This is a genomic window from Rathayibacter sp. VKM Ac-2762, assembly GCF_009866585.1.
Lineage (GTDB): Bacteria > Actinomycetota > Actinomycetes > Actinomycetales > Microbacteriaceae > Rathayibacter.
Genome location: NZ_CP047419.1, coordinates 1749466 through 1975202, shown reverse-complemented (window position 1 = coordinate 1975202; position 225737 = coordinate 1749466). Strand labels below are relative to the sequence as shown.

Genomic DNA, 225737 nt, shown 5'->3' with positions numbered 1-225737 from the left:
ACTGCGGAGTCATCCGCTCAGCCTGGCAGCGCCGGGGTCCTCCCCGCATCCCGCGGAGGATGAACGGTCAGTGGACGAGAGGGCTCTGCCCGACGACGCCGAAGCCCAGGAGCGTCGTCGCGAGCGTCCCGGCGGAGAGGTGGGCGATCCGGAGGACGGTGTCGGAGCGGCGCGGCGCGGCCGCCTCCGAGGTCGACGAGGTGTCGTGCTCGACGGGATCCCTCCGCGGGGCCTTCCGCGGGGCGCGATGACCGGGCGGCGGACCGGCCCGAGGCCGCCCTCACGGCGGGACGCGGGCCGGTGGTGCGGCCTAGGCTCGGCGCGTGACCGTCGATACCGCCGCCGCCGCCGACTCCTCCGCCCGCTCCGCCGTGCTCGACGCTCTCGCCACTCCGGCGCTGGTGCTCGACGAGGCGGTGCTCGACCGCGACATCGCCGCCGTCGCCGCGGCTTCCCGCGAGCGGGGCCTGGCGCTCCGCCCCCACGCGAAGACGCACAAGTCGCTCGAGATCGCCCGGCGCCAGCTCGCCGCGGGGGCCGTCGGCCTCACCGTCGCGACCGTCTCGGAGGCCGAGGTCTTCGCCGCGGGAGGGATCCGCGACCTCTTCATCGCCTACCCGCTCTGGGTCGACGCCGAGCGCGCCGGGCGGCTCCGCCACGTCCTCGCGAGCGCCCGTGTGCGGGTCGGCGTCGACTCGGCGGAGTCGGCCGAGCGCCTGGCCGCGGCCCTGCCCGAGCGCGAGGGGCTCGAGGTCGTCGTCGAGATCGACTCCGGCCACCACCGCAGCGGCGTGCTCCCCGCCGAAGCCGGCGCGATCGCCGCGGCCGCCGTCTCCGCCGGGCTCGACGTCGCCGGCGTCTTCACCTTCCCCGGCCACAGCTACGCGGCCGGCAACGGAGCGGCGGCCGCCCGCGACGAGGCGCGCGCGCTCGCCGAGTCGGTCGCGTCGCTCGCGGCGTCCGGAGTCGAGGCCCGCGTGGTCAGCGGAGGCTCGACCCCCTCGGCCGCGTTCGCCGACTCCTCGGTGCTCACGGAGCTGCGCCCCGGAGTCTCGGCCCTCGGCGACGCCCAGCAGTGGGAGATCGGCACGATGGCGCCCGAGGACATCGCCGTCACCGTCCTCGCCACGATCGTGTCCCGCCGCGGCGACCACCTGATCGCCGACGCGGGCAGCAAGGTGCTCTCCTCCGACCGCGGCGCGGCCTCGAGCGGCTTCGGCCGCCTCCCGGAGCACCCGGAGGCGCGCATCCCGGTGCTCTCGGAGCACCATGCGACGATCACCGGAGTCGACCTCCCGGTGGGGACACGGGTGCGGATCGCGCCGAACCACGTCTGCGTCGCGGTGAACCTGGCCGACGAGTACCGCGTCCTCCTCCGCGACGGCGGCGGTTCCGTCTGGCCCGTCGACGCCCGCGGGCGGAACAGCTAGGCGATCCGCGAGCGCGGGATCCGCAGGCCGAGCAGCGCGCTCGCCGCCAGCAGCACGAAGGCGGAGGCGAAGGCCGCGGTCGGCGATGCGGCGTCGGCGAGAGCGCCCGCGAGCAGCGGCCCGATCACGCCGCCCAGGTCGGACGCGGCCTGGAACACCGAGACCGGCTTGCCGCCGCGCTCGCCCGCCGCGTCGCCGACCAGCGCGCCCGGGGCCGTGCCCATGAAGGCGGCCGCCGCTCCGTAGACGCAGAGCAGCACGACGAGCAGCCACAGCTCCGAGACGAACGGCATCGCCAGCATCGCCACCGCCGCGACGGAGAACCCGCCGATGAGCGCCGGGCGCCGGCCGACCGTGTCGACGAAGCGGCCGGCGGGCGCGAGCGCGATCGTCTGCACCACCGCGGCGATCGCGAACGCGATGCCGGTCCAGGCGGGCTGCCCGCCGAGCCCCTCGACGACGAGCACGGGGACGAGCGTCGCGCGGACTCCCATCGCCGACCAGCCGAGGGCGAAGTTCGCCAGCACCGCGCTCTGGTACCGGCGGTCGCGGGCGACCTCGCGCAGGGGCTTCGTCCTCGCCGCGGCGGACGGTGCCGCGTCGCGCTCCGGCCGCTGCAGCAGGATCAGCCCGACGAGCCCCGCGATCGCGAGCGTGCCGGCGTAGAAGAAGAAGGGGGCGGTGAGCGAGATCGCCGTGAGCACGCCGCCCACCGCGGGGCCCGCCATGCCGCCGAGCAGGAAGCCGCCCTGGTAGAAGCCGATCGAGCGGCCGCGCCGCTCCGGGCTCGCGGTGCGCAGGAGGAGCGTCATCGCCGCGACGGAGAACATCGCGGAGCCGATGCCGCCGACTCCGCGCAGCAGGAGGAGGTGCGGGTAGTCGGAGGCGAAGCCGACCAGCGCCGAGGAGAGCGCGACGATGCCGATGCCGACGGCGAGCACGACCCGCTCGCCGAACCGGTCGACGAGCGGCCCCACGAACGGATTCGCGACCAGCCGCATCAGCGCGAACGCCGAGACGACCGCGCCGACCGCCGTGTAGTCGACGCCGAAGCTGCGCACGTAGGTCGGCAGCACCGGCACGACGACGCCGAACCCCAGCATCACGAAGAAGGCGACGACCCCCAGCACGAGCACGTCCCGCGGCAGTCGCTCGCTGTCTCGGGAACGCCACGGGAATCGCACCTGTCGACGCTACCCCTTCTCGAGGGCCCGGCCCGCGCCTCGATGTGTCGAGTTCGCGCCGACCGTCCGACACCCTCTCCGCGATGGATACGGTCCCAGGACCCGGCGGATCTGCCGGCGAATGAGGAGACGTCGTGAAGAGTTCTCTGTGATTCGGGTCCGGTCTCGCTGTCGTCGCGCTGGCGCTGACGCCGGTTCTCGGGGCGCAGGTGGCCTCGGCCGCTCCGATTCAGCCGAACAAGAACTGCGAGGACGAGTTTCAAGGGGGGTGCGTGAAGTGGTACACCGGCGTCTCGACCTGCGATCACATCTTCGAGACCAGTGCCCCGGAATATCGCAAGAAGGACTGCGCGGTCTGGGTCACGACGGGGACGATGCACATCGAGCGATGAACGATGGTGGGCCGCACGACCGCCTCATCGGCGGTACTCGTATCCGTGCTGCTCCTCGTGGGCTGCACCGAGCCGGGAGGCGATCAGGAGGCCGCTCCCTGTGTCCCGCTCGAGCGCACGTGGAACGACTACGCGCCGGAACTCGATCCCGTTCTGCGTCCACCGTTTCGCGAAGCCCTCGAGGGCTTCGACGAGAGCTCCTCGAACTCGATCGCGTCCGACGCTGCTCGTCTCGCCACGAGCAATCTGCTCTCCGCGATCTCCGGGGATCGACGAGCGAGCGAGTACTTCTGGAACGCCATGGACCTGATCGGCCGTGAGTGCGCCGAGGCGGGAGTCCCGCTGTCGTTCGACCACCACGGCGAGCAGCTGACGACGGGGAGCAGCGCCGACCACGGGCGCCCGCCCTGGGTCGTCGATCCGCCGCCTCAGTCGGAGAGCGGCACGATCGAGCCGACGATCCCGGAGTAGCTCACGTAGTAGAGGACGCCGTCGCGGTGGAGGACGCCGCGGCCGGGGTAGCTCTCGTCCGGTCCGTCGGGCCCGTCGAGGAAGCCCGGAGCCGCGGTGTCGTCGGCGGTGAACCCGTCCGCGAGGAGCGCGGCGCTCCGATCCGGCCACTCCGCGTCCGGGACCGCCAGCTGCCCGACCACGACCGACACGTCGCCCTGGCCGCTCCACCGGCAGAGCACCCCGTCCTCGGCGATCTCCTGCACGACGGGGTAGTCGACGTCGTAGACCGTCGCCTCGGGCGAGAGGGCGAGACCGTCCTCGGCGAGCGACGCCTCCTCCTCGGCCGTGAGCAGGTCCTCGCAGGGGAGCAGGGCGGTGGCCGGGGTCGCGGTGGGCAGCGGAGTCGCGCTGCCGGCGCTCGCGGTCGGCACGGCACTGCTCGTCGTCGGTGCGCTCGAGACCAGCGGTGGAGCGGTCGTCGGGGCGGTCCCCTCGTCGGCGCTTCCCGTGCAGCCGCTCAGCGCGAGCAGCCCCGCCGCGCAGGCGAGCAGCGCACCGGCGCCCCTCGCGGTCGTCGTCCGGATCATCGCGAGCCCCCTCGTCCGCGGCGGCCGCGTCGCCGCCCCCTCGATCCTCTCCTCCGCCCTTGTCGGCTGTCCACCGCCCCCAGCCGGCGCCGGGGGCGACTACCGCTTCGGCCCCGCGCCGATCGCCCAGACCCGCGGCGGCACGGTGCCGTTGACCGCGTGGTCGCCGACGATCCGCGCCTTGAACACCCACGGATTGTGGCTCGCGGCCGTGCGCGCATTGCGCCAGTGCCGGTCGAGGTTCTTGCGGGTGCTCACCCCGGAGGCGCCCAGCGCGTCGAAGAGGTCGGAGGTCGCCCGGGTGGCCAGTTGCGTCAGGACGATCTGGGCCTGCGCCGTCTCGAGCTCTGCGAGGTCGTTCTGCCGCTCGTCCTCGAGCGGGTCGCCGTCGAGGGCCGCGTCGTGCGCCCGCTGCAGCGCGACCGCCGCGCGCTCCACGATCGCCGCTCCCGCATAGGCGGCGGCCGAGACCTGTCCCACCACCTGCAGGATCTGCGGATCCGCCGCGAACGACTCGGCGTTCCCGTGCGAGAAGATCCGGGTCCGCGCCCGCACCTCGGCTGCGATCTCGCGCTCGGCCCCCGCGATCGAGCCCGCCAGCACGGCCAGCAGCACCGCCTGGTAGAACGCGGTCTGGTAGCGGAACCGGGTCTCGAAGTCGATCACGTCCTCGGCCGCGACCACCGCCTTCGTGAAGGTGCTCGTCCCCGAGCCTGTGGTGCGCTGGCCGAAGCCGTCCCAGTCGTCGGCGTGCTCGACGCCCGCCTGGCGAGCGTCGACGATCGCGATCACCTTCTGCCCGGTGTCGGTGCGCTGGGCGAAGGTGTCGATCCAGTCGGCGAAGACGCTGCCGGTGGAGTAGTACTTCGTGCCGGTCACCGTGAACCGCGTCGGGTCGCCCTCGACCGGAGCGACCTTCGTCTGCACGTCGCCGATCGCGACCGTGCCGACCTCGGTCCAGGCGTTGCCGCCGAGCTCGCCGTCGGCGAAGCGCCGGAGCCAGCGCTCGCGGGTCCCGTCGGTCGCGAGCAGCCGGTCCTCGACCAGGGCGAAGTGGCCGCGGAGCGCCTGCGGGAGGTTGGAATCGGCGGCGGCCAGCTCCGTCAGCAGGCGGAACAGCTGGGGGAGAGTCGCGCCGGCCCCGCCGGACTCCAGCGGCACGCGCACCGCGCCGAACCCGGCCTCCGCCAGCGCTCGGATCTGCGCGACCGGCAGTTCGCGTGCGCTCTCCCGCGCCGCCGCCCCCGCCGCGATCTCGGCGAACAGCGGCCGGAACCGCCCCGCCAGCTCCTCGTAGTCCACCTCGGGCACGGCCCGCAGATCGGTCGCGGTCATCTCGTCGGCTCCTGTTCCGCTGCGCCCACCCCGGGCGGCTCGTGCTCGACGGTAGGGGAGGAGCCCGGTCCGCGGTCCGCCCGTGACGCCCGGTGTCCCTCCGTGACCTCCGGTGTCCCTCCGTGACGCCCGGATCGGGGAATGCCTCGCCCCCGGGGCTGTTGGCCCAGGGGATGTCCTCCACCACTCCCGTCCCCCCGTCCGACCCCCGCAGCGCCCTCGTCGTCGGCGCGACCGGCATCGGCGGCTCCGCCCTCGTCGACCTGCTGGCCGAGCAGGGCTGGCCGGTGACCGCCCTCTCGCGCCGCCCGATCGACGCGCGCCCCGGCGTCACTCCGCTCGCCGCCGACCTGCGCTCCGCCGAGGACCTGGCCCGCGTGCTCGCCGACCAGCGCCCCACGCACGTCTTCTTCACCGCCTGGTCCCGCCAGGCGACGGAGGAGGAGAACATCGCGGTCAACGGCGGCATGGTCCGCGACCTCCTCGCCGCGCTCGCGCACGCTCCCGTCGAGCACGTCGCGCTGGTGACCGGCCTCAAGCACTACCTCGGTCCGTTCGAGGCGTACGGGCAGGGCACGATGCCCGACACCCCGTTCCACGAGGAGGAGGAGCGCCTCGATTCCCCGAACTTCTACTACGCGCAGGAGGACGAGCTCTTCGCCGCGGCCGGGCGCGCCGGGTTCACCTGGTCGGTGCACCGCTCGCACACGGTCATCGGGCACGCGGTCGGCAACGCGATGAACATGGGGCTGACCCTCGCGGTCGCGGCGTCGATCCACCGTGCCGAGGGCACCCCGTTCGTGTTCCCCGGCTCGCTGACGCAGTGGAACGGACTCACCGACATGACCGACGCGACGATCCTCGCCGAGCAGATGCTCTGGGCGTCGACGTCGGAGGCGGGCCGAGACCAGGCCTTCAACGTGGTCAACGGCGACGTCTTCCGCTGGCGCTGGATGTGGACCCGGATCGCGGAGCACTTCGGCGTCGAGCCGGTCGGCCCGGGGGAGGAGCCGCAGCCGCTCGAGCAGCAGATGGCCGGTGCCGAGCCCGTCTGGCGGCGCCTCGTCGACGAGCACGGGCTGATCGAGCCCGACCTCTCCCGCGTCGCCTCCTGGTGGCACACCGACGCCGACCTCGGCCGGAACCTCGAGGTCGTCACCGACATCGGCAAGTCCCGCCTCGCCGGCTTCACGGCGTTCCACCGGACGGTCGACTCGTTCACGGCGCTCTTCGACCGCTACCGCGCGGAGCGCCTGATCCCCTAGCGGTTCGCTGCGGCGCCCCTCGCGATGAGCACGTCCGGCGAGAGCTGGTGGCGCACGAAGCGGAGGGTGAAGCTGCGGCGGTCTCCTCCGGAGACCCGCTCGGCGAGGACGCGGATGCCGAGGACGGCGACGACGCGCCACTGCTCGGTCTCGTGGGCGACGACGGCGCAGAAGAGGTCGCCCGGGCGCACCTCGTCGACGGTGGTGGTGAGGCTGTTCGTTCCGTGGGTCATCTGGCCGCTCCTGGTTCCGGCGGACCTCGCGGACGGCGCTTCGGGTGCGCCGCGCAGCCGTCCGCCGGTCGCTCGAGAGGGGGGCCCGAGCGGCCGGCGGCCGGTCATGCGTGCGACAGCAGGGACGAGCCCGCCGGAACGACCCCGTGCCGCAGGAGCAGTGTAGGACTGCGACCCTGACCGTGGCGCGGAATGTCAACCACTTGCGAGCGCGCTCCCGGGGTTCTCACGCCCGGAGACGACAGAACCCGCCTCCCGGGCGGGAAGGCGGGTCGTGTCGGTGTGCGGCGGCGGAGCCTGATCGGGAGCGGCTCAGGCGCGGAGGGTCAGGCGGCGGGCTCGGCGCGGCGCAGCGGAACGGCGGCGTTGCTCGTCGGCTCGGGCACGATGCGGAGGCCGGCGCCGCTGTTGGCGCGCTCCATCAGGGCCTCGACCCACTCCGGGTTGATCGTGGGCTGGCGGCTGCCCTTGAACTCGAACTGGATCGGGATGGTCGGGTGCATCCACACGCCGCGGCGGCCGGTGCCGGCCTGGGGGCTCGCGTCGAGGGTGAGCAGGAAGCGCTCGTCGCGGCGGAACTTGTTGATGATGACGATCTGGAGGTGGGCGAGGGCGCGGTCCTCGACCTCGATGGCGGCGGGGGGAGTGCCGTACAGGATGTTGCCCATGGTGTGCTCCGATCTGACGTGCGAGTGGCTGACGTCCGTCACTCTATATCGCTAGAAAGACTTCCTACTAGTTGAGCTAGCTACTTACGTCGCGGACTGCGTTTTCTGTCCATCGCCGCCGGACGCCTCGATTCTCCGACGGATCCGGGGCGCGGCAGAAGACCCTCGGAGTGAACTCCCGGGGACGCGCGGCCACGGCCGCGGGGACGCCGGTCAGGCGCGGCGCTGCTCCAGCACGCCGTCGGCGTACTCGCCGATCGGCTCGCCCGCGAGCTCCTGGGCGGCGTCGACCGTCTCGGAGTCGGCCGGGCGCTCGACGATGTCGCGCATCGTCTGCAGGAAGCGGATGACGGTCCCGGCCTCGGAGGGGTTGAGCGTCTCGGCCGCCTCGAGCATGCGGCGGTGCATCTCGTCGAGCGTCTCGCGCACCTCGCGGTGGGAGGTGGGGGTGGCGACGATGCGGATGGCCCGGCGGTCGCTCGGGTGCGGCTCCCGGACCACGTGCCCGCTCTTGACCAGCCGGTCGATCAGCACGGTCGTGGAGGCGGAGGAGATGCCGAGGTAGGAGGCCAGGTCCTTCGGGCTGACGTGCACGCCCTTCTGCTGGCGGCGCATGAGGAACTGCACGGCCAGCAGGTCGTTCTCGCCCATGCCCATGGATCCGCGGGTCCGGCGGCGCATCGCGGCCTCTGCCGTGCGGAAGGCGCGCATCGCGGCGAGGACCTCCACCGCTCCGGGCTCGGTCGCCTCACCCGAGAACCAGAAGGCCCCGGGTCGCTTCAGCGTGACCTCATCCATGCCGAACAGTCTAGACAGTCTCGTAGCAAGAACATCTAGACAAGCCAACCTCCCCCGAGGTGCTTGCCCGAAAGGGCGGCGACCACTACGAAGGGACTACTAGTTAGACGAGCTAGTGACTCATTCGCGAAGGGAGCTGCCCGTGCTGGACGAACTCGACCGCCTGCAGCCGCTCCCCGCCGACGTCGTGGACCCGCTCGTCGGCTCCACCCTGGCCGGTCGCTACCTCGTGCTCGAGCGGGTGGGGGAGGGTGGCAGCGCCGTCGTCTACCGCGCCCGCGACCTCCGCCTCGCCCGCCAGGTCGCGGTCAAGGTCCACCGCGACGTCCCGGACACCCCCAACGAGCGGGCGCGTCGCGAGCGCGAGATCCGCTTCCTGATCGACTCGCGTCACGCCTCCGTGGTGGACGTCCTCGACCAGGGCGAGATCCCCGGCGAGGAGGGCGACCTCGCGTTCCTCGTCCTCGAGTACTTCGACCGCAGCGACCCGGCGGCCGACTGGTTCGGCTCCGGCGACCAGCGGCTCGTCGCGGAGGTCGGCGCCCAGGTGGCCGACGCTCTCGCGCACCTGCACGCGCAGGGCGTCCTCCACCGCGACGTGAAGCCCGAGAACGTCCTCGTCCGCTCGCGCGCCACCGCATCCGGCTTCTCCGCGCACGAGGCCAAGCTCAGCGACTTCGGGATCGCCCGCTCGGTCGACGACGCCCGGCTCACCCGCTCCGACGTGCTGGTGGGCACCGCCGCGTACCTCAGCCCCGAGAGCCTCGGCTCCGGCCCGGTCGGACCGGCGTCCGACGTCTACTCGCTCGGGCTGGTCCTCCTCGAGGCCGTCTCGGGCCGCAGGGCCTACACCGGCACGACGCTCGAGATCTCGATCCAGCGCCTCCACCACGCGCCTGTCGTCCCGGACACGGTCCCGGCGGAGTGGCGCGAGCTGCTGACCGCGATGACCGCTCTCGATCCGGCCGACCGCCCCTCCGCCGAGGAGGTGGCACGCCGGCTCTGGGCGCGCCTGGCCGGCGGCCCCGCCGCCGCCCCCTCCCGCAGCGGAGTCACGGGCACGGTCGCCCTCGTCGCCGCGGGCCTGGTCGGCGCGGTGACGGCCCTCTCGCTCACCGGCTGGCTAGGCTGAGCGCCCCGAGCGGTCCTCGTCCGCTCAGGTTCCTCGCGAGCGTGCTCCCGTAGGCTCCGGGCGACCCTCGACCGACCCCGAGCCGCGTCGCCGCGGACCGAACGGAGCCGATCCCATGAGCCCGCGCCGCCTCTTCCGCCTGCTGTCGATCGTCGAGGCGGTGACCTGGACTCTCCTGATCGTCGGGATGCTGCTGAAGTACGCGGCCGGAGCCGGCGACTGGCCGGTGAGCGTCGCCGGGCCGATCCACGGGTTCGCGTTCCTCGCCTACGGAGCCGCGGCCCTGGTGCTCGCGGTGAACCAGCGGTGGTCGGCGGGCGCGACGGCGCTCGCGGTCGTCAGCGCGGTCGTGCCCTACGCGACGGTGCCGCTGGAGCGCGGCTTCGAGCGCCGCGGCCTGCTGGAGGGCCCGTGGCGGACGCACGCCACGGACGACCCGCGCGACCGGCGCGTGACGAGCCGGCTCCTCCGCTGGGCGCTCGGGCGGCCCGTGCTCGCCGGGGCGCTGGTCCTGGCTCTGGTCGCGGTCGTCTTCGCGGCGCTGCTGGTGGTCGGCCCGCCCGGGGGCGGCGAGGCCTGATCCGCGCGCGGCGTACCTCAGACGGGGCGCGTCTCCGCGTCGATGAGGATCTCGGCGGCGCGACGCGCGTGCAGGGCGGCCTCCGGGGTTCCGGCGATGGCCGCGGTGGTCTGGGCGCCCTCGGCGAGGATCGCGAGCTGCGCGGCGAGCTCGGCGCCGCCTCCCGCCTCCTCAGCGAGGGTCGCGAGGAAGCGCTGGAACGTCTCCTTGTGGTCGCGCGCCATCTCGGCGACCATCGGGTTCGACGAGCCGAGCTCACCGAAGGCGTTGATGAAGCCGCAGCCGCGGAACGAGTCCTCGGAGAACCAGTCGAAGAGGAAGTCGTAGATCGCGAGCAGCTTGCCGCGAGGTCCGTCCGCCGCGGCGACCCGGGTGGTCACGCCGAGGGTCCACTGCTCGTGCCGGCCGTGCAGGACGGCGACCACCACCGACTCCTTGCTCGGGAACTCCGAGTAGAGGCGCTTCAGCGAGACGCCCGCGGCCGTGCGGAGCTCGTCCATCCCGACGGACTGGATGCCGCGCTCGTAGTAGAGGCGGTCGGCGGCCGCGAGGATCGCCTCGCGGGGAGGGCGCTCGTCGAGGATCGGGGACATCCCTCCATGGTAGGCGGTACCAGAACGGGCGTTCTCGGTCGGCTGCCGCGCTCGCCGCAGGGGGTCCGGGGGTCGGACGCTGCTGCTAGCGTCGCGCTCGGGTGCGCAGGCGCCCGGGGACGGGAGGCGGACGCATGGTCGTCGCGATGCAGGCCGAGGGATTCGACGGGCCGGAGGCGCTGCGCGCCGTCGAGGTCGATCCGGGGGAGCCGACGCCCGGCAGGGTGCGGATCGCGGTGCGCGCCGCGGGCGTGAACCCGGCCGATGCGAAGCTCCTGCGCGGGATGTTCGGGCGCGGTCGGGTGCCGGTCCGGCCGGGCAGCGAGGTCTCCGGAGTCGTGACCGCGGTCGGCGAGGGGGCCGAGGGGCCGCTCGGCCCGATCCGAGTGGGCGACGATGTCGTGGCGTTCCGGGTCTCCGGCGGCTACTCCGCCGAGCTGCTCGCGCCCGCGAGCGCGGTCCTGCCCAAGCCCGCCGGGCTCGGCTGGGCGGCGGCCGCGGGCCTGCTGCTGGCCGGGACGACCGCCGAGCACCTCGTCGAGGCCACCCGCGTCTCCTCCGGGGACACCGTCCTGGTGCACGGGGCGAGCGGGGCCGTCGGCTCGCTCGCGGTGCAGCTCGCGGTCGCCCGCGGAGCACGGGTGCTGGGCACCACGAGCGAGCGCGGCGAGGAGGTCGTCCGCCGCTTCGGCGCGGAGCCGGTCCGCTACGGCGCCGGGCTGGAGGAGCGCGTGCGCGCCCTGGCCCCCGGCGGCGTCGACGTCGCGCTGGACACGGCGGGCACCGACGAGGCGCTGGACGCCTCGGTGGCTCTCGTCGCCGACCGCTCGCGCATCGCCACTGTGGCCGGCTTCGAGCACGCCGCCCGCCTCGGCGGGATCCTGATGCTCGGCGGCGGACCGGGAGCCGATCCCGGCACCGCGCTCCGCGACGCCGCCCGGCCGGGCCTGCTCGACCGCGCCGGTCGCGGGGAGCTCGAGGTCGTGCTCGGGCCCTCCTTCCCGCTGACCGAGGCGGCCGCCGCGCTCGCCCTCGTCGAGTCGGGCCGCGCGCGCGGCAAGACGGTCCTGCTCCCCTGAACGAGACGTCCTCCCTCGACCTGCCGGCCCTCGGGCCCTTCGACTCCGCCGGCGCCGCGAGCCTCCTCCGCAACCACGCCCTCCCCGGAGTGGAGCGGGTCTCGGCCGACGGCCGGCGCCTGGAGCGCCTGCTCACCCTCGACGGGGCGCCGCGGCCGATCGTGCTCGAGGTGACGGAGACCGGGCTGCGGGTGGAGGCGGAGCCGGACGTGCTGACGCCGGCGGCCGCGGTCGTCCGTGCCTGGTTCGACCTCGACTCCGACGTCGTGGCGATCGGCGCCGAGCTCTCGCGGGACCCGCTGCTCGCCCGCTCCGTCGCGGCCCGACCGGGGCTGCGCGCGACGCAGTACCCGGAGGCGTTCGAGGCGGCGGTGATGGCGGTCCTCGGCCAGCAGGTGTCCGTCGCCGCGGCCCGGACCTTCGGCGGACGGACCGCCGCGGCCTTCGGCGCCCCGGGGGAGCGCGGTCTGCTGGCGTTCCCCGAACCCGCCGCCCTGCTCGCGCCGGAGTTCGAGGCGCTGCGCTCGGCGATCGGGATCACCAACGCCCGGGCGCGGACGGTCCGTGCCGTCGCCGAGGCCTTCGCCGCCGGACCCGTGCTCGACCGCGCGGGCGACCTGCCGGAGCAGCGGCGCGCGCTCCTCGCGATCCCGGGCATCGGGCCGTGGACGGCCGACTACCTCGCGCTCCGGTTCCTCGGCGATCCGGACGCCTTCCCCGCCGGCGACCTGGTGCTGCGGAAGGCGCTCGGCCGGGTGAGCACGGCGGAGGCGGAGGCGGCGTCGCAGGCGTGGCGGCCGCACCGGGCGCACGCGGCGTTCCACCTGTGGGCGAGCACCGGAGCGGTCTGAGCGGGCGGACGACCCGAGTCGAGAGGCCGCGCCCGGACCGGCGGCCGGGACCGGCCGCCGACGGATCAGGTCAGGTACTCGACGTCGTCGTACAGGATCGGCGCGTCCTCGGCGTCCGGATCCTCGACCGGGACGTCCTCGTGCTCGAGGATGACCGCGACGCCCGGGGAGACCAGCACGCAGACCTCGCGCTCGCCGGCGACCGTGAAGCTCACCATGTCGCCGCGGTTGCGCACGGCCTCGACCAGGCGCTTCTCGAGCTCCTCGGTGTCGAGGGAGACGGCGAGGAGGAAGCGGCGGCCGTCGATGCTGAGCGTGGTGCGCCGCATCGTCGCCTCGGGCTCGGGAGGCGTGCCCCGTCCGCCGCGGCCCGGCGTGACCGCCTTGACCCGCAGCGACGAGGCGTGCATCCGGATGACGGCGTTCACGAGCCCGCCTCCGGGCGCGACTCGTGGTGGCGGCGGCCGCCGGAGCGGCGGTCCTCCTTCATCTCGGACTCGAAGAGGTGGCGGCGTCCGCCGGCGAGCTCGTCGCGCGCGGCGCGCTCCTGCTCCCGGAACGCGGCGTAGTAGGTGTCGTCGTAGTCCTCGACGATCTGGAAGGTCCAGCGCCCCTCGATGACGTTGCGGCCGACGAGCTCGGCCTCGATCCGCTCGGCGGTCGCGGCGTGGCCGGCCTCGCGCAGCGCGTCGACGGCCTCGCCCAGAGCGAGGTCGGCTGCGCCGGTGAGCCGGTGGAAGCCGTAGAGCAGACCGCGGGCGTGCTCGACCGTCTCGAGCGCCTCCGAGAGCTTCCCGAGCGCCGCCACGGTGGCGTCGTCGAGACCCTCCGGGCGCAGGTGCGCGGAGTCGGGGTGGTCGTGTGAGCTGCTCATCCAGGTGAGCTTAGGCCGACCTAAATGCTCTGTGACCCCCTTGCGCCGCCGCCGGGAATGGTTCGTGCCCGGAGCGGCAGGGCGGTCAGGTGCACGTCGCGGAGCACTCCGTCGTCGGCGACGGCGGTCAGGAAGGTGCAGGCCGGCTGGCGCCTCCGATCCGTCGGGGAGCCCGGATTGAGCAGGCGGAGACCCGCCGGGGAGACGGTGTCCCAGGGGATGTGGCTGTGCCCGAAGACGAGCACGTCGGCACCCGGATGGGCGGCGTCGGCGCGGGTCTCGCGGCCGGTCGCCGCTCCGGTCTCGTGCACCACGCGGACGTCGAGGCCGGCGATGCGGGCGCGCGCGACCTCGGGCAGGCGGGCGCGCAGCGGCTCCGGATCGTTGTTGCCCCACACGGCCAGCAGGAGCGCCGCCCGCTCCTCCAGCGCGTCCAGCGTCGCCTCGTCGACCCAGTCGCCCGCGTGCACGACCAGGTCTGCCTCGTCGACCGCGCGCCACACCTCGTCCGGGAGGGCCTTCGCCCGCTTCGGGAGGTGCGTGTCGGCGAGCAGGAGGAGGCGGACCGGACCGTCGACCTCGGGTGGAGAGCCGTCGGGGCCGGGCTGGAGCAGGGGCATCAGCGGGCGGGGCCGGGCGTCGGCTCCACTCCGCCGTCGGCGCCGGGCTCGGTCGCGGTCCCGGAGCTGCGGAGGCGGGTGTCGAGCGCCTCGAGGTCGGCGGCGAACCAGAGGTGGTCGCCGCGGTTCGACTCGATGACGAAGGCCTGCAGCGCGCTCGACTCCGCAACCGGCCCGCTGACGTCGCCGAGGATCACCAGCCGCTTGCCGTACGAGACGAACTTCTGCACGAACTCGCCGGCGATGCCGGAGCGCAGGCGGAGGAACTCGGGGTCGAGCCGGCCGACGGGCACCACGATCGTCTCGACGTCGCCGCCGTAGGTCTCGCCGATCAGCGCGATCGCGTCGTCCGGGGTCGAGAGCGCGCCTCCGTCGTCGTCGACGAGCAGGAGGGGGACGCCCTGACGGGTCTCGGTTCTCATCGGGCCAGCCAATCACGTCGGCCGGGGAGAGGCGAGCAGTGCCGTCCGGGCCTCCGCTCGGATCGTCCATTCCTGGGCCGGCCGTGCTCGCGGGGACAGCCGATCGGGCGTCCGGACGGGCAGCCCGCACCGCCGCTACGAGCCCGGCAGCTCGACGCGGCGCTTGAAGCCCACGTGCGAGTCGACGAAGCCCAGGCGCAGGTAGAAGCGGTGGGCGTCGGTGCGGGCGGCGTCCGAGGTCAGCTGGACGAGCGGCGCGCGGAGCTGGATCGCAGCGACGTCCAGCACCCAGCGCATCAGGGCCGTGCCGATCCCGGCCGACCGCTCGGCGCTCGCCACCCGGACCGCTTCGACGAGCAGGCGGGAGCTGCCGCGGCGCGCCATCCCGGGGATCACGGTCAGCTGCAGCGTGCCGACCACGGCTCCGGCGCCGTCCACCGCGACCACGAGATCGTTGCCCGGGTCCTGCGCGATGCTCCGGAAGGCGGCCTCGTAGGCGGCCCCGTCCTCCTCGGCGGCGACGTCTCCGCGCCCGGCGCTGATCGGGTCGTCGGAGAGGAGCCGGACGAGCGCGGGGAGGTCGTCGAGCACCGCACGCCGGAGGAGGAGGCTCCTCTCCCCGGGGCCGGCGTCGCAGGGGAGGGTCAGGTCGGCGATCATGCCCTCATCCTCCCTCTGCTCCACGGCAGGAGCGGTCGTCGGAGGCGGGCAGGACGCGGCTGAGAGCGGCAGGGGGATCCTGGTGCCCGGTCCGCACGTCCACGCGCCGCGTGCCGCAGCCGGCGCAGCGGACGTACACGACGACGCCCTCGCTGGTCCGGTGGGCCGACTCGGTCGTCCAGCCGTGCTCGTGCGGATCGACGGCGGGGGCGAGCGGCTCGGAGGGGTGCGGGGAGGGTGTGGAGGTGCGCATGGGAGCCACTGTGCTGTCATGGTCTTATGCAGCTCAACCCTTACGGCGAGTACGCGGTCCTGCTCGCCGCCTCCCTCGCGAACGACTGGCCGTCCGACCGCGAGGGCATCGAGGCGCGCACGCGCGAGTTCGGCATGACGATGGCCTTCGAGTCCGGCCCGGACGACCACGCCAGGACACGCGACGTGATCGACGAGTGGCTCGAGGTGGTCGACGCGCCGACTCCGAGCGACCGGGCGACGTCGCTGAACCGCCAGATGGCCGCGATAGCCGCGTATCCGCGCCTGACCGACCACGACGACGAGGGCTGGCACCTGCACTACCGCGACCAGGACCAGTCCCTGGCGCACGTCCTCCACGCCGTCATCGCGGTGGGCACGGCGCTGCACCTGACGACCCGGGGGATGAGCCGCCTCCTGCGGTGCGAGGCCGGTCGGGCGTCGGGCGACCACTGCAGGAACGTCGTCGTCGACGTGACGCGGAACGGCCGGCAGCGGTACTGCTCCGTCCGCTGCGCGAACCGGGCCGCGGTCCGGCGGCACCGCCTGCGGCACGCGGAGTGAGTCCGCGCGGCCCCGTCACTCCGCCGCGTCGCCGCCCGGCTTCATCCAGAACGGGGAGTAGTGGTAGCCGTCGAGGTCGTCGAACTGGCGCTGGTACATGAAGGAGTAGTCGTCGGTGTCGCCGATCCGGCCTCCCGCGGCGGCGGCCCGCTCGACGAGCTCGTCGACGGCCTCGCGGCTGTCGAGGACGAACGAGACGGTCACCTTCGAGGGGGTGCCGGGGGCGCCGATCAGCTCCTCGGTGGCGCCGACGCTCTCGTACATCGCGCGGCTCGCGAGCATGACGGACGTGCCGGGACCGATCGCGAAGCAGGAGACGTCCTCGCGGGACATCTCGGCGTTCAGGGTCCAGCCCAGCGCGGTGTAGAAGGCGGTGGCGCGCTCGACGTCGTCGACCGGGCAGGTGATGAAGAGGCTCATGCGCTCACCCTCGCCACCTGCGGGCGGGCCGTCAAGAGCTCCGCGAGGGAACTCCGGACGGCCCGCCGGGACTCAGCGGAACGACCGCAGCCGCAGGCTGTTCAGCACGACGAAGACGCTCGAGAACGCCATCGCGGCGCCGGCCACGAGCGGCCCCAGGAGTCCGGCCATCGCGAGCGGGATCGCGGCCACGTTGTAGGCGAAGGCCCAGAAGAGGTTGCCCCGGATGACCGCGAGGGTGCGGCGCCCGAGGCGCAGGGCGTCGGGCACCCGGCCGAGGTCGTCGCCGACGAGGGTGATGTCGCTCGCCTCGATCGCCGCGTCCGATCCGGCGCCCATCGCGATCCCCACGTCCGCGGCGGCCAGCGCGGCGGCGTCGTTCACACCGTCGCCGACGAAGGCGACGTGGCGGCCCTCCGCACGGAGGCGCTCGATCACCGCGAGCTTCTCCTCCGGCAGCACCTCGGCGACGACCTCGTCGATGCCGACGGCCGAGGCGACGGCCTGCGCCGCCCGCGGGTTGTCGCCGGTCAGCACCATCACCCGCAGGCCCCGCTCGCGCAGGGCGCGGACGGTGCGGGACGCCTCCGGCCTCGGCTCGTCGCGGAGGACCGCGAAGCCGCGCAGCGCCCCCTCCCAGCCGACGCCGACGACGGTGCCGCCCTCGGCGGTCGCTCGCTCGGCGCGCTCGGCGAGACCGCCCGGCGCGAAGCCCCACTGCTCCTCCAGCCAGCGCAGCCGGCCGGCGACGACCAGGCGGCCCTCGACCCGGGCGCGCACGCCGAACCCGGTGCTGGAGCGGAATCCGGTCGCCTCGGGGACGTCGAGGTGCGCGGCCCCGGCCACGATCGCTGCGGCGAGCGGATGCTCCGACCCGCGCTCGACGGCGGCGAGCATCCGCAGGCTCTCGTCGTCGCTGGACTCGACGACCTGGAACGCGCCGGTGGTGAGCGTGCCGGTCTTGTCGAGCACGACCGTGTCGATCCGCCGCCCGGCCTCGAGCACCTCCGGCCCGCGGAGGAGGATCCCGAGCTGGGAGCCGCGGCCGGTGCCGACGAGGACGGCGGTCGGGGTGGCCAGGCCCAGCGCGCACGGGCAGGCGACGACGAGGACGGCGACGGCGGGAGAGACGGCGGCGGCGAGGTCGGCGCCGGCGATCAGCCAGCCGGCGAGGGTGGCCAGGGCGAGCACCACCACGACCGGCACGAAGACGGAGGAGACGCGGTCGGCGAGCCGCTGGACGCGCGCCTTGCCGGCCTGCGCGTCCGAGACGAGGCGGCCCATCCGCGCGAGCGTGGTCTCGGAGCCGACGCGGTCGACGCGGACGGTGAGCAGGCCGTGCGCGTTGAGCACTCCGCCGGTCACGGTCGAGCCCGGGCCGACCTCGATCGGCACGCTCTCGCCGGTGAGCATGCTCGCGTCGATCGCGCTCGAGCCCTCGAGCACGGTGCCGTCGGCGGCGACGGTCTCGCCGGGGCGCACGCGGAGGACGTCGCCGACGGCGAGCGAGGACGCGGGCACGCGCTCCTCCTGTCCGTCGGCGGCGACGCGCACGGCGTCCTTCGCGCCGAGGCGGAGGAGCGCCCGGAGCGCCGCACCGGCGTCGCGCTTCGACCGCGCCTCCAGGTAGCGGCCGGCCAGCACGAGGACGGGGACGGCGGCGGCGACCTCGAGGTAGATCTCATCGTGGCCGGAGCGGCTGCCCAGCAGCTCGAACGGCATGCTCATGCCGGGCCGCCCGGCATCGCCGAGGAACAGAGCCCAGACCGACCAGGCGAAGGATGCGCCGACCCCGAGGCTGATCAGGGTGTCCATGGTGGTGGAGCCGTGCCGCAGCGCCCGCCAGGCGTTGCGGTGGAAGGGGAGCGCGCCCCAGACCGCGACCGGTGAGGCGAGGGCGAGGCACAGCCACTGCCAGTTCGCGAACTGCAGCGGCGGGATCATCGAGAGCAGAACCACCGGCACGGCGAGCAGGGCGGAGACGCGGAGCCGGGTGCGCAGGGCGCGCCGCTCGCGGTCGTCGTCGCTCTGCTCCTCCTGCTCCTCCGCGGGAGCCGCCTCGCCGGTGGAGGGGACCGTCGCGCTGTAGCCCGCGGCCTCGACGGCGGCGATCGCGTCGGCCGGAGTCGTGCCGGGCGGGAGGGTCAGCGTTGCGCGCTCGAGGGCGAGGTTGACGGTCGCGTGGACTCCGGGGAGCGCGTCGAGGCGCTTCTCGACCCGCGCGACGCAGGAGGCGCAGGTCATCCCTCCGATGGCGAGCTCGAGCGGGGTGCCGGTGGTCTCGGCCACGTCAGCTCAGGGGAGCGAGGCGGTAGCCCGCGTCGGCGACGGCGGCGGCGATCTCCTCGCGGCCGAGCGGCCGGGAGGAGCCGACCGTGACGGTCGAGACCCCGTCGGGGGCGAGGGACACGTCGACCGCCGAGACCTCGGGGTAGGCGGCGAGCTCCTCGGTGACGCTGCGGACGCAGTGCTCGCAGGTCATGCCCGCGACGCCGAAGCTCTGCACGGACGCGGCCGACAGGGAGCCCTGCGCCGGGTGGCCGCCATCGGAGCGGCCAGAGCCGTGGCCGCCGCACGCGCAGGCGCCGCCTCCGCCGCAGCCGCAGCCTCCCGTCGATCCGCTCGCGGTCAGGCCGAGGTCGATCCTGGTGCTCATGGGTCCTCCTGTGTCGTGCGTCCGGTCCGATCCGGTCGATCGGCCCGGTGGGCGTCCGGGCGGCACGCCAGTCGCGGCATACCCCCGGGGGGTACTCCATGGTAAGCCCGCCGAGCCCTCTCGGCAAGGCGGGAGGGCGGAGGAGGGATGATCTCAGGGGCGGCTCGGAGCCGCGCGAGGAGGGAGGGGCGCATGGATCCCGCATCGACGCCGCACTGGGGCGAGCCCCCGCCGCGCAGGCCGCCGGCGGTCCCGCTGCCCCCGCGCACGCGGTTCGAGCCGACCGCGGTGCTCGCCGCGCCCCTGCCCGCCCCGGCCGCCGTCCGGGCCCGGGTCCGTCAGGCCGCCCGGAGCGGCAGCGCCGGCTGGCGGCGCTCGCCGCCGTCACCGAGGGGTTCGCCGTCCTGCGCACTCCCGAGCTCGCCCGGGCGCTGCGCCGGATCGCGGCACCCGCCTCCGCCTCTCCGGCCGCCGCCGCCGCGGTGCTGGCCGTCGGCCGCGACGGACTCGAGCTCGCCGCCGAGCGCGCGGACGCCCTGCGCATCGCCGAGTGGGATCGGATCGTGTCGGTGGGCGTCGGCACCTCGCCCTCGGGTGCCCACCGGGTCCGCGCGCTGGTCCTGGCGGTCCTCGCGCCGCCGCCCGCCTCCGCCGTCCTGCGTGCGGCGAGGCGGCGCCCGCGCACCGTCCTCGTGCCCCTGGTCGTCGCCGCCCCGGCCGCCCTCGGCTGGCGCGTGGCCGACGACCGCACGTTCCTCCTCGCCCTCGACCGCCTCCAGCGCGCCCTCGAGGAGCGTGCCCGGTGAAGGCGCGGTTCCGCTTCGCCCTCGCGGCCGTCGCCGTGCTCGGCCTGGGCCTGGCGCTGCGGTTCGTGCTCACGGGGCTGCTCGCCGACCTCGCCGGCGGAGTGGCCTACGTCGTCCTGGTGGCGCTGCTGATCGCGGTGCTCCTGCCGCGCATCCCGGGCGTGACGGCTGCCGGGATCGCGCTGGCCTGGTCGATCGCGATGGAGCAGCTGCAGGCGATCGGAGTCGCAGCGCGCCTGGTCGAGCTGTGGGCGCCGCTCCGCCTCGTCGTCGGCACCACCTTCTCCTGGCTCGACATCGCGGCCTACGTCCTCGGCGCGGTCGTCGCCGCGGCCGTGCACCTCGCCGTCGCTCCGCGCGAGCAGTCCGCCTGACGGGAGTCCGCGCCCCCGTCTTCTGTTCGCCCGTCGGCCGGGCTGCCGCGGGGCGTCCCGGCGTCCGCCGAGGCGCCGGCCTCGCCCACCGGACCGCCGAGGTGTTCGTGCGCTCCCCGAGGCGCCGCCGTCCCCGCGGTGCCTCGCCGGCGGACGCGGTGTCTCGCCGCAGGAGCGACGCCGACCGAGCAGCGACGCCGACCGCCGGAGCGGCGCGGTCCCTCCGCCCCCGCGCCCCTGATTAGGGTGAAGCCATGAGCGAGCCGGCACTCCCCGAGACGACGGCCCCGCGGGCCTCGGCCCCGCACGACCACCGCCGCGATCGGCGCATCCCCGAGCCCGTCGACCGGTTCGCCACCGGCGAGGAGTACCCCGAGTACCGCGTCGACCTGGAGCGGATCCGCTTCTCGCCCTACTTCGCCCGCCTCTCCGCGGTGACCCAGGTCATCTCGCCCTCGGGCGTCGGCCAGGTCGTGCACAACCGGCTCACGCACTCGATCAAGGTCACCGCGGTCGCCCGCGCGATCGCGATGCAGCTGACCACCACCGATCCCGCCCAGCGCGAGCTGGTCGAGCGGCTCGGCGGCTGCGACCCGGTGGTCGTGCAGGCCGCGGCCAGCGCGCACGACCTCGGCCACCCTCCGTTCGGCCACCTCGGCGAGCAGGCGCTCGACCGCCTCGCGCGCGAGCGGCTGGGGCTCGCGGAGGGCTTCGAGGGCAACGCGCAGTCGTTCCGGATCCTCTCCGAGCTCGACGTCTGCGAGACGGTGGAGGTGGGGCTGAACCTCACCGCCGCCTCCCGAGCCGCCGTGCTCAAGTACCCGTGGGGGCGGACGGTCCACCGCCCCGGCATCGACTCCGCCGACCCGACCGAGCTGCCCCGCGGCTCGACCGCCAGCCGGTGGGAGACCGCTCCGCCGAAGTTCTCGGCGTACACCCTCGACCTCGACGACCTGCTCGACGCCCGCTCCGGCTTCGCCGCGATCGCCCCCTGGCAGCAGACCCTCGAGTGCTCGGTCATGGACGTCGCCGACGACATCGCCTACTCGCTGCACGACCTCGACGACTTCTACCGCGCGGGAGTGCTGCAGCAGGCGGCCGTCGCCGTGGAGTTCCGCGCGTTCCTCCGCGAGCAGAACGCGCTCGCCGCCCTCGACGCCGAGGAGCTGTGGGCGCGCGCGCCCGGGCACTCGCTCGAGATGCTCCGCCGGAGGCTCGTGGCCCGCGACCCGTGGATCGCGAGCGACGAGCACTTCCGCGCCTCCGTGGAGAGAGTGTCGACCGAGCTGGTCGAGGGGCTCCTCGCGCTCCCCTTCGACGGATCGACGCGCACCGAGCGCGCGATCGAGGCCTTCGTCTCCTCCTGGATCGGCCGTCTGCAGCGCTCCGTGGTGGTGCTAGCCGAGCCGAACGTCCGCTCGGGCCACCTCTCCCTCCTCCCGGACGCCTGGCACGACGTGGCCGTGCTGAAGTTCGTGCACACCCGCTTCGTGATCGACCGGCCGGACTTCGCCACCTACCAGCGCGGCCAGTCGCAGGTGCTCGAGACGCTGGTGACCCACCTCGACGCCTGGCTCGAGGACCCGCGCGACGGCTCGCGGGCTCCGCAGAAGCTGCTCGACCTGATCGAGCTCGCGACCGACGGCTACTTCCGCCTGCGCGCCGACCACCCCGACTGGCTCCCGGCGGACGAGCGCGGCCGGCCGACCTCCGACCCGGCCGCGCTGCAGCGGCTCGGCCGGGGGCGCGGTGTGGTCGACTACGTCGCGACCCTGACCGATGAGCAGGCGATGGCGCTCGCCGCCCGCCTCCGCGGCGATCGCGAGCCGTGGGCGATGGGGACCTGACGCCCCGGCGGGTGGGTTGACACCGCGCGTCGCGTGTGGCATCGGCGGCTCCTCGCCCGTCGTTCCGGGGGAGGAGCCCCCGCCGGGCCGCCGAGGACGCGTTCCGTGACCGCCCAGCGGGCGTCCAGGAAGCGCAGCCTGAACGACAGCGTAAAATCACGGAGGCACATGCCAGGATCGACAACTCGACAGGGAGTTCCGTTGGACGGAAACGCAACGACCACGCACCGCAACGTCGCATTGCTGTCCGTCGCGACCACGCTGGCTCCGCGCGTGACCACCTCGGCCGAGATCGAGGCGCGGCTCGCTCCGGCGCTCAAGCGCCTGCGGCTCCCCACCGGGCTCCTCCAGCGTGTCGCCGGCGTGCAGGAGCGCCGCAACTGGGGCTCCGAGCAGGGCTTCGACGGAGCGGCGATCGACGCGGGCAAGCGCGCTCTCGCCGAGGCCGGCGTCCGCGCCGACCAGATCGGCCTGATCATCAACACGTCGGTGACCCGCAAGCACCTCGAGCCCTCGGTCGCCGTGCGCCTGCACCACGGGCTCGGCCTGCCCTCGTCGGCCATCAACTTCGACATCGCGAACGCGTGCCTCGGCTTCGTCAACGGCATGACCCTCGCCGCGCAGCTGATCGACTCCGGCCAGATCCGCTACGCGCTCATCATCGACGGCGAGGACGCCGACGAGATCCAGGTCAACACCATCGAGCGCCTGAGCCGCGAGGGCGTCAAGCGCAAGGACTTCATGAGCGAGTTCGCGAGCCTGACCCTCGGCTCCGGCGCCGCGGCGGCCGTCCTCGGCCCGGCCGACGAGCACCCCAAGGGCCACCGCATCCTCGGCGGCATCACCCGCGCGGCCACGCAGTTCAACGAGCTCTGCGTCGGCAGCGTCGACGGCATGTTCACGGACGCGAAGGCGCTGCTCAAGGGCGGCATGGAGCTCGTCCTCTCGGCGTGGAAGGAGGCCACCCGCGACTGGAACTGGAGCGGGATGGACCGCTACATCACGCACCAGGTGTCGGACGTGCACACCGACGCCCTGGTGAAGGCGGTCGGCATCGACCGCAGCCGCGTCCCCACGACCTACCCCACCCTCGGCAACGTCGGCCCGGCGTCGATCCCGATCACCCTGGCCCAGGAGGCCGAGACCCTGCAGCCGGGCAACCGGGTGCTGCTCATCGGAGTGGGCTCGGGCATCAACACCGCGATGCTCGAGATCGCCTGGTGAGCGCGCCCCACCCGGCCGAGCGGATCCGCGGAGCGCTCGGCTCCACGGCCGCGGCGCAGCTGCCCCCGGCCGGGCTCGACGGGCTCGATCCCGCGTGGTCGCGCCTCGTCGACGCTCCGGACGCCCAGGGCGTTCCGCGCCGCTGGCACCTGCTCGACACGGGTGGGGCCCTCGGCACGGAGCCCGTCGGCACCGTCCTCTGCGTGCACGGCAACCCCACCTGGTCCTACCTCTGGCGCCGCCTCGCGGCCGCCACGCTCGAGTCGGCCCGCAGCGGAGGCCCCGCCTGGCGGGTGGTCGCTGTCGACCAGCTCGAGATGGGCTTCTCCGAGCGGACCGGCGCCCTGCACACGCTCGCCGACCGCGTGCGCGAGCTCTCGAACCTCACCGACGTGCTCGGCCTCGACGACGTGGTCACCCTCGGCCACGACTGGGGCGGAGTCGTCTCGCTGGGCTGGGCGGTGGACCACCCGGAGCAGCTGCGCGCCACGATGCTCCTGAACACCGCGATCCACCAGAGCGCCGACGAGCCGATCCCGGCCCCGCTCCGGCTCGCGCTCGCCTCGGGCGTGCTCGGCGCCTCCACGGTCGGCACGCCGGCCTTCCTCGAGACGACCCTCGCGCTGGGGCACCCGGCGCTGCCCTCCGCGGTGAAGGAGGGGTACCGCGCGCCCTACCGGTCCGCGTCGCGCCGCGGCGGAGTGGGCGGCTTCGTCGCCGACATCCCGGTCGACTCCGCGCACCCGAGCGACCCGGAGCTGCAGCGCATCGCCGAGGGCGTCAGCGCCCTGACGACGCCGGCCGTGATGCTCTGGGGCCCGCTGGACCCGATCTTCTCCGACCGCTACCTTGACGACCTCGTCGACCGCCTCCCGCACGCGCAGGTCCACCGCTACGAGGGATCGGGCCACCTGGTGGCCGAGGACGTCGACTACGCGTCCGCCGTCCTCACCTGGCTGGGCGACCTCTCCGACGGCGAGGAGCCGTTCGGCGGCGACCCCGCCCCCGACGTCCGCCGCCCGACCGCGCCGGTCGAGCCGCTGTGGGCGCACCTCGACCGCAATGCGCAGGACGACTCGCTCGCCCTGGTCGAGATGGCGCCTCCCGGAGGCGGCGGGCCCCGCTCGGTCTCGTGGCGCCTGCTCTCGCAGCGGGTCCGCGAGCTCGCCGCCGGGCTCCGCGCCTCCGGCGTCTCCCCGGGCGACCGCGTCTCGCTCCTCGTGCCGCCCGGCGCCGACCTGACGGCGCTGCTCTACGCGTGCCTGCGCATCGGAGCCGTCGTGGTCGTGGCCGACGCGGGCCTGGGCCTGCGCGGTCTCACCCGCGCGGTCCGCGGCGCCTGGCCAGATCTGGTGGTCGGCGCCCTGCCCGGCCTCGCCGTCGCGCGGGCCCTCCGCTGGCCCGGCGGCCGGGTCTCGACGCAGACACTGCCCCGCGCCTCCGCCTCGGCTCTCGGGGTCGACACCTCGCTCGGGCAGCTGATCGAGCTCGGCCGCGCCGAGCTGGCCGCCGACCCGGAGGCGCTGGGCGAGGCGCCCGCCGCCGACGCCGTGGCCGCGATCCTGTTCACCTCCGGCTCGACCGGCCCGGCCAAGGGCGTCGTCTACACGCACCGCCAGCTCGCCGGCGTCCGCGACGCGCTCGCCCGCCAGTACGGGATCGGACCGGGCACCGGCCTCGTCGCGGGCTTCGCGCCGTTCGCCCTGCTCGGCCCCGCGCTGGGCACGCGCTCCGCGACTCCGGACATGGACGTCACCGCGCCCCGGACGCTCACCGCGGCCGCCGTCGCCGCGGCCGCCGCCCGGGTCGACGCGACCGTGCTGTTCCTCTCGCCGGCCGCACTGGCCAACGTCGTGGCCACCGCCGGCGCGCTCGACGCCGACGACCACCGGGCCCTCGCCGGCGTGCGTACCTTCCTCTCGGCCGGCGCCCCCGTCTCGGCGGGACTGCTCGGCGAGGCGCAGGCGCTCATGCCGAACGCCTCCGCCCGCACTCCCTACGGCATGACCGAGGGGCTGCTGCTCACCGACGCGTCGCTGGAGGGCATCCGCGAGGCCGCCTCCGACGACGATCCGCGCGGAGGCGTCTGCGTGGGCGTGCCCGCCGCGGGCGTCCGGCTGCGGATCGCCCCGCTCGACGCCGACGGCCGCGCCGCGGACGAGCCGGAGGAGATCGCCGGCACGACCGGCGAGATCGTCGTCTCGGCCGGTCATGTCGAGGATCACTACGAGCGCCTGTGGCTCACCGACCGTGCCGCCCGCGTCGGCGCCGTCCCGGGCGAGCGCTGGCACCGCACCGGGGACGTCGGACGGATCGACTCAGCCGGCCGCCTCTGGGTCGAGGGCAGGATGCCGCACGTCGTCGTCACGCCGGACGGCGTCGTCACGCCGGTCGGACCGGAGCAGCGGATCGAGGCGCGCGTCGCCTCGGTCGCCCGCGCCGCGATCGTCGGAGCCGGCCCGCGCGGAGTCGCGCAGCTGGTCGCCGTGGTCGAGCTGCGCTCGGGGGCGCGCCGCGTGGTGCTGGCCGAGGAGGCCCTCGCCGCCGAGGTGCGCGCGGCCGTCGACCGGCCCGTCGCCGCAGTGCTCGTCGTCCCGGCGCTGCCCACCGACATCCGCCACAACTCCAAGATCGACCGGGCTGCGCTCTCGCGCTGGGCCGAGGGCGTGCTCGCCGGCGGCCGGATGGTGGCGCCGTGAGGGTCCTGGTCACCGGCGCGAGCGGCCTGCTCGGCGGTGCGGTGGCCGCGGGCCTCGTCGCCCAGGGGCACGAGGTCCGCACCTTCCAGCGCCGGCCCTCCGGGGTCGCGGGCGTCGAGGAGGCGCGGGGCTCCCTGACCGATCCGCGCGCGGTCGAGGAGGCGGTCGACGCGGCCGAGGGCGTCGTGCACCTCGCCGCGAAGGTCTCGCTCGCCGGCGATCCTGGCGACTTCGACCGCGTGAACATCGACGGTACCCGGCGTCTGCTCGCCGCCGCCGCCCGCGCCGGCGTGAGCCGCTTCGTCCAGATCTCGTCGCCCTCCGTCGCCCACTCCGGCTCCTCGATCACCGGTGACGACGCCGAGCCCGCCGATCCGGACCGGGCCCGCGGCGACTATGCGCGCACCAAGGCCCGGGCCGAGCTGCTGGCCCTCGCGGCCGACGCCCCCGGCTTCGCGGTGGTCGCCGTGCGCCCGCACCTGGTCTGGGGTCCGGGCGACACCCAGCTCGTCGCCCGCATCGTCGAGCGGGCGCGCACCGGCCGACTGCCGCTCCTCGGGCACGGCCAGGCGCTGATCGACTCCACCTACATCGACAACGCCGCCTCGGCGATCGTCGCCGCTCTCGGGCGGGCGGAGGAGGTGCACGGCCGCTCCTACGTCGTCACCAACGGCGAGCCGCGCCCGGTCGCCGAGCTGCTCGCCGGGATCTGCCGCGCCTCGGGCGTCGAGCCGCCGCGCTGGTCCGTCCCCGCCTCCGTCGCCCGCGCTGCGGGCTCGCTCGTCGAGCGCGTGTGGGCCGTGCGGCCCGGCGCCGATGAGCCGCCGATGACCCGCTTCCTCGCCGAGCAGCTCTCGACCGCGCACTGGTTCGACCAGCGCCGCACGCGCGCCGATCTGCAGTGGAGCCCGTCGGTCACCCTCGACGAGGGCCTGGCGCGCCTGTCCGCCGCCCGCTGAGGCGCCGGGTCCGGAGACGACGGAACGGACGGGACCCTGTCGCCGAGGCGAGGGGTCCCGTCCGTCCGGGGGCTCCCGCGACGGATCGCGGGAGGGGAGCCGAGGTCAGTCGGCGAGGATGAGGTACAGCGCGCGACGGGTCTCGTCGAGCTTGGCGGAGGCGGCGGCGCGCTGCGCCTCGGTCGCTCCGCGGAACTGCTGCACGACGCCCATCAGCTTGCCGACGTTCTCCATGAAGGCGCGATCGGCGTCGCTCGCGCCGGGAGTGGCCTCCCAGGCCGCGTCGAGCTCGTCGGCGTGCTCGCGCACGTAGGTGCCGCCCGCGTCCGTGAGCTGGTACTCGGTGCCGCGGCCCTCGCCGACGGCCGTGATGAGGCCCTCGTCGACGAGCTGCTGGAGGGTGGGGTAGACGGAGCCGGGGCTGGGACGCCACGATCCGTTCGTCTTCTCGGCGATGGCCTTGATCAGGCCGTAGCCGTTCGAGGACTTCTCGGAGAGGAGGGAGATGAGGGCCGCGCGGACGTCACCGCGTCGGGCGCGTCCTCCGCCGCGGCCGAAGGGGCCGCCGAAGCCGGGGCCGAAGCCCGGGCCGAAGCCGAAGCCGGGCCCGAAGCCGCGGCCGTGACCGCCGGGTCCGCGGCGCTGTCCGCGGCCGGGGTGCTCGTGGCGGGAGGAGTGGTCGCCGGCGCAGGAGTCGCGGCGGTCGTCGGAGAAGAAGGTCCTGGAGTTCATGGGTGTGCTGCTCTCTGTCGTGAGGGGATCCCTTTCGATCGGATCCGGTCGCCCGTCGGGAGCGGCTGCTTCCGATCTGTCGGCGATGCAGTAACGATATATCGGTGATGGATCGGATGTCAACACCTGAATTGCCCGTAGCCTGGGAGCTCCCCGTCGATCGAGAGGTCCCGCATGCCGCGTCCCGACTCCGAGCTCGAGGCGTACCTCGACTCCTCCCTCCTCGCCGGGGACGTCCTCACCGGCCGCGCGAGCAACCTCGGCAACCTCCGCGGCCTCGCCGCCCGCGAGCCCGCGCACCTCTACGGGGTGGACGTGGCGGAGGACTGGACGCTCGAGAGACTGCTCGCGCTGATGGGGGAGCGCGTGGGGATCAGCACCGACCCCTCCGTCGAGAGCGGGCAGGACCGGATCGACGCCCGCCTGACGGTCGCGGGGCTCGCCCGCTACCGCGAGCGGTTCGCCGCCGCTGTCCGCGAGGGGGCGCTGCTCCTGTTCGCCACCGCGCACCCCGCGACCCTGATGGACGTCTACCGCCGCTTCGCTGCTGCCGCCACGGAGCGGGGCGCTCGCGTGATCGACGTGAACGCGCTCCCGTTCGCCGCCCCCGACGGCATCCGCGTGCCTCTCGCGGACGAGCACCAGGCCCTGTGGTGCACCGGCGGGGTCACCTGCGTCTACCGCGGGGGAGGGCTGCAGCACACGCACTCGCCGGAGCCGATGGACGCGCTGCTCGACCGCCTCGACGAGCTCGGCATCCGCCCCGACCTGGTCGTCGCCGACCACGGCTTCGCGGGCGCGGCCGGCCGGCGGGGGCTGCCGGTCATCGCGATCGCCGACTGCAACGACCCGGCGGTGTTCGTCGCCGAGGCGCAGGGCTCGATCGAGGTGGTCGTCCCGATCGACGACGGGCTGGCCGTCCACCTCTACGAGCCGGTGATCGACTTCGTCCTCCGCGCCCTCTCGGAGCCCGCGCGCACCTGACGGCTCGTAGAATTGCCTTCGGCTCGTCGCGATCCCGGATCCGACGGGCCGACCGTTTTCGCGAGTCCCCGCACTCGCCCACCACTGCAGACGGAGCATCCGTGACCCAGCCCCACGACGGCCTCCTCCCGCGCTTCGCCGTCGGCGTCGACATCGGGGGGACGTCGATCAAGGCGTCCCTCGTCGACGTCACCACCGGCGAGCGGGCGGCTCGGCGCTTCGCGGTCGCGAACCCGCTGGGCAAGGAGCCCGAGGACTTCGCCGAGGCGATCGCCGGAATCGTCCGGGACGTCTCGCCGATCGCGGGCACGCCCGTGGGCGTCGGCTTCCCCGGGATCGTCCGCGGCGGCGTCGTCCGCCAGACCACCCACGTCTCGCAGCGCTGGGTCGGGCTCGACGCGCAGGCCCTCCTCTCGGAGGCGACCGGGGTCGACGTCGTCGTCGTCAACGACGCGGACGCGGCAGGGGTCGCCGAGCGCGAGTTCGGCGCGATGCGCGGACGCGAGGGCCTCCTCCTGCTGACCACCCTCGGCACCGGCATCGGGACGGCGCTCGTCCACGAGGGCGTGGTGATCCCCAACTCCGAGCTCGGGCACCTGCACATCGACGGTCCCGACTTCGAGCCGCAGGTCGGCTTCTCGGCCGTCCGCCGCGAGGGCATCACCCTCGAGGAGTGGGCGGGTCGCCTCAGCGTCTACTACCGGCACCTCGAGATGCTGCTCTCGCCGCAGCTGTTCGTGATCGGCGGCGCGGCGGCGCACGTCTTCGACGAGTTCGCCCGCTTCCTCGACATCGGCACCGAGATCGTCCCCGCCCGCTTCGGCAACGACGCCGGATTCACGGGCGCCGCGATGGTCGCGGTCTCGCCCGACCGCCTCGCGCCCTGGTACCGCTCCACCCGCGGCGCCCGCCTCGACCCCGGGGCCCCCGCCATCGCCGACTGACCCCCTCCCTGCATCGAGGGAGCCCCGACCCGTCGAGGTGACCCGGCGGAGCGGGATCCCTCGACGGTCCGGGGTTCCCTCAGCGGGCCGACAGGCCGCGGTAGACGGCGTCCAGCCGGGCGGCGGCAGCCGGCCAGGAGTGGGCGGCCGCCCAGTCGACGCCGCCGCGGCCGAGTCGCGCCAGCTCGCCGGGCGAGCCCAGCAGGGTCAGGATCGCCTCGGCCCACGCCGCAGGGGAGTCGGAGTCGAGCAGCACGCCGCTCCCGCCGTCGCGCACCGCGTCCACCAGGCCGGTCGTCCTGCGCGCGAGTACCGGAGTGCCGCTGCCGGCCGCCTCGAGCGCGATGAGCCCGAAGGTCTCGGCCGCCGAGGGCACGAGCGCCAGCTGCGCGCTCCGGAGCCGCTCCGCCACCCGGTCGCGGTCGGCGGCCCCCTCGATCAGCACGCGGTCTCCCAGCGGAGCCGCCGCGGCGCGCACCGCGTCGAGGTACGACTCCCGGCCCGGTGCCGCCCCGCCCACCAGCCGCAGCACCGGCCGCTCCGCCGGCGCGATTCTCGCGAGCGCCTCGACCGCCAGCAGCTGGCCCTTGAGCGGCTGCACCCGGCCGACCAGGACGACTCCGGAGCGCTCGCCGCCGCCCGGGCGGAACCGCGCGTCGACTCCGGGCGGCACCACGACGACCCGGTCCGGATCCGCGCCGTACCCGCTGACGACGTCCTCCCGCTCCGAGGCGCCCGCCACCACGATCGCATCGGCGGAGGCGAGCACGGAGCGCTCCGCGTCGATCCGCTGCTGCGGCTCCGCGACGTCGCCCGGGGCGAGCCGGGCGTTCTTCGCGAGCGAGCCCGAGTGCATCGAGTGCACGTGCGGCCTGCCGGTGAGCGCCCCCGCGAGGCCCGACACCCAGTAGTGGGAGTGCACGACGTCGGCCCCCTCCGCGGCGCGCGCGAACTGCGGCGCCGCGGCCGCCAGCGCGTACTTGTCGCCCGCCGGCACCGGCACGCCGACCACCCGCACACCCGGCGCGAGCATCCGGACGCCCTCGCCGCGGGTCAGCACCTCGATCTCCCAGCCGAGCGCCGCCAGCTCCGGGAGCACCGCCGCGAGGTACACGTTCATCCCGCCCGCGTCGCCCGTCGACGGCTGCTCGAGCGGGGAGGTGTGCGCCGAGACGACGGCCAGACGGGGCATCCCTCCATCGTAGGGACGGCCGTGCGTCCTCCACGGATCCCGGCCCGCGGCTCGCAGCGCCTCCGGAATCGGGTTGAATAGACGGATGCGCTCGTTCGAGCGCGGAGAGCGTGAGGTCCATGGCCCGCCAGAGTCCCCCCGGTGAGGTGCTGCCGTCGGCCGCACCCGGGCCGGTGACCGCCGGCCACGAGCCCTTCTCCGAGCAGGACATCCGCGCCCTCGTCGGAACCGCCGCCGTCGAGAAGGGCACCGCGTACGCGGACGAGGGCCGCGTGCGCGAGCTGCAGTGGTTCGGCGGCCGCACCCGCCTCTTCGGCCAGGTCCGCGGATCCGGGCGCTCGCCGTACGCCGTGAGCGTGCAGCTCCGCGACGAGGGCGAGCACTGGACCCTCCTCGGCGGCGCCTGCAGCTGCCCGGTCAAGCACGAGTGCAAGCACGTCGCCGCCGTTCTCATCGAGGCCCTGCGCCGCGAGCGCGAGGGCGGAGTGGCCGGTCCCTTCCCGGGCGAGGCCGCTGTCGACGCCGTCCCGGAGTGGCGCAGCGCGCTCGCCCCGCTCCTCGCCGGCGCGGAGCGCTCGCACACCGGCATCCCGCTCGGCCTGCAGTTCGAGCTGCTGCCCGGCGAGCCCGTGCGTCGCCCGCCCGGCCGCTACAACTCCTACCGGCCGCCGCCCGAGCCGCGCCCGCGCCTGGGCGTGCGCCCGGTGCGGATGGGCGACCGCGATCGCTGGGTCCGCACCGGCACCAGCTGGCGCGACCTCGGCTACCTGCACTACAGCCACGACTACGACGAGCGCCAGATCGACGTGATCCGCGAGATGCAGGGCCTGCTCTCCGGGCACAGCGCCTCCAGCTACTACTCGCCCGACACCTGGCTCTACCTCGACCAGTGCCGGAGCGAGGCGATCTGGGCGGCACTGCACGGCGCCGTCCGCGCGGGCATCGGCCTGGTGATGGGCGACCGCGACCAGACGCCGCTGAAGATCCTCGACACGACGGCCACCGCCTCCATCGACGTCACGCGCACCGCCGCCGGCCTCGAGCTGCGCTCGCTCGTCGCCATCGGCGACCACCCGGCGCCCGAGGAGTTCGGCTTCATCGGCGACCCGGCCGTCGGCCTCTACACGTGGGAGGGCGGCGACGAGATGCGCGCCCGCCCGGTCACGCTCATCCCGTTCGCCGCGCCGCTGCTGTCCTCCGCGCGCACGTTCCTCTGGAGCCGCGAGGCCATCCGCATCCCGGTGGCCGAGGAGTCGGCGTTCCTCACCGAGCACTACCAGCGGCTGCACCGGCTGTTCGACATCGTCTCCCGCGACGGCTCCTTCGAGGCGCCGGCGGTGCCCGAGCCGCGCCTCGGCCTCACCCTCGAGCACACCGACGGCGCGGGCCTGCGCGGCTCGTGGTGGTGGCGCTACGGAGTGGAGGGAGCGCGCGGCGGCGTGGACGCCGAGCGGCTCCCGCTGCGGGTCGGCGAGGACGCGGGCTATCGCGACCCCGAGGCCGAGCAGCGGATCCTCGACTCCCTCGTCGGAGCGGGTCTCGACCCGGAGTCGACGCCGGCCCTGGTGTCCCCGTCGAGCAGGCGCCTGCGCCCCACCTTCGACCTGCGCGGCATGCAGACCGTCGGCTTCCTCACCGGCGAGGTCGAGCGGCTCCGCGAGCTCGGCACCGTCGAGATCGAGGAGATCGGCGAGCGCGTCGAGTACCGCGAGGCGCAGACCGCGCCCGTGGTCGCCGTGCAGACCGTCGCCCAGCCCGACAGCCGCGACTGGTTCAACCTCGAGATCTCCGTCACCGTCAACGACGAGGCGGTCCCGCTGGCCGAGATCTTCCTCGCGCTCGCCCGCGGCGACGAGTACATGGTGCTGCCGAGCGGCGTCTACTTCGCCCTCGACGACGAGCGGTTCGGCCGCCTCCGCGAGCTGATCGCCGAGGCCCGCGAGCTCTCGGACGACCCCGGCGAGACCCTGCGGATCAGCCGGTTCCAGTCCTCCCTCTGGGACGAGCTGGTCGAGCTGGGCGTCGTGGAGGCGCAGGCCGCCGCGTGGCGCCGCTCCGTGGAGGGGCTCTCCGGCTTCACCGCGACCGGTGCGCTGGAGTCGCGGGTCCTGCCCGAGGGCTTCGCCGTGGAGCTGCGGCCCTACCAGCAGCTCGGCTACGACTGGCTCTCGTTCCTCTACGACAACCAGCTCGGCGGCGTGCTCGCCGACGACATGGGCCTGGGCAAGACCGTGCAGTCCCTCGCCCTGGTCACCCGGGTGATGCAGGAGCAGCGCGCTGCGGCCGCGGAGGCGGGCACCTCGCCGCGCCCGTTCCTCGTCGTCGCGCCCACCAGCGTGGTGCCCAACTGGGTCGGCGAGGCCAAGCGCTTCGCCCCGGACCTCCGCGTCGTCGGGATCGACGAGACGTCGAAGAAGAAGCGGAAGGCGCTCTCGAGCGTCATCGGCGAGGCCGAGCTGGTCGTCACCTCCTACGCCCTGTTCCGGCTCGACTACGAGTCGTACTCGGGCATCCAGTGGTCGGGGCTCCTCCTCGACGAGGCGCAGTTCGTCAAGAACCGCCAGTCGGCGACGCACCAGCTCGCGCGCCGGCTCGACGTGCCCTTCAAGCTCGCCATCACGGGAACGCCGATGGAGAACAACGTGATGGAGCTGTGGTCGCTGCTGTCGATCGTCGCTCCGGGCCTGTTCCCCTCGCCCGCCGGGTTCGTCGAGTTCTACCAGAAGCCGATCGAGCGCGAGGCCGACAGCGAGAAGCTCTCGCAGCTGCGGCGGCGCATCCGCCCGCTGATGCTGCGGCGCACCAAGGAGCTCGTCGCCAAGGAGCTGCCGCCCAAGCAGGAGCAGACCCTCGAGGTCGAGCTCGGCCCGAAGCAGCGGAAGGTCTACGACACGTACCTGGCGCGGGAGCGGCAGCGCGTGCTGGGCCTGATCGGCGACTTCGAGAAGAACCGCTTCGCGATCTTCCGCGCGCTGACCGTGCTGCGCCAGGTCGCGCTCGACGCGGCACTGGTCGACGAGGCGCACGAGAGCGTGCCCTCGACCAAGCTCGACCTGCTCGACGAGCTGCTGGGCGACGCCCTCGGCGAGGGGCACCGCGTGCTGGTGTTCAGCCAGTTCACGCGGTTCCTCGGCCGGGTCCGCGGCCGGCTGGACGCGGCGGGCATCGAGTACGCCTACCTCGACGGAGCGACGAAGAAGCGCGACGAGGTCATCGAGCGGTTCCGCTCGGGCGCGGCGGGCGTGTTCCTGATCTCGCTCAAGGCCGGCGGCTTCGGGCTCAACCTCACCGAGGCCGACTACTGCATCCTGCTCGACCCGTGGTGGAACCCCGCCACCGAGTCGCAGGCGGTCGACCGCGCGCACCGCATCGGCCAGACCCGCTCGGTCATGGTCTACCGCCTGGTCGCGAAGGACACGATCGAGGAGAAGGTGATGGCCCTCAAGGAGGCGAAGGCCGCGCTCTTCGCCGCGGTCATGTCGGACGACGGCGCGGCGGCCACCGGCGGGATCACCGCCGAGGACGTGCGCGAGCTGCTGGGCTGAGCGCCGCCGCTACTCGCGCACCTGCTCCAGCAGGGTCGTGACGGCGGCGCGGGTGTCGGCGGCGAGCCGTCCGAGGCGGTGCGCGGCACGGATCGACACCGGCCGGTACGCCTGCACGAGCCGCCGGGCCGCCGTGCAGGGCAGCGCGAACGCCGCGACGACGCCCGCGTCGATCCCGTCGAGTCCGCCGTCGTCCCGGCCGAAGACGAGCTCCCGACCCTCGCGGGCGAGAGCCTCCGGCAGGTCGGCCTCGCCGATCGGGAGGCGCAGCACGGCGAGCAGGCCGGCCGCCTGCACCCGGCGCGGCAGCGGGCGTCCGAGGCGTCCCGCCGCGTGCACCGTGAAGAAGTCGGCCTGCCGCTCGAGGATGCCCGTGACCGTCTCGGCGAGGCGCTCCATCTCGGGGTGCAGCGAGAGCCGGGCGAGCCGGCGGTAGCCGTGCACCGCGACCCGGGCGTCCACCGCGAGGGCCAGCGCGACGGGGCCGGCGAGGGAGGCCGCGGCGCGGTCGAGGAGCGGGCGCGACCTCACCGTCGGCTCCGGCGGGCGGATGTCGATGCCGCGGATCTGCGGCGAGGCCGCGAGCACGTCGCCCAGGGCGTCGGCGATCCGGTGCCGCTCGGCGGCCCAGACGGACGCGAATGCGCGGACCTGCTCGTCGGGGTGGGCGCGCGCGAGGGGGAGCACCCGGGCCACGGTGGCGTGCTCGATCGCCCGCAGGTACGCGGTGGCGACGATGGCCTCGCGGTCCAGCGGCACCTCCTCGAACTCGCGCACCGAGAAGTGCTCGCGCAGGGCGCCGTGCGCGCTGCGGTGGTGGTCCTCGAGGTCGAACGGTTCCGCGATGCCCACGTCGTGCTCCTCCGCTAGTCCGGTCCCTCCATCCTGGGCCCCAGGTGCGAGAGGCGGAAGAGCACGCGCCCATCCCTGGGACACTGGGAGCCGGTCGTCAGGCGGCCGGGGGAGCGGGGCGGGATGAGCGGGGCCCGGACCTCGGCGATCGGCGCCGTCCTCCTCGCCGCCGTCTGCTTCGGCACGACGGGGACCGCCCAGGCCCTCGGAGCGGCGGGCGTGGATCCGCTCCTCCTCGGGGCGGCGCGCATCGTCCTCGGCGGCGCCCTGCTGGCCGCTCTCCTCGGCGTGGAGGCTCTGCGCCGGCGGAGCCGCTCCCGCCCGACCCGCGCCGTCGTGCTGCTCGTCGTGCTCGGAGCGGTCGGCGTCGCCGCGTACCAGCCCGCCTTCTTCACCGGCACCGCGCAGAACGGCGTCGCGGTCGGAACGATCGTCGCCCTCGGCTCCGCTCCCGCCTTCACCGGCCTGCTGGAGTGGCTCGTCCTGCGGACGACGCCGAGCCCGCGCTGGTTCGCCTCGACCGCGCTCGCCGCGGTCGGCGTGGTGCTCCTGAGCGGAGGCGGGTCCGGCGGCGTGGCACTCTCCGGCCTCGCCGCGTCGGCCGGTGCCGGCGCCTCCTACGCGCTCTACGCCGTCTGCGGCAAGCTGCTGCTCGAGCGCGGGCTCAGCCCCGTCGCCGCCATGGGAGCCCAGTTCGGAGCCGCGGCGCTGCTCGCGCTCCCGTTCCTGCTGCTGGGCGATCCGTCGCGGCTCTCCGGCTCGATCCCGGCCGCGCTCTGGCTCGGAGTGGTGACGGTAGCCGTGGCCTACACCTTCTTCGCGCGCGGCCTGCGAGTGCTTCCCGCGGCGACCGTCTCGACGCTCACCCTCCTCGAGCCGGCGACCGCGACTCTCCTCGGCGTGGCGGTGCTGGGCGAGCGGCTGACCACGGGAGCCGTCCTGGGCGTCGCGGTGCTGGTGGCGGCGGTGCTGCTGCTGGCGGTGCGGGGGCGCGGCCGTTCCGGTGCGCGGAGAGAGGCGCCGGCGCGCTCCGCGGAGTAGCGTCGAGTCCCACCGACCCGACGACGAGGCGGAGCGCATGACCAACCCGTGGCTGGCCCGCCCTGGCAGCGGTCGGCGGCGCGCGCTGGTCGAGGAGTCGTGGGAGCGCGCACGGCGGCGGCGCCTCGATCCGGACCGGCTGACGGCACCGCTCTCGTTCTCGGGAGACGACCTCCGCGAGTACCGCACCGGGCATCCGCTCGCCTCGGTCCTCCCGGTGATCCGCCGCCTGCTGGTGCGCGACGCCGACGAGGACAGCGGCGTGCTCGTCGCGGTGGGCGACGCGCTCGGGCGGCTGCTCTGGATCGACGGGGACCAGCACCTCAAGAGCCTCGCCGAGGGGATGTCGTTCGTCGAGGGTGCCGCGTGGGCCGAGCCCGACGTCGGGACGTCCGCGCCGGGGACGGCCCTCGTGCTCGACCACGGCGTGCAGATCCACGGCGCCGAGCACTTCGCCTCGCTCGTGCACCCGTGGAGCTGCACCGCCGTCCCCGTGCACGACCCCGAGACGCACGAGATCCTCGGAGTGATCGACATCACCGGCGGTGCCGACGTCGTCGCCCCGCAGACCCTCCCGCTGATGGAGGCGACCGCCGCCGCCGTCGAGAGCGAGCTGATGGTGCAGCGGCTCCTCCGCCCGCGGCGGCCCGCTGCACGGAGCACAGCGGCGGCCCGGGCGCCGAGCCTGCGGGTCCTCGGGCGCGAGACGGGCCTGGTGACGGCCGCCGGAGCGACGCTCGAGCTGAGCACCCGGCACGCCGAGATCCTGACCCTGCTCGCCTGGCACCGGGCCGGGCTCTCGGCCGAGCAGCTCGCCCTCCTGCTCCACGGCCGGGACGACGCGGTGGTCACCGTCCGCGCCGAGATGGTGCGGCTGCGCCGCGCGCTCGAGCCGACCCTCCCGCGCCTGGTGCCCCTCTCGCGCCCCTACCGCCTGGCGAGCCCGGTCGACCTCGACGCCCGCCAGGTGCTCGGCCTGCTCGACCGCGGCTCCCACCGCCTCGCCCTGGACGCCTACCGGGGCGCGCCGCTGCCCTCGTCCGAGGCGCCGGGGATCCGGGCGATCGCCGGCGAGCTGCGCCTGCGGGTGCGGGCGAGCGTCCTCGCCGATGCGGCGCCCGCGACCCTCCTCGCCTGGGCGGAGGGCCCCGACGGCCGCGACGACGCGGAGGTGTGGCGGGAGCTCCTGCGCGTCCTCCCGCCCCGCTCGCCGCGGCGTGCCGGTGTCGCCGCGCACCTCGAGACGATCGAGGCGGAGCAGCGCTGAGCCGTCCCGGTCGCTCCCGGGACTCCCGCCGGAGCGTCCAGCCGCGGAGCCGTCTCGCTAGCCTCGACGCATGAGCACCCTCGCACCACCTCCCCGGGCCCTCGCGAGCGGAGTCGCGGGGGGTCTGCTCCTGATGGCGGTCTTCACGATGTGGTGGGCGAGCGACACCACGGTCGGCTGGCCGGCACCGGCGGCGACGACCGCCGTGACCGTCTGCGCGCTCGCGGCCGTGGTCTTCGCCGTGCAGGCCGTCCGCCTCCTCGTCGCCCGGCGGAGGATGGCGGTGGAGCTCACCGACGCCGATCGCGCGGCGAAGCCGAACGGCGTGCTCTTCGGGGCGGTCTTCGCCGCGGAGGGCGTGCTGATCGGTGTCGCGGTGGGCGTCCTCACCGGCACCGGGCTCGACCGGTTCCTCGTGCCGGCCATCGCCGTGATCGTGGGCCTGCACTTCTACCCGATGGCGAGGATCTTCGGCCGGACCCTCGACCTCTGGCTCGCCACCTGGACGACGCTGGTCGGTGCGATCGGAGTCGTCGTGGTCCTCGTCGACGGCTCCGCCTGGCCGCAGGTGTGGTCCTGGGTCGGCGCGGGGGCCGCAGCGGCCACGGTGACCTACGGCGTCTACATGAGCCGGATCGCCCAGCGCCTGCTCGCGAGCGTCTGAGGTCCGGGGTCGCGGGGCCGTCCTCCTCGGGCGGCCGCGTCTCCGCCCGGCCGGTTCGGCCTCCGTCCTCGCCGCTCCCGCCGGTGCGTCGACCCGTGCAACGTCGTGCAACCCCCCGCGACGTAGCGTCAGGACCGGGCGCCCACCCCGCGCCCACGACAACGACGTCGATGGAGGTCCACATGACGCTGTACGCCGACCAGGTCGCCGAGCAGGCACCGCAGGAGCCGGGTTCCACGGTCTACGCGAATCCAGGCACGGAGGGATCCGTCGCCTCCTTCCGCTCGCGCTACGACCACTACATCGGAGGCGAGTACGTCGCCCCCGCGAGCGGCCAGTACTTCGAGAACATCACCCCGATCACCGGGAAGCCCTTCTGCGAGATCGCCCGCGGCACCGCCGCCGACGTCGACCGTGCCGTCGAGGCGGGCTGGAAGGCGTTCGCGAGCTGGGGGAAGACCAGCCCCGCCGAGCGCTCGAACATGCTCCTGAAGATCGCCGACCGCATGGAGGCGAACCTCGAGCTGCTCGCCGTCGCCGAGACGTGGGAGAACGGCAAGCCCGTGCGCGAGACCCTCGCCGCCGACATCCCCCTCGCGATCGACCACTTCCGCTACTTCGCCGGAGCGATCCGCGCGCAGGAGGGAGGCGTCTCCGAGATCGACCACGACACGATCGCGTACCACTTCCACGAGCCGCTGGGCGTGGTCGGGCAGATCATCCCCTGGAACTTCCCGATCCTGATGGCCGTGTGGAAGCTCGCGCCGGCGCTCGCCGCGGGCAACTGCGTGGTGCTGAAGCCGGCCGAGCAGACGCCGGCGTCCATCCACGTGCTGCTCGACCTGATCGGCGACCTCATCCCCGCCGGCGTGCTCAACGTCGTCAACGGATTCGGGTTCGAAGCGGGCGCACCGCTCGCCTCCCACCCGCGCATCCGCAAGATCGCCTTCACCGGCGAGACGACCACCGGCCGCCTGATCATGCAGTACGCCAGCGAGAACCTCATCCCGGTGACGCTGGAGCTGGGCGGCAAGAGCCCCAACGTGTTCTTCGCCGACGTCGCCGCGGAACGCGACTCCTTCTACGACAAGGCGCTCGAGGGCTTCTCGTTCTTCGCCCTCAACCAGGGCGAGGTCTGCACCTGTCCGTCGCGGGCGCTCGTGCAGCGCTCGATCTACGACGACTTCGTCGGTGACGGCCTCGAGCGGGTCAAGCGGATCAAACAGGGCAACCCGCTCGACACCGCCACGATGATCGGCGCCCAGGCCTCGAACGACCAGCTCGAGAAGATCCTCTCCTACATGGACATCGGCAAGCAGGAGGGGGCGAAGCTGCTCATCGGCGGCGACCGCGCCGACCTCGGCGGCGAGCTCAGCGGCGGCTACTACGTCAACCCGACCGTGTTCGAGGGCCGCAACTCGATGCGCATCTTCCAGGAGGAGATCTTCGGACCCGTCCTCGCCCTCACCTCCTTCGACGACTTCGACGACGCGATCGGCATCGCCAACGACACCCTCTACGGCCTCGGCGCCGGAGTGTGGAGCCGCAACGGCGCCCAGCTCTACCGCGCAGGCCGGGCCATCGAAGCAGGCCGCGTCTGGTCGAACACCTACCACCAGTACCCCGCGCACGCGGCGTTCGGCGGCTACAAGCAGTCGGGCATCGGACGCGAGAACCACAAGGTGATGCTCGACCACTACCAGCAGACGAAGAACCTCCTCGTCTCCTACGCGGAAGGACCGATGGGCTTCTTCTGAGTCGGTTCGCACGGGCTCCTCGTTCCTCGTCGCCCGTGCCGCGGTCGGCTCGCCGACGTGGCCGGGTGGGGAGGAGCGGGGAGCGTCCGCACCGAGACGGATCCGCTGGCACGCGGATCCGCCGTTCGGTGCTGGTTGGCACGGGCTCCTCGTTCATCGTCGCCCGTGCCGCGGTCGGCTTGCGGAGGTGGCCGGGTGGGGAGGAGCGGGGAGCGTTCGCACCGAGACGGATCCGCTGGCACGCGGATCCGCCGTTCGGTGCTCGGCCCTTCGGGCGAGGCACCTGGCGGCGCGCGGAAGAACGGTGCTCGGCCCTGCGGGCGAGGCACCTGGCGGCGCGCGGGAGAACGGTGCTCGGCCCTGCGGGCGAGGCACCTGGCGGCGCGCGGGAGAACGGTGCTCGGCTCTTCGGGCGAGGCATCGGACGAGGGGGCGCCCCCTCATGTTGATCGAGTAGTCCGCGCAGCGGCGTATCGAGATGCCGCCCGGAGGAGCGTCCGCCGTCAGCGGTCGGGCGCATATAGACATTCCGCACCACGAGCGAAGGAGCACAAACCATGACCTCCACGAGGGTCGACGTCACTGCGGAGGCGGCCGGCATGCTCCGCCGGATGACGGCGCTGCACGGGCCGCTCATGTTCCACCAGTCGGGCGGATGCTGCGACGGCAGCTCCCCGATGTGCTTCCCCGCCGGGATGTTCCGCACCGGCGCCTCGGACGTGCTCGTCGAATCGCTCCGGCTCGACGGCCTGGATCCGATCGACTTCTGGATGTCCCGCTCCCAGTTCGAGTACTGGAAGCACACCCACCTCACCGTCGACCTCGTCGACGGACGGGGCAGCGGTTTCAGCGTCGAAGCTCCCGAGGGCAAGCGCTTCATGATCCGCAGCCGACTGCTCACCGACGACGAGCTCGTCGAGTTCGGACTCCTCCCCGCCGGAGCCGTCGGGCCCTGGGCCGGCTTCCCTGACCCGTTCCCCCCTGACCCGTTCCCGTCGCAGATCCTCGCCGACGGGCGACGTCCCGGTCCAGCGGTGTCAGCCGCCCGGAGCGGGAGCGGGCGGCGCCTTCCCCGTGCTCAGCTGCACGCCCACCACCGAGCCCTTGTCCACGCGGGTGCCCGCGGCCGGACCGGTGCCGGCCACGATGTTCATCGGCTGCGTGGAGTCGACCTGCGACGTCGCTCCGGGTGTGAGCCCTGCGGCGGTCAGCGCCTGCGCGGCGGAGTCGCTGGTCCGGCCCGACAGGTCCGGCACGGTGACCTGCGGCGCCGCGATGAGCGACTGGTCGGCCTGCGGGAAGTCGGAGCCGCCGTAGCGGGAGTCGATCGCCGTCATCAACGGCTTCCAGATCCGGTGGCGTGCGGAGGGCGCCCAGCCGCTGTCGAAGTCGATCGAGTCGAGGTTCACCCTCGAGCCGTCCGCGCGTGCCGAGATGCTGCCGACCCAGACCGCGAGGGAGGTCTCGGTCGAGGCCCCGATGGCCCAGGTGTCGGCGGAGTTGTCGGTGGTGCCCGTCTTGGTGATGTGCTGGATGCCGTTCTTCGGATCGTCCTCGACGCCCGTGCCCTCGGCGGTCACCTTGAGCATCGTGTACTGCATCGCCGAGGCGACCCTCGACGACACCGCCCGGCTGCAGGTCGTCTCCACCGGCTCGATCTCGCGGCCGTCGGCTCCGACGATCGCCGTGATCGCGACGGGGGTGCAGGTCGTGCCGTTCTCGGCGATGCCGGAGTAGGCGGTCGCCATGGTGAGCGGTGCGATCTCGTTGGTGCCGAGGACCGCTCCCGGCGACTGCACGAGCGCGGTCCCGTCCGCGCGGTGCACTCCGAAGGCCTCGGCCTGCTTGCGGATCTCGCACTGGTCGAGCAGGTGCGACATCCCGGTGAAGCCCGTGTTCAGCGAGTAGATCGTCGAGTACAGCGCCGTCTGGGTGTCGGTGTAGCCGCCGTCGCCGGCGTTCTTGGGGTTGTAGGAGTCGTAGTCCCAGGTGCCCTCGCAGCTGTCGGCGAAGCCGGTCCAGTTCTTCTGCTTCGAGTCGAACTGCTCGAGCAGGGTGTGCCCGCGGTCGAGCCACTCGGCGAGCGTGAACACCTTGTAGGCGGAGCCGGTCTGGAAGCCGTTGCCGCCGCCCGCGGACGCGTCGACGTTGAGGTTGATCGCCGAGAACTCCGGCCCGCTCGCGATCACGTCCGGGTCCTGGCTGTAGCGCTTGTTCTGCACCATCGTGAGGATGCGCCCGGTGCCGTTCTGGACGGCGACCGCCGTCGCCCCGACGTCGAAGCGCGGATCGGAGGAGGGGACCTGCTCGTCCATCAGCTCCTGCGCGGTCCTCTGCAGGTCGAGATCGATCGTCGTGTAGACCTTGATGCCGCCCTGCTTGATCGCCGCGTAGCGCTCGTCGTCGGTCGCTCCGAGCGCCGGGTCGTCTCGGAGGACGTGGGTCACGTAGTCGCAGAAGTAGGCCGCGCTGCCGGCCGTCTGGCATCCGGTGGACGGCGGGGTGATGTCGGGGGTGATCGCCTCGGCGGCCGCGGCGTCGTGCGCCGCCTGGTCGATGCTCCCCGTCTCGAGCATCCGGTCGAGGATGTAGTCGCGCCGCTCCCGGGTCTGCGCGTAGCCGTTCGCCTCGCCGTTGGCCGTGTCGTCCGGTCGGTCGAAGCGGAACTTCTCGGGGTTGTTCACGATCGCCAGGAGCGAGGCGGACTGCGCGAGGGAGAGGTCGGCCGCCGGGATGCCGTAGTAGTACTCCGCCGCGGCCTCGATGCCGTAGACGGTGCCTCCGAACAGCGCGATGTTGAGGTAGCCGAGGAGGATGTCGTCCTTCGAGGACACCTTCTCGAGCCCGATCGCGAGCCGCATCTCCTTGAGCTTGCGCTCGGCCGTGGTCGCCGTCGCCTCCGCGTACGCGCGGTCGCGGTCCGCCTCGTCCGGGATCGATTCGGCCTTCTGCACCAGCACGTTCTTCACGTACTGCTGCGTGATCGACGAGCCGCCCTGGGTGTCGCCGTCGAGGAGGTAGGTGCTGGCGATGGCGCGGAGGGTGCCCTGCAGGTCGATCCCGCCGTGGTCGTAGAAGCGCGGGTCCTCGCTCGCGACGAGCGCGTCCTTCACGGAGTCGGCGATCCGGTCGGCCGGGACCTCGATCCGGTTCTGGTCGTAGAAGGAGGCCAGCAGCGTCGGATCGTCCGGGTCGCCCGCGTAGACGTCGCTCTTCTGCATCAGGCGCCCGACCTCGAGGTAGCTCGGGAGGGACTGGAACGCCGAGATGGTGCCGGAGGTCGCCGCGCCGGTGAGCGCGGCGGCGGGGGCGACCACGAGCGAGGCGAGCAGACCCGCCAGGACGCTGACGATCACGAATCCGAACAGCGCGCCGAGAGCCCCGTGGACGGTTCGACGGGGCTGGAAGACGGGGACGTTCGGTCGCTTCAGGATGGATCCTCTCGCTGCACCAGCACCCTAGGCGAGGCCTGCGACATCCCCGACGAGGCGCGCCACGGCCGCGCCGGACGCCCGTCCGCCCGGAGTCGGCGCGACGGCGCCCGCGCAGGCTCGGCGCCACGACAGCAGAGGGGGCCGGCCCCCGGAGGGATCGGCCCCTTCACGGGACGGGCGACGTCTCTACTCGATCAGGTCGCCGTTCAGGTCCGAGATGTCGTTCGGATTGGCCGGAGCCTTGCCCGTGCTCACCTGGAGGGGGATCACCCCGCCGGCGACCGCCGTCTCCTCCGCGCTCGGCGTCGTCGACACGACGGAGCCCTCAGGGATCGTCGCGGAGTCGACCGACTCGTGCATCCCGACGACGAAACCGGCGGCGGTGAGGATCGCCGTGGCGCTCTCGACCGTCTCGCCCGTGACGTCGGGGACCTCGGAGTTCGCGGCCGATCGCGGCGAGTACGCGAGCATCGAGGCCGGCGGTGCCGTGAAGTCGTCGCCGCCGTACTTCTCGTCGAGCGCCGTCATGATCGGCTTCCAGATGGCGTGCCGGGCGTTGGAGGCGCGGATGGTGCCCTTCTCGCCCGTCAGGCTGATGAAGCGCAGGTTCTGCTTGGTGTTGTCGGCGAAGCCGTTGATGCTGCCGACCCAGACCGCCAGGGAGGCGGCCTTGCTGGCGCCCGCCGTCCACACGTCGGCGGCCTCGTCGGTGGTGCCCGTCTTGCCGATGTGCTCGATCCCGTCGAAGGGGTTCGAGGCGTAGGCCGTTCCGGAGGTCATCACCCGCTGCATCGCGTACTGCATCCCTCGGGCGACCTCGGGCGACACGGAGGGCGTGCACGCCGATGCCGGGGCGGCGACGGCGTTGCCCTCGCTGTCGGTGATCCGATCGATGACGATCGCCGAGCAGGTCGTGCCGTCGTTCGCGATCCCCGCGTAGGCGTTGGCCACCGTCAGGGGCGCGATCTCGTTCGTCCCGAGGACCGAGGCCGGCCCGTTGGCGAGCTCGCGGCCGTCGGCGCGGTGCATCCCGAACGACTCGGCGGTGGTGCGGATGTCGCAGAGGTCGAGCTGCTGCGCCATTCCCATGAAGCCGGTGTTGATCGAGTTCGTGGTCGCGCCGAGCGCGCTCATCGAGCTCGCGTCCTCCGACGGGTCGTCGTTGCGAGGCGAGAACTTGCCGTAGTAGCCGCCGTCGCCCTCGACGTTGCACTTCTGGGGGTAGGAGCTGAAGCCGGAGGTGGGGGAGGCGAACGACTCGTTGACGGTGTGCCCCGCCTTCAGCCACTGCGCCAGCGTGAACACCTTGTAGGTCGATCCGGTCTGCACGCCGGAGCCGCCGCCCATGCTGAGGTCGACGTTGAGGTTGATCGCGCTGTAGCCGGGGTTCGCGGCGAGGAACTGCTCGTCCTGGCTGTACTGCGTGTTCTGCACCATGGAGAGCACGCGGCCCGTCTTCGCCTCGACGGAGGCGGCCGTCGCGCCGACCTGGAAGCGCGGGTCGACGGAGGGGATGTAGGCGTTGAGCGCCGCCTGCGAGACCTGCTGGATGTCGAGGTCGAGGGTCGTCACGACGTCGAAGCCGCCCTGGCGGATGCGCTGGTAGCGCTCGTCGTCGGTCGCCCCGAAGACGGAGTCGTTGCGGAGGACGTTCAGCACGTAGTCGCAGAAGTACGCGGCGTTGCCGGCGGTGGTGCAGCCGGTCGAGGGCTCCGTGATGTTCGGGGTGATCGGCTCGGCGACGGCGGCGTCGTGCGCGGCCTGGTCGATCCGGCCGTGCTTGAGCTCCTCCGAGAGGATGTAGTCGCGGCGCTCCTTGGTGGCGGCGTAGCCGTTGGCGGCGCCGTTCGCCTCGTCGCCCGGGTTGTCGAAGCGGAACTTCGCCGGGTTGTTCACGATCGCCAGCAGCGCGGCCGCCTGCGAGGTCGAGAGCTGGCTCGCGGGGATGCCGTAGTAGTAGTTCGCCGCGGCCTCGATGCCGTAGACGGTGCCCCCGAAGAGGGCGATGTTGAGGTAGCCGAGCAGGATGTCGTCCTTCGACGCCTCCTTCTCGAGGCCGATCGCGAGGCGCATCTCCTTGAGCTTGCGCTCGGGGGTCGGGTCCGTCGCCTCCTGGTAGGCCTTGTCGCGCGCGGCCTCGTCGGTGATCGACTCCGCCTTCTGCACCAGGACGTTCTTCACGTACTGCTGCGTGATCGACGACCCGCCCTGCAGGTCGTCGCCCGTGAGCGTGACGGCGATGGCCCGGAGCGTGCCCTGGAGGTCGATGCCGCCGTGCTCGTAGAAGCGCGGGTCCTCGCCGGCGACGGCCGCGTCCTTCGCGGACTGCGCGACGTCGTCCCAGCCGACCTCGACGCGGTTCTGGTCGTACACGGAGGCGAGGAGGGTCGTCCCGTCGCTCGCGTAGACGTTGGTGCGCTGCATCAGCTGGCCCACGTCGAGGTAGCCCGGCAGGTTCTGGAACATGCCGATCGTGTTGCTCGTCGCCAGGCCCGTCAGCGCGAGAGCCGGCGTGACGCCGACGGTGATCAGGACGCCCGCCACGGCGCTCATCCCGATGAACCCCATGACCGCCCGCAGCGACATCCCGAGCGGCCGGACGGAGCGGCGGGATGCAGTGGGAAGTGCCATGGAGCGGTCGTCCTTTCGACGCGGCGCCGGGCCGCGGAGATGTGAGGGAGGGTGGCGAGAAGCCTCGCGAGCAGTCGCGCGATCCCCCGGGTTCATGGTACGTGACGGGTGCGCCCGCGGGGCGTCCTCCTCCCGGTGGAGATCAGGAGCTGGCGGGTGATGCGCAGGAGCGGGCGCGTCCGGGGTGCTGACCTCGGGTCGATGCATCCGTATCGTGGGGGGAGCGCCGCTCCGAGGGGCGCTGCAGCACCCGTTCCACCCACCGCTCCGGGGCCCCGGGCGGCCGGCCCCGGCAGAAAGCGCACACCATGGCACGCATCCACGACGACGTGACCCAGCTCGTCGGCAGGACCCCTCTCGTCCGCATCAACCGGCTGGAGGGCGCCGACCAGGCGACGGTCCTCGCCAAGCTCGAGTTCTACAACCCCGCGAACAGCGTGAAGGACCGCATCGGCGTCGCCATCATCGACGCGGCCGAGGCCTCCGGCGAGCTGCACCCCGGCGGGACGATCGTCGAGGGCACGAGCGGCAACACCGGCATCGCGCTCGCGATGGTGGGTGCCGCCCGCGGCTACAAGGTCGTCCTCACGATGCCCGAGACGATGTCCGTCGAGCGCCGGGTCCTCCTCCGCGCCTACGGAGCCGAGATCGTGCTCACCCCCGGCAGCGAGGGCATGCGCGGAGCGGTCGAGCGCGCCCGCGCGATCGTCGACGAGACCCCCGGCGCGATCCTCGCCCGCCAGTTCGAGAACGCCGCCAACCCCGAGGTGCACCGCCGCACCACCGCGGAGGAGGTCTGGGAGGACACCGACGGCGAGGTCGACGTCTTCGTGGCCGGCATCGGCACCGGCGGCACCATCACCGGAGTCGGCCAGGTGCTCAAGGAGCGCAAGCCCGGTGTGCAGATCATCGGAGTGGAGCCGATCGACTCCCCGCTCCTCACCCAGGGCACCGCCGGTCCGCACAAGATCCAGGGCATCGGCGCCAACTTCGTCCCCGCGATCCTCGACCGCGAGGTCTACGACGAGATCATCGACGTGACGCTCGACGACTCCGTGCGGGTGGCCCGCGAGATGGCCGCGCAGGAGGGGATCCTCGGCGGCATCTCCTCCGGCTCGATCATGTGGGCCGCGCTCGAGGTCGCGAAGCGCCCCGAGAACGCGGGGAAGACCATCGTCGCCATCGTCTGCGACTTCGGCGAGCGGTACATCTCGACCGTCCTGTACGAGGACCTCCGCAGCTGAGCCCCTCGAGACGAGGCGGGACGCCCCGCTCCGGACGCGACGGTCGGCCGGAGCGCCGCGTCCCGTCCGGACCGGAGCGTCCCGGGCTCCTCGCCCTGCTCCGCGAGGACGTCCGCACCGCCCGGGAGCGCGACCCCGCCGCCCGGAGCGCGGTGGAGGTCGTCCTCTCCTACCCGGGAGTGCACGCGGTCTGGGTGCACCGCGTCGCGCACGCCTGGTGGCGGCGGGGCCTCCGCCTGCCCGCCCGGCTGCTCAGCCAGGCGGCGCGCGCGGCGACCGGAGTGGAGATCCACCCCGGTGCGACCATTGGCCGGCGTCTGTTCATCGACCACGGCATGGGCGTCGTCATCGGCGAGACCGCGCGGATCGGCGACGACTGCATGCTCTACCACTCCGTCACGCTGGGCGGGAGGTCGGCCCGGCGCGAGCGTCGGCACCCCACGCTCGGCGACCGGGTGGTCGTCGGCGCCGGCGCGGTCGTCCTGGGCCCGCTCGTGCTCGGATCCGACGTCAGCGTGGGCGCGAACGCCGTCGTGGTGAAGGACGCGCCCGACGGAGCGGTGCTCGTCGGCATCCCGGCCCGCGATCTGCGCGATCAGGGCGGGGAGGAGGACCCGCTCGCCGGGTCCGGCCGCTCCACCGGACCGGCGGGACGCGTCTAGCCGGCGACGCTCAGTCGTCGCCCCGCGGCGAGATGTCGCGCGGGGCGCTCTTGATCTGCGCGAAGGCGTCCAGCGCGTGCGCCCGCGTCTCCTTGAGGTCGACGAGGGGCGCCGGGTAGCCGTCCGCGCCTCCGGTCAGCGTGTCCCCGAGCGTCCACGGCTCGTGCACGGCGGCGCCCTCGACTCCGCCGAGCTCCGGCACGTTGTGGCGGATGTACTCTCCGGCCGGGTCGAACTTCCTCGACTGCGTGACCGGGTTGAAGACCCGGAAGAACGGCGACGCATCGGCTCCCGAGCCCGCGACCCATTGCCAGTTCGCGGCGTTGCTCGCCGGGTCCGCGTCGACCAGGGTGTCCCAGAACCACTCCTCGCCCACCCGCCAGTCGACCAGCAGGTTCTTGATCAGGAACGACGCGGCCACCATCCGGACCCGGTTGTGCATGTAGCCGGTGCTCCAGAGCTCGCGCATGCCGGCGTCCACCAGGGGGTAGCCGGTGCGCCCCTGGTGCCAGGCGTCGATCGCCTCCTGGCCGGGGCGTCCCCACGGGAAGGAGTCGAACCGGGTGTCGAAGTTCGCGGTCGCCAGATCCGGCCAGTGGAACAGAAGGTGGTAGCAGAACTCGCGCCAGAGCACCTCGGAGAGGAACCGGTCGCTGCCGTCGCCGCGGTGCAGGCCCTTCGCGTGCGCCTCCTCCAGGGCGTGCCACACCTGGAAGGGGCTGATCTCGCCCCACCTCAGGTGCGGGGAGAGGTTCGAGGTGGCGTCCTCCGCCGGCCGGTCGCGGCCGTCGGCGTAGTCGTCGAGCTGCTCCGCGAGGAACGCGCGCAGCCGGTCGGCCGCCGCCCTCTCGCCGGGGACCCAGCGCTCGCGCAGCCCTCCCGCCCAGTCGGGACGCGTGGGGAGCAGCTCCCAGTCGTCGAGGGAGTCGGAGGCGATGTCTCCCGTGACGCCGTCGAGCGAGCGGGGGCGGGGGAGCGGCGCGCGCGGCGTCGGCTTGGCGCGGCAGGCGCGGGCGAAGGGCGTGTAGACGGAGTAGGGGCCGCCGGCGCCGGTCTGCACGGTCCACGGCTCGAACATCAGCGAGCCCTGGTGGCTCTCGGCCTCGAGGCCGCCGTTGCGGAGCGATTCCTTCACCGCCGCGTCGACGGTGCGCTCGGCCCTCCCGTAGCGGCGGTTCCAGTGCACGGCTCCGGCGCCGATCTCCTCGGCGAGCTGGAGGACGACGGCCTCGGCCGGCCCGCGGCGCAGGATCAGCGGGGCGCCGTGCTCGCGCAGGTCGGCGGCGAGGGCGGCGAGGCTGCCGTGCAGCCACCAGCGGGAGGCGCCCCCGAGCGGACGGATGCCCGCCGACTCCTCGTCGAGCACGTAGCAGACCGCGACGGGGCCGCCACGGTCGATCGCGGCGCGCAGAGCGGGGTTGTCGGCCAGGCGCAGGTCGTCGCGGAGCCAGACGAGGGTGGGGGAGGTGTCACTCATGGTGACCCCCATGATCCGCGAGTCCCGCGCCGCGGCGAAGACCTGGCCGGTCGCTGCGGCCCGTGGTAGCGGGGACGGATCAGGAGGAGGCGATGCCGTCGCGGAGCTTGTCGCAGAGCGCGGTCAGCTGCTTCAGCTCGTCCTCGTCGAGGACGCCGCCGACCTGCTCCGAGATGGTCCTCATGTGGGTGAGCGCGACGCGGCGGAAGAGCGCGTAGCCCTCGTCGGTGATCGCGATGATCGTGCCGCGGGCGTCCGCCGGATCCTCGCTCTTCTCGACGCAGCCGCGGGCGGCGAGCCGGTCGATCAGCCTGCTGACGCTGGGCTGCGTCAGGAGGACGTGCCGGTTCAGGTCGCGCAGCCGTGCGCGCCGACCGGGCTGCCGGGTGAGGTTGAAGAGCACGTCGTACTCGTTCATCGAGATCTCCCGCGAGGGGAACTCGGTGCTCAGGGTGCGCATCACCTGGACCTGGGCGCGGAAGAGCGACTCCCAGGCGGCGACGGCCTCTCTCGACCCCACTGGTCCTCCTTCACGGCACTCAGGAAGCGGTTCCCTGACATCCAGACGCCGTACAGCCTACGCCGGGGTGCTGGGAGGAGGGGAGTCGGAGGAAGGGGGCCGGGGGAACGACAGAAGGCCGGCCGCTGAGGCGAGCGGCCGGCCTTCATTCCCTTGCACCAAGAGTGTCCTGCAATCACTTCTCGCGCTTCCCGCCACAGCAAACGGTCGACGCACTTGAACTATATAACGACCCGGTAACGACGCAACCCTCTCTTTCCTGAATCCTCCCTGAGCCGCCCCGCCCCGCCCGTCGCCGCGCCCGCCCGCGCTCCGCACGACTCTCTCCTGACCCAGGACGCCCCGTCTGCTGCCTCCGACGTCCGCACCGAACCGCAGCCCATCCCTGACCGTCGACGGACACGACGAGCACCCCCTGCCCTCGTCCCCCGCCGACGCGGCCCGGCCCCGTCGTCCTGCCCCGCGAGGCGCGACCCGCCCCGCCACGGCTTCGACCACGCAGCGGGCCGTCGAGCAGCCCTCCACGTGTGAGGAGCGGTCGCGCACATCCGTCGAGGTCGAGAGGACGTTCCGCCCTCGAGGCGAACGCGGGGAACGCGTGTCAGCGTTTCCCGCTAGCCGGTCGCGACCCGCTCTCCGAATCGCGACCCCTCGCGAAGCCGACCGCGGTGAGGAGAGCGCAAGCGCTCTCCTCACAGTTCAGAACAGATCCGGCGACGGCGTCGACGCGTAGCGGATGGCGACGTCGGCGTGGCGGTCGAAGCGGTAGCCGACTCCCCGGACGGTGCGCACGATCTCCTCGTAGCGGCCGAGCTTGGCGCGGAGGCGGCGGACGTGGACGTCGATGGTGCGCTCGTTCGGCGCGTCGTCGTCCGCGGCGCCCCAGAGCGAGGCGATGAGCTCGGCGCGCTCGATGGTGCGGCCCTCGCGGAGCACGAGGTACTGGAGGAGCTCGAACTCCTTGTAGGTGAGGGGGGTGGTCTCGTCGTCGAGGATGACGCGCTTGCGGGAGATGTCGATGACGACGCCGCCGGGTGCACGGTCGGGGTCGGGCTCGGCGTCGGAGCGGCGCTTGGCGACGGCGGCCGGGTCCTGCAGCGCGAGGCGGACCACGTCCACGTCGCGGCCGCCGGCGCCCTGCGGGGCCAGGGCGACGGAGGCGTACGTCTCGGCGTCGGGGGCGAGCTGCGCCGTGACGCGCTTGAGCTCCTCGACCAGGCGGCCGAGGTCGACTCCGGCGGCGCGGGCCTTGGCCTCGTCGATGCCGACGTAGAGGGCGAAGCCGCGGGCCTCGGTGCCCTGGGGGACGGCGCGGAGGCGGGGTGCTGCGGGCGCGGCGTCGGCGACCGGCTGGAGGCGGGGCGCCTCGGTGGAGGTGGCGGCGGGGACGGTGCGGGTGTGGAGGAGGGTCATGACGAGTCCTTGGCTGGTCGGATCCGGGACGAGTGTCCGAGGGAGCGGATCCGGGTGTGCGCGATCGAGCCGGCCCGCGGTGCGCGGTGGCGGCAGAGACGGATGCGGGGCATCCAGGGGATCGTCCGCGCCTCGGACGCCCAGCCGATCGTGACGATCAGCGGGCGGAGGCGGTGCGGGGATCCGGCGAGGTCAGTTCCTCATGCACACATTCGACAGCACATGACGGGGCCACCGGCCATCATCATGCCGGCATTCCCGATGGCCTCGAGGGAGGTCGGGGCGTGCAGGGTGTCAGTCATGTCCGTCAGTAAAGCGGAGGCCGGTGCACGGCGTCAACACTTCCGTGGGGATGGACGGCGCGTCGGGGGTGGTTCCGGTGCTCGGGAGGAGGCGCGCGCCGTGACGGGGGATCCAGCTGCGCCCGCTGCGCGGGCTGCTCGATCAGCAGGACGGGCTTTGCCGGACGGTCGCGGTGGGGTGTCGAGACCCTCGCTGCGCCCTCCGACCGGCACGGCTCAGCGGGGCTCCCTGTTCCGGGGCCCGACGCGGGGCCCGCTCGTCCGGGGGCCGGCGGGCTCAGCCCGCGAGGCCGTAGAGGCGGTCGCCCGCGTCGCCGAGGCCGGGGACGATGTAGCCGAGCTCGTTGAGCTTCTCGTCGAGGGAGCCGAGGACGATGGTCACGTCGCGGTCGCCGAAGGCCTTCTCGACGGCGGCCAGGCCCTCGGGGGCGGCGAGCAGGCAGACGGCGGTGACGTCGACCGCTCCCCGGTCGAAGAGGAACTGGATGGCCGCGACGAGTGAGCCGCCGGTCGCGAGCATCGGGTCGAGGACGAAGCACTGGCGGTTCGACAGGTCGTCGGGCAGGCGCTCCGCGTACGTGGTCGGCTCGAGCGTCTCCTCGTTGCGTGCCATGCCCAGGAAGCCGACCTCGGCGGTCGGGATGAGCTTGACCATGCCCTCGAGCATCCCGAGGCCGGCCCGGAGGATCGGGACGACCAGCGGCTGCGGGTCGCTGAGCGCGAGGCCGGTGGTCTGCGTCACGGGGGTCTCGATGGTGACGGTGCGGGTGCGGACGCCGCGGGTGGCCTCGTAGGCGAGGAGCGTCATCAGCTCCTCGGCGAGCTGCCGGAAGGTGGGGGAGGGGGTGCGCTTGTCACGCAGCACGGTGAGCTTGTGGGTGATCAGCGGGTGGTCGGCTACGTGGACGCGCATAAGCTCAATCTACTGGCCGGAGCGGCGCCCCACCGGCCGCAGCGGGCCGCCGCAGGAGGGGGAGCGATGCGCGACAGCGATCTCCGCGTCCCCCGCCGCTCCGAGGAGTGGATGGGCCTGGCGCTCGACGAGGCGCGGCGGGCCGCGGGCTGGGGCGACGTCCCCGTGGGCGCGGTGGTCCTCGACTCGGAGGGTGCGGTGCTCGGGCTCGGGCGCAACGAGCGCGAGCTGCGGCGGGATCCGACGGCGCACGCCGAGGTGGTCGCGATCCGCGCGGCGGCCGAGGCTCGCGGCGACTGGCATCTCGAGGGCTGCACGCTGGTGGTCACGCTCGAGCCGTGCGTGCTCTGCGCCGGAGCGATCCTGGCGGCGCGGATCGACCGCGTCGTCTTCGGCGCGTGGGACGAGAAGGCGGGCGCCTCCGGATCCGTGCACGACCTCCTCCGCGACCGCCGGCACAACCACGTGGTCGAGGTGTACCCCGGGGTCCGCGCCGCGGAGAGCTCGCGGCTCCTGCTCGACTTCTTCGCCGACCGGCGCTGACGCCGACCGCCGCTGACGCCGAGCGCCGCTGACGCCGAGCGCCGCTGACGCCGAGCGCCGCCGAACCCCTCAGCTCGGAGCGCCCAGCCACTCCGTCAGCGCGAGCCGCGTCGCCGCGTGCATCCGCTCGAAGCGCTCCGCCGCGACGTCGTCGGCGAGCACGGCGGCGTCGTAGCCCGCCGCTCCTGCCCACTCCCCGTCGCCCTCGAGCCACTGCGCGGCCATCGTGCCGGTCAGCTCGGGGTGGAACTGCACGCCGAGGAGCCAGTCCTCCACGGCGAACGCCTGCACCTCGCCGGTCGTCGACGACGCCAGCAGCGCCGCTCCGCTCGGCAGCGCGAAGGTGTCGCCGTGCCACTGCATCACGTCGACGCCGGAGAGGTGCCGGAGCGGTGAGCCGGCGCCCTCCTCCGTGAGCACGACCGGGCGGAAGCCGACCTCGCGGGCCGATCCGGGATGGACGGACTCGCCCAGGGCGGTCGCGATCAGCTGCGCTCCGAAGCAGACGCCGAGCGTGGGACGGCGGTGGTGCATCCGGTCCTGCAGGAGCGCGATCTCGGGGCTGATGAAGGGGTGCCGCGAGGTCTCGTAGACGCCGGCGCTGGAGCCGAGCGTGACGACGAGGTCGGGGGCGAGGATGTCGATCGCGTCGAGGTCCGTCCCTGCGACGGCGTCGACGGCGAACCCCCGCTCGGTCAGCATCGGCTCGAGCGCGCCGAGCCCGGCACCGCGCTCGTTGACGATCGCCAGGGCCCGGCGCATCTCAGGCGCTCCCGTGCGGCGCGGCCGGCGGGGAGGCGGCGGGCGGAGCTGCGGCAGCCGGAGCGACCGTCCCTTCCGCCTCCGTCACGGCCGGACGGGCCGCCACCGATCCCGCGCGTCCGCGGTCGACGTCGGGCTCGAGGTAGATCGTGGTGGCGGCCGGGACGGCCTCGCGGATCCGCTTCTCCGCGGCGTCGATCCCGGCGGCCACGTGCTCGAGGGTCTCGGCGGCCGGGAAGGCGAGCTTCGCGGCCACGAGGATCTCGTCCGGTCCGAGGTAGAGCGTGCGCATGTGGATGACGCGCTCGACGTCGCGCCCGGCCTCGAGCGCGGCGCGGATCGAGGCGGCGTCGGCGGGAGTCGCCCCCTCTCCGACCAGCAGGCTCTTCGTCTCGACGCCCAGCACGATCGCCACCACGATCAGCAGGGTGCCGATCATGATCGTTCCGATCGCGTCGTAGACCGAGTCGCCGGTGATCACGGTCAGCCCGACTCCGAGCAGCGCGAACGTCAGACCGGTGAGCGCGGCGACGTCCTCGAGGAGCACGACCGGCAGCTCCGGCGCCTTCGCCCGGCGGATGAACTGGAACCAGGACTGCGAGCCGCGGACGCGGTTCGACTCCTTCACTCCGGTGCGCAGCGAGTAGCCCTCGAGGCAGATCGAGATCACGAGGACCAGGATCGGCAGCCAGGCGTTCTCGAGCTCGTGCGGCTCGGCGATCTTCTCGATGCCCTCGTAGAGCGAGAAGACGCCGCCGACCGAGAACAGGATGATCGACACCACGAAGGCGTAGACGTAGCGCTCGCGCCCGTAGCCGAACGGGTGCTCCTCGTCGGCGGCCTTCCGCGACTTGCGGCCGCCGAGCAGCAGGAGCAGCTGATTGCCGGAGTCGGCGAGCGAGTGCACGCCCTCGGCGAGCATGGAGGCGGATCCGGAGAAGAACCAGGCGACGAACTTCGTCAGGGCGATGCCGAGGTTGGCCGCGAGCGCCGCGATGATCGCGGTGCCGCCTCCGGATGCGCTCACGTGGTCTCCTCGGGCTCGCCGCTGGATGGTCGGGCCATCCTACGAGGCGCCGGACCGCACCCGGACCCCCTTGCCGCGGGCTCTTCGTAGGATGAGCGGCGTGACCGACGCGCCCGTCCTGCTCCCGTCCATCGCCGTCCTCGGCCTCGGCTCGATGGGGGGTGCGATCCTCCAGGGCCTGCTGGCTCCCGGCGTCCGCGTCGAGGGGGGCGTGCGGGTGACCAACCGCGACTCCGCGAAGGCCGCCGCGTGGGACGGCCACCCGGTGGTCACCGCCTTCGCCACCGCGGACGACCCGGAGGCCAACCGGCGCGCGGTCGAGGGCGCGGCGATCGTGCTCGTTGCCGTCAAGCCGCACATGGTGCCGGACCTGCTCGACGAGATCGCCGACGCGCTCGCCCCGGGCGCGGTCGTCGTCTCCGTCGCCGCCGGCGTGACCGCGGCCACGTTCGAGCGGCACCTGCCCGCGTCCGTCGCCGTGCTCCGCTCGATGCCGAACACTCCCGCGGTCGTGGGCCGCGCCGTCACCGGCCTCAGCGCGGGCACGCGGTCCGGCGACGAGGACCTGGCGCTCGTGCGCCGCCTGTTCGAGACGGTCGGCGAGGTGGTCGAGGTGCCGGAGTCGCAGCTCGACGCGCTCTCGACGATCTCCGGCTCGGGTCCCGCCTACGTGTTCCTGCTGATCGAGGAGCTCGTCGCGGCCGCTGTCGCGAAGGGCTTCGCTCCGGAGCAGGCGTCGACGATGGTGGTCGGCACGTTCCGCGGCGCGGCCGAGCTGCTCGCAGACTCCGGCGAGGAGCCCGCGGAGCTGCGCCGACGGGTCACGAGCCCGAAGGGCACCACCGAGCGGGCCGTCGCGGTCCTGCAGGAGGCCGACCTCGCCGCCCTCTTCACGCGGGCGACCGACGCCGCGCTGGCCCGCGCCCGCGAGCTCGCCGCCTCCTGACTCCGCCCTCCTCTCCGCGAGACGCCGCTCGGGTACGCGACACGCCGGAGCGGGCGTACCGGAGCGGCATCCCGCAGAACAGGAGGAGGGAGGGGGCGCGGGTCAGGAGCCGAGGGCCGCGAAGCGCTCGATGTCGCTGGGGGTGCCGCTGACCACGATGAGGTCGTGGTTCGAGACGACGGTCTGCTCGGTCGCGTAGGTGAAGGGCTTGCCCGGGCTCTTGACGCCGACGACGGTCACGCGGTGCTTGCGGCGCACGCCCGACTCCGTGAGCGTCAGCCCCCGGATCGGCTTGGGCGGGTACATCTTCGCGAGCACGAAGTCGTCGTCGAACTCGATGAAGTCGAGCATGCGGCCCGAGACCAGGTGCGCGACGCGCTCGCCCGCCTCCGCCTCGGGGTAGATCACGTGGTTCGCGCCGATCCGCTCGAGGATCTTGCCGTGCGAGCGCGAGATCGCCTTCGCCCAGATCTGCGGGATCTTGAGGTCGACGAGGTTCGCGGTGATCAGCACGGACGCCTCGATGGAGGAGCCGACCGCGACGACGGCGACCTGGAAGTCCTGCGCGCCGATCTGCGCGAGGGCGTCGAGCGAGCGGGCGTCGGCCTGCACCGCGTGGGTGACCCGCTCCGACCACTTCTGCACGAGACCGGCGTCGGCGTCGATGGCGAGGACCTCGCGGTCGAGGCGGTCGAGCTGGCCGGCCGTGGCGGCTCCGAAGCGCCCGAGGCCGATCACCAGCACCGGGGCGTCGTACCTGATGCGGTCAACCAACGATGGGCCTCTCTTCCGGTCGTCTGAACAACTGCCTCCGCTGGCTCGCGGCGAGCGCGGCGGCGAGAGTCACGGTACCAACGCGGCCCATGAACATCGTCAGCGCCAGGATGTAGACCCCGGACGGCGGCAGCTCCGCGGTGAGCCCCGTCGAGAGCCCGGAGGTCGCGAAGGCCGAGATCACGTCGAAGAGCACGTGGTCGAGCGAGGCCTTGGTGATGTGCAGGATCAGGACGCTCGACACGGCGACCGTCGTCGCGCCCCACAGCACGACCGAGACGGCCAGGCGGAGGACGTCGTTCGGGATCCGGCGGCCGAACGCCTCCATGTCGTTGTTGCCTCGGGCCTCGGCGAACGCGGCCAGGAACAGGATCGCGAGGGTCGTGACCTTGATCCCGCCGGCCGTGGAGGCCGAACCTCCGCCGATGAACATCAGCATGTCCGTCACGAGCAGGCTCGAGCCGTTGAGGTCGGGGACCGAGATCGTCGAGAAGCCGCCCGACCGCGTCATCGTCGAGAGGAAGAAGGACTGGAAGACGGTGTCTCCCGCATCGAGGCTGCCGAAGGTCCTCGGATTGTCGAACTCGAGCACGATGTAGAGGACGGCCCCGGCGACGAGCAGGATCACGGAGGTGACCAGCGTCAGCTTCACGTGCACCGACCACTTGCGCGGGCGCCGCCAGCCGCGGGAGAAGGCGTAGATGACGGGGAAGCCGATCGAGCCGAGGAAGACGCCGAGCATCAGGATGCCGAGGAACCAGTAGTCGTCCTCGAAGGGGGTGAGTCCCGCGGCGTTCGGGGCGAAGCCGGTGTTCGTGAACGCCATCGCGGAGTAGTAGAAGGAGTGCCAGACGGCCTCGCCGATCGGGATCCCGTCGATCAGCATCCGCGGGAACAGCAGCAGCGCGACGATGATCTCGATCGCGGCGGCGCTGATCGCGACGGTGGCGAGCAGTCCGCCGATCTCACCCAGGCGCACGGCCTGGCCCTCGGCGACGGGGCCGGAGTGGATCCGCAGCGGGTTCGAGTCGCTGGCGACCATGAGCTTCGCCCGGAGCCCGAGGCGGCGCGAGATCGCCAGGCCCATGATCGAGGCGAGCGTCAGCACTCCCAGAGCGCCGATGTTCACGCCGACGAAGATGATCGAGTGGCCGAACGCCGACCAGTGCGTCGCCATGTCGACCGTCGCGAGGCCGGTCACGCAGATCACCGACATCGCGGTGAAGAAGGCGTCGTGCAGCGGAGTGACGGTGCCCGTGGTGCTCGACACCGGCAGCGAGAACAGCAGGGTGAAGACGAGCACGAGCGCCGAGAAGATGAGGATCGCGAAGCGGGACGGCGAGCGTCCGGCGAAGTCGTCGATGAGGTCGCGGGCCCGCTCGAACCCCGACCAGGGGGAGACGGGCGAGACGCCCACGGGGCTGCGGAACTGCTGCCGAACCACCACGGCGGATCCTCCACTCGATCGCGGCCATGCTACCCGCTCGGTGCCGGGCCCCCGGGGCGCTGACTAGCCTGGGCGCATGGCTGACATCTTCGGGGTGATCGCGGACGGGACCCGCCGGGACATCCTCGCCCTGCTGCTCGAGCAGCGGCGGGACGGCTCGGCCGAGGGCATGAGCGTGTCGCGGATCGTGGCGCGCCTCGAGCTGAGCCAGCCGACCGTCTCCAAGCACCTCAAGGTGCTGCGCGAGACCGGCCTCGTCACGGTGCGCGAGAGCGGACAGCACCGCTTCTACGCGCTCGAGTACGCGCCGCTGGCGGAGGTCGAGGACTGGCTGCTGCCCTTCCTCGCCGAGGACGAGGCGGCCGGCGCCCTGCTCGACGCTCCGACCGCGGCCCGGGCGGAGTCGCTGGGTCGGGCGCTCGCCGAGCGCACCCACCAGGTCAGCACCGTGGTGCAGGACATCCAGCGGGGCGTCAGCGAGGGAGCGACGAAGGTGGCGGAGGCGCTGCGCATCCGCAAGTGAGGGGCGCCGAGGAGCCGGAAACGGTGGAGCCCCGGGTCGTGTAAGCTCGCGGGAGCCAGTTTTTCGTAAGCGGCCGCCCGTCGGGCGGTCGACCCCCTGAACGTTGTGAGGTCTTCGTGGGTTCTGTCATCAAGAAGCGTCGCAAGCGTATGGCGAAGAAGAAGCACCGCAAGCTGCTTCGCAAGACTCGCCACCAGCGTCGCAACAAGAAGTAGGCTCGCGCCTCTTCCCACTCGAGCGTCCGCCCTTCCGGGGTCGGGCGCTCGTCTGCGTTCACGGATCATCCCGGCGGCGCTCGCCGTCTCGGCGCCCGTCGCCGGGGCCGCCGTACACTGACCGCATGGTGGACGTGGAGCTGACGCTCGTGGGCAAGCCGGGCTGTCATCTCTGCGACGACGCGCGGACCGTGGTGGAGCAGGTGGTCGCCGACCTGGGCGCCGAGGCGTCGGTCGCCGTCTCGGAGGTGTCGATCCTCGACGATCCCGAGCTGCACGAGCGCTTCGTCGAGGAGATCCCGGTGGTGCTGATCGACGGGCGCGTGCACACCTTCTGGCGGGTCGATCCCGTGCGGCTCCGGCGGGCCCTCCTCGATCGCAGGTGAGCTTCGACCGGGCCGTCCGGACGGAAGCACGACCGCGACGTCCCTCTGACGGGGGACGGGACGGCTCGCGATAGCTCGCCTCTCGCCCTTACCCTCGTGAGGGGGGAGTGCGCTCCTCCGTGCGCGGACGCAGATCGTCGCCCGTGGAGGAAGGAACCGCCATGCCGTCATCCCGCCGACTCGCCCTGCCCGCCGCCGCTCTCGCGGCGCTCGTGCTCGGCCTGGCCCTCCCCGGAGCGGCCGTCGCGGCACCCTCCGCCTCGACGGTCTCGACCACGGTCGAGCAGCCGGCCGCGACGACCATCCCCGGCGTGCCGGAGGATCCCGAGCAGCCGGGCGACGGCGGCTCCGACCCCGTTCCCGGCGTCCCCGAGGAGCCGTCCGTTCCCGGAGTGCCCGAGGAGCCGGCAGAACCCGAGCAGCCCGCTCCCGTCGACCCCGCGCCCGTGGACCCCGCGCCGGTCGATCCGGCACCGGTCGACCCCGCGCCCCAGCAGCCGAGCCAGCCCTCCACCGGCGGCGGATCCACTGGCGGCGGATCCACTGGCGGCGGCGGCCAGCAGGGCGGCTCCGGCGGCGGCCAGCCCTCCACCGGCGGCGGATCGTCCTCCGGCGGCTCCGGCTCCGGCGGCGGCACCACCGGCGGAGCGACGTCCGGCGGCACCTCCGGCGGCGGCACCACCTCCGGCACCACCACGTCCGGCACCGCCGGCTCCTCCGGTGCGGGCGCCGTCACTCCGGCGGCGTCGGCCCCCGGACGCACCGAGCTCGGCACCTCGACCGAGGGCGCGAAGCCGGCGGCCGGTGCCGCGACCGCGGACGTCTTCCTCACCCGCGAGCTCGCCGTGCAGCCGGAGGCGCTCACCGTCGAGCTCGCCCGCTTCTACGGCGTCGGCTTCTCGTACACCGGCTTCGCCAGCGGCGAGGCCGTCTCCGCGGTCCTCCGCGACCCGAACGGCACCAAGACCCCGCTGACCCTCGAGGCGGGGAGCGGCACCGCGACCGTGCCGACCGCGCTGATCACCAAGTCGGGCGCCTTCACGGTCGACCTCACGGGCGACCAGGGCTCCGCCGCCAAGGTCGTCTTCCGGCTCGCGCCCTCCACCGGCAACGGCCTCCTGCTCGAGCCGCGCGAGCTCGGCGACGGCAGCACCGAGGCGCCCCGCGGCGCCGTCTGGGGCTTCGACGCCGACGAGGAGGTCGCCGTGGGCGCCTTCGAGACCTCCGGGGCCCGCGCCGACCTGGCCGCCGGCGACGTCGCCGTGCAGTCCGACTCCATCGGCTGGGCCGAGCTGGCGCTGGGCGACGCGGTCGTCGCCGACCCCGACCCCTCCGTCTACTGCGTCGTCGCCTTCGGTCGCGAGTCGCACCGCACGGCAGCCGTGACCGTCTCCTACCGTGACAGCGACACCACGGCCGCACCGTGGGAGGCGCAGCAGGTCTGCGGCACCGCGATCAGCGCCGCGCGCACCGCCTTCCTCAGCACGGCCGCCTCGGCGGGACCGGCCGGCATCACGCCGACCACCGCGCTGATGATCGGCGGCGGTGCGGTCGCCGCGTCGCTCCTCGCCTGCGCGGCCGTCCTGGTCGTGATGCGCCGCCGGCGCATGAACACGGACCTCTTCATCGGCGGACCGCTGCCGCGCACGCAGAGCGACTGACGCGTCCCGAGGACGAGGGAAGGCCCGCGGGACGCGATCCCGCGGGCCTTCCCTCGTCCTCTCCCGGCGCTCAGCCGGCCGCGGTGAAGCGGAGGAGGATCGTCCGTGCCTCCGGCCGCAGCTGGAAGTCGGGCCACACGTCCGGACCACACGCACGGGAGCCCAGGCCGTGCTGGGCGGCGTCGATCACGAGGACCGCGCGCTCCGACGCCGGCAGCTCGTGCGGGTGCGCGGCGGCCGTGATCTCCTGCGGCGTGTGCCTCGCCAGGGTGAAGCCGGGGAGGCGCCCGTGCAGGTCGCGCCCGGCTTCGATGCGGAGCCGGGGCGAGCCCGCCTCCGTCAGCGTCAGCTCGCGCACGCTGCTGCGGTGACCGCTCTCCTGCGGGCGGGCGTACGGAGTCGTCAGCCGGTCCATCTCCGCCGTGAAGCGCCCCACCCGCGCGGCCCGGAGGCTGTCGGGGTAGGACTCGAGCGGGCCGGTGCCGAACCACTCCGCGCCGTCGATCGACGCGGGCATGTCGATCCGGATGCCCAGCCGCGGCCAGACGGAGTCCCAGCCCCGGGTCGGCACGAGGTCGACGCGGAGGACCGTGCTCTCCCCGTCGACGCTCCAGCGCTCCTCCATCAGGAGTCCCGCATCGAGGTCCGCGGCCGAGAAGCGGGTCACGCGGCGGAGCCCGGCGGAGGAGTCGACCTCCTGCACGCGGCCGACCAGGCGGTCGAGGCCGGCCTCGCGCCAGCGGGCGGCGGAGGACGGGGCAGGGGTCCCGCGGCCGTCGCCGTCGTACGGGTCGCCGGTGACGTAGCCGGGGAAGCCCGCGCCCTCGTCGTTGTCGGTCGGGGCGCGCCAGAGCTCGGCGCGCGGTCCGTCGACGGGCAGGCCGGCGAGGGAGGCGAGCCGGCCGTCGCGGAACCGCGCGACTCCGAGCGCGCCGCCCTCGAGGGGCGGAGCGGCGCGGACGGCGCGGGTCCACGCGGGCACCGCCGACGGGGCGGCGAGGAGGTGCTGACCGGTGGAGAGCACGTGGCCCTCCTCCGCCCACGCGGTCGGGGCGTCGAGGACCGCGTCGACGGTGAGCCAGGTCTCGCCGCCGGGGCGCACCTCGAGCGGGGGGAGCTCCACGTGCACGGCGTCGCCGGCCGCGATGACCGGGGCGTCGAGCACTCCCTCCGCGGTGACCCGCCCGTCCCGCTCGACCCGCCACGCGAAGCGCAGATCGGCGGTGGAGGCGTCGTGCCGGCGGTTCTCGATGACGACGCCGTCGCCGCGGACCGTGAGGCGCACCGGGGCGACGATCTGCTTCCACTCGAACAGGCCCGGGCTGGGCGTGCCGTCGGAGAGCACCATGCCGTCCATCACGAAGTTGCCGTCGTGCACCACCTCGCCGAAGTCGCCGCCGTACGCGTAGTACTCGACGCCCTCCGGCGTGCGCGCCCGCAGGCCGTGGTCGCGCCACTCCCAGACGAAGCCGCCGTGCAGCCGCGGGAAGCGGTCGACGAGGTCCTCGTACTGGTCGATCGCTCCCGGGCCGTTGCCCATCGCGTGCACGTACTCGCAGAGCAGGAAGGGCTTGGATCGCTGCCGAGCGGACTCGCCGGGGGAGCAGCCGAGCAGCGGAGTGAGTGAGCCGTCGGTGCCGATCCGCTCGGTCTCGGGGATCGAGGAGTACATCCGCGAGTACACGTCGGTGTACGCGCCGGTGTAGTCGCCCTCGTAGTGGACGGGGCGCTCGGGGTCGCGGCCGTGCACCCAGGCGGACATCGCGGCCAGGTTCGCGCCGGTGCCCGCCTCGTTGCCGAGGGACCAGAGCACGATGCTCGGGTGGTTCTTGTCGCGCTCGACGGTCCGCTCGATGCGGTCGAGGTAGGCCTCGCGCCAGGCGGGGTCGTCGCTGGGGTTGCCCGCCCAGCCGACCCGCTCGAAGCCGTGGGTCTCGAGATCGCACTCGAGGACCACCCAGAAGCCGAGCTCGTCGGCGAGATCGAGCAGACGGGGATGCGGCGGGTAGTGGCTGGTGCGGATGGCGTTCACGTTGAAGCGCTTCATCATCGCGAGGTCCTCGCGGGCGGAGTCCTCGTCGAACGCTCGACCGCGGTCGGGGTGCGTCTCGTGGCGGTTGACGCCGTGGAAGACGACGCGCTCGCCGTTGACCAGGAAGCGGTCGCCGCGGATCTCGACCGTGCGGAAGCCGAGCCGCAGCGAGACCGTCTCACCGGCGGAGGCGAGCGTCGCGTCGTAGAGGCGCGGAGCCTCCGCCGACCACGGCTCGACCTCGGGGACCTCGATCGCGGCGATCTCCTCCGCCGAGGCCCAGACCGTCTCGATCCCGAGCCCGGGCACGCGCAGCGTCAGCGGGAACGCGTCGGCCGCGGCGGTCACCTCCGCCTCGATCCGGCCCGCGCCGCCGGCGAAGGAGGAGCGCAGCCACACGTCCTCGATCCCGCCGACGGGGCGCGCGAGCAGGTGCACCGAGCGGAAGATCCCCGGCAGCCACCACTGGTCCTGGTCCTCCACGTAGCTCGAGGCCGACCACTGGTGCACGCGGACCACGACGAGGTTCTCGCCCGGGCGGACGACGCCGGTGACGTCGAACTCCTGCGCGAGCCGGCTGCCGGAGCCGATGCCGATCTCGACGCCGTTGACCCAGACGCGGTACCGCGACTCGACCCCGTCGAAGCGCAGGACGACCGCCTCGGCGGAGTCCCACTCCTCCGGGACCACGACGGTGCGGCGGTAGTCGCCCGTCGGGTTCGCGTCCGGAACGAACGGCGGCTCGGTCGGGAACGGGAACTGCACGTTCGTGTAGGCCGGCAATCCGTAGCGCCCGTCGCCCTGCAGCACCCAGTGCGAGGGCACCGGCATCAGGTCCCAGCCGGAGTCGTCGAACGACTCGTCCCCGACGGCGTCCACGCCCTCGCCCTCCGGCAGCACGCCGGCGCCGCCCGGGGTCCCCGGAGCGGCGGGGAGCAGGCGGAAGCGCCACTCCCCGTCCAGCGGGAGCGCCGGGGCGTCGGTGTGCAGCCACGAGCGGGGGGCCCGGCGGCGGCCGGAGCCCGGTCCGGTGTCCGTCAGGTAGTGGGAGGTCGTCGGGGGAGTCGTCACTTCACAGAGCCTTCCGTCAGGCCGCCGCGCCAGAAGCGCTGCAGCACGATCATGGCGATGGCGAGCGGGATGATCGACAGCAGGACGCCGCCGGTCGTCAGCTCGTAGAACTCGGGCAGGCGGTCGACCTGTCCGAGCCAGTTGTTCAGTCCCAGTGTGATCGGGAACAGGTTCGTGTCCGAGAGCATCACCAGGGGCAGGAAGTAGTTGTTCCAGATCCCGACCAGCTGGAAGAGGAACACGGTGACCAGCGCGGGAGTCAGGATGCGCAGCCCGAGCGTGTGGAAGATCCGCAGCTCCCCGGCGCCGTCGATGCGCGCCGCCTCGATGATCGCGGTGTCCACGGTCGCCTGAGCGTAGATCCGGCAGAGGAACAGCCCGAACGGCGAGACGAGCGAGGGGATCAGCACGCTCCAGTAGGTGTTCGCGATGCCCATCTGGCTGAAGAGCAGGAACAGCGGCAGAGCGGTCGCGGTGCCCGGCACCAGGACGCCCGCGAGGATCGTCCCGAACACGAGCCTGCTGCCGCGGAACTCGTACTTGGCCAGCGCGTAGCCGCCCGCCGCGGCGAGGTAGGTCGCGAGCAGGGCGCCCACTCCGGCGTAGAGGACGGAGTTGAGGAACCAGCGGACGAAGATGCCGTCGCCGTAGGTCAGCACCTGCGTCAGGTTGTCCCAGAGCGCGAACGTCGGGGCGAACCAGAAGCCGTAGGTGGCGAAGAGGTCCTCGGTGGTCTTGGTCGCCGCGACGACGACCCAGTAGACGGGAATGAGGAAGTAGACCGCCACGACGACGAGGATCGCGGTGACGATGATGGTCGAGGCGCGGTTGCGGCCGGCCGAACGGTCGGGCCCGCGTCCGGCCTTCACGGGGCGGTCGGCGGTGACGACTCCGGTGGTCGTGGTCGGCGGCGTCTCGGTGCGGCTCATGACGACCTCCTGTTCGAGATCGAGAGGAACGTGAAGGAGAGCAGGAACGCGACCAGCGCGATCAGGACGGCCTGGGCGGCGGCGACGTTGTAGTCGTTGTAGGCGAAGGCCGTGGTGTACGCGCTGAGGTTCGGCGTGTACTGGCTGTCGATCGCCGGAGCGACCGTCTTCAGCACCTGCGCCTCGGCGAACAGCTGGAGCGTGCCGATGATCGAGAAGATCGTCGTCAGCACCAGCGCGGGGCGGATGAGCGGCAGCTGGATGCTGCGGGCGACGCGCCAGGTGGAGGCGCCGTCGACCTTCGCCGCCTCGTAGAGCTCGACCGGGATCGCCTTGAGCTGGGCGACGATGATCAGCATGTTGTAGCCGGTGTAGCTCCAGAGCGAGATGTTCGCGATCGACCAGAGCACCGTGTCCGCACCGAGGAAGTCGGGCTGGAGCCCGACCATGTTCGCCGCGTCGATGAGCGGGCTGAGGCCGGGCACGTAGAGGAACGACCACAGGATCGTCGCGATGACTCCGGGCACTCCGTAAGGGAGGAAGTAGGCCGCCCGGAAGAAGCCGGGGAACTTCGCCGACGCCGACTCGAGCATCAGCGCGAGGACGGTGCAGAGGGCGATCATCACCGGCACCTGGACGATGCCGAAGAGGAACATCCGCCCGATGGAGGCGATGAAGTTGCCGTCGGCGAGGGCCTGCGCGTAGTTGTCGAAGCCCGCGAACCCGCTGGTGACCCCGGCCTCGCCGAAGAGGCCGGAGCGCGTCACCTTCGTGAAGCTGGAGCCGACGGCGACGACGATCGGGACGATGAACGTGAGGACGAACAGGGCCAGGAAGGGTCCGAGGAGGATCCACGGGGCGCGGGCGACCGCGCGGCTGCGCCGGGGCGCGCCCGGCGTCCGCGTGGTGGCCGCGACCGCGGCGGCGGGGGAGGTCGTGGTGGTCATGCGGAGGCCCTCCTGATGCTCAGGCCCTTGTTCTCGAAGACCGTGATGATCTTCTGCTCCGCCTCGGCGACCGCGTCCACGAGCGAGAGCCCGGACGCCTTCTTCCGGAAGCCGTCGCTGAGGATGTTGAAGGACTGCTGCGTGACGGGCCACCAGGACCAGTCCGGGTTCTGCTCCTTCGATGCGGGCACGAGGACGTCCTCGTTGTAGTTCTGCCCGCTGAAGAAGTCGCTCGGACCCTTGCGGGCCGTGCCGATCTCGCCGACCGCGGGAGACCAGCCGATGCCGCTGTTGGCGATCATCGCGTCGATGCCCTCCTGCGTGGTGGTCATCCAGACGGCGAACTCGATCGCCTCCTCCGGGTGCTTGCTGCTCGAGAACACCGCCGCGGTCGATCCGCCGAGGAAGCTCGAGCCGAAGCCGGTGTCGCCCCAGACGGGCATGGGAGCAGCGCGCCACTTGCCCGCGCCTCCGCTGACCCCCTCGATCAGGGCGTCGCCCCAGCTGCCGGTGGCGCAGGAGGCGATGCCGCCCTTCGCCGCGGCCGCGAACCACGCGGGGGAGTAGGCGCCGTAGCCGGTCTGCACCAGGTCCTGGTCGATGGCCGTGTCGAAGAAGGAGGCGACGCGCGTCGTGGCGTCGTCGGTCATGTCGATGACCCAGCCGTCCTCCTCCGGGCGCAGCCACTGCGCGCCGGCCTGCGTCGCGAACGCGGCGAAGACCGAGGCGTCGGCGAGGGGGAAGCAGTCGATGTAGGAGCCGGCTCCGCGCAGCTCCGTCGCCACCGCTGCCCAGTCGTCCCAGGTCGTCGGCGGCTCCGCACCCACCTTCCCGAACACCTCGGGCTGGTAGAAGAGCGCCATCGGGCCGCTGTCCTGCGGGATGCCGTAGACGCCGCCCGTGTAGCTGACCTGGCCCCAGAGCGTGGGGTCGTACAGGTCGCGGTACTGCTCGACGCCGTACCGGGTGAGGTCGACCAGGCCGTTGACGAGCATGAACTCGGGGACGGAGCGAATCTCGACCTGGCCGAGGTCCGGCCCGCCGCCCGCGGCGAGGGCCGAGTAGAGCTTCTGGTACCCGCCCGCGTTGCCGCCGGGGATCCAGACGGCCTCGACCTGGATCTCGGGGTGCGAGGCGTTCCAGACGTCGCAGACCTTCTGCAGGTCCTTCAGCCAGCCCCAGTACTGCAGGCGGACCGGGCTGGTGGCCGGGGCGATCGTCGGCGCCGTGTTGACCGAGACGGTGCCCGGTGTCGCGCAGGCCGTCAGGCTCCCGAGTGCCGCGGTGCCGAGACCGGCGGCGATGAGCTGTCTCCGGGTGAACGGATGCATCTTCCCTCACTTCGTCGTGGTGGAGAGCCGGGGAGTCTCACCCGGCGATGATCGGGACGCTACCACGAATTCGAGTAGGTACTCGAAATTGGCGGCACTGCTCCTCCGCCGCCGCTACGCTGGCCGTTCGAGGGGCACGGCGGGGCGCCTCCAGTGCGGAGGAGGGGTCGATGGCGGAGGCGACGAGGCGACGCGGCCCGTACGCGAAGTCGGCCGAGCGCCGCCGCGCCATCATCGAGGCCGCCCACCAGGTCTTCGCCGCGCGGGGCTACGCCCGCGGCTCCCTCCAGGAGGTCGCCGACCGCGTCGGGCTCAGCCAGACGAGCCTCCTGCACTACTTCCCGTCGAAGACCGACCTGCTCTTCGCGGTCCTCGAGCACCGCGACCTGATCACGGGCGACGGTTCCTCGCCGCCGGACCCGGAGGAGGGGCTGGTCGCCGGCATCCTGCGGCAGACCCGCTACAACGAGACGGCGCCCGGAGTGATCGAGCTGTACGCCGTGCTCTGCGGCGAGTCGACGACGCAGGAGCACCCGGGGCGCGACTTCTTCGCCGCGCGGTTCCGCCGGCTCCGCAGCGAGTACACGGCCGAGCTGCGCGAGCTCCAGGCCGCCGGGCGCCTCCGCGAGGGGTCCGATCCGGAGCGGGTGGCGGCGTCGATCATCGCGCTCTGGGACGGCGTGCAGCTGCAGTGGCTGCTCGAGCGCGACGCGGTGGACATGGTGGCGTGCCTGGCCGACTACCTCGACCTCGTGGTGCTGCCGGCTCCCTAGCCGCTGGCGCGAGGAAACCCCGGCCCGTCGAGGGGACCCGCCGTCCGCGGCGGTCTCGACGGCTCGGGGCTCCCTCGACCGTGGTGCGCGCCTAGGGCAGCAGGCGGGTCGGGCCGCGGAACAGGTAGGTGACCTCGCGGAGGTTCGCCTGGTTCAGCATCAGCATGATCACGCGCGAGAGGCCCATGCCGAAGCCGCCGTGCGGCGGGACGCCGTAGCGGAAGAAGTCGAGGTAGAACTCGAGCTCCTCCGGGTCGAGGCCCTTCTCGCGGGCCTGCTCGACGAGGACGTCGACGCGGTGCTCGCGCTGCGCTCCGGTCGAGATCTCGACGCCGTTGTAGATGAGGTCGTAGCTGTTGGTGATCGTCCCGTCGCCCTCGCGGCGCATGTGGTAGAACGGCCGGATGCTCGACGCGTAGTCGGTGAGGAACACGAAGTCGTGCCCGAACTCCTCCTGCACGTAGGCCGCGATGCGGCGCTCGCCCTCGGGGTCCATGTCGTCGTCGGCGCGGGGCACCTCGTAGCCGCGCTCGGCGACGATGCGCTTGGCCTCAGCGAGCGGGATGCGCGGGAACGGCGTGGTCGGGACGGTCAGGTCGATGTCGAAGAGCGCCTTGACCTCGGCGCCGTGCTTCTCGACGACGGCGGTGAGGCCGGCGACCATCAGCTGCTCGTGCAGCTCCATGACGTCCTCGTGCGAGTCGATCCAGGAGACCTCGGCGTCGACGCTCGTGAACTCGGTCGCGTGACGCGAGGTGAAGCTCGGGTCGGCGCGGAAGGCGGGGCCGACCTCGAAGACCTTGCCGAAGCCGGCGGGCTGCGCCATCTGCTTGAAGAACTGGGGGCTCTGCGCCAGATAGGCCTTCGTCTCGAAGTACTCGACCTCGAAGAGCTCGGCCCGCGACTCCGAGGCGCTCGCCATGAGCTTCGGGGTGTGGATCTCGATGAAGTCGTGCTCGATCCAGTACGTGCGCAGCGCGTGCTCGAACGTGGTCTGCACGCGGGCGATGAGGTTCTGCTCGGGACGGCGCAGGTCGAGGAAGCGCCAGTCCATGCGCTTGTCGATGCCGGAGTCGGGTGCGATCGGCGCCTCCGGGATCGACGCGGCGACGACCTCGAGCGTCTCGAGCTTGACCTCGATGCCGCCGAGCTTCACGCGCTCGTCGTGCTTGAGCGCGCCGGTGACGGTGATGAAGGAGCCCTGGGCGAGGCCGGAGATCTCCTCGGTGATCGCGAGGCGCGCAGCCGACGCGTCGTCGCCCTCGACGGCTTCGCGCACGGCCGGGTTCACCAGCTGCACGGCACCGGACTCGTCGCGCAGGACGACGAACTGCACCTTCTTCTGGTCGCGCACGGTCTCGACCCAGCCGGACACGCGGACGGGTCCGTCCTCGAGCGCGGCGAGCTTCTTGACAGTGGTTCGGGGGAGGCGGGTCTCGTCGGTCACGGTAGGGGAGTCTACTCGGGGGCCGCCGGGCGGCGACGGGTAGCGTCGGAGCATGAGCACCGCACTGATCACCGGCGCGTCCTCCGGCATCGGCCTCGCCTTCGCCCGGGCGTTCGCGCGCCGCGGCTGGAGCCTCGTCCTCGTCGCCCGCAGCGAGCAGCGCCTCCAGGAGGCGGCGGCCGGACTGCGCGGCCTCGGCGCCGCGGCGGTCGAGGTCCTGCCCGCGGACCTCGGCGACCGCGAGCAGGTCGAGCGCGTGCGCGCGCGGCTCGTCGATCCGGCCCGTCCGGTCCGCGTCCTCGTCAACAACGCCGGCTTCGGGATCGACGGGACCTTCGCCGAGCCGGACGTCGCCGCCCAGGACCACGCCTTCGAGGTGATGGTGCGCTCGGTCGCCGTGCTCTCGGGTGCGGCGGCGGAGGCGATGACCGCCCGCGGCCGCGGCGCGATCCTCACGGTGTCGAGCGTCGCGGGCTTCGTGCACCTCGGCCCCTACTCCGCGGTGAAGGCGTGGGCGACCGCCTTCGCGCAGTCGCTGGCCGTCGAGCTGCGCGGCACCGGCGTCCGCTCGGCCGCGCTCTGCCCGGGCTGGGTGCGCACCGAGTTCCACGAGCGGGCGGCGATGGACACCTCCTCCATCCCCTCCTTCCTCTGGCTCGATGCGGACGCGGTGGTGGAGGAGTTCCTCCGGGACGTCGCGCGCGGCTCCGTCGTCTCGGTGCCGTCGGTGCGCTTCGGAGTCCCGATGGCCGTGGTGCGGCACCTGCCCGGACCGCTCGTGCGGCGGCTGTCGGCGGCGGTCTCGGCGCGGCGCTGAGGCTCCGCTCAGGTCCGGCTCAGGCGACCCTTTTCCCGGCGTTCCCCCACGCCGCGTTCCGTACACTTGACGCTCGTGGTTGCCGATCAGATCCATCTCGTGCGGCACGGCGAGGTGTTCAACCCCGACCGGGTCCTCTACGGACGACTCCCGAACTTCCGGCTCTCGGATCTGGGCCACCGCATGGCCCGCTCCGCCGCCGACGACCTGCTCGAGCGCCGGCGCCACGTCACGGCGCTGATCGCGTCGCCGCTCCAGCGCACGCAGGAGTCCGCGCAGCCCATCTCGCAGGCGTTCGAGCTCGAGATCCGCACCGATGAGCGGGTGATCGAGCCGAGCAACCGCTTCGAGGGGAAGTCCCTCGCCGCGCGCAGCTCCGCCCTGCGGAACCCCAAGCACTGGCCCTGGCTCCGCAACCCCTTCGAGCCCAGCTGGGGCGAGCCGTACCTCTCCATCTCGGCGCGGATGTACGCGGCGATCGAGTCGGCGTGGGAGAGCACGGAGGAGGGCGACGCCGCGATCGTCAGCCACCAGCTCCCCATCTGGACGGTCCACCGCGCCCTCGCCGGTGAGCGCCTCTTCCACGATCCGCGCAAGCGCCGCTGCGCGCTCTCGAGCATCACGACCCTCGAGCGCCGCGGCGACGGCTTCGTCGAGGTCGGCTACTCCGACCCGGCCGCCGGCCTGCAGGGCCTGGCCACCGACGTGGGAGCGGTCTGATGCGCCGGACGGGGCGGCTCCGCGCCGCGGGCGTCCTCGCGCTGGCCGCCGCGCTCGCGCTGACGGGCTGCTCCGAGGATCCGCTCGCCGACCAGTACCGCAACGGCAGCAACAAGGGCTACATCTCGGGGGACGGCACCGTCACCGAGATCGCCGCCGCCGACCGGGACGACCCCATCGTCTTCTCCGGCACCGACGAGACCGGCGCCACCATCGACTCCGCCGACCTCGCCGGGCAGGTCGTCGTCGTCAACTTCTGGTACGCCAGCTGCGCCCCGTGCCGCGCCGAGGCCGCTGACCTCGAGACGGTGAACACGGAGTTCGCCGACAAGGGCGTGTCGTTCGTCGGCGTCAACGTGCGCGATCAGGCCCCCACCGCGGCCGCCTTCGCCGAGACCTTCGGGCTCGGCTACCCCTCCATCGTCGACACCGACTCTTCGGTGCAGCTCGCCTTCACCGGCACCGTCCCGCCGAACGCCGTGCCCACGACGCTCGTCCTCGACAGGGAGGGGCGCGTCGCGTCGCGCATCCTCGGCCAGCTCCAGGAGGCGTCGATCCTCTCGACCCTCGTGGGCGACACGCTCGCCGAGGGGGAGTAGCGGCGTGGGCGACATCGTCGTCAGCGGTCAGCTCCTGCTGGCCGTGCCGATCGCGCTCCTGGCCGGGCTCGTGTCCTTCGCGTCGCCCTGCGTGCTCCCGCTGGTGCCCGGCTACCTCGCCTACGTCGGCGGATTCACCGACGCCGACGAGCGTGCGGCCCGCGGACGCCGCCGGGTCGTGCTGGGCGTCCTCCTCTTCGTGCTCGGATTCTCGCTGGTGTTCGTCCTCTACGGTGCGGCGGCGGGCACGGTCGGCTTCTGGCTGCGCCAGTACACCGACCTGATCACCCGCGTCCTCGGGCTCGTCGTGATCGCGATGGGGCTCGTCTTCATCGGCCAGTTCTCGTTCCTCCAGCGCACGCTCAGGCCCGGGATCCGTCCCGCCACCGGGCTGATCGGAGCGCCGCTGCTCGGCATCGTCTTCGGCGTCGGCTGGACGCCCTGCCTCGGCCCGACGCTGAGCTCGATCCTCGCCCTCAGCTACGGCGTGGGCTCGCCCTGGCGCGGCGCCCTCCTCGCCCTGGTCTACTGCCTCGGCCTCGGCATCCCCTTCCTCCTCGTCGCCTTCGGCTTCAGCTGGGTGACCAGCACGCTCGCCTTCGTGAAGCGCCACATCCGCGTGGTCAACATCCTCGGCGGCGCCGCCCTCGTCCTGATCGGAGTCCTGATGGTCACGGGCATCTGGAACACCCTCGTCTACGGATCCCTCTCGGCGGTGATCGATGGCTTCCAGCCGGCGATCTGAGCCCGAGGAGAGCACGCGCCGCCCCGACGAGGCCGCGCAGCGGAGGACGGACGCCTCCTTCCGCCCCGCCGACCACTACGACTCCGACGGCACCGTCACGCAGCCGGCGCTCGGGTTCACCGGCTGGCTCCGCTGGATGTGGCGGCAGCTCACCAGCATGCGCACGGCACTGTTCCTGCTGCTGCTGCTGGCGATCGCGGCGGTCCCCGGATCGCTCGTACCGCAGCGCTCCTCCGACCCCAACGGCGTGACCCAGTACTTCGTCGACAACCCCGACCTCGCGCCCCTGCTCGACAGGGTGCAGGCGTTCGACACCTACACCTCCGCCTGGTTCTCGAGCATCTACCTGCTGCTGTTCATCTCCCTGATCGGCTGCATCGTCCCGCGCACGCGCCACCACTTCCAGGCGATGCGGTCGCGGCCGCCGCGCACGCCCGCGCGCCTGCAGCGCCTCGCCGGCTACACCGTCCGCGAGGTCGAGGGCGCGACGGAGGAGGAGGCCGTCGCCTCCGCCCACTCCGTCCTGCGCCGGGCGGGCTACCGCGTCGAGCGCTACGACGACCCGCGCGGCCGCTGGTCGAGCGTCTCGGCCGAGCGCGGCTACCTCCGCGAGACCGGCAACCTGGTCTTCCACTCCGCCCTGGTCGGCATCCTCGTCGCCGTCGGAGTGGGCGGCGGGTTCGGCTACAGCGGGCAGCGCGTGCTGGTCGAGGGCTCCCAGGGGTTCGCGAACAACCTCGCGGCCTACGACTCCTTCAACCCCGGCCGCTTCTTCGACAGCAGCCAGCTCGACCCGTACCAGCTGACCCTCGACAGCCTCGACGTGAAGTACGAGGAGCAGAACCAGTCGGCGCTCGGCCAGCCCGTCGACTTCACCGCGAACGTCACGACCTCCGAGCGCGGCGGGGGCACCGAGGACCGCACGATCAAGGTCAACGACCCGCTGGCGATCGGCGGCACGAACGTCTACCTCCTCGGCAACGGCTACGCCCCGACGATCACGGTCCGGGACCCCTCGGGCCAGGCGATCTTCACCGACTCGGTGCCGTTCCTCCCGCAGGACGCGAACCTGACCTCCGTCGGCGTCGTGAAGGTGCCGGACGGGCTCTCGGAGCAGCTGGGCCTCACCGGCTTCTTCTACCCGACGCAGGACACGCTGGCCTCCGGGGCGTCGACCTCGATCTTCCCCGACCTGCAGTACCCCGTGCTCTCGCTGAACGTCTTCGCGGGCGACCTCGGCCTCGACGGGGGAGTGCCCACATCCGTCTACGTGCTCAACACCGACTCGCTGACCCGGCTCACCGGCGGCACCACCGGCGTCGCGCCGATCACCCTCAAGCCCGGCGACACGGCCGAGCTCCCGAACGGGCTCGGCAGCGTGACCTTCGACAACACGGGCGCCGACCCGACGCGGATCGGCACCGACAGCGTCAAGCGCTTCGCCTCGTTCGACATCCACCACGACGCGACCCAGGGCTGGGTGCTGCTCTTCGCGATCCTCGTGCTCGCCGGACTCCTCACCTCGCTGTTCGTCCCGCGGCGCCGCGTGTGGGTGAAGGCGACCGCCCAGGACGACGGCGGCCTCCTCCTCGAGTACGCGGGACTCGCCCGCGGCGAGGACCCCCAGCTGGTGCGCGCCGTGCGGACGATCGCCGACCGGCACGCCCCGCTCGACTGACCCGCCTCCCGGACGCCCCGGAGGCCCCTCCACAGGCGCCGCCCGGCTGGGCAGGGGCCGAGTCTGTGCAAGCGCGAAGGGGCGGGCGGGGCGGCGAGCGATTACCCTGAGGAGGTGATCGCGACCCTCTCGCAGTACTCGGTGCTGTGCCTCTCCTCCGCCATGGGCATCTACGCCATGGCGTTCGTCTTCTTCGCGATCGACCTCGCCCGCCGCGCCTCTTTGGCCGACGGCGAGTCGATCGAGGTCGTGCAGGAGGCGGAGCGCGTCGCCTCCGCGGCCGCCGCCGACCGCGCGGCCAGCGGCAAGGCCACCGTCGCCGCCGCAGGCTCCGGACGCACCGCGACGCTCTCCCGCATCGGCAGCCGCGTCGAGGACGAGGTCTACCGCGCCCCCGCCCGCTCGAAGACCATGCGCATCGGGTTCTCGCTCACGCTCCTCGGCTTCGTGCTCCACCTCGCCGCGACCGTCCTCCGCGGCGTCGCCGCCGGCCGCGTCCCCTGGGCGAACATGTACGAGTTCTCGATGACCGGGACGCTCATCATCATCGGCGTCTTCCTCGCCGTCCAGCTGCGCTGGGACCTCCGCTTCCTCGGAGCGTTCATCACCGGCCTCGTCCTGGTGCTCCTCGGCATCGCGACCGTCAACTACTACGTCGCCGTCGTCCCGCTCCCGCCGGCACTCCAGTCCTACTGGCTGGTCATCCACGTGCTCGTCGCGATCCTCGGCACCGCGTTCTTCGCCCTCGGCTTCGCGCTCTCGGTCACCCAGCTCCTCCAGGCCCGCCGCGAATCCTCCGGCGACAGCCCCCGCTCGGTCCTCCGCTTCCTGCGCACCCTGCCCAGCTCCCTCACCCTCGAGAACCTCGCCTACCGCGTCACGATCCTCGGCTTCATCCTCTGGACCTTCACGCTCATCGCCGGCGCCGTCTGGGCCGAGAAGGCCTGGGGCCGCTACTGGGGCTGGGACACCAAGGAGGTCTGGACCTTCATCATCTGGACCATCTACGCCGGCTACATCCACGCCCGCGCCACCCGCGGCTGGCGCGGCACCCCCTCCGCCTGGCTCGCCATCGTCGGCTTCGCCGCCGTCATGTTCAACTTCGGCGTCGTCAACGTGTTCTTCAAGGGACTCCACGCCTACTCCGGCCTCGACACCGGCATGTGATCGGCGGGGCCTGGCGGGGCCGCTCGCGGCGTTGTCGGCGACGAACGTAGCTCCGCTACGCCCGACCCCTCCGCCTTGCGATCGGGTCGGCGGGGCCTGGTGGGGCCCCTCGCGGCGTTGTCGGCGACGAACGTAGCTCCCGCTACGCCCGACGCCTCCGCCTTGCGATCGACCCCACCAGGCCCCGCCGACCGCCCACCAGGACACGCTTTGAGGACGGCTCCGCTTCGCGGTCGCCGCAGGGGGCCTCCGCTTCGCGGTCGGGTAGGGGTGGGCTCCGCTTCGCGGTCGCCGCGGGGGTCTCCGCTTCGCGGTCGGGTCCGGGTGGGCTCCGCTACGCGGTCGGGTTCTGATGAGCTGCGCTTCGCGGCAGGGCCGGGGGACGGCGGTCGACGGGACATGCTGATCGAGTAGCGAGCAGCGCGCGTTTCGAGATCCTGTGGCGCGAACGCGCGGAGCGAGTCGGTCGAGTTCCCGCAGATGGACGCGCAGGGGGCGATGCCTGCTGATCGGGTAGCGCGCGGAGCGGGCTTGTCGGGAACAGAGGCACGGACGGGCTGCGGGCGGATCCGCGCCTGTCGGGTGGCGGTGGTGGACGCCGGGGGCGACGGCGGACGGGTCAGACGGCGGTGACGACGTCGATGAGGTGGGGGGCGAAAGGGGCGTCGAGGGCGAGGACGACGCGGGTGCGGGCGTCGGAGGGATGGACGCCGCGGTAGATGCCGCGGAGGTCGGCGACGGTCTGGCCGCGGCCGGGGCCGTGGGTGGCGTCGACAGTGACGTGGACGCGCGGGGCGGAGGTGAGGGCGACGGCGTCGACGGCGATCGCGGCGGCCATCGGGTCGTGCATGGCAGCGGTGCGCTCGCCGAAGTGGCCGACATAGAAGTCGAAGTAGAAGTCGAGCGCCTGCCCGATGGCCTGCGCGAGGGGATCGGGCGACGCGAGCAGGACGGCGCGGTCCTCCTCCGCCAGCAGGTGCCGCATGGTCACGTCCAGGGGCACGAGCGTCAGATCCCAGTCGGCCGCGACGACCTCGGCGGCGGCCGCAGGGTCGTGCCAGATGTTGGCCTCCGCCACGGCGGTCACGTTGCCGGGGACCAGCGCGGCTCCGCCCATCACGGTCACCGAGTGGACGAGGGACGCGATCTCCGGGTGCGCACGGAGGGCGAGCGCGAGATTCGTCAGCGGGCCGATCGCGACCAGCCGCAGCTCGCCCTCGTGCTCGCGGGCGAGACGGAGGAGGAGGTCGGCCGGATCCTCGTCGACCGGCTCGCCGCCCTCGGGCAGCGCGACCCCGCCGATGCCGTCGTCGCCGTGCACGTGCGGAGATCCGCCGGCGTAGTCCTCCTCGAGGAAGTGGTGCGCCCCCACGGCGACCGGCACGTCGCCGCGGCCGGCCAGCGCGAGCAGGCCGAGGCTGTTGACGGCGGCCCGGCGGGCGTCGGTGTTGCCGCTGACCGTGCTGATCCCGACGAGGCGGGCCCGGGGCGAGCGGAGGAGGTACGCCAGGGCGAGCGAGTCGTCGATGCCGGTGTCGCAGTCGAGGAAGACGGGGACGGTCGATGCGCTCACGGTGCTCCGATGCTCGAGGGTGGGGGACGCGTCGGGCACCGGCGGCCGACGCTCCCATTCTGCCGCTCCTCCGACGCGGCGCCCGCCGCCGACGATCAGAGCAGCGCGTAGGAGTCGCGGAGCCGCGCCCGCCACCAGGCGAGCCGCTCCGGTGACACGGCGTGACGGGAGAGGAGCTCCTCCGAGACCTCCACGCGGCCGACGGGGATCCCGCCGTCCACCGGCCGCAGCGGCCGCTCCGTGACGTCCGCGGCGAGGAGGGACGCGGTGCCGAGTCCGCAGTCGAAGGGCAGCTCGGGGAGCGCCGCGGCCAGGGCGGCGCCCATGGCGAGTCCGACCGAGCTGTCGATCGCGCTCGAGACCACCGCCGGCAGCCCCGCCTCGGCGACGAGGGCCAGCGCCCGGCGCGTCCCCCCGAGCGGCTGGGCCTTCACGACCAGCAGGTCAGCGGCTCCGGCCCGGGCGACGGCGAGTGGATCGGCGGCCTTGCGGACGCTCTCGTCGGCGGCGATCGGGATGCCCATGTACTTCACCCGGTAGCGCAGCTCCGCCAGCTCGTCGACGCTCGCGCACGGCTGCTCGACGTACTCGAGGTCGGACTCCGCGAGGGCGTGGACGGCGTGCTCGGCCTCGTCGAGGTTCCAGCCGCCGTTCGCGTCCACGCGGATCCGGCCCTCCGGACCGAGCAGGCGGCGGACCTCGACGACCCGGGCCACGTCGTCGGCCAGCGTCTGGCCGCGCTCGGCGACCTTCACCTTCGCCGTGCGGCAGCCGTGGTAGCTCGCGAGCACGGCGGCGACCTCGTGCGGTGCGACGGCCGGGATGGTCGCGTTCACCGGGATGCGGTCGCGCAGCGGTGCCGGCTGCTCGCTCCAGCCGTAGTCGATCGCCGCCCGGAGCCACGCCGCCGACTCCTCTGCGCCGTACTCGAGGAAGGGCGAGAACTCGGTCCAGCCCTCGGGGCCGCGCACGAGCGCGATCTCGCGGTGGTCCACACCGCGGAAGCGGGTGCGCAGCGGCAGAGCGACGACGCGGAGTCCCGCGTCGATCTCGCCGAGGGAGGGGAGCGGGGAGGCGGGCACGACGTCGTCCATCCGGCCATTGTCCACCGGCCGGGGCGACGCGGCGGCCACCCGGGCGCAGGAGGTCGGCGACGCGCGCGCAAGCCCCCGGGGTCCCTCCTCCGAGCGCCCGCCGAGGTGCCAGACTGACGAGGCTGCCGTTGGAGTCCGGAGGAGTGCGATGAGCCAGATGCCGATGAGCCCACCGCCCGCGCCCGCCCCGGGCCCGACGCAGGGCTCCGTCCCCTCCCACCGCCCGCTCGGCAGGGGCGCCTGGATCGCGCTGGGCACGAGCCTCCTCGTGGGCGTCGTCTACACCGGCGTGCTCGGCACGCTCGTCGCCGTCGGAGTGGGCGGCGCGCTCGACTCCGCCGCCGGCAGCGCGTCGACGAGCGCTCCGTCCGAGCCGTTCGGCGACCCGACGGACGACCCGTTCGGCAGCGGGGACCCGTCCGATCCGCTCTACGACTACCCCGGCTACCAGGACGGCGACGCCGCGACGATCCTCGGCCAGCCGTCCGCGGAGGACGTGCGCGCGAGTGCCGAGAAGGCCGTCGCGGCCGTCGAGGGCGCCGTCCCCGAGGAGTGGACCTCGGCCGACGACGAGTACTACGAGCAGTCGCAGAACGCCTACGGCGGGCCCTCCCTCCTCTACGACTACATCTCGGCGACCGAGTACGCCGCCGCCGACGTCTCGACCGACGCCGACAGGCAGGCGGCGGTCGACCGCTTCACCGCAGCGCTCTCGCCCCTCGGCTTCGACGACGTCGAGGTGGCCGACACCCCCGAGGAGTGGTCGGAGGCGGGCTACGAGCTCGACGGCGACCTCTCGGACGAGGAGGCCTCGGCCGCGCTCTGGATCGTCACCGCGCGCTCCTCCGCCGACCTCGTGCCCGCTATCGAGCTGGGCCTCGTCGACCTCGACGCCGATCCGACCGGCCTGGTCGCCGACATGCTCGACGGAGTCGGCCTCTCGCCGGACCCGCAGGGCGCGTTCCTGGCGGGGTACGCGAACGGGGTCCTCCAGGACGAGGACCGCGGCGAGTTCACCGACCGCCTCGAGGAGTACGGCGGAGTCGCCACGACCTGACCGGGCGCTACAAGCAAGCCCGTCCGCCCGCAAGCCCGAATCGGTGCACCGCCCGCGCCCTACGGTGAGGGGATGGCTGCATCCCGCTCGACCAGGCCCCTGCGCGACTACGCCGCGATCGGAGACGGTCGCACGGTCGCCCTGATCGCGAAGGACGGCAGCGTCGACTGGATGCCCGTCCCGGACCTCGGCTCCACCCCCGCCTTCGCCGCCCTGATCGACGCCGAGTCCGGCGGCTGCGTCGAGCTCGCCCCCGAGGAGCCCGCCGAGGTCTCGCGCGCCTACATCCGCGACACGAACGTCCTCGAGACCACCTTCACCACCGAGTCGGGCACCGTCCGTGTGACGGACGCGCTCGTCACCGGGATCGCGGGCCGCCTCCCGTGGGCCGAGCTCGCGCGCCGCGTGGACGGTGTCGACGGCGAGGTGCGGATGCGGTGGGCCGTGCGTCCCGGAACGGGACTCGGCCGGTTCTCCCCGTGGATCCAGAACGCCGACGGCCGCTCGCTCATCCGCGCCGGAGACATCACCATCGGCGTCACCGGGCAGGAGCACGGGCCCGACGGCGACGACGCGCCCTCCGGCGCCGGCGACGAGCTGACGGGCTCCTTCGTCGTGACCGCGGGGAAGGACGCCGTGCGGCACGTCCTGGTCGTGTCGGCCACGCACGACGAGCCGCTGCACTTCCCGGTCGCGAAGAACGTCGACCGCGGCATCGACCGCACCATCCGCAGCTGGCAGGACTGGTCGGAGGAGTTCTCCTACGACGGCCCGTGGTCCGAGGCCGTCCAGCGCAGCGCCCTCGCGCTCAAGCTGCTGATCTACTCGCCCACGGGAGCCATCGCCGCGGCCGCGACCACGTCGCTCCCGGAGTCGCCCAACGGCGGCAAGAACTGGGACTACCGCTTCGCCTGGGTGCGCGACGCCGCGTACACGATGCACGCGCTGGTGCGATTCGGCCTGCGCGAGGAGACGCACGCCGCGCTGTCCTGGCTCCTCCGCACGATCAAGGAGCACGGGCCGGACCTGCACATCTTCTACGGACTCGACGGCTCCATGCCGACCGTCCTGGAGGAGTTCGACGTCCCGGGCTACGCCGGCATCGGCCCGGTCGTCGCCGGCAACGCAGCGCAGAGCCAGCTGCAGCTGGGCGTCTTCGGCGACCTCTTCGACATCTGCCGCATCTACGTCGACGAGGGCAACGTCCTCGACATCCAGACCGGTCGGCTCCTCGCCCGCGTCGCCGACACCACCTGCGACCTGTGGCGGAACCGCGATGCGGGCATGTGGGAGCTGGAGGAGGAGCAGCACTACACCTCCTCGAAGATGGGCTGCTGGCAGGCGCTCGACGCGGCCGTGCACCTGGCGGAGCTCGGCCAGGTCGCGGGCAGCCCCGACCGATGGCGCTTCGAGCGCGACCGCATCCGGGAGTGGATCGAGGAGCACTGCTGGTCCGAGGAGCTCGGCTCCTACGTGATGTACCCGGGCAGCGAGGAGCTGGACGCCTCGGTGCTCCTGCACGCGCCCAGCGGCTACGAGCGCGGCGAGCGGATGATCTCCACCATCGACGCCCTGGTGAAGGAGCTCGGCCGCGGTGCGCTGCTGTTCCGCTACTCCGGCATGGAGGGCGAGGAGCACCCGTTCGTGGCCTGCTCGTTCTGGCTCGCGTCCGCCCTGGCCTGCGTCGGTCGGCACGACGAGTCGGTCGCCCTGATGGACGAGCTCGTCGCCACGGTCCCGAACGACGTCGGGATCATGTCCGAGATGATCGCGGTCGACGACCTGGCCTTCTGGGGCAACCTGCCGCAGGGGCTCAGCCACCTCGCGCTGATCAACGCGGCCATCACCATCGAGGAGCTGGCGCCGGAGAAGGTCGGCCGCGCGTAACCCCGCCGACGGCGTCCGCGCAACCCGTTGAGGGCCGGCTCCGAGGGGCGTAGACCGGTACCACCCCCTCGCACCGCACCCACAAGGAGCACCTCAGCATGGATCTCGGGATCACCGGCCGCACCGCCCTCGTCACCGGAGGCGACTCCGGCATCGGCCTGGCCACGGCGCAGCTCCTCCTCGCCGAGGGCGCGACCGTCGTGATCACCGACAAGGACCAGGCGGAGCTGGACCGGGCCGCGGCCGGGCTCGACGCTCCGGAGGGCCGCCTGCACGCCTTCGCCGCCGACGTCACCAGCACGGAGCAGCTCGCCGAGCTGCACCGCCGCGTGGCCGGAGCGGTCGGCGCGATCGACATCCTCGTGCAGTGCGCCGGAGTCACGGGGGCGCAGGGCCTGTTCCACGAGATCGACGACGAGGGCTGGACCAGCACGCTCGAGGTCGACCTGCTCGGGCCTGTGCGGCTCGTGCGCGAGTTTCTCCCCGACCTCCGCACCGGAGGCTGGGGCCGGCTCGTGCTCACCGCCTCCGAGGACGCCGTGCAGCCCTACGACGACGAACTGCCCTACTGCGCCGCGAAGGCGGGCGTCCTCGCCTTCGCCAAGGGCCTCTCGCGCTCCTACGCGCAGGAGGGCCTGCTCGTGAACACGGTCTCGCCCGCGTTCATCCGCACTCCGATGACCGACGCGATGATGTCCAAGCGCGCCGAGCAGAGGGGCACCTCGGTCGACGAGGCGATCTCGTCCTTCCTCGACGAGGAGCGCCCGTACATGGAGCTGAAGCGCCGGGGCGAGGCCGAGGAGGTCGCCGCCGTGATCGCCTTCCTCTGCTCCGACCGCGCCTCGTTCGTCAACGGCTCGAACTACCGCGTCGACTCCGGATCCGTCGCCACGATCTGATCCCCGCAACCACGGGCCCCGCCCAGCGCGCGCACCCCGCGCGTGCGGGCGCCGTCCAGCCGAAGAAGCCAGACTCGGGGCGGGACACCGCACCCGGCACTGCAAGAGAAAGGAACGGTCCATGACCACCACCCTCGAACGCCACGTCGAAGCCCCCGCGGGCTCCGGTGCCAAGACCAGCCGCCGCCAGAACGCCGAGAAGGGCTTCAAGGCCTCCAAGGAGCTGCTCGACAGCCTCCAGATCGTCCTCGTCGACCTGATCGAGCTCCACGTCCAGGGCAAGCAGGCCCACTGGAACGTCGTCGGCAAGAACTTCCGGGACCTCCACCTGCAGCTCGACGAGATCATCGAGGCCGCGCGCGAGTTCAGCGACGACATCGCCGAGCGCATGCGCGCCCTCCACGGGATCCCGGACGGCCGCAGCGACACCGTCGCCGCGACCACCACCCTCCCCGAGTACCCGCACGGCGAGATCGACACGGCCGAGACCGTCGACCTGGTCACGATCCGCCTCGAGAACACCGCCGCCACCATGCGCGAGGTCCACGACCAGGTGGACGAGGAGGACCCGACCAGCGCGGACCTCCTCCACGCGATCATCCAGAGCCTCGAGCAGTACGCCTGGATGGTGTCGGCCGAGAACCGCACCACCTCCGCCGCCAAGTAGGGGCGAGCACCGGCAAGGGGACTCCGCGTCAGCGGGGTCCCCTTCCGTCTGCCCGAGCGGTGTCGAGTCGCCGTGCAGTCCGGATCAGTAGGGTCGTGACATGAGCACGCAGGTCTCCGAACTGTTCGACGCGCACCGCTGGGCGGCCGTCGACGGCTTCGACGCACTCGAGGACATCACCTACCACCACGACCGCTCCGGCCGCATCGCGCGGGTCGCGTTCGACCGGCCCGAGGTCCGCAACGCGTTCCGGCCGCGCACGGTCGACGAGCTGTTCCGCGCCCTCGAGGACGCCCGGACGAACCCGCGCATCGGCGTCGTCATCCTCACCGGCAACGGCCCGAGCCCGCGCGACGGAGGCTGGGCGTTCTGCTCGGGGGGAGACCAGCGGATCCGCGGCCGCGACGGCTACCGGTACTCCGACGGCGAGACCGCCGAGGGCATCGACTCCGCGCGGAACGGCCGCCTGCACATCCTCGAGGTGCAGCGCCTCATCCGCTTCATGCCGAAGGTCGTCATCGCGGCCGTCCCCGGCTGGGCCGCGGGAGGCGGGCACTCGCTGCACGTGGTCTGCGACCTCACCCTCGCCTCCGCCGAGCACGGGCGCTTCAAGCAGACGGACGCCGACGTCGGCTCCTTCGACGCGGGCTACGGCTCGGCGTACTTCGCCCGCCAGATCGGGCAGAAGGCCGCGCGCGAGGTGTTCTTCCTCGCGCGGGAGTACTCCGCGCAGCGCGCCTACGAGATGGGTGCCGTGAACGCGGTCGTCCCGCACGCCGAGCTCGAGACGACCGCGGTGGAGTGGGCCGAGACGATCCTCACCAAGTCGCCCACGGCCATCCGGATGCTGAAGTACGCGTTCAACGCCGTGGACGACGGCCTCGTGGGCCAGCAGCTCTTCGCGGGCGAGACCACGCGCCTCGCCTACGGCACCGACGAGGCCGTCGAGGGACGAGACTCCTTCCTCGAGAAGCGCGAGCCCGACTGGTCGCCGTTCCCGTGGCAGTTCTGAGCCGGAGGGCACGCAGGTGACCCGCCCGCTCGCCGGTGTCGACGCGACGGTCGAGGCCGTCCTCCTCGCTCTTCGCGCGGCCCTGGACGGCAGCGGCCCGGCGATCCGCGTCTCCGCCCCCGGCGCTGCGACCGCCTCCGAGGACGCCGTCGTGCCGCAGCGCGTCGCCGTCGTCGTCGAGACCTCGGGCTCGTCGGGGCCGCCCAAGCGGGTCGCGCTCTCGACAGCGGCCCTGCTCACCAGCGCCTCCGCGACCCTCGCCGAGCTGGGCGGGCCGGGACGCTGGCTGCTCTGCCTGCCGACCCACTACGTCGCGGGACTGCAGGTGCTCGTCCGCTCGCTGACCGCGGAGGCCGACCCGGTCGTCCTCCCGGCCGGCGGCTTCGACGCGGCGGCCTTCCTCGCTCTCGCTCGGACGATGCCGGCGGGGGAGCGGCGGTACTCCTCGCTGGTCCCCGTGCAGCTCGCGCGGCTGCTGGACCTCGCCGAGCGCGATCCGGCCGCGGCCGAGGCGCTCCGCTCGTTCGACGCGCTCCTGATCGGCGGCCAGGCGACACCGCAGCCGCTGCGGGACCGCGCCGCCGCCCTCGGCGTGCGCATCCGCCTGACCTACGGATCGAGCGAGACGTCCGGCGGCTGCGTCTACGACGGCGTCCCGCTCCACGACGTGCGGATGCGCGTCGAGAACGGGCAGGTGCTGCTCGGCGGCCCGACCCTCGCGGAGGGCTACCTCGACGCCGACGGCGCGATCGACCACGAGCGCAGCGCCGTCGCCTTCCTCGAGATCGACGGGGAGCGCTGGTACCGCACGGGCGACGCGGGCTCGATCGTCGACGGGCGCCTCCGGGTGACCGGTCGGCTCGACCGCGTGATCGTGTCGGGCGGGGAGAAGGTCTCGCTCGACGCCGTCGAGGCCGTGCTCCGCGAGGGGCCCGTCCCCGACGCGGTCGTCGTGCGGCGGGCGGACGAGCAGTGGGGCGAGGTCCCGGTCGTCGTCACGGCGGAGGAGGCTCCCGCGCTCACCGACCTGCGCACCCTGATCGCCGACCGCCTCGGGCGCGCCGCCGCTCCTGCGGTCGTGCTGCCCGTCGGCCGCATCCCCCTCCTCGCCTCCGGGAAGCCCGACCGCCGCGCCCTCGAGGTGCTCGCCGAGCAGGGCTGAGCGGCTCCGAGCGTCGACGGGCCGGTGGGTAGGATTCCCTCCGTGTCGAGTACGAGTCGCAAGAAGAAGTCCTCCAGCGGCCGCCCCGGGGGCAGCCCGCGAACGGTCGTCGTGAAGCCCGCCGGTCCCCGCGAGTGGATCGCCGGCGCCCGCCTCCGCACCCTCCCGCTGGCCGTCGCCCCCGTGCTCATCGGCACCGGAGCGACCCAGGTCGTCGACGAGGGCTGGCACTGGGTGCGCGCCCTGCTCTGCCTGGCCGTCTCGCTCGCCCTGCAGATCGCCGTCAACTACGCCAACGACTACTCCGACGGCGTGCGCGGCACCGACGCCAACCGCGTCGGACCCTCGCGGCTGACCGGCTCCGGAGCGGCGAAGCCCCGCCAGGTGCTCACCGTCGCCCTGGTCTTCTTCGGGATCGCGGCCGTCGCCGGCCTCGTGCTCACCGCCCTCTCGGGGCAGTGGTGGTTCCTGATCGTCGGCGCGGCGGCGATCGCGGCCGGCTGGTTCTACACCGGCGGACGCCGCCCCTACGGCTACCTCGGGCTCGGCGAGCTCTTCGTCTTCGTGTTCTTCGGCCTGGTCGCCACCGTCGGCACCACGTTCGTGCAGATCGGCCGCACCAACCAGGAGTCGTGGCTCGGCGCCGTGGCGGCGGGCCTGTTCGCCTGCGCCGTGCTCATGGTCAACAACATCCGCGACATCCCGACCGACCGCCTCTCGGGCAAGCGGACCCTCGCGGTGCTCGCAGGACCGGCCGTGTCCCGAGCGATCTACACGGGTTTCGTGCTGATCCCGTTCGGCATCGCGGTGATCCTCGCGCTGTTCTACCCGCTGGCATGGCTGACGCTCTTCGTGCTGCTGATGATCCTGCCGGCCATCCTGATCACCCTGACGGCGAAGACGGCGAAGGAGCTCATCCTGGCGCTGCAGCTGACCAGCCTGGGCGGGCTCGCCTACGCGGTCATCCTCGGGGCGGCGCTGGCGTTCTAGAGCGGTGGCTCGCACGAGTCGGGCGCGGGTGGGCCGGGTTCGGAGGAGACCGGCTGATGCGCGCCGGGCCTGGTGCGAGCGGGCGCGCGTCCGAGGGGAGCCCTCGCCGGCGGGAGCGCCCGGCTCAGCGGTCGTCGCGGGTCGCGTCGACCGCGGCGTCCTCGACGTCGTCGTCGGTCGGGGCGCGCGGGACGTCCTTGCGGCGCTCGTAGATCGCCTCCGCGATGCGCTCGCGGGGCTTCCTCAGCAGGATGTAGGAGAGGGACAGGCTCGCGATCGCGGCGACGAAGCCCGCGGTGACCGCGGCCGTCAGCTCCGAGTCGACGAAGGTGCGCGCCGGCAGGTACACCAGCACGAAGACGCCGGCGAACATCGCCAGGCGCAGGAGCGAGTAGACGACGACCGCGCGGCTCAGTTTCACCGGGACAGTGTACGTCGGCCCCTGCACGCGCTTCCGTGAGCACCGTGGGAGCCTCCTGTCCAGCGTCCGTGCGGACCCTCCCCGACGGGGGTGCCGGACGTAGACTCGTGTCCATGATCCGCCTCGTCATCGGCCTGCTCGTGGCCCTCGCCGTCTTCACGGTCTACACCGTGATCGACGTCGCGATGAGCAACCGTCACGCCGTGCGGGCGATCCCGAAGTGGTCCTGGCTCCTGGTGGTGCTGATCCTCCCGGTCATCGGTGCGGGACTGTGGTTCTGGATCGGCCGCCCCCGCAAGCAGCGCGCCGCCGGCCGCCGCTACACCGCTCCGGACGACGACCCCGACTTCCTCGGCACCCTCCGCACCGAGCGCGACCCCGAGGAGGAGCGCCTGCAGGCCGAGCGCATCGCCCAGCTCGAGCGTGACCTCGCCGACATGGACGAGCAGGGCGAGGCCGACGGCCCCGGCCGCCGGGATGCCTGAGCACCGGCCGGTCGCCCCCTCCACCCGATTCGCGGTCGACCTCCTCACCCGCTTCGTCGCGCTCGGCGTCCGCGACGTCGTCGTCGCTCCGGGCTCCCGCTCGCAGGCGCTCGCCCTGGTGGCGGCCGAGCTCGAGACCCGCGGCGACATCCGGCTGCACGTGCGGATCGACGAGCGCTCCGCGGGGTTCCTGGCGCTGGGCCTCGCCCTCGAATCCCGGATGCCGGCGCTCGTGATCACGACCTCCGGCACGGCGACCGCGAACCTGCACCCGGCAGTGCTCGAGGCGGACGCCTCGGACGTGCCGATGATCGTCCTGACCGCCGACCGGCCCGACGAGCTGCGCGGCATCCGCTCGAACCAGACGGCCGAGCAGCGCGAGCTGTACGGGCGAGCCGTGCGGCTGTTCGAGGACGTCGCTGCTCCTGACGACGCCTCCCTGCCCGAGGACGCGAGGGCGCTCGCCGATCGTGCCGTCACCGCGGCGCGCCGCGGGCCGGTCCACCTGAACCTCTCCTTCCGCGATCCGCTCTCCTCCGCTCTGCCGGACATCGAGCGGATCGAACCGGTCTCGTCGCCCGCCGTCGGATCCGGAATCCCGCGTGCCGTCGTGACCGCCGGCCCTGGTGAGCCGCTCACGGTCGTCATCGCCGGGGACAAGGCGGGCGCCGCGGCCGAGGAGATCGCTCGCGCCGGCGACTGGCCGCTGCTCGCCGAGGTCTCCTCCGGCGCCCGCTTCGGACCGCAGCTCGTCGTCGCCTGGCGGGGCCTGCTCGGCGAGCCCGACTTCGGCGGACGCATCCGCCGGGCGATCGTGCTCGGACACCCGACGCTCTCCCGCGAGGTCCCCGAGCTGCTGCGCCGCGAGGACGTCGAGGTGATCGTCGTGGACGCCGTGCGCGAGCAGTTCTACAACCCCGGCCGGCGCGCCCGCCGCGTCGGAGGCGTCGACGTGGTCCGCCCCGAGGGGGCGCCGCGTCCCGAGCGCGGCGAGCGCGCCTGGGCCGGATCCTGGGTGTCCGCGAGCCGCGCCCTGACGGTCGACCCCGACGAGCTGGACGAGGTCCCCGACGCCGGGTCGATGTCGGTCGAGGACCGCCGCGGCTACGCGCGCAACGCCCTCGCCGCGATCAGGGCACCGCTCACCCGCGACTTCGTCGTCGCCGCGGTCTGGAAGGTCACCTGGCCGCACGACCGGCTGCTGTTCGGAGCGTCGCGGCTGATCCGCGTCGCCGACGGGACCCTGCCGGGCAAGCGGATATCCGTCCTGGCGAACCGCGGCCTCGCCGGCATCGACGGCACGATCTCGACGGCTCTCGGGATCGCGGTGGCGTCGCAGGCGACCGAGCAGGGAGCAGGCGGAGTCACCCGCGCGGTCCTCGGCGATCTCACTCTGCTCCACGAGGCCGGCGGCCTCCTCCTCCCGCCGGGAGAACGGCGCCCGCGCGTGCAGCTCGTCGTCGTGAACGACGGGGGCGGCACGATCTTCGACGGACTCGAGGTCGCGTCGAGCTCGCATCCCGATGCGTTCGACCGCGTGCAGTTCACCCCGCAGAACGCCGATCTGGAGGCTCTCGCGCGCGCCTACGGGTGGGGCCACCGTCGTGCGGCGACGCGCGGCGAGCTGGAGCAGGCGCTGACCTCGCCGGGCGACGGGCCGGGCATCGTGGAGATCCGGCTCGAGCGCTGAGTCCGCGCGGTCCGGTCGGACGGTCCTCCACAGGTCGTCGTCGGACGCTGTTCTCCCGGGGACGCCTCGTTCGAGCTCCGCAGCTCGTCTGCTGCTGCTTCGCTGGAGGCATGGCTGATGCGGAGACCGTGCGAGGAGAGGTCCTCGCCCTCGGCGACCGGGCGGCGGCGCTCGCGAGGAGCGCCTCCCCGGTGCTCCTGTCCGCGGCGGAGGCGCTGCACGCGGGACACTGCGCGGCGCTGACCTGTCCCGACGCGTTCGCCCGAGGCTCCTCGGCGGACAGCAAGGATGCGACGGACCTCGTCGAACGGTCGATCCGAGCGGAGTTCGCCGTCGCCCTCGGGGTCTCCGAGCGCACCGCCGCCAGGGAGCTGCTGCACGCCTCGCTCCTGATGGAGGAGCTGCCGCGGACCCGCTCCGCGCTCGCCGACGCCAGGATGCGCTGGGAGGCCGGCCAGCTCATCTGCTCCGTCGCGGCGACCCTCCCGGCAGCGGCGCGCGCGGCCTACGACGACCGGGCCGTCGACCTCGCGGAGACGCTGACCCCGGGGCAGCTGCGCCACGCCCTCGCGCGGGTGCGGGAGGAGCTGCACGACGAGCCCCTCGCCGAGCGGCACGCTCGCGCCCGCGAGGACCGCCGGGTGTGGATGACAGCCGGGATCGACGGCATGGCGACGGTCTGCGCGCACGTCCCCGCGCCCGAGGCCGTCGGAGCGCTCGCCCGGCTCGACCGCATCGCGAGGGATCTGCGGGACGGCGCCGAAGGGGACCGCGATCTGCGGACGCTGGCGCAGCTCCGCGCCGATGCGTGGGCCGACCTGCTCAGCCACGGGGACGTGGCGGGGACCACTCCGGAGGGAGCCGCGGCGCCCTCGACCGGGCTGCGGGCCGAGGTGAGAGTCACCGTGGCGGCGAGCACCGCCGCGGGTGACGACGAGGCGGCCGCCGAGCTCGACGGCTACGGGCCGATCCCTGCCGAGACGGTGCGAGCGCTCATCGACGACGACGCCGCCTTCACTCCCGTGCTGACCGACGAGGAGACCGGCGCGGTCGTCTCCGTCGGGCGCCGCCACCGGCTCCCACCGCCGAGGATGAGGCTGCTGGTCCGCCTCCGCGACCAGACCTGCCGCTTCCCGGGCTGCACCCGGCCGGCGTCCTCGACGGAGACCGACCACAGCGTCGAATGGCGGAACGGGGGAGAGACGACTCCCGACAACCTCGCCTCCCTGTGCGTCGCCCACCACCACGTGCGCCACGGCGACCGCTGGACGTATCTGCTCCATCCGGACGGCACAGCGGACTGGACCACACCGACCGGCCGTCGCGTGACGACCCGGCCGCCGGCACTGCCCGGGCGTCCGCCGGTGGGTTCAGGACGACGGCCGGGTGCTCCCCGGCTCGAGAGCGACCCGGCGGGGTAGCCGACGGCTTCAGCGACTCCCGACGCGCGTCATGCCAGCGCGTCGGTGATCGGGCGGAACTTCATGCGGGTCTCGGCGAGCTCGGACTCCGGAACGCTGTCGGCCACGATGCCGGCGCCCGCCCAGGCCGTGACCGCGCCCTCGGCCGTGACCTCGGCGCTGCGGAGTCCGACAGCCCACTCGCCGTCGCCGTTGCCGTCGATCCAGCCGACGGGTCCTGCGTACCGACCGCGGTCGAAGGGCTCCAGGTGCTCGATGAGCGCAAGGGCATCGGCGGTCGGAGTGCCGGCCACTGCGGCGGTCGGGTGAAGAGCATCGACGAGATCGAGCGCGCTGGAGGAGTCGTCCAGAATTCCTCGGACGTCCGTCGCGAGGTGCCAGAGGTTCGGCAGGCGGAGCGTGAACGGGGCGGCGCCGGCCGTCAGCTCCCGCGTGTGGGGCTCGAGCTCCCGGACCAGGCTGGCGAGAGCGAAAGCGTGCTCCGAGCGGTCCTTCGGACTCTCGAGCAGAGCGGCCTCCACGTCCGCGTCGGCGAGGGGATCCTCGCCTCGTGCAGCCGTGCCGGCCAACACCCTCGCCGAGATCTCGCCCCGATCGACCGCGACCAGCGTCTCCGGACTGGCGCCGAGGAATCCGTCCACGGCGAAGCCCCAGCAGTCCGGGTAACGCTCGGTGAGCGCACCCAGCATCCGACGCAGGTCCGCCCCCGGCGGGAGCCGCCCCTGCAGATCGCGCGCGATCACGACCTTGGACAGCTCGCCCGCCCGGATCGTCTCCACCGCGGCAGCTACCGCTGCGCGGTACCCGTCCGGCGACAGCGCACCCGGCGAGAGCGGCACGTGGTACTCCGCCCCCAGCGGCTCCTCGCCCGGCGTACCCGGTCCCTCCGCCTCGCCGATCGTGATCCGCGTCAGCCATGACCGGCCGTCGCGCGTCCCGATCACGGTGCGCGGCACGATCAGCACGCTCGTCGCCTCGGATCGGCTCGAGAAAGCGAAGGTCCCGAACGCGACCAGCCCCGTCCCGGGCAGTCCGACCCGGTCCTCCACCGTCGCCGCGTCGCAGAGCCGACGCCAGGTTGCCGCCGCCTCCCGCAGCCGTTCCGGGCCCGAGAACTCGAGGCGCAGGGCCTCGCCGCGTCCGCTGAGCCCGGCGCCGTCGCGCTGCCAGAGGAGGGGCCGCCTCGGGTCGGAGTGGGAGAGGAGCGACTGCGGAGAGTCCAGTGGAGTCGTCTCCGCACGCAGCAGGGGGGTTCCAGCGCCGATGAGCGTCACCTCAGCAGGGTACGCCCGCGCCAGAAGGTGGGACGTCCCATGCCGCGGGGCTCGGGGCGCAGGGCTCCGTTGCTACCGTGATCCGGTCCGGGGCCGCCGCGCGAGGCGGAGCGGGGCGGTCCCGGCGCTTCCCCGTGGGGGAGCGCGCCGACCGGGCGCGGGACGGCGGATGCACAGCCGCCGTCCCGCGTCTCGCCGTAGACTTGCGGATCGTGACGAAGGCAGACCTCACCAAACGGCCCGACGAGGTCGCCTCGATGTTCGACACCGTGGCTCCCGCCTACGACCTGGTGAACGGACTCCTCTCGGTGGGGAACGACCGGCTCTGGCGGATCGCGACGACTCGCGCCATCAACCCTGCTCCCGGTGAGCGCATCCTCGACATCGCGGCCGGCACCGGAACGTCGAGCGCGTCGCTGGCGCGGTCGGGCGCCCAGGTCGTCGCAGCCGACTTCTCCCCGGGGATGATCGCCGTCGGCCGTCGCCGTCAGGCGGGCAACGACCGGATCGAGTTCGTCCAGGCCGACGCGATGGACCTCCCGTTCGAGGACGAGTCGTTCGACGCCGTGACCATCTCGTTCGGTCTGCGCAACGTGGCCGAGCCGAGGACGGCGCTCGCCGAGTTCCTGCGTGTGCTGAAGCCCGGCGGCCGGGTCGTGATCTGCGAGTTCTCGACTCCGCCGATCGCTCCGCTGGCCGCCGCGTACGACTTCTACCTGTCGACGGTCATGCCCGCCGTCGTGCGCCTCGCGTCGTCGAACAATCCTGCGTACGACTATCTCGGCGATTCCATCCGGGCCTGGCCGGAGCAGAGCGTCGTCGCCGCCTGGCTCCGCGCGGCGGGCTTCGAGCGCGTGGCCTACCGCGATCTGACCGCGGGCATCGTGGCGCTGCACCGCGGCGTCAAGCCGATCGCGGCGACCCGATGACGACCGGGGTCCGCACAGGCCGAGACGTTAGGGTTTCCCTGTGAACGCCACTGCGCCCGTCGCCCGTCGCAGCCCGTCTCTGACGGCGCAGCTCGGCCTCTCCGAGCGCATCTTCTCCTCCTCGTCGGACCGGGCTCTCGCCCGCACGATCGACGCGGGTCTGGAGCAGGTCGAGGAGGGTCTCGTCCGGCAGCTGTCCTTCGCGGACGCCGTGGCCGACGTCTCCACCCGGTACCTCCTCGAGGCGGGCGGCAAGCGCGTGCGCCCGATGCTCACCCTCCTGGCCGCGTCGCTGGGCCGCGGCAACACGCCGCAGGTCCTGCTCGGTGCGCAGGCGATCGAGATCACGCATCTCGCATCGCTCTACCACGACGACGTCATGGACGAGGCGGAGAAGCGCCGCGGCGTCCCGTCGGCGCAGACCGTGTGGGGCAACAACGTGGCCATTCTGACGGGCGATCTGCTCTTCGCCCGCGCGAACCAGCTGATGGTCGAGCTCGGCGACAAGGCGATCCGGCTCCAGGCCGACACGTTCGAGCGGCTCGTCCTCGGGCAGCTGCACGAGACGGTCGGCCCGACCGACGGCGAGGACCCGGTCGAGCACTACCTGTCCGTCCTGGCCGACAAGACCGGGTCTCTGATCGCCGCGGCGGGCCGCACGGGAGTCGCGTTCTCGGAGGCTCCGGAGGAGTACGAGGAGGCCATGCGCGTCTTCGGCGAGAAGATCGGCGTCGCCTTCCAGATCGTCGACGACGTCATCGACCTCTCTCCCCAGCCGGAGGAGACCGGCAAGAACCCCGGCACGGACATCCGCGCCGGCGTGTCGACGCTGCCGATCCTGCGCCTGCGCGAGCGCGCCTCCTCGGACAGGGACGCCGCGGCTCTCCTCGCCCGCATCGAGAGCTATGTGAGCCGCTCGAACGACGCCATCGCGCACACGGAGGAGCAGAGCGCCGACATCTCGGACGCCATCGCTCAGCTGCGCGATCACGACGTCACCGCGCAGACCCTCGCCGAGGCCCACCGGTGGGCCGACGAGGCCGTCGCCGCCCTCGCTCCGCTGCCCGACGGCTCCGTCCGCAAGGCGCTGACGCGCTTCGCCGACACCGTCGTCGAGCGCAACGGCTGACCCCGATCGTCGCGGCGCGCCCTGCGCCGCAGGAATGAGACCGGTTGTGCGCTGCGGCGCCCCGGCAGGAGGAACGCAATGACCAAGCTCAGGCTGGCCATCGTCGGCGCGGGTCCCGCGGGCATCTACGCCGCCGACCTCATGATCAAGGCCGAGAAGAAGTACGACGTCTCGATCGATCTGTTCGAGCACCTGCCCGCGCCCTACGGCCTGGTCCGCTACGGCGTGGCGCCCGATCACCCGCGCATCAAGGGGATCATCACCGCGCTGCGGGAGGTGCTCGACCGGGGCGACATCCGCATCTTCGGCAACGTGCACTTCGGGACCGACATCACGCTCGAGGATCTCAAGCGGCACTACCACGCCGTGATCTTCGCGACCGGCGCCGTCCGGGACGCTCCGCTCGACGTCCCGGGTGTCGAGCTCGAGGGCTCCTACGGTGCGGCCGACTTCGTCAGCTGGTTCGACGGCCACCCCGACGTGTCGCGCACCTGGCCGCTGGAGGCGTCCTCCGTCGCCGTCATCGGCAACGGCAACGTGGCGCTCGACGTCTCGCGGATGCTGGCGAAGCACGCCGAGGACCTCCTGCCCACCGAGGTCCCGCCGAACGTCTACGAGGGGCTGAAGGCTTCTCCCGTCACCGACGTGCACGTCTTCGGGCGCCGCGGTCCCGCTCAGGTGAAGTTCACGCCGCTGGAGCTGCGCGAGCTGGGCGAGCTGCGCGACGTCGACATGATCGTCGCCGACGAGGACTTCGATCTCGATCCCGCTTCGGAGGCCGCCATCGCGACCAACAAGCAGGTCATGGTCATCAACCGGGTGCTCAACCAGTGGCGCACCCGCGAGGTCGGGAGCGCCTCGCGTCGTCTCCACCTGCACTTCTGGGCGAAGCCGCTCGAGTTCGTGGACGACGGATCGGGTCGGGTCGGCGCGATCCGGTACGAGCGCACCGAGCCGGACGGCGAGGGCGGAGTGCGCGGCACGGGTGAGATCCGCGAGGTCCCCGTGCAGGCCGTGTACCGCGCGGTCGGCTACTTCGGCTCGCCGCTCGACGGCCTCCCGTTCGACGAGATGCGCGGCGTGATCCCGAACCGCGAGGGCCAGGTCCTGGACGACGAGGACCAGCAGGTCCACGGCGTCTACGCGACCGGCTGGATCAAGCGCGGACCGGTGGGCCTCATCGGGCACACCAAGTCCGACGCCATGGAGACCGTCGCGCACGTGCTCAACGACCAGGCGTCCTGGTGGACGCCCGAGCACCCCGAGGAGGCGGCCGTGGTCGCCCTGCTCGAGGAGCGGGAGATCGCCTACACGGATCTCGACGGCTGGCACCGGCTGGACGAGCACGAGATGGCGCTCGGCGAGCCCGAGGGCCGTGCGCGCGTGAAGGTCGTTCCTCGCGAGGACATGATCGCGATCTCGCGGGCGGAGCCGGTCGCGCTCTGACGCGTGCTCTCCGAACGGCCCTCCGGTGCACTCCGGGGGGCCGTTCGTCGTTCCGGCGCGGACACCGCGCACCTCCTCTAGGATTCGGGCACCGCTCTGGACGGAGACAGCATGACCACGGCCTCGCCCCACGACGTCATCCGGGTGCGCGGTGCGCGCCAGAACAACCTCCGGGGGATCGACGTCGACATCCCGAAGCGGAGGATCACCGTGTTCACCGGGGTCTCGGGCTCCGGCAAGTCGTCGCTCGTCTTCGGCACCATCGCGGCCGAGTCCCAGCGCCTCATCAACGAGACCTACTCCGCCTTCGTGCAGCAGTTCATGGGGTCGCCGGCCCGCCCGGACGTGGAGTCGCTCGACGGACTGTCGGCCACGATCGTCGTCGACCAGGAGCGGATGGGGTCGAACGGCCGGTCCACGGTCGGCACGGCGACCGACGCGTACACGATGCTGCGGATCCTCTTCAGCCGGATCGGCGATCCGCACGCGGGCACGAGCGGTGCGTTCTCCTTCAACCTGCCGGAGGGGATGTGCCCGCGGTGCGAGGGGACGGGCCGGGTGTCGAGCATCGACCTCGACGCGCTGATCGACCGCTCGAAGTCGCTCGAGGGCGGCGCTCTCGACGCGATCCCCAACTTCGTCGTCGGCGGCTGGTACTGGAAGGGCCTCGCCGAGTCGGGCCTCTATCCGGCCGATGTGCCGATCGCCGACTTCACGCCCGAGCAGATGGACGCGTTCCTCCACCGTCCGGCCACGAAGATGGCCATCGCCGGGATGACGATGACCTACGAGGGCCTCCTGGTGAAGGTCACCCGCCTCTACCTGGCCAAGGAGGCGGCGCAGCCGCACATCCGCGCTTTCGCCGAGCGGGTGGCCACCTTCGCCGCCTGTCCCGAGTGCGGAGGCGGCCGGCTCACCCGGGCGGCGCTGGAGTCGCGCATCGGGGGCCGGAACATCGCCGAGTGCGCCGCGCTGCAGGCGACCGACCTCGCCGCGTGGCTCCGCGGACTGCAGGCGCCGTCCGTCGCTCCGATCGTCGAGACCCTCCTCGGGACGCTCGACGCCCTCGTCCAGGTCGGCCTCGGCTACCTGTCGCTCGATCGGGAGTCGGGCACCCTCTCGGGCGGTGAGGCGCAGCGGGTCAAGATGGTGCGGCATCTGGGGTCGAGCCTCACGGACGTCACCTACGTCTTCGACGAGCCGACGGCGGGTCTGCATCCGCACGACGTCTCGCGGATGATCGAGCTGCTGCGCCGCCTGCGGGACAAGGGCAACACCGTCCTGGTGGTCGAGCACAAGCCGGAGATCATCGAGATCGCCGATCACGTGGTCGACCTCGGTCCGAGGGCCGGCGCGCACGGCGGCGAGCTGCGGTTCGAGGGGACGGTGGCGCAGCTGCGCACGTCGGACACCCTGACGGGCCGTCATCTCGGTCACCGCGTCCCGCTGAAGGAGGCCGTGCGCCGTCCGACCGGGGCGGTGGAGATCCGCGGGGCCTCCACGCACAACCTCCGCGGCGTCGACGTGGACGTCCCACTGGGCGTGCTGACCGTCGTCACCGGAGTCGCCGGGTCGGGGAAGTCTTCGCTCCTGCACGGCTCGCTCGCGGGTCGGCCCGGCGTGGTGGTGGCCGACCAGTCGCCGATCCGCGGGTCGCGGCGCAGCAATCCGGCGACCTACACCGGGGTCCTCGACGCGATCCGGGCGGCCTTCGCGAAGGCGAACGGTGTGCGACCGGCGCTCTTCAGCGCGAACTCGGCAGGCGCCTGCCCCGTCTGCAAGGGGGCCGGGATGATCTTCACCGAGCTGGGCCCCGCCGCGACGGTCTCGTCGGTCTGCGAGGAGTGCGACGGCAAGCGGTTCACCGCTGAGGTGCTCGAGTACCGCCTCCGCGGGAGGAACATCCACGAGGTGCTCTCGATGCCGATCGTCGACGCCGCGGAGTTCTTCGCGACCGGACCGGCGCACACGGTGCTCGCTCGTCTCGTCGACGTCGGTCTCGGCTACCTCACGCTCGGACAGCCGTTGAACACGCTGTCCGGGGGCGAGCGCCAGCGCCTCAAGCTCGCGATCAACATGGCCTCGACCGGATCCGTCTACCTGCTCGACGAGCCGACCACGGGCCTGCACCTCGCGGACGTCGACACGCTGCTCGGACTGCTCGACCGGCTGGTCGACTCCGGGAACTCGGTCGTGGTGATCGAGCACCACCGCGCCCTGATGGCGCACGCGGACTGGATCATCGACGTGGGGCCCGGAGCCGGGCACGACGGAGGGACGATCGTCTTCGAGGGGACTCCGGTCGGGCTCGCGGCGGCGGACACGCTGACCGGACGCGCCCTCGCCGAGTACGCGCGCTGAGGCGCACGGAGCCGCGACGTCCGCGGGTCAGCGCGAGAACGGGCCGGACAGGGCCGCCCACTGCAGGAGCATGATCGTCTTCGCGTCGACGATCTGCACGCCGATCTGGGTCAGCGCCTCGTCGAACGAGAGCTCGAGGACCTCGATGTCCTCGCCCTCGTCGGCGAGTCCCGCGAACGCTCCGCTGCGGGTCCCCGCGCGGTAGCGCCCGGCGTAGAAGTGCAGCTTCTCGGTGACCGAGCCGGGGCTCATGAACGCGTCGAACACGTGCTCGAGCCGGCCGACCTCGAGTCCGGTCTCCTCGGACGCCTCGCGGCGGGCGCCCTCCTCGGGCCCGTCCTCGTCCAGGAGACCGGCGGGCACTTCGAGGAGCATCCCGTCGAGGTCGCCGTTCACGTACGCGGGGTAGCGGAACTGCCGGATCAGGACGACGGTGCGCGCGTCGGCGTCGTAGAGCAGGACCGCGGCGCCGTTCCCCCGGTCGTACGTCTCGCGCTGCTCACTGGTCCAGCTGCCGTCGCGGTGCCGGTAGTCGAAGCGGGTGGTGCGGAGGACGTACCAGTCGCTCGAGAGGAGGGTGACCTCCTTCACGACCACGTCGGGGTTCCCGACGAGGTCGAGGCCCTCCCGGTCGAGTCCGGTGCGGCCCCGCCGGTCGGGCTCGTCGATGCCGGCGGTCACGCGCGTGCTCCCGTGTGCGTCATTCCTCAGCGGAAGTTGACGAACTGGAGGTCGAGCTCGAGGTCGGCCCCGCGCAGGAGCGCCATGGTCGCCTGGAGGTCGTCGCGGCTCTTCGAGGAGACGCGGAGCTCGTCGCCCTGGATCTGCGACTTGACCGACTTCGGCGCCTCGTCGCGGATGAGCTTGTTGATCTTCTTCGCGTGCTCCTGGTCGATGCCCTCCTTGAGGGTGGCCTCGATCCGGTACTCCTTGCCGGACGCGAAGGGCTCGCCCGCGTCGAGGCTCTTGAGGCTGATGCCGCGCTTGATCAGCTTCGACTGGAAGACGTCGAGGATGGCGTTCGCCCGCTCCTCGGTGTTGGCCTTGATCAGGATCTTCTCGCCGCTCCAGGCGATCGAGGCGCCGACGTTCTTGAAGTCGTAGCGCTGCTCGACCTCCTTGTGGGCCTGGTTCAGGGCGTTGTCCGCCTCCATCTTGTCGATCTTGCTGACGACGTCGAACGTTGAATCTGCCATGGCTCCGAGTTTAGCTTTCAGGCGTGGCGGAGCCCGGCCCCAGGCGCGGCTGGTACCTCTGAGGGGTGCGCCGCCTCCCCGTTCTCGTCCTCGTCCCGCTCGCCGGCCTCCTCCTGGCCGGCTGCGGCCAGCGGCCGCCCGCGCTGACGGTCGAGGAGGGCCTGTCCACCGTGCCTCCCGCGGCGACCGCTCCCGTCGCGGCCGACCCCGTCGTGCTGGAGGATCCCGAGCAGGCCGCGGCGACGCCGGTGCGACTGCTCGCCGACGAGGCGTGGCTGGGCACGGCGTCCGAGGGGAGCGGCATCCCGCTGCGTGCGCTCACCGCCTACGCGGGCGCCGCCCTCCTCACGGCGTCGGTCGACCCCGACTGCCGGTTGGACTGGGCGACACTGGCCGGCATCGGCTACGTCGAGAGCAGGCACGGCACGATCGACGGCGGCGAGCTGGGCGAGGACGGGCGGCCGACGGATCCGATCTACGGTCCGCGCCTGGACGGAACGCGCTTCGACCGGGTCCCCGACAACGACGGCGGGGCTCTGGACGGCGACGCCGAGGTCGACCGGGCGATGGGTCCGCTGCAGATCATCCCGGCGACGTGGATGGCGTGGGCGTCGAGCGGATGGGATCCGCAGAACGTGGACCAGCAGGCGGTGACCGCCGCCCGGTACCTCTGCGACGCCGGCGGCGACCTCTCGACGGAGTCGGGATGGCGGGCGGCGATCGCGGCCTACAACCCGGCCGGGAGCTACGCGGGGAAGGTCGCGGAGGCGGCGTCCCGTTACGCGGCGGAGGCGGACTGAGGCCTCGCGGCACCGATTTCCGATCCGCCGGTCGCGTGGGTATCCTTGCTGAGCGCCTCCGGTTGTGAACACGCGGTCGGGTGCGCCACGGCGAGTTACCCTAGCGGCCAAAGGGATCTGACTGTAAATCAGACGGCGTAGCCTTCGGGGGTTCGAATCCCTCACTCGCCACCGAGCAGGAACACCCAGCAGACGCCCCGGCATCACGAGATGCGCGGGGCGTTCCGCATGTCGGGGGATCGCCCTTCCGGCGGAGCGCCTTTCCGGGGGAGTGCCTTTCCGGGGGAGCACCGGTCCGGCGGATCGCCGGACCCGGCGTCTTCGTCCCGTCGCACCCCGCGCGCCGTCGGCCCGGCCCGCGCCGTCTCCTCAGCCCCGCGCCTCCTGCTCCAGGAACCCCGCGAGGGAGAGCGGCGGCCGTCCGGTGAGCCGCTCGACGTCGGACGAGACGTGCTCCAGCTGTCCGGCGGCGATCGCGGAGTAGGTGCTGACCCAGGCGTCCAGCTGCCAGTCCGGTGCGTTCCAGCGGCGGCGTGACGCGTACGCCTCCTCGAGGGTCTCGTCGACGTAGACGGCGGGGCGGCCCGCCGCCGTCAGTGTCGCGGCGACCTCGTCGAGGGTGAGGGCCTCGGGCCCGGTCAGCTCGTAGGCGGCTCCGCGGTGCTCGGAGGGGGAGCGGAGGACAGCCGCGGCCGAGCGGGCCACGTCCTCGCGCGCGACGACGGCGGCTCGGCCCGATCCCGCGGGTCCGCGGATCGCGCCGTCCTCGCCGAGCATCGCGGGCAGGAAGTCGAGGTAGAGGTTGTCGCGGAGGAACGTCCAGCCCATGCCGGAGCGGCGGATCGCGTCCTCGGTGGCCGCGTGGTCTCGGGCGAGGGTGAAGACCGCGTCGGGTGCGGCTCCGGCGAAGGAGGTGTAGACGACGTGCTCGACACCCGCGGCGGCGGCTGCGTCGACGAATGCGAGGTGCTCGGCGCGGCGCTCCTCGTTCTCGGAGGCGGAGACCATCAGGAGGAGGCGCACGCCCTCGAGCGAGTCGCCCGCGTCGGCGAAGGAGGAGCGCACCACCTCGGCCCCGGGGAGCTCGGGCGCGCGGGACGGGTCGCGGACCAGCAGGCGGAGGGCGTGACCGGCGTCGGCGAGCTCGCGCGCGACGCGGCCGCCGACGCCTCCGGTGGCTCCGGTGAGGGCGATAGGGGTGCTCATCCCCCCATGATGGGCCCGATCCCTAGGCTGGGGCCATGAGCGACAACGCCCCCCTCCTCGCCATCGCCCGCTCGATCGCCGTCGAGGCGGCGCACCTCGCCCGCCAGCGGCGGCAGGACGGTGTCGAGATCGCCGCGTCGAAGTCGTCCCCGGAGGACGTGGTGACGGCCGCGGACCGGGAGGTCGAGGAGCTGATCCGCCGGCGCCTGGCCGAGGCGCGTCCGGACGACGGCTTCCTCGGCGAGGAGTCGGGGTCGGGGGGCGGCACGAGCGGGCTGACCTGGGTCGTCGATCCGATCGACGGGACCGTCAACTACCTCTACGGCATCCCCTCCTACGCGGTCAGCATCGCTGTGGTGGAGGGGGAGCCGGATCCCGCGACCTGGACCGCGCTCGCCGGCGCGGTCGTGAACGGAGCGACGGGCGAGGTGACCACGGCCAGCCGAGGCGGGGGAGCCGAGCGGGACGGAGTCGTGCTGCAGGTCTCGGCTCCCTCCTCCCTCTCGCTCGCGCTGGTGGGCACCGGCTTCGGCTACGACGCGGGCCGCCGGATGCGTCAGGGCGCCGTGGTGCAGGAGCTCCTGGGCTCGGTCCGCGACATCCGCCGCATCGGCTCGGCGGCGCTCGACCTGTGCTCGGTGGCCACCGGCCAGCTGAACGCGTACTACGAGCGGGGCCTGAACCCGTGGGACCTCGCTGCGGGCGCCCTCATCGCCGAGGAGGCGGGCGCGCGGGTCGCGGGACTCGACGGCGCGCCCTTCGGCTCCGGCCTGCTCATCGCGGCACCGGATCCTCTCTTCGCCGAGCTGGAGGATCTGCTGCGCCGCCTGCGTGCGGACGAGGTGTAACCGCTCTCCCGGGCCGAGCCGACGCGGATTCCGTGCGCCGTGAGGCGGATCGGCGCAGGATCCCGCCGAGGCTCGCCGCGCGTCGTGCCCCGATCGCGCCTGTGCGCGGCGGCCTCTGGCCGGATCCCGCCGGCCGTGGTTATCCTTTATGAATTCGTGATGTTCGCACAGGCTGCGCTCACGGAGCCGAGCGGTGCCTCTCCCTGGAGGCCCGCTCGTCCCCTGCCCCCGACGGAAGACATCGATTTCGTGAGCCCCGATTCGCCCGCCCCCGCTGCCCCTGCATCGACCCCCGGCGAATCGACTCCACCCCTCTCCCGTCGCGAGCTCCGCGAGCGCGAGCGCGCTCTGGCCCTCGCCTCCGACGTCTCGCTCGCGAGCGGCTCCGACGACCTCCTCGCGGCACCCACGGCGGAGCAGCTGCGCGAGGCGGAGCGCCGCGTCGCCTCGGTCCGCAGCGCCCCGGCGCCCGTCCCCGCTCCGCGCGCGACGCCGCTCCGGCCCGTGCGCCGGGCCCGGGTCGGCGGACTCGTCGCCCTCTCCTTCGTCGCGGCCATCGTGGCGGCGACCTCTCTGCCGGCCACATCGCTCCTGACCGCGGAGGACGTGCAGGCGCAGAGCCTCTCGACCCCCTTCGGCGCCGACGCCCGCCGCGGCGCGCAGTCGTTCGTCGCCGGCGAGGTCAGCGCCGAGACGGTCGCCCGCGACGGGTTCGGCGTCCAGGAGCGCAAGACGCAGACCAACGTCGCCGACATCGTCCGCACCTCCGACACCGGCTTCACCAACGACCCGAACGCGTCCATCCAGTGGCCCTTCGCCGTCGGCGTGCCGGTGGGCGACCGCTTCGGCTACCGCAACTGCGCGGGCTGCTCGGTGAACCACGGCGGCACCGACTTCAACCCGGGTGACGGCTCGCCCATCCAGGCGATCGCCGATGGCGTCGTGCGCACGGTCATCGACGGCGAGGGCTCGCTCGGCGTGCACGTGATCGTCGACCACGAGATCGACGGGCAGCTCGTCTCGAGCGTGTACGCGCACATGCAGCACGGCTCGGCGGCCGTGTCCGAGGGCGACCCGGTGAAGGTCGGTCAGCTCCTCGGCCTGGTGGGCACGACCGGCATGTCGACCGGCCCGCACCTGCACTTCGAGATCCGCCTCGACGGCGTGACGAAGGTCGACTCCTACCTCTGGCTCAAGGCCAACGCCGGGCGCTGATCCGGCGGCGGGACGCGGGAGCCGCCGGGCGGACCCCGCGGCCCGCTACTCCGCGCGCAGCCAGACCGTGGTGTCGGCGGGCAGCGCCGGCTCGTGCAGCTCCTCCGAGGACAGCACCACGGAGCCGACGGGCAGCTCGACCGGAGCCTCGCCGAGGTTCGCGATCACCGCGACGGCTCCGTTGCGGAACGCCACGACGTCCTCCGGGTAGCCCTCGAGCCATTCGACGGCACCGGAGCCCAGGTCCTCGGCGCGGCGCACCGCGAGCAGGGACCGGTACAGCTCGAGCGTCGAGCCCGCGACACCGCGCTGGCGGTCGCGCGCGAGCGGCGCCCAGTCGCCGGGCTGCGGCAGCCAGGAGTCGCCGGAGCCGCTGAAGCCGTACGCGGGCGCGTCCGCCTCCCACGGGATCGGCACCCGGCAGCCGTCACGGCCGTAGCGCTCACCGCCGGTGCGGAACCAGGTCGGGTCCTGACGCGCCGAGTCCGGCAGGTCGATCGCCTCGGGGAGCCCGAGCTCCTCGCCCTGGTAGACGTAGGCGGAGCCGGGGAGCGCGAGCATGAGGGCGGTCGCGGCACGAGCGCGGCGCAGCCCCAGGACGGGGTCGGGGAGTCCGGGCGTGCGCGGGCCGATGCCGTAGCCCTGCGGGTTGTCGGACGTCAGTGCGAGGCGGCTCGCGTGGCGCACGACGTCGTGGTTCGACAGCACCCAGGTCGACGGGGCGCCGACGGCGGCGAAGGCCTCGACGGACGAGTCGATGATGTCGCGGAGGGCGGGTGCGCTCCACGGGGTCTCGAGGTAGGCGAAGTTGAAGGCCTGGTGCATCTCGTCGGGGCGGACCCAGCGGGCGAGCTTGGAGAGCGGCTGCACCCACGCCTCGGCGCAGAGCACGCGGTCGTCCGGGTACTCGGCGAGCAGGGAGTGCCAGTCGCGGTAGATCTCGTGGACGCCGTCCTGCGCCCAGTAGGGGGCGGTGGCGGGCTCCTCGCCGTCGGCGGGAGCGACTCCGCCCATCGACCCGCTGTCGGCGGGCGGCGTGTAGTCGGGCAGCCCCTCGGCCTTGATCATCCCGTGCGCGACGTCGACGCGGAAGCCGTCGACGCCGCGGTCGAGCCAGAAGCGGAGGACCTCCCGGAAGCGCTCGCGCACCCACTCGTTCGTCCAGTCGAAGTCGGGCTGCGAGGTGTCGAAGAGGTGCAGGTACCACTGGCCGGCCGAGCCGTCGGGCTCCATGACGCGTGTCCACGCGGGGCCGCCGAAGACAGACTCCCAGTTGTTCGGGGGCAGCTCGCCCGACTCGCCCCGGCCGTCGCGGAACAGGTAGCGCGCCCGCTCGGCGCTGCCCGCGGGAGCGGCGAGCGCCTCCTGGAACCAGCGGTGGGCGCTGGAGGAGTGGTTGGGGACGAGGTCGACGATGATCCGGATGCCCAGGGCGTGAGCGCGGGCGAGCATCGCGTCGAAGTCGGCGAGGGTGCCGAAGAGCGGATCGACGTCGCAGTAGTCGGCGACGTCGTAGCCCGCGTCCTTCTGCGGCGAGGTCATGAAGGGCGAGAGCCAGATCGCGTCGACGCCGAGCTCGGCGAGGCTCTCGAGGCGCGAGGCGATGCCGGGCAGGTCGCCGATGCCGTCGCCGTCCGCGTCCGCGAAGGAGCGCGGGTAGATCTGGTAGATGACGGCGGTGCGCCACCACTCGGCTGCCCGGCGGTGCTCGGCCTCGGAGTCGGGGCCGGGGGAGTTCTCGGGCGCGCCGGAGAGAGCGGAGTCCAGGGTCATGGGGTCGAGTTTATCGGGCGGCTCAGGGGCGCCGGGGGCGCGCCCTCCGCCGTCCCGTACAGTCGACGGGTGATCGATGAGACGCCGGACGAGGCCCGAGCCCGACGCCGACGGGCGCTGCTGTGGGTGGTGCCGCTGCTGGTGCTGCTGGTCGGCGGCCTGGTCGCCGTCACCCTCGCGATCGGAGGATTCGCGCTGCGCAGCATGACCGGCGCCTCCGCCGTGCAGCTCGTCCTCGTCGCCTAGGCGGTCGCGGCCGGGCCGTCCTCGTCCTCGGGCGGGGGCGCGGAGGAGGTGCGCGCCCGCTCCTCGGACGCGTGCGCGGTCTCGGGCCCGGTCGCGCGGGCCTGCTCGTCGGCGCGGGTGACCGCCTCCGCGAGCTCGTCGGCGACGAGGTACCCGGGAGAGACGGCCTCGGCCCGGTAGGCCGCCCGGCCGACCATGTGCGCCGAGACGGGCACGGTCAGCAGCTGGAAGCCGATCACCAGCACGATGGTCCCCGCGGCGGCGAAGCCGGGGTTCCGGATGGCGACCGCGAGCATCACGCAGATCAGTCCGAGCACCTGCGGCTTCGTGCCCGCGTGCATCCGGGAGAGCAGGTCGTCGAACCGCATCAGGCCGATCGCGGCCAGCAGCGAGAGCAGGGCGCCGACCAGCAGCAGCACAGCGGTGAGCACGTCGAAGAACAGGTCCATGTCAGTCCTCCTCGCGGTTGGCCATGAACTTGGCGACGCTGATCGATCCGAAGACGGCGAACAGCGCGAGCCCGAGCGCGACGGGCAGGGTCCGCGCGTGGTGGTTGACCGCCATCTCGGCGCCGATCCCGCAGATGATCGTCGCGACGAGCACGTCGGCCGCGACGACCCGGTCGAGCACGGACGGACCGCGGAGGATCCGCACGAGCGCGAGCAGGCAGGCGGCGCCGAAGACCGGCACCAGGATCCAGATCAGCCAGTCGATCACCGGACCACCCCCGATCCGGCCTCGATCGGCCGGTTCACCCGCTGCACGTCCTCGCGGGAGCCGATGGCCCGGACGATGCGCGCTTCCGTCCGGAGGACCGTCCGGCGCACCTCGTCGATCCGCTCGCCCTCGTCGTGGGTCACGCCGAGCACGTGCAGGTAGAGGACGTTCAGCTGCGGGTCCACGTCGATCACCAGGGAGCCGGGGACGAGCGAGACGGCCTCCGTCGTCCAGACGAGCATCCCCTCGGAGCGGCTGCGCAGGTGCACGGCGACGATGGCGTTGTGCACCGGAACCGGCAGGGTCAGGATCTGCCAGGACACCCGCACCGAGGCCACCGCGATGTCGGCCAGCAGGCGCAGGAGGAAGAGGAGCACGAACCACGGGTTGATGCGGTTCGAGAACTCGACCGGCGGCAGGTAGAACACCCGGGTGATCAGCAGGGCGACCAGGAAGCCGGTGACGATCGACAGCACCGAGACGTCGTCCCAGAGCAGCACCCAGATGCCGACGAGGGTCACGAACATCGCGACGCGGTTCCAGATGTCGACGCGGCGGCGGGGGCTCATCGCGGCCCCTCCTCTCCGAAGGACGAGTCGCGGTAGACGGTCGCGATGTAGGTCGCGGGGTCGGCGACCGCGCTCGCCGCTCGCTCGCTCGCGTCGTAGAGGGGACCGGCGCCGACGGTCAGCACGACGCCGACCACGACCATCCCCGCGGTGGCGAGCACCATCATCGGCGGCGAGTGGCGGGTGCGGATGCTGCCCGTGTCGTGGGGGTCCTCCTGCAGCTGGTCGATCAGGGGCGACTCGTAGCCGGGCACCTCCTCCTGGCGGCGCCAGAAGACCATGTTCCAGACGCGCGCGACGGCGTAGAGGGTCAGGAGCGAGGTCACGGCCCCGGCGGCGATGACGGCCCAGATCAGCCACGACGGCTGGTCGACGGCCGACTCCGTGCCGGCGACGAAGAGCCCCACCTTGCCGAGGAAGCCGGTGAACGGCGGGATCCCGCCGAGGTTCATCGCGGGGATGAAGTAGAGCAGCGCCAGCAGCGGCGAGGCTTTGAGCAGCCCGCCGAGGCGCAGGATCGAGGTGGTGCCGCCGACGCGCTCGATCAGGCCGGTCGCGAGGAAGAGCGTCGTCTGCACGGTGATGTGGTGGATGACGTAGAAGATCGTCGCCGCGTAGCCGGCCGGGGTGCCCACGGCGATCCCGAAGACCATGTAGCCGATGTGCGAGACCAGCGTGAAGGACAGCATCCGCTTGATGTCGGCCTGCGCGACGGCGCCGAGGATGCCGACGATCAGCGTCAGCAGCGCCACCACCAGCAGCACCTCGCTCAGCCTCCCGCCGGGGAAGAGCAGGGTCTCGGTGCGGATCAGCGCGTACACGCCGACCTTGGTGAGGAGTCCGGCGAAGACGGCGGTGACCGGCGCCGGAGCCGTGGGGTACGAGTCCGGGAGCCAGAACGACAGGGGGAAGACGGCCGCCTTGATCCCGAAGCCGAGCAGCAGCACCACGTGGAGCACCAGCTGCACGTCGGCGGGGAGCTCGGCGATGCGGATCGAGAGCTGCGCCATGTTGACCGTGCCGGTGGCGCCATAGAGCAGGCCGATGGCCGAGAGGAAGAACACGCTCGAGACCAGGCTGACGACCACGTAGGTCGTGCCGGCGCGGATCCGCGGCGCGGTGCCGCCCAGGGTGATCAGCACGTAGCTCGCGGCCAGCAGGATCTCGAAGCCGACGTAGAGGTTGAAGAGGTCGCCCGCGACGAAGGCGTTGAGGATGCCCGCCGAGAGGATCAGGTAGGTCGGGTGGAAGATCGTGACCGGCGTCTCGCGGTTGCCGTCGACGAGGCCCTGGCCGACCGAGAACAGCAGGACGCCCAGCAGGGTGATCGAGGTGATCACGAGCATCAGCGCGGCGAGCGGATCGACGACCAGCACGATGCCCCACGGCGGCTCCCAGCCGCCCACGTAGACGGCGCTGCCGCCTCCGTCGCCGGTGAGGACCAGCACGAGCATCACCGAGGAGATCACCAGAACGCTCGAGAGCGTCACGATGTTCACGGTGATCTGCGCGCGCCGGTGGCGTCCGAGGATCAGCGCGACGGCCGCTCCCAGGAGGGGGAGGGTGACGACGAGCGGGATCAGGGCGTTCATCGGTCCTCCTTCCTGTCGTCGGTCATGGCGCTCTCCCCGTGCTTGGCGGCGGTGCCCTCGTCGCTGGACTCGAGCAGGACGTCGAGCGCCCGGTCGTCGGCGGTGGTCTGGGCCGAGATGCCCGCCGCGTCCTCGCGGACGGAGGCGTCGGTCTCGTCGTCCTCCACCTGGTCGGCGTTGGCGAGGCGCCAGCGCCGGTAGATCATCGCGAGGAGGAAGGCGGACACCCCGAAGGTGATCACGATCGCGGTGAGGATCAGCGCCTGCGGCAGCGGGTCGGCCATCTCGGCGGCGATCTGCTCGTAGGAGCGCCCGTCGTCGGTGACGAACGGCGCGATGCCCGAGCGGCCGGCCATCAGCAGGATGAGGATGTTGGTCGCGTTCCCGACGAGCAGGAACCCGATCAGGATGCGGGTGAGGCTGCGCTCGAGCATCTGGTAGACGCCCGCCGCGTACATCACCGCCATCACGACGACGAGGACGAGGGTGATGCTCATGCGCCGTCCCCCCTGCCCGGTCCGCCGACGACCGTGGAGCCGGTGGGGAGCGAGGTCTCGAGCCCGTCGACCGTGCCCTGGCCGGGGCCGGGGGTGCTGTCCGTCGAGTGCGTGACGCCGTCGCCCGAGGGGGAGCCCTGCTCGGCCTCCTCGCCGTGGCGGTCGACCTCGCCGCCGAGGCTGCGGAGGATGTCGAGGGCGAGGCCGATCACGATCAGGTAAACCCCGATGTCGAAGAGGGTGGACGTGCCCAGGTGGAGCTCGCCCAGCACCGGCACCTCGAGGTCGAGCCAGCTCGACTCGAGGACCTCGAGGCCGAAGGCGAGGGAGGAGACGGCGGTGCCGACGGCGAAGAAGAGGCCGAGTCCGAGGACCTTGCCCGCGTCGATCGGCGCGGCCTCGCCGAGCTCGAAGCGGCCGCCGGCGAGGTAGCGCGCGACGAGGGCGAGACCGGCGAGCAGGCCGCCCGCGAAGCCTCCGCCCGGGGTGTTGTGACCGGTGAAGAGCAGGTAGACCGACACGATCATCGCGGGGTGGAAGAGCAGGCGCACCAGCACCTCGAGCACGATCGAGCGGTTCTCCGGCCGGAGCGTGCGCCCGGCGACGAGCCAGGAGCCGCGGTCGCCGTCGCGCTCGGCGTCGGCGGAGGAGGCGGTCAGGTCCATCGCGCGCTCGCGGCGGTCGTCGGCGCTCTGCGACTCGAGGCGGGGAGCGCCTCCGGCCCGGCTGGAGAGGAAGATCAGGCTCGCGACGCCGGTGGCGACCACGACGAGGACCGAGATCTCGCCCATCGTGTCCCAGGCGCGGATGTCGACGAGCAGGACGTTGACGATGTTGCGGCCCTTGCCCTCCTCGTAGGCGAGGCGGGGCAGCTCGGCCGAGATCGGCGTCGCGGTCCGGGCGCCGAGGGCGATGGTGGCGGCGAGGGCCATGACCGCTCCGACCGCGATGCCGATGACGGCGCGCAGGCGCTTGCGCATCGGCTGGTGCTTCGCGGCGATGCGGGTCGGGAGGCGGCGCAGCACCAGGACGAAGACCACGAGGGTCACCGTCTCGATCAGCGCCTGGGTGAGGGCGAGGTCCGGTGCACCCTGCAGGGCGAAGAGGGCCACCATCCCGTAGCCGGTGGCGCCGGCCAGCAGCACGGCGGCGACGCGGTTGCGGGCGATCGCGCACAGCACCGCCGCGAGGATCATCACGGCCGCGACCGCGAGCTGGCCCGGGCTGTCCCAGAAGACGAGATCGCCCGGCCAGGTGCGGTTGAGGGCGGCCGCACCGCCGACGCCGAGGACGAAGACCGCGAAGATCACCGTCAGGTAGCGGGGGAGCGAGCCGCGCTGGACGGACTCGGTGACCGTGCTGGCGACACGGTCGAGCCAGCGGACGGTGGCCCAGTAGCCCTCGGCGGAGTCGATCCGGTTGGGCAGCATCGACTGGGCGCGCGCGACGGCGACGCGCTTGGCGAAGAGGAGGAGTCCGACGGCGATCACGAGGGCGCTGAGTGCCAGCGCGGGCTCGAAGCCGTGCCAGAGCGCGAGGTGGTAGCCGCCGTGGTCGGAGGCCTCCGCGGCGGCGGCGAGCTCCGGGTCGGCGTCCGGAGCGGCGTAGGGGAGGGTGTCCGCGTAGACGGCGACGAGCGGGTCGAGCACGGAGGCGGCGATCCCGCCGATCACGCTGGCGGCGGCCAGCAGCACCGGGGCGGCGGTGAAGGTCCACGGCTCGGCGTGCAGGTGCGTGTCCTCGAGCCCCTTCTTGCGGGCGAAGGCGCCCCAGAAGAAGCGCGCGGAGTAGGCCACGGTGAGGATCGAGCCGAGGACGAGGCCGACCAGCGCGACCCAGGCCCAGAACGAGTCCTGCTCGATCGCCGAGATCAGGCTCGTGAACACGGCCTCCTTGGCGACGAAGCCCAGCAGCGGCGGGATGCCCGCCATCGACAGCACGCCGACGAGGGCGGCGCCCGCGAGCACCGGCGCCTGCCGTCCCAGGCCGCTGAGCTTGCGGAGGTCGCGCGTGCCGGCGCGGTGGTCGACGATGCCGACGGTGAGGAAGAGCAGCGCCTTGAAGAGGGCGTGGGCGACGAGCAGGGTCAGTCCGGCCAGCGCGGCGTCGCGCGAGCCGAAGCCGACGGCGACGGTCAGGAAGCCGAGCTGGCTGACGGTGCCGTAGGCCAGCACGAGCTTGAGGTCGTACTGCCGGAGCGAGCGCCAGCCGCCGACGAGCATGGTCCAGACTCCGACGCTCACCACCACGGGCAGCCAGACGGAGTCGTCGGCGAAGCCCGGCGCGAGGCGCGCGACGAGGTAGATGCCCGCCTTCACCATCGCAGCGGCGTGCAGGTAGGCGCTGACCGGCGTGGGAGCGGCCATCGCGGCCGGCAGCCAGAAGTGGAACGGCACCAGAGCGGACTTCGAGAACGCGCCGAGCAGCACCAGCACCAGCGCCGTCGACACGATCGGGCCGGAGGGGGCGGCGGCGACGATCCCGGAGAGGCTCGTGGTGCCGGCCTGCACGATCAGGACGATGATCCCGACCAGCATCGCCAGCCCGCCGAGAGTCGTGACCAGGAGCGCCTGGAGACCGGCACCCCGGCTCTCCTTGCGCCCGCTGTAGTGGCCGATGAGGAGGTAGGAGAGGACGCTCGTCGCCTCCCAGAAGACGAAGAGGATGATCACGTCGTCGGCCGTGACCAGCCCGTACATCACTCCGGCGAACGCGGACAGGAGCGCTGCGAACCGGCCCAGCGAGGGCTCGTCGCGGCTGAAGTACGTCGCGCAGTAGGCGAGGACCAGGGCGCCGACTCCGCTGACCACGAGGGCGAGGACGATCGAGAGCGCGTCCAGGCGGAAGGAGAGGGCGATGTCGAGCGCGGGGATCCACGGCACGGACTCGCGGATCTCGCCGCCGTCGAGGATCGTCGGCAGGGCGGCCGCGGTGGCGACGAAGCTCGCGGCCGGGATCAGCGCCAGCGCGTAGAACGTCTTCGGCCCGAACCGGTCCACCAGCCAAGGGGTCACCACGGCGATCGCGAACGAGATCACGAGGATGAGGAGCATCACATGTTCCTCCCAAGGTGTACCCAGCGCATACGTCGGTCAAGAATATCGGAGCGCCCTCCCGCGGAACCTGAGTGCGCGGAGGCTTGACGGCCCCGTCGTGATCCGCCAGGGCCCTACCGTGGGGAGCATGGCCCGCTCGCTCCTCCCCGACCAGCTCTGCCGACTCCGCGTCCACGACCTCGCGTCGGGGGAGTCGACGACCGTCTTCGAGTCCGACTCCGTCCTCGTGGAGGCGCCGAACTGGACTCCGGACGGCTCCGCCCTGATCGTGAACGGCGACGGCGGCCTCTTCCGGCTGCCGCTCGAGGGGGCGCCCGTGCTCGAGCCGATCCCGCTCGACGGAGTGCCGGCCGAGCTCAACAACGACCACGTGCTCGCCCCGTCCGGCGGGCTCGCCTACGTCTCGGCGCGCGACGGGCACCTGTACGCGGTCGAGCTCGACGGCTCCGCCCCCGCCCGCCGCCTGACCGCCGAGCGCGAGGGCGCGCGCTTCAAGCACTACCTGCACGGCGTCTCGCCCGACGGCGCGACCCTCGCGCTGATCGGCGGCGGCGACGCCTCCGGGCGGTGGCGGACCGACGTCTACACGATGCCGGCCGGGGGAGGCGCGCTCACCGCCCTGACCGACGACGAGCCGGCGGACGACGGCGTCGACGTCTCGGCCGACGGCCGCACCCTCGTCTTCAACTCCGAGCGGGCCGGGGGCGGGGCGCAGCTGTTCCGCATCGGCCTCGACGGCTCCGCGCTCTCCCGCCTGGTCGAGTCGGGCACGGTCGACTGGTTCCCGCACGAGTCGCCCGACGGCGCGCACCTGCTCTACCTCGCCTATCCGGAGGGGACGGCCGGGCACCCCGAGAACGTCGACGTCGAGCTGCGGCTGCTCGACCTCCCCGGGCGCTCGACGCTCGAGCCCGGCCGCGTGCTGGAGCGCCTCCACGGCGGGCAGGGGACGATCAACGTCTCCGGCTGGGCGCCGGACTCGACGCGCTTCGCCTACGCCGACTACCCGCGGCGCTGAGAGCCTGAGTCCTTGCCGCGCATGCGCGGGAGGGGGATCGATCACGGCGGGGAGCGGGTCTTGAATCGGGGGATGAGCATCGACAGCGCAGCATCCTCCTCCGTCACCCGCTCGCCGCTCGGCGACTCCGGCATCGACGTCTTCCCGCTCTCGCTCGGCGGCAACGTCTTCGGCTGGACCGCGGGCCGGCAGACCTCCTTCGACGTCCTCGACGGCTACACGGCCGCGGGCGGCGACTTCATCGACACCGCCGACGCCTACTCCGCCTGGGTCCCGGGCAACACGGGCGGCGAGTCCGAGACGATCATCGGCGAGTGGCTCGCGCAGCGCTCGGGGGACCGGGACGACGTGGTGATCGCGACGAAGGCGGGCCGCCACCCGCAGTTCACCGGCCTCGCGCCCGACACCGTGCGTGCGGCCGCCCGCGCCTCCCTCGAGCGCCTCGCGACCGACCGGATCGACCTCTACTACGCCCACTTCGACGACGAGGCCGTGCCGATGGCCGACATCGCCGCCGTGTTCTCCGAGCTCGTGGACCAGGGCCTCGTCCGCGCGATCGGAGTGTCGAACTTCAGCGCCGAGCGCGTCGCGGAGTGGCTGCGCATCGCGGGCGAGGAGGGCCTGCACGCGCCCGTCGCGCTGCAGCCGCACTACAACCTCGTGGAGCGCGGGATCGAGGCCGACCTGCTGCCCCTCGCCCGCGAGGCGGGGCTGGCCGTCGTCCCCTACTCCGCCCTGGCGTCAGGATTCCTGACCGGCAAGTACCGCGACGGATCGACGCCCGAGGGTCCGCGCGCCGACGGCGCCTCCCGCTACCTCGACGGCCGCGGCCGCCGGGTGCTGGCGGCGCTCGATGCGGCGGCGGAGGCGCACGGCGCCGAGGTGGCGACGGTGGCGCTCGCGTGGCTCCGCTCGCAGCCCGGAGTGGGCGCGCCGATCGCCAGCGCCCGCGTGATGGAGCAGCTGCCGGCGCTGATCGCCTCGGCCTCCCTCGAGCTGAGCGCCGAGGAGCTCGCCGCGCTCGACGAGGCGAGCCGGGCGTAGCCGCAGACGGGCGGCCGCGGGGGCGCGTCCCCCGCGGTCATCGACGCTCCGCGGAGGTGCTATCGTCTAACGGTGCCAAATCGCGGGCACGCCCCGAGAGGGGCTGTCAGACCCGCAGGTGCGCCCCCTTAGCTCATTGGTAGAGCACTTCCTTGGTAAGGAAGAGGTAGTGGGTCCGATTCCCACAGGGGGCTCCGTTCCCCGCAGGCCAGACCTGCGAAGAACGCGCGGCGGGGTAGCTCAGGTGGTTAGAGCACACGGCTCATAATCGTGGTGTCGCGGGTTCAAGTCCCGCTCCCGCTACAGCGAGAAGGCCCCGGTTCGCGCGTCGAACCGGGGCCTTCGGCGTTCCCGGGCGAGGTCCTGCCCGCGGGAGAGGTCTCAGACCGCGCAGCCCGCGAAGAGCACGTCGTCCGAGGAGACCAGGTCCTCCAGGGTCAGCAGGCGGTCGAGGTCGTGGCCGGCGGCCAGGGCGTTGGCGCGCTCCGGTGCGGTCTGGGGGGCGAGGCGCCCCTCCATGACCCCGCCGAGGGCGCGGACGGCGCACGCGGCGACCACTCCCTCCGGGGTGCCGCCGATGCCGAGGACGAGGTCGACGCGGCCCGCGGGATCGGCCGCCTCGATCGCGACCGACACGTCGCCCTCGCCGCGCAGCTCGAGCGCGACCCCGACCGCGCGCAGGGCCGCGATCAGCCCGGAGTGACGCGGCTTGTCGAGCACGACGACGACCAGCTCCGCGACGGGCTTCCCGAGCGCCGCCGCCAGCCGTGCGGCGTTCTCGGCGGGAGGGAGGTCGAGCGAGACGGCGCCCCGGCCCGCTGCAGAGCAGACCAGCTTGTCCATGTAGAACACGTCGCGCGGGTCGAACAGCGTGCCGCGCGGGGCGAGCGCGATCACGCTCACCGAGCCGGGGAGCCCCTCCGCCGTGAGCCGGGTGCCGTCGAGCGGATCGACCGCCACGTCGCAGGAGGGAGCGGAGGCGCGGCCGAGGCGCTCGCCGTTCGCGAGCATCGGGGCCTCGTCCTTCTCGCCCTCGCCGATCACGACGACGCCGTCGAACGGAGCGTCGGCCAGCACGGCGCGCATCGCCGCGACCGACGCCTCGTCAGCCGCGACCTTGTCGCCGCGCCCGTACCAGCCGCGCGCCGCCTCGGCCGCCGCGCGCACGGCGGCGGCCACCGCCTCCTGCAGCTCGGCCGGGTAGGCGGGCGACGCGATCAGCCGCAGGCCGCTCATGCGCGCGCGGGCTGGGCGGTCGCGGTGCGGACCAGCCGCTCCAGGGTGCGCAGGCCGTCGGAGGAGAGCACCGACTCCAGGTGCCCCTGCACCGACGCGACGTGCTCGCCGCGCAGGGCGTTGACCACTCCCGTCTCCGGGTCGACCGAGACCTCGAGCCCCAGCCGGGGCGTGCGCGCGACGCCGGGGGCGACCGAGGAGAAGGTGTTGTAGAAGCCGATCGCGGCGTCCTCGCCGAACACGTCCACCGCCAGGCGCACGCCCTGGCGGGGCGCGGGCAGCGGCTCGACCGGGAGGCCCGCCAGCAGCGACAGCATCTGGTGGCTGAGGCAGACGGCGAGCATCGGCCGCTCCGCCTCGAGGCGCGTGGTCATCAGCGAGCGCAGGTGCGCGATCCGCGGGTCGGAGTCGTCGCGGGGGTCGCCCGGGCCGGGGCCGAAGACGACGAGGTCGTCGCTCAGCACGTCGGCGACCTCCGACCAGCGCTCGACCCGGGCGTCCATCCCGAGGTGGCGCAGCTGGTGGGCGAGCATCGTCGTGAACTGGTCCTCGTTGTCGACGATCAGCGCGGTGTGCCCGGCGAGGCCGGCGATGTGCTCGGGCGCCTGGGGCCGGAGCCAGAACGAGGCGAGCCGCTCGTTGCGCGCCTCGAGCGCCTCCTGCACGCCCGGCTGCGCGTTCAGGTCGATGGCCGGCGGCACCTCGCGGTGCGGCAGCAGGCCCAGGGCGGAGAGGACGCCCGACGCCTTCGCCCGCGTCTCGGCGACCTCGCCCTCGGGGGTGGAGTGGCGCACGAGCGTCGCGCCGGCCGGCACGGTGAGGCGGCCGTCCGCGCGGAGGTAGGCGGTGCGGATGAGGATGGGGGCGTCGACCGTGTAGCCGTGCTCCTCCGGCTCGAAGAGGGCGAGCACGCCGGAGTAGTAGCCGCGGGGCTCCTTCTCGTACTCGGCGATCACGGCGCACGCGTTCTCCATCGGCGAGCCGGTGACGGTGGGCGCGAACATCGTCAGCCGCAGGACCTCGCGCACGTCGAGTCCGGTGCGGCCCTCGAGCAGGTACTCGGTGTGGCTGAGCCGCGACATCTGCTTGAGGAACGGCCCGAGGATGCGGCCGCCGTCCGGGCAGACCGCGCTCATCATCTTCATCTCCTCGTCCACGACCATGAAGAGCTCCTCGCTCTCCTTGACGTCGGCGAGGAACGCGAGCACCTCCTCCCCGGTGGGTCCGGCCGCGGGGTGGCGGAAGGTGCCGCTGATCGGGTTCATCATGGCGACGCCGTCGCGCACCGAGACGTGGCGCTCGGGGGTCGCGCCGACGGCGGTGACCGTCTGCGCGCCGTCGACGCCGGGGGTGTGGATCGCGAAGGTCCAGTACGCGCCGGACTCGTCGGTGAGCAGGCGGCGGAACCAGGCCAGGACCGCCTCGACGGGCGGCGCGTCGGTCTGCGCGACGAAGGCGCGGTTGATGACGAAGTTGGCGCCCTCGCCGCGGCCGATCTCGTCCTCGATCACCCGGCGGACGATGTCGGCGTACTCGTCGTCCGGCACGTCGAAGCCGCGCTCCTCGACCGGGATCTCCCGCTCGGGCAGGAGCCGCAGCACCTCCGCCAGGGGGACGCTCTCGCGCTCGCGCACCACGAGGTTGCGCAGAGGGGCTCCGTCGTCCTTCGCCGCGAAGCCGCGCTCGCGCACCTGCCGGTAGGGCACGAGGGTCAGCACGTCGTCGCCGTCGAGCGGGATGTCGGCCAGGCCCTCGACGTCGAGCACGTCGCCCGTGAACACGTCGACGGCGTCGCGGCCCTGGCGGAGGACCACCGCGAACGGCAGCGTCCCGTCGGAGGCGAGGATGCGGGAGAGGAGCGAGGTCATCGTGGTCCTTGTATCGGGTCGTGCCCCACCCGGGCCCTGACATGCAGAACGACCGCCCGGAGGAGGCGGTCGCGTGCGAGGGGTCTGCGCGTCGGTCCGCCTAGGAGGCGGGCCACCAGGGGCTTCGGATCGACGTGCGCACGCCGCGAGTCTAGGGGAGAGCCGGGCAGCGGCCAAGCGGTGTCAGGCGGCCGGCCGCTCGGTCGGCTCGCCCCGCAGGGTCCGGAGCAGGAGGGTCGCGCCGGCCGTCGCGGCGGGGGTGGCGACGACCGCGCCCCCGGGGACGAGGAACGCCAGGTAGACGGCGATGCCGAAGCCGAGCGAGACCGCGCGGTGCTCGCCGAGGAGGCGGCGGCGGTCGCGGAGGGAGAGCCCCCGGGCGTCGCCCGCGAACCCGGTCAGCTCGAGCGCGAGGGCCCTCCCGCCGACCAGGGCGCCCGCGCCGAGGCCGACGATCGAGCCGACCACCGGCACCAGGCCCAGCAGCACCAGGACCACGCCGATCCCGAGGGAGGTGGCGACCAGCACGGCGGAGTCGCGGAGGCCGCGGCCGACCCCCTGCCAGAAGGTGCTCTCGCGCTCGTCGGGCACGCCGCCGAGGTCGTCCTCGACCCGCCGCCAGATCCGCTCGTAGAAGGGGTCGCCGACCAGCAGGGTCACCGTGGCGAAGAGGACCACGCCGAGGGCGAGCACGGCGCCGACCACCGCGATCGAGAGCACCAGGCGGACGGTGGCGGCCGTGCCCTCGTCCCAGCCGCCGGCGAACGGGGTGAGCGCGGTCACCGCGTCCTGCACCCGCGTGAGCACCAGGACCAGTACGCCGACGAAGACCAGGCCGACGATCAGGGGCGGGATCGCGCCGAGGAGCATCGCCCGCGGCGAGCGGACCCAGGTGCGGAAGCCGCTGAGGAAGAGCCGGGCACCGAGGCCGAGATCGCGGAGGACGCTCATCCCCCGATCCTCGCAGGTGGGTCCGGGTCGGGGGTCCGGCAGAACGCCCGACCGCACGGGGCGCGGAGCCTCAGACCCGCTCGAACGGAGCGAGCAGCCCCGCCATCGCCTTCGTCCGCGGCGCGGCGTACTCGTCGCGCCGCGAGGTGCTGACGCCCATCGCGACGAGCCCCTCCACCAGGCGCACCGCCGAGGCGACGCCGTCGATCACGGGCACGCCCAGTTCCCGTGAGAGGTCGCGGCACAGGTCGGCCATCCCGGCGCAGCCCAGCACGATCGAGTCGGACCCGTCGACGGCCAGCGCTTCGGCGCACTCCGCCAGGATCGCGCGGCGGGCGTCGGAGCGGGGGTCGTCGAGTTCGAGCACCGGGATGTCGCAGGCGCGCACCTGGCGGCAGGCGTCGCCGAACCCGGCGCGGCGGGCGATGTCCCAGGCGCGGCCGCTCGTGCGCGAGAGCGTGGTGACCACGCTGAAGCCCCGGCCGACGAGCGCGGCCATGTGCATGGCGGCCTCGGCGATCCCCACGACCGGGCCGCTCGCGATCTCGCGCGCGGCATCGACACCCGGGTCGCCGAAGCACGCGACGACCGCGCCGTCGCTGCCGGCCGCCTCCGCCCGGGCGATCTCGTGCAGGACGCCGGGCACGGCGAGCGCCTCGTCGTAGTGGCTCTCGATCGATGCCGGACCCATCGGCGGGGTGACGGCCGTGATCTCGGTGCCGAGCGAGGCGACGGAGCGGGCGGCCCGGCCGATCGCCGCGGTCATCGCAGTGCTGGTGTTCGGGTTGACGACGGTGATGCGCATGGTGGTTCCTCGCTTCGGGTGCCGGGAGGGGGAGGGGCCCGCCCGGCCGCCGGTCCGCGGGATGCGGAGCGGCCGGAGCGGATCCCTCCTCCGTGCCGGCCGGATCAGACGGTCGAGCCGTCGCTGACGTTCTCGAGGTCCTCGTCGAGGCGCCCGATCCGCGGCGCGCGCCGCTCGAGCACGGCCATCGCGACGAACCCGAGCCCGCAGCCGAGGAACCAGCTGTAGTCGCCGAGCCAGGTGAACTCCGCGCCTCCCGCCTCCGCGATCCAGCGCGGCACGAGCACCGAGGCGACGGAGGGGACTCCGCCGATCACGGTCGCCCAGACGGCGTTGGGGTTGAAGCCGCGCGAGAACCAGTAGCGGCCCTTCTCGCTCATCGTGTAGAGGTCGTCCACCCAGACGCGCTGGCGGCTGATCAGGTAGTAGCCCGCGATGAGGACGCCGAACAGCGGTCCGATCAGCGCGCCGAGGATGCCGAGCGTGTAGTGGATGGCGGTGTCGTTCGAGTACCAGTTCCACGGGGTGAGCAGCACCGAGCCGACGGCGGCGATCATGCCGCCCATCCGCCAGCTGATCTTCTTCGGGTTGACGTTGGAGAAGTCGAACGCGGGGGAGATGAAGTTGGCGACGATGTTGATGCCGATCGTCGCGATGACGAAGGTGAGCCCGCCGAGGAGCACGGCGAACCAGGTGTCGATCCGCTCGACGGTCTCGATCGGGTCGGTGATCAGCTCGCCGAAGACCGGCACGGTCGCCGAGGCGGTGATCACGGTGAGGAGGGAGAAGAAGAGGAAGTTGATCGGGAGGCCGAGCAGGTTGCCGCGCTTCACGGCGCCGTAGCTGCGGGCGTACCGGGAGAAGTCGCCGAAGTTGAGCATCGGGCCCGAGAAGTAGGAGACGACCAGGGCGACGGCCGAGATCATCACCGGCACCGCGGCGGCGAGGTCGAGCGGCTCGCCGGAGCCGAGGGTGAGCGAGATGTTCTCCCAGCCCGCCTGCGACACCAGGTAGACGGCCAGCACGAGCATCACCACGTAGACCGCCGGTCCCGCCCAGTCGATGAAGCGGCGGATCGACTCCATGCCCCGCCAGAACAGCGCGGCCTGCGCGACCCAGAGGATCGCGTAGGAGAGGTAGCCCAGAGCCGAGAGGCCGAGGAACGACGCCTCGGGCGTGTTCAGGGCGGCCATGCCCGGGAAGAACTTGAGGAAGACGATGTTCAGCGACTGCGCCGCCAGGTAGGTCTGCACGCCGTACCAGGCGATCGCGATCAGTCCGCGGATGATCGCCGGGATGTTCGCGCCGCGGATGCCGAAGATCGCCCGGTTGATGACGGGGTAGGGCACGCCGGTGACCTGGCTGGGCTTGGCGACGAGGTTGCAGAAGACCTGCACGATCACGATGCCCACCACCAGGGCGACGAGCACCTGCCAGCCGGCCAGGCCCAGCGCGAAGAGCGAGCCCGCGGTCACGTACCCGCCGACGCTGTGCACGTCCGACATCCAGAACGCGAAGATGTTGTAGCTCGACCAGCGCTGCTTCCGGAGCGGGGCGAGGTCCTCGTTGGAGAGGCGGTCGTCGTAGCCGGCGCTCGCCGCGGCGGCGGGATCCGGATCGACGGGGGGAGCGGTGACTCGGGGTGCGGTGACGCGGTCGGACATGGGTGGATCCACCTCTCGGGCGGTCGTGCGCAGAGCGGCACGGAGCGGATGTGTCAGGGTGGTCGGGACGTCCGGCCGAGGAGGCGGGGCGTCGCGGAGAGCGTTCCGAGTGAAGTGATCACTTCACGCGGGCCACGCTACGAGTCGGGAGGCCGCCGCTCGTTTCGGCTCCGTTACGGCTGTGTGACGATCCGCGAGAGGGGACGGGCCATGCCCTCCGACGACACCGCGCCCGACGAGGCAGCCGCCCGGGCGATCGCGGACGGGGCCGGACTCGGCGCCCGGCTGCGGGAGCTGCGGCTCTCGGCGGGCCTGTCGCTGAAGGCACTCGCCGGGCGACTCGGCATCTCCGTGAGCGCCGTCTCGCAGATCGAGCGCGGAGCGATGCAGCCCTCGGTCGGCCGGCTGATCGCCCTCGTGGACGCGCTGGGGGTCCCGCTGTCCGCCGTGTTCGACCAGGGCGCGTCGGCGCCGGTCGAGACCGCGGTCGTCCGGGCGCGCGAGTCGGCGCCCGTGGCACTCGAGGGCGGAGTGCTGTTCCGCCGTCTGGCGCCGCGTCCGCTGGACGCCGTCGACTTCTTCGAGTCGACCTACCCGCCGGGCTCGACCTCGACGGCGCACCGGCAGCTGCTCCGCCACGACGGGTTCGAGATGGGGACGGTGACGCTCGGAGAGCTGACGGTCGAGTTCGAGGACGAGTCGGTCGTCCTCGGGCCGGGCGACGCCATCACGTTCCCGTGCGAGCGGCCGCACCGCATGGTCAACACGGGCTCGACCACGGCGATCGCGACCTGGCTGATCGTCCACCGCTGACACCGCGCCGGTGCTTCGTGCCGGACCCCTGGCGGCACCATCTGCGTATGGGACCCTGGTCCTCGCTCCTCCACAACGGGCGGACGACCGTCTCCTGTCCACACCCCGGTCGGGATCGGGGCGCGGCGGGCCCTCGGTGTCGGTACCGCCTGGTGGGCTGGTCTCCTCGACCGAGGGGTGCGGAACGTGGAGGAGCGGATGGACGGCAGGAACGACGAGGGGTGCCCGCGCTGGTGCGCGGGCGAGCACGACGAGCTGGTCGCAGCGGCGGAGCGGCTGCACCGCTCCGCGGCGAGCTCGCTCCCGGTGGTGCTCTGGGCGCGTGGAGACGGGGCCGCGGGCGCGACGGTGCACGTCTCCCTGTGCCGCCCGGGGGAGTCGGGGGAGGACAGGCTCCGCCTGGAGGCCGACGGGCTCGGCGAGGTCGACCTCGATCTCAGCTCGGGGTCGCGGCTGGCCGGCGCGGTGCTCCGGCTACTCGGCGCCTCGTGAGGTGCGCGGCGGGTCGGGCGGCAGGAGGTCCGTCAGCTCGATCTCGAGCGCCTCGCAGAGCGCGAGGAGGGTGTGCAGTGTGGGGTTGGCCGGCGAGCCGGGCTTCGACTCGCCCTTCTCGAACTTCTGATAGGTGTAGCCCGCGAGCCCGGCCGCGTGGGCGATCCGCTCCTGGCTGGCGCCCTTGGCGATGCGGGCCCGGTGCATGTTGGTGCCGAGCTCGCGGGCGTAGGTCGCCCAGTCGCGCTCGGGAGTGGGTGTCGACATGCCCGCCAGCTTCGGAGAAGTTCGGCCGCGGGTCAGCCATACACGGATGGGAAATTCCCGGTGGTCATACCCGGGTGACCACAGGCGGCGCCTCCGGAGCCCCGAGGGCCCCGCGACGGCAGCGCCTAGTATGGCCGGGTGCCAGTGAACCCCGAACTCGTCGGGCGCGTCTTCGCGCCCACGGAGCCCTATCAGGTGGGGCGCGAGAAGGTGCGCGAGTTCGCCCGCGCCGTCTCCGCGACCTCCCCCCTGCACCACGACGTCGAAGCCGCCCGCGCCGCCGGGCACCCCGACCTCGTCGCTCCGCCCACCTTCGCCGTCGTCGTGCAGGAGTTCACGCTCCAGCAGCTGCTCGCCGAGCCCGACGGCGGGATCGACTTCAGCCGCGTCGTGCACGGAGACCAGCGCTTCGTGCTGTCCCGTCCGGTCGTGGCCGGCGACGAGCTGACCGCGACCCTCTCGGTCGCCGCCATCAAGAAGCTCGGCGCCCACTCGATGGTCACCACCGAGTCCCGCATGGTCGACGCGAGCGGCGAGCACGTCGTCACCGCGATCTCGACCCTCGTGGTCAGGGGAGACGAATGAGCACCGCACTGCCCGCTCTCGCCGAGCTGAGCGTCGGCCAGGTCGTCGCCGAGAGCCGCTTCCCGATCGACCGCGGCACCCTGGTGCGCTACGCGGGCGCCTCGGGCGACTTCAACCCCATCCACTACCGCGACGACGTCGCCGCCGAGGTCGGCCTGCCCGGCGTGCTCGCGCACGGCATGCTCACGATGGGCACCGCGGTGCAGGTCGTCGTCGACTGGGTCGGCGACCCCGGACGCGTGGTCGACTACCAGGTGCGCTTCACCCGCCCCGTCGTGGTGGACCCGCGCGACGGCGCCGCGATCGACGTGGTCGCCAGGATCGGCGCTGTGAACGCCGAGGAGGGCTGGGTCCGCGTCGACCTCGCCGTCTCGGTCGAGGGCCAGTCCGTCCTCGGCAAGGCCCAGGCACGGGTCCGACTCGCGTGACCTCCGCGCCGCTGCTCTCCGCCCTGACCACCCTCCGCGTCGGCGGACCCGCCGAGCGCCTCGTCGAGCCCGCCACCGAGGCGGAGCTGGTCGAGACGCTCGTCGGCCTGTGGTCGGACGACGAGCCGTGGCTGCTGCTCGGCGGGGGCTCCAACCTCCTCGTGGGGGACGACGGGGTCGAGGGCACGGTCGTGCGCGTGTGCACCACCGGCGTCGAGCGGCTCCCCTCCGACGAGCCGGGGCGCGTGCTCCTCCGGGTGCAGGCGGGCGAGTCGTGGGACGGCCTCGTCGCGACGACGGTGGAGCGCGGCTGGGCGGGCCTCGAGGCCCTCAGCGGCATCCCCGGCACGGTCGGTGCGTCGCCCGTGCAGAACATCGGCGCCTACGGCCAGGAGCTCTCGGACACGCTGGTCGCGGTCGACTTCCTCGACGAGGGCGCCCGCGAGCCCGTCCGGCTGACGGCGGAGGAGCTGCAGTTCGCCTACCGCACCTCCGTGATCAAGCAGGGCCGCCGGGGCGCGGTGCTGGCCGTCGAGTTCGCGCTCGAGGAGGTCGGCGCCGAGGGCGACGGCACTCCCGTCGCCTACGGTCAGCTGGCGTCGGCGCTCGGAGTCGCGCTCGGCGACCGCGTGCCGCTCGCGCGGGTGCGCGAGACCGTGCTGGCGCTGCGTGCGGGCAAGGGCATGGTCCTCGATCCGGAGGACCCGGACACCGCGAGTGCCGGCTCCTTCTTCACCAATCCCCTCGTCACGAGTGCGTTCGCCGACTCCCTGCCGCCCGAGGCGCCGCGCTGGCCGGTCGAGCCGACGGCGGAGGCGCCCGTCATCACTCCGCTCGCCGCGGTCGAGGCCGGAGCGCCCGTCGGGCTGCCCGTGCCTCCCCGCGCCGACGGCCTGGTGAAGCTCAGCGCCGCGTGGCTGATCGAGCACGCCGGCGTCTCGCGCGGTTTCGCCCTGCCCGGCTCGCGGGCCGCCGTGTCGAGCAAGCACACCCTCGCCCTGACCAACCGCGGAGGAGCGACGGCCGAGCAGGTCGCCGAGCTCGCCCGGTACGTCCAGGGCCGCGTCCTGGCGGAGTTCGGCGTGCTGCTGCACCCCGAGCCCGTCGTGGTCGGCACCGCGGTCTGAGTCCGCGCGGTCTGCGCGCGCAGGCCCCGCGCTCCCGGGGACGCGCGCCCTCCGGCCGCGGCCTCCTCCGGCTCAGCTGTCGCGGCGGATCCAGCGGAAGCCGAATCGGCAGGCGACGAGCCCCACGACGAGCCAGATCCCGAGCACCAGCGCGACGCCGCCGAGGTCCCAGGACCCGTTCACCTCCGCCTCCTCGAATCCGCTCGGCAGGAACACGGCGCGCATGCCCTGCGCGATCCACTTGAGCGGGAAGACGCTCGCCGTGTTCTGCAGCCAGTCCGGCAGCGTCGTGAACGACAGGTACGACCCCGAGATGAACTGCAGCACGAGCAGCGGCGGCACGATCACGGCGGTCGCGCTCTTGCCCGAGCGGGGCAGCGCGGAGACGGCGATGCCGAGGATGGCCGACGTCGCGACTCCTGCCAGGTAGACCCAGGCGAAGGTCGCCCAGCGCCCGCTGTCGGTGGGCAGCTCGACCGAGAACACCGTCGCCGCGACGAGGAGCAGCAGGGCCGTCTGCGCGAGGCTCGTCACGAGCACCTGGCCGAACTTGCCGATGAAGTAGCTGAAGACCGGCAGCGGTGCTCCCGCGAGGCGCTTGAGCGTGCCGTCGCCGCGCTCGACCGCGATGTCGACGCCCAGGTTCTGGACGCCCGAGAGCAGGATCCCGGCCGCGGCCAGGCCCGGCACGTAGTACTCCGCCATCGGGATGCCCGCGTCCTGCGGGTTCGCCTGCATCACCGCGGTGTCGCCGAACGCGACCGAGAAGATCGTCAGGAGCAGCACCGGGAAGAGGAAGGTGAAGAACACCTGGTCCGGAGCGCGGAAGTACGAGCGGATCTCGTAGCGGGCCCGGGCGAGTCCGAGGCGGACGGTGCGTCCCGGGCCGGTGGAGAGGGTGCGGGGGCGGGTGGCGACGGCGGTCACGCGGGCTCTCCGATCAGGTCGACCGCGTCGCGGTCCTCGCGGATGAGGTCGAGGTAGATGTCCTCGAGGCTGGGGCGGACGACCTCGAGGGCCGTCGGCTCCCCGATCCGGGAGTGCAGCTCGGCGACGGTCCGGGCGGGCTCGGTGGTGCGCAGCCGGTGCAGCACGCCGTCCTCGCGCCACTGCACGATCGGGACGCGCGCCTCGTCCCCTCCGATCGCGCTCATCGGGCCGATGGCCAGGAGCCGCCCGCCGGAGATCACGGCGGCGCGGTCGCCGAGGCGGGCGGCCTCGTCGAGGTAGTGGGTGGTGAGCAGGATGGTCGTGCCCTCGCTCTTGAGCAGGGCGATCAGGTCCCAGAAGGAGTGGCGGGCCTCGGGGTCGAAGCCCGTGGTGGGCTCGTCGAGGAACACCAGCTCGGGGCGGCCGATGATGCCGAGGGCGACGTCGACGCGGCGGCGCTGGCCGCCCGAGAGGCGTCCGATGCGCGAGCGGGCCTTAAACGTCAGCCCGACGGCCTCGATGGTCTCGTCGACGTCGCGCGGTCGCGGATAGAGGCTGGCGAAGTGCGCGATCTGCTCGCGCACCGTCGCGTTGCCGGACTCGCCGCTGGACTGCAGGACGATCCCCAGACGCGCCTTCCACGCCAGGTCGCCGTGGCGCGGGTCGACCCCGAGCACCGACACCTCGCCGCCGGAGCGGTCGCGGTAGCCCTCGAGGATCTCGATGGTCGTCGACTTCCCGGCGCCGTTCGGGCCGAGGAGCGCGAAGGTCTCGCCCCGGTGGATGTCGAAGGAGACTCCCGCGACCGCCGGAGCGCCCCCGTAGTCCTTCCGCAGGTCGCGGACTCGGACGGCGTGGTCTTCGCTCATCGTCACAGCGTGCCCTGTCGCACCCCTCCGGCGACAGTGATCCCCGATTTCCGCCTCCCTCTTGCCCTCCCCGCCCCGAGATGCCACGCACCCCTCATGTGTCGGACAGGCCCGTCGCAGTACCCGCCGTCACCGTGCGGCACGGTCGAGCGGCGACCGGCGTGTCAGCGGATCGTCCGCGGGACGCGTCCCGCTCTCTGCGACGCACCCCCGTCGTCGAGCCGCCGCTGCCGATCGACGGCGCAGGCGGAGGAGGGCTAAACGGTGCCGAAGAGCTGCTGCAAGCGGCGCACGCCCTCGAGGAGCGCGTCGTCGCCGAGGGCGTAGGACAGGCGGAGGTAGCCGCTCGGTCCGAAGGCCTCGCCGGGGACGGTGGCGACCTCGGCCTGCTCGAGGATGAGGTCGGCGAGCTCGAGGGAGGTCGTCGGGGTGGTGCCGTTCCACTCGCGGTTCAGGAGCCCGTTCACGTCGGGGTAGACGTAGAACGCGCCGCCGGGGGTGGGGCACTCGATCCCGTCGATCGCGTTCAGCTCGGCGACGATGGTGCGGCGGCGGCGGTCGAAGGCCAGGCGCATCTCCTCGGCCGGCTCCTGCGGGCCAATGAGAGCGGCGATCGCGGCGCGCTGCGAGATGTTCGAGACGTTGCTCGAGAGGTGCGACTGCAGGTTCGAGGCGCCCTTGATCGCGTCGGCCGGGCCGACCATCCATCCGACGCGCCAGCCGGTCATCGCGTAGGTCTTCGCGACGCCGTTGACGAGGATCGTCCGGTCGCGCAGGGCCGGCACCGCCTCGACGATCGAGGTCGCGTGCTCGAGCGGGCTCGCGTCGTCCTGGTCGCCGGTGGAGTAGACGAGGTTCTGGTAGATCTCGTCGGCGATGATCCAGAGGCCGTGCTCCTCGGCCCACTCGCCGATCTCGCGGGTCTGCTCGGCCGAGTAGACGGCGCCGGTGGGGTTGGAGGGGGAGACGAACAGGAGCACCTTGGTGCGCTCGGTGCGCGCGGCCTCCAGCTGCTCGACCGTGACCAGGTAGCCCTGGTCGGCGCCCGCGAACACGTCCACCTGCACGCCGCCGGCGAGCTTGATCGCCTCGGGGTAGGTGGTCCAGTACGGGGTCGGCACCAGCACCTCGTCGCCGTCGTCGAGGAGGGTCTGGAAGGCCTGGTAGACGGCCTGCTTGCCGCCGTTGGTGACCACGACCTGCGAGGGGTCGACGGCCCATCCGGAGTCGCGCGCCGTCTTCTCCGCGATGGCCGCGCGGAGGTCGGGGAGGCCCGCCGCGGGGGTGTAGCGGTAGTTCCTCGGGTCGAGCACGGCGGCCGAGGCGGCCTCGACGATGTGCTCGGGAGTGAGGAAGTCGGGCTCGCCTGCGGCGTAGGACACGACCGGGCGGCCCTGGGCCTGGAGGGCCTTCGCCTTGGCGTCGACCTTCAGAGTGGCGGACTCGGCGATGGCGGCGATGCGGGCGGAGATGCGCGTGGTGGAGGACACGACGGCCAGCGTATCCTGCGCGCGCATGGGGCTCCGAGGCCCCCCGCCGCTCGGCTGGACACGCCCTGCGGGTCCACGTACACTCGTCCGAGGTAGTCGATCTCTGCCCTCATCCACAGCGCCCGCGAGGGTCGCGGCGGTGGGGCGGCGGGTCGGTCTCCTCCTCGGATGCTCGCAACGGCATCCATAGGGCGGTGGCTCAATTGGTAGAGCAGCGGTCTCCAAAACCGCAGGTTGCAGGTTCGAGCCCTGTCCGCCCTGCACATCGATGCCCGTCGCACGCGGTCCCCGCGACGCTGCGGTCATCGGTCCAGGGCCGCCCATGACGGGCGGTCGGCCACACCGGAGGTTCCGGTGCGGGAAAGGTGCGTGCAGGTGGCCGGGAAAGCAGTCGACGAGCCGAGCGAGGACGTCGTCGCGATCGCCAATCAGCAGCGAGCCGCGCGGCGCAACCCGTTCGCGCGCATCGCCCTCTTCATCCGGCAGGTCATCGCCGAGCTGAAGAAGGTCGTGACGCCCACCCGCAAGGAGCTGGGCAACTACGTCGTGGTCGTGCTGATCTTCGTCGTCATCATGATGGCGCTGGTGTCCTTCCTCGACTGGGTCTTCGCCCTGGCCGTGACGTACGTGTTCGGCACACCCGCCGCCTGACCCGAGAGCATCCGGGCCGCGCGAGCGGAGGGTGCCGGCGACAGCGGGACGCGCCCCGAGGGGCGCGACCGATCGATCGAGAGAGAGTTGTGACGAGTGTCTGACAGAAACCGCGACGACGTCGACTGGGCGACGGCTGCCGAGCAGTCGTCGGAGGTCGAGGAGGAGCAGGAGGGCGACGTCCAGTCGCAGGCTGAGGACGCCGTCGAGCCCGCCGAGCAGGGTGCGCTGAGCATCATCGACGAGAACGAGTCCGAGGACGACCTCGCCTCCGACCTCGAGGCAGCGCTGGACGCCATCGGCTCCGTCGACGACCCCGAGGCCGACTCCGCGGTCGACGAGGCCGCGCACATCGACACCGTCGAGGAGGCCGAAGCGGCCCTCGAGGCCGTCGAGGACGAGGCCGAGGTCGCCGCCGAGGACGCCGAGGCCGCCGGTGAGGACCTCGCCGACATCGACCCGTACGAGGCCTTCCGCACCGAGCTGCGCGGCAAGCCGGGCAAGTGGTACGTCATCCACTCCTACGCCGGCTTCGAGAAGCGCGTGAAGTCCAACATCGAGAACCGCAAGGTCTCGCTCGAGGCCGAGGACTACATCTTCGAGGTCCAGGTCCCGATGGAGGACGTGGTCGAGATCAAGAACGGCCAGCGCAAGATGGTCACCCGGGTGCGCATCCCCGGCTACGTGCTGGTGCGCATGGACCTCAACGAGGACTCGTGGTCGGTCGTCCGCCACACCCCGGGCGTCACCGGCTTCGTGGGCAACGCCCACAACCCGACCCCGCTGCGCTTCGAGGAGGCCTTCACGATGCTGAAGAGCCTCGTCGAGATCAAGGACGTCGCCCCCTCGAAGACTTCCGGCGCCAAGGGCCAGAAGCAGGCCCAGCGCGTGCTGCCCGCCGAGGTCGACTTCGAGATCGGCGAGACGATCACCATCAAGGAGGGCTCGTTCGCGGGTCTTCCCGGCTCGATCAGCGAGATCAAGCCCGAAAGCGGCAAGCTCACCGTGCTCGTCTCGCTCTTCGAGCGCGAGACCCCGGTCGAGCTGTCGTTCGACCAGGTCACCAAGCTCTGACGCGTCGCCTCCGCGCCGCGTGAACGCCCCCTCCGCACGTCGGAGGGGGCGTTCGCCGTTCCGGGCGGCGCCCCCTCCAACGCCGCCCCAAGCGCACCCGGGCGTCGGCCCCTCCTCCGCCCTGTCGGGGGTGGCCCCGCTCGTGTAAGCTCGTACGGGTTTTCGTGTCGGCGCCCGCCTCTGTGCGCGTCGGACGACCCTCCTCCACCGCGATCCGGCACCGTCGGATGCGCGGGAGAGCGGCCGGGAGCCCCCGACCGCTCGAACCCTGAGAAAAGGAATCAGAATGGCCCCCAAGAAGAAGGTCACCGGCCTGATCAAGCTCCAGATCAAGGCCGGCGCGGCCAACCCCGCGCCCCCGATCGGTCCGGCGCTCGGTCAGCACGGCGTCAACATCATGGAGTTCTGCAAGGCGTACAACGCGCAGACCGAGTCGCAGCGCGGCAACGTCATCCCCGTCGAGATCACCGTCTACGAGGACCGCTCGTTCACCTTCGTACTGAAGACCCCGCCCGCGGCGGAGCTCATCAAGAAGGCCGCCGGCGTCGCCAAGGGCTCCTCGACCCCGCACACCGTGAAGGTCGCGAAGCTCACCCAGGCGCAGGTCCGCGAGATCGCCGAGGCGAAGCAGGTCGACCTGAACGCCAACGACATCGACGCCGCCGCGAAGATCATCGCCGGCACCGCCCGCTCGATGGGCATCACGGTCGAGTAGCGCGACGCGCTGCTCGACGGCGGGAGCGACGCGCCCACCGGCGCGGACCCACCGCGGAAGCCTCGAGAACCCGACGGCGGCCCCTCAGCGGGGTCGCGCGCCCGGGCCGGAAGCGCCTCCGCAGGACCTCTCCGCCTCCCGCGAGCAGCAGTCACGGCCGCGATCGCGGCACCACCAGAACTCCATCACCCCCGTGGGAGAGCCCGCCAGGCTCTAGAACCACATTCTCGTTTCAAGGAGAAACAACATGGCACAGAAGTCGAAGGCCTACCGGGCCGCCGCGGCCAAGCTCGAAGAGGGCAAGTTCTACACGGCCGACGAGGCCGTCGCGCTCGCCCGCGAGACCGGTTCCGCCAAGTTCAACAGCACCGTCGAGGTCGCCCTCAAGCTCGGTGTCGACCCCCGCAAGGCCGACCAGATGGTCCGCGGCACGGTCATCCTGCCCCACGGCACGGGCAAGACCGCCCGCGTCATCGTGTTCGCGACCGGTCCGGCCGCCGAGGCCGCGCTGGCCGCCGGTGCCGACGAGGTCGGCGGCGCCGAGCTCATCGAGAAGGTCGCGGGCGGGTACACCTCGTTCGACTCCGCCGTCTCGACCCCGGAGCTCATGGGCCAGGTCGGCCGTCTCGGAAAGGTGCTCGGCCCCCGCGGCCTCATGCCCAACCCGAAGACCGGCACCGTGACCCCGGACGTGGCGAAGGCCGTGACCGAGATCAAGGGCGGAAAGATCGAGTTCCGCGTCGACAAGCACGCCAACGTGCACCTCGTCGTGGGCAAGGCCGCGTTCACCGAGGAGCAGCTCCAGGAGAACTTCAAGACCGCGCTCGACGAGATCCTCCGCCTCAAGCCGTCCTCCTCGAAGGGCCGCTACATCCAGAAGGCCGCCGTCTCGACGACCTTCGGCCCCGGCATCCCGCTGGACGTCAACGTCCTGGCCTGAGCCGAGCACGCACTGACGTGAGGAGGGGGTCCGCTTCGGCGGGCCCCCTCCTTCGTCGTCCCGGCATACTGGACCGGTGATCCGCCGCTCCGCTCCGCCGCGCCTCCCGTGACCGTCCGCCGCGCGTCGGCCGCCGACGCCGAGGCCCTGGCCGAGCTGGCCGCCGCGACCTTCCCGCTGGCCTGCCCGCCGCACACCACCGCGGAGGCGAAGGCCGAGTTCGTGCGCACCGTGCTCTCGGTCGAGCGCTTCCGCGACCACCTCGCCGATCCGCTCCGCTCGCTCCTGGTCGACGACGACTCCGGCGCGCTGACCGGCTACGCGATGCTCGTGCGCGGGGAGCCCGCCGACGCCGACGTCGTCGCGGCGATCCGGCTGCGTCCGACCGTCGAGCTCAGCAAGTTCTACCTCCTGCCCGGCCGGCACGGCTCCGGAGCGGCGGCCGCGCTGATGGCCGCGACCCTCGAGGAGGCGCGGGCTCACGGTGCCGCGGGCGTCTGGCTCGGCGTCAACGAGGAGAACGCGCGTGCTCAGCGCTTCTACTCCAAGCACGGCTTCGCGGTCGTCGGCCGCAAGCGCTTCCTCGTCGGCGACCGCTGGGAGGACGACTTCGTCCTCGAGCGCTCTCTCGCCTGACCCTCCCCGCGAGACGCCACCCGGGCACGCGACGCGCTCCGCGTCGCGTACCGGAGCGGCCTCTCGCGGAGATCAGCCCTCGGAGACGGTGAGGACGATCTTGCCGCGGGTGTGGCCCGTCTCGAGCTGCTCGTGCGCCTCGCAGGCGCGGGCGAGAGGGAAGATGCCGTCGATGAAGACGCGGACGTCGCCCGACTCGAGCAGGCGCGAGACCACGCCGAGGGTCGCCCCGTCGGGAGCGACGCGGTAGGTGGAGGCGCGCACGCCCGCAGCGGCCGCCTCCTCGAAGAACCCGGGCCAGCTCCCGGTGGGCGCGTTCACGATCAGGCCCCCGGGGCGGAGGACCCTCAGCGAGCGCGAGCCCGTGTCGTCGTGGACGTTGCCGACCAGATCGATGACCACGTCGACGCCGGACAGCAGCTCGTCGAAGCGCTCGGCCGTGTGGTCGATCACCTGCGCGGCGCCGAGCTCGTGCAGCCACTGCAGGTTGCGGGTCGAGCCGGTCGCGATCACCGAGGCGCCGAAGTAGGCGGCGAACTGCACCGCGAAGTGGCCGACTCCGCCCGACCCGGCGTGGATGAGGATCCGCTGGCCCTCGTGCGCCTTGGCGAGCTCGACGACCATGCCCCAGGCGGTGAGCGCCGCGAGCGGGACGCCGGCCGCCTCCACGTGCGAGAGCGTCGACGGCTTCCGCGCGATGGAGACGCTCGGCACGCTGACGTACTCCGCGTAGGAGCCCGAGTAGCGCGGCACCATGACGAAGCCGTAGACCTCGTCGCCCGGCCGCAGCGGATGCGCCGGGTAGGGGCTCGAGACGACGACGCCCGAGAAGTCGTGGCCGAGGACCGCCGGGTAGGAGGCGATCTGCGAGGCGACCCCCTGTCCCGCGCGCGTCTTCGCGTCGAGCGGGTTCACGCCGGCCGCGACCACCTTCACGGTGAACTCGGCGTTGATGGCGGAGGGGGTCGGCACGGTCGCCAGGTGCAGGGCGGAGGCGTCGCCCGGCGCGTCGATCACCGCCGCCGTCATCGTGTCGGGGAGGACGACCTCCTCCGGAATCTCGCCGATCGCGAGGCCGTGCCCGAGCGCGCTGGTGTGCATCGTCGCCTTTCCTGTCGCTGAGGCGTGCGGGTGGAGCGTGCCGAGGACGTCGCCCCCGATCCCCGCATCCGACGCCGCGACCAGTCAATCGAGGCAATGAGTCGGCGCTGTTACGGGGGTGTCACCCTCGGGAGAAGATTGGCGCGCGGAGCCGCGGGCGCCCGGTCTGGCACGATGAGGGGATGCGACGCCGACGTACCCTGCTGGTCGGCGGTGCCCTCCTTGTCCTGGCCGGGCTCGTGGTCCTCCTGGCCGCCCGGATCAGCATCGGCACCAGCCGCTGGGTCTACGTCAGCGAGATGGGCGCGCCGGACCTGCCGACGGCGGGCGCCTTCGAGGCCGCTCTTCTGCTCGTGGCGGCCGGCGGCGCGCTGATCGCCGCGGGCGCCTGGCCGGTGCGCGCCCGCCTGCTCCCCGCCCTCCGCCCGGCGGGCGCGATCCTCCTGGCGGCCGCCTGCTTCGCGCTCGCCTCGCAGGTGACCTGCACGGCGGGCTGCCCGCTGCCGGTCGGGCCGGCCTTCCGCTGGCAGGACCTCATCCACACCTCGGCCGCCGTGCTCGGCTTCGGGGCCGCCTGCGCCGCGATGCTCCAGCTGGCGACCGTGCGGGGGCGCCCTGCGGTCGCGCGGCTCTCGCTCGCCGCCGGGATCTCGGTGGCGGTCGTCGCCGGGACGGGCGGGATCCTGTCGCTCCTGCGCGTGTGGCTGCGGCTCGGCGGGACGCTCGAGTTCGTGGCGACGGCGATCGCAGTGCTCTGGCTCGCGTTCGTCGGCCTGGTGCTCGCGCTCGAGGACCTCAGCGCTGAGCGAGCCAGCCGCGGACGTGCCCGCGGATCCGGTCCTGCTGAGCGGCGAAGCCCTCGTCCCGCGACGGCACCCGCTCGCAGTCCGCATCCGGAAGAGCCCTAGCCCACGCCTCCGCGACCTCGACCGGGTGCACGGGGTCGCGCTCGGCCGCGATCACCAGGGTGCGCGCGATGACCTCGCCCAGCTCTCCGGAGTCTCGGTAGGCGGCGTTCCGCGGGATCTGGGCGAGCCGGACGGCGCGCTCGGCCGCCCGCGGGGAGCGGAACTGCAGCGTCAGCGCCTCCGCCGACGCGGGGGACACCTCGGCGGCGCGCGCGAACAGGCCCGAGGCGCGGAACATCCGCTCGCCGCGCTTCGCTCCGTGGTCGTGCAGCAGCTGCGCGATGACGGGGAACACGGTGAGGTTCTCGGGCAGCGGCTCGGCGGTGAAGGCGGGGCGCACGAAGACGGCGCGGTCGATCGGCAGCACGCGTCGGACCGCGAGGCGCAGGGCGATCGCCGCGCCCATCGAGATGCCGAGCACCGTGAGCGGCTTGTGCGCGGCTCCGGCCCGCACGACCTCCTCCGTCACCTCGTCGGCCAGCGCCTCGAGGGCGAAGTCGCCGGGCGCGCCGAGCAGCTCGGAGGCGCCGTGGGCGCGGACGTCCGGAGCGATGACCTCGCTGCCGGCGGGGAGGGCGGAGCGCAGCAGCCCCAGCGGCTGGGAGCGGTCGCCGCCCAGGCCGTGCAGGAGGAGGACCGTCACCGGGCGCGCGTCCGCTCGTGCAGCTCGGCCATCAGCATCCCCGCCAGGCGGACGAGGATGTGGATCTCGTCCTCGTCGCGGTCGACCCAGCGGGAGTTCGGCTCGCCCTCGATCGGCACGAAGTCGCGGTGCTGCTCCCAGACGACGAGCGTGCGCTCGGCGCCGAGGACGTACTGCTGCCAGAAGACCTGCCGCAGGTAGTGGCGCGGGATGCTCCGCCACGGCTTCGTCGTGGTCTTGATCTCGCAGAGCTCGAGCCGGCCGTCCTCGCGGAGGCCGATGCCGTCGGGCGTGGCGAGGTGGCGCCGCTCCTGGCTTGCGTGGAAGAGGGTGCTGCTGGGCTCGATCGCGTGCTCGCTCCGCACCCAGGCGGCGATCTCGGGCTCGCGGGCGCGGCCGTGATCGGTGAAGGCGTTGCCGCCGAAGCCGGTGCCGTAGAGCTTGTCGAGCGCGGCCCTGCCGATCGCGGCGGGGGAGGAGAGGCGGGCGACGTCGGTCGCCGTGATGCCGCGCGAGCGGGCGCGGAGCCAGGCGACGCGGTCCGAGGAGTCGGCGACGACCCTCCGGAGGTGCGGGGGCTCGGCGTCCGTGAAGACGGGCTGCGTCTCCCAGGGGAAGGAGAGCTGCAGGTCGGGCACCGATTCATTCTCTGCCCCCTGCGGCGCCCGGTCGAATCGGCACGCCGACCCGCGGCGTCTCACCGGGGCGGGACGGCTCGCGCCGGCGGCTCAGGCGTCGAGGAAGGCGTCGACGTGCGCGGGGGAGAGGAGGTGGCGCCGGACCATCAGGGCGGCACCGCGGACGCCTCCGCCCTGGGCCGCGGCCTGCACGATGTCGAGCGCGCGGGTCGCCAGGGGGAGGGAGCGGCGGTAGACGACCTCGCGGACCCCGGCGAGGACCTCGTGGCTGGCCTGGGCGATGCTGCCACCGACGACGATGACGGACGGATTCAGGAGGTTCACGCAGGTGGCGAGCACCTCGCCGATGTCGCGGCCGGCGGCGCGCGTGAGCTCGACGGTGGTGGGGTCCCCGCCGGTCAGCAGGGTGACGACGTCGGAGGTGCTGGCGGCGTCGATCCCGGACTCGGTCAGCCGGCGGGCGATCGCCGAGCCGCTCGCGATCGCCTCGAGGTCGGCCTCGCCGCGGTCGCCGGGGACCTGCACGTGGCCCAGGTCGCCCGCGGCTCCGAGGGCTCCGCGCTGCAGGGCCCCGCCGCTGACGATCCCGGCTCCGATGCCGGTGGAGACCTTCACGTAGAGGAGGTCGTCGACGTCGGCGTAGTGGTCGGCGTGCTCGCCGAGCGCCAGCAGGTTCACGTCGTTGTCGACGAGGACGGGCACGGGGAGGCGGCGGCCGACGAACTCCGGGATGTCGAAGCGGTCCCAGCCGGGCATGATCGGCGGCTTAACCGGGCGGCCCGTCGCGTGCTCGACGGGTCCGGGGACGCCGACGCCGACTCCCGCGAGCGGGCCGGCCGCCGGAGTCCGGCCGAGCAGGGCCGCGGCGACGTCGAGGGCGTGGCCGAGGACGGCGAGGGGGCCGTCGGCGATGGCGATGCTCTCGCGGCGGCGGGCGAGGACCGTGCCGTCGAGGTCGGTCAGGGCGACGACGGCGTGCGCGGCGCCCAGGTCGACGGCGAGGAGGCTGCGCGCCCGGGGGTCGAAGGCCACGCGGGCGGCGGGGCGGCCTCCGGAGGAGGGGGCGTCGTCCTGCCGGGCGACCAGGCCGGAGGCGGTGAGGACGTCGAGCTGAGCGGAGACGGCCGCGCGCGGCAGGCCCGTCTCGGCGACCACGTCGGCCCGCGTCCGGGGCGCCCCGTCGGCCAGCAGGAGCAGCAGCTCGCCGACCGCGCTGACGGTGATGCGGCGGCGCGGGGACATGGCCAGAGTCAACCACAGCGCCCGTGCTTCTGTGCGGCGGGTGCCCGACTTGGCGGGCGCGCAGGGCTAGTTTTGCTTGTCCGTGAGCAAAAGTCCGCGTAGGGTTCGAGGCACACCTTCCGATGCGATCAGGAGCCCCACCGGTGGCCACACCCCCAGACCTCTCTGTCCAGCTGTACTCGGTGCGCGAGCCGCTCGCGGCCGATCTGCCCGCCACCCTCGACCGCCTCGCGGCGATCGGCTTCACCACGGTCGAGCTCTTCGGGTTCGTCGACCTGGCCGACGCCTACCGCGCGGCGCTCCCGGCCAGCGGACTGCGCGCTCCCAGCGCCCACGCGCGCCTCCTCGGCCCGCAGGGCGACGCCACCGTCGACGAGATCCTCGACACGGCCGCCTCGCTCGGCGTCGAGACCGTGATCGACCCCTTCGTCGACCCGACCCGCTGGACCACCGCGGACGACGTCGCCCGCATCGCCGACGAGCTGAACGCGCTGGTCGACTCCGCCGCCGCCCGCGGCCTGGTGCTCGGCTACCACAACCACGCCTTCGAGTTCGAGAACCGCGTCGACGGCCGCAGCGCCTTCGAGCACCTTGCGAGCCTGCTCGACCCGCGCATGGTCCTCGAGCTCGACACCTACTGGGCGGCCGTCGGCGGCGACGACCCGGTCGAGGTGCTCGGACGCCTCGGCGACCAGGTGCGCTTCCTGCACGTGAAGGACGGCCCGATCTCGGCCGACACCCAGGAGCAGCTGCCCGCGGGCGAGGGCGCGATGGACGTCCCGGCGATCCTCGCCGCCGCTCCGCAGGCCCTGCCCGTGCTGGAGTTCGACGCCTACGCCGGCGACATCTTCGAGGGCCTGGAGTCGGCCCACCGCTACGTCTCGGGGCTCGGCGCATGAGCGGCACCGGCCGCGTGGGCGTCGGCGTCATCGGCGCCGGCAACATCAGCACCCAGTACCTGACCAACCTCACCGTCTTCCCCGACCTCGAGGTGCTCTTCGTCGCCGACATCGACCTCGAGCGGGCGAGGACCCAGGCCGAGGCCTTCGGCGTCCCCGCCTCCGGCACCGTCGAGGAGCTCCTCGCGCACGAGGGCATCGAGATCGTCGTGAACCTCACGATCCCGGCCGCGCACGTCGAGGTCGCGCGCCGCGCGGTCGAGGCGGGCAAGCACGTGTGGACCGAGAAGCCCTTCTCGCTCGACCGCGACAGCGGGATCGAGCTGCTCGCGCTGGCGAAGGAGAAGGGGCTGCGCGTCGCGACCGCTCCCGACACCTTCCTGGGCGCGGGCCTCCAGACGGCGCAGCGCGTGATCGAGAGCGGAGCCATCGGCACGCCGCTCTCGGCCCTCACCCTCTTCCAGGGCCCCGGCCCCGAGTCGTGGCACCCGAACCCGGAGTTCTTCTTCGCCGAGGGCGGCGGACCGCTGCTGGACATGGGCCCGTACTACATCACCACGCTCGTGCAGAACCTCGGCCCCGTCGAGAGCGTCACCGCCGTCTCATCCCAGGCCCGCGCCACCCGCGTGGTGGGCTCCGGCCCGAAGGAGGGCACCGAGTTCCCGGTGACCATCCCGACGCACATCGGCGGGCTGCTCCGCTTCGAGTCCGGGGCCTCGGCCCAGGGCGTGTGGAGCTTCGAGTCGAGCCTGCCGCGCACCGGCTTCGTCGAGATCAACGGCTCCGAGGGCACCCTCGTCCTCCCCGACCCGAACCAGCACGACGGAGAGATCACCCTGCACCGCCGCGGGTCCGCCGAGCCGGAGGTCATCGCGGCGACCGGCTCGACCGCCTCCCGCGGCACCGGCGTGCTCGAGCTCGCCCGCGCGATCCGAGCCGACCGCCCCGAGGCCGCCTCCGGAGACCTCGCGTACCACGTCACCGACGTGATGCTCTCGCTGCTCGAGGCCGCCGAGACCGGCGAGAAGGTCCTCGTCACGAGCTCCGTGACGCCCCGCCCCGCACTGCCCGAGAGCTGGGACCCGACCGAAGCGACCCTCTCCTGATGCCCGCGCCCCTGCGCGTCGGCGTGCTCGGCGGCGGCTTCATGGCGGCCGTGCACAGCCGCGCGGCCCGCAGCGCCGGAGCGGTGCTCGCCGGAGTCGCCTCCTCCACCCCGGAGAAGGGCGAGCGGGCGGCGGCCGAGCTCGGCGTCGAGCGCGCCTACCCGGACGCCCGGGCCCTGATCGAGGACGAGAGCATCGACCTCGTGCACGTCTGCACCCCGAACGCCACGCACGCCGCACTCGCGCTCGCGGCGATCGAGGCGGGCAAGCACGTGGTCTGCGAGAAGCCGCTCGCCGCGACGCTGCGGGAGGCGGAGTCGCTCGCTGCGGCCGCGTCCTCCGCCGGCGTGGTGGCGACCGTCCCGTTCGCCTACCGCTTCCACCCGATGGTGCGCGAGGCCCGTGCCCGCGTCGCCTCCGGCGAGACCGGCCGCCTGGTCACCGTCCGCGGGAGCTACCTCCAGGACTGGCTGCTGGGCGCCTCCGACGACAACTGGCGCGTCGACCCGGCCGCCGGCGGCCGCTCGCGCGCCTTCGGCGACATCGGCTCGCACCTGGTCGATCTGCTGGAGTTCGTCACCGGCGACCGGATCGACTCGCTCGCCGCGATCACGAGCACCGTCCACGCCGAGCGCGGCGGCCGCCCGGTGACCACCGAGGACGTGGCCGGCCTGATCGTCCGGCTCGAGGGCGGCGCCGTCGGCACGCTCCTCGTCTCGCAGGTCACCGCGGGCCACCGCAACGAGCTGGTGCTCGAGGTGTCCGGGCTGGAGGAGTCGCTGCGCTTCGAGCAGGAGCTCCCCGAGACGCTGTGGGTCGGCCGGCGCGACAGCGCCCTGCTGGTGCCGCGCGACGCCTCGATCCTCGCGCCCGATGCGGCCCGGCTCTCGATCGTGCCGAGCGGTCATCCGATGGGCTACCAGGACGCCTTCACGGCGTTCGCCCGCGACACCTACGCCGCCGTGGCGGGCGCCGACGTGGAGGGTCTGCCGACCTTCGCCGACGGCCTCCGCGCGGCGCGCATCACCGAGGCCGTGCTCGACGCGGCCGAGACAGGCGCCTGGGTGACCGTGCCCGCCGCCGACGACCGGACGGAGATCGCCGCATGAGCGACGAGAAGACCTACCCCGCCACCCACCCCGTGACGCTGTTCACCGGGCAGTGGGCCGATCTGCCCTTCGAGGAGGTCGCCCGACTCGCCGCCGAGTGGGGCTACGACGGACTCGAGATCGCGGCCTCGGGCGACCACCTCGACCTCAAGCGCGCGGACGAGGACGACGCCTACGCCGCCTCGCGCCTGGAGATCCTCGACCGCTACGGCCTCGAGGTCTTCGCCATCTCGAACCACCTCACCGGCCAGGCCGTCTGCGACGACCCGATCGACTTCCGCCACAAGGCACTCGTGCGCGACTACACCTGGGGCGACGGCGACGCGGAGGGGGTGCGGCAGCGCGCCGCCGAGGACATGAAGCGCTCGGCGCGGGTCGCCCGCAAGCTCGGCGTGGACGTGGTCGTCGGCTTCACCGGCTCGAAGATCTGGCCCTACGTGGCGCAGTTCCCGCCGGTCCCGGCCTCCGTCATCGACGAGGGGTACGAGGACTTCGCGACCCGCTGGAACCCGATCCTCGACGAGTTCGACGCGAACGGCGTGGTCTACGCGCACGAGGTGCACCCGTCCGAGATCGCCTACGACTACTGGTCGAGCGTGCGCACCCTCGAGGCGATCGGGCACCGCCCGGCCTTCGGCTTCAACTGGGACCCGTCGCACATGATGTGGCAGGACATCGACCCGGTCGGCTTCATCGTCGACTTCAAGGACCGGATCTACCACGTCGACTGCAAGGACACCCGCCTGCGCCCGAAGAACGGCCGCGCCGGCGTGCTCGGCTCGCACCTGCCCTGGGGCGACCCGCGCCGCGGCTGGGACTTCGTCTCGACGGGGCACGGCGACGTCCCGTGGGAGGACGCGTTCCGGGCGCTGGAGTCGATCGGCTACTCCGGCCCGATCTCCATCGAGTGGGAGGACGCCGGGATGGACCGCCTCCACGGCGCGAAGGAGGCCGTCGGCTTCATCCGCTCGCTGCTCTGGAGGACCCCGACCGCGTCGTTCGACGCCGCGTTCTCGAACCAGTAGCCGCGCGGCTCCCCTCGGCGGGATCCCGCTCCGGCCCGCAGGCCACGTCGCCCGCGCCGGATCGGGGTCCTGCAGGCGGGGGTGGGGTCAGTCGGCGGCCTTGGCGGCGCGCTCGGACTTGATGCGGGCCTGCTCGCGGCGGACCTCCGCGTAGCGGTTCTGCTCGACGCGCAGCCACTCGGGGACCTCGTCGAGCAGGGCCTGGATCTCGGGAGTGGTCAGCGCCTCGGTGACGCCGCCGCGGGCGAGCCCCGAGATGGAGACGTTCAGCCGGGAGGCGATGACGGAGCGGGGGTGCGGCCCCTCCTCGCGCAGCTGCACGAGCCAGGCGGGCGGGTTCGCGGCGAGCTCGTCGTACTGCTCGCGCGTGATCGCCGACTCCTGGAACTCCTCCGGGGTCGCGGGCAGGTAGACCTGCAGCTTCTTCGCCGCGGTCGCAGCCTTCATCGTCTGTGTCGCCTTGGCCATGCGGCAACCCTACCGGCGCGGCGCGGACCACCTACCCTGAGGGGATGAGCGAGCAGCCCGAGACCGTCGACCCGCAGGCCGCTCCCGAGGCGGAGGGGCGTCCGGAGGGCGAGGCGGACGCGGCGGCGGTCGACGCGTCGGCCGGATCGGGCGCGGTCGGCGCCGGAGCCGGAACCGAGTCGGACGACACCGACGGCGCCTCCGAGGACGGCGACTCCGACGACCTCGACTCCGAGGACAGCGACGCCGGGGACAGCGATGTCGACGACTCCGACGACGCCGACTCCGACGCCGCCGACTCCGACGCCGAGGACGCCGTCCCCGCCGGCCCCGTGCTCGCCGTCGCCCTCGTGCCCGGCGTCACCCCCACCAAGTGGACCCGCGTCTGGGGCCAGCGCCGCTCCGATCTCCCGTTGCGCATCACCGTCGTCGCCGAGCGCGATCAGGAGCAGGCGCTGCTCGACGGCCGCGCGCAGCTGTCGTTCGTCCGCGGCGACGTCTCCTCCTCCGCCCTCAGCTCCATCCACCTCTACGACGAGCAGCCCGTCGCCGTCGTCGGCCGCGAGCACGTCCTGGCCGCCGCGGAGGAGCTCGACGTCGCCGAGCTGGCCGGCGAGCACCTCCTGCAGGATCCGGAGGACGTGCCGGAGTGGGCCGCGGTCGCCGAGGAGCTCGCGGACGGCTCGCGGCGCCCGCTGCCGCGCATGGCCGGCCTCGACGACGCGGTCGAGCAGGTCGCGGCCGGCGTGGGCGTGCTGATCGTGCCGCAGTCGGTGGCGCGCGTGCACAGCCGCAAGGACGTGACCGCTGTGCCGGTGACCGGCGTCGCTCCCTCCTCCGTCCGCCTCGCCTGGGTGACGGACGACAAGGGCGACGACGTCGAGGACTTCATCGGAGTCGTCCGCGGCCGCAGCGCGAACACCACGCGCGGCACCGCCGCGACGCCGAAGGTCGAGTCGCGGGCGAAGGCCGCCAAGGCGAAGGCGCGGGAGGCGCGCGAGAAGGCGGAGAGGGCCGGCGGCGGCAAGAAGAAGCCGGCCCGCGCCAAGGCGTCCGCGCCGGCGGTGCGGCGCACCCGCAAGCCCCGCGGCCGCTGACCGTGGCCGACGACGCCGGCTGGTCGCTCCGCCCCGCGACCTCGGAGGACGCCGCGGCGATCGCCGAGCTGCGCGCGGTCGTCATGCGCCCGTCGCTCGAGACGCTCGACCGCTACGACGAGCACCGCGTGCGGCACCGCTTCCTCGACGGCTACCGGCCCGAGCTCACCCGGGTGATCGAGCTCGACGGCGCCTTCGCCGGGAGCATCGCCGCGCGGGTCGAGCCGGACGCGGTCTGGATCGAGCACTTCTACCTGGCGCCGCACGCACAGGGACGCGGAGTCGGCGGCGCCGTCCTGCGCCGGGTGATGGCGGAGGAGGCGCGGCCGGGTCTGCCCTTCCGGCTCGACGTGCTGAAGCGCAGCGACGCCCGCCGCCTCTACGAGCGGCACGGCTTCCGGTTCGAGCGCGCTCTGGAGTGGGACGACATCCTCGTCGCGCCGCCTGTCTCCTGACCCCTGATCGGGGAGGACGACGGGGCGCGGGCCGCCGCTAGCATGAGCGCGATCCCCTCCGCCGGGTCGGCCGCAGGGCGACCTCCTCCTGGAAGCAGGCACTCCGCCGTGTCCCCGCTCGTTCTGAGGTCCGCCTCCTCCGCGGTCCTCGTCGCCGCCCTGGCGATCACCTCCAGCCCGCTCGCCTCCGCCGCATCGGCGGCCGCGCCGTCGGCCGCCCCCGTCGCCGCATTCGGCGCCGCCTCCGACGCGCCTCGCTCGATCGTGCTCCCCGAGGGGCAGCCGCTCTGGCAGCCCAGCGCCGAGTCCCCCCTGCCCGCCGTGCCGGACGAGGCGCCGAGCGCCGCCCGTGCGAGCGCTGCGGCGTCGATCAGCGGCCGTGTCGTGGTCGAGGAGGCCGACGGCTCGATCGCGACCACCACTCCCCGCGGCGCCCTCCTGAACGTCGAGGTCTGGTCGAGCGAGGCGGGGCTCCTCGGGAACCACTCCGTCGCCGGCGACCTCACCTTCAGCATCGACGGGCTCACCGCCGGGCAGACCTACTACCTGCTGATCAAGGACAACGCCGACCTGTACGCCGACCTCTGGTCCGGCGGCAGCGCCGTCGCCCGCAGCGCCGAGCCGCTCCAGGCCCCTGCGGCCGGCGTGCAGCTGCGCACCGCACGGCTGGGGTCGCTCGAGGGACGCCTGAGCGGCGTCGCGGGCGACCAGCGCGTCGACATCTGGTACCGCGACCCGGGAACCGACGGCTACTTCCGCACCGGCGAGCTCGACCTGATCACGGGCGGCGACAACCCGTACTCGTTCCAGCAGGTCGTCCCCGGCGACTACCTCGTCCGGGCGTCGAGCCGCGACGGCGTGATCGACGACAGCTACTGGGACCACGTCCTCCGCTCGGGCGACGCGGGCGACGTGCGCGTCCCGGTGGGCGGATCGGCCGCCGGGATCGACCTCTCGCTGAGCAGCGACTACCAGCAGTACACCGGCCGCCTCGCCGGATCGGACCGCTACGCGACCTCGGTGGAGGCGACGGGCTACTTCTCCCCGGGCATCCCGGTGCTCTACGTGGCGAGCGGGGCGAACTGGCCGGACGCGCTGAGCGCGGGCCCGGCCGCCGCCGCACTCGGAGGCGCGCTCCTGCTCACCGATCCCGACCGCCTGCCGCGGGTCGTCTCCGACGAGATCCGCCGCCTCCGCCCGGAGCGGGTCGTGGTCGTCGGCAGCGAGCTGAGCGTGAGCCCCGGGGTCCTGTCCGCGATCCGCTCGATCGTCGGCGGCACCGAGCGCATCGGCGGGACGGACCGCTACGACACCTCCCGCCGGATCGTCGCGGACGCCTTCGGCACCGGCCCCTACTCGAACATGTTCGTCGCGACCGGCACGAACTTCCCTGACGCCCTGTCGGCCGCGCCGATCGCCGGCTGGCGTGCGCAGCCCGTGCTGCTGGTCGACGGTGCGACCTCGGGCGCCGACTCCGCGACCGCGACCGCGGTGCGCGCCCTGGCGCCGGAGCACGTGGAGTTCCTCGGCGGCGACCCCTCGATCCGGGACGCGTACGTGGCGGACTTCGCGCGTCGCGGCCTCGCCCCCTCGGTCTCGAGGATCGCCGGCCGCGACCGCTACGAGACCAGCGTCGAGCTGAACAGCGCCTACCCCCAGTCGCTGCTGCAGGACAGCGTCTTCCTCGCCGCGGGGTCCTCCTTCGCCGACGCCCTCTCGGGAGCGACGACGGCGGCGGCCCTGGGCTCGTCCGTGCTGCTGACCGAGCGCGACTGCGTGCACGACTCGACGCTGCGCTTCCTGGCCTCCAACTCGAAGAACTACGCGTTCCTGCTCGGCGGGGAGCCGACGCTCACCGAGGACGTGGCGAACCTCCGCAACTGCGAGTACGACTTCTGACGACGCGTGCTCCCGGGGTCCGGGGCTAGGGTGCGAGCATGCCCACGAGCGATGAGACCTGGACCCTGGCCGAGCACGACGTACCGGTGTACCGCAGCGGTGAGGGCGGCCGCGCGCTGATCCTGATCCACGAGGTCTGGGGGGTCGACGGGCACATCCGCTCGGTCGCCGACCGATACGCGGCCGAGGGCTACAGCGTCGTCGCCCCCGAGCTCCTGGCCGACAGCGGCCTGCTCGAGCAGCTCGACGAGGAGCAGCGCGCCGACTACGACCACCCGGTGCGGCGCCTGCCGCGCCAGGTCGAGCTGCGCACCTTCTTCGCCCCCGTCTTCACTCCGGAGCACGCGACGCGCACCGTCGCGATCCTCCGCGCCCTCGTCGAGCGGCTCCTGCGCCAGGAGGGCGCGACCAGCGTCTCCGTCACCGGGTTCTGCTACGGCGGCACCTTCTCGTGGGCGCTCGCGCTGGCCGAGCCGCGGCTGGCGGCGGCCGTGCCGTTCTACGGGCACGTCACCGCGTCCGCGGAGGAGCTCGGCGCGCTGCAGGTGCCGGTGCTGGCGTTCCTGGGCGATCAGGACGCTCCTCTCGTCGAGCAGGTGCCGCGCCTCCGCGAGGCGACCGAGGGCAAGGACGTCGAGGTCGTCGTCTACCCGGGAGCGGGCCACGCCTTCTTCAACGACGCGAACGAGCAGACCTACCAGGCCGAGGCGGCGACAGACGCCTGGCCGCGGGCGCTCGCGTTCCTCGGAGCGCACGCGGGCTGAGCGGGCCCTCGACGGACGGCGCCCGGCTCCGCGGCGCTGAGCGCGCCGACGGCCGGAGTCAGCGCGGTCGGACCGGCAGCCAGCCCCGCCGGGCCGCGAGCACGCCCGCCTGGAAGCGGCTCTCGGCGCCGAGCAGATCGAAGAGACCGGCGATGTGCCGACGGCAGGTGCGCACGCTGAGGTCCAGCCGTGCCGCGAGCGCCTCGTCGGTGAGCCCGGCGGCGAGGCCCTGCAGGATCGACCGCTGCACCGCGGAGAGGGAGGGCTCCTCCTCGGCACCTGCCGCCTGCAGGGGCGCTGCGAACTCCCACGCCGCGTCGAACACGCGCGCCAGGGTCGCCGCGAGCTCGGGGGAGCGGACGACCAGGGCGGCGCGGTCGTCCTCGTCGCGGGAGCGGGCGACGATCGCGAGGGAGCGGTCGAAGACCACCAGCCGGAAGGGCAGCGTCGGGAGGGTCCGGAACCGCGCGCCCAGCGGCTCGAGCTCCGCGACCGAGCGCCGGAGAGCCGCGTTGTCGCGGCGGCGGTCGTGGTACAGCGTCCGCCTCGCGATGCCGCGCCCGAGCAGCTCGCGGTCGACGGCGTCGCTCGCCTCGTGCCGCTCCACGCTGCTGGTGCCGGGAGCGGCGATCAGCACCTCCTCCGAGGCTCCGCGCTGCAGGTCGAGGAGCAGCCGGAGGACGGTCGCCGGGTCCTCGATCACCTCCACCTGCTCCGCGGCGGCGAGGGCGCTGCGGGCGCTCCGGTAGGCGGGGACGAGGGCCATCAGCTCGCTGCGGCGGCGGGTGATCCCGGTCTGCAGCTCGAGGAGGCGCCGCTCGTCCTCGGCGATCAGCTCGGCGAGGGCGATGTCCGGTGCGGCCGTGGCGAGCGATTCCGCCCCCGCGTGCAGCGGAGCGAGCAGCCGGAGCCCGATCAGCTCGTCACGCGCCTCGCGGAGGCCGTCGACGGTGACGCCGAGCTCGTCCGACGCGCTCTCGAGAGACCAGTCTCCGCGCACGGACGCGTGCAGGTACAGCGCGATCGCGTTCTCGCTCAGCACCGGCGGCCCCCCGTTCTCCCGACCCTCCCGAGTGTAGGAGGCGCGCACTCAGCGCCGCCGCGCGAGAACCGCGACGACGGCGAGCTCACCGGCGAGGACCAGCGCCGCCGCTCCGAACACGGCCGGGCCGACCAGCGCGGCGAGCGGAGTGAGACCGGCGTTCGCGAGGAGGGGGGCGAGGAGACCGATCACGACTCCGGTACGGCGGGCGGGGGGCTGCCGGCGGGCGACGGCGACGACGCTCAGCGAGGTCGCGGCGGCGGCGGCGAGCACGAGCAGGAGGACCGCCGCGGGGTGCGGCTCCCCGAGCAGGAGCAGCGCGGCCAGCGCGGCCCAGGCGAGGGCGCCTCCGGCGGCGACGGGGCCGAGGTGCGGGGTGGCGGCGGGTGCAGTGGCGGTCATGGTGCGTCCTCTCGTCGTGGTCCTCCGAGCCTCGCGGAGGCCCGTCGGCGGCACCAGATCAGCATCCGGGCACGGCAGCATCCGGACATGCGGCGGACCCCCGGCTCCGCGCGGGGCGGAGGGTCGGGGGCCCACGGGACGTCCGGGCAGGCTCCGGCCGTGGCAGCATCCGGTCAGCCGGCCTCGCGCAGCCTCCCGCCGGCGGGGTGGAGGCTGCGCTGCGCACGGCGCGACGGCGGAGTCGTGGGTGTCGTCGACTCCTGCTCCCCGGGCGCCCGCTCTTCCCGGGGCGGTGCCCGCGGTCGTAGGCTCGCGCTCATCCGCAACGGGAGGGGCCGACGATGACCGCCACGAGAGAGACGTCCGCCCCGCCCGAGCTCAAGCGGGTGCTCGGCCCCAAGCTGCTGCTGCTGTTCGTGGTCGGCGACATCCTCGGGACCGGGATCTACGCCCTCACCGGGCAGGTCGCGGCCGAGGTGGGCGGGGCCGCGTGGCTCCCCTTCGTGATCGCGTTCGTCGTCGCCACGCTCACCGCCTGCTCCTACCTGGAGCTGGTGACGAAGTACCCGCAGGCGGCGGGCGCCGCGCTCTACGCGCACAAGGCGTTCGGGATCCACTTCGTCACGTTCCTCGTCTGCTTCACCGTGATGGCGAGCGGGATCACCTCGGCCTCCGCCGCCTCGGGCGCCTTCGCGAGCAACTTCGCGATCGGCTTCGGGCTCGGGGACGGCGCGGGGACGCGGCTGAGCATCGCGCTGGTGTTCATGGTCTGCATCGCCCTGGTGAACCTGCGCGGTGTCGCCGAGAGCGTCGGGCTGAACGTGGTGCTCACCCTGATCGAGCTCTCGGGCCTGCTGCTGGTGATCTTCGTGTGCTTCTTCGCGGTGTTCGGCGGGCAGGCCGACTTCTCGCGGGTGGTCGCGTTCGAGGCGCCGGAGGACAAGTCGCTGCTGCTCGCGGTGAGCACCGCGACCTCCTTGGCGTTCTTCGCGATGGTCGGCTTCGAGGACTCGGTGAACATGGCGGAGGAGACGAAGGAGCCCAGCCGCATCTTCCCGCGCGTGATGCTCACGGGTCTCGGCATCACTGCCGTGGTCTACGTGCTCGTGTCCACGCTCGCCGTCGCGATCGTCCCCGTGGGGGAGCTGGCCGGCAACGACACTCCGCTCGTCACGGTCGTCGAGGCCGCGGCGCCCGACTTCCCGATCTCGACGCTCCTGCCCTTCATCTCGCTCTTCGCCGTGGCCAACAGCGCGCTGATCAACATGATGATGGCCAGCCGCCTGCTCTACGGGATGAGCCGACAGGGCGTGCTGCCGCCGTTCCTGCAGAACGTGCTGCGCGGACGGCGCACGCCGTGGGCCGCGATCCTCTTCACGACGGTGATCGCCCTGCTCCTCACCGCCTACGTGTCGCGCGACCCCTCCGACCCCATCGCGGTGCTGCTGGGCGGGACCACGTCGCTCCTCCTGCTGGCGGTCTTCGCCGTCGTCAACGTCTCCGTGCTGGTGCTGCGGCGGCAGCCGGTCGAGCACCGTCACTTCCGGACCCCCACCGTGCTGCCGGTGCTGGGCGCGATCGCCTGCGTCTACCTGGTGCTGCCGATCACCTCGGGACGCGACACGGCCCAGTACGGGATCGCGGGGGTGCTGCTCGTGATCGGCGTCCTGCTCTGGGCGGCGACCTTCATCGACCGGCGGGTCCGCGGCTACGCGCGCACCGCGGCGATCGCTCCGGAGGAGCTCGACGCCGATCCCGCGGAGGACGCATCGGCAGCGCACAGCGACGGCATCGGCCGGTCATAGCCGATCCATAGGGAACTCCCGATACTGGAGTCATGAGCACCCCGGCCCCCTCGAAGCACCTCGCCCCCGCGCAGCGCACCCGCCTGAAGCGGGCCGACGGGACGCCGATCCGCGTCCTCGTCGTCGACGACGAGAGCACCCTCACCGACCTGCTCCAGATGGCTCTGCGCTACGAGGGCTGGGAGGTGCGCACCGCGGCCGAGGGCCGCGCCGCGATCACGATCACCCGCGAGTTCCGGCCCGACGTGATCGTGCTCGACGTGATGCTCCCCGACATCGACGGCCTCCAGGTCCTGCAGCGGGTCCGCGCGGACGGCAGCGAGACCCCGGTCCTCTTCCTCACCGCGAAGGACGCGCTCGACGACCGGATCGCCGGGCTCACCGCCGGCGGCGACGACTACGTCACCAAGCCCTTCTCCCTCGAGGAGCTGGTCGCCCGGATGCGCGGCCTCATCCGCCGCAGCACCCTGCTCGCCAACGACGCGGACGACCCCGAGGTCGTCGTGGGTGACCTGGTGCTGAACGAGGACAGCCACGAGGTCCGCCGGGGCGGCGACGAGATCGAGCTGACCGCCACCGAGTTCGAGCTGCTGCGCTTCCTGATGCGCAATCCGCGCCGCGTGCTCAGCAAGGCCCAGATCCTCGACCGGGTCTGGTCGTACGACTTCGGCGGCAAGTCGAGCGTGGTCGAGATCTACATCTCGTACCTGCGCAAGAAGATCGACGCCGGCCGCTCGCCGATGATCCACACCGTGCGCGGCGCCGGCTACCTCCTGAAGCCCGCCGACCAGTGAGCCGCACCGGCCGCCCGTCGCTCGGCGACTTCGCGACCCGCTCCGCCCTCCGCAGCTCCCGCCGCGGCCGGCGCGCGCCGTGGACTCTGCGGCGGCGGATGGTCGTCGCCGTGGTCGCGCTCGTCGCGGTGACGGCGGGCGTCGTGGGAGCGGTCAGCGTGCTCTCCGCCCGCTCGATCCTCTACGGCAGCACGGACGCGTCGCTCAGCCAGTCGGTCACGCGCCTCCAGGACTTCGACGGGCCGAGCCGCTTCGGCGGGTCGAGCGCGATCGAGCAGGCCACGACCTGCCCGAGCGGATCCTTCGGCGGCGGCCCGAGCCAGAACCTCAGCACCATCACCGCCGTCCAGGGCTCGGACGGCTCCTTCATCGGCGCCTACGTCGACGCCGACGGGGTCTGCCGGCAGTTCTCGGACCCGGCCGACTCGGTGCTCGCGGCGGCCGTCGCCGCGGGGGGCGAGGAGGCGACCATCGAGCTGCCCGGGAGCCTCGGGACCTACCGCGTGCGCGCGGCGGCGGTCGAGGGCTCCGTCGTCGTCGTCGGCGTCCCCCTGGGCGAGGTCGCCGAGACGCTCGCATCCCTCACCTGGGTGGTCGTCGTGGTGGTGCTGCTGGCGATGCTGCTGGTCGCCCTCGTCGCCACCGCGATCATCCGCGTGGCACTGCGGCCCCTGGAGCGGGTGGAGGCGACGGCGACCCGCGTGGCCGAGCTGCCGCTGGACCGCGGCGCCGTCGAGCTGGTCGAGCGGGTCCCGGAGGAGGACGCCGACACCCGCACAGAGGTCGGCCGCGTCGGCGCCGCCTTCAACCGCATGCTCGACCACGTCACCGGTGCTCTGGAGTCGCGGCAGGCGAGCGAGGACAGGGTGCGGCAGTTCGTCGCCGACGCCTCGCACGAGCTGCGGACCCCCCTCGCGGCGATCCGCGGCTACGCGGAGCTGCCCCGGCGCGGCGGGACCGAGCTGCCGGAGTCGGCCGCCTACTCCCTCGATCGGATCGAGTCCGCCGCCACCCGGATGACCTCGCTGGTCGAGGACCTCCTCCTGCTCGCCCGCCTCGACGAGGGCCGCGACCTCGAGAAGGAGCCCGTCGACCTGACGCTGCTCGTGATCGAGGCGCTGTCGGACGCGCACGCCGCGGGCCCCGACCACGAGTGGGACCTCGAGCTCCCCGAGGAGCCGATCGAGATCCGCGGCGACGGCTTCCGGCTGCACCAGGTGGTCGCCAATCTGCTGCGGAACGCGACCGTGCACACGCCCCCCGGCACCCGGGTCGTGGCGGCGCTCGCCGAGGAGGTGTCGGAGGGGCGGCCGATCGCAGTCGTGACGGTCACCGATTCCGGCCCGGGCATCGCGCCGGAGCTGGTGCCGGTGCTGTTCGAGCGCTTCGCCCGCGGCGACTCCTCCCGAGCGCGCACGACCGGATCGACGGGGCTGGGCCTGGCGATCGTGGCGGCGGTCGTCGACGCCCACGGCGGGCGCGTCCTCGTCGCGTCCGAGCCGGGGCGCACGAGCTTCCGCGTCGAGCTGCCGGCGGGCTGAGGGCCGGGACGGCGGTCTCCCGCCGCCCGCCCTACACCGAGACGCCCAGCCGGCGGCGCGCGTCGTCGAGGGTCCGCACCACGGCGACCACCTCGTCGAGCGGGTGCAGCGGCGACTCGGTGCGCCCCTCCGTCACGTACTGCGCGACGTGCAGCGCCTCCCAGGCGAGGCCCTCGCCGCCCTGGAGCGGCGTCTCGTCGATCCACGACCCGCTCTCGGAGCCGCGGGTGAGCGTCACGCCGCCCGGCGTCCAGAACGACGGGTGCACGTCGATCCGCCCCGCCCGCCCCGCGACGCTCGCCGCGTGGCGGGTGTCGGCCAGCACGGTCGAGGTGGCCACCGACTGCACCCCGTGCGCGTGGCTGCCGACGATCGTCGCGGTCGCGTCGACGCCGGTCGAGGTCATGCTGCCGGCGACGACGGTGCTCTGCGGGGTGCCCGCCACCATCGAGACGAAGGAGGAGGCGTAGACGCCGACGTCCAGCAGGCCGCCGCCCGCGAGCGCCGGGTCGAAGATGCGGCTGGAGGGGTCGAAGTCGAAGGCGGCGCCGAAGTCGGCCGAGACGACGGCGGGCGCGCCGACCGCCCCGTCGGCGAGCAGCTGCCGCACGACGTCCATGTGCGGCAGGTAGCGCATCCACATCGCCTCCATCGCGAACACTCCGGCGTCGCGCGCGGCGTGCACGATCATCTCGGCCTCGCCCGGGGTCGGCGCGAACGGCTTCTCGACCAGGATGTGCTTGCCCGCGGCGATGGCGAGCAGCGCCTGGCGGGCGTGCTCCGAGTGCGGCGACGCGATGTAGACCACGTCGACCTCCGGATCCTCGACCACGGCCTCGTAGCCGGCCGAGGCCCGCTCGATCCCGAACCGGCTCGCGAACCGCTCCGCGCGCTCCAGCGAGCGGGAGCCCACCGAGACCACGCGCTGCCGGGCGTGCTTCTGCAGCGCCTCGACGAACGAGCCGGCGATCGAGCCGGGCGCGATCACCCCCCAGCGCAGGACGGGGGAGTCGAGGAGGGAGGGGAGTCGGGGCTCGGGGAGCGTCAGTGCCATGCGTCCACGCTAGGGCCCCGTGCCCGGCGGGAGCGAGGGGGTGCGCGGCGGTCCCCTAGGGTGTGACGGCACGCGCAGTCGCGGGCGGAGGAGGACGTCATGCCCGAGTGGTACACCCTGGGCGTCGTCGCCCTCGTGATCGTCGTGGTGGTCGTCGCGATCGTGCGCTTCCGGTTCAACCCGGTGCTGGCGCTGGCCGTGGGAGCCGCCGCGATCGGCCTGCTCACCGGGCTCGGCCCCGTCGACACCGTCTCCACGATGACCACCGGCTTCGGCGAGGTGATGATGGAGGCTGGCCTCCTGATCGGCTGGGGCGTGCTCATCGGCGCGATGCTCAACGAGATGGGCGCCGTCGTCCGGCTCGTCGAGGGCCTGCTGCGCGTCTTCGGCCGCCGCGGGATCCCCTACGCGCTGGGCCTCTCCTTCGCCACCTACCTGCAGACGATCTTCGTCGACGCGCTGATCGTGATCGCGGCCCCGCTCGCCCGCCGGATCGCGCCGCGGCTGGGGCGCGCGGGCACCGGCATCGTCGCCGTGACCTTCGCCGTCGGGCTCGAGACGGGCATCGTGATGATGGTGCCCGGCTTCGCCGCGGTCGCGCTCGCGGGGCTGCTCGGAGTGCCGCTGGGCGTGATGATGCTCGGCGGATTCGCGGTGGTGGCGCCGACGGTCGTGGTCACGATCCTGCTGATGTCGCTCGCGTTCCGCCTCGGCTTCTGGGACCCGGCGCGCGACGAGCAGCTGGTCGTGCGCGACGACACGACCGGGCTCGCGACGGTGGGGGCGTCGCCCGCCGCGGACGGCGGACGGCTGCCGTCGTTCGGAGCGCGGGGGAGCGGCGGGGCGTCCTCGAGCGGAGTCGGAGCGGCATCGGGCGGCTCGTCCGGCTCGTCCGTCGAGGACGCGGCGGGTCCCGCCGGAGCGCAGGACGCCCACGCCGCCCGCGAGCGCCCGCTCCTGCTCCTCTTCGCGCCCATGCTCCTCGCCCTCCTGCTCATCGCCGCGCAGGCGGTGCTCACCGTCTCCGGGGTCGAGCTGCCGGTGCTGCAGTTCCTCGGGAACCCCGTCATCGCGCTCCTCCTCGCCGTGATCGGCACCGGAGTGGTCGGCCGGTCCACCGTGGGAACCGCGCGGATGGAGAAAGCGGTCGCCAAGGGCTTCCAGGATGGTGGGCAGATCTTCCTGCTCACCGGCGTCGGCGGGGCGCTCGCCGCGGTGATCGCCCAGGGCGACCTCGGCGAGATCCTGAAGGGCTATTTCTCGACCTCGGCGACCGCGCCGCTGCTGCTCGTCTGGGTGATGGCGGCCGTGCTGCACATCGCGGTCGGCTCGGTCACCCTCTCGGCGATCACGGCGGCCGGAGTCGTCGCGCCGGTCGCCGCGACACTCGGCCTCGACCCGCTGCTGATCGCACTCGCCGCGGGCTCCGGCGCGCTGTTCTGCATCCACGTCACCTCGAACACCTTCTGGCTGCTGCAGAGCTTCCTCGGCCAGTCGGTCCGCGGCGCCCTCAAGTCCGTGACCGTCGGCGTCTCCCTCGCCTCCGTCCTCGCGCTCGGCGCCACGCTCGTCCTCTCCCTCTTCCTCTGACCGGGCCCTCCTTCCTCTTCTCGCCGGATGCCACTCGGGCACTCGAGTCGCCGGGCGAGGCGTACCGAAGAGGCATCTCGCGGAGGTGACCCGGCCGACACGTGACGGAAACATGGAGCCTCTATCTTCCTGAGAGGGTTCACATCCGATTCGGAGATCCAGACGCCGACGGGGGCCCGATCCGTTCCGTCACGCCTCGACAAGGGAAGAACTCCGCTTGAGATCTCGAACCGCCCTCGCCTCCGGATGCGCCGCGCTCGCGCTCGCCGCCGGCGGTCTCCTGGTCGCCCCGCCGGCGACCGCCACGACCGCAGCACCCGCCGACTACACCCGCGTGGACATCGTGCGTCCGCCGTCCGCTCCGATCGCGGTGCCGACCAGCTACCCGCAGCAGACCCCGCTGACCGAGGTGCCCGTCGACCCGACCGACGCCTCGCTCCTGCGCGGAGTCACCCCCTACGACGCCATCGCGCCGCAGCTGAACGCGCTCGCCGCCCGCTCCGACCGGGTCTCGACCCAGGTGGTCGGGAAGTCCGGCCTCGGCCGCGACATCTACCTGGTCACCGTCACCGCCCCCGAGACCGAGGCCGAGACGGCGCAGCAGGCCGAGTGGCGCGACCGGCTAAAGTACGAGCCCGCCGCCGCGGCCGCGGACGCCGAGCTGATGGACGGCTACAAGGTGCCGGTCTGGTTCAACGGCAACATCCACGGCAACGAGTGGGAGGGCAGCGACGCGATCCTCGAGTACATCGAGGGCGTCGCCACCGCCGAGGACGCGGAGACCGAGGCGCTGCTCGAGGGCAACCGCCTCTACTTCACCGTCACCAACAACCCCGACGGCCGCGCCCTCGGCCAGCGCGCCGTCGCCGCGGGCTACGACCCGAACCGCGACATGATCACCGGAGCCACCAGCGAGGCGGCCGTGATCCGCGACCTCTCGAGCGTCCTCCAGCCCACGTACTTCATCGACATCCACGGCTACACCGGGATCCTCCAGGTCGAGCCCTGCGGCCCGCCGCACGGCGAGAACTACGAGTACGACCTCTTCCTCCCGCACGCGTACGCGACCGCGCTGGAGATCGAGCGCCGCGTCGTCGAGGCCGACGTGCCCGGCAACACCTACCTCGCCGAGGACGGCAGCGCCACGACGGACAACACCGGGAAGATCCTCATCCCCTACCGCGACATCCGCGCGGGCTGGGACGACTGGCCCCCCATCTTCGCCCCGCAGTACGTCGCCTTCCAGGGCGCGATCACCAACACGGTGGAGCTTCCGCTCGGCCGCACGGCCAACAGCACTCCGGAGGAGATCGCCCAGGGCCAGGCCAACGCGGACATCGACGTCGAGGTCGCCGGGATCGTCATGGACGCCTCCGTCGACTACATCGAGGCCAACCGCGACGCGCTCCTGAGCAACCAGGTCGCCATCTTCGAGCGCGGCGTCACCGGCGCCCCCGCCGTCGAGATCCCCGCCGACGTCTCCGCGGCCGACCTGCCCGCGGGCGTGCCGACCGAGTGGACCGAGATCTGGGACGAGACCGACGTCTACACGACCGAGTACCCGCGCGCCTACGTCATCCCCGTCGACGGCACGCAGCGCTCCGTCTCGGACGCCGAGACCCTCGTCGCGCAGCTGCTCGCCCACGGAGTCGAGGTGTCGCGGACCACGGCCGCCACGAGCGTCGGAGGAGTCTCCTACCCCGCGGGCACCTACCTGGTCGACATGCACCAGTCGGTCCGCGGCCTCGCCAACGTCCTCCTCGCCGACGGCAGCGACATCTCGAGCCGCGTGCCCGAGATGTACGACGTCTCGGCCTGGAGCCTCTCGCTCCTCTGGGGCGCCGACGTGCAGGCGATCGGCTCCACCACCGACGCCCTCCCGGCCGTCGGCCTGGAGCCGGTGACCGCCGTCGCTCCGGTCGGCTCCGTCCCGGCAGGCGCCGACTACCTCGCCTTCGAGCCGCGCGGCGTCCTGGAGTACCAGGCCGTCAACGCGCTGCTGGCCGACGGCGTCGCCCTCGAGCAGTTCGAGGACGGCACGATCGCCCTCCGCGCCGACGCCGCCGGGCTCGCGGCCGCCGAAGGAGCCGCCGCCGTCTTCGGCGTCGACTTCACGGCGACCACCGCCGACCGCGTGCGCGCCGAGGACGGGAAGGCGCTCGACGCCCTCCGCGTCGCCTACTCCGGCACGAACGAGGACCGCGACGCGCTGGCCAAGCTCGGCTTCGCCGATGCGGTCGCCGTCGACGCGGCCGCGCTCACCGCGGGCACCGCGACCCTCGAGGGTGCCGACGTGCTCTACGTGGGACGCGCCCTCTCCTTCACCCCGGAGCAGGCCGCGGGCCGCACCGTGGTCGAGGAGTTCCTCGCGGCGGGCGGCGACGTCGTCGGCCGCGGTGGCGCTGGAGCGGCCTTCGTGTCCGACTTCGGCCTGGCCGAGCTGACCGCGCAGACCGGCACCAGCGGCTCCAACGGCATCGTCTCGGTCGAGACGCCCGCCGGCGGAGTCCTGGGCGACTACCCGCAGGACACCGCGTTCGTCTCGCCGGCACTGTGGTTCGCCGGTTTCGACGAGTCGGTCGCTGTCGAGCAGAGCTACTCGGAGGACGGCACGTTCGTCGCCGGGCACTGGGTCGACTCCGAGGGTCAGTCCCGGAGCGACGCGGCCGGGCAGGCCTCGGCCGTCTCGTTCTCGACGGAGTCGGGCACCGAGGGCTTCCTCTTCGGCACCTCGCCGGTGTTCCGCAACCACCCGGTCGGAGCGTTCAGCGACGTCGCCCGGGCGCTGCTCGCCGTGGCGCCGGAGGGCGCCGCCGTCGAGCTGCCGGGGACCCCGGAGCCCACGCCGACGCCGGAGCCGACCGGCTCGCCGGAGCCGACCGCGACTCCCGAGCCCACGGCGACTCCTGAGCCGACCGGCTCACCGGAGCCGACCGCGACCCCCGAGCCGACGGCGACTCCTGTGCCGACCGTGACGCCCGAGCCGACCGCGAGCCCCGAGCCCACGTCGACCCCGGAGCCCACCGTCGTGCCGACGGCCGGACCGACCGCCACGGCCGCGCCGATCACCGCACCGACCGGCCCCGGCGGCCTCCCCTCCACCGGAGTGGAGACCGGCTCCTGGCTGCTGCTCTCGGGAGGTGCTGTCGCCCTCGGCCTCGGCTCGCTCCTGATCGCCCGCAGCCGTCGCCGCGAGGACCAGGAGGCCTAGCCTCCGCCTTCGGGGAGGGATCGGGCGCCCGCCGCCCGGTCCCTCCCCGTTCCCGTTCCCCGTCCCCCTCGTCGCGCCCGCTCCCTCCCGCCCGTCGGTCGCGTCTGTCCGGCCCCGCGCCCCCTGCCCCACCCCGTCTCTTCCGCCCGTTCCGTTCCGTCCCGTCCCGTCCCAGGAGGACCGATGCCGTCCCGCTCCGCCCGCACCACCGGGATCGTCCTCGCCGCCCTCGGACTCGTCGCCGTCGTCCTCGCGATCGTGCTGCTCGTCCGGCCCGCCGGCGGGGGAGCGCCCGGCGCAGCCACGGCGTCCGCGGGCCCGTCCTCGGCGTCGTCCGGGACTGCTCCGGCGACGTCCGCCGCTCCCGGCTCCGCGGAGGCGGCCGACGGCGCCGCCGCACCCGCACCGACGGCCTCCGCCGCTCCGTCCGACACCGAGCCGGGCACCGGATCCGACGCTCCTCCCGCCATCGTCTCCTTCGCCTCCACCCCCGCCTCCGTCGACTGCGAGGGCGACCGCACCGCCTCCGTCCCGCTCGCCCTGTCGTGGGAGACGAGCGGAGGCGCCACCGCCCGCTTGGCCGTCGGCACCACCGATGCGAGCGCGGGCGAGCCCGTCGACCTCGCGGCGTCCGGCTACGCCGCCGTCACCGCCGACTGCCGCGACTCCGAGACTCTGATCACCCTCGCCGTCCTCGCTCCCGACGGCACCACCGCCCAGCGCACCCTCGTCGTCCCCGCCTCCTGAGCCGCTCCGCCCGCGCGGAGGCGGTCACGAAGGCATCGAGCGGCCCCGGCACGGCAGAATGGGACACGATGACCTCCACACCCCCTCCGCTCGGCCTGCTCCTCGACGTCGACGGGCCCATCGCGAGCCCCGTCACGCGCACGATCTCGATCCCCGAGATCGCCGACGACCTCGTGACCCTGGCCAACGCCGGCATCCCGATCGTGTTCAACACGGGCCGCTCCGACGCGTTCCTGCGCGAGCGGGTCCTGCCCGCGCTCCTCGAGCGCGGCGTCTCGGCCGAGGCGCGCATCGTGTGCGTCTGCGAGAAGGGCGCCGTCTGGTTCACCGTCGACTACCGCGGCACCTCGGAGCCGATCGTCGACGAGTCGCTCGCGATCCCCGAGCCGGTGGCCCGCGACCTCGAGCGGATGATCCGCTCCGACTACGACGACCTGGTCTTCTTCGACGAGACCAAGCGCGCCATGGTCTCGGCCGAGCAGCTGGTCGACCTGCCGAGCGAGGACTACCTCGAGCGCCAGCTCGTCTTCGACGCCGACGCGCTGCAGATCATGACCGCCGCGGGCCTCGGAGTCGAGCGCCGCGGCATCCGATACCCGAACGAGGAGGGGACGGTCGACTTCCGCATCGACCCGACCGTCATCTCGACCGACATCGAGTCGAACCGGCTCGGCAAGGACCTCGGCGCCCAGCGCGCCGTGGAGCTGCTCGGAGCGACCGGCGCGATCCCGCAGCGCTGGCGCACGGTCGGCGACTCCCGGAGCGACTACGCGATGGCCGACTGGCTGTTCGAGCACGCCTACGACGTCGCCCACGTCGACGTGCGGCCCGCGGAGGGCGTGCCCGAGAAGCCCTACCCGGTCCTCGTCGTCGACGGAGCCGTGAACGATGCGGCCGGCGCCGCCGTGCTCCGCCGCTGGACCGAGCTCGTCGCCGACGAGACGACGCCCGAGGTCGGCGGCGCGATCTCGCTCCACTCGCGGAGCTGATCCGCAACCCTCGTCCCTCGTCGCTCGGGCCCGTTAGCGTTCGAGCATGAGAATCGCAGTCACCGGTGGATCCGGCAAGCTCGGCCGCCATGTCGTCACCCGCCTCCGCGCCTCCGGGCACGAGGTCTTCAACCTGGACCGCGCGGGGGACCGCGGCGCGGGCTTCGTCCGCATCGACATCGCCGACTACGGCCAGGTCGTGGACGCGCTGCAGTCGGTGAACGACCAGTACGAGGGCATCGACGCGCTCGTGCACCTCGCCGCGATCCCCGCGCCGGGCCTCGTGCCCGACGTCGCCACGTTCCACAACAACATGATCGCGACGTTCAACGCGTTCCACGGAGCGATCCGTGCCGGCATCCGCAACGTCGTCTATGCCTCCAGCGAGACCGTGCTGGGCCTGCCCTTCGACGTCCCGCCGCCCTACATCCCGGTCGACGAGCAGTACCCCGCGCGCCCGGAGTCGGTCTACTCGCTCACCAAGCACCTCGAGGAGCAGATGGCGATCGAGCTGTGCCGCTGGCACCCGGACCTGAAGATCACGGGCCTGCGCTTCTCGAACGTCATGGACGAGGCCGACTACGCCGAGTTCCCGTCGTTCGAGTCCGACGCGCTGCTGCGCAAGTGGAACCTCTGGGGCTACATCGACGGACGCGACGGAGCGCAGGCGGTCGAGAAGGCGCTGCTCGCCGAGACGACCGGGTTCGACCGCTTCATCATCGCGGCGGCCGACACCGTGATGACGCGCCCCAACGCCGAGCTGGTGGCCGAGGTGTTCCCCGGCGTCGAGCTGCGCGGCGACCTCGGGACAACCGGCACCCTGCTCTCGATCGACCACGCCCGCGAGGTCCTCGGCTACGCCCCCGAGCACTCCTGGCGCGACTCCCAGCAGGGCTGACCCGCGGGCCCGGCCATCGGGGATCCGCGCTGTTCGTCGGTGGTGGACCTCGATGCCCGGGCTGCGCCCGCTCATCGAGCAGCAGGGGTACGGTCGGCCCGTGACCGTGCCCGTCGAGGAGCCGCAGAGCGTCGTATCGAGACCCGCCCCGTTCGTGCGCGGCTCGGCCCAGCGCCCCACGCACGAGCGCGCCCGGACCGCAGGACGACTGCAGGCCGGGCGCGCTCCGTGGAGCCGAGGATCAGCTCGGGATGTAGTTGAAGGTGTCGGGGTCGGGGCCGGTGCGGTGGCCGCGGTCCAGCGCCGTGATGTCGGTCATCGCCTCGTCGTCGAGCTCGAAGTCGAAGAGGGCGAAGTTCTCCTCCACGCGCTTGCGGGTGACCGACTTCGGGAAGACGATGTCGCCGCGCTGGATGTGCCAGCGGAGCACGACCTGCGCCGGGCTGCGGTCGACGTTGCGCGCGATGCGGGTGATGGTGTCGTCGTCGAGGACGAGGCCCTGCGCGATCGGCGACCAGGCCTCGGTCGCGATGCCGTGCTCGGTGCCGTAGGCGCGGAGCTCCTGCTGCACGAGGTAGGGGTGCACCTCGATCTGGTTCACGGCCGGGACGATGGTCGCCTCGGCGCGGAGCCGGTTGAGGTGGTTGGTCTGGAAGTTGGAGACGCCGATGGCCTTCGCCTTGCCGCTGCGGTAGATCTCCTCCATCGCCTTCCAGGTCTCCAGGTAGTCGCCCACGTTCGGGAGCGGCCAGTGGATGAGGAACAGATCGACGTAGTCGAACTGCAGCTCGCCGAGGGTGACGTCGATCGCGGCGAGAGCGTCCTCGCGGGCGTGGAAGCCGTTGTTGAGCTTGCTGGTCACGAAGACCTCGGACCGGTCGAGGCCGGAGGCGCGGACGGCCTCGCCGACGCCCGCCTCGTTGCCGTACATCTCGGCGGTGTCGATGTGGCGGTAGCCGACCTCGAGGGCCGCCAGGGTCGCGTCCTTGGTCTCGGCCGGGTCGATCTGGAACACGCCGAAGCCCAGCTGCGGGATCTCCACGCCGTTGTTCAGGGTGATCGTGGGGACCGTTGCGGTGTCGTCGCTCATGAGCGAGTACGTCCTTTCGTCGGGGCGAGGGCGCAGTGGAGCCGCGCCGTCGTGCCTCCAGTCCATCGCCTGCGGCTCCCAGCATCAACCCCTTGCGCGCTCGGCGGACATCCAGCTTCCCTGCGGAGGAGGAGTCGGATCCCCCGAGCAGAGGTGCGCCCGCCCGGGAACGCCGAAGGCCCCCGGCACGGATGCCGGGGGCCTTCGGGGAGCGCGACTTACGCGCGGGACTTGCGGCCGACGATCGCGCCGTAGATGAGGAGGACGACGATCGCGCCGACGACGGAGACGATGATGCTCACGATGTTGATGCCGTTGACGGCGTCCTGGATGCCGAACAGCGTGCTGAGGAAGCCGCCGAGCAGCGCGCCCACGATGCCGAGGACGATCGTGATGATCCATCCGCCGCCCTGCTTGCCCGGGAGGATGAGCTTGGCGAGCGCCCCGGCGATGAGGCCGAGGATGATCCAGCTGATGATGCCCATGATGTTTCTCCTTCAGTTCGTGCTCGATCGGCCGTTCCGATGCGAGCGGAGACACCGGCGGGCCGGTGTCCTGTGAGTCGTGGAAGCGGGGGTCAGCGGAGGCGGCGCTGCACCTTGTCGCGGGCCTTGCTCGCGATGGCGGTGAGCTGCTTGGCCTCGCGCTTGGAGGTCTTCTTGAGCTTCTTGCGGGTCTTCTTCGTGGCCGGGTCGTTCCACACGCCGAGTGCGAGGTGGCGTAGCTCTTCGTAGCGGCCACGGCCGGCGCGGGAGCCGAACACGTAGGCGGTGAAGGCGACCAGTGCCAGCAGGACGAGGCGGGGATTCATGCAGTGACCCTTCCATCGGAGAGCACCGGGTCGTGCTCGACACCCATTTGACTCTCCTGCGCAATCCGTGACAAACCACGGCCCGACCATTGACAGGGACCCCTCGCATCGTGTTCCGCGTGCGCGGGTACCCGATTCAGCCGCAGGCCGGAGACGTCTCGGCCGGGAAGCGGGCGTGGAGGTAGCGGCCGTAGCCGCCCTCGACCCGGTTGTCGCGGCGGCCGGAGGTGACCACCTCGCCGCGGTCCGTCGCTCCGACCCGGGCGCCGCTCGCGCGCAGCCGCTCGACGAGCAGGACGTCCTCGTGCAGCGGCTCCCGCCCGAATCCGCCCGCGGCGAGGTACGCGCTCGCGCGGACGCCGAGATTCGCGCCGTGGATGCTGCCGATCGACTCCTCGCGCGCGCGGACGTCTCGCCAGCGCGAGTAGGCGCCGGGGGAGAGGTCGGCCGGGTCGGGCCGGACCGTGCCGAGCAGCGCGTCGTGCCGTCGGGCGTGCTCGACGTGGGCGGCCAGCCAGTCGCGGGGGACCACGGTGTCGGCGTCGGTGTTGGCGATCCACACCTGCTCGAGCGGAGCGGTGACGGAGGAGAGGGCGTGCGCGATCCCGGCGGAGCGGGCGGCGCCGACTCCGCAGCGGGCGAGCTCCAGCACCTCGGCGCCGGCGGCACGGGCCCGCTCGACGGTCGCGTCGGAGCAGCCGTCCGCGGCGACCACGAGGCGCATCCCAATGCCGGGCGCCCGGTGGGCGAGGTGGGTCGCACTGGCCTGGACGGAGGCGATCAGGCCGCCGATCCGCTCCTCCTCGTCGCGCGCGGGCACGACGACCAGCACCTGCGCGAGCCGGCTCACACCAGCCCCGTCCGGCGGGCGACCGAGCGGGAGTCGCGGGCGTGGACCTCGAGCAGGACGTCCTCCTCCTCGTGGCGGGCGAGGCGGTGCAGGCCCAGCTCGGCCACGGCGGACTGCACGGCGTCGCCGTCCAGAGCGAGCCCCTCGATCGGATGCCGCCAGTGCACGGTGACGAGCTCCCCCGCGGGGGCGAGGGCGTCGCGGATGGTGCGCAGCACGCCGGGGAGGGCGTCGCCGAGGTAGTAGCCGACCTCCGAGAGCACGACCAGGTCGAACGGACCCTCCGGCACGCCGCGGGTGATGTCGTGGTGCTCGACCCGCACGTGCTCGAGCGGAGCGAGGCGGCGGGCGGCGCGCTCGACGGCGGCGCTCGACACGTCGATCGCCAGCAGGCGGTCGGCCCGGTCGGCCAGCGCCTCGGCCAGCACGCCGATCGAGGCGCCGATCTCCAGCACCGAGCCGTAGCGCTGCTCCGGCAGGCTCGCGAGGGTCAGGGCGCGCTTGCGCTGCTCGTACCAGCGGCTCGTGTACCCCCACGGGTCCTCGTGGCGGGCGTACAGCTCGTCGAAGTAGCTCATGCGATCCTCACCAGCCGGTCGTCCCCGGTGAAGGTGCGCAGGAAGAGCGGATGGAGCACCGCACCGGTCCCGTCGGGCCCGGGGCGGGTCTGGCTGGGATAGCGGGAGCGGGCACGGCGGGTGCGCTCGAGCAGCTCGTCGTCGAGCGGCAGGCGCACGAGATCGCCCCACGGCACCTCGGGGTCCTCCGGGTCCGCCCAGTGCCACAGCCAGATCGGCGCGGCGAGGAGCGGCTGCCCGAGCTCGCGAGCGACCTCCGCGCAGACCTCGCCGACCACGCGGTGGTCCCGGTGCCCGTCCCCGGTCCAGGTGGAGAGGAGCAGGACGGTCCCGGGGGCGCCGGCCGCCCGCTCGCGCACCTCGCGTGCGATGCGCTCGTGGTGCTCCGGGGTCGCCGAGTCCGGCACGTCGAGGAAGGCGAGCCCGATGCCGGGGCCGAGCTCCGCCAGTGCGTCCGAGGCCTCCCGCCGGCGCTCGGCAGCGAGGTCCGCGTCCCGCTCCCCGTGGGCCGCGGCTCCGTCGGTCACGACGACGACGTCGACCGCGATCCCGCGCCGACGCGCGAGCGCGATGGTGCCGCCGCAGCCGAGGGTCTCGTCGTCGGCGTGCGCCACGACCACCAGGACGCGCCGGATCCCGTCGGGCAGGGTCAGCTCCGGGAGGCGGTCGCGGCGGCCGTCCGCGGTCCAGCGCTCGAGAGGAGTGCCTTCGAGGCGCCCGTCGAAGGGCCGGCTCACCAGGAGGCCGCCTCGCCCGAGGCGAGCACGGCGCGGCCGAGAGCGGCGTCGTCGCGCTCGGCGTGGTGCTGGCGGACGTAGAGCGCGAGGTCGGCGACGCGCTTGGCGTGCTCGGCGTCGAGGGCGAGCGGAGCCGGGCCGAGCGCGCGGCCGGCGCGGAGCAGGATCTCCTCGACCGCTCCGGCGACGCTCGCCCGCACGCGCTTGGCGAGCAGTGAGCCGCGGGGGCCGTCGGCCTCGCCCGCGTCGACCGCCGCGGCGGCCTCGTCCAACGCCCGGCGCGACGCGGAGAGCGCCGTGTCGATCGCTCCGAGGTGGGCCAGGAGGTGCGGGTCCTCGCGTCGGGCTGCCGCTGCCGCGACGGCAGCCGCGACTCCGAGGGCTCCGCCGTGCCAGCAGGCGGCGACGCCGATGCCGCCCCAGGCGAAGCCGGGCCGCGAGAGGTACCAGCCGACGTCGCCTACGGGGACGGCGCGGGTGCCGGAGAAGCGGACCGGTCCGCTGGGCACCTCCGTCAGGCCCCGCGCGTGCCAGGCGTCCTGCTCCGGCGTCGCCGTCCCGTCCCGCAGCGCCACGGCGAAGAGGCGGCGCTCGCCGGAGGCGTCCCCGACGTGCGCGGTGACGAGGGCGGCGTCGAGGCGGTCGGCCAGCGAGCACCAGGGCTTCACGCCGTCGAGCAGCCAGTCGCCGTCGCTCTCGCGGGCGACCAGAGGATCCCCGCCGCCCTCGGCCGCGAAGACCCCCCAGGCGGCGTCGGCGGCGACTCCGAGTCCGGACGGGTCGAGCTCCGCCTCGCCGAGGATCGCAAGAGCGTCGAGGTGCGGCTCCACCGCGCGCGCGACGCCGAGGTCGTGCCGAGCCAGGCGCTCGAGGAGACCGTGCAGCTCGGCGGTGCGACCGGTGCCGGGCCGGGGCGCGTCGGTGCTCAGACCGCGCGCGAAGCCGAGTGCGCCGTCCACGTCGTGGGGGAGGAGAGAGGAGGAGTGCTGGTCCATCGCCTCCGAAACTACGCAGTCGAGCGGGCGGCGTCCGGCGATTGTCCCCGGACGGACGGGGTGCTAGGCGTCAGATGTCGAGGTCGTTGATCCTGTGCAGGAGAGAGGCGAAGAGCTCGACGTCGGCGAGCGCCCAGCTGCGCAGCTCCTCGTGCATCAGCGCCTGGTTCGAGCTGCGGATCTCGCGCAGCCGCGCGGCGGTCGCCGGAGTCACCGAGAGGATCGTGGCGCGGCCGTCCTGCGGGTCGGGGGTGCGCTCGAGGAAGCCGAGGCGGTCGAGCGCCGTGATCTGGCGGCTGAGCGCCGACTTGTCCATCTCGAGGAGCTCGGCCAGCACGCCCGAGTGCACGGGTCCGCGGCGCTCGAGCGCCGAGATCGTCTTGTAGCCCAGCGGCGTCAGCTCCGGGTGGAGACGCTCGGCGTAGGAGCGCATCGCCGCCCGCACGCGGTTGAAGAGGGTGCTGAGCTCGCCCTCCACCGAGGCGATCGCGGAGTCGACGTCGCGGGCGGAGTCGGGGGTCGGGCCGGTCATGCCTCCAGCATCCCGCGAGCGGGCCCTCCTCCTCGACTTGCGCCCGCGCGCCGCGATGACGTACGCTTCCCGAAGCCAAAGACCGCCGGTTTCCGGTGTGCGCACGAGCAGGGCCCCGGCCCCGCGGATCGCCACCGGACGAAGGATTCGCGAAGCGAATTGCCCGCGCAGGTGCACGAGTTCAGTTCCGCCTCACCGCGATCCCGAAGCTCCGCGCCCCTGTGCCGGAGCTTTTTTCTTTGCCTGCCTTCGGGCTACCGGCACGAGAATTCACAGGAGTAGCCATGGCGAACAAGGAAGCCTCGGTTGCCGAACTCACGGAGAAGTTCCAGAGCTCGACGGCCGTTCTGCTGACCGAGTACCGCGGTCTCACTGTTGCTCAGCTCAAGACGCTGCGCAAGGACATCAGTGAGCACGCAACCTACGCCGTGGTGAAGAACACGCTGACCAAGATCGCGGCGAACAACGCCGGTATCTCGTCCTTCGACGACGAGCTCGCTGGCCCCTCGGCCATCGCGTTCGTGCACGGCGACCCTGTCGCCGTCGCGAAGTCGCTGCGTGCCTTCGCCAAGGCAAACCCTCTCCTCGTGGTCAAGGGCGGTTACTTCGACGGTAACCCGCTGACCGCAGAAGAGGTGGGCAAGCTCGCCGACCTCGAGTCCCGCGAAGTTCTGCTCGGCAAGCTCGCCGGCGCCTTCAAGGCCTCGCTGTTCGGCGCCGCATATCTGTTCAACGCTCCGCTCTCGAAGGCCGTTCGCACGGTCGAGGCGCTGCGCGAGAAGCAGGAGTCCGCGAGCTGACGTCTTCCCCTTCCGGGAAGCAGTGCGCGCGCGGTTCGTAGACAAAGAAAAACAAGGAGAAAAATCATGGCAAAGCTCACGCAGGACGAGCTCATCGAGGCCTTCAAGGAGCTCACGCTCATCGAGCTCTCGGAGTTCGTCAAGAAGTTCGAAGAGGTCTTCGAGGTCACCGCTGCGGCGCCCGTCGCCGCCGCCGGTGTGGCCGGCCCGGCCGCCCCCGCCGAAGAGGTCGAGGAGCAGACCGAGTTCGACGTCGTGCTCGAGGCCGCCGGCGAGAAGAAGATCCAGGTCATCAAGGAGGTGCGCGCCCTCACCAGCCTCGGCCTCGGTGAGGCGAAGGCGCTCGTCGACGGTGCCCCCAAGGCGGTCCTCGAGGCCGTCAACAAGGAGACCGCCGAGAAGGCCAAGGCTCAGCTCGAGGGCGCCGGCGCGACCGTCACCGTCAAGTAATCCCCTTCACCCGTCGCGGGTGCCGGCTCCGGCCGGTCGCTCGTCGGGGTGACGCAGGCACGCCTGCAGACGCAGGGCGTCGTCTCCTCGGAGGCGGCGCCCTTCGTCGTTCCCGCCCGACGGAGGCCCGCGCCCCTAGGATCGGAGCGTGACTGCTCACGATCTGCTCGCCGGGCTCCCCGCCCGCGACGTCCCGCCCAGCGAGGTCTCGCTCAGCGAGCTCCTGAGCGACTTCGTCTCGGTGACGCACCGGATCACCCGCCTCGCCGCCCAGGCGACCGGCAACCAGGAGTCGCAGGCCGTCTGGCGCACGCTCTCGGTGCTCCTCTCGATGGGCCCGATGCGCCTGGGGGAGCTCGCCTCCCAGAGCCGCGTCTCGCAGCCCACGATGACCAAGATCGTGAAGAACCTCGTCGAGACCGGCTGGCTGGACCGCATCGCCGATCCCCTCGACGCGCGCGCCTGGCAGATCCGCCTGGCTCCCGCCGGCGCGGACGCGCTGAACGCCTGGCGGACCGACCTCGGCGACGCGCTGACGCCGATCTTCGCCGATCTCACCCCGGAGGACCGCCGCGTCCTCGAGCGCGCCGTCGAGATCATGCACGAGCGCCTCGTCGTCGGCCCGCGCGACTGACCCCTCCCGCGCGGTTCCGCCGCGCGGCACACTGGTCGCGTGCAGATGCGACTCGAGCTCGTCCCCCTCCCCGTCGGCGACGTCGACCGCGCGGTCGCCTTCTACACGGAGGTGATGGGCTTCCACCTCGACCACGACGTGCGGCCCTCCGCCGCGATACGCGTGGTCCAGCTCACCCCGCCCGGCTCGGCCTGCTCGATCGTGGTCGGCAGCGGGATGGGCCCCGGTCCGGAGGAGGGCGTCGTCCGCTCCCTCCACCTCGTCGTCGACGACATCGCCGCCGCTCGCGCGGAGCTCGTCGGCCGCTCGCTCGAGATCAGCGACGTCCAGGACCTGGGCGGCGTGCAGTACGCGTACTTCGCCGATCCGGACGGCAACACCTGGGCGCTCCAGGAGATCGGGAGCAGGACGCCCCCGGAGTGAGTCAGTCCTCGGGCCAGCGGACCCGGGCGTCGACGTCGGGGTGCTTGCGCAGCCAGGCCGCGACGAAGGGGCAGCGCGGGACGACCGTGCCGCCCGCCTCCGTGATCGCGGTGACCGCGGCCCGCGCGAGGATGCTCCCGAGGCCGTGGCCCTCCCACGCGTCGTCGACGACGGTGTGGGTGAGCGTCACCTCGTCGCCCTGGCGGGTGTACGCGGCGAAGCCGGCCGGGGTGCCGCCGACCTCGATCACGAAGCGGGACCGCTCGGGGACGTCGCGGACGGCGGGGGTGTCGGAGTCGCTCATGCTCCGATTCTCGCTCCCCGCGGCGCCGAGGTGCTGGTGCGGATCACCAGCGAGGCGGGGATCAGCGTGTGGCGGGCCGGGGGAGGGGGCTCGCCGCGACCGAGGGCGGCCAGCGCGTCCAGCACCAGCGCGACCGCGAGCTCGCCCTGCTGGCGCGGGTCCTGGCGGATCGAGCTGAGACCGAAGAGCTCGGCGAGGGGGTGGTCGTCGATCCCGATGACGGAGACGTCCTCGGGCACCGAGAGCCCGAGCTCGCGCGCCGCGAGGATGATCCCGATCGCGATCTCGTCGGAGGCGGCGAAGATCGCCGTCGGCCGGGTCCGCGGGTCGCCGAGGACCTGCCGTCCGGCGCTGTGCCCGCCGGGGATGTCGAAGGTGGTGGGCACGATGTCCTGCGCGCCCGGCTCGAGACCGGCGGCCGCGAGCGCCTGGCGGAAGCCGTCGCGGCGCTGCGTATGGACGTGGAAGTCCATCTCCTCCTCCGCGAGCCCGCCGATGTGGACGACCCGCTCATGGCCGAGGGAGAGCAGGTGCTCCGTGGCGAGGCGGGAGGCGGCGACGTCGTCGATGCTGAAGGTGGGGATGCCGGGGAGCTCGCCGCCGATGCCGACGATGGGCTTGCCCAGGGCGAGGAGCGCCTCCGTCTCGTGCGGCGAGATCTCGAGCGTGACGGCGACGATCGCGTCGACGCGCTTGCGGACGAGGTAGTACTCGAACACGCTCCGGCGGGCGTCGAGGTGCTTGTCGATGTTGTAGAGGAGCAGGTCGTAGCCGGCGGCGAGCAGGGCGCGCTCGATGCCCTCGATGATCCCGGCGAAGAACCACTGGTTGATGATCGGGATGATCACGGCGATGTTGTTGCTGCGGCCGGTGACGAGGCTGGAGGCGTTGGCGGAGACGACGTAGCCCAGGCTCGTCGCGGCGCGCTCGACGCGCTGCTTCGTCCCCGCGGAGACGTAGCCCCGGCCGCTGAGCGCGCGCGAGACCGTCGCCTTCGACACTCCTGCGAGCTCGGCCACCTCTTCGATGCCTGGCACGACGTTCCTCCCGACCGTCCGGCCTCGATGCTGGAAACGGTTCCAGGAAGTTATACCCCGCCCGGCGGCCGGGCGTCGCGCCGAGATCGATCTCCGCCCGTCCCCGCCGCCGCGATCGCTGTTCTGACGCCGAATCGTTATCTCAGAGAGCGCTCTATCACGGGCGTTGTGCTTTCATCGTTCTTGTGGAAAGGTTTCCCTCCGTGGGAGCCCACCCACACGAATCCGGTGATCCGCTTGGAGTTCCTCCTGGCATCGCCATCACCAGCATCCGAGTCGTCGCGGCACACGCTTCGAGCCGCCACAGCCTCCCGATCCCGATCGGCGAGGAGCGGCCTGCTCGGCTGGTTCCACCACTCAATGAGGAGGAAGAATGCGGTCATCCCTGCACCGCCGTATCACCGTCCCGGTCGCCGTTCTGGCAGCGGCCGGCATCGCACTCGCGGGCTGCTCCAGCAGCAGTGACCCCAACGACCCGAACGCCGGCGGCGGCAGCTCGGCCGGCACGGTCGGCACCGCCGACGGCGTCGTCAACGTCTACGGCACCATCAACGGCGACGAGGCCACCCTTCTCGAGCAGTCCTGGGCGGACTGGGAGAAGGAGAACAACATCGAGATCAAGTACACGGGCGACAAGGAGTTCGAGAAGCAGATCGGCATCAAGGTCCAGGGTGGCGACACCCCCGACCTCGCGATCTTCCCGCAGCCGGGTCTGCTCGCCGACACCGTCGCCTCCGGCAAGGTGCAGGAGCTCCCCGAGGGCGCCCTCGCCAACGTCAAGCAGAACTGGTCCGAGGACTGGCAGAAGTACGGCCAGGTCGACGGCACCCAGTACGGCGCGCCGCTGATGGCGTCCGTCAAGGGCTACATCTGGTACTCGCCGGCCAAGTTCAAGGAGTGGGGCGTCTCCGTTCCCACGACGTGGGACGAGATGGAGGCGCTCGGCAAGACGATCGCCGAGAAGACCGGCGGACCGTCCTGGTGCGCGGGCTTCAACTCCGGTGAGGCTTCCGGCTGGCCCGGAACCGACTGGATCGAGGACGCCGTCCTCCGCGAGGCCGGCCCCGACGTCTACGACTCCTGGGTCGCGGGCGACACCCCCTTCACCGACCCGGCCATCAAGTCCGCGTTCGAGTCCGTCGGATCGATCCTCCTCGACCCGACCCTCGTCAACGCCGGCTACGGCGACGTGAAGTCGATCAACTCCACCGCCTTCGGCGACGTCGCCCAGAACATGGCGAACGGCACCTGCGCGCTGACCCACCAGGCCTCGTTCTTCGAGGGCTTCCTGACCTCGGCCGGCGCCAACGTGGCCGAGGACGGCGACGTGTGGGCCTTCCTCACCCCGCCGGTCAAGGCCGACGACGCCCAGGCCGTCACCGGTGGTGGCGAGATGGTCGCCGCGTTCTCGAACGACGAGGACACCGCGAAGGTCCAGGAGTACCTGGCCAGCGCCGACTGGGCCAACAGCCGCGTCTCCCTCGGCGGCGTCATCTCCGCGAACACCGGTCTCGACCCGGCCAACGCGGGCAGCGACGTCCTGAAGGACTCCATCGCGATCCTCCAGAACCCGGACACCACGTTCCGCTTCGACGCGTCCGACCTCATGCCGAAGGCAGTGGGCTCGGACAGCTTCTTCAAGGGCATGGTCGACTGGATCGACGGCACGAGCACCGACCAGGCGCTCGAGGAGATCCAGGCCGGCTACACCTCCTAGCAGCGGAGCAGAGCCGCCGCTCCCGAGTGGCGGCTCAGCTGTGACGGCCCGGCCCCCGGATCCACGGATCCCGGGGCCGGGCCCCTCCTGAGTCCAGAGTCGCACTCGAAAGGGCGTCCATGTCCCCCATCACCATCTCGGGGTTCTTCCAATGGCTGGCGGGAATCCCGCCGCTCGCGCAGATCCCGCTCATCCTCCTGGCCTTCGCGGCCGTGGTGGCGCTCATCCTCTTCTTCGTCGAGATCGCGCCCCGCCGCGGCACCGGCTACACGGTCCTCCGGCTCGCGGTCACGGTCGTCCTGCCGGTCGTCCTCCTGCTGGTCTTCGGCCTCTACAACTCCGTCCTCTGGGTCGCGGTGGTGGCCGCCGTCATCGGCGGCGCGCTGTTCCTGCTCGACTTCCGGTCCCGCAAAGGCGCGGGCTACGGACTCCAGCTCATCGCGTTCATGGCACCGGCCGCCTTCTTCATCCTCATCGGCCTGATCTACCCGACGATCACGACGGCCATCAACGCGTTCATGAAGAACGACGGCTCCGGTTTCGCCGGCATCGACAACTTCGTCTGGGTCTTCACCAGCCCCGACGGCATCACCGCCTTCCTGAACACGGTGGTCTGGGTGCTCCTGGCCCCCATCACGGCGACCGCGATCGGTCTCGCCTACGCGGTCTTCATCGACAAGAGCCGCGGCGAGAAGTTCTTCAAGCTGCTGGTCTTCATGCCGATGGCGATCTCGTTCGTCGGCGCGTCGATCATCTTCAAGTTCTTCTACGACGTGCGCCAGGGCGAGCAGATCGGCCTCCTCAACGGCATCCTCACCGCCTTCGGCGCCCCGCCGGTCGACTGGCTGGGACTCGAGCCGTGGAACACGCTGTTCCTCGTCGTCGTCCTCATCTGGACCCAGGCCGGATTCGCCATGACGGTGCTCTCCGCCGCCATCAAGGGCGTCCCCTCCGAGCAGCTCGAAGCGGCCTCGCTCGACGGCACCAGCGCGTGGCAGTCCTTCTGGAACGTCACCGTCCCCGGCATCCGCTCCTCGATCGTGGTCGTCCTCACGACGATCTCGATCGCGTCGCTGAAGGTCTTCGACATCGTCTCGGCGATGACCGGCGGCCGCTCCGACACCACGGTCCTCGCGTTCGAGATGGTCCGCCAGTTCCAGCTCGGCGCCCGCAGCGGCTACAGCGCGGCCCTCGCGGTCATCCTGTTCCTGCTCGTGCTCCCGATCGTCGTCTACAACGCCCGCCAGCTCGCCAAGCAGAGGGAGATCCGATGAGCGTCACGCCCACCCCGATCCAGGTTCCGGTCGACCGCAGCACCGAGCGCGCGCTCGCCCGCGGCGAGTCCAGGATCGAGGCGGCCAGCGGCAAGGTCAAGAAGGCGACGACGTCGCGCGGCGCCACCCTCGCCGCGCTGATCATCGCCGTCATCTGGACCGTCCCCACCCTCGGCCTGTTCATCTCGTCGTTCCGCCCCGCGAACGACATCAAGACGACCGGCTGGTGGACGATCTTCGCCAACCCCGGCTTCACCCTCGACAACTACGCGAACGCGCTCAACTCCGGCGACAGCCTGACCCTGGGCAAGGCGTTCGTGAACTCGCTGGTCATCACGCTGCCGGCGGCGCTGATCCCGATCACGATCGCCAGCCTCGCCGCCTACGCGTTCGCCTGGATCGACTTCAAGGGCCGCAACACGCTCTTCGTCCTCGTGTTCTCGCTCCAGATCGTCCCCATCCAGATGGCGCTCGTGCCGCTGCTGCAGCTGTTCTCGGACGGCCTGCGCATCGGAGGGCTCTACATCCTCCCCGGCCTCGGGGTGAACGGGTTGGACGGCTCCTACGCGAAGGTGTGGATCGCGCACACGATCTTCGCGCTCCCGCTCGCGATCTTCATGCTCCACAACTTCATCTCCGAGATCCCCGGCGAGGTCATCGAAGCGGCACGAGTGGACGGCGCCGGACACGGCCAGATCTTCTTCCGCATCGTGCTCCCGCTCTCGGTCCCCGCCATCGCCTCCTTCGGCATCTTCCAGTTCCTCTGGGTCTGGAACGACCTGCTGGTCGCGACGGTCTTCACCTCCGGACAGGGCTTGCCGATCACGAAGGCGCTGCAGGACCTCACCGGCTCCTACGGCCAATCGTGGGAGCTGCTCACGGCCGGCGCGTTCATCTCGATCATCGTGCCGCTCATCGTGTTCTTCTCCCTCCAGAGGTTCTTCGTCCGCGGCCTCCTCGCCGGCGCCACCAAGGGCTGACGACCCGCGGGGGTGCCGTGGGCGGCGTTGTCGTCGTCGGCGGTAGCTCCGCTACAGCTCTCCTCCTCCGCCTTGCCCACGACACCCCCGCGGGCCGTCCGCACTGCTCGTCGGGGGGAAGAGGGGGGCACGAACGAAGGCCCGGGTCCTGCTGTGCAGGACCCGGGCCTTCGTCGTGCGGTGGCGCCGGGGGGCGGCCACCAGGGAGGGGGGGTACGGCGCCGGAGGCGGCCGACGGGGCGCGGCGCGGGCTTGCACGACTTCGCCGTGGGCGGAAGGGCGGGGGTCCGGGGGGCGGGCGGGGCTAGGGTCGAGCCGTGAGCAGGATGGGTGACGTCGCGGCAGGCGGCGGGATGCGCGGAGGGGCGCGCGGCGGGAGGATCTCGAGCAGCGATCCGGACAGCCAGCGGGAGATCAACGCGGCGGCTCCGAAGGTCGACGACCTGCTCCGGCGCATCGCGGGACTCTTCCGCGACCACCGCCCCAAGCTCACGCTCACCGTGATCCTCGTGCTCGTCGGCGCCGCCCTCACGGTGGTGCCGCCGCTCCTCACCCAGCTGGCCTTCGACCGCGGGCTCTTCCCGCCCGGCGGACGCCCGAACCTCCCGGTGCTGCTCGAGCTGGTCGGCGTCATGGTGCTGGTCTGGGCGTTCTCGGCGATCCTCGGCGTCTGGCAGACCTACCTCACCGCGACCGTCGGCAACACGGTCATGGGGGAGCTGCGCATCCGCCTCTTCCGCCACCTGCAGGCGATGGAGCTCGGCTTCTTCACCCGTACCCGCACCGGCGTCATCCAGTCGCGCCTCGCCAACGACGTGGGCGGCGTGGCCAACGTGCTCACGAACACCGTCTCGAGCGTCCTCGGCAACACCGTCACCGTGATCGCGGCCGTCGTCGCGATGCTCCTGCTCTCGTGGCAGATGACGATCGTCGCCCTCGTCCTCACTCCGGTGCTCGTCGTGGCCCAGCGCCGCGTCGGCCAGGTGAGGGCGCGCATCGCGACGAAGACGCAGGAGTCGCTGTCCGAGATGACCGCGATCACCCAGGAGACCCTGAGCGTCTCGGGCATCCTCCTGGCCAAGAGCTTCGGCCGCCAGGAGTCGGAGGTGACGCGCTACGCCGACGAGAACGGCCGCCAGATCGAGCTCCAGGTGCGGCAGCAGATGTCCGGCCAGTGGTTCTTCGCGATGGTGCAGATCTTCCTCTCCGTCATCCCCGTGATCGTGTACCTCGTGGCCGCCTGGCTGATCCTCGGCGGCACCACCGTCACCGCCGGGACCGTCGTGGCCTTCACCACCGTGCAGGCGCGCCTGATGTGGCCGCTCCTGGGCCTGATGCGCGTCGCGCTCGACCTGCAGACGGCCGGAGCGCTGTTCGCCCGCATCTTCGAGTACCTGGACCTGCGCCCGGCGATCACGGACCGGGCCGATGCACGCGAGGTCTCGGGCGAGCTCGGCCGGGTCGAGCTCGACGACGTCGTGTTCCGCTACCCCGACCAGGCGGAGGACGCGCGCCCGACGCTCGACCACGTCTCGGTCGCGATCGAGCCGGGCCAGTTCGTCGCCTTCGTCGGTCCCTCCGGCGCGGGCAAGACCACCATCTCGTACCTCGTCCCGCGCCTCTACGACGTGGCCGGGGGAGCGGTGCGCTTCGCCGGCACCGACGTGCGCGAGCTGCGGCAGGAGTCGCTCGTCTCGCACATCGGCATCGTCAGCCAGGAGACCTACCTCTTCCACGCGACGATCGGCGACAACCTCCGCTACGCCCGCCCGGACGCGACGCAGGAGGAGCTGGAGGCGGCCGCCCGCGCCGCGAACATCCACGCGACGATCACGTCGTTCCCCGGCGGCTACGACACGCTGGTCGGCGAGCGCGGCTACCGGCTCTCCGGAGGCGAGAAGCAGCGGCTCGCGATCGCGCGCGTCCTGTTGAAGGACCCGGCGGTCCTCATCCTCGACGAGGCGACCAGCGCCCTCGACACCGTCTCGGAGCGGATCGTCCAGACCGCGCTCGACGACGCCGCCCGCGGCCGCACCACCATCGCGATCGCCCACCGGCTCTCGACCATCGTGTCGGCCGACGTCATCCACGTCGTCGAGGGCGGCCGGATCGTCGAATCGGGCACCCACCGCGAGCTGCTCGGCCTCGGCGGCCTCTACGCCTCGCTCTACGCGCAGCAGACGGAGTCGGCCCTCCAGGGCTGAGCCGCGGATCGGCGGCCGGACTCCGCGGGGCTACTCGCAGCCGACGCCGTCTCCGTCGCGGTCGAGCTTGCGGCTGTAGCCGGCGTCACCCGTGCGGATCGGCGCCGCCCCGGCGGCACGCACGGCGTCGCAGTTGGCGTAGAACGCCGCTCCTCCTCCTCCGGTCGAGGCGGCTGCCGGCGCTGCTGCGGCGGGGGCCGCGGCGGGAGCGACCTCGGCGACCGCGACCGGGACGGCGGCGGCAGCTGCGGTGGCGGCGGCCTCGAGTTCGGCGATCCGGGCGTCGCGGCTCGCCAGCGTCGTGGTCGAGGTGGCGGCGTCGGCCGTCATCGTGTCGATCCGCTGCTGGAGTCCTGCGGCTGACGCCTCGGCGGCGCTCCGCTCGGCTTCGGCCCCGGCGCGCGCCTCGGTCTGCTCGTCGAGCGAGTCCTCCGCCGTGCTCAGCTGCTGCTGCACGGCCGCGAGCCGCTCCTCCAGTTCGGTCTTGTCGGAGGCGCCGCCCGCGCCGCCGACGGCGGTTCCGACCACGAGGGCTCCGACGGACGCCCAGACCAGTGCGACGAGCGGGACGCGACGGCGACGGCGGTCCTGCTTCCGCCTCCTGTCCTCCGTCGACGGGAGCGGCGGAGGCCAGGTCGCGGACGGGCTGGGATCGGTCATGTGCTGCTCCTCGCGGCGGTCTCGCGCCCTGATGATCGGGGCGCCGGGAGCATCCAACCGGCATCTGTCGGTCGGGGCAAGGCGATTCCACTCAGTGCACGTGCAGCCGGCCGGAGCGAAGGGTGGTCGTCGTGCGCGATGCCTGAGGAGAGGCCTCCACCGCGGCGGCGGCACGCGCCCTCCATCGGCTCCGGCTCCGGCTCCGTGCACGGCGTCGGCGGAGAGCACGTGCCACTCCCCGGTGGGGGAGGCGCACCAGTCTCAGCCGATCGTGCGCGCCGGAGGCGGTCACTCCGCCGGCCGGTCCTCGAGCATCTGCTCCATCAGCGAGATCTCGGCCTCCTGGGCCTTCACGACGGAGGAGGCGAAGTCGGTGGCGACCGTCACGCGGCTCCGGGCGAGCAGCGCCTCGGCCATGTCGATCGCGCCGCGGTGGTGGGCGATCATCAGCTCGAGGAACATCCGGTCGAAGTCTCGGCCCGACGCGCTGCTGAGGGCGGTGATCTGGTCCGGTGTCGCGAGACCGGGCATGCTCGCGGGCACGACGCCGTCCTCGGTCCCCATCCCCATCGACGAGTGCTCGTCGGCGGCTCCGGCCAGGGTCGGCCGGCCCATCCAGGTCATCGAGGGCTCCGGAGCAGCCTGCGGCAGGCCCCACGAGTTCAGCCAGCCGAAGAGCTGCCCGGCCTGCTGCTGCTGGGTGAGCAGGATGTCCTTCGAGACGGTGAGGACCTCGTCGTCGGCGCTGCGCTCGCGGGCGATCATCGCCAGCTCGGCGCCCTGCAGATGGTGCACCTGCATGTCGCGCGCGAAGCCCGCTTCGGCGCTGGCGCTCGAGGGCGTCGCCGCGGAGGCGAACGGGGCGAGCGCGCCGAAGAGGTAGCCGCCGGCCGCTCCGAGGAGGAGCGCGACCACGGCGACCGCGGCGACGAGGATCCGGCCCCTACTGCTTGCCGGGCGCATCGATCCCTCCGGTGCAGGGGGCGCCGGGCTCCGGAGCGCTCGAGGACTGCCAGAAGCGCTCGACGAAGGCGTCGATGCGGGGGTCCTCGGGCGAGTCGATCGCGACCTGGGCGTCCCAGGCGCTCAGCACGATGGGCGACTCGAGGCCCTCGTAGGGCGAGACGACGGAGTAGGTGTCGGGCATCGCGGCGATCAGCGCGTCGACCTCGCTCTGCGGGAGCTCGGGGTCGTAGGTGGCCCAGACGGCGCCGTGCTCGAGGTCGTGCACCGCGTTCTCGTTCGGGACGGGCTCGTCGTAGACGCCGCAGTTCATCCACACGGCGTTGTGCGGTCCGCCCGCCGGCGGGGTCTGCGGGTAGTCGACGGCGCCGGCGACGTGGGTGGCGTCGTTGTCGAAGGTCTGCAGGCCGTCGATCTCGCGCGCCTCGACGATCTGCTGGTTCCCGAAAACGGTGACCGCGACGATCCCGCCGACCGCGAGGACGGCCAGGGCCGACAGCGACCAGATCCAGATGCGGGAGCCGCGCTTGCGGCGGTCCTGCTCGCGCTTGTAGGCCTCGAGCTTCTCCTGTCGGGCGCGGTTCTTGGCGGACATCGTGTCTTTGGGCACGGCGGCGTCTCTCGTTCTGAGGGCGGAAGGCGCCTGGGGCGGGCGCAGGCGCCTGAGAGGCGCTCTCAGAGGATAACGAGCGAGGCTTCGGATCGGATCAATGCGCGGTCAGGGGGATCTCGACACGCCCGCGGAGCGAGCTGCTCGATCAGCGGGATGCCCAACGGTTCCGCTCGAGCCGCAGGATGCGCCGCCGCTCCCCGCTCAAGGAGCGAAGGTGAGCCAGAGCAGCAGGCCGTTCAGGACGATGAGGAAGACGGCGGCCAGAGCGGCGGCGAGGGTGGTGAACCAGCGGTTCGTCTGGTCGCCCATCAGGCGGCGGTCGCGCGTCAGGATCACGAGCGGCACGAGCGCGAAGGGGATGCCGAACGACAGGACCACCTGGCTGAGCACCAGCGCGCGCGTCGGGTCGAAGCCGATCGCGAGCACCAGGAGCGCCGGGATCAGCGTGACCAGACGACGGGCGACGAGCGGCACCCGCACCTGGAGCAGACCGTGCATGATCTCGGCCCCCGCGTACGCGCCGACCGAGGTCGAGGCGAGGCCGGAGGCGAGCAGGCCGACGGCGAACAGGGTCGCGACCACCGGTCCGAGCGCCGCCCCGATGGCCGCGTGGGCGCCCTCGAGGCTGTCGGTCCCGGCGACTCCCGCGAGGGAGTGCGCGGCGAGGAGCAGGATCGCGAGGTTCACGGTGCCGGCGATGGCGAGCGCGATCGTCACGTCGATCCGGGTGGCGACCAGGATCCTCCGGCGCGCGCCGACGCCCTCGACGTGGCCGAAGCGGTCGCGGGCGAGCGCGGAGTGGGCGTAGATCGCGTGGGGCATGACGGTCGCGCCCAGGATCGAGGCGGCGAGCAGCACCGACTCCGAGCCCTCGAAGCGCGGCACGAGACCGGCGACGGTCGCGCCCGCGTCCGGGGGATCGACGACCACGCCGACCGTGAAGCCGACGGCGATCAGCACCATCAGCGCCGTGATCACCCGCTCGAACGGCTGCGCCCCGCCCCGCGTCTGCACGAGCAGCAGCACCAGCGAGACCGCGCCGGTGACCACGCCGCCGGCCAGCAGCGGCAGTCCGAAGAGCAGGTTGAGCGCGATCGCACCGCCGATCACCTCGGCCAGGTCGGTCGCCATCGCGACCGTCTCGGCCTGCAGCCAGTAGGCCCGGCGGCCCCAGCGGCCGCGCAGGCGGTCGCCGAGCAGCTCGGGGAGGCTGCGGCCGGTCATCAGGCCGAGCTTCGCCGAGAGGTACTGGATGAGCCAGGCCATCAGGTTGCCGAGCACCACCACCCAGACCAGGAGGTAGCCGAACCGGGCGCCGGCCGTCATGTTGCTGGCGACGTTGCCCGGGTCGAGGTAGGCGACTCCGGCGACCAGCGCCGGGCCGAGCAGGCGGAGGAGGTGGATGTCGGCCGGACGCCGCGGCGGTGCGGCGATCGGTGAGGTCATTCGGGGTCCGTTCCGGGTCGACGGCGGCGCTCGCGGACCCCCACGATAGGGCACCGGCGCGACCGGCGGCACTCCCCTCCCGAGACCGCTCCCTGTGCCTCCGCCCACCCCCGTCACACGCCCGGAGCCGGTTGCTACGCTGGCGTGATGAGCCTGGATCGCGCCCTTCCCGCACGCCCGGAGACCGGGATGGCCTACGCCGATTCGGTCCTCGACCTCATCGGCGACACCCCGCTGGTGAAGCTGGGCCCGGTCGCGGCGGGCGTGCAGGCGACCGTGCTGGTCAAGGTCGAGTACCTGAACCCCGGCGGCTCGTCGAAGGACCGCATCGCGACCCGCATCATCGACGCCGCCGAGCGCGACGGGCTGCTGAAGCCCGGCGGCACCATCGTGGAGCCGACCAGCGGCAACACCGGCATCGGCCTCGCCCTCGTCGCGCAGCAGCGCGGCTACCGCTGCGTGTTCGTGCTGCCGGACAAGGTGGGGGAGGACAAGCGCAACGTCCTCACCGCCTACGGGGCCGAGATCGTCGTGACGCCGACGGCCGTCGCTCCGGACGACCCCGCCTCCTACTACTCCGTCTCGGACCGCCTCGCCCGCGAGATCCCCGGCGCCTTCAAGCCCAACCAGTACGCGAACCTCAACGGACCGCTCAGCCACTACGAGACCACGGGACCCGAGATCTGGCGCGACACCGCCGGCCGGCTCACCCACTTCGTCGCGGGAGTCGGCACGGGCGGCACCATCAGCGGCGTAGGCCGCTACCTCAAGGAGGTGTCGGAGGGCCGCGTGCAGATCGTCGGCGCCGACCCCGAGGGCTCCGTCTACTCGGGCGGCGGCGGTCGCCCGTACCTGACCGAGGGCGTCGGCGAGGACTTCTGGCCGAGCGCGTACGACCCGAGCGTGGTCGACCGGATCATCGCCTCCAGCGACGCCGAGTCGTTCGCGATGACCCGCCGCCTCGCCCGCGAGGAGGGGCTGCTCGTCGGCGGATCGAGCGGGCTCGCCGTCTCCGTCGCGCTCAAGGCCGCCGCCGGTCTCGGGCCGGACGACGTCGTCGTCGTGCTCCTGCCGGACGGCGGGCGCGGCTACCTCGGCAAGATCTTCAACGACCGCTGGATGCGCTCCTACGGCTTCCTCGAGATGCGCGACGAGGGCACCGTCCGCGACGTGCTCCGCGCGAGGGCGGCGAGCGGGCAGGCCGACCTCCCGGCGCTCGTGCACGCGCACCCGACCGACACGATCCGCGACGCGATCGGCATCATGACCGAGTACGGCGTCTCGCAGCTCCCGGTGCTGACCGCCGAGCCGCCGGTCGTGATGGGCGAGGTCGTCGGAGCCGTCGACGAGCGCGAGCTGCTCGACCGCGTCTTCGCCGGACCCGCCTCGATGAACGACCCGCTCGGCGACTGCGTGGGCGACGCGCTCGCGCTGATCGGGCTCGGCGAGAGCATCACCGCCGCCCGCGCCGCGCTCACCGAGCACAGCGCCCTCCTCGTCACCGACGAGGGCAAGCCCGTCGCGGTGATCACCCGACAGGACCTCCTCACCTACGCCACGGCCTGACGGCCGCCGCCTCCGCACCTCCGACCCAGGGAGCCCGCACCATGCCCAAGAAGCAGCACTTCGACACCCGCGCCATCCACGCCGGCCAGGAGTTCGATCCGACCACCGGGGCGGTCGTGCCGCCCGTCTACATGACCTCCACGTTCGTCCAGGACGGCATCGGCGGTCTCCGGGGCGGCTACGAGTACGCCCGCTCGGCGAACCCGACGCGCGACTCGCTCCAGGAGCTCATCGCCTCGCTCGAGGGTGCGGACGTCGCCTACTCCTTCTCCTCCGGCCTCGCGGCCGAGGACACCCTGCTGCGCGCCGCCCTCGCGCCCGGCGACCACGTCGTCCTGGGCAATGACGCCTACGGCGGCAGCCACCGCCTGATCGACCGGGTGCACAGCGCCTGGGGCGTGCGCAACACGGCCGTCGACATGTCGAACCTCCGCGAGGTGCAGCGGGCGATCGTCCCCGGTGAGACGAAGATGCTCTGGGTCGAGACCCCGTCGAACCCGCTGATGACCATCAGCGACATCGCCGAGCTCGCCGACCTGGCCCACGCGCACGACCTGATCGTCGTCGTCGACAACACCTTCGCCTCCTCCGCCCTGCAGCAGCCGCTGGCCCTCGGTGCCGACGTGGTCGTGCACTCGACCACGAAGTACCTCGGCGGCCACTCGGACGTCGTCGGCGGCGCGCTCGCCCTGCGCTCGGGGCCGCTGGCCGAGAAGATCGCGTTCCTGCAGTTCGCGGTCGGAGCGATCTCGGGCCCGATGGACGCATGGCTCACGGTCCGCGGCATCAAGACCCTCGGGGTGCGGATGGAGCGCCACTCCGTCAACGCGCAGGCGGTCGCCGAGTTCCTCGTCGAGCACCCGGCGGTGACGGCCGTGCACTACCCGGGCCTGCCCTCGCACCCCGGCCACGAGCTGGCGAAGCGCCAGATGTCGCGGTTCGGCGGGATGCTCTCGCTCGAGCTCGCGACGCCGCGCGCGGCCCGGAAGTTCGCCGAGTCGACCGAGCTGTTCCAGCTCGCGGAGTCGCTGGGCGGCGTCGAGTCGCTGATCGGCTACCCGAGCGAGATGACGCACGCGTCGGTGAAGGGCACGCCGCTGGAGGTCTCGGAGTCGCTGGTGCGCCTCTCGGTGGGCCTCGAGGACTCGTCCGACCTGATCGCGGACCTGTCGGCGGCGCTGCCGAAGAAGTAGAGGCGGGAACGCCGCCCCGCGGGGCGGCATCTCGATGGTGCGCCCGATCCGGCCCCTGCCAGGATCGGGCGCATGACCTCCTCGCGCCGCTTCGTCGATCTCAGCCACACCGTCGCGGACGGGCTGGTGACCTACCCGGGCCTGCCCGCTCCGCGCATCCGGCCGCACCTCACGCGTGAGGCGTCCCGCGCCTCCTACGCGCCCGGCACCGAGTTCGCGATGGACGTCATCGAGATGATCGGGAACACGGGCACCTACCTCGACAGCCCGTTCCACCGCTACGAGGGCGGAGCCGATCTCGCCGCTCTCCCGCTCGAGACGCTGGTCGACCTGCCGACCGTCGTGGTCGACGCGACCGGAGCCACCGGACGGGGCATCGGCTCGGACGCGGTCGCGGGACTCGACGTCCGCGGCGCCGCCGTCCTCCTCCGCACCGGATGGGACGCGCACTTCGCCACGCCCGGGTACGGCAGGGGCGCCCCCTTCCTCAGCGGCGCGGCGGCGGAGGCCCTCGTCGCCGCCGGTGCGGTGCTGGTCGGCATCGACTCGGTGAACATCGACGACACGGAGTCGAGCGGATCGCGGCCCGCGCACTCGGCCCTCCTCGCCGCGGGAGTGCACGTCGTCGAGCACCTCACCGGCCTCGGCGGGCTGCCGGCGACAGGGGCGCGCTTCACCGCCGTGCCACCCAAGGTGCGGGGCTTCGGGACCTTCCCGGTGCGGGCCTTCGCGGTCGTCGACGAGCCCTGACTGGCGCAGGGCGCCCGGGTGCCTCCGGCTAACCTGGACCGATGCATCCCGCTCTCGCCGCCGTCGGCCGGCGCGTCCGGCCCCGCACGCGCCTCGCGGCGCTGGGCCGTCGTGTCCGCCCCCGCACGCGGCTGCGCTCCGCGGCCCGGGTCGTCCGCTCCGCCCCTCAGCGCCTCTCGGAGCGCCGCGCCGCCGTGATCGCCGCCCGGCCGATCGACCACCCCTCGCCCGCGCTCCGGCGCGAGCTGCTGCTGCTCGCCCTGGCCAACCGCTTCTCCCGCCGCTCCGCAGTCGATCCGGCGGGCGAGGTCGTGGTCACGATGACCACGCACGGCGAGCGGCTGCAGCGGGTCCACGTGGCGCTCGAGTCGATCGCCCGCGGCGACGCCCGGCCCGCGCGCCTGGTGCTCTGGCTCGACGACCCGGCCCTGCACGCCGACCTGCCCGCGCCGCTGCGCCGCCTCCGCCGCCGCGGCGTCGAGATCCGCCTGGTCGACGGCTACCGCGTGCACACGAAGTACTACCCGCACCTGCTCTCGGGCCGGGCGGGGGAGCGCGACCTCGTCACCTCCGACGACGACATCGTGTACCCGCGCACCTGGCTGAGGGGCCTGCTCGACGCCCGCTCGCGCTACCCCCGCGAGACCGTGCTCTGCTACCGCGCCCACCGGGTGGGGATCGTCGACGACGCCGTCGCTCCGTACACGAGCTGGACGCCGGTCGCCGACACGCGCGCGTCGACCGATGTCTTCGGCACCTCCGTCTCCGGGCAGCTGCTGCCCGCCCCGCTCCTCGGCGAGATCGCCGCGCACGGGGACGCGTTCCGCGAGATCGCCCCGGACGCCGACGACATCTGGCTGCACGTGCGCGCGGTCGACGCCGGCTACCGGATCGCGCAGATCGAGCCCCGGGCCCAGCTGTTCCCGTTCGTGCCGCGCACGCAGCAGTCCGGGCTCTACCTCGTCAACTACTGGGACGGCGGCAACGACCGCCAGGCCCGCGCGGCCTACACGCCCGAGGTGACGGCGCGGATCGCGGCGGACGCCTCCGCGAGAGGGGAGGTGCGCTGATGCGCCTGCTGTTCGTGAGCAACCTCTATCCGCCCCAGGTGCTCGGCGGATACGAGATGACCTGTGCGCGCGTCGCGGAGGCGATGGCGGCCCGCGGCCACACCGTGCGCGTGCTGACCACGCCGACCTACCTGCCGCCGGAGCCCTCGGGCGTCGAGGTGCACCGCACGCTGAGCCTGCGCACCTACTTCCCGCTGCCGCAGACGGGCGGCGAGATCGCTCAGCTGCTGCACCACGAGAGCGCCGTCTCGCGGTTCGAGAACACCCGCATCCTGCTCGAGGAGCTGCGCGACTTCGCGCCGACCCACGTGGTGGCCTTCAACCTGCTCGGGATCGGCGGCCTCGCGATGATCGACCTGCTGCGCGCGGTGGAGGCCCCGTGGATGTGGAACCTCGGCGACCGCATCCCGAACGCCCTGGTCGACGGGCTGCCCGAGCGCGTGCTCCGCGTCTACGGCGCTCACGCCCCCGACCACTTCGACCGCGGCGAGATCGTCGCGGTCAGCCGCTCCCTCGTCGACGCGATCGAGGCCGGCGGGCTGAGCCTGGGCGAGGTCGAGGTGATCGGGCGCGGAGTGTCCGTTCCCCCCGACACCGCGGAGCCGCGGCGCTATCGCGAGGGCGGGACCACCCGGTTCACGTTCGCCGCGTCGCTGGGCGAGCACAAGGGCGTCGGGCTGGTGCTGGAGGCGGCGGCGTCTCTCGCGGAGGAGACCCGCGACTTCCGTGTGGACCTCTACGGCGACGGAGACGTGGACGGCTGGCGCGCCCGGGCGGACGAGGCGGGCCTGGCCGGCCTGGTCGAGTTCCACGGAGCGACGCCGCACGCCGAGGTGCTCGCCGCGCACGGCCGCGCCGACGCGTTCCTCTTCCCGACCTGGGCCGGAGAGGCGTTCGGCGTCGCGCCGGTCGAAGCGGCCGCGGCGGGCGCCGTGCCGATCGTGACGGCGGCCAGCGGAGTCGCGGAGTTCCTCATCGACGGCGTCGACTGCATCAAGATCACCCGCTCCGCCCCGGCGCTCCTCGAGGCGATGCGGGACGTGGTGAGGGGGGCGGTGGACCTCGAGGCGCTCGGCCGGCGGGGCCGGGCCGCGGCGCGCGGACCGCTCTCGTTCGAGCGCTCCGTCGAGCTGATCGAGGCCTCGCTCGAGCGCCGCTCCCGGCCTGGCCTCGCCGACCGCCTCGCCGACACCACCCTCGAGGCCGACATCATGGACAAGGATCTGCGGGCGATGGACGTGCTCCACCGCCGCTTCTCCGGACGGGACCACGACGATGACCACTGACCACGACTTCCTCCAGGACCCCGGCTCCGCGCCCACCCGGCTCGGCCGCGGCGGCGTCGTGCTCCGCGACGCGGTGCACCGGCTGGTCGCCCCCTGGTTCGAGCAGGCGCGGCTGCGCACGGAGGAGCTGCGCGCCGAGACGGCGGCGCTGCGCGACGAGGTGGCCGGGCTCCGCGGCGAGCTGAGCGCGGTGCAGAGCGACGTCTCCGTGCTGCGCGACGAGTCGGCGGGCCTCCGGGCGGGTCTGGACGAGCTCAGCGCGTCGGTCGTGGCCGACCGCGCCTCGTCCGAGGCGGCGGGTGCGGCGGCCGCCGAGCAGGCCGCCGACACCGCAGCGGCTCTCGACGAGCGCGTCCGCGGGGCCGAGCTCGAACTGCGGGCGGTCACCCGGCGCCTCGCGGAGGCGCTCGACCGCTGAGGCGGCGAGGCCCGGTTTTCGCGGCGATCAGGCGGGGACCGCCGTCCGCGCGAGCAGCTCGGCGATGCGCCCGGTGCAGCCGCCGCAGCCCGTGCCGGCGCGGGTCGCCCGCCCGACGCAGGCGACCGTCCCGTGTCCCGCCGCAGCCGCATCGGTGATCACCGCCGCCGTCACGCCGTTGCACCAGCAGACCGTGGCATCGGGGGCGAACGGATCGCCGGTCGCCGCGGCACCCGCATCCGGGGCGTCCAGACGCAGGAGGCTCGACCGGTCCGCCGGCAGCTCCGAGCCCCGCTCGAAGAGGAGGCTGAGCTCGGCGCCGACCCTGGGCAGACCCACCGAGACGAACCCGCGCAGCACTCCTCCCGCGGTCACGAGCTTGGCGTAGCCCCCGCGGGCGGGGTCAGCCCACAGCGTCACCTCGAGGTGCTCCTCGCCCGGGCGGTGCGGGTCCCACGGCTCCGGGGCCACGTCGCCTCCTGCCACGAGGTCGACGCCCTCGGCCTTCAGCATCACGACGGCCGGTCGGGCGTCGGGGACGCGCTCCTCGCCGCAGCGGCCCTCCGCCTCCGCCCGGATCCGCGCTGCGAGCCGGTCCGCCTGCTCCCATCCCGGACCGATCAGTCCGCTCGGTCCGCCGGGCACGCGGCCGTCGGGGAGGGCCGAGCCGCGGGGGGCGACGTGCGCGCAGTCGCCGATCGCGAAGACGTCCGGGTCGCTCCAGCTGCGCAGCTGCTCATCGACGAGGATCCCGGTCGAGACGGCGAGCTCCGCGCCCGCGGCCAGCTCGACCCGCGCACCGACACCGCACGAGAGCACCAGCAGATCCCCCTCGATCTGCTTGCCGTCAGCGCAGACGAGCGCCTGGAAGTGCGCACGGCCGCGGTCGTCGTGCGCGAGCAGGACGCTCTCGGACCGGGCGTGCGCCACCATCTCGACGCCGGCCGCGCGGGCGGCCGCGGCCAGCATCCGGCCCCCGCCCGTGTCGAGATTGCGGGCCATCGGGATGTCGCCGTGGAAGACCACCACCACCTGCGCGCCCTGCTCGGCGGCCGCGAGGGCGAACTCGATCCCGAGCACTCCCGCCCCGAGCACGACGAGGCGCGCGCCGGAGCGCACGGACTCGCGGACCACCCGGGCGTCGGCCAGGTCGCGCAGCGCCACCACCCGCTCCGGGAGGGGCCGGGAGCCCGCGTCGAGCGACTCCGGATCGGCGGCGCGCACCGTCCGCTCGCGTCGGGACCGCTCCATCCCGGCGAGGGTCGGCACGTTCGCCCGGGCGCCGGTGGCCAGGACGAGGCGGTCGTAGGGCAGCCGCTCGCCGTCGTGCAGCCGCACGACGTTCCGCGCGCGGTCGATCCCCACGACGGCCGCTCCCAGGCGCAGGACGACGCCCGCCGCCTCCGCCGCCGTCCGGTCGCCGAGGTCGAGGCGCTCGCGGGTCGCCCGGCCGACGGCGTACTCCGCGAGCAGGACACGGTTGTAGGGGTCGTCGCCCTCGGCGCCGACGACCGTCAGCGCGACCAGACCGGCCCGCACGGCCGGCAGCAGCTCCTCGACGAAGCGCGAGCCGACGGGTCCGTAGCCGATCAGGACGATCCGCTCGGGAGGTGTCTCAGGCATGTGCCGTCCCTTCCGCGCGGACCCAGACCCGCGTGCGCTTGAACTCGGGCATCGACGACACCGGGTCCACGACGGCCTCGGTGAGGAGGTTCGCGCACTGCTCACCCGCGTAGTGGAAGGGCAGGAACACCGTGTCGTGGCGGATGTCCGCGGTGACGCTCGCGCGGGCGCGGACCACGCCGCGCGCGTTCCCGATCGCCACAGGTGCTCCGTCGCTGACGCCGAGCCGGGAGGCGGTCGCCGGGTGGATCTCGAGTCGAGCCTCCGGGCGGGCCGCATCGAGCTCCGCGACCCGCCGGGTCTGGGTGCCCGACTGGTACTGCTGGAGGTAGCGGCCGGTCACCAGGGTCAGCTCCTCGCCGCGGTCCACGACGACGGGGACGGCGGGGATGACGGCGACCAGGCGCGCCCGGCCGTCGGGGTGCCCGAAGCGCTCAGCGAAGAGGCGCGGCGTCCCCGTGCCGCCCGCGGGGTAGGGCCAGTGGGCGGCGATCCCGGTGTCGAGCAGGGCGTGCGAGAGGCCGGAGTAGTCGGCCACGCCTCCCGCGGACGCGCGGGCCAGCTCGTCGAACACCTCCGCGGGGACGGTCGACCAGCTCGAGGGGGCGTCGAGACGGCGCGCCAGTTCGCTCATGATCCAGAGCTCGCTGCGCACTCCCGCCGGCGGGTCGATCGCCCGGCGGCGGCGGAGCACCCGGCCCTCGAGCGAGGTCATCGTGCCCTCCTCCTCCGCCCACTGCGGCACCGGGAGCACCACATCGGCCAGCGCGGCGGTCTCGGAGAGGAAGAAGTCGCAGACGACCAGCGTGTCCAGGGCCTCGAGCCCGGCGCGGACGGCGTCGGCGTCCGGAGCCGAGACGACCACGTTGGAGCCGTGCACCAGCAGGCAGTGCACGGAGCGTCCGAGCTCGGCGAGCAGGGCGGTGGCGGGCAGGCCCGGGCCGGGGATCGATTCGGGCGTCACGTCCCAGACGGCGGCGACGTGGCGCCGCGCCTCCGGATCGCGGATGGAGCGGTACCCCGGGAGCTGATCGGCCTTCTGGCCGTGCTCGCGTCCGCCCTGGCCGTTGCCCTGACCGGTGAGCGTGCCGTACCCCGACCCCTCGCGGCCCACCAGGCCGAGCACGAGAGCGAGGTTGATCGCGGCGGTCGCGGTGTCGGTGCCGTCGACGTGCTGCTCGACCCCGCGGCCGGTCAGCACGAACGACCGCCCCGCGGCGAGCCGGCGCGCGAGGGAGCGGAGGAGCGTGGTCGGCACGCCCGTGACCGCGGAGGTGCGCTCCGGCCACCACGCCGAGACGCTGCGGCGCACCGCCTCGGCGCCGGTCGTGCGCGCGGCGAGGTAGGCGGTGTCGGCGAGGCCCTCGGCGAAGACCAGGTGGGTCAGCCCGAGCAGGAGCGGCAGATCCGTCCCGGGGGCGGGCTGCAGATGCGTGCCGGCGCCGTCCTCCGTCAGCCGCGCGGTGGCCGAGCGGCGCGGGTCGACGACCACCAGGCCGCCCCGCGAGCGGGCACCGGCGAAGTGGGCGAGAAGCGGCGGCATCGTCGCGGCGACGTTCGAGCCCAGGAGCAGGATCGTGTCGGCGTCGTCGAGGTCGGACACCGGGAACGGCAGTCCGCGATCGACGCCGAAGGCGCGGTTGCCGGCCGCCGCGGCCGAGGACATGCAGAAGCGGCCGTTGTAGTCGATCCGGGAGGTGCCGAGAGCGATCCGAGCGAACTTCCCGAGCTGGTAGGCCTTCTCGTTGGTGAGGCCCCCGCCGCCGAAGACGGCCACCGCGTCGGCGCCGTGCCGCTCCCGGACGCCGCGCACCGCCCCGGCGACCGCGTCGAGCGCCTCCTCCCACGACGCCTCCGCGAGGACGCCGTCGGCGCCGCGCAGCAGCGGGGAGACCAGGCGCTGTCCGCTCGCCAGCAGCTCGGCGGAGGTCCAGCCCTTGGCGCAGAGCCCGCCCCGGTTCGTCGGGAACTCCCTCCCCTCGACCGCCACGGGTACGGGGCCCGCCGCGGGTGTCAGCGTCATCGCGCACTGCAGGGCGCAGTACGGGCAGTGGGAGTCGGTCGGGGCGGGGGCGCTCATCGTCAGATCCGGGTCCCCGTCTTCGCGGCGAGGCGGAGGTAGACGCCGGCCGTGATCGCGAGCATCACCGCGTAGGCGCCGACGAACCAGCCCAGCGCCGTGGTGTAGTCGCCGAACTCGGTCTTGGAGAAGCCGAGCAGCTGGGGGATCACGAAGCCGCCGTAGGCGCCGATCGCCGAGATCAGGCCGAGCGCCGCGGCGGACGTGCGCTGGGCGCCGATGCCGTCGTCACCGCGCTGGCGGGCGCGGAGGGCGAACACCGTGGGGATCATGCGGTAGGTCGCGCCGTTGCCGATGCCGGCCGCCGAGAAGAGCACGAGGAAGCAGGCGAGGAAGAGCCAGAAGCTGCCGAGCGGCAGTGTCGCGATCACGCCGAGGATCCCGGCGCCCATGGCGACGAAGGCGAGGACCGTGACAGGCGCTCCGCCGAAGCGGTCGGCCAGACGGCCGCCGGAGGGGCGGGACAGCGAGCCCACCAGGGAGCCGAGGAACGCGAGGCCGACCGTCGCCGAGCCGACGGCGAAGCCGGAGAACTCGGGGAAGGTGTCGGCGATGAGCTTCGGGAACACGCCGGCGAATCCGATGAAGGACCCGAAGGTGCCGATGTAGAGCACGGCCAGCAGCCAGAGGTGCGGCTCGCGGAGCGCGGCGAGGGAGGCGGCGACGTCGGACTTCGCGGTCGAGAGGTTGTCCATGCGCTTGGCGGCGCCGATCATCGCCACGACGATCAGGGGGACCCAGAGGAAGCCGGCGATCGGCAGGTTCAGCGTGGCCGCGGCGCCGACGGTGATCGCGATCGGCACGACGAGCTGCGCGACGGAGGCGCCCAGGTTGCCGCCCGCGGCGTTGAGCCCCAGAGCCCAGCCCTTCTGCGCGTGCGGGTAGAAGAAGGTGATGTTCGCCATCGAGCTGGCGAAGTTGCCGCCGCCGAAGCCGGCGAGCGCGGCCACCAGGAGCATGACGCCGAACGGGGTCTCCGGATTCGAGACCGCGATGCCGAGTCCGACGCTCGGGATCAGCAGGAGGCCCGCCGACACGATCGTCCAGTTGCGGCCGCCGAAGCGGGGGACCATGAACGTGTACGGGATCCGCAGGGTGGCGCCGACGAGGCTCGGCATCGAGATGAGCCAGAAGATCTGCCCGGTGTCGAAGGCGAACCCGGCCGCCGGCAGCGAGACGACCACGACCGACCAGAGCTGCCAGACGACGAAGCCGAGGAACTCGGCGAAGATCGACCACCTCAGATTGCGAGCGGCGACGGAGCGTCCCTCCGCCTCCCACTGGGCGGGGTCCTCGGGGTTCCAGCCGTCGATCCAGCGGCCCGGCCGTCGGATGATGCCGGTGGATGTGGCGGCGGTCGTGGGGACGGTGGTCGGGGGTGCAGCAGTCATCGTGGTCCTCCGGAGGGTGGGCGGCGCGCGCGAGGGCGCGCTCGGGACGGGGAGGTGGAGCGGTGGTGGTGCGGGGAGGAGGCGTCAGGCGTTGCGCCCGAACAGCTCCGAGACGATGTCGACCAGCTCGCGGGCGGGCGGATCGACGGCGGTGAGGAGGGGAGCGGAGGCGAGGTCGGCCCCCGCGGAGGCGGCCAGGCCGGCGAAGTAGCCGGGCGCGAGCAGGTAGGTGGCGACCACGACGCGCGCGCCGGGGTGGGCGGCGCGCTCGGCGGCGACCGCCTCCGCGATCCGCGGCTCGGCGGCCGAGATGAACGAGGTGCTCACCTCGCGGCCGAGCTCGGCGGCGAGGAGGCGGCCGGTGGTCCAGCAGTCCGCGACGGCACCGGCGTCGCTCGAGCCGGCAGCGGCGAGCACGACGCGGTCGCCGTCGTCGAGCCCTGCCTCGTGGAGCCGGCGGGCGAGCACGCGCGCCAGGCGGGGATCGGGTCCGAGCGCGCCCGAGACCCGCACCGGCCGCTCCGCCTCCGCCGCGGCCTCGGCGAGGTCGACGTGCACGTGGTAGCCGGCCGAGAGCAGCAGCGGCACGACCACCGCCGGCCGGCCCGGCTCGAGAGAGCCCAGGGTCGCGGGGACGTCGGGCTGCTGCACGTCGACGAAGGAGTCGTGCACGTCCAGCGCCGGGTTGGCCCGGCGGACCGCCGCGACCAGCGCGGCGACGGCACGCCTCCCGTCGTCGTCGGAGGTCCCGTGGGACGCGGCGACCAGAGCGGTCCGCTGGGCGACCTCGATCGTGCCGTCGCTCTCGCGCACCTGCCAGGTGGCGAGGTGCAGCTCCGCTCGTGTGAAGCAGGCGCCGGTCTCGAGGTCGAAGACGTCCTTGTGCAGGGGGGAGGCGATCGTGGGCCGCTGCACCCCGTCGACCAGACGCGAGCCGACGATGCCGCGCGAGAGCACGGCCGCGCCGGTCGCGGGGTCGAGGTTCGAGACGGCCCGCACCCGCCCGTCGGGCAGGAGGAACAGGGCGAGCTGCACACCGCCGACCAGGGCGGCCTCGCCCCAGAGCGGCTCGAGGTCGCCGACGGCGCAGACCGGCACCCAGGTGGTGGCGGTCGCGGGGGCGAGCCGATCGAGGAGGGTCATCGCTGCGCCTTCTTCCTGCGGGTGGGCCACCGCATCCGGTCGGACGCGATGAGGCAACGGTAGGGATCGCGCGTTTCGTGCGAGCGCGCCTCCGGTGTCACGGGCGTAACGAAGCCCTCACGGCCTGCGGCGCTCGCCGAGAGGCGCGCGTCACACGCTGTTACACCGGGGCAACGGCGGGGAAACGGGCCGTCCCTACGGTGGACGTCATGACTCCTGGAGCGAACCCCGCCGCCCGGCCCCGACGCGTGCTCGTCGTCGGAGCGGGACCCGCCGCGCACCGCCTGGTCGACGCGCTCGTCGCCCGGGCCGGCGACCAGGCGCTGGAGATCACCGTCCTCGGCGAGGAGGTGCACCGTCCCTACGACCGCGTCGCACTCTCGAAGCGCCTCGACGGCGAGCACGACCTGACTCTGGGCGACGGCGCTCTGTGGGAGTCGGCGCGGCTGATCACCTCCTCCCGTGTCGTCGCGATCGATCCCGACCGCCTGCGCGTCGAGCTCGCGGACGGCCGCTCCCTCGAGGGCGACGAGATCGTCCTGGCGACGGGCTCCTCCGCCACGGTCCCGCCGATCGAGGGCGCCGAGCACGGCCGCGTCTACCGCACGCTCGAGGACGTGGACGGGCTCGTCGCCGAGCTCGCCGCGTTCCGCGCCCGGCGCGGCCGCCCCGCGATCGTGGTCGTGGTCGGCGGCGGTCTGCTCGGCCTCGAGGCGGCGGGAGGCGCGCACCGTCTCGGTGCGCGCACCGCCCTCGTCCATTCCGGCCGCTGGCTGATGAGCGCGCAGCTCGACGAGGGCGCCGGGCAGGCCCTCGGCCGCATCATCTCGGCGCAGGGGATCGCGCTGCACCTCGGCAACCGGCCCACCGCGATCCTCACCTCGCCGACGGGGACGGTGCTCGGCGTCGCGCTGACCGACGGCAGCAGCATCAGCGCCGATCTCGTGGTCTTCTCCATCGGGATCACGGCGCGCGACGAGCTCGCCCGGGCGGCCGGGATCGAGGTCGCACCGCGCGGAGGCGTGGTCGTCGACGAGGCCTGCCGCACCAGCCGGGCGGGAGTCTGGGCCATCGGCGAGGTCGCCGCGATCGACGGTCGCACCGTCGGGCTCGTCGCACCCGCCAACGCGATGGCGGAGGTTGTCGCCGACCGGATCCTCGGCGGCGACGCGACCTTCCCGGGGGTCGACGACGCCACCAAGCTCAAGCTCTCGGGCGTGGAGGTCGCCAGCTTCGGCGACGCCCTCGGCACCACGGAGGGAGCGCTCGAGGTCGTCTACGCCGATCCGGCCCGCGGTCTCTACCAGAAGGTCGTCGTCTCGGACGATGCGCGCACGCTGCTCGGCGGGATGTTCGTCGGCGACGCGGGCCCCTACTCCTCCCTCCGCCCGCTGCTGGGGCGCGAGCTGCCGGCCGAGCCCGGCGCCTACCTCGCGGCGGCGGGGGCGGAGGCGCCCTCGGGCGACCTTCCGGACGACGCCCAGGTCTGCTCGTGCAACAACGTCTCGGTCGGCGAGGTCCGCGACGCGATCGGCGAGGGGTGCACCGATCTGGGGCCGCTCAAGGCCTGCACCCGCGCGGGCACCCAGTGCGGATCGTGCGTGCCCCTGGTGAAGAAGCTGCTCGACACGGAGCTGATCCGTGCGGGCGTCGAGGTCTCCCGCGCCCTCTGCGAGCACGTGGCGCTCAGCCGCAGCGAGCTGTTCGAGTCGGTCCGCATCCTCGGGCTGCACTCGGCCGAGCAGGTGATGGAGCGCTTCGGCTCCGGGCTGGGCTGCGACGTGTGCAAGCCGGTGATCGCCTCCGTCCTCGCCACCCAGACGAACGCCTACATCCTCGACGGCGGCCAGGCGCCGCTGCAGGACACCAACGACCGCGCCCTGGCCAACATGCAGAAGGACGGCACCTACTCCGTCGTCCCGCGGATCCCCGGGGGCGAGATCACGCCGGCGAAGCTCAAGGTGATCGCCGAGGTCGCCGAGCAGTACGGCCTCTACACGAAGATCACCGGCGGGCAGCGGATCGACATGTTCGGCGCCCGCCTCGAGCAGCTGCCCGAGATCTGGCGCCTCCTCGTCGACGCCGGCTTCGAGTCGGGTCAGGCGTACGGCAAGTCGCTGCGCACGGTCAAGTCGTGCGTCGGATCGACCTGGTGCCGCTTCGGAGTCCAGGACGCGGTCGGGATGGCGGTCTTCCTCGAGGAGCGGTACCGGGGTCTCCGCTCGCCGCACAAGTTCAAGCTCGGGGTCAGCGGCTGCGCCCGCGAGTGCGCCGAGGCGCGGGGGAAGGACATCGGCGTCATCGCGAGCGACCTCGGCTGGAACCTCTACGTCGGCGGCAACGGCGGCTACCAGCCGGCGCACGCCCAGCTGCTCGCGCAGGACCTCGACGACGAGACCCTGGTGCGCTACATCGACCGCTACGTCATGTACTACGTGCGGACGGCCGAGCGGCTCCAGCGGACCGCACGCTGGCAGGAGGAGCTCCCCGGCGGACTCGAGCACGTGCGCGAGGTGGTCTGCGAGGACTCGCTCGGCATCGCCGCCGAGCTGGAGGCCGCCATGGCCACGCACGTCGACACCTACGTCGACGAGTGGGCGGCGACCCTCGCCGATCCCGACCGGCTCCGCCGCTTCCGCTCCTTCGTGAACGCCCCGGACACCGCGGATCCGCGCGTCGCGACCGTGCGCGAGCGCGGGCAGGTCCGGCCCGCCGGCCGGGACGAGAGACCGGACGGACCCGTGCTGGTCGCGGGGCCGAGGATCCCCGTCGGTCCGGCCGGGATCGGATCGGACTCGTGATGCAGCTCTCCCTCGACCTCGCCGGACGCCGCGTGCTCGTGATCGGCACCGCCTCCGGGACCCGCCGCGTGCTCGCCCGCTACCGAGCCGCCGGCGCACTCGTCGAGCGGCACGAGGCGGAGGACGCGCTCACCCCGGCGCCCCCGGCCCTGATCGTGTGGGTGGAGGGGCCGGCGCCGCTCCGAGCAGCGGCGGCCGAGCTCTGCCCCTGGATCGTCGACGAGGCCCCCGCGCCGACCCGGCCGGTCGGGCACGTCAGCATCGTCGGCGGCGGCCCCGGCGATCCGGATCTGATGACCCTCGCCGCCCGCCGCGCCCTCCGCGACGCGGACGTGGTGCTCTACGACCGGCTCGGTCCGCACGAGGGCCTGGCCGAGTGGGCGCCCGGCGCCGAGCTGATCGACGTGGGCAAGACGCCGGGTCATCACGCGGTGCCGCAGCACGAGATCGAGCGGCTGATGATCGAGCGGGCCCTCGCGGGTCTGGACGTCGTGCGCCTGAAGGGCGGCGATCCGTTCGTGTTCGGCCGCGGGTCGGAGGAGGTGCGCGCGTGCCGGCTCGCCGGCGTCGGCTCCACGGTCGTCCCCGGAGTGACCAGCGCGATCTCGGTGCCCGCCGCCGCCGGGATCCCGGTCACCCACCGCGAGGTCAGCAGGGCCTTCACCGTGGTCTCGGGCCATGCGCCGTTCAGCGAGCAGGAGCTCGGCCATCTGGCCGGGCTGGGCGGGACGATCGTGGTGCTGATGGGCGTGAACACCCTCCCGCACCTCGTCGCCGGGCTGCAGCGCGCCGGGATGCGCGCCGACACGCCCCTCGCGATCGTCGAGCGGGGCTGGTCGCGCGACCAGCGCACGACGGTCTCGTCGGTCGGCGGAGTGCTCGGCCTGCTCGCCGAGCTGGCACCGCGCTCGCCCGCCGTGATCGTCATCGGCGAGGTGGTCCGGCAGGCCGCGTGCCATGATGCGGGGGACCCCGAGAGCATCGCCCGAGCGGTCGATGCACTGACCGCGTGAGACCCCGAGGGGGCCGAGCATGACCGGCACCGATCCCGACGCCGCCGTGGGGTTCCGACCCGACCAGCTGGACGGCTTCCGCATCGGGGTCACCTCCGACCGCCGCTCCGAGGACCTGATCGCCGCGTTCGAGCGCCGCGGTGCCGCCGTCACGCACGCCCCCACCATCAGAATGCGCGGCGTCGACACCGAGGGCGCGCTCGAGGAGGAGACCCGCGCCATCGTCGCCGCCCGTCCCGACGTGCTCCTCGCCACCACCTCCTACGGCCTGCGGCGCTGGCTCGAGGCCGCGGACGCCGCGGGGATCGAGCTGGCCGACGCGCTGTCCTCCGCGCGGATCCTCGTCCGAGGACCCAAGGCGCGCGGAGCGATCCGTGCGGCGGGTCTCGACGACCACGGGATGAGCGAGCGCGAGACGACCACCTCCCTCGTCGACCTGGCCCTGCGCGAGGGCGTCGCCGGCCGCACGATCGCGGTGCAGCTGCACGGATTCACCGACCCGGCTCAGCTGCAGCGTCTCCGCGACGCCGGCGCCCGGGTGCTCACGGCCGCGCCCTACCGCTGGAGCGTGCACGAGGACTCCGCCCGGGTGCTGCGGCTGATCGACGCGGTCTGCGGAGGGGGCATCGACGCCGTCACCTTCACCAGCGCGCCGGCGGTGGAGGCGCTCTTCACGGTCGCGGAGGCCGCGGGCCGCCTCGACGACCTCCAGGCGGCCTTCCGCGAGACGGTGGTCGCCGCCGCCGTCGGCCCGGTGACCGCAGCACCCCTGGTCGAGGCAGGGATCCTCCCGGTCGTGCCGGACCGGTTCCGGATGGGCGCGCTCATCCGCCTGACCTGCGAGCACCTCGAGCAGGCGTCGCCCCGCATCGAGACGGCCTTCGGCACTCTCGAGCTCCGAGGCCGGCACGCCGTCCTGGCCGGGACCCGGGTGGCGCTGACCCCGGTCGCGCTCGCGCTGTTCCGGACTCTCGTCGCCGCCGAGGGCGCGACCGTCGCGCGTCACGTCCTCGCGGCCTCCGCGCCGGAGGCGCTCGACGACCACGCGGTCGACGTCGCCGTCAGCCGCCTCCGTCAGGCCCTCCCCGAACCGCGGCTCGTGGCGACGGTGATCAAGCGCGGCTACCGGCTCGCGACCCCGCTCTGAGCGGCGGCGCGGTGCCACACTGAGCGCGTGGGCAGGCTGAGGGTCGTCGTCGCGCCCGACTCCTTCAAGGGGTCGGCGAGCGCGGTCGAGGTCGCACGGGCGATCGCCGAGGGCTGGAGCGCTGCGCGCGCGGGAGACGAGATCGTCCTCGCGCCGATGGCCGACGGGGGAGAGGGCACGGTCGAGGCCTTCGCACTCGCGGTCCCGGGGTCGCTTCGGCGGCCGGTCGTCGTGCCCGGCCCGGACGACCGGCCGGTCCGCGCCTGGTGGCTGCTGCTCCCCGACGGGACAGCCGTCGTCGAGCTCGCCTCCACGAGCGGCATCACGCTGCTCGACCCGCTCCGACCGCTCACCGCGCACACGCGCGGCTTCGGCCGCGCGATCGCCGCCGCCCTCGACGCGGGGGCGCACGCCCTGCTGCTGGCGATCGGCGGCAGCGCCTCGACCGACGGCGGAGTCGGAGCGCTGCGCGAGCTCGGCGCACGCTTCTCCGCCGCCTCCGGCCGCGACCTCGGCGAGGGAGGCGGTGCGCTGCCCGCGCTCGCCGCCGCCGACCTCCGCGGGCTGCGTCCTCTGCCGCCCGGAGGCGCGGTCGTGCTCAGCGACGTCGCGACCCCGCTGCTCGGCGACTCCGGGGCGGCCCGCGTCTTCGGACCGCAGAAGGGGGCCGGCCCCGAGGACGTCCTCCTCCTCGAGAGCGGCCTCCGCCGTCTCGCCGCGCACCTGGACGCGGATCCCGATGCGCCGGGCTCCGGGGCGGCGGGCGGGACGGGCTTCGGTCTGCTCGCCTGGGGCGCGTACCCGACCTCCGGCGCCGACGCCGTCGGACGGGCGATCGGGCTCCCGGCGCTCCTCGCGGGCGCGGACGTCGTCATCACGGGGGAGGGGCGCTTCGACGCGCAGTCCGCCGCCGGCAAGGTCCCGGTGCACGTCCTCGCGCTCGCCGAGGCGGCCGGGGCGCGGACGCTCCTCGTCGCCGGGGCGATCGCGGCGCCGACTCCCGGCTTCACCGCGGCGGTGTCGCTGACGGAGGCGGCCGGCTCCTCGTCCGCGGCACTCGCGGACCCGTTCCCGCACCTGCGCGCCGTCGCCCGGGAGTGGGCCGCGCAGCTCCTCTGACCGTTCGCGGTGTCGGTGGTCGGGCGTACCGTCCGGGCATGCCCCGCGATGCGATCCGACCACCACATCTTGTGGTCGAGCCGCCGCGCGGACCCCACCGGTCGGGCATGCCGACACGCCGTGGCGCGTTGTACACAGTGAACGGGATCCTTCTGTCCACACCTGTGGATGGTTCGTCCGGATCCGCGTCCTTCCGCGGTTCCACGGGCTCCGGCCTGTGGATGAACGGGGGAGGAACCGGTGGATAACTACACGGCTGTAACTACTACCTCTAGTGGGCTGACGCCGGCCCGCCCCCTATATGTAGTATTGCTGAGCAGGTCGGAGCGAGAGCCCCACCGGCACCCAGAACTCACCCGGACCACCCTCCGACCCCGCCCGCATCGCGAGCCGCCGGTCGGGGAGCGGCACCGGGACACCCCCTCCGAAAGGCGACACCCATGGCTGTGACGGTCTACACCAAGCCCTCCTGCGTCCAGTGCACCGCGACGTACCGCGCCCTCGACAGCAAGGGCATCGACTACGAGGTGTTCGACCTCTCCGTGGACGAGAAGGCCCTCGAGGCCGTCAAGGCCCTCGGCTACCTCCAGGCGCCGGTCGTCATCACGGACGACGACCACTGGTCCGGCTTCCGCCCCGACAAGATCGCGACCCTCTGAGGCGCACGGACGGCGATCCGCGACGTCGTCGGCGGGCGCCGTAGCGCCGCTGCGGCTTCCTCCTCCGCCTCGCGGCTCACCACGCAGCCGCCTCAGAGGCGGGACCGAGAACAGCAGCTGACGGGGAGAGGGGCCGAAGGATGAGCGGGCTCGTGTACTTCTCCAGCAGCTCGGGGAACACGCACCGTTTCATCGAGAAGCTCGGACGGCCGGCGCAGCGCATCCCGCTCCACGCCCGCCGCGACGGAGCCGCCCTCGACACGCTCCACGTCCACGAGCCGTACGTGCTCGTCCTCCCCACCTACGGCGGCGGCAACGGCGGAGGAGCGGTCCCCAAGCAGGTCATCCGGTTCCTCAACGATCCGTGCAACCGCTCCCTGATCCGCGGCGTCATCGGCGCCGGCAACACGAACTTCGGCGAGGCGTACTGCCTCGCCGGCGACATCATCGCCCGCAAGTGCGAGGTGCCGCACCTCTATCGATTCGAAGTATTCGGAACACCCGACGACGTCCGCGCCGTCGACGAAGGATTGGACACGTTTTGGACGCAGCAGTGATCGACGCTCCCCGCGACGCCGCACAGATGGACTACCACTCGCTCAACGCGATGCTGAACCTCTACGGCCCGAACGGAGAGATCCAGTTCGACAAGGACCGCGAGGCCGCTCGCGAGTTCTTCCTGCAGCACGTCAACCAGAACACGGTGTTCTTCCACACGCTCAAGGAGCGCCTCGACTACCTGGTCGAGAAGGAGTACTACGAGCAGGCCGTGCTCGACCAGTACTCGTTCGAGTTCATCCAGCAGCTCAACGACCTGGCGTACTCGAAGAAGTTCCGCTTCGCGACCTTCCTCGGCGCGTTCAAGTACTACACCTCGTACACGCTCAAGACGTTCGACGGGAAGCGCTACCTCGAGCGCTTCGAGGACCGCGTCGTGATGACCGCCCTCGGCCTCGCCCAGGGCGACGAGACGCTCGCGACCGCCCTCGTCGAGGAGATCGTCGCCGGCCGCTTCCAGCCCGCGACCCCGACCTTCCTCAACACCGGCAAGGCCCAGCGCGGCGAGCTCGTCTCCTGCTTCCTGCTGCGCATCGAGGACAACATGGAGTCGATCGCCCGCGGCATCAACTCCGCGCTCCAGCTCTCCAAGCGCGGCGGCGGCGTCGCCCTCTCGCTCTCGAACATCCGCGAGGCCGGCGCCCCGATCAAGCAGATCGAGAACCAGTCCTCGGGCATCATCCCCGTGATGAAGCTCCTCGAGGACAGCTTCAGCTACGCCAACCAGCTCGGCGCGCGCCAGGGCGCGGGAGCGGTGTACCTCTCGGCGCACCACCCCGACATCCTCCGCTTCCTCGACACCAAGCGCGAGAACGCAGACGAGAAGATCCGCATCAAGACGCTCTCCCTCGGCGTCGTCGTGCCCGACATCACGTTCGAGCTCGCGAAGAACAACGAGGACATGTACCTCTTCTCGCCCTACGACGTCGAGCGCGTCTACGGCATCCCCTTCGGCGACATCTCCCTCTCGGAGAAGTACCGCGAGATGGTCGACGACCCGCGCATCAAGAAGACCAAGATCTCGGCGCGCGAGTTCTTCCAGACCATCGCCGAGATCCAGTTCGAGTCGGGCTACCCCTACATCGTGTTCGAGGACACGGTGAACCAGGCGAACCCGATCAAGGGCCGCATCAACATGTCCAACCTCTGCTCCGAGATCCTCCAGGTCAACACTCCGACGACCTACAACGAGGACCTCTCCTATGCGCAGATCGGCAAGGACATCTCCTGCAACCTCGGCTCGCTGAACATCGCGCTGACGATGGACTCGCCCGACTTCGGCCGCACCATCGAGACCGCGATCCGCGGCCTCACCTCGGTGTCCGACCAGTCGCACATCACCTCGGTCCGCTCGATCGAGGACGGCAACGACAAGTCGCACGCCATCGGCCTCGGCCAGATGAACCTGCACGGCTACCTCGCCCGCGAGCGGATCCACTACGGATCCGAGGAGGGCATCGACTTCACCAACATCTACTTTTACTCGGTGCTGTTCCACGCCCTGCGTGCCTCCAACAACCTCTCCATCGAGCGCGGCACCACCTTCGAGGGCTTCGCCGACTCGAAGTACGCCTCGGGCGAGTTCTTCGACACCTACACCGAGAAGGAGTGGGCGCCGGCCACCGAGCGCGTCTCCCGCCTCTTCGCCGACTCGGGCATCGCGGTTCCCACCCGGGACGACTGGCGTGCGCTCAAGGCCTCGGTCATGGAGCACGGCATCTACAACCAGAACCTGCAGGCCGTCCCGCCGACCGGCTCGATCTCGTACATCAACAACTCGACGTCCTCGATCCACCCGATCGCGTCGAAGATCGAGATCCGCAAGGAGGGCAAGCTCGGCCGCGTCTACTACCCGGCGCCGTTCATGACGAACGACAACCTGGAGTACTACCAGGACGCGTACGAGATCGGCTACGAGAAGATCATCGACACCTACGCCGCGGCCACGCAGCACGTCGACCAGGGCCTCTCGCTCACGCTCTTCTTCAAGGACACGGCGACCACCCGCGACGTCAACCGCGCCCAGATCTACGCCTGGCGCAAGGGCATCAAGACGATCTACTACATCCGCATCCGTCAGCTGGCGCTCGAGGGCACCGAGCTCGACCAGTGCGTCTCGTGCATGCTCTAGAGCACGCAGCCCCACCCCCCTCCGCACGACCCATCCGCAGCAGCGAGAAGGAATCATGACTCCCCCCGAGAAGCTCAAGCTCGTCGACTCCGTCCAGGCGATCAACTGGAACCGGATCCAGGACGACAAGGACGTCGAGGTGTGGAACCGCCTCACGAGCAACTTCTGGCTGCCCGAGAAGGTCCCGCTGTCGAACGACATCCAGTCGTGGAACACGCTCACGCACCAGGAGCAGCAGCTCACCATGCGCGTGTTCACCGGGCTCACCCTGCTCGACACCGTGCAGGGCACCGTCGGCGCCGTCTCGCTCATCCCGGACGCGATCACGCCTCACGAGGAGGCCGTCTACACGAACATCGCGTTCATGGAGTCGGTCCACGCCAAGTCGTACTCCTCGGTGTTCTCGACCCTGTCGAACACCCAGGACATCGACGAGGCCTTCCGCTGGTCGATGGAGAACCCGAACCTGCAGAAGAAGGCGTCCATCGTGATGGACTACTACCGCGGCGACGACCCGCTGAAGCGGAAGGTCGCCTCCACGCTGCTGGAGTCGTTCCTCTTCTACTCGGGCTTCTACCTGCCGATGTACTGGTCCTCGCGTGCCAAGCTCACCAACACGGCCGACCTCGTGCGCCTGATCATCCGCGACGAGGCCGTGCACGGCTACTACATCGGCTACAAGTTCCAGAAGGGACTCGAGCGGGTCGACCAGGCCAAGCGCGACGAGATCAAGGACTACACGTTCTCGCTGCTCTACGAGCTCTACGACAACGAGGCGCAGTACACGCAGGACCTCTACGACCAGCTCGGCCTGACCGAGGACGTCAAGAAGTTCCTGCACTACAACGCCAACAAGGCGCTGATGAACCTCGGCTACGAGCCGATGTTCCCCAAGCAGGTCACCGATGTGAACCCCGCGATCCTGTCGGCCCTCTCGCCCAACGCGGACGAGAACCACGACTTCTTCTCGGGCTCCGGCTCCTCCTACGTGATCGGCAAGGCCGTGAACACCGAGGACGAGGACTGGGACTTCTAGGCGTCGACACCACGTCCCGGCCTCCACGGCGAACGGCCCCTCCCCTCGCGGGTGAGGGGCCGTTCCTCGTCTCCGGGCGGCGGGCGGGCGCCGGGTCACCGCACACGGCGAGGCGCCGCCCTGTCGCCGAGGCGCCGTCCTGTCGGCGGCGCCTCGCGCGGCACGTCGGTGTCTCGCGGAGCGGGGCCGGAGCGGCCGTCGTGCGCGCCTCAGAGGGCCAGGCGCATCAGCACCCGGGGGAAGCCGTCGAGCACGGGGTGCACCGCCGCCCAGCCGACCACTCCGCCGATTCACCACTCCACCGGATGAATCGCACCAGCACCCCCTGTTGGACGGCGCCCAGGCGGGGCGCCTAGCGTGGACGAGGTATCCAACGAAGGAGCACTCCCTGTGAAGCACGTCCCCCTCGGCACCTCCGGTGTCGACTCCCCGAACGTCGTCCTCGGCCTCATGCGCATCCCCGAGATGAGCGACGAGGCGATCCGCGGCCTCGTCGGCGCCGCCCGCGACTCCGGCATCGACTTCTTCGACCACGCCGACGTGTACGGCGGCGAGCTGCACCGCTGCGAGGAGCGCTTCGCCGAGGCGATGGCGCTCACCCCGTCGGAGCGTGAGCAGGTCGTCCTGCAGACCAAGGCGGGCATCGTCCCGGACGGCCCCTACTTCGACTTCTCGTACGAGCACCTCATCGCCTCGGTCGAGGGCTCGCTGAAGGCGCTGCGCACCGACTACGTCGACGTGCTGCTCCTGCACCGGCCCGACGCGCTCGTCGAGCCCGACGAGGTGGCCCGCGCGTTCGACGAGCTGCACGCGTCCGGCAAGGTGAAGCACTTCGGCGTCTCGAACCAGACGCCGTACCAGATCGAGCTGCTGAAGAAGTCGCTGAACCAGCCGATCGTGGCGAACCAGCTGCAGCTCTCGATCACTCATGCGCCGCTGATCGCGCAGGGTGTCGCCTCCAACATGGTCGGCGAGGACCAGTCCGTCATGCGCGACGCCGGCATCCTCGACTACTGCCGCCTGAACGACATCACCGTCCAGGCCTGGTCGCCCTTCCAGGCGGGGTTCTTCACCGGCGTCTTCCTCGACAACCCGGCCTACCCCGAGCTGAACGCCGTCATCGACCGGCTCGCAGCGACCTACGAGGTCCCGGCGATCGCCGTGGCCACCGCCTGGATCACCCGCCACCCGGCGGGCATGCAGGTCGTGCTCGGCACGACCAACGAGCAGCGCGTGCGCGATGCGGCCCTCGGCTCCGATCTGCCGCTCACGCGGCCGGAGTGGTACGAGCTGTTCCGCGCGGCGGGCTACCTCGTCCCCTAGAGCTCCCACCCCGGAGGAAATGCGCGTCGGCGCAGAGAGGCACGGACTCCCCGGAGTCCGTGCCTCTTCCCGTCCCCGCGAGACGCCGGTCGGAACGCCCGCCGCGGTGTGCCGTGGACCGAAGCGGCATCTCGCGGGGGAGGGGCGGGAATAGGAACGGCACCCCTGCGTTGAACTTGAGCGTAACCGACTCAACTTCCTCAGGAGGACAGGTGCCCGACAACTACAGCGAGGCCGGAGCGAGCTCGTTCGACGACTTCCTCGCCCGCTACCTCGACGGTGAGCGCGCCCGCGCGGCGCGGTCGATCGACCTCAGCCGATTCCTCACCGCCCGTACCCGCGACATCCTGCAGTCCGCAGGACGCTTCGCCCTCGAGCGCGGCCAGACCGAGCTCGACGCCCTGCACGTGCTCCGCGTGCTCATCGACGACGAGACCGTCTCGCAGGCCGTGCGCCGCATCGGCGTCGACCCCGCCGCCATCGCCACCGCCGCGGAGGCGCGCCTCCCGCAGGCCGACGAGGCCCACGCCTCGCAGAACGCGGCCACCATCACCCCCAGCGCGCAGCGCGCGCTGTTCCACGCCTACCAGGTCGCCCGCTCCAGCGGTTCGACCTACATCGAGCCCGAGCACCTCTTCTTCGCGCTCGTGCTCGGCCAGGACGCCCCCGCCGGGCAGGTCCTCGCCCGCGCCGGCGTCACCGCCGAGGCCCTCACCCAGGGCATGCGCGAGACCGAGGCCCCGCGGCAGCAGGAGGCGGGACAGCCCGCCTCCGACACTCCGCTGCTCGACAAGTTCGGCACCGACCTCACCGCTCTCGCCCGCGAGGGCCGGCTCGACCCGGTCATCGGGCGCGCCGACGAGATCGAGCAGACCGTCGAGATCCTCAGCCGCCGTACCAAGAACAACCCGGTGCTCGTCGGCGAGGCCGGCGTCGGCAAGACCGCGATCGTCGAGGGCCTGGCCCGCGCGATCGTGGCGGAGGAGGTCCCCGAGCAGCTGCGCGGCAAGCGCGTGATCTCGCTCGACCTCCCCGGCATGCTGGCGGGCACCCGCTACCGCGGCGACTTCGAGGAGCGCCTCACCGGCACCATGGACGAGATCGCGGCGCACTCCGGCGAGCTGATCGTCTTCATCGACGAGGTCCACACCGTCGTCGGTGCGGGCGGCGGCGGCGAGGGCGGCATGGACGCGGGCAACATCCTCAAGCCGCGTCTGGCCCGAGGCGAGCTGCACCTCGTCGGCGCCACCACGCTCAAGGAGTACCGCACCATCGAGAAGGACCCGGCACTGGAGCGGCGCTTCCAGCCGGTCCGCGTCGGCGAGCCCGGCATCGAGGACGCGGTCGCCATCCTGCACGGCCTGCGCCCCGCCTACGAGGAGCACCACCGCGTGCGCTTCACGGACGAGGCCCTGCGCGCCTCCGTCGAGCTCTCGGCCCGGTACCTCACCGACCGCGTGCTGCCCGACAAGGCGATCGACCTGATCGACCAGGCCGGCGCGCGCCTCCGCCTCCGCCTCGGAGCCGGCGTCGACACCGGAGCTCTGCTCGAGCGTCTGGCGACCCTGGAGGCCGACAAGAACGCGGCCGTCTCGGCCGAGCACTACGAGGAGGCGTCCCGCGTCCGCGACGAGATCAGCGCCGTGCAGGCGGATCTCGACGCGGCTACCGGCAGCGCCCCCGCGGAGGCGGTCGTCGGCGAGACCGAGATCGCGGCCGTCATCGCCCGCGCCACCGGCATCCCGGTGTCGCGGCTCACGGAGGGGGAGCGCGAGCGCCTCGCGCACCTCGAGACCGAGCTGCACCAGCGGGTCATCGGCCAGGACGACGCGGTCACCGCTGTCGCCCGGGCCGTCCGCCGCAGCCGCACAGGCCTCGGCGACTCCTCGCGCCCGGTCGGCTCGTTCCTCTTCCTCGGCCCGACCGGTGTCGGCAAGACGGAGCTGGCGCGCACCCTCGCAGGCTCCCTCTTCGCCGACGAGCAGTCGGTCATCCGCTTCGACATGAGCGAGTTCGGCGAGCGTCACACGGTCTCGCGGCTGGTCGGCGCCCCTCCCGGGTACGTCGGCTACGACGAGGCCGGTCAGCTGACCGAGCGCGTGCGCCGGAACCCGTACTCGGTGGTCCTCTTCGACGAGATCGAGAAGGCGCACCCCGACGTGTTCAACCTGCTGCTGCAGGTGCTCGACGACGGGCGTCTGACCGACGGCCAGGGGCGGACGGTCGACTTCCGCAACACGGTGATCATCATGACCTCGAACCTCGGCTCGGAGTTCCTGGCCTCGCGGTCGGGTGCGCTCGGCTTCGTCGCTCAGAGCGATGCGTCGGCCGAGGGCTTCGCCTCGGAGAAGGACCTGCGGGATCGCGTCATGGGCCGTCTCCGCGAGGCGATGCGCCCCGAGTTCCTCAACCGGATCGACGAGATCGTCCTGTTCCGCCGCCTCGGCCGCGAGCAGCTGCGGGAGATCGTCGGCATCGTCCTCGACACCACGCGCTCCCGCCTCGCTCCCCGCGAGGTGACGCTCGAGGTGACGGAGGCGGCCGTCGACTGGCTCGCCGAGAACGGCTACGAGCCGCAGTACGGCGCCCGGCCCCTGCGCCGCCTCGTCCAGCGCTCCATCGACGACCGGATCGCCGACCTGTTCGTCAGCGGCGAGGTCTCCGACGGAGGCGCTGTCCGCGTCGACGCCGTCGGCGGCGAGCTGCTGGTGACCTCGGCCGCCGCCCTCCCGCTGGCCGCGTAGCCGGTCCCGCTCCGACCCCCGTCCCTCCTCCTCCCGCGAGACACCGCTCGTGACGACGGCACCGTCCGTCATCGTGAGCGGCGCCCGCAGAGGGGAGGGGCGGGGGTCTTCGCGTCCCCACGGCTTGCCACAGCGGTCCCGGCGGGATAGACACGAGAGCACGAGAACCGGAGGCACGATGTCGAACCCGCGCTACTACGACCCCGTGGGCAAGGCGGTCCGGGCGCTGCTCGTGCTGAGCCTCGTCTGCTTCGCCCTGGCGGTGGGCATGTTCGCCCTCGACATCGTCATGCCCGGCACCATGACGGACGAGCGACGGCCCTGGGCCGAGGCCAGCGGGGCGCTCGCCTCGTTCGGCGTGCTGGCCCTCATCGTCTACTTCGCGACCGTCGCGATCGTCGGCGCGATCCGGGGCCGCGGGCAGTAGGCCCGGCTCCGACGCCGTCGTCCGACAGGAACGCGTCCGGCCCGCGGGATCCGAGGATCCTCGCGGGCCGGACGCGTTCTCGCGAGCCGTCAGGCGCCGGTCAGGGGCACTTCTTCGCGGTGATCGTCACCTTCAGCGTGGCGTCCGGAGCGACGGGGGAGCCGCCGGCCGGCTCCTGCCCGGTGACCTGGCCGGCGTCGGGCGCCTTCGGGTCCTCGGCGCAGGCGAGCGTGATCTTCGTGAAGCCGGCTGCGCCGAAGGCGTTCTTCGCGGCCTCCAGATCCTGGCCCGTCACGTTCGGCACGGTCTTCTGGTTGCCGGAGCTGGTGAACACGGTGATCGCGGTGCCGCGCGGGGCCGAGCCCGACGGGTCGGCGCGGGTGACCGTCCCGACCGCGGCGTCGCTCGCCTCCGTGCCGCCCTGCACGACGCCGAAGCCGGCCGCCTCGAGCTTGGCCTCGGCGTCGGCGGAGGAGAGCCCGACGACATCCGGGATGTCGACCTTCGGGACGACCTGCAGCGAGCCGTCGGCCTCCGGGAACTCCGTCCCGCCGTACGTCGCGTCGGCGGCGCGCATGACGACCGGCCAGATGCGGTGGCGCGCGGTGGCGGCGGATCCGGAGTCGAAGGAGTAGCGGCCGAGGCGCAGGTTCGCGTCGCCCTTCACGTTGAACACGCCGACGGCGGTCGCGACGCGGGTGCTCGCTCCGGTCATCCAGGTGGCCTTCGCGTCGTCGGTGGTGCCGGTCTTGCCGATCAGCGGAACGCCGTCGCCGGTGCGGGAGGCCACGGCCGTCCCTCCGCCGGTGAAGGTCGCCTGCAGCGCGACGGCCGCGGTGGCGGCGACGTTGCGGTCGATCGACTGGCGGCAGTTCGCCGGGGGCACCGGCTGGTCGGCTCCGGCGGAGTCGGTGATGCGGTCGATCGCGACGGGGTCGCAGGTCGTGCCGCCGGAGGCGATGGTGGCGAAGGCGCCGGCCATCGAGAGGGGCGAGACGTAGTTCGTGCCGAGCACCGACGACGGGTTGTGCTCGAGCTCCTCGCCGCTGCCCTGCTTCACCCCCATGTCGACCGCGGTGTCGCGGATGCCGCACAGGTCGAGCTCACGGGCCATGCCGACGAAGCCGGTGTTGAGGGAGGTCTTCGTGAAGGACACCGGGGTGCCGACCTCGCCGGTTCCGCCCTCGTCGTTCTTCGCGCTCGTCTCGTTGCTCGTGTCGGTGCCGCCGGAGACGCAGGAGTCCGTGAAGGTGCCCCAGGTGGACTTGCGCGTCCCGTCGACCGACTCGTTGATGCTGTGGCCCTCCTTCAGCCACTCCACCAGCGTGAAGAGCTTGTAGGTCGAGCCCGGCTGGATCCCGGAGGATCCGCCGTTGGCCCGATCGGTGCTGTAGTTCACGGCGCTGTAGGACGGATCGGTCGTGAGGACGTCCGGATCCTGCGAGTACTTCTTGTTCTGCGTCATCGCGAGCACGCGCCCGGATCCGACCTCGACGCTGACGGAGACGGCTCCGACGTCGAAGTTCCAGGTCTGCGGGACCTGCGCGTCGACGGCGGCGACGGCCGCGTCCTGCAGGCCGACGTCGAGCGTCGTGTAGACGTCGAGGCCGCCGCGGCGGAAGTTGGTCCAGCGGGTGTCCTCGTCGGCGCCGAAGATCTCGTTGTTCTTCAGGACGTTGGTGACGTAGTCGCAGAAGAAGCCCGCGTTGCCCGCGGTCGAGCAGCCGGTGCTGGGCTGGGTGATGCGGGGCTCGATCGGAGCGGCGACGGCGGCGTCGTGGTCCTCCTGCGAGATCTTCCCCTCCTCGAGCATCTTGCCGATGATGTAGTCGCGGCGGTCCTTGTTGCGGGCGTAGCCGTTCGCGGCGCCGTTGTCCGGATTGTCGGGCTGGTCGATCCGCAGGACGGCCGGGTTGTTGACGATCGCGATGAGGCTCGCGGCCTGGGCGATCGAGAGGTCCGCGCCCGAGGTCGCGTAGTAGTAGTTCGCGGCGGTCTCGAGGCCGTAGGTGGTGCCTCCGAAGAACGCGATGTTGAGGTAGCCCTGGAGGATCTGGTCCTTCGTGTACTGCTTCTCGAGGCCGATGGCGAGCTTCATCTCGCGGAGCTTGCGCTCGGGGGAGGTCCGGGTGGCCTCGTCGATCGCGGCCGCGCGCTCGGCGTCGTCCGAGATGTTGCGGACGGCCTTCTCGACGAGGACGTTCTTCACGTACTGCTGGGTGATCGAGGATCCGCCCTGCACGTCGTTGCCGAGCACGTAGGTCTGAGCGACGGCGCGGAGGGTGCCGGGGAGGTCGACTCCGCCGTGGTCGTAGAAACGGGGGTCCTCACCCGAGACGGCGGCGTCCTTGGCGGCCTGGGCGATGCGGTCGAGCGGCACCTCGACGCGGTTCTCGACGTAGAAGGAGGCGAGCAGCTGCGGGCCGTCGGAGCCGGTCGCGTAGATGTTGCTCTTCTCGGAGAGCTTGTCGACCTCGAGGTAGTCGGGCAGGCCGTCGAAGACGCCGATCGACTGGTTCGCGGCGACTCCGGCGAGCGCCACGGCCGGGGTGACGGTGGCGGTCACGAGGACTCCGGCCACGACGCTCATGCCCAGGAAGCCCACGATCGCCTTGACCACACCACCGGTGGTCCTTCTGTCGGACGCCAAACCTTCTCCTTCGCGAATCCCCCCGGATGCTGCGACGACCGCGGCCGACGCCCTGCACGCTCCGTGCGGCAGGTCAACCTCGACAGACTAACCCGAGAGCCCCCGAAGACGAAGGCCCGGCCAGAGGCCTGAAAAGACCCTGACCGCCACCCGGGGGACGGCGTTCCCTAGGCTGTCGGCATGGCGAGCCCCTCCTCCGACCCCCGACCGGCCGACGCGACGACCCCGGAGGCCGCTCCGGTCGCGCCTCCGCAGGCCGTCCCCGCACCGCCCACGGGCGCCCTCTCGTACGCTCTCGGCTTCCTCGCGTTCATCGGGATCCCGTTCCTCAGCCTCATCGTGGGCGGCATCGTCATGGCGTCCGTGTACCCGTCCGCCCGGAGGAAGGGCGGCCTCGCCGCCGAGAACGCGCGGAACGCGGCGAACTGGGGCCTGACAGTGATCCTGATCGGGGTCGTGACGCTCGGCGCGCACGTCGTGCTGCTCTTCGCCGCCTCCGACACCCCGCTCGCGAAGGGCTTCTACCCGATCGGCATCCCGATCACGCTGTTCGCCGTGCTCTGGCTGGTGCACTTCGTGCTGATCATCTGCGGACTGGTGAAGGCGAACCAGCGCGAGGTGTTCCGTCCGCGCATCGCGATCCCGTTCCTCCGCCCGCCCGCGGCCTGAGCTCAGGCGCCGACGGGCCAGAGGTAGTCGAGCCCCTGCGGCGTGCCGGGGAACAGCGGGCCGTAGTGGTCCTCGTCCTTGGCCACGAGCTTCGAGCGGTGCGAGAGGTGCAGCCGCTCGTCGCCGAACCACGGCGGGAGCGGGTAGTCGCCGGTCAGGTAGGCGGCGAGATCCTCCGGGGCGGCGGCGAGGGCCTCCTCGGTCTTCACGAGGCACGTGTCGGCGAAGCCGCGCTCCGTCCACTCCGCGCAGGTCTCGCGCTGGTAGGTCATCAGCGCCGGCCGGTAGCCCCGCCACATCCGCGTGACGGGGTGGTTCTGCCAGCCGTACCCCGGGACGGTCAGCGCCCGCATGACCTGCAGCGTCTCGACGCGCTGCTTGCCGAGCCGCTTGCCGTCGAGGGCGCGGACGCTGCGGTGGAAGTCGGGGTAGGGGAGGAAGGTCTGCACGCCTCCCAGTCAACAGCGGCCCGTCTCCCTCCGGCCACCCTCCCGTCACGCCGATGTCGCCTGGCGTGCGTAGCGTCCGGGGCATGACCGGACTCCCCCTCCTCGCCACCGACGACGTGCAGCTGCGCTGGGCGCGGCCCGAGGTCCTCGACTCCGCCCGCCACCGGATGCTGCGCCTGCTCACCCTCGCCGAGCGCCTGCGCTACGAGGCGACGAGTCGGCGCGAGGTCCGGGACGGCTTCCTCCTCGGCCGGGTCCTCGTGCGCGAGCTGGCCGCCGAGACGCTCGGGATCGATCCCCTCGAGGTCGCCGTGGACGCGCGCTGCGAGCGCTGCTCCGGACCGCACGGCCGCCCGGTGCTCCGCGGCGAGCACCCGGCGCTGGAGCGGATGCGGATCAGCATCGCGCACTGCGACGGCGCGGTGGTCGCGGCGCTGGCGACCGGACGCGACATCGGGATCGACGCGGTGCGCGCCCGCAGCGTCCGCGACCGCGTGGCGTCCGGGGCGACGACGGCGGAGCAGGTGCTCGCCGATCTGCGCTCGCAGGCGGTCGCGAAGGCCGACGGGCGCGGGACGTCGAGCGACGAGCCCGTCCGCTTCCGCACCAGGGAGGGCGCGACCGAGGCCTGGATCGAGGGCTCGAGCCGCTACTTCGCCGTCTCGGAGCCGGCGGTCCACTCCGCGCTCGTCGTGGCGGTCGCGGTCGCTCAGGAGTGACCGCGGGGCGAGGTCCCCGGCCGTTGCGCTGGTCCGCGCCTAGGCGAACAGCGACAGCGTGATCGTCGAGCGGTAGGAGCCAGCCTCGACGTCCGGCTCGGCGAGCAGCCGCAGCTCGGCGTCGGCGCTCCAGGTGCCGGCTCCGCCGGCGGCTCCGAGCAGCAGCGCGTCCCGCAGGCCCGCGCCTCCCTCGAGGGAGGAGGCGACCGGATCGCCCGCGACGGCACTCGTGCCGGTGATCAGGCGCGGGGTCCAGCCGAGGTGGTCGGCTCCGATCGAGGCGCTCGGGCCGGTGAGGGCGCTCGCCGAGGCGAGGACGTACCAGTCGTTCTGCGCGCCGACGCGCGAGTCGGTGACTGTGACCGTGGGAAGCCCGCCTGTGAACCGGCGCTGGAGGGCGGTGGAGCCCGACTCGGCGAGGTCGACGGCGTCGGCGGCGACGGAGAGCGAGAGGGAGCCGGGCTGCGCGGGAGGGGTGATGTCGACGTCGACGTCCACTCCGTCGAGGTCGTGGAGCAGGGGCGGCGTGCGGGCCGGGTCCTCGCCGGTGAGGGGATCGGCGGCGTCGGGCGGGGTGGCGGAGGGGGAGTCGGCGGGACGGTCCGCGGCGGGCGGGTCTGCGGCTGGCCGGTCTGCGGGGGAGGAGCCGGTCGTCGGCTGCCGGGGCTCGACGGGATCCGCGGAGGAGGGGCTCGAGGAGCGGCGGTCGGAGGCGCCGGATCCCGCACCGGGAGCGGAGGGGTCCGCAGCCGCCGCCGCATCCTCCGCGGGCGAGGCGGCGGTCGGCGTCGACACCGCTTCCGGGGCGGTCATCGCCTCGGGCGCGAGTGCGGCGGAGGCGAACACCACGGAGAGCACGAGGGTCGTCGTCGGGACGAACGCGGCGAGAGCGCGGGTGGTGCGGGTCACGGACGGTCCAGTTCTGCGGGCTCTGCGATGCGCCCGCCTGTGATTACTACCAGGAGCGCGAAGTGCTCTGCACCCCCGCTTCCGGGTGGAATGCCGCGGAGCGCGCCAGCGGGCTCGGCCATGCTCGTGCGCCCACCTCTTCGACGAGGCGGCGCTGAGCCGGATCGATCAGGCGACCGATCTCCTTCTCGGGGAGCGCCTGCGGGGGAGCGGCCGTTCCTTCCCGCCCGCGGAGATCGACGTGACGGCGCTCCCGCCCAGGCCCGGCACGTCCTTCGGCATCTGGAGCCCTGAGCCGCGCACATCGAGCCCGCACTCGCCCTGCGCGTCGGATGATGCGCCGCACACGCAGAGGAGGGAGCGCCCGCGGGCACTCCCTCCTCCGTCACGACCGGTCGACCGGCCGCCGTGCGCTCAGCAGACGCGGGCCGGGTAGGCCACCGTCTGCGCGAGGGTCTCGGAGCCCGCCGTGGCGGTCACCGTCACCTGGCTGCCCGGCATGCTCGCGAGGCGGGTGGTGAACGCGGCCGATCCGCTCGCACCCGCGGCCACCGCGGTGACCGTCTTCGAGCCGTAGGCCGAGGCCATCGCGACGTCGATCGGAGCGGTGCCGCCGTTCTTGGCGAGGACAGTCAGCACCGCCTTCCCGGCGACGCAGCGCGACGTCACGGTCACCGGCACCGTCAGCGCCGGGGCGGCCGCCTCGGGGACGACGATCTCGCCGATCTTGAGGAACGAGCCCGGCGTGGAGAAGGTCAGCTTCAGGCCGGTGGCCGAGACCGCCGCGAACGGGATCGTGGTCAGCGTGCCGTTCGCCGCCGGAGCGACGTTCTGCGCGGTGGTCGGCTTCCAGGTGCCGTCCTCGGCGCGGTAGGCCACGCTCACCGACGCCAGGGTGCCCTCGGTGTTGGTGAAGGTGAGCCCGGCGACGCGGTGCGCCTCGGTGTTCGTCAGCGTGAACTCGGCGCTGCCGGCGAAGGTGCCGTCGGTCCAGGTCGACCAGGGGGTGCTCACGTTGCCGTCGCAGGCGTTCTTCGCGGGGAGGGTCGCGTACTTCGTCTGGCTGAACGATGCCGAGACCGCGGCTCCGGGGACGCGGCAGACGTTCGTCGGCGGCGCGGTGCCCCAGATCTGCACCTCCGAGACCGACTGCCACGTGTTCGCCGCGCTGGTGAGGTGCAGGCGGAGGCCCGTGGTGTCGGGCAGGGAGGACAGGTCGAGGATCGCCGTCGGGGCGGATCCGGTCGCGGCCTGGCTGAGGGTGGCGGCGACCGAGGAGGTCGTCCATGCGCCGTTCACCTGGTACTCGACCTCGATCCTCGAGGGCCAGGTGGCGGTCGCACCGTCCTTGTAGGTGCTGACCGTCACCGAGTCGAGGTTCTGCGCCGCGCCCCAGGAGAAGGAGAGGCGGCTGTCGCGCGGGTAGCCGGCCGAGGACCAGTCGTCCCAGCCCTTGCCCTTGACGTCGCCGTCGATGAGCTTGCCGGCGAGGTCCGTGCGGCTCGAGACCGCGACGGACGCTCCGGGAGCGAGGTTCGCGATGCCCGGCTCCGCCACCTCGATCGTGCGGGTGAAGCGGCGACCGGAGGAGAATCCGGCGTCGGCGGCGAGCGTGCCCGTCACCTGCACCGTGCCGAGCTCGGCGGGGCCGGGGGCGGCCCAGGTCACAGCGACGTCGCGGGTCGAGCCGTTGCTCGAGACCGAGACCGTCGAGGGGAGCGCGGCTGCGATGTCGGCGCCGCGGCGGACCTGCTTCGGCAGACGGGCGTCCACGACCGACCAGACGCCCTCGCCGACCCCCTTGTCGTCCCAGTAGGAGAGATTCCAGCCGGACCCCCAGCGCGCCGGGTCCTCCTGAGCCGGATTCCGCATCTCAAGGCGGCCGTTCTCACCGACCGTCATCGGGAGCCAGACGTAGGTCGAGTCCGACTTGCCCTCGTTCCAGCGGTCGCCCATGTAGACGTACTTCCCGGGAGCGAGGGTGAGGACGTTCGTCGACTGCGAGCCGAAGGTGGTCTTGCGGGAGTCGCCGATCGAGAGCAGGCCGTCGCCGCCCTCCGGGATCGCGTTGTAGGCGACGTTCTCGTCGGCGTCGCCCTTCTCGACTCCGCGGGTCCACGCGCCGAGGATCGAGTCGGCGGTGTAGTAGGTCTGCGGGTTCGGCGCCCAGCCGGTCGCCCCGGAGGCGATCGTGTAGTACTTGCCGCCGTTGGCGAAGATCGCGGGCGCCTCGAGGTGTCCGCACTCCTTGACGATCTGGAAGTCGGTGCCGCGCACCGGTGCTCCGGCCGCACCGTCGGCGAAGACGTAGGGGTACGTCCCGTCGGCCGAGTACTGGTTCGCGTCGAGGGTGTCGGTCGTGGTGGTCCGCTCGACGTTGGTGTAGTCGGCGTCCAGCTTCGCCACGTAGAGCGAGTAGTTCTCCTCGGAGGAGTAGGAGATGTACGCGGTGCCGTCCTCGTCCTGGAAGACGGTCATGTCCCGTGCCTGCCCGGGCACGGCGGAGGTGGTGCAGGCCTTGTAGTCCGTGCGGTTGTAGAGGCGGTAGACGCCCTGGAGCGTGAAGGGCCCGGTCGGGCTGTCCGAGACGGCGACTCCCGCCATCGAGCGCGCGTAGGTGCTGCCGCCCGGCGTGGTCCGGCCGTCGGAGTGCCACCACATGACCCACTTGCCGGTCTTCTCGTTGAAGAGGACCTTGGGGCGCTCGAAGATGGCGGTGTTCGGCGAGGCCTGCGTCGTGTCGAGGTGGTAGTCGAGCTCCGCGATGCGGTCGGCGCGAGGGGCTCCGGAGTCGTCGACGGTGTCGTAGAGCGCGTCGAAGTAGGGGGCCTCGAGGTCAGCCGGAGCCGAGACGCTGCGCAGCGCGGTTCCCTTGTTCTCCCAGTTGTGGCCGTCGGTGGAGCGGTAGACCGCGACTCCGGGGCTGTTCCAGTAGCCCTTCGTGCGGTCCTCGCCGTACCAGTACTGGACCTGCTGACCGCCCTCCTCGACGGTGACGATCTGGCCGCCGTGCGCCTGGATGTGGCGGCGGTCGGTGTCGTACCAGTAGGGCTGGAAGTAGCCGGCCGCGGTGCTGCCCGGGTCCTGGACCGCCGGGTAGTCGGTGTAGGTCACGGGCGTCGAGGTGCGCGGCACTCCGTCGTCGGGATCCGTGGCCACGGCGGCCGAGGCCGACTGCGCTCCTGTTCCCAGGAGTGCTGCGACGAGCAGCGCGGCCACCGCCGCGGCGGCCGTTCGTGGTCGAGACGTCATGCTGTGCTCCTTTGCACCGGGGACTTCGCGCATGTTCACGCAAACATCAGGCTTCCACGAGGCTCTGATGACGTCAACATCCGAATCCATTCGGTCGCCGGATACCGACGGCTGCGCGGGCCCGGTCCTCGCTGCTCGACCTTCAGGCGCGAGCGCTCCGCCCGGTTGGAGGGCGCGCTCCGCTAACCGGCGATCATCCGATGCCGCCCGAACCGCGATCGCCCCCGAGCCGGAGGGCTCGAGGGCGATCGGACGTGCGGTGCGGCCTAGCCGCCGACCGCCTGGCGAGCGCTGTCGAGCCCGCTCGAGAAGGCGTCGGCGGAGGAGACGTTGCCGGACTCCAGCTCGACCAGCGCCCCCGAGAGGGCGGCGCCGATCGCTCCGGTGTCCGGGCCGTTGACGAACGAGGGGAAGTCCTCGACCGAGCTCGCGATCACCTCGCCGATCCTCGAGTCGCCGAAGAACGGATCGGTGTAGGCGCGGACGCTGTCGCTCTGCAGGGCGGCGGTGGCGGCGGGGAACGTGCCGGAGGTGGCGAAGTGGTCCTCCTGGCCCTCCGCCGACATCATCGTCTGGATGTACTGCCACGCGGCCTGCGGGTGCTCGGCCCGCGCCGGGATGGCGATGACGCTGCCTCCCCAGTTGCCGCCGACTCCGGGGACCGAGGTGACGCGCCAGTTCCCCGCGGTGTCGGGGGCGTCGGTCTTGATGCCCTGGAGGATCCAGGACGGAGCGACGGTCACGGCGAACGAGCCGTTCGCCCGGCCGGGTGCCCAGCCGGAGGAGAAGGCGGCGATGCCGGCGCTGATCCCCGCGTCGTGGGCCTTCACGGCGATGTCGAAGGCGTCCTCCACCTGCGGGTTCCTGTCGTAGACGAGCTCGCCGTCGGGGGAGTAGTACTTCTCGGTGACCTGGTTGATCGTCGAGTAGAAGACGCTGGTCTCCACGTTGTCGACGAAGGGCTGACCGGTCGCGGCCGTGTACTTCTCGCCGGTCGCGAGGAAGCCGTCCCAGTCGCTCCAGAGCGCGGCGACCTCGTCCGGATCGGTGGGGAGGCCTGCCTGCTCGAACAGGTCCGCGCGGTAGGCGAAGCTGAGGCCGCCCACGTCGGTCGGCACGCCCACGACGGAGCCGTCCGCCGCGGTCGCCGCGTCCGCCGCCCAGGGCAGGTAGTCCGCTCCGACGTCGTCGCCGCCCAGCGTGCGCAGGTCGAGGAAGTTGGCGCTGTTCTGGACGAAGCGCGGGAGGTCGTCGCCCTGGATCATGACGAGGTCGGGCACCTTCCCTCCGGCGAGGGCCGCAGTGAGGGCGGTGGCCGTCTCCTGGGAGGATCCGACCTCCGTGAGCTTGACCTTCGCGTCGGGCTTCTTCGCGAGGTACTCGCTCACGTTGTCCTTGGCCTGGATGCCGGTGAACGACCAGAACTGCACCTCGGCGTTCGGATCGTCGGAGGCGCCACCGCCGCCTCCGGAGGAGCAGCCGGTCAGGGCGAGGGCGACGGCGGCCGCGGCGGAGACGGCGGTCAGGATTCTTCTTCTCACGGGAGTCCTCTTCATCGGGGAGTCGCCGCGGCGGTCCGCGGCCGGAGATCGATCTCTTCCCGACGCTAACCCGTGCTCTCCGAAGCATGCAAGCGCTCTGCAGTTCTTCCGGATATCGATCTCAGGGCTGCGAGGATCTCGCGCGCTCGAGGATGGCCGCGATCACGGCGGACTTCGCCTCGGCGTAGTCGTTCCCGTCCTCCCAGCGCCGGAGGAGGAGAGACGCCTTCGTGCTGCGGTAGAGCTCGCGGTCGGCCGGGTCGGTGCGCAGCCGGTCGCGCAGGAGGAGGTACGCGTCGATCGCGGGATGACCCTCCTCGTAGATGTGGACGTGGGCGTCCCGTCCGGGCGTGCGGACGAGCCGGTGCCCGGGCTCGCGGGTGCGCAGGACGTAGCCGGCCGCGAGCAGCGGCGCGACGTGGTCCTCCTCCGCCGTGACGTCGGGCACGACGACCAGCACGTCGACGATCGGCTTCGCGGGCAGGCCCGGGACGGAGGTCGAGCCGATGTGCTCGACCCGCACGCCCGGGACGGCCTCGAGGATGCGCCGCCGGTGCTCCTCGAACAGGGCGGACCACTCGGGGTCGTGCTCGTGCAGGGCGAGCTCGAGCGGCTCCGGTCCACCGACGAGCTCGACGGAGACGACGTCGGGGCGGCGGGGGGAGCGGTGCGGAGTCACCGGGTCATCCTGCCAGGGGTGCCGCAGGGCGGGTGCGGTTCACTGGAGCGGTGAGCACCCTCCTCGTCACCGCGCACCCCGACCGCGACTCCCTCACCGCCGCCCTCGCCCGGCGGCTGCGGGAGGAGCTCGGCCCCGACGGAGTGGAGACGGCCGACCTCGACGCCGAGGGCTTCGACCCGCGGTTCGGCGCGGCCGACCGGGACCGCTACCGCGGTGTCGGCCCGGTTCCCGACGACGTCCTCCGCGAGCAGCGCCGGCTCGACGGCGTCGACCACCTCGTGCTCGTCTTCCCCGTCTACTGGTGGTCGATGCCCGCGCTGCTGAAGGGCTGGATCGACCGCGTCTTCCTCGCCGGCTGGGCCTTCGACATCGACCCCGTCCACGGCACGCAGCGCAGGCTCGGCGCTCTGACCGTCCACCTCGTCCTCGTCGCGGGGGACTCCGCCGGGACCTACGAGCGGCACGGCTACGAGCAGGCGCTGCTGACGCAGATCCAGCACGGGATCATCGACTACTGCGGAGCCCGGCGCGGCGGGGCCGTCTTCGTCCACGAGTCCGAGCGCGAGGACGACGCGAGCCGCAGGGCGGCGGTCGAGGACGCGGTCGAGCGGACCGTGGAGGCGATCAGGGCTGATCCGCCTGCAGCGCTCCGGTGACGAGGGCCTGCACGAGGGTGTCGGCGTCGTAGTCCGGATCGTGGGCGGCGCCGATGCAGAGGTTGCCGATGCCCTTGAGGAGCATGTAGCCGCTGAGACTCGACGCCGGGATCCGGGCGGGTCGTGCCGCCTCGAGCAGGTCGCCGCAGACGGGGACGAGCCGCTCCACGAAGTAGGCGTGCAGGGCGTCGGATCCGGCGCTGTCGCCCTGGAGCGCACCGGCGAGGCCGTGCTTGGTCACCAGGAGGTCGACGAAGTGGGCGACCCAGGCCCGGAGGGCGGCCTCCGGAGTCGCGCTGTCCGCGAGCAGCCGTGGGCCCGCCTCCGCGCAGGCCTCGACCTGGTGGCGGTAGACGGCGACCACGAGCTCCGAGCGGGTCGGGAAGTGCCGGTAGATCGTCCCCACGCCGACGCCGGCCTCCGCCGCGATCTCGCGGACCGGCGCGTCCACGCCGGAGGCCACGAACACCGTCGCCGCGGCGGCGAGCAGTGCGTCGCGACTCGTCCGCGGTCGGCCGGGCGTGCGGGGCACACGGTCGCTCATCGGTTCTCCTTGCTTTTCGGAGCGGCGCTCCGTAATGTCTCCGAGCGCAGCTCCACCACGTTCCGGAGCAGTGCTCCGCAATGTTCCGGAGCAGCGCTCCGACGATTGTGCCAGAGCGCCGCCCCCCAGGAAGGATCCTCGTGCCCACTCCGCTCCTCGACTCCCTCGACCGCGTCGTCGGACCCGGCGCCCCCGTCGTCTCCCTCGCTCCGGTCGCGCTCGACGCCCCCGGCCGCCCGGTCCCGCTCGAGGTCCGCGTCTCGGCCCCGACGACGGGGTCGGATCTGCCCGTCGTGCTGTTCTCGCACGGCAACGGCTGGAACCTCGACGGCTACGCCCCGCTGACCGCCTTCTGGGCGTCCCGCGGCTTCGTCGTGATCCAGCCCACCCATCTCGACTCCCGCCGCAACGGCTTCGGCTTCGACCACCCGGTCTTCCCGAGCATCTGGACGGAGCGGATCGCCGATCTGACCCGCTCCCTCGACCGGCTCGACACCCTCGAGGCGGCCCTCCCCGGCCTCGCCGGGCGGATCGACCGCGCCCGGATCGCCGTGGCCGGCCACTCCTGGGGCGGGCAGACCGCGCAGGCCCTCCTCGGCGCCCGCGTCCTCGACGACGACGGCACCGCCGGAGCCGACCTCTCGGACGAGCGGGTCCGCGCCGGGATCCTGCTCGCGGCGACCGGGCTCGCCGGGGACGACCTCGCGCCGTTCGCCCGCGAGCGCTTCCCCTTCCTGCGGCCCTCGTTCGCCGAGCTGACCACACCGACCCTGGTCGTCGCGGGCGACCGTGACCAGTCGCGGATGTCGCGGCGCGGCCCCGACTGGTTCACCGACGCCTTCACGCACAGCCCCGGCGCCTCCGACCTGCTGACCCTCCACGGTGCGGAGCACTCGCTCGGCGGGATCGTCGGGGACTCGGTGGCGGAGACGACCGACGCGGACCCCGAGCGCGTCGCCGCGCTGCAGCGGCTGAGCACCGCCTACCTCCGCACCGCGCTCAGCGTCGATCCGCGGAGCTGGGGCGCCGCGCGGGACGCCTTCCGACACCACGGGGCCGCCCTCGGCCGGATCGACGGGAAGTAGCGGCTGCGGTCAACCCCCGGTGAGCACCGCCCGATGCGCGCGATCCGCACGGCCGAGCGCGACCCCTCTCGATCCGTCGCGAACGGCCCGTCGTCGAGGGGCGGACGGGCCGTTCGCGACGGATGAGCGGAGCGGGTCCTGCCGTCAGCGCGGGGCGCGCAGCCCGGCGAGCGGGCCGTCGTGCAGCGGCTCCGTCTCCCAGCGGACGCGGGCGGTGCGGTCGGGAGCGAGCTCGACGTGCAGGCGGTGCGGGGTCTCGAGGAACACGACGTCGATCAGGACGCCGTCGCCCGAGGGTCCGGCGCTCGCCGCGAACGGCCCGTCGACGGTCCAGGCTCCCGCGCCGGGCGTCACCGTGAAGCGCTCGTCGCCCTCGGTCAGCGCGAGCGTCCAGCCGCCCTCGTCGGCCGTCACCTCGACGGCGTCGGGCCACGATCCCACCGGCGTGTAGCTCCCGGTCGCAGGGGAGGCGCCCTCGAGCGGGGGCAGGGCGAGCTCCGACAGCCGGTCGGCCAGCCGGGCGTCGGCCTCCGCCGTGGACCCGCGGCCGACGGCGGGGAGCAGGTGCTCCCAGGCGAGCGCGAGCAGCGTCTGCGTGTCCGAGGTCTGGCCGGTCAGCGCGATCACGAGCTCGTGCTCGGGCACGATCAGGCTGAACTGCCCGTACGCGCCGTCCGCGCGGTAGCCGTGCAGCGACCGCCAGAACTGGAAGCCGTAGCCCTGCTGCCAGTCCGGTCCGCCGTCCTCGTGGGTCGGGACGTGCGCGCGGGACGCCTCGGCGACCCACTCCGGCGAGAGGATCCGCCGGTCGCCCCAGCGCCCCTCCTGCAGGTACAGCAGTCCGAGCGCAGCGGCCGCCTCGGTGGTGGCGTGCAGCCCGCTGTAGCCGAGCTCGCGCCCCGAGTCGTCGCGATGCCAGGCGACCTCGCCGATGCCGAGCGGATCGAGCAGGCGCGGGCGCAGGTAGTCGGTCAGCGACTGCCCGCTCACGCGCTGCACGATCGCGGCGGCGGCGAAGGTGCAGGGCTGGTTGTAGGCGAACACGCTGCCCGGCTCCTGCTCCGGCGGGAGGAGGAGGAAGCCGCGCACCAGGTCGACCGGGTCCGCCTCCTCGGCGCGGTCGATCGTCTCGGCGGAGTGGCCGCTCGCCATCGCGAGGACGTGGCGGACGCGGAGCGCACGCGAGCGCGGGTCGGTGATCTCGTCGTCGAGCTCGGGGAAGTACGAGAGGACGGTGGCGTCCAGGTCGACCAGGCCCTCGGCGCCCGCGAGGCCGACGGCAGTCGAGGTGAAGCTCTTGCTCAGCGAGTAGAAGAGGTGCAGCCGCTCGGCCGAGTACGGCGCCCACCAGCCCTCGGCGACCACGTCGCCGCCCTGCACCACCATCAGCCCGTGCAGCTCGACGCCGGGAGCGGCCTCGACCCCTTCGACGAAGGCCAGCACTCCCTCGGCGTCGACGGAGCGGGCGGACGGGGTGCTTCTCGGCAGTGAGCGCGTCATCCTCCGATGCTACGACCGGCGCGGCGCCGCCTCCGCCCGTGGGCAGGTGGCGGCGCCGCCTAGGCGGTCGGCTCGGCGGGGAAGGGCCCGAGGCCGAGCAGGAAGCGGAGGATCGCGTCGGCCGGCACGCGCAGGGCGGGGCCGGAGCCGAGCTCCCACTCCGCGTCGGTCGGAGCGAGGGTGCGACCGCGGACGGCGGCGCGGATCGCGAGCGGCGCGCGCTGCAGGCGGTCCAGGGCCACCCCGCCGGTGATGCGGGAGGAGAGGGCGAGCGGCTCGGGGGAGAGGGCGAGCTCGACGCGGACGACCTCGACCAGCTCGGCGACCGAGCGGGGACCGGCGCCGGCGCGGCGAGCGGAGGCGAGAGCGGCCAGGGCCGGGGCGATCTCGGCGGCAGGGGGAGGGGAGGAGGCCTCGCGGGCGCCCATCCGCGTCGCGAGGCGCTGGCCGGTGCTGCTCGAGAGCCGCACGACGAGCTCTCCGAGCAGGGCGTCCCGGGAGACGGCACTGGCCGCCCCGCCTTCCGTGGTGGAGGGCGAGGCGGCCAGGACGGCGAGGCGGTCGAGCCTCTCGGCGACGAGGGGGCGCCAGTCGTTGCTGACGCCCGTCTCGTCGACCGAGGGCCCGGTGCTCAGCGGCAGGAACCGCGACCAGTCGGGCACGACCGCAGGGCCTAGCGTCCGCCCGAGCGGCGCTTGTTGTAGACGTCGAAGGCGACCGCGAGCAGGAGCACGAGGCCCTTGACCGCCTGCTGCCACTCGATGCCGATGCCCATGATCGACATGCCGTTGTTCAGGACGCCGATGATGAGGCCACCGATGATCGCGCCGCCGATGGTGCCGACGCCGCCCTGGACGGCCGCGCCGCCGATGAAGGCGGCCGAGATGGCCTCGAGCTCGAAGCCGTCTCCCGCCTTCGGGCCGGCGAGGTTGAGTCGCGCGGTGAAGACGAGGCCGGCCAGCGCCGCGAGGACGCCCATGTTGACGAACAGCCAGAAGGTGACGTTGCGGGTCTTGATGCCGGACAGCTCCGCGGCGTGCAGGTTGCCGCCGATCGCGTAGACGTGGCGGCCGAAGACGGAGCGGTTCATGACCACGCCGTAGATCAGGACGAGCACGGCGAGCACGATCAGGGTGACCGGGATGCCCTTGAAGGTGGCCAGCGCGAAGGAGAAGGCCGCGATCACGACGGAGACGAGGACGAGCTTGGTGACGAACCAGGCGCCCGGCTCGACGCTCTGCGCGTACTTCTGGCGGCCGCGGCGGGTGCGCACGGACTGCACGGCGAAGGCGACGATCGCGAGCGCGCCGATGACGAGCGACAGCGGGTCGAGGTCGGTCTCGCCGAACAGGTCGGTGAGGAAGCCGTTGCCCAGCGCGCGGTACTCGGTCGGGAAGGAGCCGATGTTCGCGTTGCCGAGGACGACGAGCGCCAGGCCGCGGAAGATCAGCATGCCCGCCAGGGTCACGATGAACGCCGGGATCCCGACGTAGGCGATCCAGAAGCCCTGCCACGCTCCGACCAGGGCGCCGATGAGGAGGGAGAGGATGATCGACAGCCACCACGGGAGACCCATGTTGACCGCGAAGACGCCCGAGATCGCTCCGACGAACGCCGCGACCGAGCCGACCGAGAGGTCGATGTGCCCGGCCACGATGACCATCACCATGCCGATGGCGAGGATCAGGATGTAGCCGTTCTGGACGATCAGGTTCGAGATGTTCTGGGGGCGGAGGAGGATTCCGCCGGTCATCACCTCGAACAGCAGCACCACCACGATGAGGGCGATGAAGATGCCGTTCTTGCCGAGGTCACCCAGCACGTGGCTGAGGCGCTTCGTGAAGGCGTTCTCGGTGGGCTTCACCTGCGCACCGGCCGCGGTGGACGGTTCGTTCTGCAGATCGGTCATCGTTGCTTCTCCTGGGTCATGAGGGTGAGGACCGCCTCGGGCGTCGCCTCGGCGATGGGCAGCTCGCCCGTGATCCGGCCCTCCGACAGCGCGTAGACGCGGTCGCAGATGCCGAGCAGCTCCGGCAGCTCGGAGGAGATGACGATGATCCCCTTACCCTGCGCCGCGAGCCGGTTGATGATGGTGTAGATCTCGTACTTCGCACCCACGTCGATGCCGCGGGTGGGCTCGTCGAGGATGAGGACGTCCGGGTCGGAGTAGATCCACTTCGACAGGACGACCTTCTGCTGGTTGCCGCCGGAGAGCTTCCCGGTCTTGGCGAGCACGGTCGGCGACTTGATGTTCATGCTGCCGCGGTACTCGTTGGCGACCTCGAACTCGCGGTTGTCGTCGACGAGTCCGCCGCGGGCGACCTTGTCGAGCGACGCGAGCGAGATGTTCCGCTTGATGTCGTCGATGAGGTTGAGGCCGTAGTGCTTGCGGTCCTCGGTCGCGTAGGCGAGCCCGTGGGCGATCGCCTCCGAGACGTTGCGGATCTTGATCTCCTTGCCGGCCTTGAAGACCTGGCCGGAGATGCGGCTGCCGTAGGAGCGGCCGAAGAGGCTCATCGCGAACTCGGTGCGCCCGGCGCCCATGAGCCCGGCGATGCCGACGATCTCGCCGCGGTGGACCGACAGGTTGACCTTGTCCACCATGACGCGGGTCGGGTCCTGGGGGTGGTGGGCCGTCCAGTCGACCACGCGCAGGATCTCCTCGCCGATGTGCGGCGTGTGGTCCGGGTAGCGGTGGTCGAGGTCGCGGCCGACCATGTCCTTGATGATGCGGTCCTCGGTGACGTCGTCGTGGGCGATCGTCTCGATGGTCTTGCCGTCGCGGATGACCGTGACGGTGTCCGCGATCTTCTTGATCTCGTTCAGCTTGTGGCTGATGATGATCGACGTGATGCCCTGCTCCTTGAGGTGCAGGATCAGGTCGAGCAGGTGGTCCGAGTCCTCGTCGTTCAGGGCCGCGGTGGGCTCGTCGAGGATGAGCAGCTTGACCCGCTTCGAGAGCGCCTTCGCGATCTCGACGAGCTGCTGCTTGCCGACTCCGATCTCCATGATCTTGGTGGTCGGGTTCTCGCGCAGACCCACGCGGGCCAGCAGCGCCGCGGCCTCCTGGTTGGTCTTGTTCCAGTCGATCAGGCCGCCGAAGCCGCGCACCTCGTTGCCGAGGAAGATGTTCTCCGCGATGGAGAGGTAGGGGCTGAGGGCCAGCTCCTGGTGGATGATGACGATGCCCTTCGCCTCCGAGTCGCGGATGCTGGAGAACTGCATCACCTCGTCCTCGAAGACGATGTCGCCCTCGTAGGTGCCGTGCGGGTAGACGCCCGACAGGACCTTCATCAGCGTCGACTTGCCGGCGCCGTTCTCCCCGCAGATCGCGTGGACTTCGCCGCGCTGTGCGTTGAGCGTGACGTCCTGGAGCGCCTTCACGCCCGGGAACGTCTTGGTGATGCCGCGCATCTCGAGGATGTTCGAGGTCACGCCGCCTCCCTTCCTTCGTAGTGGGGGAGGGCGCCCAGTGGGCGCCCTCCCGGGGTGTTCCTTCTCGGGTGAGGAGAGAGGACTAGCCGTTCACTTCCGCGTCGGTGTAGTAGCCGCCGTCGACGAGGACGGACTGGATCTGGTCCTTGGTGACGATGACCGGCTCGAGCAGGAAGGACGGGACGACCTTCTTGCCGTTGTCGTAGGTGTCGGTGTCGTTGACCTCGGGCTCGGTGCCCTCGAGCACGGCCTGGGCCATCTTCACGGCCTCCTTGGCGAGCTCGCGGGTGTCCTTGTAGATGGTCGCGTACTGCTCGCCGGCGATGATCGCCTTGACGGAGTCGAGCTCGGCGTCCTGACCGGTGATGATCGGGAAGTCGGAGCCGACGGTGTAGCCGGCGTCGGTCAGAGCCGAGATGATGCCGCGGCTGAGGCCGTCGTAGGGCGAGAGGACGCCCTGGACCTTAGAGCCGTCGGAGTACGTCTTGGTGAGGATGTCCTCCATGCGGCTCTGGGCGACCTCGCCGTCCCAGCGGAGCGTGGCGACGGTGTTGAAGTCGGTCTCGCCGGACTTCACGACGAGCGTCTTGTCGTCGATGTACGGCTGGAGGGTGTCCATCGCGCCGTTGAAGAAGAACGTGGCGTTGTTGTCGTCGGGGCTGCCGGCGAACAGCTCGACGTTGAAGGGGCCGGCGGGGGCGTCGGCGGCCTTCGCGCCGGTGAGGTCGGTGAGACCGAGGCCCGCGAGGAGCGAGGTGGCCTGCTGGACGCCCACCTTGTAGTTGTCGAACGTGGCGTAGTAGTCCACGTTCTCGGAGTCGCGGATGAGGCGGTCGTAGGCGATGACGGGGATGTCGTTGGCCTTGGCCTCCTCGAGCACGCTCGTGAGGGTGGTGCCGTCGATCGAGGCGACGATCAGGGCCTTGGCGCCCTTGGTGATCATGTTCTCGAGCTGCGAGACCTGGGTGGGGATGTCGTCCTCGGCGTACTGCAGGTCGACCTGGTAGCCGGCCTCCTCGAGCTGCGACTTGACGTTGTTGCCGTCAGCGATCCAGCGCTCGGACGACTTGGTCGGCATCGCGACGCCGACGAGGCCGCCGTCGCCGGATCCCGAGCCCGAGCCGCCACCGGTTCCGGAGGAGCAGGCGGCGAGGGAGAGGATCATCGCTCCGCCGGCGATGCCGGCGATGAGAGCGCGCTTCATTGTGGTCACTGTGATTCCTTCGTCATTGAATGCAGTGGATGCAGGGCCGCCCTCGGGATCGGGGCGGAGATGTGATGCCATGTGAGCGATCACATTGCGTCATGCTAGACCCGACGGCGCCGTTCGTGTCAACGCGTACGTCTCGACTCGGTAACGGGACACCGGCGGCCTCGCATACCGCGTCGTCCGCTCCCCGACCGCTCGTGTCAAGGGTCCCCGGCCCCGGAAGGGAGCCGGAGCCGTCGGCGTTGCGTCCAGCACTGTCGAAAGGACGCACACCATGACGAAGACCTGGTTCATCACCGGCGCCTCGAAGGGCTTCGGCCGCGAGTGGGCCGAGGCGGCGCTCGAGCGCGGCGATTCGGTCGCCGGCACCGCCCGCCGGATCGAGACCCTCGACGCTCTCGTCGAGGAGTATCCGGACACGTTCCTCCCGCTGACCCTCGACGTGACCGACCGCGCGGCCGGCTTCGCCGCGGTGCAGGCCGCGGCCGAGCGGTTCGGCCGGCTGGACGTCGTGATCAACAACGCCGGCTACGGGCACTTCGGCATGATCGAGGAGCTCACCGAGGAGGAGGTCCGCGCGCAGCTCGAGACCAACGTCTTCGGCGCCCTCTGGGTCACCCAGGCCGCGCTGCCGATCCTCCGCGAGCAGGGCTCGGGCCACATCGTCCAGGTGTCGAGCATCGGCGGCATCAGCGCGTTCCCCTCGATCGGCGCGTACCACGCGTCGAAGTGGGCGCTCGAGGGCTTCACCCAGTCGCTGGCCGCCGAGGTCGCCGGCTTCGGGATCCACGTGACCCTCGTCGAGCCCGGCGGGTACTCGACCGACTGGTCCGGTCCCTCCGCGTCGCGCAGCGAGCCGATCGCTGCGTACGACGAGGTCCGCGAGGCAGCGAGCCGACGCCCCTCCGCCGCTCAGCAGGGCGACCCGCGGGCCTCGCGCCTCGGGATCCTCGCGGTCGTGGACGCGGACGAGCCGCCGCTGCGGATCTTCTTCGGGCGCGCGCCGCTGGGCATCGCGACGGCGGACTACGAGACGCGCCTCGAGACCTGGAAGCGCTGGAACGACGTGTCGATCGCCGCTCACGGCGAGTGATCCCGGGCGGTCGCGGCGCGAGGGCGTCGCGGCCGCCGGTCAGCGCGAGGCGGTGACGCTCGCGCTCCGGGGGACGGCTGTGGATCCGCGGACGACCAGCTGCGGAGCGATCGGCGCCGCCTTCTCCGGCCGGTCGCCCTCGATCAGGCTGAGCAGCGCGGCCACGCACCGGCGTCCGAGCTCCACGAAGTCCTGGCGGACGCTGGTCAGCGGCGGCCAGTAGAACGCAGCCTCGGGGATGTCGTCGAAGCCGATGACGCTGACGTCCTCCGGCACGCGGACCCCGCGCTCGTGGAACGCGCTCATCAGTCCGAGCGCCATCTGGTCGTTCCCCGCGAACACCGCGGTGAAGTCGAGAAAGCGCGAGAGCTCGAGGCCCACGCGGTGGCCGCGCTCGGCGCTCCAGTCGCCGAGCAGCGGCGGGCGCAGCGGGATCGAGCGGTGGTCGAGCTCGGCGAGGTAGCCGCGCATCCGCGCCTCGGCCTCGATCCAGTCCTGCGGGCCGGCGAGGTGCACGATCTCGGTGTGCCCGAGGTCGATCAGGTGTCCGGTGGCGATGCGGGCGCCGGCCATCTGGTCGACGTAGAGCGCGTCGTCGCGGTCGTCCTCGCTCGTCTGCAGCGTCACGTGCGGGATGCGCAGCGCGACTCCGGAGAGGATGTCGAAGACGCGGATCTGCGGGGCGACGACCACGAGGCCCTCGACCGCCTGGTTGAGCAGATGCCGGATCCCGGCCTGGATCGACGCGCCGTCGGTGCCGTCGACGTTGGCCGTGACGACGAGGTAGCCCGCGTCGCGCGCCGCCACCTCGATGGCCTGGATGCTGGAGGCCGGACCGTACTGCAGGCTCTGCGAGGACAGCACGCCGACGGTGCGGGTGCGGCTGGTGACCAGTGCCCGCGCGGCGAGGTTGGGGCGGTAGTCGAGCTCGGCCATGACCTCGAGCACGCGCTTCTTCGTCTCGGCGCGGAGGCTCGGGTGGTCGTTCAGGACCCGGGAGACGGTCTGGTGCGAGACGCCGGCCGCGCGGGCGACGTCGTAGATGCTCGGCGCCCGCGACGCGGGCTTGTCTTCCGGCATCGGGCACCGCGGCTCTCTGTGATCGGCGCCTCCGACGCAGGACCGGGGCGCCCTCACGGGCGGCTCGCCCGTCCGCGGGCGCGTGTGAGCACACTTTACGTCCCTCGGCGCGGGGGCCTGCACACCGACGGAACCTCGACGGCTCGGACGGGTGCCGCTCCCGGATCGGCCGGACGTTCCGGCACCGCTGGTGCGGGCGCGCCGGAACGACGCGATCCGCGCCTCCGCCCCGCGGTCGTCGCAGCGGGTGGTCGCCGCGGTCGGGTCAGCCGTCGAAGACCTCGGCCGAGGCGAAGGCCGCATCGGAGCGGAGCACGGCGACGAGGTCCGCGGGACAGTCCTCGAAGGCCGTCCTCTCCGGACCGGGAGGCGTG

Annotated in this window: 211 protein-coding genes, 4 tRNA genes and 1 pseudogene (2 of these 216 only partly in view); 118 read left to right on the top strand and 98 right to left on the bottom strand. The window is 72.8% G+C overall.

All coding sequences use genetic code 11. The features are described from left to right. A protein-coding gene (locus GTU71_RS09355) for an aldo/keto reductase (protein ID WP_159939740.1) crosses the window boundary here: on the bottom strand, positions 1 to 13 show its start. 959 nt of this gene lie to the left of the window's left edge; only the first 13 of its 972 coding nucleotides appear in the window; its start codon is at positions 11 to 13; its stop codon lies off the left edge, out of view. 310 nt (positions 14 to 323) lie between these two features. On the opposite strand from GTU71_RS09355, the gene GTU71_RS09350 reads away from it, so the two are divergent. Further along, a complete protein-coding gene (locus tag GTU71_RS09350; protein ID WP_244230516.1) occupies positions 324 to 1430 on the top strand; it encodes an alanine racemase in 1107 nt (368 codons plus the stop codon). On the opposite strand, the gene GTU71_RS09345 is transcribed toward GTU71_RS09350, so the two are convergent. Then, positions 1427 to 2614 carry an MFS transporter gene (locus GTU71_RS09345; RefSeq protein ID WP_244229579.1) on the bottom strand — a complete coding sequence of 396 codons (1188 nt, stop codon included), beginning with the start codon at positions 2612 to 2614 and terminating at the stop codon, positions 1427 to 1429. The genes GTU71_RS09350 and GTU71_RS09345 overlap by 4 nt on opposite strands. A gap of 395 nt (positions 2615 to 3009) precedes the next feature. Here GTU71_RS09345 and GTU71_RS09340 point away from each other — a divergent pair, with 395 nt between their 5' ends. Continuing rightward, entirely contained in the window at positions 3010 to 3477 is a 468-nt protein-coding gene (locus tag GTU71_RS09340) for a hypothetical protein (protein ID WP_159939739.1), read from the top strand. Here GTU71_RS09340 and GTU71_RS09335 read toward each other — a convergent pair. Together GTU71_RS09335 and GTU71_RS09330 are read right to left on the bottom strand one after the other, a co-directional pair. Continuing rightward, a complete protein-coding gene (locus tag GTU71_RS09335; RefSeq protein ID WP_146079420.1) occupies positions 3435 to 4046 on the bottom strand; it encodes a hypothetical protein in 612 nt (203 codons plus the stop codon). The genes GTU71_RS09340 and GTU71_RS09335 overlap by 43 nt on opposite strands. A 99-nt stretch (positions 4047 to 4145) precedes the next feature. After that, positions 4146 to 5381: an acyl-CoA dehydrogenase family protein gene (locus GTU71_RS09330; protein ID WP_159939738.1), complete on the bottom strand. Its 1236-nt coding sequence runs from the start codon at positions 5379 to 5381 to the stop codon at positions 4146 to 4148. A gap of 173 nt (positions 5382 to 5554) precedes the next feature. On the opposite strand from GTU71_RS09330, the gene GTU71_RS09325 reads away from it, so the two are divergent. After that, on the top strand, positions 5555 to 6646 hold the full coding sequence (locus tag GTU71_RS09325; protein ID WP_159939737.1) for an SDR family oxidoreductase: 1092 nt from the start codon (positions 5555 to 5557) through the stop codon (positions 6644 to 6646). Here GTU71_RS09325 and GTU71_RS09320 read toward each other — a convergent pair. From GTU71_RS09320 to GTU71_RS09310, 3 genes are all read right to left on the bottom strand, one after another. After that, entirely contained in the window at positions 6643 to 6879 is a 237-nt protein-coding gene (locus GTU71_RS09320; RefSeq protein ID WP_104225949.1) for a hypothetical protein, read from the bottom strand. The genes GTU71_RS09325 and GTU71_RS09320 overlap by 4 nt on opposite strands. 326 nt (positions 6880 to 7205) lie before the next feature. After that, a complete protein-coding gene (locus tag GTU71_RS09315; protein WP_104224199.1) occupies positions 7206 to 7547 on the bottom strand; it encodes an ATP-dependent DNA ligase in 342 nt (113 codons plus the stop codon). A gap of 213 nt (positions 7548 to 7760) precedes the next feature. Then, entirely contained in the window at positions 7761 to 8345 is a 585-nt protein-coding gene (locus tag GTU71_RS09310) for a MarR family transcriptional regulator (protein WP_104224167.1), read from the bottom strand. A 142-nt stretch (positions 8346 to 8487) separates the two neighbouring features. Here GTU71_RS09310 and GTU71_RS09305 point away from each other — a divergent pair, with 142 nt between their 5' ends. Both GTU71_RS09305 and GTU71_RS09300 read left to right on the top strand, forming a co-directional pair. Then, on the top strand, positions 8488 to 9477 hold the full coding sequence (locus tag GTU71_RS09305) for a serine/threonine-protein kinase (RefSeq protein WP_159939736.1): 990 nt from the start codon (positions 8488 to 8490) through the stop codon (positions 9475 to 9477). A gap of 115 nt (positions 9478 to 9592) precedes the next feature. Then, the gene (locus GTU71_RS09300; protein ID WP_159939735.1) at positions 9593 to 10057 is read left to right on the top strand and encodes a DUF3817 domain-containing protein; all 465 of its coding nucleotides are present in this window, start codon (positions 9593 to 9595) and stop codon (positions 10055 to 10057) included. A gap of 17 nt (positions 10058 to 10074) precedes the next feature. On the opposite strand, the gene GTU71_RS09295 is transcribed toward GTU71_RS09300, so the two are convergent. Continuing rightward, positions 10075 to 10650, bottom strand: a complete 576-nt coding sequence (locus GTU71_RS09295) for a TetR/AcrR family transcriptional regulator (protein WP_104224170.1) — start codon at positions 10648 to 10650, stop codon at positions 10075 to 10077. A gap of 134 nt (positions 10651 to 10784) precedes the next feature. Between GTU71_RS09295 and GTU71_RS09290 the strand changes: the two genes are divergently transcribed. Both GTU71_RS09290 and GTU71_RS09285 read left to right on the top strand, forming a co-directional pair. Further along, positions 10785 to 11729 carry an NADP-dependent oxidoreductase gene (locus GTU71_RS09290; RefSeq protein WP_244230515.1) on the top strand — a complete coding sequence of 315 codons (945 nt, stop codon included), beginning with the start codon at positions 10785 to 10787 and terminating at the stop codon, positions 11727 to 11729. Then, the gene (locus GTU71_RS09285; RefSeq protein WP_308471227.1) at positions 11726 to 12580 is read left to right on the top strand and encodes an AlkA N-terminal domain-containing protein; all 855 of its coding nucleotides are present in this window, start codon (positions 11726 to 11728) and stop codon (positions 12578 to 12580) included. Before GTU71_RS09290 ends, GTU71_RS09285 begins: the two co-directional genes overlap by 4 nt. 65 nt (positions 12581 to 12645) lie before the next feature. On the opposite strand, the gene GTU71_RS09280 is transcribed toward GTU71_RS09285, so the two are convergent. From GTU71_RS09280 to GTU71_RS09255, 6 genes are all read right to left on the bottom strand, one after another. Beyond that, a complete protein-coding gene (locus GTU71_RS09280) occupies positions 12646 to 13008 on the bottom strand; it encodes a hypothetical protein (protein ID WP_104224172.1) in 363 nt (120 codons plus the stop codon). Then, positions 13005 to 13454 carry a hypothetical protein gene (locus tag GTU71_RS09275; protein WP_104224173.1) on the bottom strand — a complete coding sequence of 150 codons (450 nt, stop codon included), beginning with the start codon at positions 13452 to 13454 and terminating at the stop codon, positions 13005 to 13007. The genes GTU71_RS09280 and GTU71_RS09275 overlap by 4 nt, the downstream gene beginning before the upstream one ends. Positions 13455 to 13474: 20 nt before the next feature. Beyond that, positions 13475 to 14074 (bottom strand): metallophosphoesterase, encoded by a 600-nt coding sequence (locus tag GTU71_RS09270; RefSeq protein ID WP_104257132.1) that lies wholly within the window; start codon positions 14072 to 14074, stop codon positions 13475 to 13477. Further along, positions 14074 to 14496 carry a DUF4180 domain-containing protein gene (locus GTU71_RS09265; RefSeq protein ID WP_159939734.1) on the bottom strand — a complete coding sequence of 141 codons (423 nt, stop codon included), beginning with the start codon at positions 14494 to 14496 and terminating at the stop codon, positions 14074 to 14076. The genes GTU71_RS09270 and GTU71_RS09265 overlap by 1 nt, the downstream gene beginning before the upstream one ends. A gap of 135 nt (positions 14497 to 14631) precedes the next feature. Continuing rightward, positions 14632 to 15156, bottom strand: a complete 525-nt coding sequence (locus GTU71_RS09260) for a GNAT family N-acetyltransferase (protein ID WP_159939733.1) — start codon at positions 15154 to 15156, stop codon at positions 14632 to 14634. A 4-nt stretch (positions 15157 to 15160) separates the two neighbouring features. Then, positions 15161 to 15409, bottom strand: a complete 249-nt coding sequence (locus GTU71_RS09255) for a hypothetical protein (protein WP_159939732.1) — start codon at positions 15407 to 15409, stop codon at positions 15161 to 15163. Positions 15410 to 15435: 26 nt separating this feature from the next. Between GTU71_RS09255 and GTU71_RS09250 the strand changes: the two genes are divergently transcribed. Next, a complete protein-coding gene (locus GTU71_RS09250) occupies positions 15436 to 15972 on the top strand; it encodes a CGNR zinc finger domain-containing protein (protein WP_159939731.1) in 537 nt (178 codons plus the stop codon). Positions 15973 to 15987: 15 nt separating this feature from the next. Here the strand turns inward: GTU71_RS09250 and GTU71_RS09245 are convergent, their stop codons facing one another. From GTU71_RS09245 to GTU71_RS16455, 3 genes are all read right to left on the bottom strand, one after another. Continuing rightward, positions 15988 to 16392 (bottom strand): VOC family protein, encoded by a 405-nt coding sequence (locus GTU71_RS09245; RefSeq protein ID WP_159939730.1) that lies wholly within the window; start codon positions 16390 to 16392, stop codon positions 15988 to 15990. A 72-nt stretch (positions 16393 to 16464) separates the two neighbouring features. Further along, positions 16465 to 18681 carry a heavy metal translocating P-type ATPase gene (locus GTU71_RS09240; RefSeq protein ID WP_279631237.1) on the bottom strand — a complete coding sequence of 739 codons (2217 nt, stop codon included), beginning with the start codon at positions 18679 to 18681 and terminating at the stop codon, positions 16465 to 16467. 1 nt (position 18682) lies between these two features. Further along, positions 18683 to 19048 (bottom strand): heavy-metal-associated domain-containing protein, encoded by a 366-nt coding sequence (locus GTU71_RS16455; protein ID WP_104237794.1) that lies wholly within the window; start codon positions 19046 to 19048, stop codon positions 18683 to 18685. A gap of 482 nt (positions 19049 to 19530) precedes the next feature. On the opposite strand from GTU71_RS16455, the gene GTU71_RS09230 reads away from it, so the two are divergent. The 6 genes from GTU71_RS09230 to GTU71_RS09205 all read left to right on the top strand — a co-directional run bounded on the left by GTU71_RS09230 (position 19531) and on the right by GTU71_RS09205 (position 26957). Then, complete coding sequence (locus tag GTU71_RS09230; RefSeq protein WP_159939729.1) at positions 19531 to 19854, top strand: hypothetical protein; 324 nt, start codon at positions 19531 to 19533, stop codon at positions 19852 to 19854. Then, positions 19851 to 20228: a DUF2809 domain-containing protein gene (locus GTU71_RS09225; RefSeq protein WP_104262387.1), complete on the top strand. Its 378-nt coding sequence runs from the start codon at positions 19851 to 19853 to the stop codon at positions 20226 to 20228. The genes GTU71_RS09230 and GTU71_RS09225 overlap by 4 nt, the downstream gene beginning before the upstream one ends. A gap of 254 nt (positions 20229 to 20482) precedes the next feature. Beyond that, a complete protein-coding gene (gene dgt / locus GTU71_RS09220) occupies positions 20483 to 22075 on the top strand; it encodes a dGTP triphosphohydrolase (RefSeq protein WP_104233447.1) in 1593 nt (530 codons plus the stop codon). A gap of 168 nt (positions 22076 to 22243) precedes the next feature. Next, positions 22244 to 23299: a 3-oxoacyl-ACP synthase III gene (locus GTU71_RS09215; RefSeq protein WP_159939728.1), complete on the top strand. Its 1056-nt coding sequence runs from the start codon at positions 22244 to 22246 to the stop codon at positions 23297 to 23299. Continuing rightward, the gene (locus GTU71_RS09210) at positions 23296 to 25998 is read left to right on the top strand and encodes an alpha/beta fold hydrolase (protein WP_244230514.1); all 2703 of its coding nucleotides are present in this window, start codon (positions 23296 to 23298) and stop codon (positions 25996 to 25998) included. Before GTU71_RS09215 ends, GTU71_RS09210 begins: the two co-directional genes overlap by 4 nt. Further along, positions 25995 to 26957, top strand: a complete 963-nt coding sequence (locus tag GTU71_RS09205; RefSeq protein WP_159939727.1) for an NAD-dependent epimerase/dehydratase family protein — start codon at positions 25995 to 25997, stop codon at positions 26955 to 26957. Before GTU71_RS09210 ends, GTU71_RS09205 begins: the two co-directional genes overlap by 4 nt. A gap of 105 nt (positions 26958 to 27062) precedes the next feature. Here GTU71_RS09205 and GTU71_RS09200 read toward each other — a convergent pair whose 3' ends face one another. Then, a complete protein-coding gene (locus GTU71_RS09200) occupies positions 27063 to 27689 on the bottom strand; it encodes a PadR family transcriptional regulator (RefSeq protein WP_159939726.1) in 627 nt (208 codons plus the stop codon). 174 nt (positions 27690 to 27863) lie between these two features. Between GTU71_RS09200 and GTU71_RS09195 the strand changes: the two genes are divergently transcribed. Both GTU71_RS09195 and GTU71_RS09190 read left to right on the top strand, forming a co-directional pair. Continuing rightward, entirely contained in the window at positions 27864 to 28673 is an 810-nt protein-coding gene (locus GTU71_RS09195; protein ID WP_159939725.1) for a phosphatase, read from the top strand. 101 nt (positions 28674 to 28774) lie between these two features. Further along, entirely contained in the window at positions 28775 to 29617 is an 843-nt protein-coding gene (locus GTU71_RS09190) for an ROK family protein (protein WP_244229583.1), read from the top strand. A gap of 79 nt (positions 29618 to 29696) precedes the next feature. Here the strand turns inward: GTU71_RS09190 and GTU71_RS09185 are convergent, their stop codons facing one another. Next, positions 29697 to 30809 (bottom strand): glycosyltransferase, encoded by a 1113-nt coding sequence (locus tag GTU71_RS09185; RefSeq protein WP_159939724.1) that lies wholly within the window; start codon positions 30807 to 30809, stop codon positions 29697 to 29699. 119 nt (positions 30810 to 30928) lie between these two features. On the opposite strand from GTU71_RS09185, the gene GTU71_RS09180 reads away from it, so the two are divergent. Then, positions 30929 to 34354, top strand: coding sequence for a DEAD/DEAH box helicase (locus GTU71_RS09180; protein WP_104224188.1), 3426 nt, complete (start codon positions 30929 to 30931; stop codon positions 34352 to 34354). A gap of 9 nt (positions 34355 to 34363) precedes the next feature. Here the strand turns inward: GTU71_RS09180 and GTU71_RS09175 are convergent, their stop codons facing one another. Continuing rightward, positions 34364 to 35206, bottom strand: a complete 843-nt coding sequence (locus tag GTU71_RS09175) for a hypothetical protein (RefSeq protein ID WP_159939723.1) — start codon at positions 35204 to 35206, stop codon at positions 34364 to 34366. A 123-nt stretch (positions 35207 to 35329) separates the two neighbouring features. On the opposite strand from GTU71_RS09175, the gene GTU71_RS09170 reads away from it, so the two are divergent. The 5 genes and pseudogenes from GTU71_RS09170 to GTU71_RS09150 all read left to right on the top strand — a co-directional run. Then, a complete protein-coding gene (locus GTU71_RS09170; protein WP_159939722.1) occupies positions 35330 to 36247 on the top strand; it encodes an EamA family transporter in 918 nt (305 codons plus the stop codon). Between the two features lie 37 nt (positions 36248 to 36284). Continuing rightward, positions 36285 to 37514: a GAF domain-containing protein gene (locus GTU71_RS09165; RefSeq protein WP_104224191.1), complete on the top strand. Its 1230-nt coding sequence runs from the start codon at positions 36285 to 36287 to the stop codon at positions 37512 to 37514. A 70-nt stretch (positions 37515 to 37584) separates the two neighbouring features. Beyond that, positions 37585 to 38178: a hypothetical protein gene (locus GTU71_RS09160; protein WP_104233438.1), complete on the top strand. Its 594-nt coding sequence runs from the start codon at positions 37585 to 37587 to the stop codon at positions 38176 to 38178. Between the two features lie 182 nt (positions 38179 to 38360). Then, entirely contained in the window at positions 38361 to 39935 is a 1575-nt protein-coding gene (locus tag GTU71_RS09155; RefSeq protein ID WP_104233506.1) for an aldehyde dehydrogenase family protein, read from the top strand. A gap of 557 nt (positions 39936 to 40492) precedes the next feature. Then, a pseudogene (locus tag GTU71_RS09150) lies at positions 40493 to 40864 on the top strand (DUF779 domain-containing protein); the annotation flags it as partial. Positions 40865 to 40972: 108 nt separating this feature from the next. Here GTU71_RS09150 and GTU71_RS09145 read toward each other — a convergent pair. After that, positions 40973 to 43291 carry a transglycosylase domain-containing protein gene (locus GTU71_RS09145; protein ID WP_159939721.1) on the bottom strand — a complete coding sequence of 773 codons (2319 nt, stop codon included), beginning with the start codon at positions 43289 to 43291 and terminating at the stop codon, positions 40973 to 40975. A gap of 264 nt (positions 43292 to 43555) precedes the next feature. Next, entirely contained in the window at positions 43556 to 46000 is a 2445-nt protein-coding gene (locus GTU71_RS09140) for a penicillin-binding protein (protein ID WP_159939720.1), read from the bottom strand. Between the two features lie 308 nt (positions 46001 to 46308). Between GTU71_RS09140 and cysK the strand changes: the two genes are divergently transcribed. After that, on the top strand, positions 46309 to 47244 hold the full coding sequence (gene cysK, locus GTU71_RS09135; protein WP_104237779.1) for a cysteine synthase A: 936 nt from the start codon (positions 46309 to 46311) through the stop codon (positions 47242 to 47244). A gap of 95 nt (positions 47245 to 47339) precedes the next feature. Continuing rightward, positions 47340 to 47906, top strand: a complete 567-nt coding sequence (epsC, locus tag GTU71_RS09130; protein ID WP_104224204.1) for a serine O-acetyltransferase EpsC — start codon at positions 47340 to 47342, stop codon at positions 47904 to 47906. Positions 47907 to 47916: 10 nt separating this feature from the next. On the opposite strand, the gene GTU71_RS09125 is transcribed toward epsC, so the two are convergent. From GTU71_RS09125 to upp, 4 genes are all read right to left on the bottom strand, one after another. Continuing rightward, positions 47917 to 49383 (bottom strand): deoxyribodipyrimidine photo-lyase, encoded by a 1467-nt coding sequence (locus GTU71_RS09125; protein WP_159939719.1) that lies wholly within the window; start codon positions 49381 to 49383, stop codon positions 47917 to 47919. 79 nt (positions 49384 to 49462) lie between these two features. Next, complete coding sequence (locus tag GTU71_RS09120; RefSeq protein ID WP_104247054.1) at positions 49463 to 49843, bottom strand: MarR family winged helix-turn-helix transcriptional regulator; 381 nt, start codon at positions 49841 to 49843, stop codon at positions 49463 to 49465. Positions 49844 to 50602: 759 nt separating this feature from the next. Next, entirely contained in the window at positions 50603 to 51316 is a 714-nt protein-coding gene (locus tag GTU71_RS09115) for a winged helix-turn-helix domain-containing protein (protein WP_159939718.1), read from the bottom strand. A gap of 579 nt (positions 51317 to 51895) precedes the next feature. Further along, positions 51896 to 52531: a uracil phosphoribosyltransferase gene (gene upp / locus GTU71_RS09110; protein WP_104224850.1), complete on the bottom strand. Its 636-nt coding sequence runs from the start codon at positions 52529 to 52531 to the stop codon at positions 51896 to 51898. Positions 52532 to 52597: 66 nt separating this feature from the next. On the opposite strand from upp, the gene GTU71_RS09105 reads away from it, so the two are divergent. Then, positions 52598 to 53074 (top strand): nucleoside deaminase, encoded by a 477-nt coding sequence (locus GTU71_RS09105; RefSeq protein WP_104254860.1) that lies wholly within the window; start codon positions 52598 to 52600, stop codon positions 53072 to 53074. 69 nt (positions 53075 to 53143) lie between these two features. Here GTU71_RS09105 and GTU71_RS09100 read toward each other — a convergent pair whose 3' ends face one another. Together GTU71_RS09100 and GTU71_RS09095 are read right to left on the bottom strand one after the other, a co-directional pair. After that, the gene (locus tag GTU71_RS09100; protein ID WP_159939717.1) at positions 53144 to 53836 is read right to left on the bottom strand and encodes a gamma-glutamyl-gamma-aminobutyrate hydrolase family protein; all 693 of its coding nucleotides are present in this window, start codon (positions 53834 to 53836) and stop codon (positions 53144 to 53146) included. 1 nt (position 53837) lies between these two features. Then, complete coding sequence (locus GTU71_RS09095; protein WP_159939716.1) at positions 53838 to 54863, bottom strand: cation diffusion facilitator family transporter; 1026 nt, start codon at positions 54861 to 54863, stop codon at positions 53838 to 53840. Between the two features lie 100 nt (positions 54864 to 54963). On the opposite strand from GTU71_RS09095, the gene proC reads away from it, so the two are divergent. Continuing rightward, positions 54964 to 55809, top strand: coding sequence for a pyrroline-5-carboxylate reductase (proC, locus tag GTU71_RS09090; RefSeq protein ID WP_279631236.1), 846 nt, complete (start codon positions 54964 to 54966; stop codon positions 55807 to 55809). Between the two features lie 102 nt (positions 55810 to 55911). Here the strand turns inward: proC and GTU71_RS09085 are convergent, their stop codons facing one another. Both GTU71_RS09085 and GTU71_RS09080 read right to left on the bottom strand, forming a co-directional pair. Beyond that, positions 55912 to 56583 carry a TrkA family potassium uptake protein gene (locus GTU71_RS09085; protein WP_068255410.1) on the bottom strand — a complete coding sequence of 224 codons (672 nt, stop codon included), beginning with the start codon at positions 56581 to 56583 and terminating at the stop codon, positions 55912 to 55914. Next, on the bottom strand, positions 56576 to 57946 hold the full coding sequence (locus GTU71_RS09080; protein ID WP_244229642.1) for a potassium transporter TrkG: 1371 nt from the start codon (positions 57944 to 57946) through the stop codon (positions 56576 to 56578). Before GTU71_RS09080 ends, GTU71_RS09085 begins: the two co-directional genes overlap by 8 nt. 160 nt (positions 57947 to 58106) lie before the next feature. On the opposite strand from GTU71_RS09080, the gene GTU71_RS09075 reads away from it, so the two are divergent. From GTU71_RS09075 to GTU71_RS09060, 4 genes are all read left to right on the top strand, one after another. After that, entirely contained in the window at positions 58107 to 58553 is a 447-nt protein-coding gene (locus GTU71_RS09075) for a metalloregulator ArsR/SmtB family transcription factor (protein ID WP_104224854.1), read from the top strand. A 116-nt stretch (positions 58554 to 58669) separates the two neighbouring features. Next, positions 58670 to 58768, top strand: a complete 99-nt coding sequence (locus GTU71_RS09070) for an AURKAIP1/COX24 domain-containing protein (protein ID WP_003792170.1) — start codon at positions 58670 to 58672, stop codon at positions 58766 to 58768. A gap of 125 nt (positions 58769 to 58893) precedes the next feature. Further along, entirely contained in the window at positions 58894 to 59154 is a 261-nt protein-coding gene (locus GTU71_RS09065) for a glutaredoxin family protein (RefSeq protein WP_159939714.1), read from the top strand. A gap of 161 nt (positions 59155 to 59315) precedes the next feature. After that, positions 59316 to 60815, top strand: coding sequence for a hypothetical protein (locus GTU71_RS09060; protein WP_159939713.1), 1500 nt, complete (start codon positions 59316 to 59318; stop codon positions 60813 to 60815). 70 nt (positions 60816 to 60885) lie between these two features. Here the strand turns inward: GTU71_RS09060 and GTU71_RS09055 are convergent, their stop codons facing one another. From GTU71_RS09055 to GTU71_RS09040, 4 genes are read right to left on the bottom strand one after another with little or no spacing between them, the layout of a single operon-like run. Continuing rightward, positions 60886 to 63918 (bottom strand): glycoside hydrolase family 2 TIM barrel-domain containing protein, encoded by a 3033-nt coding sequence (locus GTU71_RS09055; RefSeq protein ID WP_208543568.1) that lies wholly within the window; start codon positions 63916 to 63918, stop codon positions 60886 to 60888. Next, a complete protein-coding gene (locus GTU71_RS09050) occupies positions 63915 to 64847 on the bottom strand; it encodes a carbohydrate ABC transporter permease (RefSeq protein WP_104225919.1) in 933 nt (310 codons plus the stop codon). Before GTU71_RS09050 ends, GTU71_RS09055 begins: the two co-directional genes overlap by 4 nt. Continuing rightward, positions 64844 to 65794 carry a sugar ABC transporter permease gene (locus GTU71_RS09045; protein ID WP_159939712.1) on the bottom strand — a complete coding sequence of 317 codons (951 nt, stop codon included), beginning with the start codon at positions 65792 to 65794 and terminating at the stop codon, positions 64844 to 64846. Before GTU71_RS09045 ends, GTU71_RS09050 begins: the two co-directional genes overlap by 4 nt. Next, positions 65791 to 67125: an extracellular solute-binding protein gene (locus GTU71_RS09040; RefSeq protein WP_159939711.1), complete on the bottom strand. Its 1335-nt coding sequence runs from the start codon at positions 67123 to 67125 to the stop codon at positions 65791 to 65793. The genes GTU71_RS09045 and GTU71_RS09040 overlap by 4 nt, the downstream gene beginning before the upstream one ends. A 170-nt stretch (positions 67126 to 67295) precedes the next feature. Here GTU71_RS09040 and GTU71_RS09035 point away from each other — a divergent pair, with 170 nt between their 5' ends. Continuing rightward, a complete protein-coding gene (locus GTU71_RS09035) occupies positions 67296 to 67898 on the top strand; it encodes a TetR/AcrR family transcriptional regulator (RefSeq protein WP_244230513.1) in 603 nt (200 codons plus the stop codon). 91 nt (positions 67899 to 67989) lie between these two features. Here the strand turns inward: GTU71_RS09035 and aspS are convergent, their stop codons facing one another. Beyond that, on the bottom strand, positions 67990 to 69345 hold the full coding sequence (aspS, locus tag GTU71_RS09030) for an aspartate--tRNA(Asn) ligase (RefSeq protein ID WP_244229585.1): 1356 nt from the start codon (positions 69343 to 69345) through the stop codon (positions 67990 to 67992). A 52-nt stretch (positions 69346 to 69397) separates the two neighbouring features. On the opposite strand from aspS, the gene GTU71_RS09025 reads away from it, so the two are divergent. The 6 genes from GTU71_RS09025 to ccsB all read left to right on the top strand — a co-directional run bounded on the left by GTU71_RS09025 (position 69398) and on the right by ccsB (position 75071). Then, a complete protein-coding gene (locus GTU71_RS09025; protein WP_159939710.1) occupies positions 69398 to 70162 on the top strand; it encodes an SDR family NAD(P)-dependent oxidoreductase in 765 nt (254 codons plus the stop codon). 75 nt (positions 70163 to 70237) lie between these two features. After that, positions 70238 to 70882, top strand: coding sequence for a histidine phosphatase family protein (locus GTU71_RS09020; protein ID WP_104224864.1), 645 nt, complete (start codon positions 70238 to 70240; stop codon positions 70880 to 70882). Continuing rightward, positions 70882 to 71481 carry a TlpA disulfide reductase family protein gene (locus tag GTU71_RS09015; protein ID WP_104249773.1) on the top strand — a complete coding sequence of 200 codons (600 nt, stop codon included), beginning with the start codon at positions 70882 to 70884 and terminating at the stop codon, positions 71479 to 71481. The genes GTU71_RS09020 and GTU71_RS09015 overlap by 1 nt, the downstream gene beginning before the upstream one ends. 4 nt (positions 71482 to 71485) lie before the next feature. Further along, the gene (locus GTU71_RS09010) at positions 71486 to 72226 is read left to right on the top strand and encodes a cytochrome c biogenesis protein CcdA (RefSeq protein WP_244230512.1); all 741 of its coding nucleotides are present in this window, start codon (positions 71486 to 71488) and stop codon (positions 72224 to 72226) included. Further along, positions 72204 to 73904 carry a cytochrome c biogenesis protein ResB gene (locus tag GTU71_RS09005; RefSeq protein WP_159939709.1) on the top strand — a complete coding sequence of 567 codons (1701 nt, stop codon included), beginning with the start codon at positions 72204 to 72206 and terminating at the stop codon, positions 73902 to 73904. The genes GTU71_RS09010 and GTU71_RS09005 overlap by 23 nt, the downstream gene beginning before the upstream one ends. Before the next feature lie 162 nt (positions 73905 to 74066). Then, entirely contained in the window at positions 74067 to 75071 is a 1005-nt protein-coding gene (gene ccsB, locus GTU71_RS09000; protein WP_104249832.1) for a c-type cytochrome biogenesis protein CcsB, read from the top strand. Between the two features lie 619 nt (positions 75072 to 75690). On the opposite strand, the gene GTU71_RS08995 is transcribed toward ccsB, so the two are convergent. After that, positions 75691 to 76644 (bottom strand): nucleoside hydrolase, encoded by a 954-nt coding sequence (locus GTU71_RS08995; RefSeq protein ID WP_159939708.1) that lies wholly within the window; start codon positions 76642 to 76644, stop codon positions 75691 to 75693. Between the two features lie 95 nt (positions 76645 to 76739). After that, entirely contained in the window at positions 76740 to 77738 is a 999-nt protein-coding gene (locus tag GTU71_RS08990; protein WP_104247928.1) for an o-succinylbenzoate synthase, read from the bottom strand. A gap of 148 nt (positions 77739 to 77886) precedes the next feature. On the opposite strand from GTU71_RS08990, the gene GTU71_RS08985 reads away from it, so the two are divergent. From GTU71_RS08985 to GTU71_RS08955, 7 genes are all read left to right on the top strand, one after another. Continuing rightward, the gene (locus GTU71_RS08985) at positions 77887 to 78795 is read left to right on the top strand and encodes a hypothetical protein (protein ID WP_104233420.1); all 909 of its coding nucleotides are present in this window, start codon (positions 77887 to 77889) and stop codon (positions 78793 to 78795) included. Between the two features lie 72 nt (positions 78796 to 78867). Next, positions 78868 to 80682, top strand: coding sequence for a glycoside hydrolase family 15 protein (locus GTU71_RS08980; protein WP_159939707.1), 1815 nt, complete (start codon positions 78868 to 78870; stop codon positions 80680 to 80682). A gap of 98 nt (positions 80683 to 80780) precedes the next feature. Further along, entirely contained in the window at positions 80781 to 81581 is an 801-nt protein-coding gene (locus GTU71_RS08975) for an SDR family oxidoreductase (RefSeq protein ID WP_104266734.1), read from the top strand. A gap of 121 nt (positions 81582 to 81702) precedes the next feature. After that, on the top strand, positions 81703 to 82248 hold the full coding sequence (locus tag GTU71_RS08970) for a DNA starvation/stationary phase protection protein (RefSeq protein WP_104223596.1): 546 nt from the start codon (positions 81703 to 81705) through the stop codon (positions 82246 to 82248). A 100-nt stretch (positions 82249 to 82348) separates the two neighbouring features. Next, positions 82349 to 83260, top strand: coding sequence for a 1,4-dihydroxy-2-naphthoyl-CoA synthase (locus tag GTU71_RS08965; protein WP_068255374.1), 912 nt, complete (start codon positions 82349 to 82351; stop codon positions 83258 to 83260). 16 nt (positions 83261 to 83276) lie between these two features. Continuing rightward, positions 83277 to 84422 (top strand): AMP-binding protein, encoded by a 1146-nt coding sequence (locus tag GTU71_RS08960; RefSeq protein ID WP_159939706.1) that lies wholly within the window; start codon positions 83277 to 83279, stop codon positions 84420 to 84422. 111 nt (positions 84423 to 84533) lie between these two features. Beyond that, entirely contained in the window at positions 84534 to 85412 is an 879-nt protein-coding gene (locus GTU71_RS08955; RefSeq protein ID WP_104223598.1) for a 1,4-dihydroxy-2-naphthoate polyprenyltransferase, read from the top strand. A 124-nt stretch (positions 85413 to 85536) separates the two neighbouring features. Here the strand turns inward: GTU71_RS08955 and GTU71_RS08950 are convergent, their stop codons facing one another. Continuing rightward, positions 85537 to 85833 (bottom strand): DUF4229 domain-containing protein, encoded by a 297-nt coding sequence (locus GTU71_RS08950; RefSeq protein WP_104239140.1) that lies wholly within the window; start codon positions 85831 to 85833, stop codon positions 85537 to 85539. A 113-nt stretch (positions 85834 to 85946) separates the two neighbouring features. Here GTU71_RS08950 and GTU71_RS08945 point away from each other — a divergent pair, with 113 nt between their 5' ends. From GTU71_RS08945 to GTU71_RS08935, 3 genes are all read left to right on the top strand, one after another. After that, positions 85947 to 86318, top strand: coding sequence for a PLD nuclease N-terminal domain-containing protein (locus GTU71_RS08945; protein ID WP_104225908.1), 372 nt, complete (start codon positions 85947 to 85949; stop codon positions 86316 to 86318). Beyond that, on the top strand, positions 86311 to 88008 hold the full coding sequence (gene menD / locus GTU71_RS08940) for a 2-succinyl-5-enolpyruvyl-6-hydroxy-3-cyclohexene-1-carboxylic-acid synthase (protein ID WP_159939705.1): 1698 nt from the start codon (positions 86311 to 86313) through the stop codon (positions 88006 to 88008). Before GTU71_RS08945 ends, menD begins: the two co-directional genes overlap by 8 nt. A gap of 110 nt (positions 88009 to 88118) precedes the next feature. Next, the gene (locus GTU71_RS08935) at positions 88119 to 89429 is read left to right on the top strand and encodes an HNH endonuclease signature motif containing protein (RefSeq protein ID WP_159939704.1); all 1311 of its coding nucleotides are present in this window, start codon (positions 88119 to 88121) and stop codon (positions 89427 to 89429) included. 29 nt (positions 89430 to 89458) lie between these two features. Here the strand turns inward: GTU71_RS08935 and GTU71_RS08930 are convergent, their stop codons facing one another. Continuing rightward, positions 89459 to 90694: an isochorismate synthase gene (locus tag GTU71_RS08930; RefSeq protein WP_244230684.1), complete on the bottom strand. Its 1236-nt coding sequence runs from the start codon at positions 90692 to 90694 to the stop codon at positions 89459 to 89461. A gap of 221 nt (positions 90695 to 90915) precedes the next feature. On the opposite strand from GTU71_RS08930, the gene ubiE reads away from it, so the two are divergent. From ubiE to GTU71_RS08910, 4 genes are all read left to right on the top strand, one after another. Then, positions 90916 to 91632 carry a bifunctional demethylmenaquinone methyltransferase/2-methoxy-6-polyprenyl-1,4-benzoquinol methylase UbiE gene (gene ubiE, locus GTU71_RS08925; protein WP_159939703.1) on the top strand — a complete coding sequence of 239 codons (717 nt, stop codon included), beginning with the start codon at positions 90916 to 90918 and terminating at the stop codon, positions 91630 to 91632. 40 nt (positions 91633 to 91672) lie between these two features. Continuing rightward, a complete protein-coding gene (locus GTU71_RS08920) occupies positions 91673 to 92761 on the top strand; it encodes a polyprenyl synthetase family protein (RefSeq protein WP_104233415.1) in 1089 nt (362 codons plus the stop codon). 78 nt (positions 92762 to 92839) lie between these two features. Further along, a complete protein-coding gene (locus GTU71_RS08915) occupies positions 92840 to 94207 on the top strand; it encodes an FAD-dependent oxidoreductase (RefSeq protein ID WP_104223603.1) in 1368 nt (455 codons plus the stop codon). Between the two features lie 111 nt (positions 94208 to 94318). Further along, positions 94319 to 96568: an excinuclease ABC subunit UvrA gene (locus GTU71_RS08910; RefSeq protein WP_159939702.1), complete on the top strand. Its 2250-nt coding sequence runs from the start codon at positions 94319 to 94321 to the stop codon at positions 96566 to 96568. A 27-nt stretch (positions 96569 to 96595) separates the two neighbouring features. Here the strand turns inward: GTU71_RS08910 and GTU71_RS08905 are convergent, their stop codons facing one another. After that, positions 96596 to 97249: an NUDIX domain-containing protein gene (locus GTU71_RS08905; RefSeq protein ID WP_104282427.1), complete on the bottom strand. Its 654-nt coding sequence runs from the start codon at positions 97247 to 97249 to the stop codon at positions 96596 to 96598. A gap of 26 nt (positions 97250 to 97275) precedes the next feature. Beyond that, positions 97276 to 97764, bottom strand: coding sequence for a YajQ family cyclic di-GMP-binding protein (locus tag GTU71_RS08900; RefSeq protein WP_104223606.1), 489 nt, complete (start codon positions 97762 to 97764; stop codon positions 97276 to 97278). Between the two features lie 65 nt (positions 97765 to 97829). On the opposite strand from GTU71_RS08900, the gene GTU71_RS08895 reads away from it, so the two are divergent. Continuing rightward, positions 97830 to 98564, top strand: a complete 735-nt coding sequence (locus GTU71_RS08895) for a hypothetical protein (protein ID WP_159939701.1) — start codon at positions 97830 to 97832, stop codon at positions 98562 to 98564. An 89-nt stretch (positions 98565 to 98653) separates the two neighbouring features. Next, positions 98654 to 98735 (top strand) — tRNA-Tyr (locus tag GTU71_RS08890). 198 nt (positions 98736 to 98933) lie between these two features. Here GTU71_RS08890 and GTU71_RS08885 read toward each other — a convergent pair. Continuing rightward, entirely contained in the window at positions 98934 to 99770 is an 837-nt protein-coding gene (locus GTU71_RS08885; RefSeq protein ID WP_159939700.1) for an SDR family oxidoreductase, read from the bottom strand. A 35-nt stretch (positions 99771 to 99805) separates the two neighbouring features. Here GTU71_RS08885 and GTU71_RS08880 point away from each other — a divergent pair, with 35 nt between their 5' ends. Next, positions 99806 to 100618, top strand: a complete 813-nt coding sequence (locus tag GTU71_RS08880) for an inositol monophosphatase family protein (protein ID WP_104247938.1) — start codon at positions 99806 to 99808, stop codon at positions 100616 to 100618. 249 nt (positions 100619 to 100867) lie between these two features. Then, complete coding sequence (locus GTU71_RS08875; protein ID WP_104266745.1) at positions 100868 to 101833, top strand: M23 family metallopeptidase; 966 nt, start codon at positions 100868 to 100870, stop codon at positions 101831 to 101833. Between the two features lie 45 nt (positions 101834 to 101878). On the opposite strand, the gene GTU71_RS08870 is transcribed toward GTU71_RS08875, so the two are convergent. Further along, positions 101879 to 103606, bottom strand: coding sequence for a glycoside hydrolase family 13 protein (locus GTU71_RS08870; protein ID WP_159939699.1), 1728 nt, complete (start codon positions 103604 to 103606; stop codon positions 101879 to 101881). 69 nt (positions 103607 to 103675) lie between these two features. Between GTU71_RS08870 and GTU71_RS08865 the strand changes: the two genes are divergently transcribed. After that, positions 103676 to 103852: a hypothetical protein gene (locus GTU71_RS08865; protein ID WP_159939698.1), complete on the top strand. Its 177-nt coding sequence runs from the start codon at positions 103676 to 103678 to the stop codon at positions 103850 to 103852. Here GTU71_RS08865 and mnhG read toward each other — a convergent pair. The 6 genes from mnhG to GTU71_RS08835 are packed head-to-tail and all read right to left on the bottom strand — an operon-like array spanning position 103849 to position 110280. Next, positions 103849 to 104301: a monovalent cation/H(+) antiporter subunit G gene (gene mnhG / locus GTU71_RS08860; RefSeq protein ID WP_244229587.1), complete on the bottom strand. Its 453-nt coding sequence runs from the start codon at positions 104299 to 104301 to the stop codon at positions 103849 to 103851. The two genes, GTU71_RS08865 and mnhG, sit on opposite strands and share 4 nt — an antisense overlap. Position 104302: 1 nt before the next feature. Further along, positions 104303 to 104569 carry a monovalent cation/H+ antiporter complex subunit F gene (locus GTU71_RS08855; protein ID WP_308470711.1) on the bottom strand — a complete coding sequence of 89 codons (267 nt, stop codon included), beginning with the start codon at positions 104567 to 104569 and terminating at the stop codon, positions 104303 to 104305. Then, the gene (locus GTU71_RS08850) at positions 104566 to 105138 is read right to left on the bottom strand and encodes a Na+/H+ antiporter subunit E (protein WP_104234245.1); all 573 of its coding nucleotides are present in this window, start codon (positions 105136 to 105138) and stop codon (positions 104566 to 104568) included. The genes GTU71_RS08855 and GTU71_RS08850 overlap by 4 nt, the downstream gene beginning before the upstream one ends. Further along, complete coding sequence (locus GTU71_RS08845) at positions 105135 to 106730, bottom strand: Na+/H+ antiporter subunit D (protein WP_104223613.1); 1596 nt, start codon at positions 106728 to 106730, stop codon at positions 105135 to 105137. The genes GTU71_RS08850 and GTU71_RS08845 overlap by 4 nt, the downstream gene beginning before the upstream one ends. Beyond that, complete coding sequence (locus GTU71_RS08840) at positions 106727 to 107227, bottom strand: Na(+)/H(+) antiporter subunit C (protein WP_104223614.1); 501 nt, start codon at positions 107225 to 107227, stop codon at positions 106727 to 106729. Before GTU71_RS08840 ends, GTU71_RS08845 begins: the two co-directional genes overlap by 4 nt. Continuing rightward, complete coding sequence (locus GTU71_RS08835) at positions 107224 to 110280, bottom strand: Na+/H+ antiporter subunit A (protein WP_159939697.1); 3057 nt, start codon at positions 110278 to 110280, stop codon at positions 107224 to 107226. Before GTU71_RS08835 ends, GTU71_RS08840 begins: the two co-directional genes overlap by 4 nt. A 130-nt stretch (positions 110281 to 110410) precedes the next feature. Here GTU71_RS08835 and GTU71_RS08830 point away from each other — a divergent pair, with 130 nt between their 5' ends. From GTU71_RS08830 to GTU71_RS08815, 4 genes are all read left to right on the top strand, one after another. Then, positions 110411 to 111301: a PD40 domain-containing protein gene (locus GTU71_RS08830; protein ID WP_159939696.1), complete on the top strand. Its 891-nt coding sequence runs from the start codon at positions 110411 to 110413 to the stop codon at positions 111299 to 111301. 72 nt (positions 111302 to 111373) lie between these two features. Beyond that, positions 111374 to 112345 carry an aldo/keto reductase gene (locus GTU71_RS08825; protein WP_159939695.1) on the top strand — a complete coding sequence of 324 codons (972 nt, stop codon included), beginning with the start codon at positions 111374 to 111376 and terminating at the stop codon, positions 112343 to 112345. 122 nt (positions 112346 to 112467) lie between these two features. Continuing rightward, a tRNA-Thr gene (locus GTU71_RS08820) sits at positions 112468 to 112539 on the top strand. Positions 112540 to 112574: 35 nt separating this feature from the next. Then, a tRNA-Met gene (locus tag GTU71_RS08815) sits at positions 112575 to 112648 on the top strand. Positions 112649 to 112726: 78 nt separating this feature from the next. Here the strand turns inward: GTU71_RS08815 and GTU71_RS08810 are convergent. From GTU71_RS08810 to GTU71_RS08790, 5 genes are all read right to left on the bottom strand, one after another. Beyond that, positions 112727 to 113581, bottom strand: a complete 855-nt coding sequence (locus GTU71_RS08810; RefSeq protein ID WP_159939694.1) for a fructose-bisphosphatase class II — start codon at positions 113579 to 113581, stop codon at positions 112727 to 112729. Next, complete coding sequence (locus tag GTU71_RS08805) at positions 113578 to 115449, bottom strand: chorismate-binding protein (protein WP_104254835.1); 1872 nt, start codon at positions 115447 to 115449, stop codon at positions 113578 to 113580. The genes GTU71_RS08810 and GTU71_RS08805 overlap by 4 nt, the downstream gene beginning before the upstream one ends. Positions 115450 to 115632: 183 nt before the next feature. Then, positions 115633 to 116400, bottom strand: coding sequence for an EI24 domain-containing protein (locus GTU71_RS08800; RefSeq protein ID WP_159939693.1), 768 nt, complete (start codon positions 116398 to 116400; stop codon positions 115633 to 115635). A 70-nt stretch (positions 116401 to 116470) separates the two neighbouring features. Continuing rightward, positions 116471 to 117205, bottom strand: coding sequence for an aspartate/glutamate racemase family protein (locus GTU71_RS08795; protein WP_104249798.1), 735 nt, complete (start codon positions 117203 to 117205; stop codon positions 116471 to 116473). Positions 117206 to 117309: 104 nt separating this feature from the next. After that, positions 117310 to 118869, bottom strand: coding sequence for an NCS1 family nucleobase:cation symporter-1 (locus GTU71_RS08790; RefSeq protein ID WP_159939692.1), 1560 nt, complete (start codon positions 118867 to 118869; stop codon positions 117310 to 117312). 210 nt (positions 118870 to 119079) lie between these two features. Between GTU71_RS08790 and GTU71_RS08785 the strand changes: the two genes are divergently transcribed. After that, positions 119080 to 119682, top strand: coding sequence for a helix-turn-helix domain-containing protein (locus tag GTU71_RS08785; RefSeq protein WP_104227043.1), 603 nt, complete (start codon positions 119080 to 119082; stop codon positions 119680 to 119682). 198 nt (positions 119683 to 119880) lie between these two features. Further along, positions 119881 to 120174: a hypothetical protein gene (locus GTU71_RS08780; protein ID WP_159939691.1), complete on the top strand. Its 294-nt coding sequence runs from the start codon at positions 119881 to 119883 to the stop codon at positions 120172 to 120174. Here GTU71_RS08780 and GTU71_RS08775 read toward each other — a convergent pair. Next, complete coding sequence (locus GTU71_RS08775; RefSeq protein ID WP_104223625.1) at positions 120157 to 120441, bottom strand: helix-turn-helix transcriptional regulator; 285 nt, start codon at positions 120439 to 120441, stop codon at positions 120157 to 120159. The genes GTU71_RS08780 and GTU71_RS08775 overlap by 18 nt on opposite strands. Positions 120442 to 120579: 138 nt before the next feature. Between GTU71_RS08775 and GTU71_RS08770 the strand changes: the two genes are divergently transcribed. The 3 genes from GTU71_RS08770 to GTU71_RS08760 are packed head-to-tail and all read left to right on the top strand — an operon-like array spanning position 120580 to position 122581. Continuing rightward, complete coding sequence (locus GTU71_RS08770) at positions 120580 to 121026, top strand: MaoC family dehydratase N-terminal domain-containing protein (RefSeq protein ID WP_104227045.1); 447 nt, start codon at positions 120580 to 120582, stop codon at positions 121024 to 121026. Then, a complete protein-coding gene (locus GTU71_RS08765; protein ID WP_104238284.1) occupies positions 121023 to 121454 on the top strand; it encodes a MaoC/PaaZ C-terminal domain-containing protein in 432 nt (143 codons plus the stop codon). The genes GTU71_RS08770 and GTU71_RS08765 overlap by 4 nt, the downstream gene beginning before the upstream one ends. Continuing rightward, positions 121451 to 122581, top strand: coding sequence for a UDP-N-acetylmuramate dehydrogenase (locus tag GTU71_RS08760; protein WP_159939690.1), 1131 nt, complete (start codon positions 121451 to 121453; stop codon positions 122579 to 122581). Before GTU71_RS08765 ends, GTU71_RS08760 begins: the two co-directional genes overlap by 4 nt. A gap of 72 nt (positions 122582 to 122653) precedes the next feature. Here GTU71_RS08760 and GTU71_RS08755 read toward each other — a convergent pair whose 3' ends face one another. The 3 genes from GTU71_RS08755 to GTU71_RS08745 form a co-directional block, all read right to left on the bottom strand. Continuing rightward, positions 122654 to 123508 carry an ABC transporter permease gene (locus GTU71_RS08755; RefSeq protein WP_159939689.1) on the bottom strand — a complete coding sequence of 285 codons (855 nt, stop codon included), beginning with the start codon at positions 123506 to 123508 and terminating at the stop codon, positions 122654 to 122656. Continuing rightward, positions 123505 to 124380 carry an ABC transporter ATP-binding protein gene (locus GTU71_RS08750; RefSeq protein WP_159939688.1) on the bottom strand — a complete coding sequence of 292 codons (876 nt, stop codon included), beginning with the start codon at positions 124378 to 124380 and terminating at the stop codon, positions 123505 to 123507. The genes GTU71_RS08755 and GTU71_RS08750 overlap by 4 nt, the downstream gene beginning before the upstream one ends. A 257-nt stretch (positions 124381 to 124637) precedes the next feature. After that, positions 124638 to 125870 carry a pyridoxal phosphate-dependent aminotransferase gene (locus tag GTU71_RS08745; protein ID WP_244230511.1) on the bottom strand — a complete coding sequence of 411 codons (1233 nt, stop codon included), beginning with the start codon at positions 125868 to 125870 and terminating at the stop codon, positions 124638 to 124640. A 188-nt stretch (positions 125871 to 126058) separates the two neighbouring features. Here GTU71_RS08745 and GTU71_RS08740 point away from each other — a divergent pair. The 6 genes from GTU71_RS08740 (at position 126059) to GTU71_RS08715 (ending at position 129886) form a co-directional block, all read left to right on the top strand. Then, positions 126059 to 126131 (top strand) — tRNA-Trp (locus GTU71_RS08740). Between the two features lie 114 nt (positions 126132 to 126245). Beyond that, complete coding sequence (gene secE, locus GTU71_RS08735; RefSeq protein WP_068208793.1) at positions 126246 to 126521, top strand: preprotein translocase subunit SecE; 276 nt, start codon at positions 126246 to 126248, stop codon at positions 126519 to 126521. A gap of 96 nt (positions 126522 to 126617) precedes the next feature. Beyond that, positions 126618 to 127595, top strand: a complete 978-nt coding sequence (gene nusG, locus GTU71_RS08730) for a transcription termination/antitermination protein NusG (RefSeq protein WP_104234235.1) — start codon at positions 126618 to 126620, stop codon at positions 127593 to 127595. Between the two features lie 286 nt (positions 127596 to 127881). Beyond that, positions 127882 to 128310: a 50S ribosomal protein L11 gene (gene rplK / locus GTU71_RS08725; RefSeq protein ID WP_104223632.1), complete on the top strand. Its 429-nt coding sequence runs from the start codon at positions 127882 to 127884 to the stop codon at positions 128308 to 128310. 247 nt (positions 128311 to 128557) lie between these two features. Beyond that, positions 128558 to 129250: a 50S ribosomal protein L1 gene (gene rplA / locus GTU71_RS08720; RefSeq protein ID WP_104223633.1), complete on the top strand. Its 693-nt coding sequence runs from the start codon at positions 128558 to 128560 to the stop codon at positions 129248 to 129250. 108 nt (positions 129251 to 129358) lie between these two features. Further along, complete coding sequence (locus GTU71_RS08715) at positions 129359 to 129886, top strand: GNAT family N-acetyltransferase (RefSeq protein WP_104268595.1); 528 nt, start codon at positions 129359 to 129361, stop codon at positions 129884 to 129886. Between the two features lie 72 nt (positions 129887 to 129958). Here GTU71_RS08715 and GTU71_RS08710 read toward each other — a convergent pair whose 3' ends face one another. Continuing rightward, complete coding sequence (locus tag GTU71_RS08710; RefSeq protein WP_104223660.1) at positions 129959 to 130915, bottom strand: NADP-dependent oxidoreductase; 957 nt, start codon at positions 130913 to 130915, stop codon at positions 129959 to 129961. Between the two features lie 254 nt (positions 130916 to 131169). On the opposite strand from GTU71_RS08710, the gene GTU71_RS08705 reads away from it, so the two are divergent. Beyond that, positions 131170 to 131895 (top strand): DUF998 domain-containing protein, encoded by a 726-nt coding sequence (locus GTU71_RS08705; RefSeq protein WP_104223635.1) that lies wholly within the window; start codon positions 131170 to 131172, stop codon positions 131893 to 131895. Here the strand turns inward: GTU71_RS08705 and GTU71_RS08700 are convergent. The 3 genes from GTU71_RS08700 to GTU71_RS08690 all read right to left on the bottom strand — a co-directional run bounded on the left by GTU71_RS08700 (position 131783) and on the right by GTU71_RS08690 (position 134418). After that, complete coding sequence (locus GTU71_RS08700; RefSeq protein ID WP_159939686.1) at positions 131783 to 132538, bottom strand: alpha/beta fold hydrolase; 756 nt, start codon at positions 132536 to 132538, stop codon at positions 131783 to 131785. The two genes, GTU71_RS08705 and GTU71_RS08700, sit on opposite strands and share 113 nt — an antisense overlap. Continuing rightward, entirely contained in the window at positions 132535 to 133167 is a 633-nt protein-coding gene (locus tag GTU71_RS08695; protein ID WP_104238303.1) for a YqaJ viral recombinase family protein, read from the bottom strand. Before GTU71_RS08695 ends, GTU71_RS08700 begins: the two co-directional genes overlap by 4 nt. Positions 133168 to 133266: 99 nt before the next feature. Next, a complete protein-coding gene (locus GTU71_RS08690) occupies positions 133267 to 134418 on the bottom strand; it encodes an ROK family transcriptional regulator (protein WP_104223637.1) in 1152 nt (383 codons plus the stop codon). Between the two features lie 143 nt (positions 134419 to 134561). Here GTU71_RS08690 and GTU71_RS08685 point away from each other — a divergent pair, with 143 nt between their 5' ends. From GTU71_RS08685 to GTU71_RS08670, 4 genes are read left to right on the top strand one after another with little or no spacing between them, the layout of a single operon-like run. After that, entirely contained in the window at positions 134562 to 135317 is a 756-nt protein-coding gene (locus tag GTU71_RS08685; RefSeq protein WP_244230510.1) for a sugar phosphate isomerase/epimerase, read from the top strand. Then, entirely contained in the window at positions 135314 to 136423 is a 1110-nt protein-coding gene (locus tag GTU71_RS08680) for a Gfo/Idh/MocA family oxidoreductase (RefSeq protein WP_104234231.1), read from the top strand. The genes GTU71_RS08685 and GTU71_RS08680 overlap by 4 nt, the downstream gene beginning before the upstream one ends. After that, on the top strand, positions 136423 to 137532 hold the full coding sequence (locus tag GTU71_RS08675) for a Gfo/Idh/MocA family oxidoreductase (protein WP_104282410.1): 1110 nt from the start codon (positions 136423 to 136425) through the stop codon (positions 137530 to 137532). The genes GTU71_RS08680 and GTU71_RS08675 overlap by 1 nt, the downstream gene beginning before the upstream one ends. After that, the gene (locus tag GTU71_RS08670; RefSeq protein ID WP_167299019.1) at positions 137529 to 138557 is read left to right on the top strand and encodes a sugar phosphate isomerase/epimerase family protein; all 1029 of its coding nucleotides are present in this window, start codon (positions 137529 to 137531) and stop codon (positions 138555 to 138557) included. The genes GTU71_RS08675 and GTU71_RS08670 overlap by 4 nt, the downstream gene beginning before the upstream one ends. An 87-nt stretch (positions 138558 to 138644) precedes the next feature. On the opposite strand, the gene GTU71_RS08665 is transcribed toward GTU71_RS08670, so the two are convergent. Continuing rightward, entirely contained in the window at positions 138645 to 139025 is a 381-nt protein-coding gene (locus GTU71_RS08665; RefSeq protein ID WP_104223641.1) for a DUF5997 family protein, read from the bottom strand. Between the two features lie 44 nt (positions 139026 to 139069). Here GTU71_RS08665 and GTU71_RS08660 point away from each other — a divergent pair, with 44 nt between their 5' ends. The 4 genes from GTU71_RS08660 to GTU71_RS08645 all read left to right on the top strand — a co-directional run bounded on the left by GTU71_RS08660 (position 139070) and on the right by GTU71_RS08645 (position 143240). After that, positions 139070 to 140122: a LysR substrate-binding domain-containing protein gene (locus GTU71_RS08660; protein ID WP_159939685.1), complete on the top strand. Its 1053-nt coding sequence runs from the start codon at positions 139070 to 139072 to the stop codon at positions 140120 to 140122. Positions 140123 to 140124: 2 nt separating this feature from the next. Then, positions 140125 to 140577, top strand: a complete 453-nt coding sequence (locus GTU71_RS08655; protein WP_244230509.1) for a GNAT family N-acetyltransferase — start codon at positions 140125 to 140127, stop codon at positions 140575 to 140577. 108 nt (positions 140578 to 140685) lie between these two features. Continuing rightward, positions 140686 to 142476, top strand: a complete 1791-nt coding sequence (locus GTU71_RS08650; RefSeq protein ID WP_159939684.1) for a cell wall-binding repeat-containing protein — start codon at positions 140686 to 140688, stop codon at positions 142474 to 142476. Between the two features lie 38 nt (positions 142477 to 142514). Next, positions 142515 to 143240, top strand: a complete 726-nt coding sequence (locus GTU71_RS08645) for a dienelactone hydrolase family protein (protein WP_104282054.1) — start codon at positions 142515 to 142517, stop codon at positions 143238 to 143240. A gap of 58 nt (positions 143241 to 143298) precedes the next feature. Here GTU71_RS08645 and GTU71_RS08640 read toward each other — a convergent pair whose 3' ends face one another. After that, the gene (locus tag GTU71_RS08640) at positions 143299 to 144282 is read right to left on the bottom strand and encodes a LuxR C-terminal-related transcriptional regulator (protein ID WP_159939683.1); all 984 of its coding nucleotides are present in this window, start codon (positions 144280 to 144282) and stop codon (positions 143299 to 143301) included. Between the two features lie 48 nt (positions 144283 to 144330). Then, positions 144331 to 144684, bottom strand: coding sequence for a hypothetical protein (locus tag GTU71_RS08635; protein WP_104227061.1), 354 nt, complete (start codon positions 144682 to 144684; stop codon positions 144331 to 144333). Positions 144685 to 145025: 341 nt separating this feature from the next. Between GTU71_RS08635 and GTU71_RS08630 the strand changes: the two genes are divergently transcribed. The 3 genes from GTU71_RS08630 to GTU71_RS08620 are packed head-to-tail and all read left to right on the top strand — an operon-like array spanning position 145026 to position 148824. Beyond that, positions 145026 to 146489: an APC family permease gene (locus GTU71_RS08630; protein WP_159939682.1), complete on the top strand. Its 1464-nt coding sequence runs from the start codon at positions 145026 to 145028 to the stop codon at positions 146487 to 146489. 32 nt (positions 146490 to 146521) lie between these two features. After that, the gene (locus GTU71_RS08625; protein WP_104223650.1) at positions 146522 to 147283 is read left to right on the top strand and encodes a response regulator transcription factor; all 762 of its coding nucleotides are present in this window, start codon (positions 146522 to 146524) and stop codon (positions 147281 to 147283) included. After that, entirely contained in the window at positions 147280 to 148824 is a 1545-nt protein-coding gene (locus GTU71_RS08620; RefSeq protein ID WP_244230508.1) for a HAMP domain-containing sensor histidine kinase, read from the top strand. The genes GTU71_RS08625 and GTU71_RS08620 overlap by 4 nt, the downstream gene beginning before the upstream one ends. Positions 148825 to 148855: 31 nt before the next feature. On the opposite strand, the gene GTU71_RS08615 is transcribed toward GTU71_RS08620, so the two are convergent. Then, on the bottom strand, positions 148856 to 149878 hold the full coding sequence (locus tag GTU71_RS08615; RefSeq protein WP_159939681.1) for a Gfo/Idh/MocA family oxidoreductase: 1023 nt from the start codon (positions 149876 to 149878) through the stop codon (positions 148856 to 148858). 99 nt (positions 149879 to 149977) lie between these two features. On the opposite strand from GTU71_RS08615, the gene GTU71_RS08610 reads away from it, so the two are divergent. The 5 genes from GTU71_RS08610 (at position 149978) to GTU71_RS08590 (ending at position 157313) form a co-directional block, all read left to right on the top strand. Continuing rightward, a complete protein-coding gene (locus GTU71_RS08610) occupies positions 149978 to 151468 on the top strand; it encodes an SLC13 family permease (protein WP_104329253.1) in 1491 nt (496 codons plus the stop codon). Positions 151469 to 151685: 217 nt separating this feature from the next. Then, a complete protein-coding gene (locus GTU71_RS08605) occupies positions 151686 to 154679 on the top strand; it encodes a M14 family zinc carboxypeptidase (protein ID WP_159939680.1) in 2994 nt (997 codons plus the stop codon). Between the two features lie 183 nt (positions 154680 to 154862). After that, positions 154863 to 155426: a hypothetical protein gene (locus GTU71_RS08600; RefSeq protein ID WP_159939679.1), complete on the top strand. Its 564-nt coding sequence runs from the start codon at positions 154863 to 154865 to the stop codon at positions 155424 to 155426. A gap of 68 nt (positions 155427 to 155494) precedes the next feature. Continuing rightward, positions 155495 to 156415: a hypothetical protein gene (locus tag GTU71_RS08595; RefSeq protein ID WP_104329818.1), complete on the top strand. Its 921-nt coding sequence runs from the start codon at positions 155495 to 155497 to the stop codon at positions 156413 to 156415. A 46-nt stretch (positions 156416 to 156461) separates the two neighbouring features. Then, positions 156462 to 157313 (top strand): NAD(P)-dependent oxidoreductase, encoded by an 852-nt coding sequence (locus GTU71_RS08590; RefSeq protein WP_159939678.1) that lies wholly within the window; start codon positions 156462 to 156464, stop codon positions 157311 to 157313. Between the two features lie 241 nt (positions 157314 to 157554). Here GTU71_RS08590 and GTU71_RS08585 read toward each other — a convergent pair whose 3' ends face one another. From GTU71_RS08585 to GTU71_RS08550, 8 genes are all read right to left on the bottom strand, one after another. Then, positions 157555 to 158403: an aldo/keto reductase gene (locus tag GTU71_RS08585; protein ID WP_104248244.1), complete on the bottom strand. Its 849-nt coding sequence runs from the start codon at positions 158401 to 158403 to the stop codon at positions 157555 to 157557. A 218-nt stretch (positions 158404 to 158621) separates the two neighbouring features. Further along, positions 158622 to 158888, bottom strand: a complete 267-nt coding sequence (locus GTU71_RS08580; RefSeq protein WP_104224330.1) for a GlsB/YeaQ/YmgE family stress response membrane protein — start codon at positions 158886 to 158888, stop codon at positions 158622 to 158624. Positions 158889 to 158980: 92 nt separating this feature from the next. Beyond that, entirely contained in the window at positions 158981 to 159214 is a 234-nt protein-coding gene (locus GTU71_RS08575) for a hypothetical protein (protein WP_104227476.1), read from the bottom strand. A 136-nt stretch (positions 159215 to 159350) separates the two neighbouring features. Continuing rightward, positions 159351 to 160064, bottom strand: a complete 714-nt coding sequence (locus tag GTU71_RS08570; RefSeq protein ID WP_159939677.1) for a glycosyltransferase — start codon at positions 160062 to 160064, stop codon at positions 159351 to 159353. Beyond that, the gene (locus tag GTU71_RS08565; protein ID WP_104234596.1) at positions 160061 to 160642 is read right to left on the bottom strand and encodes an SAM-dependent methyltransferase; all 582 of its coding nucleotides are present in this window, start codon (positions 160640 to 160642) and stop codon (positions 160061 to 160063) included. The genes GTU71_RS08570 and GTU71_RS08565 overlap by 4 nt, the downstream gene beginning before the upstream one ends. Beyond that, positions 160639 to 161379 carry a PIG-L deacetylase family protein gene (locus GTU71_RS08560; RefSeq protein WP_159939676.1) on the bottom strand — a complete coding sequence of 247 codons (741 nt, stop codon included), beginning with the start codon at positions 161377 to 161379 and terminating at the stop codon, positions 160639 to 160641. Before GTU71_RS08560 ends, GTU71_RS08565 begins: the two co-directional genes overlap by 4 nt. After that, complete coding sequence (locus GTU71_RS08555) at positions 161376 to 162374, bottom strand: acyl-CoA dehydrogenase (protein ID WP_159939675.1); 999 nt, start codon at positions 162372 to 162374, stop codon at positions 161376 to 161378. Before GTU71_RS08555 ends, GTU71_RS08560 begins: the two co-directional genes overlap by 4 nt. Positions 162375 to 162444: 70 nt before the next feature. Beyond that, complete coding sequence (locus tag GTU71_RS08550) at positions 162445 to 162906, bottom strand: MarR family winged helix-turn-helix transcriptional regulator (RefSeq protein ID WP_104224334.1); 462 nt, start codon at positions 162904 to 162906, stop codon at positions 162445 to 162447. 284 nt (positions 162907 to 163190) lie between these two features. On the opposite strand from GTU71_RS08550, the gene rplJ reads away from it, so the two are divergent. From rplJ to GTU71_RS08530, 4 genes are all read left to right on the top strand, one after another. Further along, positions 163191 to 163706 carry a 50S ribosomal protein L10 gene (gene rplJ / locus GTU71_RS08545; protein ID WP_055791018.1) on the top strand — a complete coding sequence of 172 codons (516 nt, stop codon included), beginning with the start codon at positions 163191 to 163193 and terminating at the stop codon, positions 163704 to 163706. Between the two features lie 66 nt (positions 163707 to 163772). Further along, positions 163773 to 164156 carry a 50S ribosomal protein L7/L12 gene (gene rplL / locus GTU71_RS08540; protein ID WP_104224335.1) on the top strand — a complete coding sequence of 128 codons (384 nt, stop codon included), beginning with the start codon at positions 163773 to 163775 and terminating at the stop codon, positions 164154 to 164156. 148 nt (positions 164157 to 164304) lie between these two features. Then, positions 164305 to 164790 carry a MarR family transcriptional regulator gene (locus GTU71_RS08535; protein ID WP_244229591.1) on the top strand — a complete coding sequence of 162 codons (486 nt, stop codon included), beginning with the start codon at positions 164305 to 164307 and terminating at the stop codon, positions 164788 to 164790. Positions 164791 to 164829: 39 nt separating this feature from the next. After that, entirely contained in the window at positions 164830 to 165213 is a 384-nt protein-coding gene (locus tag GTU71_RS08530; RefSeq protein WP_208543567.1) for a VOC family protein, read from the top strand. Position 165214: 1 nt separating this feature from the next. On the opposite strand, the gene GTU71_RS08525 is transcribed toward GTU71_RS08530, so the two are convergent. Further along, the gene (locus tag GTU71_RS08525) at positions 165215 to 165517 is read right to left on the bottom strand and encodes a GNAT family N-acetyltransferase (RefSeq protein WP_159939674.1); all 303 of its coding nucleotides are present in this window, start codon (positions 165515 to 165517) and stop codon (positions 165215 to 165217) included. Further along, positions 165514 to 166554, bottom strand: a complete 1041-nt coding sequence (locus tag GTU71_RS08520) for a LacI family DNA-binding transcriptional regulator (protein WP_104224337.1) — start codon at positions 166552 to 166554, stop codon at positions 165514 to 165516. Before GTU71_RS08520 ends, GTU71_RS08525 begins: the two co-directional genes overlap by 4 nt. Before the next feature lie 373 nt (positions 166555 to 166927). On the opposite strand from GTU71_RS08520, the gene GTU71_RS08515 reads away from it, so the two are divergent. The 4 genes from GTU71_RS08515 to GTU71_RS08500 all read left to right on the top strand — a co-directional run bounded on the left by GTU71_RS08515 (position 166928) and on the right by GTU71_RS08500 (position 172729). Further along, positions 166928 to 168271 (top strand): ABC transporter substrate-binding protein, encoded by a 1344-nt coding sequence (locus tag GTU71_RS08515; protein WP_159939673.1) that lies wholly within the window; start codon positions 166928 to 166930, stop codon positions 168269 to 168271. A 119-nt stretch (positions 168272 to 168390) separates the two neighbouring features. Next, on the top strand, positions 168391 to 169545 hold the full coding sequence (locus tag GTU71_RS08510; RefSeq protein ID WP_181027270.1) for a sugar ABC transporter permease: 1155 nt from the start codon (positions 168391 to 168393) through the stop codon (positions 169543 to 169545). Beyond that, positions 169542 to 170525, top strand: coding sequence for a carbohydrate ABC transporter permease (locus GTU71_RS08505; protein ID WP_104224339.1), 984 nt, complete (start codon positions 169542 to 169544; stop codon positions 170523 to 170525). The genes GTU71_RS08510 and GTU71_RS08505 overlap by 4 nt, the downstream gene beginning before the upstream one ends. 326 nt (positions 170526 to 170851) lie before the next feature. After that, positions 170852 to 172729, top strand: coding sequence for an ABC transporter ATP-binding protein (locus GTU71_RS08500; RefSeq protein WP_159941158.1), 1878 nt, complete (start codon positions 170852 to 170854; stop codon positions 172727 to 172729). A gap of 30 nt (positions 172730 to 172759) precedes the next feature. Here GTU71_RS08500 and GTU71_RS16290 read toward each other — a convergent pair whose 3' ends face one another. The 4 genes from GTU71_RS16290 to GTU71_RS08480 form a co-directional block, all read right to left on the bottom strand. Then, positions 172760 to 173389, bottom strand: a complete 630-nt coding sequence (locus GTU71_RS16290) for an excalibur calcium-binding domain-containing protein (protein ID WP_208543566.1) — start codon at positions 173387 to 173389, stop codon at positions 172760 to 172762. A gap of 288 nt (positions 173390 to 173677) precedes the next feature. After that, the gene (locus tag GTU71_RS08490; protein WP_104224341.1) at positions 173678 to 174352 is read right to left on the bottom strand and encodes a DUF305 domain-containing protein; all 675 of its coding nucleotides are present in this window, start codon (positions 174350 to 174352) and stop codon (positions 173678 to 173680) included. After that, entirely contained in the window at positions 174333 to 174962 is a 630-nt protein-coding gene (locus GTU71_RS08485; RefSeq protein WP_244230507.1) for a DUF3105 domain-containing protein, read from the bottom strand. Before GTU71_RS08485 ends, GTU71_RS08490 begins: the two co-directional genes overlap by 20 nt. A gap of 204 nt (positions 174963 to 175166) precedes the next feature. After that, positions 175167 to 176411 carry an Nramp family divalent metal transporter gene (locus GTU71_RS08480; RefSeq protein WP_104227179.1) on the bottom strand — a complete coding sequence of 415 codons (1245 nt, stop codon included), beginning with the start codon at positions 176409 to 176411 and terminating at the stop codon, positions 175167 to 175169. Positions 176412 to 176600: 189 nt separating this feature from the next. Between GTU71_RS08480 and GTU71_RS08475 the strand changes: the two genes are divergently transcribed. The 6 genes from GTU71_RS08475 (at position 176601) to GTU71_RS08450 (ending at position 182694) form a co-directional block, all read left to right on the top strand. After that, the gene (locus tag GTU71_RS08475) at positions 176601 to 177977 is read left to right on the top strand and encodes a cystathionine beta-synthase (protein ID WP_159941156.1); all 1377 of its coding nucleotides are present in this window, start codon (positions 176601 to 176603) and stop codon (positions 177975 to 177977) included. 41 nt (positions 177978 to 178018) lie between these two features. After that, positions 178019 to 179170 (top strand): cystathionine gamma-synthase, encoded by a 1152-nt coding sequence (locus GTU71_RS08470; RefSeq protein ID WP_104224345.1) that lies wholly within the window; start codon positions 178019 to 178021, stop codon positions 179168 to 179170. Between the two features lie 72 nt (positions 179171 to 179242). Beyond that, positions 179243 to 179920, top strand: a complete 678-nt coding sequence (locus GTU71_RS08465; RefSeq protein ID WP_159939672.1) for a cyclase family protein — start codon at positions 179243 to 179245, stop codon at positions 179918 to 179920. A gap of 41 nt (positions 179921 to 179961) precedes the next feature. Beyond that, positions 179962 to 180990: a glycosyltransferase gene (locus tag GTU71_RS08460; RefSeq protein WP_159939671.1), complete on the top strand. Its 1029-nt coding sequence runs from the start codon at positions 179962 to 179964 to the stop codon at positions 180988 to 180990. Beyond that, positions 180990 to 182276: a glycosyltransferase gene (locus GTU71_RS08455; protein WP_159939670.1), complete on the top strand. Its 1287-nt coding sequence runs from the start codon at positions 180990 to 180992 to the stop codon at positions 182274 to 182276. Before GTU71_RS08460 ends, GTU71_RS08455 begins: the two co-directional genes overlap by 1 nt. Next, positions 182266 to 182694: a hypothetical protein gene (locus GTU71_RS08450; RefSeq protein ID WP_159939669.1), complete on the top strand. Its 429-nt coding sequence runs from the start codon at positions 182266 to 182268 to the stop codon at positions 182692 to 182694. Before GTU71_RS08455 ends, GTU71_RS08450 begins: the two co-directional genes overlap by 11 nt. A 27-nt stretch (positions 182695 to 182721) precedes the next feature. Here GTU71_RS08450 and GTU71_RS08445 read toward each other — a convergent pair whose 3' ends face one another. The 4 genes from GTU71_RS08445 to nirD all read right to left on the bottom strand — a co-directional run bounded on the left by GTU71_RS08445 (position 182722) and on the right by nirD (position 188931). Beyond that, positions 182722 to 184317, bottom strand: coding sequence for an FAD-dependent oxidoreductase (locus tag GTU71_RS08445; RefSeq protein WP_104336105.1), 1596 nt, complete (start codon positions 184315 to 184317; stop codon positions 182722 to 182724). After that, complete coding sequence (locus GTU71_RS08440; RefSeq protein ID WP_159939668.1) at positions 184310 to 186397, bottom strand: molybdopterin oxidoreductase family protein; 2088 nt, start codon at positions 186395 to 186397, stop codon at positions 184310 to 184312. The genes GTU71_RS08445 and GTU71_RS08440 overlap by 8 nt, the downstream gene beginning before the upstream one ends. 2 nt (positions 186398 to 186399) lie before the next feature. Next, complete coding sequence (locus GTU71_RS08435) at positions 186400 to 187788, bottom strand: MFS transporter (protein ID WP_104224352.1); 1389 nt, start codon at positions 187786 to 187788, stop codon at positions 186400 to 186402. Between the two features lie 84 nt (positions 187789 to 187872). After that, on the bottom strand, positions 187873 to 188931 hold the full coding sequence (gene nirD, locus GTU71_RS16590) for a nitrite reductase small subunit NirD (RefSeq protein WP_159939667.1): 1059 nt from the start codon (positions 188929 to 188931) through the stop codon (positions 187873 to 187875). Between the two features lie 209 nt (positions 188932 to 189140). On the opposite strand from nirD, the gene nirB reads away from it, so the two are divergent. The 11 genes from nirB to GTU71_RS08375 all read left to right on the top strand — a co-directional run bounded on the left by nirB (position 189141) and on the right by GTU71_RS08375 (position 203889). After that, positions 189141 to 191732, top strand: coding sequence for a nitrite reductase large subunit NirB (nirB, locus tag GTU71_RS08425; protein ID WP_159939666.1), 2592 nt, complete (start codon positions 189141 to 189143; stop codon positions 191730 to 191732). Further along, positions 191732 to 192745: a uroporphyrinogen-III C-methyltransferase gene (gene cobA / locus GTU71_RS08420; protein WP_104227191.1), complete on the top strand. Its 1014-nt coding sequence runs from the start codon at positions 191732 to 191734 to the stop codon at positions 192743 to 192745. Before nirB ends, cobA begins: the two co-directional genes overlap by 1 nt. Before the next feature lie 19 nt (positions 192746 to 192764). Beyond that, positions 192765 to 193892, top strand: a complete 1128-nt coding sequence (locus tag GTU71_RS08415; RefSeq protein ID WP_104238252.1) for a uroporphyrinogen-III synthase — start codon at positions 192765 to 192767, stop codon at positions 193890 to 193892. A gap of 36 nt (positions 193893 to 193928) precedes the next feature. Further along, complete coding sequence (locus GTU71_RS08410) at positions 193929 to 195011, top strand: glycerate kinase (protein WP_159941154.1); 1083 nt, start codon at positions 193929 to 193931, stop codon at positions 195009 to 195011. Positions 195012 to 195451: 440 nt separating this feature from the next. Beyond that, positions 195452 to 195670, top strand: a complete 219-nt coding sequence (gene nrdH / locus GTU71_RS08405; protein WP_068255139.1) for a glutaredoxin-like protein NrdH — start codon at positions 195452 to 195454, stop codon at positions 195668 to 195670. 140 nt (positions 195671 to 195810) lie between these two features. Then, on the top strand, positions 195811 to 196227 hold the full coding sequence (gene nrdI, locus GTU71_RS08400; RefSeq protein WP_104224357.1) for a class Ib ribonucleoside-diphosphate reductase assembly flavoprotein NrdI: 417 nt from the start codon (positions 195811 to 195813) through the stop codon (positions 196225 to 196227). 26 nt (positions 196228 to 196253) lie between these two features. Further along, positions 196254 to 198359, top strand: coding sequence for a class 1b ribonucleoside-diphosphate reductase subunit alpha (gene nrdE, locus GTU71_RS08395; protein ID WP_104250945.1), 2106 nt, complete (start codon positions 196254 to 196256; stop codon positions 198357 to 198359). Between the two features lie 55 nt (positions 198360 to 198414). Beyond that, positions 198415 to 199395, top strand: a complete 981-nt coding sequence (gene nrdF / locus GTU71_RS08390) for a class 1b ribonucleoside-diphosphate reductase subunit beta (RefSeq protein ID WP_104224358.1) — start codon at positions 198415 to 198417, stop codon at positions 199393 to 199395. A 390-nt stretch (positions 199396 to 199785) separates the two neighbouring features. Beyond that, a complete protein-coding gene (locus GTU71_RS08385) occupies positions 199786 to 200718 on the top strand; it encodes an aldo/keto reductase (RefSeq protein WP_258061406.1) in 933 nt (310 codons plus the stop codon). A 212-nt stretch (positions 200719 to 200930) separates the two neighbouring features. After that, entirely contained in the window at positions 200931 to 203462 is a 2532-nt protein-coding gene (locus GTU71_RS08380) for an ATP-dependent Clp protease ATP-binding subunit (RefSeq protein WP_159939665.1), read from the top strand. Between the two features lie 178 nt (positions 203463 to 203640). Further along, complete coding sequence (locus GTU71_RS08375) at positions 203641 to 203889, top strand: hypothetical protein (RefSeq protein WP_104224361.1); 249 nt, start codon at positions 203641 to 203643, stop codon at positions 203887 to 203889. Between the two features lie 100 nt (positions 203890 to 203989). Here GTU71_RS08375 and GTU71_RS08370 read toward each other — a convergent pair whose 3' ends face one another. After that, entirely contained in the window at positions 203990 to 206539 is a 2550-nt protein-coding gene (locus GTU71_RS08370) for a transglycosylase domain-containing protein (RefSeq protein WP_244230506.1), read from the bottom strand. A 180-nt stretch (positions 206540 to 206719) separates the two neighbouring features. On the opposite strand from GTU71_RS08370, the gene GTU71_RS08365 reads away from it, so the two are divergent. After that, positions 206720 to 207208: a DUF4870 domain-containing protein gene (locus GTU71_RS08365; protein ID WP_104250929.1), complete on the top strand. Its 489-nt coding sequence runs from the start codon at positions 206720 to 206722 to the stop codon at positions 207206 to 207208. Positions 207209 to 207210: 2 nt separating this feature from the next. Here GTU71_RS08365 and GTU71_RS08360 read toward each other — a convergent pair whose 3' ends face one another. Beyond that, the gene (locus GTU71_RS08360; protein WP_159939664.1) at positions 207211 to 207657 is read right to left on the bottom strand and encodes an MSMEG_6728 family protein; all 447 of its coding nucleotides are present in this window, start codon (positions 207655 to 207657) and stop codon (positions 207211 to 207213) included. Positions 207658 to 207740: 83 nt separating this feature from the next. Here GTU71_RS08360 and GTU71_RS08355 point away from each other — a divergent pair, with 83 nt between their 5' ends. Then, positions 207741 to 208376 (top strand): 4-phosphopantetheinyl transferase, encoded by a 636-nt coding sequence (locus GTU71_RS08355; protein ID WP_104329538.1) that lies wholly within the window; start codon positions 207741 to 207743, stop codon positions 208374 to 208376. 39 nt (positions 208377 to 208415) lie between these two features. Here the strand turns inward: GTU71_RS08355 and GTU71_RS08350 are convergent, their stop codons facing one another. The 4 genes from GTU71_RS08350 to GTU71_RS08335 all read right to left on the bottom strand — a co-directional run bounded on the left by GTU71_RS08350 (position 208416) and on the right by GTU71_RS08335 (position 214757). Further along, positions 208416 to 209285, bottom strand: a complete 870-nt coding sequence (locus GTU71_RS08350) for a hypothetical protein (protein ID WP_159939663.1) — start codon at positions 209283 to 209285, stop codon at positions 208416 to 208418. A 414-nt stretch (positions 209286 to 209699) separates the two neighbouring features. Beyond that, positions 209700 to 212537: a discoidin domain-containing protein gene (locus GTU71_RS08345; protein WP_159939662.1), complete on the bottom strand. Its 2838-nt coding sequence runs from the start codon at positions 212535 to 212537 to the stop codon at positions 209700 to 209702. Positions 212538 to 212803: 266 nt separating this feature from the next. Beyond that, positions 212804 to 214078 (bottom strand): extracellular solute-binding protein, encoded by a 1275-nt coding sequence (locus tag GTU71_RS08340; protein WP_159939661.1) that lies wholly within the window; start codon positions 214076 to 214078, stop codon positions 212804 to 212806. 121 nt (positions 214079 to 214199) lie between these two features. Next, a complete protein-coding gene (locus GTU71_RS08335) occupies positions 214200 to 214757 on the bottom strand; it encodes a GrpB family protein (RefSeq protein ID WP_104283949.1) in 558 nt (185 codons plus the stop codon). A 50-nt stretch (positions 214758 to 214807) separates the two neighbouring features. Here GTU71_RS08335 and GTU71_RS08330 point away from each other — a divergent pair, with 50 nt between their 5' ends. Then, positions 214808 to 215416: an NAD(P)H-dependent oxidoreductase gene (locus tag GTU71_RS08330; RefSeq protein WP_104324799.1), complete on the top strand. Its 609-nt coding sequence runs from the start codon at positions 214808 to 214810 to the stop codon at positions 215414 to 215416. On the opposite strand, the gene GTU71_RS08325 is transcribed toward GTU71_RS08330, so the two are convergent. Further along, the gene (locus GTU71_RS08325; RefSeq protein ID WP_159939660.1) at positions 215385 to 215960 is read right to left on the bottom strand and encodes a TetR/AcrR family transcriptional regulator; all 576 of its coding nucleotides are present in this window, start codon (positions 215958 to 215960) and stop codon (positions 215385 to 215387) included. The two genes, GTU71_RS08330 and GTU71_RS08325, sit on opposite strands and share 32 nt — an antisense overlap. 140 nt (positions 215961 to 216100) lie before the next feature. Here GTU71_RS08325 and GTU71_RS08320 point away from each other — a divergent pair, with 140 nt between their 5' ends. Beyond that, positions 216101 to 217045, top strand: a complete 945-nt coding sequence (locus GTU71_RS08320; RefSeq protein ID WP_244230505.1) for an alpha/beta fold hydrolase — start codon at positions 216101 to 216103, stop codon at positions 217043 to 217045. Between the two features lie 144 nt (positions 217046 to 217189). Here GTU71_RS08320 and GTU71_RS08315 read toward each other — a convergent pair whose 3' ends face one another. From GTU71_RS08315 to chvE, 5 genes are all read right to left on the bottom strand, one after another. Further along, positions 217190 to 218545, bottom strand: coding sequence for a serine hydrolase domain-containing protein (locus tag GTU71_RS08315; RefSeq protein ID WP_159939658.1), 1356 nt, complete (start codon positions 218543 to 218545; stop codon positions 217190 to 217192). A gap of 59 nt (positions 218546 to 218604) precedes the next feature. After that, complete coding sequence (locus GTU71_RS08310; protein ID WP_159939657.1) at positions 218605 to 219207, bottom strand: hypothetical protein; 603 nt, start codon at positions 219205 to 219207, stop codon at positions 218605 to 218607. 11 nt (positions 219208 to 219218) lie between these two features. Continuing rightward, on the bottom strand, positions 219219 to 220454 hold the full coding sequence (mmsB, locus tag GTU71_RS08305) for a multiple monosaccharide ABC transporter permease (protein WP_104227395.1): 1236 nt from the start codon (positions 220452 to 220454) through the stop codon (positions 219219 to 219221). Then, positions 220451 to 221980 carry a multiple monosaccharide ABC transporter ATP-binding protein gene (mmsA, locus tag GTU71_RS08300; RefSeq protein ID WP_104256398.1) on the bottom strand — a complete coding sequence of 510 codons (1530 nt, stop codon included), beginning with the start codon at positions 221978 to 221980 and terminating at the stop codon, positions 220451 to 220453. The genes mmsB and mmsA overlap by 4 nt, the downstream gene beginning before the upstream one ends. An 82-nt stretch (positions 221981 to 222062) precedes the next feature. After that, positions 222063 to 223184 carry a multiple monosaccharide ABC transporter substrate-binding protein gene (chvE, locus tag GTU71_RS08295; protein WP_104224984.1) on the bottom strand — a complete coding sequence of 374 codons (1122 nt, stop codon included), beginning with the start codon at positions 223182 to 223184 and terminating at the stop codon, positions 222063 to 222065. Positions 223185 to 223464: 280 nt separating this feature from the next. Here chvE and GTU71_RS08290 point away from each other — a divergent pair, with 280 nt between their 5' ends. Beyond that, entirely contained in the window at positions 223465 to 224283 is an 819-nt protein-coding gene (locus GTU71_RS08290) for an SDR family oxidoreductase (protein ID WP_159939656.1), read from the top strand. A 39-nt stretch (positions 224284 to 224322) separates the two neighbouring features. Here the strand turns inward: GTU71_RS08290 and GTU71_RS08285 are convergent, their stop codons facing one another. Then, positions 224323 to 225363: a LacI family DNA-binding transcriptional regulator gene (locus GTU71_RS08285; protein WP_104234510.1), complete on the bottom strand. Its 1041-nt coding sequence runs from the start codon at positions 225361 to 225363 to the stop codon at positions 224323 to 224325. 265 nt (positions 225364 to 225628) lie between these two features. Beyond that, positions 225629 to 225737: the 3' end of a hypothetical protein gene (locus tag GTU71_RS08280; protein WP_159939655.1), read on the bottom strand. It continues 476 nt past the right edge of the window; only the last 109 of its 585 coding nucleotides appear in the window; its start codon lies beyond the right edge, outside the window; its stop codon occupies positions 225629 to 225631.

Bases quoted from the DNA above. Each gene is read 5' to 3' on its own strand.
- GTU71_RS09195 (WP_159939725.1), top strand. From the start codon at position 27,864: ATGCCGCGTCCCGACTCCGAGCTCGAGGCGTACCTCGACTCCTCCCTC.
- GTU71_RS08555 (WP_159939675.1), bottom strand. From the start codon at position 162,374: ATGGACCAGCACTCCTCCTCTCTCCTCCCCCACGACGTGGACGGCGCA.
- GTU71_RS09060 (WP_159939713.1), top strand. From the start codon at position 59,316: ATGCCGTCATCCCGCCGACTCGCCCTGCCCGCCGCCGCTCTCGCGGCG.
- GTU71_RS08965 (WP_068255374.1), top strand. From the start codon at position 82,349: ATGAGCACGCAGGTCTCCGAACTGTTCGACGCGCACCGCTGGGCGGCC.
- GTU71_RS08375 (WP_104224361.1), top strand. From the start codon at position 203,641: ATGTCGAACCCGCGCTACTACGACCCCGTGGGCAAGGCGGTCCGGGCG.
- GTU71_RS08615 (WP_159939681.1), bottom strand. From the start codon at position 149,878: ATGGCACTGACGCTCCCCGAGCCCCGACTCCCCTCCCTCCTCGACTCC.
- nrdI (WP_104224357.1), top strand. From the start codon at position 195,811: ATGAGCGGGCTCGTGTACTTCTCCAGCAGCTCGGGGAACACGCACCGT.
- GTU71_RS09260 (WP_159939733.1), bottom strand. From the start codon at position 15,156: ATGATCGCCGACCTGACCCTCCCCTGCGACGCCGGCCCCGGGGAGAGG.
- GTU71_RS08345 (WP_159939662.1), bottom strand. From the start codon at position 212,537: ATGACGTCTCGACCACGAACGGCCGCCGCGGCGGTGGCCGCGCTGCTC.
- GTU71_RS08665 (WP_104223641.1), bottom strand. From the start codon at position 139,025: ATGGCCAAGGCGACACAGACGATGAAGGCTGCGACCGCGGCGAAGAAG.
- rplA (WP_104223633.1), top strand. From the start codon at position 128,558: ATGGCACAGAAGTCGAAGGCCTACCGGGCCGCCGCGGCCAAGCTCGAA.
- nirB (WP_159939666.1), top strand. From the start codon at position 189,141: ATGACTCCTGGAGCGAACCCCGCCGCCCGGCCCCGACGCGTGCTCGTC.
- rplJ (WP_055791018.1), top strand. From the start codon at position 163,191: ATGGCGAACAAGGAAGCCTCGGTTGCCGAACTCACGGAGAAGTTCCAG.
- GTU71_RS08500 (WP_159941158.1), top strand. From the start codon at position 170,852: ATGGGTGACGTCGCGGCAGGCGGCGGGATGCGCGGAGGGGCGCGCGGC.
- GTU71_RS09185 (WP_159939724.1), bottom strand. From the start codon at position 30,809: ATGCCCCGTCTGGCCGTCGTCTCGGCGCACACCTCCCCGCTCGAGCAG.
- GTU71_RS09295 (WP_104224170.1), bottom strand. From the start codon at position 10,650: ATGTCCCCGATCCTCGACGAGCGCCCTCCCCGCGAGGCGATCCTCGCG.
- GTU71_RS09045 (WP_159939712.1), bottom strand. From the start codon at position 65,794: ATGACCACCACGACCTCCCCCGCCGCCGCGGTCGCGGCCACCACGCGG.
- GTU71_RS08835 (WP_159939697.1), bottom strand. From the start codon at position 110,280: ATGCTCCTCATCCTCGTGATCTCGTTCGCGATCGCCGTGGTGACCCCT.
- GTU71_RS08285 (WP_104234510.1), bottom strand. From the start codon at position 225,363: ATGCCGGAAGACAAGCCCGCGTCGCGGGCGCCGAGCATCTACGACGTC.
- GTU71_RS09140 (WP_159939720.1), bottom strand. From the start codon at position 46,000: ATGGCACTTCCCACTGCATCCCGCCGCTCCGTCCGGCCGCTCGGGATG.
- GTU71_RS08850 (WP_104234245.1), bottom strand. From the start codon at position 105,138: ATGAGCCCCCGCCGCCGCGTCGACATCTGGAACCGCGTCGCGATGTTC.
- nrdE (WP_104250945.1), top strand. From the start codon at position 196,254: ATGGACTACCACTCGCTCAACGCGATGCTGAACCTCTACGGCCCGAAC.
- GTU71_RS08945 (WP_104225908.1), top strand. From the start codon at position 85,947: ATGATCCGCCTCGTCATCGGCCTGCTCGTGGCCCTCGCCGTCTTCACG.
- GTU71_RS08510 (WP_181027270.1), top strand. From the start codon at position 168,391: ATGTCCCCCATCACCATCTCGGGGTTCTTCCAATGGCTGGCGGGAATC.
- GTU71_RS08590 (WP_159939678.1), top strand. From the start codon at position 156,462: ATGAGAATCGCAGTCACCGGTGGATCCGGCAAGCTCGGCCGCCATGTC.
- GTU71_RS08575 (WP_104227476.1), bottom strand. From the start codon at position 159,214: ATGAATCCCCGCCTCGTCCTGCTGGCACTGGTCGCCTTCACCGCCTAC.
- GTU71_RS08670 (WP_167299019.1), top strand. From the start codon at position 137,529: ATGAGCGACGAGAAGACCTACCCCGCCACCCACCCCGTGACGCTGTTC.
- GTU71_RS08445 (WP_104336105.1), bottom strand. From the start codon at position 184,317: ATGCCTGAGACACCTCCCGAGCGGATCGTCCTGATCGGCTACGGACCC.
- GTU71_RS09105 (WP_104254860.1), top strand. From the start codon at position 52,598: ATGCGCGACAGCGATCTCCGCGTCCCCCGCCGCTCCGAGGAGTGGATG.
- GTU71_RS08780 (WP_159939691.1), top strand. From the start codon at position 119,881: ATGGACGGCAGGAACGACGAGGGGTGCCCGCGCTGGTGCGCGGGCGAG.
- GTU71_RS08355 (WP_104329538.1), top strand. From the start codon at position 207,741: ATGACCGGACTCCCCCTCCTCGCCACCGACGACGTGCAGCTGCGCTGG.
- GTU71_RS09005 (WP_159939709.1), top strand. From the start codon at position 72,204: ATGGCTTCCAGCCGGCGATCTGAGCCCGAGGAGAGCACGCGCCGCCCC.
- GTU71_RS08990 (WP_104247928.1), bottom strand. From the start codon at position 77,738: ATGGACGACGTCGTGCCCGCCTCCCCGCTCCCCTCCCTCGGCGAGATC.
- GTU71_RS08675 (WP_104282410.1), top strand. From the start codon at position 136,423: ATGCCCGCGCCCCTGCGCGTCGGCGTGCTCGGCGGCGGCTTCATGGCG.
- GTU71_RS08585 (WP_104248244.1), bottom strand. From the start codon at position 158,403: ATGAGCGACGACACCGCAACGGTCCCCACGATCACCCTGAACAACGGC.
- GTU71_RS08790 (WP_159939692.1), bottom strand. From the start codon at position 118,869: ATGTCCGACCGCGTCACCGCACCCCGAGTCACCGCTCCCCCCGTCGAT.
- GTU71_RS09065 (WP_159939714.1), top strand. From the start codon at position 58,894: ATGGTGGACGTGGAGCTGACGCTCGTGGGCAAGCCGGGCTGTCATCTC.
- GTU71_RS08505 (WP_104224339.1), top strand. From the start codon at position 169,542: ATGAGCGTCACGCCCACCCCGATCCAGGTTCCGGTCGACCGCAGCACC.
- GTU71_RS08365 (WP_104250929.1), top strand. From the start codon at position 206,720: ATGGCGAGCCCCTCCTCCGACCCCCGACCGGCCGACGCGACGACCCCG.
- GTU71_RS08785 (WP_104227043.1), top strand. From the start codon at position 119,080: ATGCCCTCCGACGACACCGCGCCCGACGAGGCAGCCGCCCGGGCGATC.
- GTU71_RS08630 (WP_159939682.1), top strand. From the start codon at position 145,026: ATGACCGCCACGAGAGAGACGTCCGCCCCGCCCGAGCTCAAGCGGGTG.
- GTU71_RS08465 (WP_159939672.1), top strand. From the start codon at position 179,243: ATGACCTCCTCGCGCCGCTTCGTCGATCTCAGCCACACCGTCGCGGAC.
- GTU71_RS08800 (WP_159939693.1), bottom strand. From the start codon at position 116,400: ATGAGCGTCCTCCGCGATCTCGGCCTCGGTGCCCGGCTCTTCCTCAGC.
- GTU71_RS08710 (WP_104223660.1), bottom strand. From the start codon at position 130,915: ATGACGGCGGCGGTGATCGACGCGCCGGGCGACGCCTCCGCCCTGCAC.
- menD (WP_159939705.1), top strand. From the start codon at position 86,311: ATGCCTGAGCACCGGCCGGTCGCCCCCTCCACCCGATTCGCGGTCGAC.
- GTU71_RS09250 (WP_159939731.1), top strand. From the start codon at position 15,436: ATGCAGCTCAACCCTTACGGCGAGTACGCGGTCCTGCTCGCCGCCTCC.
- GTU71_RS09335 (WP_146079420.1), bottom strand. From the start codon at position 4,046: ATGATCCGGACGACGACCGCGAGGGGCGCCGGTGCGCTGCTCGCCTGC.
- GTU71_RS08475 (WP_159941156.1), top strand. From the start codon at position 176,601: ATGGCCTACGCCGATTCGGTCCTCGACCTCATCGGCGACACCCCGCTG.
- GTU71_RS09180 (WP_104224188.1), top strand. From the start codon at position 30,929: ATGGCCCGCCAGAGTCCCCCCGGTGAGGTGCTGCCGTCGGCCGCACCC.
- GTU71_RS08805 (WP_104254835.1), bottom strand. From the start codon at position 115,449: ATGACCTCGCTCCTCTCCCGCATCCTCGCCTCCGACGGGACGCTGCCG.
- GTU71_RS08840 (WP_104223614.1), bottom strand. From the start codon at position 107,227: ATGAGCATCACCCTCGTCCTCGTCGTCGTGATGGCGGTGATGTACGCG.
- GTU71_RS08565 (WP_104234596.1), bottom strand. From the start codon at position 160,642: ATGAGCTACTTCGACGAGCTGTACGCCCGCCACGAGGACCCGTGGGGG.
- GTU71_RS08845 (WP_104223613.1), bottom strand. From the start codon at position 106,730: ATGAACGCCCTGATCCCGCTCGTCGTCACCCTCCCCCTCCTGGGAGCG.
- GTU71_RS08975 (WP_104266734.1), top strand. From the start codon at position 80,781: ATGGATCTCGGGATCACCGGCCGCACCGCCCTCGTCACCGGAGGCGAC.
- GTU71_RS08470 (WP_104224345.1), top strand. From the start codon at position 178,019: ATGCCCAAGAAGCAGCACTTCGACACCCGCGCCATCCACGCCGGCCAG.
- GTU71_RS09320 (WP_104225949.1), bottom strand. From the start codon at position 6,879: ATGACCCACGGAACGAACAGCCTCACCACCACCGTCGACGAGGTGCGC.
- GTU71_RS16455 (WP_104237794.1), bottom strand. From the start codon at position 19,048: ATGAGCACCAGGATCGACCTCGGCCTGACCGCGAGCGGATCGACGGGA.
- GTU71_RS09270 (WP_104257132.1), bottom strand. From the start codon at position 14,074: ATGCCCCTGCTCCAGCCCGGCCCCGACGGCTCTCCACCCGAGGTCGAC.
- GTU71_RS08765 (WP_104238284.1), top strand. From the start codon at position 121,023: ATGAGCACCGCACTGCCCGCTCTCGCCGAGCTGAGCGTCGGCCAGGTC.
- rplL (WP_104224335.1), top strand. From the start codon at position 163,773: ATGGCAAAGCTCACGCAGGACGAGCTCATCGAGGCCTTCAAGGAGCTC.
- rplK (WP_104223632.1), top strand. From the start codon at position 127,882: ATGGCCCCCAAGAAGAAGGTCACCGGCCTGATCAAGCTCCAGATCAAG.
- GTU71_RS09050 (WP_104225919.1), bottom strand. From the start codon at position 64,847: ATGAGCCGCACCGAGACGCCGCCGACCACGACCACCGGAGTCGTCACC.
- GTU71_RS08595 (WP_104329818.1), top strand. From the start codon at position 155,495: ATGACCTCCACACCCCCTCCGCTCGGCCTGCTCCTCGACGTCGACGGG.
- GTU71_RS09100 (WP_159939717.1), bottom strand. From the start codon at position 53,836: ATGCGCCGGGCCCTGGCGATCGTCAACGAGCGCGGTGCCGGGCTCGGC.
- GTU71_RS09115 (WP_159939718.1), bottom strand. From the start codon at position 51,316: ATGACCCTCCTCCACACCCGCACCGTCCCCGCCGCCACCTCCACCGAG.
- GTU71_RS08600 (WP_159939679.1), top strand. From the start codon at position 154,863: ATGCCGTCCCGCTCCGCCCGCACCACCGGGATCGTCCTCGCCGCCCTC.
- GTU71_RS08970 (WP_104223596.1), top strand. From the start codon at position 81,703: ATGACCACCACCCTCGAACGCCACGTCGAAGCCCCCGCGGGCTCCGGT.
- dgt (WP_104233447.1), top strand. From the start codon at position 20,483: ATGAGCGAGCCGGCACTCCCCGAGACGACGGCCCCGCGGGCCTCGGCC.
- GTU71_RS09245 (WP_159939730.1), bottom strand. From the start codon at position 16,392: ATGAGCCTCTTCATCACCTGCCCGGTCGACGACGTCGAGCGCGCCACC.
- GTU71_RS09170 (WP_159939722.1), top strand. From the start codon at position 35,330: ATGAGCGGGGCCCGGACCTCGGCGATCGGCGCCGTCCTCCTCGCCGCC.
- GTU71_RS08480 (WP_104227179.1), bottom strand. From the start codon at position 176,411: ATGACCTCACCGATCGCCGCACCGCCGCGGCGTCCGGCCGACATCCAC.
- GTU71_RS09310 (WP_104224167.1), bottom strand. From the start codon at position 8,345: ATGGATGAGGTCACGCTGAAGCGACCCGGGGCCTTCTGGTTCTCGGGT.
- GTU71_RS08460 (WP_159939671.1), top strand. From the start codon at position 179,962: ATGCATCCCGCTCTCGCCGCCGTCGGCCGGCGCGTCCGGCCCCGCACG.
- GTU71_RS08810 (WP_159939694.1), bottom strand. From the start codon at position 113,581: ATGAGCGGCCTGCGGCTGATCGCGTCGCCCGCCTACCCGGCCGAGCTG.
- chvE (WP_104224984.1), bottom strand. From the start codon at position 223,184: ATGAAGCGCGCTCTCATCGCCGGCATCGCCGGCGGAGCGATGATCCTC.
- GTU71_RS08435 (WP_104224352.1), bottom strand. From the start codon at position 187,788: ATGACTGCTGCACCCCCGACCACCGTCCCCACGACCGCCGCCACATCC.
- nirD (WP_159939667.1), bottom strand. From the start codon at position 188,931: ATGACCCTCCTCGATCGGCTCGCCCCCGCGACCGCCACCACCTGGGTG.
- GTU71_RS08325 (WP_159939660.1), bottom strand. From the start codon at position 215,960: ATGAGCGACCGTGTGCCCCGCACGCCCGGCCGACCGCGGACGAGTCGC.
- GTU71_RS09165 (WP_104224191.1), top strand. From the start codon at position 36,285: ATGACCAACCCGTGGCTGGCCCGCCCTGGCAGCGGTCGGCGGCGCGCG.
- cobA (WP_104227191.1), top strand. From the start codon at position 191,732: ATGCAGCTCTCCCTCGACCTCGCCGGACGCCGCGTGCTCGTGATCGGC.
- GTU71_RS09075 (WP_104224854.1), top strand. From the start codon at position 58,107: ATGGCTGACATCTTCGGGGTGATCGCGGACGGGACCCGCCGGGACATC.
- GTU71_RS08915 (WP_104223603.1), top strand. From the start codon at position 92,840: ATGACCAAGCTCAGGCTGGCCATCGTCGGCGCGGGTCCCGCGGGCATC.
- nrdH (WP_068255139.1), top strand. From the start codon at position 195,452: ATGGCTGTGACGGTCTACACCAAGCCCTCCTGCGTCCAGTGCACCGCG.
- GTU71_RS08660 (WP_159939685.1), top strand. From the start codon at position 139,070: ATGAGCGAGCAGCCCGAGACCGTCGACCCGCAGGCCGCTCCCGAGGCG.
- GTU71_RS09215 (WP_159939728.1), top strand. From the start codon at position 22,244: ATGCCAGGATCGACAACTCGACAGGGAGTTCCGTTGGACGGAAACGCA.
- GTU71_RS09040 (WP_159939711.1), bottom strand. From the start codon at position 67,125: ATGCATCCGTTCACCCGGAGACAGCTCATCGCCGCCGGTCTCGGCACC.
- GTU71_RS08690 (WP_104223637.1), bottom strand. From the start codon at position 134,418: ATGTCCCCGCGCCGCCGCATCACCGTCAGCGCGGTCGGCGAGCTGCTG.
- GTU71_RS08880 (WP_104247938.1), top strand. From the start codon at position 99,806: ATGAGCGACAACGCCCCCCTCCTCGCCATCGCCCGCTCGATCGCCGTC.
- GTU71_RS08935 (WP_159939704.1), top strand. From the start codon at position 88,119: ATGGCTGATGCGGAGACCGTGCGAGGAGAGGTCCTCGCCCTCGGCGAC.
- GTU71_RS08490 (WP_104224341.1), bottom strand. From the start codon at position 174,352: ATGCGCCCGGCAAGCAGTAGGGGCCGGATCCTCGTCGCCGCGGTCGCC.
- GTU71_RS08705 (WP_104223635.1), top strand. From the start codon at position 131,170: ATGCGACGCCGACGTACCCTGCTGGTCGGCGGTGCCCTCCTTGTCCTG.
- GTU71_RS09125 (WP_159939719.1), bottom strand. From the start codon at position 49,383: ATGAGTGACACCTCCCCCACCCTCGTCTGGCTCCGCGACGACCTGCGC.
- GTU71_RS08795 (WP_104249798.1), bottom strand. From the start codon at position 117,205: ATGCGCATCACCGTCGTCAACCCGAACACCAGCACTGCGATGACCGCG.
- GTU71_RS08415 (WP_104238252.1), top strand. From the start codon at position 192,765: ATGACCGGCACCGATCCCGACGCCGCCGTGGGGTTCCGACCCGACCAG.
- GTU71_RS09315 (WP_104224199.1), bottom strand. From the start codon at position 7,547: ATGGGCAACATCCTGTACGGCACTCCCCCCGCCGCCATCGAGGTCGAG.
- GTU71_RS09330 (WP_159939738.1), bottom strand. From the start codon at position 5,381: ATGACCGCGACCGATCTGCGGGCCGTGCCCGAGGTGGACTACGAGGAG.
- GTU71_RS08645 (WP_104282054.1), top strand. From the start codon at position 142,515: ATGCCCACGAGCGATGAGACCTGGACCCTGGCCGAGCACGACGTACCG.
- GTU71_RS09120 (WP_104247054.1), bottom strand. From the start codon at position 49,843: ATGCGCACCCTGAGCACCGAGTTCCCCTCGCGGGAGATCTCGATGAAC.
- GTU71_RS08455 (WP_159939670.1), top strand. From the start codon at position 180,990: ATGCGCCTGCTGTTCGTGAGCAACCTCTATCCGCCCCAGGTGCTCGGC.
- nrdF (WP_104224358.1), top strand. From the start codon at position 198,415: ATGACTCCCCCCGAGAAGCTCAAGCTCGTCGACTCCGTCCAGGCGATC.
- GTU71_RS09255 (WP_159939732.1), bottom strand. From the start codon at position 15,409: ATGCGCACCTCCACACCCTCCCCGCACCCCTCCGAGCCGCTCGCCCCC.
- GTU71_RS08550 (WP_104224334.1), bottom strand. From the start codon at position 162,906: ATGACCGGCCCGACCCCCGACTCCGCCCGCGACGTCGACTCCGCGATC.
- GTU71_RS09300 (WP_159939735.1), top strand. From the start codon at position 9,593: ATGAGCCCGCGCCGCCTCTTCCGCCTGCTGTCGATCGTCGAGGCGGTG.
- mnhG (WP_244229587.1), bottom strand. From the start codon at position 104,301: ATGGACCTGTTCTTCGACGTGCTCACCGCTGTGCTGCTGCTGGTCGGC.
- GTU71_RS09155 (WP_104233506.1), top strand. From the start codon at position 38,361: ATGACGCTGTACGCCGACCAGGTCGCCGAGCAGGCACCGCAGGAGCCG.
- GTU71_RS09325 (WP_159939737.1), top strand. From the start codon at position 5,555: ATGTCCTCCACCACTCCCGTCCCCCCGTCCGACCCCCGCAGCGCCCTC.
- GTU71_RS08515 (WP_159939673.1), top strand. From the start codon at position 166,928: ATGCGGTCATCCCTGCACCGCCGTATCACCGTCCCGGTCGCCGTTCTG.
- ccsB (WP_104249832.1), top strand. From the start codon at position 74,067: ATGGGCATCTACGCCATGGCGTTCGTCTTCTTCGCGATCGACCTCGCC.
- GTU71_RS08825 (WP_159939695.1), top strand. From the start codon at position 111,374: ATGAGCATCGACAGCGCAGCATCCTCCTCCGTCACCCGCTCGCCGCTC.
- GTU71_RS09265 (WP_159939734.1), bottom strand. From the start codon at position 14,496: ATGAGAACCGAGACCCGTCAGGGCGTCCCCCTCCTGCTCGTCGACGAC.
- GTU71_RS09025 (WP_159939710.1), top strand. From the start codon at position 69,398: ATGAGCACCGCACTGATCACCGGCGCGTCCTCCGGCATCGGCCTCGCC.
- GTU71_RS08290 (WP_159939656.1), top strand. From the start codon at position 223,465: ATGACGAAGACCTGGTTCATCACCGGCGCCTCGAAGGGCTTCGGCCGC.
- GTU71_RS08870 (WP_159939699.1), bottom strand. From the start codon at position 103,606: ATGACCCTGGACTCCGCTCTCTCCGGCGCGCCCGAGAACTCCCCCGGC.
- GTU71_RS08885 (WP_159939700.1), bottom strand. From the start codon at position 99,770: ATGAGCACCCCTATCGCCCTCACCGGAGCCACCGGAGGCGTCGGCGGC.
- GTU71_RS09340 (WP_159939739.1), top strand. From the start codon at position 3,010: ATGGTGGGCCGCACGACCGCCTCATCGGCGGTACTCGTATCCGTGCTG.
- GTU71_RS08910 (WP_159939702.1), top strand. From the start codon at position 94,319: ATGACCACGGCCTCGCCCCACGACGTCATCCGGGTGCGCGGTGCGCGC.
- GTU71_RS08775 (WP_104223625.1), bottom strand. From the start codon at position 120,441: ATGTCGACACCCACTCCCGAGCGCGACTGGGCGACCTACGCCCGCGAG.
- GTU71_RS08980 (WP_159939707.1), top strand. From the start codon at position 78,868: ATGGCTGCATCCCGCTCGACCAGGCCCCTGCGCGACTACGCCGCGATC.
- GTU71_RS09290 (WP_244230515.1), top strand. From the start codon at position 10,785: ATGGTCGTCGCGATGCAGGCCGAGGGATTCGACGGGCCGGAGGCGCTG.
- GTU71_RS08680 (WP_104234231.1), top strand. From the start codon at position 135,314: ATGAGCGGCACCGGCCGCGTGGGCGTCGGCGTCATCGGCGCCGGCAAC.
- GTU71_RS08610 (WP_104329253.1), top strand. From the start codon at position 149,978: ATGCCCGAGTGGTACACCCTGGGCGTCGTCGCCCTCGTGATCGTCGTG.
- GTU71_RS08900 (WP_104223606.1), bottom strand. From the start codon at position 97,764: ATGGCAGATTCAACGTTCGACGTCGTCAGCAAGATCGACAAGATGGAG.
- GTU71_RS09200 (WP_159939726.1), bottom strand. From the start codon at position 27,689: ATGAACTCCAGGACCTTCTTCTCCGACGACCGCCGCGACTCCTGCGCC.
- mmsB (WP_104227395.1), bottom strand. From the start codon at position 220,454: ATGACCGATCTGCAGAACGAACCGTCCACCGCGGCCGGTGCGCAGGTG.
- GTU71_RS09015 (WP_104249773.1), top strand. From the start codon at position 70,882: ATGCGCCGGACGGGGCGGCTCCGCGCCGCGGGCGTCCTCGCGCTGGCC.
- GTU71_RS08580 (WP_104224330.1), bottom strand. From the start codon at position 158,888: ATGGGCATCATCAGCTGGATCATCCTCGGCCTCATCGCCGGGGCGCTC.
- GTU71_RS09275 (WP_104224173.1), bottom strand. From the start codon at position 13,454: ATGAGCAGCTCACACGACCACCCCGACTCCGCGCACCTGCGCCCGGAG.
- GTU71_RS08525 (WP_159939674.1), bottom strand. From the start codon at position 165,517: ATGAGCGACTCCGACACCCCCGCCGTCCGCGACGTCCCCGAGCGGTCC.
- GTU71_RS09035 (WP_244230513.1), top strand. From the start codon at position 67,296: ATGGCGGAGGCGACGAGGCGACGCGGCCCGTACGCGAAGTCGGCCGAG.
- GTU71_RS08440 (WP_159939668.1), bottom strand. From the start codon at position 186,397: ATGAGCGCCCCCGCCCCGACCGACTCCCACTGCCCGTACTGCGCCCTG.
- cysK (WP_104237779.1), top strand. From the start codon at position 46,309: ATGGCACGCATCCACGACGACGTGACCCAGCTCGTCGGCAGGACCCCT.
- GTU71_RS09160 (WP_104233438.1), top strand. From the start codon at position 37,585: ATGAGCACCCTCGCACCACCTCCCCGGGCCCTCGCGAGCGGAGTCGCG.
- GTU71_RS08830 (WP_159939696.1), top strand. From the start codon at position 110,411: ATGGCCCGCTCGCTCCTCCCCGACCAGCTCTGCCGACTCCGCGTCCAC.
- GTU71_RS08450 (WP_159939669.1), top strand. From the start codon at position 182,266: ATGACCACTGACCACGACTTCCTCCAGGACCCCGGCTCCGCGCCCACC.
- GTU71_RS08635 (WP_104227061.1), bottom strand. From the start codon at position 144,684: ATGACCGCCACTGCACCCGCCGCCACCCCGCACCTCGGCCCCGTCGCC.
- GTU71_RS16290 (WP_208543566.1), bottom strand. From the start codon at position 173,389: ATGACCGATCCCAGCCCGTCCGCGACCTGGCCTCCGCCGCTCCCGTCG.
- GTU71_RS08750 (WP_159939688.1), bottom strand. From the start codon at position 124,380: ATGAGCGAAGACCACGCCGTCCGAGTCCGCGACCTGCGGAAGGACTAC.
- GTU71_RS08625 (WP_104223650.1), top strand. From the start codon at position 146,522: ATGAGCACCCCGGCCCCCTCGAAGCACCTCGCCCCCGCGCAGCGCACC.
- upp (WP_104224850.1), bottom strand. From the start codon at position 52,531: ATGCGCGTCCACGTAGCCGACCACCCGCTGATCACCCACAAGCTCACC.
- GTU71_RS08985 (WP_104233420.1), top strand. From the start codon at position 77,887: ATGAGCCAGATGCCGATGAGCCCACCGCCCGCGCCCGCCCCGGGCCCG.
- GTU71_RS08315 (WP_159939658.1), bottom strand. From the start codon at position 218,545: ATGACGCGCTCACTGCCGAGAAGCACCCCGTCCGCCCGCTCCGTCGAC.